The 224,966-nt window shown below is 62.3% G+C and carries 202 protein-coding genes, 60 pseudogenes, 2 riboswitches and 3 other annotated features (2 of these 267 cut by a window edge); of the genes and pseudogenes, 140 read left to right on the top strand and 122 right to left on the bottom strand.

Annotated elements, in window-relative coordinates; translation table 11 throughout:
• The 10 genes and pseudogenes from U0023_RS26800 to U0023_RS26845 all read right to left on the bottom strand — a co-directional run.
• Positions 1–41: the 5' end (the start) of an ISAzo13-like element transposase-related protein gene (locus U0023_RS26800; RefSeq protein ID WP_322883791.1), read on the bottom strand. 319 nt of this gene lie to the left of the window's left edge; only the first 41 of its 360 coding nucleotides appear in the window; its start codon is at positions 39–41; its stop codon lies beyond the left edge, outside the window.
• Entirely contained in the window at positions 31–606 is a 576-nt protein-coding gene (locus tag U0023_RS26805; protein ID WP_052600416.1) for an ISAzo13-like element transposase-related protein, read from the bottom strand. The genes U0023_RS26800 and U0023_RS26805 overlap by 11 nt, the downstream gene beginning before the upstream one ends.
• Positions 607–778: 172 nt before the next feature.
• The gene (locus U0023_RS26810) at positions 779–1,123 is read right to left on the bottom strand and encodes a hypothetical protein (RefSeq protein ID WP_009491872.1); all 345 of its coding nucleotides are present in this window, start codon (positions 1,121–1,123) and stop codon (positions 779–781) included.
• Complete coding sequence (locus U0023_RS26815; RefSeq protein WP_009491873.1) at positions 1,123–2,214, bottom strand: IS5 family transposase; 1,092 nt, start codon at positions 2,212–2,214, stop codon at positions 1,123–1,125. Before U0023_RS26815 ends, U0023_RS26810 begins: the two co-directional genes overlap by 1 nt.
• A 74-nt stretch (positions 2,215–2,288) precedes the next feature.
• Entirely contained in the window at positions 2,289–2,642 is a 354-nt protein-coding gene (locus U0023_RS26820; protein WP_201842983.1) for a hypothetical protein, read from the bottom strand.
• Positions 2,643–2,709: 67 nt separating this feature from the next.
• The gene (locus U0023_RS26825; protein WP_322883792.1) at positions 2,710–3,126 is read right to left on the bottom strand and encodes a hypothetical protein; all 417 of its coding nucleotides are present in this window, start codon (positions 3,124–3,126) and stop codon (positions 2,710–2,712) included.
• A gap of 551 nt (positions 3,127–3,677) precedes the next feature.
• Positions 3,678–3,839 (bottom strand): annotated as a pseudogene (locus U0023_RS26830) (IS630 family transposase); the annotation flags it as partial.
• Between the two features lie 13 nt (positions 3,840–3,852).
• Positions 3,853–4,899 carry an IS630 family transposase gene (locus tag U0023_RS26835; protein ID WP_322883862.1) on the bottom strand — a complete coding sequence of 349 codons (1,047 nt, stop codon included), beginning with the start codon at positions 4,897–4,899 and terminating at the stop codon, positions 3,853–3,855.
• Positions 4,896–5,324, bottom strand: a complete 429-nt coding sequence (locus tag U0023_RS26840; RefSeq protein ID WP_245272941.1) for a transposase — start codon at positions 5,322–5,324, stop codon at positions 4,896–4,898. The genes U0023_RS26835 and U0023_RS26840 overlap by 4 nt, the downstream gene beginning before the upstream one ends.
• Before the next feature lie 34 nt (positions 5,325–5,358).
• Positions 5,359–5,751: a helix-turn-helix domain-containing protein gene (locus tag U0023_RS26845; RefSeq protein ID WP_009491861.1), complete on the bottom strand. Its 393-nt coding sequence runs from the start codon at positions 5,749–5,751 to the stop codon at positions 5,359–5,361.
• Between the two features lie 84 nt (positions 5,752–5,835).
• Between U0023_RS26845 and U0023_RS26850 the strand changes: the two are divergent.
• Positions 5,836–6,333 (top strand): annotated as a pseudogene (locus U0023_RS26850) (DDE-type integrase/transposase/recombinase); the annotation flags it as partial.
• An 87-nt stretch (positions 6,334–6,420) separates the two neighbouring features.
• Here the strand turns inward: U0023_RS26850 and U0023_RS26855 are convergent.
• Positions 6,421–6,657: a DUF6894 family protein gene (locus U0023_RS26855; RefSeq protein ID WP_009491863.1), complete on the bottom strand. Its 237-nt coding sequence runs from the start codon at positions 6,655–6,657 to the stop codon at positions 6,421–6,423.
• A gap of 73 nt (positions 6,658–6,730) precedes the next feature.
• Here U0023_RS26855 and U0023_RS26860 point away from each other — a divergent pair, with 73 nt between their 5' ends.
• Positions 6,731–7,765, top strand: coding sequence for an IS630 family transposase (locus U0023_RS26860; RefSeq protein ID WP_040638543.1), 1,035 nt, complete (start codon positions 6,731–6,733; stop codon positions 7,763–7,765).
• A 356-nt stretch (positions 7,766–8,121) separates the two neighbouring features.
• Here the strand turns inward: U0023_RS26860 and U0023_RS26865 are convergent, their stop codons facing one another.
• Positions 8,122–9,150: an IS481 family transposase gene (locus U0023_RS26865; protein ID WP_009491865.1), complete on the bottom strand. Its 1,029-nt coding sequence runs from the start codon at positions 9,148–9,150 to the stop codon at positions 8,122–8,124.
• Positions 9,151–9,339: 189 nt separating this feature from the next.
• On the opposite strand from U0023_RS26865, the gene U0023_RS26870 reads away from it, so the two are divergent.
• The gene (locus tag U0023_RS26870; protein ID WP_009491816.1) at positions 9,340–10,725 is read left to right on the top strand and encodes an IS701 family transposase; all 1,386 of its coding nucleotides are present in this window, start codon (positions 9,340–9,342) and stop codon (positions 10,723–10,725) included.
• Here the strand turns inward: U0023_RS26870 and U0023_RS26875 are convergent.
• Together U0023_RS26875 and U0023_RS26880 are read right to left on the bottom strand one after the other, a co-directional pair.
• Positions 10,713–12,272 (bottom strand): annotated as a pseudogene (locus tag U0023_RS26875) (IS1182 family transposase); the annotation flags it as partial. The gene U0023_RS26870 and the pseudogene U0023_RS26875 sit on opposite strands and share 13 nt — an antisense overlap.
• A 74-nt stretch (positions 12,273–12,346) precedes the next feature.
• Positions 12,347–13,720 (bottom strand): IS110 family RNA-guided transposase, encoded by a 1,374-nt coding sequence (locus U0023_RS26880; protein WP_322883794.1) that lies wholly within the window; start codon positions 13,718–13,720, stop codon positions 12,347–12,349.
• A 282-nt stretch (positions 13,721–14,002) separates the two neighbouring features.
• Between U0023_RS26880 and U0023_RS26885 the strand changes: the two are divergent.
• From U0023_RS26885 to U0023_RS26910, 6 genes and pseudogenes are all read left to right on the top strand, one after another.
• Positions 14,003–14,266, top strand: a pseudogene (locus U0023_RS26885) (transposase); the annotation flags it as partial.
• A gap of 74 nt (positions 14,267–14,340) precedes the next feature.
• Positions 14,341–15,396: an IS110 family RNA-guided transposase gene (locus U0023_RS26890; RefSeq protein ID WP_009491874.1), complete on the top strand. Its 1,056-nt coding sequence runs from the start codon at positions 14,341–14,343 to the stop codon at positions 15,394–15,396.
• A gap of 271 nt (positions 15,397–15,667) precedes the next feature.
• Positions 15,668–15,850 (top strand): annotated as a pseudogene (locus tag U0023_RS26895) (IS3 family transposase); the annotation flags it as partial.
• Positions 15,851–15,958: 108 nt separating this feature from the next.
• Positions 15,959–16,987 (top strand): IS110 family RNA-guided transposase, encoded by a 1,029-nt coding sequence (locus tag U0023_RS26900; protein WP_040637926.1) that lies wholly within the window; start codon positions 15,959–15,961, stop codon positions 16,985–16,987.
• A 354-nt stretch (positions 16,988–17,341) separates the two neighbouring features.
• Entirely contained in the window at positions 17,342–18,610 is a 1,269-nt protein-coding gene (locus U0023_RS26905) for an IS256 family transposase (RefSeq protein ID WP_322883795.1), read from the top strand.
• Between the two features lie 45 nt (positions 18,611–18,655).
• Complete coding sequence (locus tag U0023_RS26910; protein WP_009491817.1) at positions 18,656–18,940, top strand: ISAzo13-like element transposase-related protein; 285 nt, start codon at positions 18,656–18,658, stop codon at positions 18,938–18,940.
• Positions 18,941–19,225: 285 nt separating this feature from the next.
• Here the strand turns inward: U0023_RS26910 and U0023_RS26915 are convergent, their stop codons facing one another.
• The 5 genes and pseudogenes from U0023_RS26915 to U0023_RS26935 form a co-directional block, all read right to left on the bottom strand.
• Positions 19,226–19,618: a response regulator transcription factor gene (locus U0023_RS26915; protein WP_040638527.1), complete on the bottom strand. Its 393-nt coding sequence runs from the start codon at positions 19,616–19,618 to the stop codon at positions 19,226–19,228.
• Positions 19,619–19,762: 144 nt separating this feature from the next.
• On the bottom strand, positions 19,763–20,017 hold the full coding sequence (locus U0023_RS26920; protein ID WP_009491819.1) for a PAS domain-containing protein: 255 nt from the start codon (positions 20,015–20,017) through the stop codon (positions 19,763–19,765).
• Between the two features lie 123 nt (positions 20,018–20,140).
• The gene (locus U0023_RS26925) at positions 20,141–20,794 is read right to left on the bottom strand and encodes a response regulator transcription factor (protein ID WP_009491820.1); all 654 of its coding nucleotides are present in this window, start codon (positions 20,792–20,794) and stop codon (positions 20,141–20,143) included.
• Between the two features lie 276 nt (positions 20,795–21,070).
• Entirely contained in the window at positions 21,071–21,442 is a 372-nt protein-coding gene (locus tag U0023_RS26930; RefSeq protein WP_245272937.1) for a response regulator transcription factor, read from the bottom strand.
• A 557-nt stretch (positions 21,443–21,999) separates the two neighbouring features.
• A pseudogene (locus U0023_RS26935) lies at positions 22,000–22,329 on the bottom strand (transposase); the annotation flags it as partial.
• 39 nt (positions 22,330–22,368) lie between these two features.
• Between U0023_RS26935 and U0023_RS26940 the strand changes: the two are divergent.
• The 3 genes and pseudogenes from U0023_RS26940 (at position 22,369) to U0023_RS26950 (ending at position 26,239) form a co-directional block, all read left to right on the top strand.
• A pseudogene (locus U0023_RS26940) lies at positions 22,369–23,385 on the top strand (IS3 family transposase).
• Positions 22,650–22,777 (top strand) — a sequence feature (AL1L pseudoknot). (Overlaps the previous pseudogene by 128 nt.)
• A 202-nt stretch (positions 23,386–23,587) precedes the next feature.
• The gene (locus tag U0023_RS26945; protein WP_040637926.1) at positions 23,588–24,616 is read left to right on the top strand and encodes an IS110 family RNA-guided transposase; all 1,029 of its coding nucleotides are present in this window, start codon (positions 23,588–23,590) and stop codon (positions 24,614–24,616) included.
• Between the two features lie 354 nt (positions 24,617–24,970).
• Entirely contained in the window at positions 24,971–26,239 is a 1,269-nt protein-coding gene (locus tag U0023_RS26950) for an IS256 family transposase (protein WP_322883796.1), read from the top strand.
• A gap of 160 nt (positions 26,240–26,399) precedes the next feature.
• Here U0023_RS26950 and U0023_RS26955 read toward each other — a convergent pair whose 3' ends face one another.
• Together U0023_RS26955 and U0023_RS26960 are read right to left on the bottom strand one after the other, a co-directional pair.
• Complete coding sequence (locus U0023_RS26955; RefSeq protein WP_009488662.1) at positions 26,400–27,662, bottom strand: IS256 family transposase; 1,263 nt, start codon at positions 27,660–27,662, stop codon at positions 26,400–26,402.
• 210 nt (positions 27,663–27,872) lie between these two features.
• Positions 27,873–28,526 (bottom strand): SOS response-associated peptidase, encoded by a 654-nt coding sequence (locus tag U0023_RS26960; protein ID WP_040638528.1) that lies wholly within the window; start codon positions 28,524–28,526, stop codon positions 27,873–27,875.
• A gap of 205 nt (positions 28,527–28,731) precedes the next feature.
• Here U0023_RS26960 and U0023_RS26965 point away from each other — a divergent pair, with 205 nt between their 5' ends.
• A complete protein-coding gene (locus U0023_RS26965; protein ID WP_009491824.1) occupies positions 28,732–30,813 on the top strand; it encodes a DEAD/DEAH box helicase in 2,082 nt (693 codons plus the stop codon).
• Here U0023_RS26965 and U0023_RS26970 read toward each other — a convergent pair.
• Entirely contained in the window at positions 30,761–31,504 is a 744-nt protein-coding gene (locus U0023_RS26970) for an IS630 family transposase (RefSeq protein ID WP_323673924.1), read from the bottom strand. The genes U0023_RS26965 and U0023_RS26970 overlap by 53 nt on opposite strands.
• Positions 31,486–31,830 (bottom strand): annotated as a pseudogene (locus U0023_RS35470) (helix-turn-helix domain-containing protein); the annotation flags it as partial. The gene U0023_RS26970 and the pseudogene U0023_RS35470, both read right to left, overlap by 19 nt.
• Positions 31,831–32,021: 191 nt before the next feature.
• Here U0023_RS35470 and U0023_RS26980 point away from each other — a divergent pair.
• The 9 genes and pseudogenes from U0023_RS26980 to U0023_RS27015 all read left to right on the top strand — a co-directional run.
• The gene (locus tag U0023_RS26980; RefSeq protein ID WP_322883797.1) at positions 32,022–32,369 is read left to right on the top strand and encodes a hypothetical protein; all 348 of its coding nucleotides are present in this window, start codon (positions 32,022–32,024) and stop codon (positions 32,367–32,369) included.
• A 39-nt stretch (positions 32,370–32,408) separates the two neighbouring features.
• On the top strand, positions 32,409–33,044 hold the full coding sequence (locus U0023_RS26985) for a helix-turn-helix domain-containing protein (protein WP_245272843.1): 636 nt from the start codon (positions 32,409–32,411) through the stop codon (positions 33,042–33,044).
• The gene (locus U0023_RS26990; protein WP_009489212.1) at positions 32,977–34,128 is read left to right on the top strand and encodes an IS110 family RNA-guided transposase; all 1,152 of its coding nucleotides are present in this window, start codon (positions 32,977–32,979) and stop codon (positions 34,126–34,128) included. The genes U0023_RS26985 and U0023_RS26990 overlap by 68 nt, the downstream gene beginning before the upstream one ends.
• A gap of 266 nt (positions 34,129–34,394) precedes the next feature.
• Positions 34,395–34,598: a hypothetical protein gene (locus tag U0023_RS26995; RefSeq protein ID WP_154660886.1), complete on the top strand. Its 204-nt coding sequence runs from the start codon at positions 34,395–34,397 to the stop codon at positions 34,596–34,598.
• Positions 34,599–34,738: 140 nt separating this feature from the next.
• Complete coding sequence (locus U0023_RS27000) at positions 34,739–35,245, top strand: transposase (protein ID WP_245272851.1); 507 nt, start codon at positions 34,739–34,741, stop codon at positions 35,243–35,245.
• A gap of 365 nt (positions 35,246–35,610) precedes the next feature.
• Entirely contained in the window at positions 35,611–36,063 is a 453-nt protein-coding gene (locus U0023_RS35935; protein WP_456085530.1) for a Mom family adenine methylcarbamoylation protein, read from the top strand.
• 1,105 nt (positions 36,064–37,168) lie between these two features.
• A complete protein-coding gene (gene repC / locus U0023_RS27005) occupies positions 37,169–38,323 on the top strand; it encodes a plasmid replication protein RepC (protein ID WP_009491847.1) in 1,155 nt (384 codons plus the stop codon).
• A gap of 158 nt (positions 38,324–38,481) precedes the next feature.
• Positions 38,482–38,733 carry a WGR domain-containing protein gene (locus U0023_RS27010; protein WP_040638541.1) on the top strand — a complete coding sequence of 84 codons (252 nt, stop codon included), beginning with the start codon at positions 38,482–38,484 and terminating at the stop codon, positions 38,731–38,733.
• 324 nt (positions 38,734–39,057) lie between these two features.
• A pseudogene (locus U0023_RS27015) lies at positions 39,058–39,893 on the top strand (IS3 family transposase); the annotation flags it as partial.
• Between the two features lie 307 nt (positions 39,894–40,200).
• Here the strand turns inward: U0023_RS27015 and U0023_RS27020 are convergent.
• Positions 40,201–41,469: an IS110 family RNA-guided transposase gene (locus U0023_RS27020; protein WP_009491851.1), complete on the bottom strand. Its 1,269-nt coding sequence runs from the start codon at positions 41,467–41,469 to the stop codon at positions 40,201–40,203.
• Positions 41,470–41,596: 127 nt separating this feature from the next.
• Here U0023_RS27020 and U0023_RS27025 point away from each other — a divergent pair.
• Positions 41,597–41,857 (top strand): annotated as a pseudogene (locus U0023_RS27025) (integrase core domain-containing protein); the annotation flags it as partial.
• Here U0023_RS27025 and U0023_RS27030 read toward each other — a convergent pair.
• From U0023_RS27030 to U0023_RS27055, 6 genes and pseudogenes are all read right to left on the bottom strand, one after another.
• A complete protein-coding gene (locus U0023_RS27030; protein ID WP_009762367.1) occupies positions 41,827–43,893 on the bottom strand; it encodes a recombinase family protein in 2,067 nt (688 codons plus the stop codon). The pseudogene U0023_RS27025 and the gene U0023_RS27030 sit on opposite strands and share 31 nt — an antisense overlap.
• A complete protein-coding gene (locus tag U0023_RS27035) occupies positions 43,886–44,104 on the bottom strand; it encodes a hypothetical protein (RefSeq protein WP_009762366.1) in 219 nt (72 codons plus the stop codon). The genes U0023_RS27030 and U0023_RS27035 overlap by 8 nt, the downstream gene beginning before the upstream one ends.
• Before the next feature lie 558 nt (positions 44,105–44,662).
• Positions 44,663–44,842 (bottom strand): annotated as a pseudogene (locus U0023_RS27040) (IS6 family transposase); the annotation flags it as partial.
• 204 nt (positions 44,843–45,046) lie between these two features.
• Positions 45,047–45,835, bottom strand: a complete 789-nt coding sequence (locus tag U0023_RS27045) for a hypothetical protein (RefSeq protein WP_154660907.1) — start codon at positions 45,833–45,835, stop codon at positions 45,047–45,049.
• A gap of 531 nt (positions 45,836–46,366) precedes the next feature.
• A pseudogene (locus tag U0023_RS27050) lies at positions 46,367–46,537 on the bottom strand (aminotransferase class V-fold PLP-dependent enzyme); the annotation flags it as partial.
• A gap of 354 nt (positions 46,538–46,891) precedes the next feature.
• Complete coding sequence (locus tag U0023_RS27055; RefSeq protein ID WP_009762360.1) at positions 46,892–47,590, bottom strand: IS6 family transposase; 699 nt, start codon at positions 47,588–47,590, stop codon at positions 46,892–46,894.
• A gap of 163 nt (positions 47,591–47,753) precedes the next feature.
• On the opposite strand from U0023_RS27055, the pseudogene U0023_RS27060 reads away from it, so the two are divergent.
• Together U0023_RS27060 and U0023_RS27065 are read left to right on the top strand one after the other, a co-directional pair.
• Positions 47,754–48,161 (top strand): annotated as a pseudogene (locus U0023_RS27060) (hypothetical protein); the annotation flags it as partial.
• A 152-nt stretch (positions 48,162–48,313) separates the two neighbouring features.
• Complete coding sequence (locus U0023_RS27065) at positions 48,314–49,804, top strand: aldehyde dehydrogenase family protein (protein WP_009762358.1); 1,491 nt, start codon at positions 48,314–48,316, stop codon at positions 49,802–49,804.
• Between the two features lie 96 nt (positions 49,805–49,900).
• Here U0023_RS27065 and U0023_RS27070 read toward each other — a convergent pair whose 3' ends face one another.
• Entirely contained in the window at positions 49,901–51,250 is a 1,350-nt protein-coding gene (locus U0023_RS27070) for an IS701 family transposase (protein ID WP_009762357.1), read from the bottom strand.
• A 222-nt stretch (positions 51,251–51,472) separates the two neighbouring features.
• Between U0023_RS27070 and U0023_RS27075 the strand changes: the two genes are divergently transcribed.
• Together U0023_RS27075 and U0023_RS27080 are read left to right on the top strand one after the other, a co-directional pair.
• Positions 51,473–52,048: an ISAzo13-like element transposase-related protein gene (locus U0023_RS27075; RefSeq protein ID WP_052600416.1), complete on the top strand. Its 576-nt coding sequence runs from the start codon at positions 51,473–51,475 to the stop codon at positions 52,046–52,048.
• Complete coding sequence (locus U0023_RS27080) at positions 52,038–52,667, top strand: ISAzo13 family transposase (RefSeq protein WP_322883798.1); 630 nt, start codon at positions 52,038–52,040, stop codon at positions 52,665–52,667. Before U0023_RS27075 ends, U0023_RS27080 begins: the two co-directional genes overlap by 11 nt.
• Positions 52,668–52,924: 257 nt before the next feature.
• Here the strand turns inward: U0023_RS27080 and tnpA (U0023_RS27085) are convergent, their stop codons facing one another.
• Entirely contained in the window at positions 52,925–53,314 is a 390-nt protein-coding gene (gene tnpA, locus U0023_RS27085; protein ID WP_009495338.1) for an IS66 family insertion sequence element accessory protein TnpA, read from the bottom strand.
• Positions 53,307–54,529: pseudogene (locus tag U0023_RS27090) on the bottom strand (IS4 family transposase). Before U0023_RS27090 ends, tnpA (U0023_RS27085) begins: the two are co-directional and overlap by 8 nt.
• A 184-nt stretch (positions 54,530–54,713) precedes the next feature.
• On the opposite strand from U0023_RS27090, the pseudogene U0023_RS27095 reads away from it, so the two are divergent.
• Positions 54,714–55,529 (top strand): annotated as a pseudogene (locus tag U0023_RS27095) (IS1380 family transposase); the annotation flags it as partial.
• 153 nt (positions 55,530–55,682) lie between these two features.
• Positions 55,683–56,207 (top strand): annotated as a pseudogene (locus tag U0023_RS27100) (transposase); the annotation flags it as partial.
• Positions 56,208–56,649: 442 nt separating this feature from the next.
• Here the strand turns inward: U0023_RS27100 and U0023_RS27105 are convergent.
• The 5 genes from U0023_RS27105 to bioB are packed head-to-tail and all read right to left on the bottom strand — an operon-like array spanning position 56,650 to position 61,781.
• Complete coding sequence (locus tag U0023_RS27105) at positions 56,650–57,738, bottom strand: beta-ketoacyl-ACP synthase III (RefSeq protein WP_009762356.1); 1,089 nt, start codon at positions 57,736–57,738, stop codon at positions 56,650–56,652.
• The gene (locus U0023_RS27110) at positions 57,735–59,012 is read right to left on the bottom strand and encodes an adenosylmethionine--8-amino-7-oxononanoate transaminase (protein ID WP_009762355.1); all 1,278 of its coding nucleotides are present in this window, start codon (positions 59,010–59,012) and stop codon (positions 57,735–57,737) included. The genes U0023_RS27105 and U0023_RS27110 overlap by 4 nt, the downstream gene beginning before the upstream one ends.
• Positions 59,012–59,650, bottom strand: a complete 639-nt coding sequence (gene bioD / locus U0023_RS27115) for a dethiobiotin synthase (protein WP_009762354.1) — start codon at positions 59,648–59,650, stop codon at positions 59,012–59,014. Before bioD ends, U0023_RS27110 begins: the two co-directional genes overlap by 1 nt.
• Entirely contained in the window at positions 59,647–60,792 is a 1,146-nt protein-coding gene (locus tag U0023_RS27120; protein WP_040637915.1) for an 8-amino-7-oxononanoate synthase, read from the bottom strand. Before U0023_RS27120 ends, bioD begins: the two co-directional genes overlap by 4 nt.
• The gene (gene bioB / locus U0023_RS27125) at positions 60,789–61,781 is read right to left on the bottom strand and encodes a biotin synthase BioB (RefSeq protein ID WP_009762352.1); all 993 of its coding nucleotides are present in this window, start codon (positions 61,779–61,781) and stop codon (positions 60,789–60,791) included. Before bioB ends, U0023_RS27120 begins: the two co-directional genes overlap by 4 nt.
• A 156-nt stretch (positions 61,782–61,937) precedes the next feature.
• On the opposite strand from bioB, the pseudogene U0023_RS27130 reads away from it, so the two are divergent.
• Together U0023_RS27130 and U0023_RS27135 are read left to right on the top strand one after the other, a co-directional pair.
• A pseudogene (locus U0023_RS27130) lies at positions 61,938–62,078 on the top strand (GntR family transcriptional regulator); the annotation flags it as partial.
• Between the two features lie 57 nt (positions 62,079–62,135).
• On the top strand, positions 62,136–62,570 hold the full coding sequence (locus U0023_RS27135; RefSeq protein ID WP_322883864.1) for a GntR family transcriptional regulator: 435 nt from the start codon (positions 62,136–62,138) through the stop codon (positions 62,568–62,570).
• A 245-nt stretch (positions 62,571–62,815) separates the two neighbouring features.
• Here U0023_RS27135 and U0023_RS27140 read toward each other — a convergent pair.
• Positions 62,816–63,178 (bottom strand): annotated as a pseudogene (locus U0023_RS27140) (metal ABC transporter permease); the annotation flags it as partial.
• Between the two features lie 51 nt (positions 63,179–63,229).
• Positions 63,230–63,891 (bottom strand): annotated as a pseudogene (locus U0023_RS27145) (IS6 family transposase).
• Here U0023_RS27145 and U0023_RS27150 point away from each other — a divergent pair.
• The 3 genes from U0023_RS27150 to U0023_RS27160 are packed head-to-tail and all read left to right on the top strand — an operon-like array spanning position 63,772 to position 65,101.
• Positions 63,772–64,119 carry a hypothetical protein gene (locus U0023_RS27150; RefSeq protein ID WP_083861281.1) on the top strand — a complete coding sequence of 116 codons (348 nt, stop codon included), beginning with the start codon at positions 63,772–63,774 and terminating at the stop codon, positions 64,117–64,119. The pseudogene U0023_RS27145 and the gene U0023_RS27150 overlap by 120 nt on opposite strands.
• Before the next feature lie 6 nt (positions 64,120–64,125).
• Positions 64,126–64,710 carry a hypothetical protein gene (locus tag U0023_RS27155; RefSeq protein WP_009762347.1) on the top strand — a complete coding sequence of 195 codons (585 nt, stop codon included), beginning with the start codon at positions 64,126–64,128 and terminating at the stop codon, positions 64,708–64,710.
• A 43-nt stretch (positions 64,711–64,753) separates the two neighbouring features.
• Entirely contained in the window at positions 64,754–65,101 is a 348-nt protein-coding gene (locus U0023_RS27160) for a hypothetical protein (protein ID WP_154660906.1), read from the top strand.
• Here U0023_RS27160 and U0023_RS27165 read toward each other — a convergent pair.
• A complete protein-coding gene (locus U0023_RS27165; protein WP_009762345.1) occupies positions 65,074–65,943 on the bottom strand; it encodes a DNA adenine methylase in 870 nt (289 codons plus the stop codon). The two genes, U0023_RS27160 and U0023_RS27165, sit on opposite strands and share 28 nt — an antisense overlap.
• A gap of 103 nt (positions 65,944–66,046) precedes the next feature.
• Here U0023_RS27165 and U0023_RS27170 point away from each other — a divergent pair, with 103 nt between their 5' ends.
• On the top strand, positions 66,047–66,871 hold the full coding sequence (locus U0023_RS27170) for an IS5 family transposase (protein ID WP_009762344.1): 825 nt from the start codon (positions 66,047–66,049) through the stop codon (positions 66,869–66,871).
• A 334-nt stretch (positions 66,872–67,205) separates the two neighbouring features.
• Here the strand turns inward: U0023_RS27170 and U0023_RS27175 are convergent, their stop codons facing one another.
• On the bottom strand, positions 67,206–68,363 hold the full coding sequence (locus U0023_RS27175) for an IS110 family RNA-guided transposase (RefSeq protein ID WP_009762343.1): 1,158 nt from the start codon (positions 68,361–68,363) through the stop codon (positions 67,206–67,208).
• A gap of 155 nt (positions 68,364–68,518) precedes the next feature.
• Here U0023_RS27175 and U0023_RS27180 point away from each other — a divergent pair.
• A pseudogene (locus U0023_RS27180) lies at positions 68,519–69,360 on the top strand (IS5 family transposase).
• A gap of 267 nt (positions 69,361–69,627) precedes the next feature.
• Here U0023_RS27180 and U0023_RS27185 read toward each other — a convergent pair.
• Positions 69,628–69,927, bottom strand: a pseudogene (locus tag U0023_RS27185) (recombinase family protein); the annotation flags it as partial.
• Between the two features lie 463 nt (positions 69,928–70,390).
• Here U0023_RS27185 and nifH point away from each other — a divergent pair.
• The 11 genes and pseudogenes from nifH to U0023_RS27240 form a co-directional block, all read left to right on the top strand.
• Entirely contained in the window at positions 70,391–71,284 is an 894-nt protein-coding gene (nifH, locus tag U0023_RS27190; protein ID WP_009762339.1) for a nitrogenase iron protein, read from the top strand.
• Positions 71,285–71,387: 103 nt separating this feature from the next.
• Positions 71,388–72,890 (top strand): nitrogenase molybdenum-iron protein alpha chain, encoded by a 1,503-nt coding sequence (gene nifD, locus U0023_RS27195; protein WP_009762338.1) that lies wholly within the window; start codon positions 71,388–71,390, stop codon positions 72,888–72,890.
• Positions 72,891–73,014: 124 nt separating this feature from the next.
• Positions 73,015–74,556 (top strand): nitrogenase molybdenum-iron protein subunit beta, encoded by a 1,542-nt coding sequence (gene nifK, locus U0023_RS27200; RefSeq protein ID WP_009762337.1) that lies wholly within the window; start codon positions 73,015–73,017, stop codon positions 74,554–74,556.
• A gap of 61 nt (positions 74,557–74,617) precedes the next feature.
• On the top strand, positions 74,618–76,108 hold the full coding sequence (gene nifE / locus U0023_RS27205) for a nitrogenase iron-molybdenum cofactor biosynthesis protein NifE (RefSeq protein WP_009762336.1): 1,491 nt from the start codon (positions 74,618–74,620) through the stop codon (positions 76,106–76,108).
• Positions 76,109–76,117: 9 nt separating this feature from the next.
• Entirely contained in the window at positions 76,118–77,500 is a 1,383-nt protein-coding gene (gene nifN, locus U0023_RS27210) for a nitrogenase iron-molybdenum cofactor biosynthesis protein NifN (protein WP_009762335.1), read from the top strand.
• Positions 77,466–77,957 (top strand): nitrogen fixation protein NifX, encoded by a 492-nt coding sequence (nifX, locus tag U0023_RS27215; RefSeq protein ID WP_009762334.1) that lies wholly within the window; start codon positions 77,466–77,468, stop codon positions 77,955–77,957. Before nifN ends, nifX begins: the two co-directional genes overlap by 35 nt.
• A 17-nt stretch (positions 77,958–77,974) precedes the next feature.
• Complete coding sequence (locus tag U0023_RS27220) at positions 77,975–78,454, top strand: NifX-associated nitrogen fixation protein (protein WP_009762333.1); 480 nt, start codon at positions 77,975–77,977, stop codon at positions 78,452–78,454.
• Positions 78,455–78,481: 27 nt separating this feature from the next.
• Positions 78,482–78,685 (top strand): CCE_0567 family metalloprotein, encoded by a 204-nt coding sequence (locus tag U0023_RS27225; protein ID WP_009762332.1) that lies wholly within the window; start codon positions 78,482–78,484, stop codon positions 78,683–78,685.
• Positions 78,682–78,999 carry a ferredoxin III, nif-specific gene (gene fdxB / locus U0023_RS27230; RefSeq protein WP_009762331.1) on the top strand — a complete coding sequence of 106 codons (318 nt, stop codon included), beginning with the start codon at positions 78,682–78,684 and terminating at the stop codon, positions 78,997–78,999. The genes U0023_RS27225 and fdxB overlap by 4 nt, the downstream gene beginning before the upstream one ends.
• Positions 78,971–79,228, top strand: coding sequence for an exopolysaccharide production repressor protein (locus U0023_RS27235; protein WP_245272860.1), 258 nt, complete (start codon positions 78,971–78,973; stop codon positions 79,226–79,228). Before fdxB ends, U0023_RS27235 begins: the two co-directional genes overlap by 29 nt.
• Positions 79,229–79,339: 111 nt before the next feature.
• Positions 79,340–80,064, top strand: a pseudogene (locus tag U0023_RS27240) (1-aminocyclopropane-1-carboxylate deaminase); the annotation flags it as partial.
• Here U0023_RS27240 and U0023_RS27245 read toward each other — a convergent pair.
• Positions 80,063–80,284: pseudogene (locus U0023_RS27245) on the bottom strand (IS6 family transposase); the annotation flags it as partial. The pseudogenes U0023_RS27240 and U0023_RS27245 sit on opposite strands and share 2 nt — an antisense overlap.
• Before the next feature lie 59 nt (positions 80,285–80,343).
• The gene (locus U0023_RS27250) at positions 80,344–81,390 is read right to left on the bottom strand and encodes an IS630 family transposase (protein WP_009488659.1); all 1,047 of its coding nucleotides are present in this window, start codon (positions 81,388–81,390) and stop codon (positions 80,344–80,346) included.
• Between the two features lie 394 nt (positions 81,391–81,784).
• On the opposite strand from U0023_RS27250, the gene U0023_RS27255 reads away from it, so the two are divergent.
• From U0023_RS27255 to U0023_RS27275, 5 genes are all read left to right on the top strand, one after another.
• Positions 81,785–82,360, top strand: a complete 576-nt coding sequence (locus U0023_RS27255) for an ISAzo13-like element transposase-related protein (RefSeq protein WP_052600416.1) — start codon at positions 81,785–81,787, stop codon at positions 82,358–82,360.
• Complete coding sequence (locus U0023_RS27260; RefSeq protein WP_322883798.1) at positions 82,350–82,979, top strand: ISAzo13 family transposase; 630 nt, start codon at positions 82,350–82,352, stop codon at positions 82,977–82,979. Before U0023_RS27255 ends, U0023_RS27260 begins: the two co-directional genes overlap by 11 nt.
• Before the next feature lie 189 nt (positions 82,980–83,168).
• Positions 83,169–84,140, top strand: coding sequence for an IS110 family RNA-guided transposase (locus U0023_RS27265; RefSeq protein ID WP_009489241.1), 972 nt, complete (start codon positions 83,169–83,171; stop codon positions 84,138–84,140).
• A gap of 300 nt (positions 84,141–84,440) precedes the next feature.
• The gene (locus U0023_RS27270; RefSeq protein ID WP_009489239.1) at positions 84,441–85,271 is read left to right on the top strand and encodes a recombinase family protein; all 831 of its coding nucleotides are present in this window, start codon (positions 84,441–84,443) and stop codon (positions 85,269–85,271) included.
• Between the two features lie 15 nt (positions 85,272–85,286).
• A complete protein-coding gene (locus tag U0023_RS27275; RefSeq protein WP_009489237.1) occupies positions 85,287–86,117 on the top strand; it encodes a zinc ribbon domain-containing protein in 831 nt (276 codons plus the stop codon).
• A 382-nt stretch (positions 86,118–86,499) separates the two neighbouring features.
• Here the strand turns inward: U0023_RS27275 and U0023_RS27280 are convergent, their stop codons facing one another.
• Genes U0023_RS27280 through U0023_RS27290 form a run of 3 tightly spaced genes read right to left on the bottom strand, consistent with a single transcriptional unit; the run spans position 86,500 to position 89,188 of the window.
• Positions 86,500–87,039 carry an autotransporter outer membrane beta-barrel domain-containing protein gene (locus tag U0023_RS27280; protein ID WP_009489235.1) on the bottom strand — a complete coding sequence of 180 codons (540 nt, stop codon included), beginning with the start codon at positions 87,037–87,039 and terminating at the stop codon, positions 86,500–86,502.
• 7 nt (positions 87,040–87,046) lie between these two features.
• The gene (locus U0023_RS27285; protein ID WP_009489233.1) at positions 87,047–88,150 is read right to left on the bottom strand and encodes an autotransporter outer membrane beta-barrel domain-containing protein; all 1,104 of its coding nucleotides are present in this window, start codon (positions 88,148–88,150) and stop codon (positions 87,047–87,049) included.
• Between the two features lie 60 nt (positions 88,151–88,210).
• Positions 88,211–89,188, bottom strand: coding sequence for a S8 family peptidase (locus tag U0023_RS27290; RefSeq protein ID WP_040637912.1), 978 nt, complete (start codon positions 89,186–89,188; stop codon positions 88,211–88,213).
• Positions 89,189–89,439: 251 nt separating this feature from the next.
• On the opposite strand from U0023_RS27290, the gene U0023_RS27295 reads away from it, so the two are divergent.
• The 5 genes and pseudogenes from U0023_RS27295 to U0023_RS27315 all read left to right on the top strand — a co-directional run.
• Positions 89,440–90,564 carry an IS4 family transposase gene (locus tag U0023_RS27295; protein WP_009489072.1) on the top strand — a complete coding sequence of 375 codons (1,125 nt, stop codon included), beginning with the start codon at positions 89,440–89,442 and terminating at the stop codon, positions 90,562–90,564.
• 289 nt (positions 90,565–90,853) lie between these two features.
• Positions 90,854–92,728, top strand: coding sequence for a recombinase family protein (locus tag U0023_RS27300; RefSeq protein WP_009488351.1), 1,875 nt, complete (start codon positions 90,854–90,856; stop codon positions 92,726–92,728).
• A gap of 413 nt (positions 92,729–93,141) precedes the next feature.
• Positions 93,142–94,224 carry an IS110 family RNA-guided transposase gene (locus U0023_RS27305; protein WP_009488349.1) on the top strand — a complete coding sequence of 361 codons (1,083 nt, stop codon included), beginning with the start codon at positions 93,142–93,144 and terminating at the stop codon, positions 94,222–94,224.
• A gap of 74 nt (positions 94,225–94,298) precedes the next feature.
• Positions 94,299–95,704, top strand: a pseudogene (locus tag U0023_RS27310) (IS30 family transposase).
• Positions 95,705–95,711: 7 nt separating this feature from the next.
• Positions 95,712–96,008: pseudogene (locus U0023_RS27315) on the top strand (IS3 family transposase); the annotation flags it as partial.
• A gap of 17 nt (positions 96,009–96,025) precedes the next feature.
• Here the strand turns inward: U0023_RS27315 and U0023_RS27320 are convergent.
• From U0023_RS27320 to U0023_RS27360, 9 genes and pseudogenes are all read right to left on the bottom strand, one after another.
• Positions 96,026–97,705, bottom strand: coding sequence for an IS1182 family transposase (locus U0023_RS27320; protein ID WP_322883799.1), 1,680 nt, complete (start codon positions 97,703–97,705; stop codon positions 96,026–96,028).
• A 74-nt stretch (positions 97,706–97,779) separates the two neighbouring features.
• On the bottom strand, positions 97,780–99,153 hold the full coding sequence (locus U0023_RS27325; protein WP_322883794.1) for an IS110 family RNA-guided transposase: 1,374 nt from the start codon (positions 99,151–99,153) through the stop codon (positions 97,780–97,782).
• 338 nt (positions 99,154–99,491) lie between these two features.
• Positions 99,492–100,394: pseudogene (locus U0023_RS27330) on the bottom strand (SIR2 family protein).
• Positions 100,395–100,436: 42 nt separating this feature from the next.
• Positions 100,437–100,649 carry a putative nitrogen fixation protein NifT gene (gene nifT, locus U0023_RS27335; protein WP_009489227.1) on the bottom strand — a complete coding sequence of 71 codons (213 nt, stop codon included), beginning with the start codon at positions 100,647–100,649 and terminating at the stop codon, positions 100,437–100,439.
• Complete coding sequence (locus tag U0023_RS27340) at positions 100,646–100,972, bottom strand: nitrogen fixation protein NifZ (RefSeq protein ID WP_009489226.1); 327 nt, start codon at positions 100,970–100,972, stop codon at positions 100,646–100,648. The genes nifT and U0023_RS27340 overlap by 4 nt, the downstream gene beginning before the upstream one ends.
• 94 nt (positions 100,973–101,066) lie before the next feature.
• Positions 101,067–101,261: a 4Fe-4S binding protein gene (locus U0023_RS27345; protein WP_009489225.1), complete on the bottom strand. Its 195-nt coding sequence runs from the start codon at positions 101,259–101,261 to the stop codon at positions 101,067–101,069.
• Positions 101,262–101,295: 34 nt separating this feature from the next.
• The gene (gene nifB, locus U0023_RS27350) at positions 101,296–102,777 is read right to left on the bottom strand and encodes a nitrogenase cofactor biosynthesis protein NifB (protein ID WP_009489224.1); all 1,482 of its coding nucleotides are present in this window, start codon (positions 102,775–102,777) and stop codon (positions 101,296–101,298) included.
• A gap of 242 nt (positions 102,778–103,019) precedes the next feature.
• On the bottom strand, positions 103,020–104,714 hold the full coding sequence (gene nifA, locus U0023_RS27355) for a nif-specific transcriptional activator NifA (protein ID WP_009489223.1): 1,695 nt from the start codon (positions 104,712–104,714) through the stop codon (positions 103,020–103,022).
• 226 nt (positions 104,715–104,940) lie between these two features.
• Positions 104,941–105,474 (bottom strand): annotated as a pseudogene (locus tag U0023_RS27360) (sugar phosphate isomerase/epimerase family protein); the annotation flags it as partial.
• Between the two features lie 530 nt (positions 105,475–106,004).
• On the opposite strand from U0023_RS27360, the gene U0023_RS27365 reads away from it, so the two are divergent.
• Entirely contained in the window at positions 106,005–107,066 is a 1,062-nt protein-coding gene (locus U0023_RS27365) for a LacI family DNA-binding transcriptional regulator (RefSeq protein ID WP_009489221.1), read from the top strand.
• Between the two features lie 313 nt (positions 107,067–107,379).
• Here U0023_RS27365 and U0023_RS27370 read toward each other — a convergent pair.
• Both U0023_RS27370 and U0023_RS27375 read right to left on the bottom strand, forming a co-directional pair.
• Positions 107,380–107,904, bottom strand: a pseudogene (locus U0023_RS27370) (transposase); the annotation flags it as partial.
• Positions 107,905–108,057: 153 nt separating this feature from the next.
• Positions 108,058–108,381 (bottom strand): annotated as a pseudogene (locus U0023_RS27375) (transposase); the annotation flags it as partial.
• A gap of 52 nt (positions 108,382–108,433) precedes the next feature.
• Between U0023_RS27375 and U0023_RS27380 the strand changes: the two are divergent.
• The 3 genes and pseudogenes from U0023_RS27380 (at position 108,434) to istB (U0023_RS27390) (ending at position 111,820) form a co-directional block, all read left to right on the top strand.
• Positions 108,434–109,373, top strand: a pseudogene (locus U0023_RS27380) (IS3 family transposase).
• Positions 108,715–108,842: a sequence feature (AL1L pseudoknot), on the top strand. (Overlaps the previous pseudogene by 128 nt.)
• A gap of 178 nt (positions 109,374–109,551) precedes the next feature.
• Complete coding sequence (istA, locus tag U0023_RS27385; RefSeq protein WP_195904271.1) at positions 109,552–111,060, top strand: IS21 family transposase; 1,509 nt, start codon at positions 109,552–109,554, stop codon at positions 111,058–111,060.
• A 13-nt stretch (positions 111,061–111,073) separates the two neighbouring features.
• Positions 111,074–111,820, top strand: coding sequence for an IS21-like element helper ATPase IstB (istB, locus tag U0023_RS27390; protein WP_009494081.1), 747 nt, complete (start codon positions 111,074–111,076; stop codon positions 111,818–111,820).
• Between the two features lie 268 nt (positions 111,821–112,088).
• Here istB (U0023_RS27390) and U0023_RS27395 read toward each other — a convergent pair whose 3' ends face one another.
• The gene (locus U0023_RS27395; protein ID WP_009489040.1) at positions 112,089–113,036 is read right to left on the bottom strand and encodes a recombinase family protein; all 948 of its coding nucleotides are present in this window, start codon (positions 113,034–113,036) and stop codon (positions 112,089–112,091) included.
• 243 nt (positions 113,037–113,279) lie between these two features.
• Entirely contained in the window at positions 113,280–113,522 is a 243-nt protein-coding gene (locus tag U0023_RS27400) for a transposase (protein ID WP_009489041.1), read from the bottom strand.
• Between the two features lie 248 nt (positions 113,523–113,770).
• On the opposite strand from U0023_RS27400, the gene U0023_RS27405 reads away from it, so the two are divergent.
• The 3 genes from U0023_RS27405 to U0023_RS27415 all read left to right on the top strand — a co-directional run bounded on the left by U0023_RS27405 (position 113,771) and on the right by U0023_RS27415 (position 116,347).
• A complete protein-coding gene (locus U0023_RS27405) occupies positions 113,771–114,346 on the top strand; it encodes an ISAzo13-like element transposase-related protein (protein ID WP_052600416.1) in 576 nt (191 codons plus the stop codon).
• On the top strand, positions 114,336–114,965 hold the full coding sequence (locus tag U0023_RS27410) for an ISAzo13 family transposase (RefSeq protein WP_322883800.1): 630 nt from the start codon (positions 114,336–114,338) through the stop codon (positions 114,963–114,965). The genes U0023_RS27405 and U0023_RS27410 overlap by 11 nt, the downstream gene beginning before the upstream one ends.
• 116 nt (positions 114,966–115,081) lie before the next feature.
• Positions 115,082–116,347, top strand: a complete 1,266-nt coding sequence (locus U0023_RS27415) for an IS701 family transposase (RefSeq protein ID WP_009488300.1) — start codon at positions 115,082–115,084, stop codon at positions 116,345–116,347.
• A 194-nt stretch (positions 116,348–116,541) separates the two neighbouring features.
• Here U0023_RS27415 and U0023_RS27420 read toward each other — a convergent pair whose 3' ends face one another.
• From U0023_RS27420 to U0023_RS27465, 9 genes and pseudogenes are all read right to left on the bottom strand, one after another.
• On the bottom strand, positions 116,542–116,841 hold the full coding sequence (locus U0023_RS27420) for a ferredoxin family protein (protein WP_009488302.1): 300 nt from the start codon (positions 116,839–116,841) through the stop codon (positions 116,542–116,544).
• 15 nt (positions 116,842–116,856) lie between these two features.
• Positions 116,857–118,164 carry an FAD-dependent oxidoreductase gene (locus tag U0023_RS27425; RefSeq protein ID WP_009488304.1) on the bottom strand — a complete coding sequence of 436 codons (1,308 nt, stop codon included), beginning with the start codon at positions 118,162–118,164 and terminating at the stop codon, positions 116,857–116,859.
• 11 nt (positions 118,165–118,175) lie between these two features.
• Entirely contained in the window at positions 118,176–119,285 is a 1,110-nt protein-coding gene (locus U0023_RS27430) for an electron transfer flavoprotein subunit alpha/FixB family protein (RefSeq protein WP_009488306.1), read from the bottom strand.
• 16 nt (positions 119,286–119,301) lie between these two features.
• Positions 119,302–120,153 carry an electron transfer flavoprotein subunit beta/FixA family protein gene (locus U0023_RS27435; protein WP_009488308.1) on the bottom strand — a complete coding sequence of 284 codons (852 nt, stop codon included), beginning with the start codon at positions 120,151–120,153 and terminating at the stop codon, positions 119,302–119,304.
• Positions 120,154–120,344: 191 nt separating this feature from the next.
• Positions 120,345–120,728 carry a nitrogenase stabilizing/protective protein NifW gene (gene nifW, locus U0023_RS27440; RefSeq protein WP_009488310.1) on the bottom strand — a complete coding sequence of 128 codons (384 nt, stop codon included), beginning with the start codon at positions 120,726–120,728 and terminating at the stop codon, positions 120,345–120,347.
• Complete coding sequence (locus tag U0023_RS27445) at positions 120,725–121,438, bottom strand: serine O-acetyltransferase (protein WP_009488312.1); 714 nt, start codon at positions 121,436–121,438, stop codon at positions 120,725–120,727. The genes nifW and U0023_RS27445 overlap by 4 nt, the downstream gene beginning before the upstream one ends.
• Positions 121,439–121,446: 8 nt before the next feature.
• A complete protein-coding gene (locus U0023_RS27450) occupies positions 121,447–122,817 on the bottom strand; it encodes a homocitrate synthase/isopropylmalate synthase family protein (protein ID WP_407667428.1) in 1,371 nt (456 codons plus the stop codon).
• Positions 122,711–122,998, bottom strand: a pseudogene (locus tag U0023_RS27455) (iron-sulfur cluster assembly scaffold protein); the annotation flags it as partial. The gene U0023_RS27450 and the pseudogene U0023_RS27455, both read right to left, overlap by 107 nt.
• Positions 122,999–123,076: 78 nt before the next feature.
• Positions 123,077–123,397: an iron-sulfur cluster assembly accessory protein gene (locus U0023_RS27465; protein WP_009488318.1), complete on the bottom strand. Its 321-nt coding sequence runs from the start codon at positions 123,395–123,397 to the stop codon at positions 123,077–123,079.
• A 155-nt stretch (positions 123,398–123,552) separates the two neighbouring features.
• Between U0023_RS27465 and U0023_RS27470 the strand changes: the two genes are divergently transcribed.
• From U0023_RS27470 to U0023_RS27500, 7 genes are all read left to right on the top strand, one after another.
• Positions 123,553–123,726 (top strand): hypothetical protein, encoded by a 174-nt coding sequence (locus U0023_RS27470; protein WP_154660855.1) that lies wholly within the window; start codon positions 123,553–123,555, stop codon positions 123,724–123,726.
• A gap of 219 nt (positions 123,727–123,945) precedes the next feature.
• Entirely contained in the window at positions 123,946–124,200 is a 255-nt protein-coding gene (locus tag U0023_RS27475; protein ID WP_009488320.1) for a hypothetical protein, read from the top strand.
• Positions 124,201–124,325: 125 nt separating this feature from the next.
• Complete coding sequence (locus U0023_RS27480) at positions 124,326–124,619, top strand: hypothetical protein (RefSeq protein ID WP_009488322.1); 294 nt, start codon at positions 124,326–124,328, stop codon at positions 124,617–124,619.
• A gap of 52 nt (positions 124,620–124,671) precedes the next feature.
• Complete coding sequence (locus U0023_RS35695) at positions 124,672–124,851, top strand: BrnA antitoxin family protein (RefSeq protein ID WP_009488324.1); 180 nt, start codon at positions 124,672–124,674, stop codon at positions 124,849–124,851.
• Entirely contained in the window at positions 124,844–125,056 is a 213-nt protein-coding gene (locus U0023_RS27490) for a hypothetical protein (protein ID WP_009488326.1), read from the top strand. The genes U0023_RS35695 and U0023_RS27490 overlap by 8 nt, the downstream gene beginning before the upstream one ends.
• Positions 125,053–125,322 carry a hypothetical protein gene (locus U0023_RS27495; RefSeq protein ID WP_009488328.1) on the top strand — a complete coding sequence of 90 codons (270 nt, stop codon included), beginning with the start codon at positions 125,053–125,055 and terminating at the stop codon, positions 125,320–125,322. Before U0023_RS27490 ends, U0023_RS27495 begins: the two co-directional genes overlap by 4 nt.
• 115 nt (positions 125,323–125,437) lie before the next feature.
• On the top strand, positions 125,438–125,899 hold the full coding sequence (locus U0023_RS27500; RefSeq protein ID WP_009488330.1) for a transposase: 462 nt from the start codon (positions 125,438–125,440) through the stop codon (positions 125,897–125,899).
• Here U0023_RS27500 and U0023_RS27505 read toward each other — a convergent pair.
• Together U0023_RS27505 and U0023_RS27510 are read right to left on the bottom strand one after the other, a co-directional pair.
• A pseudogene (locus tag U0023_RS27505) lies at positions 125,874–126,929 on the bottom strand (transposase); the annotation flags it as partial. The gene U0023_RS27500 and the pseudogene U0023_RS27505 overlap by 26 nt on opposite strands.
• A pseudogene (locus U0023_RS27510) lies at positions 126,926–127,602 on the bottom strand (IS3 family transposase); the annotation flags it as partial. The pseudogenes U0023_RS27505 and U0023_RS27510, both read right to left, overlap by 4 nt.
• Positions 127,603–127,652: 50 nt before the next feature.
• On the opposite strand from U0023_RS27510, the pseudogene U0023_RS27515 reads away from it, so the two are divergent.
• Positions 127,653–128,473: pseudogene (locus tag U0023_RS27515) on the top strand (IS5/IS1182 family transposase); the annotation flags it as partial.
• A gap of 185 nt (positions 128,474–128,658) precedes the next feature.
• Here U0023_RS27515 and U0023_RS27520 read toward each other — a convergent pair.
• The 4 genes from U0023_RS27520 to U0023_RS27535 all read right to left on the bottom strand — a co-directional run bounded on the left by U0023_RS27520 (position 128,659) and on the right by U0023_RS27535 (position 132,287).
• Positions 128,659–129,894 carry a type II toxin-antitoxin system HipA family toxin gene (locus U0023_RS27520; RefSeq protein ID WP_009488338.1) on the bottom strand — a complete coding sequence of 412 codons (1,236 nt, stop codon included), beginning with the start codon at positions 129,892–129,894 and terminating at the stop codon, positions 128,659–128,661.
• Positions 129,887–130,525, bottom strand: a complete 639-nt coding sequence (locus U0023_RS27525) for a helix-turn-helix domain-containing protein (RefSeq protein ID WP_009488340.1) — start codon at positions 130,523–130,525, stop codon at positions 129,887–129,889. Before U0023_RS27525 ends, U0023_RS27520 begins: the two co-directional genes overlap by 8 nt.
• A 516-nt stretch (positions 130,526–131,041) precedes the next feature.
• Positions 131,042–132,073, bottom strand: a complete 1,032-nt coding sequence (locus tag U0023_RS27530) for an IS110 family RNA-guided transposase (protein ID WP_009488342.1) — start codon at positions 132,071–132,073, stop codon at positions 131,042–131,044.
• A 55-nt stretch (positions 132,074–132,128) separates the two neighbouring features.
• Positions 132,129–132,287, bottom strand: a complete 159-nt coding sequence (locus tag U0023_RS27535) for a site-specific integrase (protein ID WP_009488344.1) — start codon at positions 132,285–132,287, stop codon at positions 132,129–132,131.
• Between the two features lie 72 nt (positions 132,288–132,359).
• On the opposite strand from U0023_RS27535, the pseudogene U0023_RS27540 reads away from it, so the two are divergent.
• Positions 132,360–132,485: pseudogene (locus U0023_RS27540) on the top strand (IS3 family transposase); the annotation flags it as partial.
• 4 nt (positions 132,486–132,489) lie between these two features.
• Here the strand turns inward: U0023_RS27540 and U0023_RS27545 are convergent.
• Complete coding sequence (locus U0023_RS27545) at positions 132,490–133,572, bottom strand: IS110 family RNA-guided transposase (RefSeq protein ID WP_009488349.1); 1,083 nt, start codon at positions 133,570–133,572, stop codon at positions 132,490–132,492.
• A gap of 283 nt (positions 133,573–133,855) precedes the next feature.
• On the opposite strand from U0023_RS27545, the pseudogene U0023_RS27550 reads away from it, so the two are divergent.
• The 7 genes and pseudogenes from U0023_RS27550 to U0023_RS27580 all read left to right on the top strand — a co-directional run.
• Positions 133,856–134,340: pseudogene (locus U0023_RS27550) on the top strand (transposase); the annotation flags it as partial.
• A gap of 263 nt (positions 134,341–134,603) precedes the next feature.
• Positions 134,604–136,075, top strand: a pseudogene (locus tag U0023_RS27555) (M16 family metallopeptidase); the annotation flags it as partial.
• Positions 136,076–136,405: 330 nt separating this feature from the next.
• Positions 136,406–137,521 carry an IS4 family transposase gene (locus U0023_RS27560; RefSeq protein ID WP_322883801.1) on the top strand — a complete coding sequence of 372 codons (1,116 nt, stop codon included), beginning with the start codon at positions 136,406–136,408 and terminating at the stop codon, positions 137,519–137,521.
• A 42-nt stretch (positions 137,522–137,563) separates the two neighbouring features.
• A complete protein-coding gene (locus U0023_RS27565) occupies positions 137,564–138,970 on the top strand; it encodes an ISNCY family transposase (protein ID WP_009488361.1) in 1,407 nt (468 codons plus the stop codon).
• 20 nt (positions 138,971–138,990) lie between these two features.
• Positions 138,991–139,389: an IS4 family transposase gene (locus U0023_RS27570; protein ID WP_009488363.1), complete on the top strand. Its 399-nt coding sequence runs from the start codon at positions 138,991–138,993 to the stop codon at positions 139,387–139,389.
• Between the two features lie 87 nt (positions 139,390–139,476).
• Positions 139,477–140,112, top strand: a pseudogene (locus tag U0023_RS27575) (nitroreductase family protein).
• A 34-nt stretch (positions 140,113–140,146) separates the two neighbouring features.
• Positions 140,147–140,707, top strand: a complete 561-nt coding sequence (locus U0023_RS27580; protein WP_009488369.1) for a carboxymuconolactone decarboxylase family protein — start codon at positions 140,147–140,149, stop codon at positions 140,705–140,707.
• Here U0023_RS27580 and U0023_RS27585 read toward each other — a convergent pair.
• The 3 genes from U0023_RS27585 to U0023_RS27595 all read right to left on the bottom strand — a co-directional run bounded on the left by U0023_RS27585 (position 140,639) and on the right by U0023_RS27595 (position 142,966).
• The gene (locus U0023_RS27585) at positions 140,639–141,625 is read right to left on the bottom strand and encodes an IS481 family transposase (protein ID WP_009488371.1); all 987 of its coding nucleotides are present in this window, start codon (positions 141,623–141,625) and stop codon (positions 140,639–140,641) included. The genes U0023_RS27580 and U0023_RS27585 overlap by 69 nt on opposite strands.
• 146 nt (positions 141,626–141,771) lie before the next feature.
• Positions 141,772–142,305, bottom strand: a complete 534-nt coding sequence (locus tag U0023_RS27590; protein ID WP_083861265.1) for an ISAzo13 family transposase — start codon at positions 142,303–142,305, stop codon at positions 141,772–141,774.
• 85 nt (positions 142,306–142,390) lie between these two features.
• Positions 142,391–142,966: an ISAzo13-like element transposase-related protein gene (locus tag U0023_RS27595; protein ID WP_052600416.1), complete on the bottom strand. Its 576-nt coding sequence runs from the start codon at positions 142,964–142,966 to the stop codon at positions 142,391–142,393.
• A 335-nt stretch (positions 142,967–143,301) separates the two neighbouring features.
• Between U0023_RS27595 and U0023_RS35700 the strand changes: the two genes are divergently transcribed.
• From U0023_RS35700 to U0023_RS35705, 3 genes are read left to right on the top strand one after another with little or no spacing between them, the layout of a single operon-like run.
• Positions 143,302–143,589 (top strand): hypothetical protein, encoded by a 288-nt coding sequence (locus U0023_RS35700; protein WP_407667445.1) that lies wholly within the window; start codon positions 143,302–143,304, stop codon positions 143,587–143,589.
• Positions 143,511–144,314 (top strand): hypothetical protein, encoded by an 804-nt coding sequence (locus tag U0023_RS27600; protein ID WP_052600406.1) that lies wholly within the window; start codon positions 143,511–143,513, stop codon positions 144,312–144,314. The genes U0023_RS35700 and U0023_RS27600 overlap by 79 nt, the downstream gene beginning before the upstream one ends.
• On the top strand, positions 144,232–145,152 hold the full coding sequence (locus U0023_RS35705; RefSeq protein WP_245272832.1) for a reverse transcriptase domain-containing protein: 921 nt from the start codon (positions 144,232–144,234) through the stop codon (positions 145,150–145,152). Before U0023_RS27600 ends, U0023_RS35705 begins: the two co-directional genes overlap by 83 nt.
• Here U0023_RS35705 and U0023_RS35710 read toward each other — a convergent pair.
• Together U0023_RS35710 and U0023_RS27610 are read right to left on the bottom strand one after the other, a co-directional pair.
• Positions 145,098–145,451 (bottom strand): annotated as a pseudogene (locus U0023_RS35710) (hypothetical protein); the annotation flags it as partial. The gene U0023_RS35705 and the pseudogene U0023_RS35710 overlap by 55 nt on opposite strands.
• Positions 145,411–146,633, bottom strand: a pseudogene (locus U0023_RS27610) (IS4 family transposase). The pseudogenes U0023_RS35710 and U0023_RS27610, both read right to left, overlap by 41 nt.
• Positions 146,634–146,831: 198 nt before the next feature.
• On the opposite strand from U0023_RS27610, the pseudogene U0023_RS27615 reads away from it, so the two are divergent.
• Together U0023_RS27615 and U0023_RS27620 are read left to right on the top strand one after the other, a co-directional pair.
• A pseudogene (locus tag U0023_RS27615) lies at positions 146,832–148,186 on the top strand (IS1380 family transposase).
• A 165-nt stretch (positions 148,187–148,351) separates the two neighbouring features.
• On the top strand, positions 148,352–148,669 hold the full coding sequence (locus U0023_RS27620) for a hypothetical protein (protein WP_009495341.1): 318 nt from the start codon (positions 148,352–148,354) through the stop codon (positions 148,667–148,669).
• Between the two features lie 317 nt (positions 148,670–148,986).
• On the opposite strand, the pseudogene U0023_RS27625 reads toward U0023_RS27620, so the two are convergent.
• The 4 genes and pseudogenes from U0023_RS27625 to U0023_RS27640 form a co-directional block, all read right to left on the bottom strand.
• A pseudogene (locus U0023_RS27625) lies at positions 148,987–149,324 on the bottom strand (IS481 family transposase); the annotation flags it as partial.
• A 165-nt stretch (positions 149,325–149,489) separates the two neighbouring features.
• The gene (rpoN, locus tag U0023_RS27630) at positions 149,490–150,929 is read right to left on the bottom strand and encodes an RNA polymerase factor sigma-54 (RefSeq protein ID WP_009495343.1); all 1,440 of its coding nucleotides are present in this window, start codon (positions 150,927–150,929) and stop codon (positions 149,490–149,492) included.
• 37 nt (positions 150,930–150,966) lie between these two features.
• Complete coding sequence (locus tag U0023_RS27635; protein WP_009495344.1) at positions 150,967–151,548, bottom strand: peroxiredoxin; 582 nt, start codon at positions 151,546–151,548, stop codon at positions 150,967–150,969.
• Complete coding sequence (locus tag U0023_RS27640; RefSeq protein WP_154661348.1) at positions 151,548–151,859, bottom strand: hypothetical protein; 312 nt, start codon at positions 151,857–151,859, stop codon at positions 151,548–151,550. Before U0023_RS27640 ends, U0023_RS27635 begins: the two co-directional genes overlap by 1 nt.
• 446 nt (positions 151,860–152,305) lie before the next feature.
• Here U0023_RS27640 and U0023_RS27645 point away from each other — a divergent pair, with 446 nt between their 5' ends.
• On the top strand, positions 152,306–152,998 hold the full coding sequence (locus U0023_RS27645; RefSeq protein ID WP_009495345.1) for a nitrogen fixation protein NifQ: 693 nt from the start codon (positions 152,306–152,308) through the stop codon (positions 152,996–152,998).
• Positions 152,999–153,048: 50 nt separating this feature from the next.
• Here the strand turns inward: U0023_RS27645 and U0023_RS35940 are convergent.
• Positions 153,049–153,140: pseudogene (locus tag U0023_RS35940) on the bottom strand (RNA polymerase factor sigma-54); the annotation flags it as partial.
• Positions 153,141–153,442: 302 nt separating this feature from the next.
• Here U0023_RS35940 and U0023_RS27650 point away from each other — a divergent pair.
• The 4 genes from U0023_RS27650 (at position 153,443) to U0023_RS27665 (ending at position 156,174) form a co-directional block, all read left to right on the top strand.
• Positions 153,443–153,865 carry an RT0821/Lpp0805 family surface protein gene (locus U0023_RS27650; RefSeq protein WP_040639794.1) on the top strand — a complete coding sequence of 141 codons (423 nt, stop codon included), beginning with the start codon at positions 153,443–153,445 and terminating at the stop codon, positions 153,863–153,865.
• A gap of 21 nt (positions 153,866–153,886) precedes the next feature.
• On the top strand, positions 153,887–155,104 hold the full coding sequence (locus U0023_RS27655; RefSeq protein ID WP_009495347.1) for a cytochrome P450: 1,218 nt from the start codon (positions 153,887–153,889) through the stop codon (positions 155,102–155,104).
• A 36-nt stretch (positions 155,105–155,140) separates the two neighbouring features.
• Positions 155,141–155,374, top strand: a complete 234-nt coding sequence (locus U0023_RS27660) for a ferredoxin (RefSeq protein WP_009495348.1) — start codon at positions 155,141–155,143, stop codon at positions 155,372–155,374.
• Positions 155,375–155,634: 260 nt separating this feature from the next.
• Complete coding sequence (locus U0023_RS27665) at positions 155,635–156,174, top strand: nuclear transport factor 2 family protein (protein WP_009495349.1); 540 nt, start codon at positions 155,635–155,637, stop codon at positions 156,172–156,174.
• 812 nt (positions 156,175–156,986) lie between these two features.
• On the opposite strand, the gene U0023_RS27670 is transcribed toward U0023_RS27665, so the two are convergent.
• The 4 genes from U0023_RS27670 to U0023_RS27685 all read right to left on the bottom strand — a co-directional run bounded on the left by U0023_RS27670 (position 156,987) and on the right by U0023_RS27685 (position 160,293).
• On the bottom strand, positions 156,987–157,256 hold the full coding sequence (locus U0023_RS27670) for an ISAzo13-like element transposase-related protein (RefSeq protein WP_009495350.1): 270 nt from the start codon (positions 157,254–157,256) through the stop codon (positions 156,987–156,989).
• A gap of 45 nt (positions 157,257–157,301) precedes the next feature.
• Positions 157,302–158,570 (bottom strand): IS256 family transposase, encoded by a 1,269-nt coding sequence (locus U0023_RS27675; protein WP_009489155.1) that lies wholly within the window; start codon positions 158,568–158,570, stop codon positions 157,302–157,304.
• Positions 158,571–158,924: 354 nt separating this feature from the next.
• Positions 158,925–159,953 carry an IS110 family RNA-guided transposase gene (locus tag U0023_RS27680; protein ID WP_040637926.1) on the bottom strand — a complete coding sequence of 343 codons (1,029 nt, stop codon included), beginning with the start codon at positions 159,951–159,953 and terminating at the stop codon, positions 158,925–158,927.
• An 82-nt stretch (positions 159,954–160,035) separates the two neighbouring features.
• Positions 160,036–160,293: a hypothetical protein gene (locus U0023_RS27685; protein WP_322883802.1), complete on the bottom strand. Its 258-nt coding sequence runs from the start codon at positions 160,291–160,293 to the stop codon at positions 160,036–160,038.
• Positions 160,294–160,433: 140 nt separating this feature from the next.
• Between U0023_RS27685 and tnpA (U0023_RS27690) the strand changes: the two genes are divergently transcribed.
• Genes tnpA (U0023_RS27690) through U0023_RS27705 form a run of 4 tightly spaced genes read left to right on the top strand, consistent with a single transcriptional unit; the run spans position 160,434 to position 163,210 of the window.
• Complete coding sequence (gene tnpA, locus U0023_RS27690; RefSeq protein WP_040637810.1) at positions 160,434–160,862, top strand: IS66-like element accessory protein TnpA; 429 nt, start codon at positions 160,434–160,436, stop codon at positions 160,860–160,862.
• A complete protein-coding gene (gene tnpB, locus U0023_RS27695) occupies positions 160,859–161,212 on the top strand; it encodes an IS66 family insertion sequence element accessory protein TnpB (protein ID WP_009489007.1) in 354 nt (117 codons plus the stop codon). The genes tnpA (U0023_RS27690) and tnpB (U0023_RS27695) overlap by 4 nt, the downstream gene beginning before the upstream one ends.
• Positions 161,213–161,257: 45 nt before the next feature.
• Positions 161,258–162,943, top strand: a complete 1,686-nt coding sequence (gene tnpC / locus U0023_RS27700; protein ID WP_322883803.1) for an IS66 family transposase — start codon at positions 161,258–161,260, stop codon at positions 162,941–162,943.
• 18 nt (positions 162,944–162,961) lie between these two features.
• Complete coding sequence (locus U0023_RS27705; RefSeq protein WP_009489009.1) at positions 162,962–163,210, top strand: hypothetical protein; 249 nt, start codon at positions 162,962–162,964, stop codon at positions 163,208–163,210.
• A gap of 13 nt (positions 163,211–163,223) precedes the next feature.
• On the opposite strand, the gene U0023_RS27710 is transcribed toward U0023_RS27705, so the two are convergent.
• On the bottom strand, positions 163,224–164,276 hold the full coding sequence (locus U0023_RS27710; protein WP_009489010.1) for an aldehyde dehydrogenase family protein: 1,053 nt from the start codon (positions 164,274–164,276) through the stop codon (positions 163,224–163,226).
• 553 nt (positions 164,277–164,829) lie between these two features.
• On the opposite strand from U0023_RS27710, the pseudogene U0023_RS27715 reads away from it, so the two are divergent.
• From U0023_RS27715 to U0023_RS27745, 7 genes and pseudogenes are all read left to right on the top strand, one after another.
• Positions 164,830–164,916: pseudogene (locus U0023_RS27715) on the top strand (7-cyano-7-deazaguanine synthase QueC); the annotation flags it as partial.
• A gap of 10 nt (positions 164,917–164,926) precedes the next feature.
• A complete protein-coding gene (locus U0023_RS27720; protein WP_154660884.1) occupies positions 164,927–166,138 on the top strand; it encodes an anthranilate synthase component I family protein in 1,212 nt (403 codons plus the stop codon).
• 81 nt (positions 166,139–166,219) lie between these two features.
• Positions 166,220–166,795: an ISAzo13-like element transposase-related protein gene (locus U0023_RS27725; protein WP_052600416.1), complete on the top strand. Its 576-nt coding sequence runs from the start codon at positions 166,220–166,222 to the stop codon at positions 166,793–166,795.
• A gap of 106 nt (positions 166,796–166,901) precedes the next feature.
• The gene (locus tag U0023_RS27730; RefSeq protein ID WP_322883866.1) at positions 166,902–167,414 is read left to right on the top strand and encodes an ISAzo13 family transposase; all 513 of its coding nucleotides are present in this window, start codon (positions 166,902–166,904) and stop codon (positions 167,412–167,414) included.
• 55 nt (positions 167,415–167,469) lie between these two features.
• Positions 167,470–167,757, top strand: a pseudogene (locus U0023_RS27735) (chorismate-binding protein); the annotation flags it as partial.
• A 9-nt stretch (positions 167,758–167,766) separates the two neighbouring features.
• Positions 167,767–168,366: an anthranilate synthase component II gene (locus U0023_RS27740; protein ID WP_009489045.1), complete on the top strand. Its 600-nt coding sequence runs from the start codon at positions 167,767–167,769 to the stop codon at positions 168,364–168,366.
• A complete protein-coding gene (locus tag U0023_RS27745) occupies positions 168,353–169,198 on the top strand; it encodes an aminotransferase class IV (protein ID WP_009489046.1) in 846 nt (281 codons plus the stop codon). The genes U0023_RS27740 and U0023_RS27745 overlap by 14 nt, the downstream gene beginning before the upstream one ends.
• Here U0023_RS27745 and tnpC (U0023_RS27750) read toward each other — a convergent pair.
• From tnpC (U0023_RS27750) to folP, 6 genes are all read right to left on the bottom strand, one after another.
• The gene (gene tnpC / locus U0023_RS27750; protein ID WP_009489047.1) at positions 169,136–170,809 is read right to left on the bottom strand and encodes an IS66 family transposase; all 1,674 of its coding nucleotides are present in this window, start codon (positions 170,807–170,809) and stop codon (positions 169,136–169,138) included. The genes U0023_RS27745 and tnpC (U0023_RS27750) overlap by 63 nt on opposite strands.
• Before the next feature lie 47 nt (positions 170,810–170,856).
• Positions 170,857–171,207, bottom strand: coding sequence for an IS66 family insertion sequence element accessory protein TnpB (gene tnpB, locus U0023_RS27755; protein ID WP_009489048.1), 351 nt, complete (start codon positions 171,205–171,207; stop codon positions 170,857–170,859).
• Positions 171,204–171,629: an IS66-like element accessory protein TnpA gene (gene tnpA / locus U0023_RS27760; RefSeq protein ID WP_040637820.1), complete on the bottom strand. Its 426-nt coding sequence runs from the start codon at positions 171,627–171,629 to the stop codon at positions 171,204–171,206. The genes tnpB (U0023_RS27755) and tnpA (U0023_RS27760) overlap by 4 nt, the downstream gene beginning before the upstream one ends.
• Before the next feature lie 271 nt (positions 171,630–171,900).
• Entirely contained in the window at positions 171,901–172,374 is a 474-nt protein-coding gene (gene folK / locus U0023_RS27765; protein WP_009489050.1) for a 2-amino-4-hydroxy-6-hydroxymethyldihydropteridine diphosphokinase, read from the bottom strand.
• On the bottom strand, positions 172,367–172,735 hold the full coding sequence (gene folB / locus U0023_RS27770; RefSeq protein WP_009489051.1) for a dihydroneopterin aldolase: 369 nt from the start codon (positions 172,733–172,735) through the stop codon (positions 172,367–172,369). The genes folK and folB overlap by 8 nt, the downstream gene beginning before the upstream one ends.
• The gene (gene folP / locus U0023_RS27775) at positions 172,732–173,547 is read right to left on the bottom strand and encodes a dihydropteroate synthase (protein WP_009489052.1); all 816 of its coding nucleotides are present in this window, start codon (positions 173,545–173,547) and stop codon (positions 172,732–172,734) included. Before folP ends, folB begins: the two co-directional genes overlap by 4 nt.
• 365 nt (positions 173,548–173,912) lie before the next feature.
• On the opposite strand from folP, the pseudogene U0023_RS27780 reads away from it, so the two are divergent.
• The 4 genes and pseudogenes from U0023_RS27780 to queC all read left to right on the top strand — a co-directional run.
• Positions 173,913–174,065: pseudogene (locus tag U0023_RS27780) on the top strand (7-cyano-7-deazaguanine synthase QueC); the annotation flags it as partial.
• Positions 174,066–174,080: 15 nt separating this feature from the next.
• On the top strand, positions 174,081–174,713 hold the full coding sequence (queE, locus tag U0023_RS27785; protein ID WP_009489054.1) for a 7-carboxy-7-deazaguanine synthase: 633 nt from the start codon (positions 174,081–174,083) through the stop codon (positions 174,711–174,713).
• Positions 174,713–175,090: a 6-pyruvoyl trahydropterin synthase family protein gene (locus U0023_RS27790; RefSeq protein ID WP_009489055.1), complete on the top strand. Its 378-nt coding sequence runs from the start codon at positions 174,713–174,715 to the stop codon at positions 175,088–175,090. The genes queE and U0023_RS27790 overlap by 1 nt, the downstream gene beginning before the upstream one ends.
• Entirely contained in the window at positions 175,077–175,790 is a 714-nt protein-coding gene (gene queC / locus U0023_RS27795; RefSeq protein ID WP_009489056.1) for a 7-cyano-7-deazaguanine synthase QueC, read from the top strand. Before U0023_RS27790 ends, queC begins: the two co-directional genes overlap by 14 nt.
• A gap of 28 nt (positions 175,791–175,818) precedes the next feature.
• Here the strand turns inward: queC and U0023_RS35715 are convergent, their stop codons facing one another.
• The 3 genes from U0023_RS35715 to U0023_RS27805 form a co-directional block, all read right to left on the bottom strand.
• Positions 175,819–175,947 carry a hypothetical protein gene (locus tag U0023_RS35715; protein ID WP_154660885.1) on the bottom strand — a complete coding sequence of 43 codons (129 nt, stop codon included), beginning with the start codon at positions 175,945–175,947 and terminating at the stop codon, positions 175,819–175,821.
• Positions 175,948–176,107: 160 nt separating this feature from the next.
• Positions 176,108–176,908 (bottom strand): bifunctional hydroxymethylpyrimidine kinase/phosphomethylpyrimidine kinase, encoded by an 801-nt coding sequence (thiD, locus tag U0023_RS27800; protein WP_009489057.1) that lies wholly within the window; start codon positions 176,906–176,908, stop codon positions 176,108–176,110.
• Positions 176,905–177,513: a hydroxyethylthiazole kinase gene (locus U0023_RS27805; protein WP_052600417.1), complete on the bottom strand. Its 609-nt coding sequence runs from the start codon at positions 177,511–177,513 to the stop codon at positions 176,905–176,907. The genes thiD and U0023_RS27805 overlap by 4 nt, the downstream gene beginning before the upstream one ends.
• Before the next feature lie 38 nt (positions 177,514–177,551).
• Positions 177,552–177,653: riboswitch (TPP riboswitch) on the bottom strand.
• Between the two features lie 83 nt (positions 177,654–177,736).
• Positions 177,737–177,844, top strand: a riboswitch (TPP riboswitch).
• A gap of 59 nt (positions 177,845–177,903) precedes the next feature.
• Between U0023_RS27805 and thiC the strand changes: the two genes are divergently transcribed.
• The 6 genes from thiC to U0023_RS27835 are packed head-to-tail and all read left to right on the top strand — an operon-like array spanning position 177,904 to position 183,315.
• Entirely contained in the window at positions 177,904–179,754 is a 1,851-nt protein-coding gene (gene thiC / locus U0023_RS27810) for a phosphomethylpyrimidine synthase ThiC (RefSeq protein WP_009489059.1), read from the top strand.
• Positions 179,755–179,758: 4 nt separating this feature from the next.
• The gene (gene thiO / locus U0023_RS27815; protein WP_009489060.1) at positions 179,759–180,718 is read left to right on the top strand and encodes a glycine oxidase ThiO; all 960 of its coding nucleotides are present in this window, start codon (positions 179,759–179,761) and stop codon (positions 180,716–180,718) included.
• Positions 180,719–180,737: 19 nt separating this feature from the next.
• Positions 180,738–180,935, top strand: coding sequence for a sulfur carrier protein ThiS (gene thiS / locus U0023_RS27820; RefSeq protein ID WP_009489061.1), 198 nt, complete (start codon positions 180,738–180,740; stop codon positions 180,933–180,935).
• A gap of 3 nt (positions 180,936–180,938) precedes the next feature.
• Entirely contained in the window at positions 180,939–181,709 is a 771-nt protein-coding gene (locus U0023_RS27825) for a thiazole synthase (protein WP_009489062.1), read from the top strand.
• Positions 181,706–182,317 carry a thiamine phosphate synthase gene (locus tag U0023_RS27830; RefSeq protein ID WP_009489063.1) on the top strand — a complete coding sequence of 204 codons (612 nt, stop codon included), beginning with the start codon at positions 181,706–181,708 and terminating at the stop codon, positions 182,315–182,317. Before U0023_RS27825 ends, U0023_RS27830 begins: the two co-directional genes overlap by 4 nt.
• Positions 182,314–183,315, top strand: coding sequence for a HesA/MoeB/ThiF family protein (locus U0023_RS27835; RefSeq protein ID WP_009489064.1), 1,002 nt, complete (start codon positions 182,314–182,316; stop codon positions 183,313–183,315). Before U0023_RS27830 ends, U0023_RS27835 begins: the two co-directional genes overlap by 4 nt.
• Positions 183,316–183,337: 22 nt before the next feature.
• On the opposite strand, the gene U0023_RS27840 is transcribed toward U0023_RS27835, so the two are convergent.
• The 3 genes from U0023_RS27840 to U0023_RS27850 are packed head-to-tail and all read right to left on the bottom strand — an operon-like array spanning position 183,338 to position 184,441.
• Positions 183,338–183,799, bottom strand: coding sequence for a MaoC/PaaZ C-terminal domain-containing protein (locus U0023_RS27840; RefSeq protein WP_009489065.1), 462 nt, complete (start codon positions 183,797–183,799; stop codon positions 183,338–183,340).
• A complete protein-coding gene (locus tag U0023_RS27845; protein WP_195904137.1) occupies positions 183,792–184,148 on the bottom strand; it encodes a beta-ketoacyl-[acyl-carrier-protein] synthase family protein in 357 nt (118 codons plus the stop codon). Before U0023_RS27845 ends, U0023_RS27840 begins: the two co-directional genes overlap by 8 nt.
• Before the next feature lie 20 nt (positions 184,149–184,168).
• Positions 184,169–184,441, bottom strand: coding sequence for a hypothetical protein (locus U0023_RS27850; protein ID WP_009489066.1), 273 nt, complete (start codon positions 184,439–184,441; stop codon positions 184,169–184,171).
• Between the two features lie 53 nt (positions 184,442–184,494).
• Between U0023_RS27850 and U0023_RS27855 the strand changes: the two are divergent.
• From U0023_RS27855 to U0023_RS27880, 6 genes and pseudogenes are all read left to right on the top strand, one after another.
• Positions 184,495–185,294, top strand: a pseudogene (locus U0023_RS27855) (IS3 family transposase); the annotation flags it as partial.
• Positions 184,776–184,892: a sequence feature (AL1L pseudoknot), on the top strand. It overlaps the preceding pseudogene by 117 nt.
• Before the next feature lie 72 nt (positions 185,295–185,366).
• Positions 185,367–185,795 (top strand): IS66-like element accessory protein TnpA, encoded by a 429-nt coding sequence (gene tnpA, locus U0023_RS27860; protein WP_040637810.1) that lies wholly within the window; start codon positions 185,367–185,369, stop codon positions 185,793–185,795.
• Positions 185,792–186,145, top strand: a complete 354-nt coding sequence (gene tnpB, locus U0023_RS27865) for an IS66 family insertion sequence element accessory protein TnpB (protein WP_009489007.1) — start codon at positions 185,792–185,794, stop codon at positions 186,143–186,145. The genes tnpA (U0023_RS27860) and tnpB (U0023_RS27865) overlap by 4 nt, the downstream gene beginning before the upstream one ends.
• A gap of 45 nt (positions 186,146–186,190) precedes the next feature.
• Entirely contained in the window at positions 186,191–187,876 is a 1,686-nt protein-coding gene (gene tnpC, locus U0023_RS27870) for an IS66 family transposase (protein WP_009489008.1), read from the top strand.
• An 18-nt stretch (positions 187,877–187,894) separates the two neighbouring features.
• Positions 187,895–188,143 carry a hypothetical protein gene (locus U0023_RS27875; RefSeq protein WP_009489009.1) on the top strand — a complete coding sequence of 83 codons (249 nt, stop codon included), beginning with the start codon at positions 187,895–187,897 and terminating at the stop codon, positions 188,141–188,143.
• 68 nt (positions 188,144–188,211) lie between these two features.
• Positions 188,212–188,667 (top strand): annotated as a pseudogene (locus tag U0023_RS27880) (DDE-type integrase/transposase/recombinase); the annotation flags it as partial.
• A gap of 41 nt (positions 188,668–188,708) precedes the next feature.
• Here U0023_RS27880 and U0023_RS27885 read toward each other — a convergent pair.
• A pseudogene (locus U0023_RS27885) lies at positions 188,709–189,332 on the bottom strand (recombinase family protein); the annotation flags it as partial.
• Positions 189,329–189,832: a hypothetical protein gene (locus tag U0023_RS27890; protein WP_245272841.1), complete on the bottom strand. Its 504-nt coding sequence runs from the start codon at positions 189,830–189,832 to the stop codon at positions 189,329–189,331. The gene U0023_RS27890 and the pseudogene U0023_RS27885, both read right to left, overlap by 4 nt.
• Here U0023_RS27890 and U0023_RS27895 point away from each other — a divergent pair.
• A pseudogene (locus tag U0023_RS27895) lies at positions 189,808–189,978 on the top strand (transposase domain-containing protein); the annotation flags it as partial. The gene U0023_RS27890 and the pseudogene U0023_RS27895 overlap by 25 nt on opposite strands.
• Before the next feature lie 23 nt (positions 189,979–190,001).
• Here U0023_RS27895 and U0023_RS27900 read toward each other — a convergent pair.
• A pseudogene (locus tag U0023_RS27900) lies at positions 190,002–190,094 on the bottom strand (DUF6429 family protein); the annotation flags it as partial.
• A gap of 207 nt (positions 190,095–190,301) precedes the next feature.
• On the opposite strand from U0023_RS27900, the gene U0023_RS27905 reads away from it, so the two are divergent.
• The 3 genes and pseudogenes from U0023_RS27905 to U0023_RS27915 all read left to right on the top strand — a co-directional run bounded on the left by U0023_RS27905 (position 190,302) and on the right by U0023_RS27915 (position 193,375).
• Positions 190,302–191,198 (top strand): IS4/Tn5 family transposase DNA-binding protein, encoded by an 897-nt coding sequence (locus tag U0023_RS27905; RefSeq protein ID WP_322883804.1) that lies wholly within the window; start codon positions 190,302–190,304, stop codon positions 191,196–191,198.
• A pseudogene (locus U0023_RS27910) lies at positions 191,141–192,006 on the top strand (IS3 family transposase); the annotation flags it as partial. The gene U0023_RS27905 and the pseudogene U0023_RS27910, both read left to right, overlap by 58 nt.
• Before the next feature lie 286 nt (positions 192,007–192,292).
• Positions 192,293–193,375: an IS110 family RNA-guided transposase gene (locus U0023_RS27915; RefSeq protein ID WP_009488349.1), complete on the top strand. Its 1,083-nt coding sequence runs from the start codon at positions 192,293–192,295 to the stop codon at positions 193,373–193,375.
• Between the two features lie 35 nt (positions 193,376–193,410).
• Here U0023_RS27915 and U0023_RS27920 read toward each other — a convergent pair.
• Positions 193,411–194,816: pseudogene (locus U0023_RS27920) on the bottom strand (IS30 family transposase).
• 46 nt (positions 194,817–194,862) lie between these two features.
• Here U0023_RS27920 and U0023_RS27925 point away from each other — a divergent pair.
• The 4 genes and pseudogenes from U0023_RS27925 to U0023_RS27940 form a co-directional block, all read left to right on the top strand.
• Positions 194,863–195,159, top strand: a pseudogene (locus U0023_RS27925) (IS3 family transposase); the annotation flags it as partial.
• Between the two features lie 241 nt (positions 195,160–195,400).
• A pseudogene (locus U0023_RS35945) lies at positions 195,401–195,583 on the top strand (IS110 family transposase); the annotation flags it as partial.
• Between the two features lie 404 nt (positions 195,584–195,987).
• Positions 195,988–198,231 carry a hypothetical protein gene (locus U0023_RS27935; protein ID WP_040639321.1) on the top strand — a complete coding sequence of 748 codons (2,244 nt, stop codon included), beginning with the start codon at positions 195,988–195,990 and terminating at the stop codon, positions 198,229–198,231.
• A 262-nt stretch (positions 198,232–198,493) separates the two neighbouring features.
• Positions 198,494–198,892, top strand: coding sequence for a hypothetical protein (locus tag U0023_RS27940; RefSeq protein WP_009494079.1), 399 nt, complete (start codon positions 198,494–198,496; stop codon positions 198,890–198,892).
• 6 nt (positions 198,893–198,898) lie between these two features.
• Here the strand turns inward: U0023_RS27940 and U0023_RS27945 are convergent, their stop codons facing one another.
• On the bottom strand, positions 198,899–199,405 hold the full coding sequence (locus tag U0023_RS27945; protein WP_052600691.1) for a transposase: 507 nt from the start codon (positions 199,403–199,405) through the stop codon (positions 198,899–198,901).
• Positions 199,406–199,597: 192 nt separating this feature from the next.
• Here U0023_RS27945 and istA (U0023_RS27950) point away from each other — a divergent pair, with 192 nt between their 5' ends.
• From istA (U0023_RS27950) to U0023_RS27960, 3 genes and pseudogenes are all read left to right on the top strand, one after another.
• The gene (gene istA, locus U0023_RS27950) at positions 199,598–201,106 is read left to right on the top strand and encodes an IS21 family transposase (protein ID WP_195904271.1); all 1,509 of its coding nucleotides are present in this window, start codon (positions 199,598–199,600) and stop codon (positions 201,104–201,106) included.
• Between the two features lie 13 nt (positions 201,107–201,119).
• Positions 201,120–201,866 carry an IS21-like element helper ATPase IstB gene (gene istB, locus U0023_RS27955; protein WP_009494081.1) on the top strand — a complete coding sequence of 249 codons (747 nt, stop codon included), beginning with the start codon at positions 201,120–201,122 and terminating at the stop codon, positions 201,864–201,866.
• 307 nt (positions 201,867–202,173) lie between these two features.
• Positions 202,174–202,513 (top strand): annotated as a pseudogene (locus U0023_RS27960) (group II intron reverse transcriptase/maturase); the annotation flags it as partial.
• A gap of 18 nt (positions 202,514–202,531) precedes the next feature.
• Here U0023_RS27960 and U0023_RS27965 read toward each other — a convergent pair.
• The gene (locus U0023_RS27965) at positions 202,532–203,335 is read right to left on the bottom strand and encodes a hypothetical protein (protein ID WP_052600406.1); all 804 of its coding nucleotides are present in this window, start codon (positions 203,333–203,335) and stop codon (positions 202,532–202,534) included.
• The gene (locus U0023_RS27970) at positions 203,257–204,147 is read right to left on the bottom strand and encodes a recombinase family protein (RefSeq protein ID WP_009488789.1); all 891 of its coding nucleotides are present in this window, start codon (positions 204,145–204,147) and stop codon (positions 203,257–203,259) included. Before U0023_RS27970 ends, U0023_RS27965 begins: the two co-directional genes overlap by 79 nt.
• Before the next feature lie 20 nt (positions 204,148–204,167).
• Here U0023_RS27970 and U0023_RS27975 point away from each other — a divergent pair.
• Positions 204,168–204,431, top strand: a pseudogene (locus tag U0023_RS27975) (transposase); the annotation flags it as partial.
• Between the two features lie 32 nt (positions 204,432–204,463).
• On the opposite strand, the gene U0023_RS27980 reads toward U0023_RS27975, so the two are convergent.
• Positions 204,464–205,172 (bottom strand): IS5 family transposase gene (locus tag U0023_RS27980; protein WP_085985121.1). Its coding sequence is split into 2 segments (ribosomal slippage): positions 204,464–204,881 and positions 204,880–205,172, totalling 711 coding nucleotides; the frame shifts between segments, so codons are not numbered across the junction.
• Positions 205,173–206,081: 909 nt separating this feature from the next.
• On the opposite strand from U0023_RS27980, the gene U0023_RS27985 reads away from it, so the two are divergent.
• The 6 genes and pseudogenes from U0023_RS27985 to U0023_RS28010 all read left to right on the top strand — a co-directional run.
• Entirely contained in the window at positions 206,082–206,972 is an 891-nt protein-coding gene (locus tag U0023_RS27985) for a SctD/MshK family protein (protein ID WP_040637791.1), read from the top strand.
• Positions 206,973–207,541: 569 nt separating this feature from the next.
• Positions 207,542–209,653 carry a type III secretion system export apparatus subunit SctV gene (gene sctV, locus U0023_RS27990; RefSeq protein ID WP_009488805.1) on the top strand — a complete coding sequence of 704 codons (2,112 nt, stop codon included), beginning with the start codon at positions 207,542–207,544 and terminating at the stop codon, positions 209,651–209,653.
• Positions 209,654–209,672: 19 nt separating this feature from the next.
• A complete protein-coding gene (locus U0023_RS27995) occupies positions 209,673–210,218 on the top strand; it encodes a tetratricopeptide repeat protein (RefSeq protein ID WP_040637787.1) in 546 nt (181 codons plus the stop codon).
• A gap of 228 nt (positions 210,219–210,446) precedes the next feature.
• Positions 210,447–211,398, top strand: a pseudogene (locus tag U0023_RS28000) (IS3 family transposase); the annotation flags it as partial.
• A 201-nt stretch (positions 211,399–211,599) separates the two neighbouring features.
• Positions 211,600–212,648, top strand: a pseudogene (locus U0023_RS28005) (IS110 family RNA-guided transposase).
• A gap of 46 nt (positions 212,649–212,694) precedes the next feature.
• Positions 212,695–212,898, top strand: a pseudogene (locus U0023_RS28010) (DDE-type integrase/transposase/recombinase); the annotation flags it as partial.
• A 1,195-nt stretch (positions 212,899–214,093) separates the two neighbouring features.
• Here the strand turns inward: U0023_RS28010 and U0023_RS28020 are convergent.
• From U0023_RS28020 to sctL, 8 genes are read right to left on the bottom strand one after another with little or no spacing between them, the layout of a single operon-like run.
• Entirely contained in the window at positions 214,094–215,131 is a 1,038-nt protein-coding gene (locus tag U0023_RS28020; protein WP_009488817.1) for an EscU/YscU/HrcU family type III secretion system export apparatus switch protein, read from the bottom strand.
• Positions 215,128–215,946 carry a type III secretion system export apparatus subunit SctT gene (gene sctT / locus U0023_RS28025; protein ID WP_009488819.1) on the bottom strand — a complete coding sequence of 273 codons (819 nt, stop codon included), beginning with the start codon at positions 215,944–215,946 and terminating at the stop codon, positions 215,128–215,130. The genes U0023_RS28020 and sctT overlap by 4 nt, the downstream gene beginning before the upstream one ends.
• Positions 215,943–216,188, bottom strand: coding sequence for an EscS/YscS/HrcS family type III secretion system export apparatus protein (locus U0023_RS28030; RefSeq protein ID WP_009488821.1), 246 nt, complete (start codon positions 216,186–216,188; stop codon positions 215,943–215,945). The genes sctT and U0023_RS28030 overlap by 4 nt, the downstream gene beginning before the upstream one ends.
• Positions 216,189–216,232: 44 nt before the next feature.
• Positions 216,233–216,898: a type III secretion system export apparatus subunit SctR gene (sctR, locus tag U0023_RS28035; protein WP_009488823.1), complete on the bottom strand. Its 666-nt coding sequence runs from the start codon at positions 216,896–216,898 to the stop codon at positions 216,233–216,235.
• Positions 216,891–217,970, bottom strand: coding sequence for a type III secretion system cytoplasmic ring protein SctQ (gene sctQ / locus U0023_RS28040; protein ID WP_154660877.1), 1,080 nt, complete (start codon positions 217,968–217,970; stop codon positions 216,891–216,893). The genes sctR and sctQ overlap by 8 nt, the downstream gene beginning before the upstream one ends.
• Positions 217,971–218,005: 35 nt before the next feature.
• Positions 218,006–218,533, bottom strand: coding sequence for a hypothetical protein (locus U0023_RS28045; RefSeq protein ID WP_009488827.1), 528 nt, complete (start codon positions 218,531–218,533; stop codon positions 218,006–218,008).
• The gene (gene sctN, locus U0023_RS28050; protein WP_052600409.1) at positions 218,509–219,855 is read right to left on the bottom strand and encodes a type III secretion system ATPase SctN; all 1,347 of its coding nucleotides are present in this window, start codon (positions 219,853–219,855) and stop codon (positions 218,509–218,511) included. Before sctN ends, U0023_RS28045 begins: the two co-directional genes overlap by 25 nt.
• 8 nt (positions 219,856–219,863) lie before the next feature.
• Positions 219,864–220,487 (bottom strand): type III secretion system stator protein SctL, encoded by a 624-nt coding sequence (gene sctL / locus U0023_RS28055; RefSeq protein ID WP_009488831.1) that lies wholly within the window; start codon positions 220,485–220,487, stop codon positions 219,864–219,866.
• Positions 220,488–220,723: 236 nt separating this feature from the next.
• Between sctL and U0023_RS28060 the strand changes: the two genes are divergently transcribed.
• A complete protein-coding gene (locus U0023_RS28060) occupies positions 220,724–221,029 on the top strand; it encodes a hypothetical protein (RefSeq protein ID WP_009488833.1) in 306 nt (101 codons plus the stop codon).
• Between the two features lie 95 nt (positions 221,030–221,124).
• Here U0023_RS28060 and sctJ read toward each other — a convergent pair whose 3' ends face one another.
• Entirely contained in the window at positions 221,125–221,994 is an 870-nt protein-coding gene (gene sctJ / locus U0023_RS28065; RefSeq protein ID WP_009488835.1) for a type III secretion system inner membrane ring lipoprotein SctJ, read from the bottom strand.
• A gap of 9 nt (positions 221,995–222,003) precedes the next feature.
• A complete protein-coding gene (locus U0023_RS28070) occupies positions 222,004–222,498 on the bottom strand; it encodes a nodulation protein NolB (RefSeq protein ID WP_009488837.1) in 495 nt (164 codons plus the stop codon).
• Between the two features lie 183 nt (positions 222,499–222,681).
• On the opposite strand from U0023_RS28070, the gene U0023_RS28075 reads away from it, so the two are divergent.
• From U0023_RS28075 to U0023_RS28090, 4 genes are all read left to right on the top strand, one after another.
• Positions 222,682–223,377 carry a secretin N-terminal domain-containing protein gene (locus tag U0023_RS28075; protein WP_009488839.1) on the top strand — a complete coding sequence of 232 codons (696 nt, stop codon included), beginning with the start codon at positions 222,682–222,684 and terminating at the stop codon, positions 223,375–223,377.
• Between the two features lie 98 nt (positions 223,378–223,475).
• Positions 223,476–224,018: a helix-turn-helix domain-containing protein gene (locus U0023_RS28080; protein WP_009488841.1), complete on the top strand. Its 543-nt coding sequence runs from the start codon at positions 223,476–223,478 to the stop codon at positions 224,016–224,018.
• 14 nt (positions 224,019–224,032) lie between these two features.
• Entirely contained in the window at positions 224,033–224,590 is a 558-nt protein-coding gene (locus U0023_RS28085; RefSeq protein WP_040637796.1) for a transposase, read from the top strand.
• 73 nt (positions 224,591–224,663) lie between these two features.
• Positions 224,664–224,966, top strand: the beginning of a protein-coding gene (locus tag U0023_RS28090; RefSeq protein WP_245272843.1) for a helix-turn-helix domain-containing protein. It continues 333 nt past the right edge of the window; the window shows 303 of its 636 coding nt (coding positions 1–303); its start codon is at positions 224,664–224,666; its stop codon lies beyond the right edge, outside the window.

The raw sequence follows: 224,966 nt of genomic DNA on the forward strand, positions 1-224,966 counted from the left end.
CGGCACCACGTCTGGCCCGGGTTCTTGAAGTCACCGACCAATTCCTTTTTTTTTCGAATCCACGCTGATGATCGGCTCACCTGTGGCTGCAAACTGCGCGCGCTGTTCGGCGATGTGCTGGAATTGCGCATCGCGCTCAGGCGGCGTGCTGTGCGCCTCGGTACGCCGTGCATTGGCTTTGGGCGAGTAGCCCAATTGGCGCAGCAGGCGCGCCACCGTGGGGCGGCTGGCCGGGTGTCCTGCGACGGCAAGCTCATGGCTCAGATGATGCAGAGAACTCCGCTTGGCTTTGGCGTGCCGACCCATCGGGTCACCCGCTGTCTCGCCTTCGAGCAACTCCTCCAAGGTCTGTGGGAGTTCAGGATCCTGGACCTCTCGGGTGGGACGGCCACCACCGGCGACCCGCACGCGCTCGGTGGGGCGGTCAACAAGCCCGGCCTCGAGTTCGCGACGGCCGCGCCGGATGGTATGGGGGCTCAAGCCCGTGATCTGGGCAAGCCGCTGAGTGCCGCCCCAGCCGATCCGCATCGCCTCAAACGCGATAAACCACCGGCGCTGCTGTTCGTCGAGCCGGCTGGCAAGCAGGTTGATCTGCCGATGAAGCATGCGGTCCGGATGGGGCTTGCGCGAGTGACACTTGGGGCATCCACATGGGTGAAGGGAGGGTAGCGACATCGGCAGCTCCGTTCAGAACGGATGGTCCTTGTTCCAACAACGCACCAGTTGCCCATTTGGGCAGGTTGTTGCCTGCCAAGCCCCTAGCAGGCTGTTGAAGAAGTCAGCTGCGTTCGCAGACGAAGCCTGAATCATCACCGTCGTGGATGTAGAAATGGCCGACGAGACGGCCTGCTGTCCCGAGCACGACCCATCCACGCCCAGACGCTGGGTCGTTGTCGTCGTTGCCTTCCCAGGAGAACTCGGCGCAGGCCGCCCCGTCGCGCGAGCCGTAGCGGACATCCAAGAAGCCCTTGAGCGCGCCGAACGCAATCTCCCCGTCCGCTTCGCCTGTCAGGGTGAGATGCGCCTCTTCGACGAGATCGAGGAAGTCGTTGTCCCAAACATCCATCCCGACGATGCGCCAGCGGCCGGCAAACGCCTTGGCAAAGGCTGGTACCTTGGCCATCAGCGGCTCTCCGCCAGCAACTTGGGCAGGCGCACCAGATTGTAGGCAGCGGCTGCGAACGTGAAGGCCAGTTCTACCCGCTCAACACCCCGGAACCGCGTCTTGGCTAGGCCAGCGACAGTTTTGATCCAGCCGAAGGCCTCTTCAATGCGCTTGCGGATGCGCTGACTGACCGCGTAGCCCGCATGCCGGGTGGTGCGTCCATCAATAGCTGAACGCCGGCCGTTCGCGTTCTGCGCCACATGCGGTGTGACCTTCATGGTCCGCAACTCACGGACGAAGTCCTGCGTGTCATAGGCCTTGTCGGCGCCGAGCGTGATCGCCCGCGGCCGATCGGCATAGGGTTCCATCAAAGCCAGGGCGGCCAAGCGCTCGGCATAGCCATCAGCGCGCGTCAGACAGGCGCCCACTACCAGGCCGGAGCGGTTCTCCATGAGTGCATGTCCGAGGAAGCACAGCTTCGCCTCCTTGCCGGCTCCCTTGCGGTAGAGCCGCGCATCCGGATCGCTGGTCGAGGCATGGGTGTCGTTCGAGCGTTTCTCACCCCGGAAGTTGGCCTCTGCGTTGCGCCCGCCATCGGCCGGCGGATCACCTGCACCGTCCTTCGGCTTGAAGCTCTTCATGGATGCCCAGGCTTCGATCAGGGTGCCATCGACCGAGAAGTGGTCCGTGGATAGAAGCTTCTTCACCCTGGGCTGGGCCAGCATGGCGGCCAGGAACTGAGCCGCGATGTCGCCGTCGAGAAGCCGGTCACGGTTCTTGGAGAAGGTGGAGTGATCCCAGGCGGCATCATCAATGCCGAGCCCAACAAACCAGCGAAAGAGTAGGTCGTATTCGAGCCGCTCCATCAGCTGGCGCTCAGAGCGGATCGAGTAGAAGGCCTGCAGCAGCATGGCACGGAGCAGCTTCTCGGGCGCGATGGACGGCCGCCCCATGCGTCGCGCGTACAGAGCCGCCAGTGCAGGCTGAAGCAGGACCAGCGCCTGGTTGGCAATCTCCCGGATCGCCCGCAAAGCATGATCCGCGCGCACCCGGGCCTCCAGATCGACATAGGAGAACAGTTCTCCAGTCCGCTCATCCCGTCCGCGCATTCATTTCCTCCAGTTGCCCGTCTCGAATGAATCACAGCCGAGCCTGCGCCGCCACGGACTTTTTCAACAGCCTGCTAGTGATAGAGCTCGCGCCGGTGCCGCGCCTTCAGCACTAAGTCTACGGCCATGGCCAATTCGGCTTCATCGAACTCAAAGCATCCGAGACTATCAACTGTCGAGCGGGTGGTATGCGAGTAAATCTCGAGCCAGAATGGCGGCAGATCCTGCAAGACGAACGCATCCGGAAGCTCGCTGAGACGCACCTCAAGGGAGCAGAACCGTGCAACAAGAGTGGTTCGAACGCCGGCTGTATTCCCGGCCGCGAACACGAGCTGGACGTAGGCGCGGATGATCTGTTGCTCAATCTCCTCCGGGGAGAGGTCGGGCAAGGGAGAATGACCGGTATCAATGCGACAGTTCCATGCCATTCGAAGCTCCATTGCTGTCGCGCTGTGTTCGCAACCTCACCAACGGGCCACGGACGCGACGCACCTTTTATGCAGCGCGTCGATGCTCGCTGAACCCGAGCGGAGCAGCGGCTCGAGTCGCCTCTGCCCCCTCGATGACATGCCGAATTGTTTCTGACACGACAGTCACTGTCGGCTCGTTCAGGACGATGTCGCCGCGCGCCGAGAGGTATGTGGTGTGAGCGGCGACGATGACAGGGCGGCTGGGATAGACGTCGTGATACTGGTCTGCCAGAATCCAGCCATCGATCAAGCCCGGTAGAGCAGCACGGCAGTATAGCCAGCCGATCCGGTGCTGCCGATGCGTGAGGATGAGAAGGGCCCGCTCGCCCGTGTGGGCGGTCAAAACAGTGTAGTTGGCAACCCGGCACTCCTGCGCAAGCCGCTCGCAAAAATCCGGATTGCTGTCCACGATCAGGATGCATTCTTCGATGATCGGGCTCATAGCGGTCTCCTGCACGATGGCGCTTCGCCGGCTCTCGCTGGTGAAGTTCACCTCGAGAGCCTTGACGTTCTGACATTAGCTGATTTCATCATTGGGCTCGATTGTCTTTGTGGGTGGGCCAATCATCGGGAGAGATTGCGGCGGTCATACTTTGGGTTGGGTCGATCGATACGACGATCCTCGTGACACGACCGGTCTGAATAGAAACCCCTTAGGACATCCAGTTGGCACGGTGATGATGAGGTGATGTGAAGCTACAGCGGACATGGACCGCCGGAACTGGCAAACCCGTGGCATTGTCTTGCGTCAGTCAAGCGCGATAACGTGAGAGGGACCAGCTTCAGCGTAAAACATCAGGGCCTGCGGTCATGTAGCACGGCGCTTGGAGGCCGGAGACATGACTGCACCCGCACCGCGAGGCCCAAACGTCATCAACAATCACGTTGCCAAACGGGCGCCATCCAGACATGACACCCCCAATGGCCGGACGTGGCGTGGCGATGGATCGTGCCATCATCCAGCGCTGGACGGATCACTAGAGCATCGGACTGTTAAACGGACGCATATCCGGCAGCCCTGAGGAAGTTCCAACATTCTGGCGGCTCAAACAAATCGCATATGTCACCGAGCGCGCGCCAGAGTGCGTCGAACGTTCGGGCCTCAGCCTTGCGCAGGTGTGCTTTGATTTTGGCAAAGGCCTGTTCAATGGGATTATTGATCCGGTCCTCATTGTCTTGAGCATACGGCGTAGCGGACGGGTTTGTGGCTGAAATAGCTTCGGACGCGCCGGGGCGATTTCGAGAGGCGACGCATATGGCTGACCGTTGCCCGCTTGAGCTGCTGTTTGCTGCGCGCGGGCGCCTGGCGGGTGACAACCTGCTTCAGGTCGGCGTTCAGGCACTCCTCCGGGTTCAGCTCCGGGCTGTAAGCCGGCAGGTAGAAGACCTCGATCTTCGCCCGATGCGCGGTAAGCCAGTCGCGGACCCGGGCGGCGCGATGCACCCGCAGCCGGTCCAGGATCAGGAACACCTTGCGCTTTGCCTCGCGGATCAGGCGTTGCAGGAAACGGATCAAGATTGCGGCATTCACCGCCGCGTCGACAATCATCCAGCGCAAGGCGCCGCGATTGCTCACCGCCGCGATCAGGCTCAGCCCGGCGCGCCGATGGCAGACCCGGATCACCGGCGTCCGGCCCCGGGGCGCATAGCCGCGGCCGCGCACGTCGTCGGCGCGCAGACCGGTTTCGTCACCCCAGAAGATGGTGCCCCGCGCCTGCCGGGCCGCCGCGACGATGGCCGGGTACTCCCGCCGCAGCCAGTGCCGCACCGCGGCCGGGTTCTGCTCGTACGCCCGCCGGAGCGGCTTCTGCGCGGTGAAGCCCCAGCGCGCCAGATACTTGCCCACGGTTCGCACGGCCAGCGCAATCCCACAGCGCTGCCAGATCACCGCACGCACCGCCGCCCGGCTCCACAGGGCGAACGGCAGGTCCAGTTCGTCCGGGGTGTGCCGGCAGATCAGGCGCTGAATCTCGGCCTCCTGGGCGGCATCCAGCAGCCGTTGCTCATCCGGCTTGCGCCCGCGTGGCTTGCTCACCAGCCCCTGCGCGCCCTCGGCCGCAAACCGCTGGCAGATGTCGAAGACCCCGGTTGGCGACAGCCCAACCTGGGCCGCGATCGCCCGGTAGGTCAGCCCGCGCTCCCGGAGCCCAATGACTTGCCGCCGGCGCTCCTCTTGAGCCGCCGCCGGCAGCTTGCGCATGTCCACGTGCTTCATGCTGATGAAGCTGGAGCCAACCAAGACCCTTTCAAGACAATGAGGACCGGCTCAATAAGGTCAGGCGAATAAGCAGGCAGGAACAGGAACCAGGCGCCGCGTTCTCTCAGACACTGCGCAGCCTTTTCGCTCTTGTGGACCGCCAGGTTGTCGAGGATCACCACGTCGCCTTTGCGCAGCGTCGGCGCGAGCTGCGTCTCGATGTAAGCCTCGAACGCTAACCGGGTGATCGGACCATCGATGATCCAGGGCGCGCACAACTCGTTGCACCGCAGCCCAGCGAGAAAGGTATGTGTCTTCCAGTGGCCGAAGGGCGCTCTCATGCGCAGGCGCTGGCCCCGGCGAGAGCGGCCGCGCAGACGCGTCATCTTGGTGTTGACGTACGTCTCATCCAGAAACACCAAGCGGTGCGGCTGCTCGCGCATGCGCGGCTGACGGTGAGTATGCCAGACCCGGCGCTCATCCCGCACGTCGGTGCGTGCGCACTCCGCCGCCATCAGGGCTTTTTTTATAACTGAAGCCGCACCGGCACAGGAAGCGCGAGAGCATCGCCGGGGCTGCCACGATCCCGTGTTCCTCCCGCAACCGAGCGGCCAGTTCGGGCATGGTGATGGCGGGCTTGGCCTCGACCGTCTGGATCAGGAAGCTCTCATAGGGCACCAGCTTGCCGCTTCCCGGCGGGCGGCCTTGCCGGGCCGGCGCCAGGGAGCCGGACGGCCGCTTCCGGTGCATCAGCTTGATGGCGCAGCTGTCACTGACCCCGAAGTGGCGAGCCGCCGCCCGGCAGGGATGGCCCGCCTCGACAAAGTCGGCGACGCGCACCCGAAGATCGAGAGAATAGCAGTGGCCCATGATCCACCTCCCGTGCAGGAGAGTGAATCACAGATCGCACCAGCCCAAAACCCCAGGAGTCGGATTTCCTGTCCGGTGCTCTAGGCCTCGCTCTTGTTGGAGCAGTTCAACCTCCGCAGGCGTCCGGTCACTGGCGAGTGGCAGTATTTCTACCGCGCCAGTGATAGCACCGGTGACACGGTTAATGTCTGGTTTAGCGAGTGGCAAAATTTCACCGCCGCACAACGCTTTCTTCGCAAGGCTTTCAAGCGACACGGCCGACCAGGGCGGAGTACCAGTGATGATCGCCAGACCAACCATGAAGCGATCCTGTCCTGCGATATGGCGGACAGGCTGCAAGAAAGGCGCAAGCTGAAACCAATCTGTATCCGGCAGAGCATCGATCTCAATAATCGCGTTGAGCAGGACTATCGGGCGATCAAGGGGCGCGTCAGTTCAATGTTGGGTCTGGAGTCAATCAGCAGTGCCCGTGTGATTCTGAGCGGGATCGAACTGGTTCACATGGTGTGCAAAGGGCAGGCGAAGTATGCCTGCCGCTCGGACCTCTCGCTTGTAGAGCAGTTCGATCTGATCGCTGCATGAGGTGGAGCGACGCTCGGTTCCATCCCTTCAACTCTAGCCAGGAGTTGCGATAGGGCCGTACCTGATGTCCACATGTGACAGCGCCGACTAGCTTGTGCTGCCGTCCTCAACCAGAAAGTTGAGTGTGCAGACTGTCGCACCCGCCAAGTCGGTGACCTGCAGCCGCCACTCGCTTCCACGCCACCCCTTCTTCCCGGCATCTCTGAGGAGTTCACCTGCAACAGTAATTGCATGGGCGCGGGCCTCGTCACGGCTGGCGAGGACGGTGCCTTGCTCGTCGAGAGCCTCTTCTCCGTCGCAGATGTGAAATAAATACCTGAGCATGGTGGACACCTGCACTTATTGATCCGGCTTGGGTACTCTTGAAATCTGCTGCGGAAGACTCCAGTTTGGCTGGATGAAGCATATAGACATGCGCAAGCTGCCAGCAGCCGCGCAAGAGGAGCGCCGCCGGCAGGTGATCGGCCTGCGCGAGAGCGGCCTGACTTATGATGCCATTGCCGCGCAGGTGGGTCTGACGCGCACCGGCGTCTTCGATATCTGCCGCCGCTTCGCCGAGCAGGGCCAGGCCGGCTTGGCCAGCGGGCCGCGCGGCCCGGCCCCTGGCACAGGCCGGTTTCTCCAGGTCGAGCAGGAAGCGCAGGTCCGCGCGCTGATCCGCCGGCACACGCCCGACGAGCTGGGCCTGCCCTTTGCCCTGTGGAGCCGGGCGGCGGTGCGGGAGCTCATCGAGCGGCACTGCGGGGTCCGGCTGGCGGTGCGCACGATGAGCACCTACCTGGCACGCTGGGGCTTCACGGCCCAGAAGCCACTCCGCCGCGCCTATGAGCAGTCGCCAAAAGCCGTACGGCGCTGGCTGCGACAGGACTATCCGGCCATCGTGGCGCAAGCCAGAGGAGAGAAGGGCACGATCTTCTGGGGGGACGAGACCGGCTCGCGCTCCGATGATGTGCGCGGCCGCAGCTTCGCCCCGCGCGGCCGGACGCCGGTGGTGCGCCCCAGTCACAAGCGCGCGGGGCTGGGCCTGATCTCAGCTGTGACCAACAAGGGCGAGTTGCGCTGGATGGTGCTCGAGGGCGCGCTCAAGGCTCCGAGCCTGATCCGCTTTCTCACCCGGCTGATCCAGGATGCCAACGGCAAGGTGTTTCTGATCTGGGACAACCTGCCGGTCCATCGGGCTCGGGCGGTGCAGGACTGGTTGACCGAGCATCCAGGGCAGATCGAGGTCTTCCACTTGCCCTCCTATAGCCCGGAGCTGAACCCGGACGAGGGCCTGAACGCTGACCTGAAGCACGCCGTGACGCGGAAACCACCCGCCCGCAGCAAGCCCGCCCTCAAGCCCGCCGTCATCAGCCACATGCGTCGGCTCGCCAAGTCGCCCGGCCGAATCCGCAGCTACTTTGCGCATCCGTCATTCCGCTATGCCGCATAGTTCAAGTTCACCCAAGCCGGATCAATAGATTTGCAAGGAAGCAACTTCAAGACAGCGATCGCAGCTCTGGAATTGGCTTGTGCTTATGGTCCTCTGCTGCATCATTCAGTATCATAAAGGCGGCGACTGCCGCGGCTAGAGCAATGAGCGCTAAGGCAACATCAATGATTCCGCACTGATGCTTGCGCAGAGAGATACTCATCTCCGATGCCGGTGAACAGTGATGAACAAACTCTGTCGCAATTACTGACGCCGAAGTAGAGGCGCTTCGATCTCGGCACGTGGGGAACGTCGCTTTGTGCATCCAGTTGCTCCTTGGGTGCGTAAAAACTCGCAGATCGTGGTCCTCAGCTTGCTCAGGTCGCAATTCCCGGAGAGAAGCATCGTATGCGAATAGTCTCGGTGTCTGGATGCGAGACCTCCTTGGCGGCAGCGACGACCTGGAGGGCTGGCGGCAACGCGTCTGAATCGGGCGGCTTGTAGCGCCGGTTGGCCAGCTTCGGCTCGGCGACCAGGCGGCTGTGCACGACCTGCTCGGGGGATCGCCCCTTCAGCACGCGCTGACGTCTCCTGTTGTAGGCTTGGTTGAAGCCCTTGAGCAGCGTCTCCAGATCCCGGTGGCTTTCGATGGTGATGCCCAGCACCTCGCGCTGAACGCGGCCGTTGAAGCGCTCCACGAGACCATTGGTTTGCGGCGTGTAGGGCTTGGTCTTGCGATGCTCCACCTTCAGCTTCCGGCAGGCGTCCTCGAAGCCATCGGCGGTGAAGCACGAGCCGCGATCGGTCAGCACGTGTGTGATCTTCAACGGGAAGGCGCGCACCGCCTCGGTCAGGAAAGCGACCGCGCTGGTGGCCAGCTCATCGTCCTTGACCGCCAGGTGCACCCAGCGCGAGCAGCGGTCGATGGCCACGTACAGGAAGCGCTTGCGGCTTTCGCCATTGGCGGTTCTCAGCTTCGGCAGGTGTTTGATGTCGATGTGGATGAAGCCGAGATCGTAGTCCTTGAACGTGCCGCTCTTCCGCTTGTGCTGCTGTGCCGGCGGCAGGCGGCCTAAGCCTTCCGCCTTGAGGATGCGGTAGACGGCATCGCGGTTCAGATGCGGCAGGAAGTGCGTGACGATGAAGGTGAGATCATCGAGCGGAAAGCCGGTGGCCTGGCGCAGAGCACAGACGATGGCGCGCTCCTCGTCGGTGGCTTTCCAGGGCAGTTTGTGCGGCCGACTGCTGTGGTCCTGACAGTCTTTGGGGCCGCGCTTGCGCCACTTGCGGATCGTCTCGGTGCTGACGCTGAAGCGCTGAGCCAGCACGCCGGTGGGCTCGCGCGAGCGGGCGATCTCCTGGCGAACGGCCGGGGTGGTGCGGGCTTGCGGATGAAGGGAGTGCATCACATCCTCCTGCGGGGAGAAGCCCGGCGTCGCAGGCCATCGAAGCGCCAAGTATACTCCTCAATGGCGTAACGCACCCGGTCCCAACAACGTTCCGCTACCAAACAGCTAGCACTACTTTGGCAGGCATGAGGAACCCCGCGAGGCCTGCCGACGTCTTCCCTGAAGGATCATCCGCAGGAGGTTGTCATGAGCACCTCAGTGGCGTGGGAGCATGAACTCCAGTCCTGGCTTGAACCCTTCCTCAAGCCCCTGAGCCACCCGGCCCGGCGGCGCATGTGCCCGCTCTATGTCGCTGGCCTGATTGGTCCCGGTGAGCGCAAGAGCCTGCAGCCGATGGCGGCGCGCGTGGCGCCGGCTGACTATGATCAACTGCATCACTTCGTGGCGGTGGGCCCGTGGGACGAGGCGCCGCTCGAGGCTGAACTCCTGGCCCAGGCCAACGGGCTCGTCGGCGGGCCTGACGCCATCCTGGTGATCGACGACACCGCGCTGCTCAAGAAGGGCACGCACTCCGTGGGCGTCACCTCGCAATATGCCGGAGTGGTGGGCAAGAATGCGAATTGTCAGAGCCTGGTCTCGCTCACCCTCGCCAAAGGCGAGGTGCCGGTCCCGATCGTGCTGCGGCTGTTTCTTCCCGACACCTGGATCAAGGATCCCGAGCGCCTGCAGCAGGCCGGCGTGCCCGAGGCGTTCTGGACGCAGCGCACCAAGCCGGAGATCGCGCTGGAGGAACTCAAGCGTCTGCTGCAGGCAGGCGTGAGCTTCGGAGCCGTGCTGGCGGATGCCGGCTATGGCATCAGTGCGCCCTTCCGGCAGGCGCTCTCAGCCTTAGGGCTGCTCTGGGCGGTGGGCATTCCGCGCATTCAGAAGGTCTACACGGCGGACGTGCAGATGATCACGCCCCTGCCATCGCGCGGCCGACCCCGCACGCGGCTCATCCCAGATCAGGAGGCAATCGCGGCCGAAGCCATGCTGGCCACCGCCTCCTGGCGTCAGGTCACCTGGCGGCGGGGCACCAAGGGTCCGCTGAAGGCGAAGTTCGCAGCCGTGCGCGTGCGGGTGGCTGATGGGCCTGAGGTGCGTCTTCAGGGACGGACCGGTCAGCATCTGCCCGGCGACGAGGTGTGGCTGGTGGGCGAGCATCGCTCGTCGGGCGAGTGCAAATACTACCTGTCCAACCTGCCACCGGACACAGCCCTGAAGCAGCTGGCCTCTCTCATCAAAGCCCGGTGGATGTGCGAGCAGGCGCACCAGCAGCTCAAGGAAGAACTCGGGCTCGATCACTTCGAGGGCCGCTCGTGGCGCGGGCTGCACCGACACGCGCTAATGACGCTGATCGCCTATCTGTTCCTGCAGCATCTGCGGTTGCAGGCTGCCAAAGTGGACTTGTTTCGGGAAAGATACTGCTGGCGAATGCCTCATGCTGGGACGGGAGCCATCATGAGCTTGGTGAATGTGGACTGCCGGGTTCGTGCGAGCGGCGTGTCCGCGAACCAAGCCCCGAGCCGAATGAGGTTCATGGCGGCGGCCGTCAGCACGTGTTGCAGATGCGTCTTGGCCAACCCAATGTAGCGGGAGCGCCGCAGGTGTAGGACCCGGACCCCGGCCGAGATCGTTCCCTCGATGCCGGCGCGCTTCTGGTACTCTTTGGCGAAGGCAGGCTGCGCCTCACGCTCGCGAGCCGCTGCAAGGGTCTCGTGCTCCTCTTGTGGGCGCAGCGTCAGAAGCCGCCGCTCGCTTCGGGTACACTGTGCCTTCACCGGACAGGGACGACAGTGGGTTGTCGAGAAGCGCACCTTGAAGGCGGTTCGTCCCTGCCAGTAATCGGGACGCCAGCTCCGGCTCTCGTGCCCGGCCGGACAGATCGCGACTTGCCGATCCCAATCGAAGATGAAGTCCTGCAAGGTGAAGCCATCACCGGATTGGGTCTGCCACTGATAATTCTGGGGAGCCGGCCCCAGGAGCGTGACGCCATAGGTCCGGCGACTGGCGACGAGTTGATCGGCCGCGACGTAACCAGCATCGACAAGATGGGTGTCGGGCAGCAGACCTTTGGCTTCGAGCGCCGCATGGATGTCTTCGAGAGCGTCGCGATCCACGACCGGTGCCGGCGTAGTCTCCACATGCGTGATCAGGTGCGGGCCGCCCTCGTCACAAGCCTCGGTCAGATGAACCTTGTAGCCAATCCAGGTCGTCGTCCCCTTATTGGCATAGTGGACCTCTGGATCGTAGGGCGATCCGGCCATCAGCAGGGAGGGTGGAAATCCCTCATGCTCAGTCCGCCACCGCACCCGGGGAGTGGTCTCAGAGCATAGGCCATCCTCAGGTTCTCCGGTCTGAGCCGGGGCGGTGAGACAGAAATTCTGCACCCAGACCTGCCGCAGCAGCTCAACAGCCGGGATCTCGCGCAACCATGCTGGTGCGTCAGGGGCTGTGATCGCCGCGAGCAACCGATGGCCATCGTGCCCGATCTGTTCAGCGTAGGCGCGCCGCTTCGCCTCGCCTTGCGGGACGTCATAGTCGTCAGCCCGCCTGCCATACCGCTCGATCCAGGCGGGATTGGCATGAGCGCGCAACCATGCGGGAGCCGCGGAGGCCAAGACATTGAGGGCCGCCCGCATGGTCTCGGTCGCGCAGGCGAGACGGTTCAGGGAACGGACGGCTCCGAGCACATGCGTGGAGTCGGTGCGCTGGCGGCCTCGGGCGCCCAGCAGCTTGTGCTCCCGGCACAGAACCAGAAGCGTATCGAGGAGCTGCTCTTCTAAGCCTCCCGCCACCACACGACTGCGGAATTCGCTCAGAACCGAGGCATCGAAGCCAGGGTCGGTGAGTTCCAGGCCCAGCAGATACTTCCAGTCGATGCGGCTGCGGACCGCATCAGCCGCCCGCCGATCAGAGAGGTTCTCAGCGAACTGCAGCAAGCTCACCAGCGCCAACCGCCACGGGCATTCGGCTGGCTGCCCGCACGGGGCGAAGAGGGACGCGAACTGGGCGTCGGAGAAGATCGTCCCAAGGTGGTCACGCAGGCGCAGATAGGGGCTGCCATGCGGGAACGCAGCACGGGCGACGGCTGCCGTTGCGGTCGGGACATCACGGCACAGGGTCGGGCGGAGCGACATGGGGACCTCCGGAATGATAGTGCTGCCCCTAAAGCCAGAACGCTAATCCCTACATCAAGGGCTCCAGCCCATTCCTAAGAAACAACGAGTTCGGTTGAGGCGAGCTCTGCCTTTTCCAGGACGTAGCCGAGCGACTTGGCGCGGCGGCGAAGATTGCTCAGCACCCGCTGCCGATAGCGTTCCTCGTAGTACGCCGCCCCCGGATCGGCGTAGGCCATGCCGTGACGGAGCGTGTTGTAGATCAGCACCGCGATCTTGCGCGCTGTCGCCGTGATCGCCTTGACCTTGCCGACCCGCGCGGCCAGCCGCCGGTAGAAGGCGCCCAGCGCTGTCTGGGTGCGCCCGATCGCGCCCGCGGCCAGCCGCAACAGTGCCGCGACCCGACTGCCGGAGCGGCGCGTGCGGCTCGACAGCACCTTGCCCCCAGAGATCTTGTTGTGCGGCGCGAGACCCAGCCAGGAGGTGAAGTGCTGGGCGCTCGGCCAGGCCGCGAGATCCGGGCCGCACTCGCTGACGAGCTTGAGCGCCAGGTAGGGTCCGATCCCATCGATCTGGGTCAGGTCGACCCCGAGGATCGCATGCAGGGCCGCGCGCACCGGCACGGCCGGCTCATGGGCCTGCGGCTGCGCGCGGCGGGGCGGCGGCAGCGGCACCGCCGGGGGCGGGCTGGCCGCCTTCAGGCGCTCCAGCACGGCCGCGATGCGCTCGTCGCAGGCGGCCACCTTGGTCTGGTAGACCTCATACAGTTCGAGCGCCTGGGCCAGGGCGAAGATGTGCTCCTCCCGGTCGTTGCCGACCAGCGCGGCGCGCAGGGTCGCGAGCGGGGTCTTGCAGCGCCCGTCGCGCAAGGCGGCCAGGCGGTCGGGATCACGCTCGCCTGCCACCAGGGCCCGAATGATGCGCAGCCCCGTCTGGCCGGTGATGTCGGCCACCACGTGATGGAGCTGCAGGTTCATCTGGGTCAGCGCCTTCTGCATGTGCTGGATGTGGGCAGCGGCAGCTTCCAGGAGGCGCTCACGCTGGCGCAGATAAGAGCGCAGGGTGGCGATCTCGCCTTGCGGCTGGAAGCTGGCCCGCAGGAGCCCGTACTCATGCAGGCGCTGCAACCACTGGGCGTCGCACACGTCCGTCTTGCGGCCCGGCACCTGCTTGACCTCGCGGGCATTGACGACCACCACCGCGAAGCCGCGTTGGGTGAGGATCTCGTAGAGCGGGATCCAGTAGACCCCAGTCGATTCCAGGGCCACCGTGGTGACCCTGCACTGCCCAAACCAGTCGGCGAGGCGCTGCAGGTCACCCGTGAAGGTGCCGAAGGTGCGCACCGGCTCGGGATCGCAGCGGGACGAGACGGCTGCCACATGGATCCGGGCGCCGATGTCGACGGCGGCCGCATGGGGATGGATCGGGGCAAGATCCCGCTGCAGGTGGGACGGCGATTTGCGCGGCATGGCAGGCTCCTCCTTTGTGACATCAACGGAGGGCGGGGCTGCGCGAGATCATCACATTCCTAACCGGGATCGCCTGGGCGTCACCACTCTCAAGTGCGCAGCAGCCCGTGGACCATGTTCGCCATCGGGGTTGGGACCACCACATGGGCATCGGCCGCTCCCCTCCGCAGCCGATCATAGAGCGCCCTGTTTCTCCCGCCACAGGCGGATTGAAAATTCGCGACCGTTCGCCAGCAGTATCGGGAAAGTGGAGAGCACTTCTTATCATCCAGGAGGTGCTCCATGCCCCACACACGCTTTACGAGAGAGTTTCGGGATGAGGCGGTGCGGCTCGCTCTGACCAGCGGCCGCAGCCGACGGGCGATTGCTGAGGATCTCGGCGTCGGCCTGTCGACCCTGCGCAGCTGGATCGACCGTCGCCGTGAGCACGAGATCGACGCTCCGCCCGAGGAGCGGCAGGAGGACATGGCGACCGAGCTGAAGCGGCTGCGGCGCGAGAACGAGATCCTGCGTCAGGAGCGGGAGATCCTCAAACGGGCAACCGCTAATGGCATGGACCGGCCGTGCTCCCGGAGGGAGCATGGGAGGGCGGGATTGTTCCGCAGGCAAGGAACCATGCCATGACACAGCAGACCATGACGGAGACCATCGCCACGATCGGCATCGACCTGGGCAAGAATACTTTCCACCTCATTGGCATGGATGCCCGCGGCAAGATCCTGCTGCGCCGCAAGATCGCGCGCGGGCAGCTGCAATCCTGCCTGGCCAATGTCTCGGTCTGTCTGATCGGAATGGAGGCCTGCGCCGGGGCTCATCATGTTGGGCGCCAGCTCGCTGCCCTCGGACATGACGTGCGCCTGCTGCCAGCCCAGTACGTGAAGCCTTTCCTTAAGGGCCACAAGAATGACTACCGCGATGCCGAGGCCATTGCGGAGGCGGTCCAGCGCCCGACCATGCGGCCGGTGCCGCTGAAGTCGGCCGAACAACTTGATCTGCAAGCGCTTCATCGGGTGCGCCGCCGCCGGATCGGCCAGCGCACGGCGGTGATCAACCAGATCCGCGCCTTCCTGCTCGAATGCGGCCTTCCGGTGCGTCAGGGGCTCGCGGGCTTGCGCGAGGCGCTTCCCACGCTGTTGTCTCAGCGCACGGACGTGCTCTCGCCGCGGATGATCCATCTGATCGAGGATCTGTCAGAGGATTGGCGGCACCTGGACGAACGCATCGAGACGCTCACCCGGGACATCACGGCCCTGGCGCGAGAGGACGCGGGCTGCCGGCGGTTGATGGATATCCCGGGCGTCGGGGTGATCACCGCCAGCGCCATGGTGGCGGCGGTCGGCACCGGAGCGGCTTTCGCCAAAGGCCGCGACTTCGCTGCTTGGCTGGGGCTGGTGCCCAAGCAGATCTCAACCGGCAATCGCACCATCCTGGGCGGCCTCTCCAAGCGTGGGAACCGCTACTTGCGCACCCTGTTTGTGGGCGGCGCCCAGGCTATTCTGCAGCACCCACACAACTGGCCGAGATATCGCTTCGGCCATTGGCTGATGACAGCGGCCCCTCGGCTGCACCGAAACGTTCTGGCTGCCGCGTTGGCCAACAAACTGGCGCGCATCGCCTGGAGCGTGTTGTACCGCGAACGAGGCTATGACGCGGGGATTGCCACCCAAGTGCCGTAAGGTCGTTTTAGCCGCAGGCGTTTCGGCTATCGAGTTCCCACCGAGGTTTGCGGGAAGGATGTGACAGGATGGATGAACGGTCGCCGGGCGCACTGGAAGCCTGAGCGAAAAAATGGCCCGTTGAGGTCTCACCGCTAAAAAGACCCAGTGCGCGCGGATTTCCATGATGGCCCGGAGCAGGTGCTCCACCCAGAGGCCGGATAGATTGATGCAAACCGTCTCTCATCCAATCTGAAGCAGCCCTCTTGCAACGCACGGCCGGTCCATAGATTTTCGCCAAGGAGGGAAGTCGATGAAGTTCCAGTTCATCGATGTGGCGAAAGAGAGCTTCCCCGTCACCCGTCTGTGCCAGGTCCTCGGTGTCAGCCAGAGTGGCTACTTTGCCTGGAGATCGCGTCCAGCCAGCCCGCGCCAGCGGGAGGATCTGGTGCTGTTGGCCCACATCCGCTCGGCCTCACCCTGAGTTATTTCGGAATGTGATGGAGTGGATGCCCCCTCCTGACGGCATCACAATGTGCCAAGGTGGTGATCTGAGGATCATTCACAAATGGAGAGGGCATCCGTGACAGACGTTAACATCATTGGTCTCGACCTTGCAAAGCGTGTCTTTCAGGCGCACGGCGCCCGCGCCGATGGGAGCGTGGCCTTTCGCCGGAAACTGACCCGCCAGCAGGTTCTGACGTTCTTCTCCAAGCAGCCACGTTGCATTGTTGCGATGGAGGCCTGCGCCACAGCGCATGACTGGGGCCGCGAACTTCAGGTTCTCGGGCATGAAGTGCGGCTCATCCCGCCGGTCTATGTAAAACCTTTCGTTAAGCGCCAGAAGAACGACGCGGCGGACGCAGAGGCCATCGCCGAGGCGGCGGCACGCCCGACCATGCGGTTCGTCACAGTCAAAACCGAGGAACAGCAGGCGCGAGCGATGGTCTTCCGCACGCGGGATCTTCTCGTGCGCCAACGCACGCAGCTGATCAATGCGCTGCGGGGGCATCTCGCCGAGCACGGCGTCGTCGCGCCACAGGGAACAGCCAAAGTGAAGCTGCTCAGCGATGTGATCGAGGACGTCAACACGACCCTTCAGCCACTGGTCGTCGAACTCGGTCGCCTCTATCTCGACCAGATCGCAGCCCTCGACGGCAAGATCGCGGATCTCGAGAGGGTGTTGAAACGCGAGGCCGCGCGTGGGGTGACGACGTCACGCCTGCAGACCATGCCCGGGATCGGGCCGATCACCGCAATGGCGATCGAAACCTTCGCACCGCCGATGGAGAGCTTCAGACGCGGACGCGACTTCGCCGCCTGGCTCGGGCTTGTCCCGGTCCAGCACTCCACCGGCGGCAAGCAGGTGCTCGGGCGCACCTCGAAGATGGGCCAGCGTGATATCCGACGTCTGCTCATCATCGGCGCGATGGCTGTCGTCAAGAGCGCAGGGCGCAAGAGCGCGCCGGAAGGCTCCTGGCTTGCCCGCATGCTGGCGCGCAAGCCGAGGATGCTCGTGGCCATTGCGCTGGCGAACAAGATGGCGCGGTCCGCCTGGGCCATGCTGACGAAAGGCGAGGACTTCAGAGTTCCGGCAGCAACGGCGTCGTGATCGGGAGATCCGGCATCGATCCTGCCGGTGCGTCAGGCGTGTGAGGAGGTCGAGGAACAGTAAGGGCAAAACGATCGGTCAGATCGGGAGCAGGAAAAGCATTATCACCCAAAGAGCTTCGCGCTCGGGAATTTGATCTGCACCTGCTCCGCGTATCTCCATACCGGCCAGCGGCATGATCATGGCCGCAACAGAAGGCCTGATACATGACCGCACCCGATCACATGCCGAAGCTGTTCAGAAATCCCTTGCGCGAACGGGGGCATCCATACATGGGTGATGACGGATTGAGAAAGGCGACGTATCGAGGCGGGTGTCGAGCCTGCCTGAACCTCTCCAGGAGAGCGATACGTCATGAACGAGACTACCAGCATTGTCCGCCTTCGTCAGCCCGACACGATCGACGATCCCCTGACCGATCTTCTCCGAGCCGGCGCGCGCAAGCTGCTGGCCCAAGCCATCGAGAGCGAGGCCGAGGCTTATCTGGCCAGCATGCGCGATCTCAAGCTGCCGGACGGCCGCGAGCGCCTGGTCCGGCACGGGCATGGCCCCGAGCGCATGCTCCAGACCTGCATCGGCCCGGTGGCGGTCCGCCGGGTCAAGATCCGCGACCGCGGCGCCACGGATGATGCCGACCGCATCCGCTTTACCTCGGCGATCCTGCCGAAATGGGCGCGGCGCACCAAAAGCTTGGATGCGCTGCTGCCGATCCTGTACCTGCGCGGGCTCTCGACCGGCGACTTCCAGGAGGCGCTCTCCGCCCTGCTCGGCCAGGATGCGCCCAACCTCTCGCCCTCGGTGATCGCCCGGCTGACCGGCGAATGGCAGGGCGAGTACGAGCGCTGGCAGACGCGCGACCTGTCGGCGCGCCGCTACGTCTACGTCTGGGCCGACGGCGTCTACCTCCAGGCCCGGATGCAGGATCAGGCCGAATGCATCCTGGTGCTGATCGGCGCGACACCGGAGGGCAGGAAGGAGCTGATCGGCTTCCAGGCCGGCGTGCGCGAGAGTGCCCAGAGCTGGCGCGAGCTGCTGGTCGAGATCAAGCGGCGGGGTCTGTCGATTGCGCCTCACATTGCTGTGGGAGACGGAGCGCTGGGCTTCTGGAAGGCGCTCGACGAGCTCTTTCCCGGCACGCATCATCAACGCTGCTGGCTGCACAAGACCGCGAACGTGCTCAACAAGGTGCCCAAGTCCGTGCAGCCCGGCATGAAGGGGGCCCTGCGGGAGATCTATCTCGCCCCGACCCGCGCTCAGGCCGAGGTCGCCCTCGATCTGTTCGAGGACGCCTATGGCGCACGCTATCCGAAGGCGGTGGAGTGCCTGCGCAAGGACCAGCGGGCGCTGCTAGCCTTCTTCGACTGGCCGGCTGAGCACTGGATCCATCTGCGCACGACGAACCCGATTGAGAGCGTGTTTGCGACCGTGCGGCACCGCACCGTGCGCACCAAGGGCGCGCTGTCTCCAACGACTGCTCGCCTGATGGTGTTCAAACTCATCATGGCGGCTGCGAAAACCTGGCGCCGGCTGATGGGTGAAAACCAGTTGCCGAAGGTGATCGCCGGTGTCAGATTCCAGGACGGCAGCGAGGTCATCCCGCTGCCGACAAACAGCGCCGCCTGATCGGCCCCATCACCTAAATTCCGTCATAGCTGGCTCGAGGTCACGGTGTGTCACTATCCCACCGGCTGCTCGAAGTGGAACCCAATTGAGCACCGGCTCTTCAGCTTCATCAGCTTGAACTGGGCTGGCGTGCCGCTGCGGACCTTTGCGACGATGGTCCGCTACATTGCCGGAACCGTCACGGCAGCCGGGCTGCGGGTGAATGCTCGCCTCAAGCGTGGTGGCAATGAGACCGGGGAGCGGGTCTCCGACGAGGTCATGCGTCGCCTCCACCTGAGGCCGCATGCCGTCTGTCCCGCATGGAATTACACGCTCTCGCCGCGAACTTGATAACCTGAATTGGCAAATAGTTGGCTGCCAAGCCCTAGGTGATTTCGGCTGTCATGTTGACTGACGTTAGGTTACCGTCGCAGGATTGTACGCTACAGGTTTGCTCAATTGGCGCCATCCTGGAGACTGTCTCGCAGACCAAAAGACCGGGTGCGGCTGCCTGGCTTCGAGCTCTATACCCCGGCGTCTCGAGCGACCGTCTAAATGGCAACAGGCGTAAAGTGAACTGCAAGCCGCTTGACCCTTCGTACTGGCTCGCTGACCTGAGGACCAGCGACTGGGAAACTATTGCGTGACATCCTCATCCCTATTTCTCTTCAGAGCGGTATCGAGGCATTGGAGTAACGCTTGCTCGTCGAACGGCTTGCTCAGGAGACAAACCACTCCAGTTTTCAGCAGTCGCGGCCGAATGCTCTCCTCGGGGGAAGCCGTGATAAAAATTGTTGGTATGCCCTGATCTTGGGCGATCAAGAATCGGTGCAGCTCGATTCCGCTCATGCCCGCCATTTGAACATCCGTGATCAGACACGCCGTATCGCTCACGTACGCGGACTGCAAGAAGTCTTCAGCGGATTCAAACAGATGAACGATCATTCCAATTGAGCTCAGAAGGCTGTTCATCGCGGTCCGAACGGACTCGTCATCGTCGATGACCGAAATGATCGGAACTTTGGACAAGTGGCCAACCTTCCCGATGTGGGGAATGGAAAGCTCTCTGATTACGAAGCCGCTGTAAGTGCCAAGAGTATGAAGCGAATATACTCCAATGATATAATACTTAGGTTTTACAGGCGCGATGGCCTCGTGCGTGTCGCCAGAGGCTCAGTCGTTCTCTTCACCTCCGCTAAACTCAGCCGTCGCTTCGGACGGCAGATCGATCTCAGGGACGATCAAGGCCGCCTGTTGCCCTACCGTCGTGACGCCGGTGACATGCGCCAGCTCCATCTGTGTCTCGCGTGAGGTCTCCCGATCGGCCTCATGGAAGAGACTCAGCACAGACCGCCCAGTCAGCTTGCCGACAGTGTAGCCGAGCTGCACAGCGCCAAAGGGATTGATGGATAGGATGGTGCCGGGCACATCGGTGATGAAGTATGGTCGGGTTGTTCTCGAATACGGCCTGCCATGGCTCCCCGCTGTTCATTGAGCGGGAATTTGTCATCTCAGCGCGGGCCCCCTCGCACTGTCTCCGTGCCCGTGGGCCTACTGTGAGGACGAGTGACCTCTGAGCACCTCGGCCATTTTCACCAGATCGGCCAGCGAACGTGCGCCCATTTTCCGCATGACTTGGCCACGGTGGATCTTGACAGTGATTTCGCTGATCCCCAGTTCCCCCGCAATTTGCTTGTTCATCAGGCCGGCGGCGACCAGGCTCATCACCTCGCGCTCGCGCTGAGTCAGGGTCTCGAAACAGGCCCGCAGGTCCGACAGCTGGTTCGCGGCCCGTCGCTGCTGACGATTGCGCTCGAGCGCCATGGCGACCGCATCCAGCATGTCCTGATCGCGAAACGGCTTGGGCAGGAAATCGACGGCTCCAGCCTTCATGGCTTGCACCGACATTGGAATGTCACCATGGCCCGTTATGAAGATGATGGGAATGTGAATATTTGCTTTGGCCAGCTCCGCCTGAAGGTCGAGGCCGCTCAGTCCTGGCAACCTGACATCAAGCACCAGACAACTTTCCACGTCCGGAAAGGTGCTGCGCAGTAGTTTGGCGGCGGAACTGAACATCTCGACTTTGAGCCCGACAGAGCGAAACAGGCTTCCGAGTGCATCGCGCAGGGATTCGTCGTCATCCACGATAAAGATGACCGGCTCTTCGGCGTTCGCAGGCACTGGAGCTGAACGGTGCGACATGAGGCATCTCTCCAACTACCAGACGATCGCAATTAAATTAGCACCTTGCGCGGTGAAAGTGGAGAACAGAACAGCTTGATTTCACGCAAGGGAATGCCTGTGACCGAGGTACCCTGGCATAATTAAGCTCGGCTGTATTGTCAGCAAAAACGAACCGGGTAGCTGGCGATTCCGGCGGAGGAAACAATCGACCTTAGGTGGATAGTGGCTCGCCGTACGGCTGAGCTTATCCATCCCTGTCCAGCCTATGTTTGGAACTGGCCCTCAGTAGCACTGTCAGGTTTCTTTCAGAGCTCGATCAAGACAGTCAATCAAGACTTGTGGATCGAAAGGTTTGCTCAGGAAGCAGATCGCTCCCATATCCAGTGCACGCGCCCGGATTGGCTCCTCGGGGAAAGCCGTTATGAAAATTATGGGCGTGCGCTGACCTTCGCCTACCAAGTGGCGTTTCAGCTCTAATCCGTTCATGCTCGGCATCTGAACATCCGTGATAAGACACGACGTGTCGTTCACACGAGGCGAGCCCAGGTAATCTTCGGCGGATGAAAATGTGTATACCGTGTATCCAATCGCCCTTAGAAGCCCCTTGATCGCGGCTCGGACGGATTCATCATCGTCAATGATTGTGATAATCGAGGATTTTTGCACGCGGCTCGTCCTTCTGCGTGTCCTCCTGCGTGCGAGAAACAAGAAACTTAGGATCATAGACCTCGCCAAGATAAATACGACTCGGTCACGAAGAAGAAAATCATACGTGAGTATGGCTGTGCATTAGCTCATCATGCCTAAAATGTGACCCTGGTTATTCTCTGGCGTGGCCCTCCGGTTCACACAGAATGAGGTCCTTCGAGAAAGGAAGCACAGGTAGGATTCCAAAGGGGGGTCCACTGTCGGATCCGGCCTTAGTTCTGACGGCATCGTCATGTCTGGATGGCGCCCGTTTGGCAATGTGATTGTTGATGACGTTTGGGCCTCGCGGGGCGGGTGCAGTCATGTCTCCGGCCTTTGCACGCGGTGCTGCATGACCGCAGGCCCTGATGTTTTACGCTGAAGCTGGTCCCTCTCACGTTATCGCGCTTGGCTGACGCAAGACAACACCACGGGTTCTCCAGTTCCGGCGGTCCATATCCGCTCTGGCTTCACATCATCTCATCATCACCGTGCCAACTGGATGCCCTCAGGGGCGAATAGTCTGAACTGGTTGTCTATGCCGCCGACGCGACAGCTCCATGGCTCCCAGGCTCGTAAGCCGTGCTTCTGACCATCACCGCCCAGGCAATCCGGGCCATCTTATTGGCCAGTGCGACTGCGACTACCTTGAACGGCTTCTTGGCCAAGAGGATCCGGGCCCAGTCCGCCATGGTCGTCCTGGTCTTGCCGAACTTCATGCTGTAGAGCGCTGCGTGCGCACCGACGACCAGCAGCTTGCGCAGGTGCCGGTTGCCCATCTTGGAGATCGAGCCCAGCCGCGGCTTGCCGCCGGTTGAATGCTGCCGGGGCACAAGGCCGAGATAAGCGGCGAACTGAACCGCGCCGGGATTCCCGGAGGCTCCAACACCTGACAGGATGGAGCCATGACGAAGCGAACACCCCCGTATTCACCAGAGGTCCGCGAGCGGGCGGTCCGGATGGTTTTCGAGCACCGCGACGAGTACGCCTCGCAGTATGAGGCGATCCTGTCGATCGCGGCCAAGATCGGCTGCTCGCGTGAGACGCTGCGCCACTGGGTGCGCCAGGCCGAACGCGACCAGGGCCTTCGCCCGGGGCCGATGAGCGCGGAGCAGAAGAAGATCAAGGCCCTTGAGCGGGAGGTGCGCGAACTGCGCCAGGCCAACGAGATCCTGCGCAAGGCCAGCGCGTATTTTGCCCAGGCGGAGCTCGACCGCCGCTTCAAGCCATGAAGGCCTTCATCGACGAGCATCGTGAGGTCTACGGGGTCAGCCGATCTGCCGTAGGACCACCGTCAGCGACGCCGCTGCCCCTTGCCCGCGCGACCGGGTCAACCGGCAGTTCACGGCGCCGCGGCCGAACGCCTTATGGGTGAGCGACTTCACCTTTGTCGCGACCGGGTCGGGCTTTGTCTATGTGGCCTTCGTGATCGATGCCTTCGCCCACCGGATCGTGGGCTGGCGTGCGTCACGCTCGGCTCGGGCCGAGCTCGATGCTCGATGCTCGATGCTCGATGCTCTCGAGCAAGCTCTCCATGACCGGCAGCCCTGGCAAGCCAACCTCATTCACCACAGCGATAGAGGGGGTCAATACGTGTCACTGAAGTACACCGAGCGCCTCGCCGAGGCGGGGATTGAGCCATCGGTCGGCAGTGTTGGCGACGCGTACGACGGTCCCTTCGACCTCTTGACCTCTATAGGAGCATCAATGCTCTGGCGGAAACCGTCATCGGCCTCTTCAAGACTGAGGTGATCCATCGGCGTGGTCCGTGGCGCTCCTTTGAGGCCGTCGAATTCGTCACCCTCGAATGGGTCGACTGGTACAATAATCGGCGCCTGCTCGAGTCCATCGGCAGCATTCCGCCCGCCGAGGCGGAAGCCACCTACTATGCCCAGCTTGAGCTCACGCCGATGGCCGCATAGAATCCAAGCCAATCAGCCTCCGGAAAACTCGGCGCGGTTCAAACTCCCGACTGCCCTGGAACAGCCTGGCATCGGGGACACTGGCCGAGAGACAGGAAGCACAGCTATGGTGGAACCTGATGGAGTGGATGCCCCCTCCTGACGGCATCACAATGTGCCAAGGTGGTGATCTGAGGATCATTCACAAATGGAGAGGGCATCCGTGACAGACGTTAACATCATTGGTCTCGACCTTGCAAAGCGTGTCTTTCAGGCGCACGGCGCCCGCGCCGATGGGAGCGTGGCCTTTCGCCGGAAACTGACCCGCCAGCAGGTTCTGACGTTCTTCTCCAAGCAGCCACGTTGCATTGTTGCGATGGAGGCCTGCGCCACAGCGCATGACTGGGGCCGCGAACTTCAGGTTCTCGGGCATGAAGTGCGGCTCATCCCGCCGGTCTATGTAAAACCTTTCGTTAAGCGCCAGAAGAACGACGCGGCGGACGCAGAGGCCATCGCCGAGGCGGCGGCACGCCCGACCATGCGGTTCGTCACAGTCAAAACCGAGGAACAGCAGGCGCGAGCGATGGTCTTCCGCACGCGGGATCTTCTCGTGCGCCAACGCACGCAGCTGATCAATGCGCTGCGGGGGCATCTCGCCGAGCACGGCGTCGTCGCGCCACAGGGAACAGCCAAAGTGAAGCTGCTCAGCGATGTGATCGAGGACGTCAACACGACCCTTCAGCCACTGGTCGTCGAACTCGGTCGCCTCTATCTCGACCAGATCGCAGCCCTCGACGGCAAGATCGCGGATCTCGAGAGGGTGTTGAAACGCGAGGCCGCGCGTGGGGTGACGACGTCACGCCTGCAGACCATGCCCGGGATCGGGCCGATCACCGCAATGGCGATCGAAACCTTCGCACCGCCGATGGAGAGCTTCAGACGCGGACGCGACTTCGCCGCCTGGCTCGGGCTTGTCCCGGTCCAGCACTCCACCGGCGGCAAGCAGGTGCTCGGGCGCACCTCGAAGATGGGCCAGCGTGATATCCGACGTCTGCTCATCATCGGCGCGATGGCTGTCGTCAAGAGCGCAGGGCGCAAGAGCGCGCCGGAAGGCTCCTGGCTTGCCCGCATGCTGGCGCGCAAGCCGAGGATGCTCGTGGCCATTGCGCTGGCGAACAAGATGGCGCGGTCCGCCTGGGCCATGCTGACGAAAGGCGAGGACTTCAGAGTTCCGGCAGCAACGGCGTCGTGATCGGGAGATCCGGCATCGATCCTGCCGGTGCGTCAGGCGTGTGAGGAGGTCGAGGAACAGTAAGGGCAAAACGATCGGTCAGATCGGGAGCAGGAAAAGCATTATCACCCAAAGAGCTTCGCGCTCGGGAATTTGATCTGCACCTGCTCCGCGTATCTCCATACCGGCCAGCGGCATGATCATGGCCGCAACAGAAGGCCTGATACATGACCGCACCCGATCACATGCCGAAGCTGTTCAGAAATCCCTTGCGCGAACGGGGGCATCCATACATGGGTGATGACGGATTGAGAAAGGCGACGTATCGAGGCGGGTGTCGAGCCTGCCTGAACCTCTCCAGGAGAGCGATACGTCATGAACGAGACTACCAGCATTGTCCGCCTTCGTCAGCCCGACACGATCGACGATCCCCTGACCGATCTTCTCCGAGCCGGCGCGCGCAAGCTGCTGGCCCAAGCCATCGAGAGCGAGGCCGAGGCTTATCTGGCCAGCATGCGCGATCTCAAGCTGCCGGACGGCCGCGAGCGCCTGGTCCGGCACGGCCATGGGCCTGAGCGCACGCTCCAGACCGGCATCGGCCCGGTGGCGGTCCGCCGGGTCAAGATCCGCGACCGCGGCGCCACGGATGATGCCGACCGCATCCGCTTTACCTCGGCGATCCTGCCGAAATGGGCGCGGCGCACCAAAAGCTTGGATGCGCTGCTGCCGATCCTGTACCTGCGCGGGCTCTCGACCGGCGACTTCCAGGAGGCGCTCTCCGCCCTGCTCGGCCAGGATGCGCCCAACCTCTCGCCCTCGGTGATCGCCCGGCTGACCGGCGAATGGCAGGGCGAGTACGAGCGCTGGCAGACGCGCGACCTGTCGGCGCGCCGCTACGTCTACGTCTGGGCCGACGGCGTCTACCTCCAGGCCCGGATGCAGGATCAGGCCGAATGCATCCTGGTGCTGATCGGCGCGACACCGGAGGGCAGGAAGGAGCTGATCGGCTTCCAGGCCGGCGTGCGCGAGAGCGCCCAGAGCTGGCGTGAGCTTCTGGTCGAGATCAAGCGGCGGGGCCTGGCCATCCCGCCCCGGATAGCCGTCGGGGATGGCGCGCTCGGCTTCTGGAAGGCGCTCGACGAGCTCTTTCCCGGCACGCATCATCAACGCTGCTGGCTGCACAAGACCGCGAACGTGCTCAACAAGGTGCCCAAGTCCGTGCAGCCCGGCATGAAGGGGGCCCTGCGGGAGATCTATCTCGCCCCGACCCGCGCTCAGGCCGAGGTCGCCCTCGATCTGTTCGAGGACGCCTATGGCGCACGCTATCCGAAGGCGGTGGAGTGCCTGCGCAAGGACCAGCGGGCGCTGCTAGCCTTCTTCGACTGGCCGGCTGAGCACTGGATCCATCTGCGCACGACGAACCCGATTGAGAGCGTGTTTGCGACCGTGCGGCACCGCACCGTGCGCACCAAGGGCGCGCTGTCTCCAACGACTGCTCGCCTGATGGTGTTCAAACTCATCATGGCGGCTGCGAAAACCTGGCGCCGGCTGATGGGCGAAAACCAGTTGCCGAAGGTGATCGCCGGTGTCAGATTCCAGGACGGCAGCGAGGTCATCCCGCTGCCGACAAACAGCGCCGCCTGATCGGCCCCATCACCTAAATTCCGTCATAGCTGTGCCGCTTCTGCTGCGGTTATCAGGAGCGGCAGGAGGCAGTGAGTGCGCGGCGGGCATCGAGGAGGCAGCGGCGCGAGGGCTGTAGAAATTGGAGTGGCGCAGTCTCCAGCATGCTTAGGATATGGGGTTAAGCAGCAACGTCAATCATCTCCTGGCTCGATGAGATTTTGGGAAGCGTCTTCCAGCCATCGACCTTGCGCATCGTGATCTGGCCGGACGCCAGCAGCGCCCAGAACAGCATGGCCGCGGTCGCCGCTGAAGGCAGCACCGTCTGGGTCTTGATCCGCCGCTTGAACTCCTCATGCAGCCGCTCGATCGCATTGGTGGTTCGGGCCGACTTCCACTGCGAGGGCGGCAGCTTTGTGAACGCAAACAGTGCCTCGCCGGCCTCCTCCAGGCTGTCGGCCACCGCCGGATGCCGCAGCTGCCATTTGCGAACAAAGGCTTTGCGCCGCTCCTTCATCTCCTCGGCCGTGGCGGCATAGATCATATCCGTGTAATCGGCCGTGATCTCCTCATGCAGCCGCTTGGGCGCATGGGCGAGCAGATTGCGGTGCTTATGCACCGTGCAGCGCTGCAGCGGGACCCCCTCCCACACCGCCGCGAGCGCCTGCTCCAGGCCCGGCGCGCCATCCACAATGACAAAGGCCGGCCGGCGCAGCTGGCGTGCCACGAGGTCGTCGAGCACCGCACGCCAGGCGGCCGTGGTCTCCCCGCCCATGTTCTTGACCGCCAGCAGCACCTTCTGGCCATCCTCGCGCACCCCGATCACCACCAGCAGCGAAATCGAGGTCGCCTTCCTGTCGAGCCGGACCCGCACCACCGTGCCGTCGAGGATCAGCCGCACGATCGGCTCGTCGGCGAGCGAGCGCTGGTTCCAGGCTTGCCAGTCGGTCTGCACCTTGCGCCAGACCCGGCTGACCGTGTCCTTGCCGATGGCTCCGCCGAACAGGGCGGCTAAGGCCCGGCGGACCCGCCGGGTGTTGGTGCCGGCCAGATACGCTGAGGCAATCAGCGCATCGGCGGCCTTGGTGCGCCGCTGATAAGCCCGAAGGGTTGCGCTTCTCCACTCAGTGGTGCGGCCATCCTCGGTACGCAAGCGCGCTCGCGGCACCGAAATCTCTGTCTGGCCAAAGGTGCCGGTCAGGCTGCGGCAGCGGCTGCCATGGCGATAGCCGTGAGTGGAGGCGGGTGGTGCGGGACGCTCCTTGCGGCCATAGCGCGGCCGGCCCAGAGCCGCCTCGAGTTCCGCCTGAATGAGGGCTTCGATCCAGCCCCGCACCCGCTCGCGCACGCCGGTCTCGATCGGGTCGATCCAATCGTCGAAAAGCCGGGCTTGCGGCTGGCCGGCAGGATGCGCAGCATCTGTCTTGCTGATAAGGTCCGTCATGGCGTGGTCTCCCACGGGACCGGAGCGCTCCAACGCCCGAATCCCGCTGTGTGGGTTGCAGCACCCGGAGACTACGCCACCCTCAAAAGTCTACCACCTCCCGGACGGCACCCCCCCATTGCTATTCGTCAGATTTACTGCCGCTTGGTGAGCGTCACTCGCCATCAAGTTTGGGTTAGCATTGTACAATCCCGTTGTGGCTGCGATCGGTCACCCTGGCACTTTGGCTTGATCGGACCTTTCACCCTCTGCAACAATTTGCAACGCGTCATCGGGAAGAGGTCGCTGGAGCTTTAGGGCTTCTTCAGTTGGGGCATTGAGCCAAATGTCATATTCCTCAGGCGTGGTCAGGATCACCGGCATCGCTTTCGGATGGATCGGGCTCACCACGCCATTCGGTTCCGATGTCAGAAATGAATAGAGCAGGTGTTCACCTTCAACAGGATCAGCCTTTGTTCCACCGACGCCGGTCCATGGTCGCCAAATGCCAGCAAAGGCGGCGAGGGGACGCTCTTCATTCAGGGCAAACCAAACAGGCGTTTTGCGTGGGCGAGTATCCTTATATTCTGAGAACGATGTCAGGGGAATAAGGGCTCGGTACTGCGGCTTGAGCCAGGCACGCCAGAACGGTGAGCCGACATTGCGCACGTTCGTCACCGGATGATTGCCAATCTTCGGGGGAGGGGGGAAGCCCCAGCGCATCTGGATCAGCTCGCGCTTGCCGTCATGCTTTCTGATGACCGGCGCCATCTGGTCTGGAAAGATGGCTGACAGGGGAGGGAGGTTGCCTGCGCTGTCGCGGGTTACATCGAAGGCCTGCCGCATCGCGGCCTGTGTTGCGTAAGAGCTATAGAGATTGCACACGGGTGGAACCTTCCGTCTTGGCATTCGGGCCTTCGATCCAATCAGACGCATTTGTCTGCACCCAACGTGACAATAAGCGCTGCCCCGCGCAACCCTTCAGGGTATAATCAGGGCAATCGGTGGACCGCGTTCTGATTTGCGAATCATGACGCATGATTGGTCCGCCCCTTCACTCGTTTCCCATTGCATTTCAGATCCTTGACCGATGCGGCCAATCTCCAACTCTGCCGATACCTTGCCTCAAGCCTCTGTTTCGGAACTCAGCCGGCGGATCGGGGACAAGCAGGCTGAGCCCTATCAGGCCAGGATCGCCGCATCCGTGCGCGAGGCTATTCGACGGGGATGCTCAGGCGCGGTGCTCGCACCGACTGGCAGCGGCAAGAGTCTTCTGGCCGCCGGGGCCGCCGAGGACGCGATCGACCTAGGCAAGCCGATCCTTGTTCTCCACCCCGATGTTTCCCTGCTGCGCCAGAACTACGCCCAGTTTCAGAGCGTTCCGGCTGTCAGAGGCGCCCAGACCGCCTTTTACGTCGCCAAGAACGAAGTCATCGGCGATGGGCCGATGGTTCGGAATTCGCTTGACGCGGATGTGATCCCCGCCACGAACATGTCCCTCGTCAACAAGCTCGATGACGAAGACTTCCTGCGCTCTCTCGAGCGGTTCGGTAAGAGAGGAGGGGTAGTCCTTATCGACGAGGGTCACAAGGCTGCGGCCGAGGAACTTGCTCGGGTCCTTTCACGCATCGCACACGCCGGTGGCTCCGGCATTGTTCTGACCGCCACACCGTTCCGGACCGATGGCAAGGACCCGCTGGACGCGTTCGGGGCCAGCATCGAGCACGATTTGATCGACGTTGCCACTTATGATGAGGTCCTGGCAACGGGCCGCACGGTTCCCACCAGGTTCGATATCGCCACCGGTGAATTCGAGGCTCATCTCGGCACCGATGCCGTCCGGCTCATTGAGAGCGCCTCCCTCGCGCTGCTTGCTGAAAACAAGTCAGTGGACCAAGCCTCCCAGCAGGCATTCTCCCGCTTCTTCAAGGAAGGGGCGAGCGAGGGCGACAAGGCGATCGCCGCTCTGATCGTGGCGGCTGTCGCCAGGATCTGGGCGAAGCGTGCCGCCAGCGCTACCCTGGCAATGATCCACTGCGACAGCGTTGAGTTTGCCAAGGAGTTCTCCGGGTATCTTGCTCAAGAAAGCCTCCCTCCCGGTCACAGCAGGGAAGGGGAGAAGCCCCGCGTGGCCTTCGTCGTGGCCGGCGAAATTCGCGTCTGGCGCAACGGCGCCGAGGAGGGACTGAAAGAGGGCGAGGAGCCCGGTCGGAAGATCAAGCGTGACGATCTCCTCGATGCGGCCCGTGCGGGCGGCTTCGACATTCTGGTCAATGTGAATGCTCTGGGCGTCGGTACCGACGTTCCGCAGACCGATCTCAACATTTTGGCTTGCCAGGAACGGTCCATCGGTCCGGTGAAACAGATCAGCGGGCGAGGGGAACGGGCGCACAAGGCATCGGCCAAGACCCACCAGGTCTTCGTTGATGTCGGCAATTCGATCGTGCGCATTTTCAGCGACATCGACGCCATGCGTCGGAACGATCCGGAGCGCTGCCGCCGCCAGGTCCGCGGACTCGCTAGCCCGATCCGGGAGCAGTTCGAGGCGTGGTTCGACAAAGATCCCAGCCTGCGTGAGCAGATCGGGGAGCGCCAGCGTCAGATCCGGCTGCGGATGGGCGAGGGGGACAGCGAGCAGTACGACGATCCGCTCGACCCCACGATGGAAGTCGGAGACGAGGACACCCTTCCCGTACCGAAGCCCTTTGCAGCCGGCCTCATGACGACCGGAATGCGGCGCTACGATTCCGAGACCAAGAGATACTCCAGCCGCGTGGCGCTGTTCTGCGACCTCAACGAGTTCGGGCTTTTTGACGAGGAGGCCGCCCCGGATCTCCCACGCTGGCTCGTCGCCACCCACGAGGAACGGACAGGGGCGCAGCAGGCCTTCCTCTGCAAGACTCAGGACATCGCCCGCAAATACGTGGCCTTCGTGGGCATCCGCCACGACGGCGACTATGAAAGCGCCAGCCCGACGGACAAGCAACGCCGGTTCCTGACGGGCCTTCAGCAGGCGCGACCTCTCGCGCTCCCGTGGCTCAATGGGTTCGCGCCTCCAGGGAACGCAACTCAGATGTCGGCCGCCATCGACCTCCTCAAGGACAAGGCAGGATTGCTTACTAAGCAGCGATTCGGTGGTTGGGCAACGGATGGCGATTTCGCTCGCGATTGAGTTTCATGGTGGCCTGGTGAATGGCGGCATCGAGGCTTTCCGGCCCTGAGAAAGTCTGGTGAGCAAGATGATGCTGCTTGAGATCGCGCCAGAGCTCCTCGATGTCGTTGAGTTCGGGGGCGTACTTTGGCAGCCATTCGACCGTGAGCCAGGAGGCCCGCTCAGCGAGGGCAGCGCGCGTTGCCTTGCTGGTGTGGATCGGGCCGTTGTCGAGGACGAGCACGATCGGCTTCTGCGCACGGCCGGGCATCGGGCCATACTGCCTGTCAATCTGGTCCAGAAGCGCGATGAAGTCGGTACTGCGCTTGCTCCGGCTGGTACGCACGATCAGGTCGCGCGGCGCCCAGTCGAGCACCCCGAGCATCGCCACCTTGGCGGCTTGTCCGGGCGCGGGAATGCGCAGATCCGCGCCCTTCTTGGCCCAGGCATGAGCCAAATAGGGATGGGTGAGCGCCTCAGACTCATCGCCGAACAAGAGCACGATGTCGCCGGCCTCGGCCTGCGCCTTCAGGAGCTTGCGGCGCAGGCCAGCGCGATCCACGGCGTCGGCATCCTGGCGGCCCTTCAGGGTGTGGCGCGGCCGGCGCCAGCGGAAAGCCCCTTTTGGCGCAGCACGACGGAGAGCCGTGAGCGCGAGATGCGCACGCCGGAGCGTTTCTCGATCTCGTCGGCCAGCCGCGGCAAGGTCCAGTTGGGGCGATCCGCCACTGGTCCCGACAAAACCGCCTCGGCCACCGCGAGCGCCTGCTCGGCCTTGACTGGAGCCGGCCCCGGGGCAACGGAGCGCCGCAGCGCGTCGACCCCACCCGTCATGAAAGCGCTGCGCCAGAGCCGCACCGTATCCTCGCGCACGCCGAAGGCCTCGGCGATCCGCGGGCTCGTCCAGCCGGCCAGGGTCAGCAGGAGCGCCCGCGCCCGGTCGGCCTCGCCCCGATCCCGCGAGTGGCTCAGAGCCATGAGCTCACGCCGCTGCGCGGCGCTTGCGACAACAGGGGATTTGCCTGCCATGATCCGCATTCCAAACCAAACAAGAAGATGGAATCACATCCAGCATCCGATGGCCACCCCGCTGAAACCTGCTTAGATCTGCTTTAAGCAGCCATTAACCATACCATGCCATCCTCACATTAAGGTCCTTGCTCAGATGACCTTAATCCAGCGAACCCCGTGCAGCTATCCCATCGCTTGCGCGGGGTTCTGGTTTTCTGATGACAACTGCTCTCCCTCAGACGCTTTTCCACGCAACCCCTCTTTATCGATACGATCCCAAAGCCACCGATAATCACGGCATTTGGAATCCCGCTGACCACGGCCAGATCAAAGACCACGGCCTGAGACCAAGCATGCATTCGAGTAAGGATGTGCCGGTCGTTTTCCTGACCGATGAGTTTTGGATCGCCAAAAATTACGCTGATTGCAATCGGGGTGAGGAGTGGCCGGTCGACTGGATTGTCCTTGAGGTCGACACGACGGTCATAGACCCGGCGCGCCTGCTGTCAGATATGGATCAGGAAGCGCAAATCATGGCCGACGACATCCTAAGTAGGTCTTCATAAGACTTGCAACGCAAGCACTGCGGGTGTTCCCTGGAGAGCATGCAACACCATGATCACTCTCCCGAAACGTGGCTCGACGAGGCGGATCGCAAGCGGCTTACTGCCGCGCTTTCTGGTGCCCGTGAGGCCCGGGTGTATCGCCGCCTCGAGGCGCTGCTGCTGGTGGCCGAGGGCCATCCCGTCGCCGAGGCGGCCCGCCGCTGCCGGGTCAACCGCTCCAGCGTGCACCGCTGGCTCGTCCAGTACCGAGCCGAGCATGAGGCCACGGCCCTGATCGACCGGCCGCGCAGCGGACGTCCCCGCCGTCAGCCGAGGCTCACGCCGCAGCGGCTGGCGGCGGCCCTGGCGCGCGACCCGCGCCGCTGCGGCTACCAGGCTACGAGCTGGACGGTGCCGCTGCTGGCCCACGACCTGGCCGCGAAGGGCCTCGCGGTCAGCCGCCAGACGCTGCGGCGGCGGCTGCACGAAGCCGGCTATCGTTGGAAGCGGCCGCGCTATGTCTATGTCGCGCGCGCGGCTCACCTGCCGCAGAAAAAGATCTCATGGGCCAGCGACCGCCGAACTGGTGAAGTAAGGCGGTCACCTCACCTCACCCTGGAGGCCGCTCATGTTCTCCTCTCCCTCAGCCGACGCTTCAGTCTCGGACAGCACCCACACGATCTATCTCGCCCTTGAACTCAGCCGCCGCTCCTGGCTGGTGGCGCTGCATGCCCCCGATGCCGCGAAGATCGAGCTGCATCGGCTTCCCGCCGGTGATGGACAGGCGGTGCTCGACCTGCTTGCCCGCATCCGGACCCGCGTGGAACGACGCACCGGCGTGAGCCCACATGTATCGTGCTGCTACGAGGCCGGCCGCGACGGGTTCTGGCTGCACCGCCTTCTCGAGGCGCACGGCGTCAGCAGCCATGTCATGGACCCGAGTTCGCTGCAGGTCGACCGCCGGGCCCGGCGGGCCAAGACGGACCGCCTGGATGCCCAGGCTCTGCTGCGGGCGCTGATGGCCTGGTCCCGCGGCGAGCCGAAGGTCTGCTCCATGGTCCGCCCACCGTCCCCGGACGAGGAGGATGCGCGTCGTCCGAGCCGCGAGCGGGCCACGCTGCTGCAGGAGCGCATTCGCCTGGTCAACCGGATCAAGGGGCTGTGCGCGACGCAAGGGATCGACGACTACGAGCCGCTGCGGCCGGATCGCCGCTCGCGCCTGGCGCAGCTGATCACGGGGGATGGCCGGCCGCTGCCGCCGCGGCTGTCGGCGGAGATCGCGCGTCAGCTCGACTGGCTCGAACTGGTCCTGCGGCACCTGGCCGAGGTCGAGACGAGGCGCGATGCCGACGCGGCGGCGGCACGAGCCGCGTCCTCGTCCAAGCTTGGGACCTTGCTGCATCTGAGGGGGATCGGCTCTGAGATTGCAACTGTCCTCGCCAAGGAGGTGTTCTACCGATGCTTTGCCAGCCGGCGCCACGTGGCTGCCTATGCGGGACTGACCCCCAGCCCGTTTGCGAGCGGCCGCCGCTCGCGCGAGCAAGGGATTACCAAGGCGGGCAACGCCCGCGCCCGCAAGGCGCTGATCGAACTCGCCTGGCTGTGGTTGCGCAACCAGCCTGACAGTGCACTCGCGGTCTGGTTCCGCAGCCGTGTGGGGTCGGCCACCGGGCGGGTCAGACGCATTGCAATTGTGGCGCTCGCCCGTAAGCTGCTGATCCTGTTGTGGCGCTATGTCGAAACAGGCGCCCTGCCAGCCGATGTGGCCGTGAAGCCCTGAACCCGCTTGCGCACTGGCGCGGGAGTGTCAGCGCGTGATGTCTGAGGGGAGTGCGACCGCGTTGTCCCCCCTGGCTGGAACAATGCCGCGAAAAAGAATGGTCGCGCTCACCCCGGAGCCCGTTCCCGACGCATGCGGGATTATGGTCAGGGCTTGGGCCCAACCGGATATAAGGTGATGCGGACGAACGGTTCGCATGAGCGCCATCGGGCTCAGCCTCGGAGGTCACCGCAAACTGTCGAATCCCGCCCTTGAGTAGACGGACAGTGTCGGAGCGAGTTGCCCTCGGGCAGTCTCCAGGATGGCTTGGAGCTTCGGCCGGCCCTCAAGCCCTGCGCCTGCGGCGCACCGCGAAGCGGCTGCGGGACTTGACCGCCCGCCTCGCCCAAGCTGAGAGCCGCCATGCCAGAATGGCAGGCTTTGAACTCGGCTTCCTTTGGTTCGACCCTGTCGGCCAGGTCAAACTCTGACTTCGATCCGGCACACCGCCTGCCAGCGCTTGACGGATCGGCCCATATAAGGGGGGATCACCCGACGCCTGAAGGCGGGCTGGCACAGGAGCGATCGGCTGCTGTGCCTCGACTGGACGCTGCTGCGGCTGTTTCCGCCGCTGCGCGCGACCTGGGCGCTCAAGGGCACGCAGGCCCTCGTGCCGATCACCGGCCGCAATGCCAAGCGGGTGCTGTTCGGGGCGATCGACTTGCAAAGCGCGCGTCGGGTGGTGCTGATCCGCACCCGTGCCGGTCAGGCCGATGCCCAGGCGTTCCTGCGTGCGCTGCGGCGCCGCTACCGCAAGGCTGGCTGGCTCTGGCTGCTCACCGATCGGGCGAGCGCCCACACTGCCCCGCAGACCCAAGCCCTGGCCGACCGGCTGCGCATCCGGTTCGTGTGGTTGCCCCGGCAGGCGCCCGAACTGAGCCCGATGGATCAACTCTGGCGCGAGCTCAAGCGGCTGATCGCGGCCAACCGGCAGGCGGCTTCCATCGATGCTCTGGCCGCCGAGGCCGCAGCCTGGGTGCTGACGCTGACGCCGCAACAAGCGTTCCGCAAGGCCGGCATGCTGTCCAAACGCTTCTGGCTCAGAAAGCTGTTGCAGAACTTTTGGCGACCTACTTAGCCCTGGGACACACCCAGGCCGAATGGGATGCCGGCGAAATCCCTTGGGCGTCCGTGCTCAAGATCACCGGTCAGGTGAGATACAGTGCGCCGATCCCCGATAGTGCCATCACACCTTTCAAGCTCCTGCCTGTGGATCCGCCTCATCCGTAAGCTTTTGTTAAGGGCCGGACCCTACCTCTGGCCTCAAGGATCGACCTGACTGATCCTGTCCTCCGGGAACCCTGCGTAGCATAGCCCCCGCTACGCAGGGTTTTCTGTTTTCGGCTTCGGCCGTCGCGGTATGACCCGCCCTGACCACCTCTCAAAGCTCCCTCTCCCAAACCATCTTCGGAAATGACCCAGCTATCGCTCTTCGATCACTCGATGCGGTGGAATAGCCGCCGCGCGTCCTATCGCCCCTCCCAGGAGCCGATCGACCCCAGCCAGTTCTCAGTTGCTCCTGTAGGGGATGCAATCGCTAGAGACTTCGTCATCAGGCATCACTACTCAGGCTCTTACCCAGCAGCCGTTGCGGCTTATGGGATGTTCCAGCGGATTGCCGCATTCCAGGAAGAACTCGTTGGCGTTGCCGTCTTCTCGGTTCCCATGCAGCCAAAGGCGGCCGCTGCCTACGGGGCACCAGCCGATGCCAAATTTTGCGAGCTCGGACGCTTCGTGCTGAAGGATCATGTCGCGGGGAATGGGAAACGTGGCTCCTCAGGCGCGCCCTTGGGATGCTGGCAAAAGACAAACAGCGGCCTGACCGAAGGTCGTACTACGATCTGTGCCTGTCCTACAGCGATCCGGTTCCTCGGACGAATGCCGCGGGAGATCTGATCCACGTCGGACACGTAGGCAGAATCTATCAGGCATACGGCTCAAGTGCCTATCTCGGCCGCGGGACGCCTCGCACTCATTGGCTTACTCAGGACGGGTCCATCGTTTCGCCGAGGGCTCTGTCAAAGCTTCGGAACGGCGAACGGGGAGCGGCTTACGCTTATGACTTTCTCAGATCCCATGGAGCTCCCGCCATGGCGCCAGGAGAAAAGGAAGCCGATTACATCCGAAGAGCACTGCAGGAGGGCCCTTTCCGCAAGATGCGCCATAACGGCAATCACGCTTATGCCTTCCCGTGTGGCACTCATTCCAATCGCCAGGAGATCCGCCGGCGCATGGACAAAGGTTTGCCGCGGCCGACCAAGACTGACCTCCCAATGGCGGCCTAGAATCTAGTGCAAATATCCAAGCGTCGGAACGGCTCGACTAATAGTCATTAACCATCCTTCCAGCCGCGCGCCCGAATCATACTGCCGGATCCCGAGTCCGACTTCGCCCTGAATACTACGCAATATCGAATCAAGTGCGTAACTTGGAATCACCCGGAACCGGGCCTTTACATGCGAATTGACTCGCCTTTTTCGGCTAAATGATTCTCGGTAAAGAAGTTTCCCACCGCTGAATCGATCTATTGTGAATGGATTCTTGACGCGCGACTCCACAGCCAAAATGGAATCGGGCATCACTAGTGATGGCACGACTGGAATGGGTGAATGCCATGCCTGATGCAAAGCATACCGAACGTGTTCAGCGCTTTCGTAAGTCTCGCCGGGAGCGGGGAGACCACGAGTTGAACGTTTGGGTGCGCGGGCCCCTTAAGGTTGCGATCGATCAAGCGATCGAGAGCGGTCGTTTCAGGAACCGGCAGGAAGCAATCACCCATGCCCTCGAGGCCACATTTGCCCAAAAGGAGCGAAATGTCGTGACGTAAACCAGGCAAAGCAAAAGGCCCACGAAGCTGGACACTTCGAGGGCCTTTGGAGACCACCGCGAGGGTGGGCATTGGGAATAATCAGCACATTCCTTATGCCATCCCGACAAACTGACTGTCAAGAGCATCGGTTTCGGTGAACGCTCCCGCTTTGCCCTCAACAAGGAGGGTGCGATGCAGCTTGCATCGTCAGGAGGCCGGCGGCTGAGACATGCCGCTCTGGTCGCGAGAGACCTCGCGCTCGAAACCGGGCGCACGGTGACGCGTAAAGAATTATCGGCGGCAGCTCGGGATGCAGCCAAAGCCTTGAACCTGCCAACCACGCCTCGAGTGGTCCTATCCGAGCTCGTCGCCTGCTGGGGCGAGCAGGAGTGGGAGCGACTGCTGGTTTGGCCGTCGAACGACTATCTGGTCGGACGGACGGCGCTGACAGATCGGGCCATTCGGAAGTCCATCCGCAAGCTCGTGGATCTTGGGCTCATTGTTCCCAAGGATTCGCCGAACGGGAAGCGCTATGCCGTCAAGGACTTGGCTGGGGAGATCATCGACGCCTTCGGGTTCGATCTGACCCCGGTTTATGCCCGCAGAGGGGAGTGGGCTACGCTGCTGATCGAGCAGAAGCAGCTGCGTCAGGCTCAAAAGCAGGCCTTCGACGAGGTCACCATCTGCAGGCGTGCAACGGAAGAGGCCCTCAATGCCCTTGCCGAGCACTATCCAGACCTTGATCGCTCCAGTCTGGAGGACGACCTGAGAACGCTGAAAGCCAGGACGCCGGCACGGTCGAAAGCTTCTCTTCCGGCGGATCTGCTCGACGAGTGGAGCCTGTTGAGAAGTCGCGCTGAACAAGCCTTCTTAGATGCGGGCAATGGAGGAACCAGATTCCGGCACACTAATAACAACAATGGATCTCCTAGTGAGCCTTGTAACAAGGGCTTTCCGAAGAAAGCTGAGGCGGTTCGTTCAACCGAACAAACCCCGGAGCACCTATCACCGGAATTGATCCTTGAGGCTTGCCCGACCTTGAGCGACTACGGCCAACCGGTGCGGGATCTCGCCGACATCGTCTCGGCCGGGCGCTACCTGCGCGCCTCTCTCGGGGCGCATGAGAGCGCCTGGGCCGAGGCCGTGGAGGAGATCGGCACCGTCAGGGCGGCGATTGCCGTGATCTACACCCTGCAGCTCTATGAGGACGATGTGGCCAGGAATGGCGGCGAGAGCCGGATCAAGAACCCAGGCGGCTACTTCCGCGCGCTCACCCGCATGGTCAAAGCCGGCAAGATCGATCTCGCCGTCGAGCTCCTCGCCATGAGAAGGCGCAGAATGTCATGAGGAGAGAGAAATCGTGCGTGTTGGGATGACGGATTGGTCAGCGTGCCCAGGCTCAGAGAGCGGTTGTAGCAGGGTGCATCACGAACGTGAATCGTTGATGCGCAAAGGATTCAGGACTTTGATTGGACCTCGGGCCTGGGCCGGCGCGACACTGGCGCATGACTCACGACACAATCCAATACCTTGTCCTGCACCGGTGCGATCCGAGCTGCAACATGGCCCGCTATTATGTCCTGTCAATCGAGCCCAGCCTGTTTGGGGATGCTGCCCTGATCCGGGAATGGGGACGCCTTGGGCGACCAGGCCAGCGGAGGGTCGAGCTCTACGAAAACCGATCATGCGCCGTGGAAGCCCTTGAGACTTGGCTCCAGCGCAAGCGGCGCCGCGGCTATCTGCGGCGAAGCGGGTAGGGGAGAGGAGTACCGGAAACTTGGTTGGTCTCAGCGGAGGATCTTCAACTCGTCGACAGCTTCAGTTTCCTTAAGGCTGCCTCTCTCGTATCGGCGTAGCACGCTCCTGATCTGAACGCGCTTCGAACGTGAACTGCTAGCTTTCTCATCGTGCGCGGTTGCCTGCCGATGAATGGCTGGTGGCAGTTCGGGCCTACAGAAGTAGGTCTGAGCTTTTGCCAACAGTATAACTGTCGGCATTCGTCGTAGATACCTCACAAGTGATCCACCCCCATTGAATTGGTCCACCCTGAAGTATGTCTTGAGGCTCACAGGAGGACCCGAATGCCCAAGAAGCGTCACAAGCCGGAAGAGATCGTTGCCAAGTTGCGTCAGGTTGATGTGATGGTCTCACAAGGCCAATCGGTTGCCGATGCGGTTCGTGCCATTGGCGTGAACGAGGTGACCTACTATCGCTGGCGCCAAGAGTTCGGCGGGCTCAAATCCGATCAGGTCAAGCGCCTGAAAGATCTGGAGGCGGAGAATGCCCGGCTCCGGCGCGCCGTGGCCGATCTGACCCTGGACAAGCAGATCCTGAAAGAGGCCGCCTCGGGAAACTTCTGAGCCCCGCCCGTCGCCGCGCCTGCATCGAGCACGTCCGATCGACCCTGAAGGTGTCCGAGCGCCGGGTCTGCCGTGTTCTCGGACAGCATCGTTCGACGCAGCGGCGCATCCCGCAAGGACGAGACGATGAGGCCCGGCTGACGGCCGACATCATCGCACTTGCCCGCCGTTACGGCCGCTACGGCTACCGCAAGATCGCAGAGCTCCTGCGTTCGACCGCCGGCTGGGTCGTCAACGACAAGCGGGTCGAGCGGATCTGGCGACGGGAGGGGCTGAAAGTGCCTGCCAAACAACCCAAGCGAGGGCGTCTGTGGCTCAACGACGGATCCTGCATCCGGCTGCGCGCCGAGCGGCCCAACCATGTCTGGAGCTACGACTTTGTCGAGGACCGCACCCATGACGGGAGAAAGTACCGGATGCTGAACGTGGTCGACGAGTTCACCCATGAGTGCCTGGCCATCCGGGTGAACCGCAAACTGAAAGCGGTCGATGTGATTGATGTGCTCTCGGACCTGTTCATCCTGCGCGGCGTGCCCGGGCACATTCGGTCAGACAACGTCCTATGTGGGGGAGCAGCAGGGACACTGGGCCAACAGATCTCAGCACGCCGATTTGCTGGATCGGCGCTTCAAACAGATTGAGCCAGGTGGCTTCCACCGTCAACGGGATTGTTCTCTCCCATAGCAAACACAGGATCCAGCGGAGCTCGCACTGCCGTGGTCCTCACCATCCTCAATACGAGATACACCCCAGGTGGAAGGCCCAAACATTATCTACAGGGTCGCTTGCGCGCCCTCACGGCCCACACAGAGAGAGGTCCTTCCACCCGGCACCGGACGCTCGCCCTGGAATGGATGATCACGATCATCTGGAACCCATGATCACGATCGTCTCGAACGCGCAACGCTCAAAGAACGGCCGGTATTCTGCCCCGCCTTTGATCACCGCGTGCACCACACGGGCCATTTTGGCGGTCAAAGCGGTCACGGCCTTGCGGCGCAGATCAGCATCGTGACGATCGCGCTCGGTGTAGCGGCCAAGTTTATCCCGAAAGCTGTTGTCGCGCTGGCGGGCTGCGACCTGAGCGGCCATCCACAACGCCCGGCGCAAGCGGGCATTGCCGTACTTCGACAGTTTGGTGCGGCCACGGAACGTGCCCGACTTGCAGGTGGCCAGATCAAGACCACAGAACTTCAGGAACTGGCGGTGGTGCCCGAAGCGGCGCAGATCACCGGCTTCCGCCAGGATGGTCAGGGCGTGGATTGGTCCAATTCCCGGGATCGTGCACAGCCGCTGATAGTCAACGTGATCAGCCAGCATTGCATGAGCGAGCTTCTCAATCTGATCCCTCTGTCGGATCAGACTACGGACCTCGGCCAGAACCATGCGGAACATGGCGATGGCCGCAGAGCCTTCTGCTACGGGCAGAGCCGTAGAGGAGCGTGCGGTCTCATAGATATCGTTGAGCAACCGGGCTTTGGAGACCTTGCGGCCGATCACGGGCCATGCCTCCTCCACAAAGCTCTCCCGGTCCAGGGCCATGATGCTGGAGGGCGTGGGAAAGCGCTCGAGCAGGGCCAGGAACCAGTCGGAGCGGCTGTTGCCGGCGAAACGCTCGATCTCGGGAAAGTACAGAGGCAGGTAATGGGTCAGGATCCGGTGCCAGGTCTCGGTCTTGGCCTTGGAGATCGCCTCATGGGTTTTTGACAGCTCTTGCAGGTCGTTGATCCCGGCCGCCAGGGGATCGACATAGCGTTGGGTCGCTCCAATCCGGAGCATGTGCAGGATCACCTGTGCGTCCTTGGGATCGTTCTTGTCCCAACCATTGTGCAGCGCCTCCCGGGTGCGGGCGAGCGCCACGGACGAGACCAGCCGCAACTCGAAGCCGGCTGAGAGCAGGCGGTAGGCCAGCCCGCGGTGGTAATCGCCTGTGGCCTCAAAGCCGATGAGCACTGGGCCGCCGTAAGCCATAATGATCTCGACGAGGCGGTCATACTCCGCCTTTTTGCTCAAGATGGTAAGCCGCCGACGCCGCTGATGGCCGGCAGCCTCGATGAGCACCTCGTGGCGGTGCTTGGCGATGTCGATTGCTACCAGAGTGGCAGGGACAGGTGTACGATTGAGCTCGGTCATGGTCGGTCGGCCTCCAGTGTGTGTTCAGCGACATCACTGTGAGACCTGTCGGCTGGCCATGACCACCCCGGGCAGCGCGGCTGCGCAACCCGGACCAGCTCCGCCGCGCTGCTTCCCCATGTACTATGGCGCAGAGTTCGTCGCCAAAGCCGTCCAGGAATGGATTACGGCTGTGGGAGCGAAGACGGCTTACATCGCGCCAGGCAGTCCGTGGGAGAACGGCTTCATCGAGAGCTTCAATGCCCGGCTTCGAGATGAGTTGCTCGATGGCGAGATCTTCTACTCGCTCAAGGAGGCAAAGATCGTGATCGAGAGTTGGCGGCGGCACTACAACCCTGCATCACAACACCCATCTGTCTATGTCCTTGATGGAAAGAGAGTTTGTTGATCGGGATGCTGTCCCGTGGGGTATTTTGCCGGGCGCACCGCTCGTTGTGCAACCTCATTCGCCGCTGATCCATCAAGATCGGCGCGGCTGAAGATCCAGGGACCATCCGCAAGCGGATGGATGGCGGTGATCTCACCACGCTCGGCGGCCAGTCTGAGCGTCTTGGGGCTGACGCCGAGATGCGCGGCCGCCTGGGTCAGGTTGAGCCAGGGCTCGACCCCATCAGGGGCAGGCCGGTAGACTGGAATACGATGGTGGGAACGCAGCGCCGTCACACGCTCCCGCGTCCAGCGATTACCATGGCCAGTCACAAGCTTATTCCGGTTCAGGAGGCCGGCGATGAGATCGTCATTGGCGATTAAAACCAGATGCCGGACGGCGGCAAGAACATCAGGTGAGGTGCTGTTGCGCTGGCCGCGTCGCCGCCGGGGCAGACGCAGTTCGGTGTGAACGCCGCCGACCCAATGGATCATCAGGAGGATCTCGCCAGCATCCGCATCAATGTCGGCGATCACCTCGCGTATGACGGTGCGCACAATGCGCTTCTTCAGCCGCGCATCCGTGGTCGGGGCGCTCCAAACAGCCTGCAGGTCATCGGCCAAACTGGCCAGGGAGATCGGTGTGATCTCCATAGCGCGTGGCAGGGCCGCATCATGGGCGGCGATCTTCGCCTCGACCTCGGCGACTCGGGCCAGCGCCCTGTTCCAGCGCGCCTCCAGTTCCCCGGCCACCAGGCGATTGCCCGGATCAGCGGCATCGTACTGACGGAAGGCGCGGTCCGCTGCGTACCGGACGGCTTCGAGATCGCGGGTGAGCGCCTCACGGACCTGATCCCGCCGGCTGCTGGCTTCTGCCTCGGCCGCGACTGCAGCAGCAATCGCACCGGGTTGAACCACCTGCAGCAGAGCCGCCTCAATGGCGTCGTCCACCCGCAAGCCTCCGAAGGCGATGCAGCGCGGCTCTCCGTTGTCGAGGTGGCCTCGGCAGCAGGCATAGCGTGGGATGTTGTGCTTCATGCCGGAGTAACGCACCGTCAGCTTCCGGCCACAGCGCCGGCACCGCACGAGCCCGGCCAGCAGGGCGTCGCCGTGCTTGGGTGCGCCATGATGCCGGCTGGTCGGGACGTTGTCGCTCACCATTCTGCGTATCGCCTCCGCCTGTTCCCAATCGACATAGCCCTCGTGAGTACCGGGCTTCAGAGCGAGCCATTGAGCGCGGGGCTTGCGGCAAATTCTGCCCCGCATGCCTGAGCTGTCATAGCCCGCAACGCGAGTCTTACCATAGGCATAGGCGCCACCGTAGATTGGGTTCTCGATCATCCGGTGGATGGTCGCGTAATTGGGCCGGCGCCAGACCACATCGCCGTTGGGCTGCCGGGCCGGCAGATCGAGCCCGTGCTCGTGGAACCACAGCAGAGCCTGGCGGGCGCTGCCCAATTCCGCCACCTTGTCGAACACCAGCAAGATCGCGTCCTGCACCCGCCGGTCCGGATCTTTCTCCCAGCGGTCGCCAGCCTTCACGAACCCGACCGGCGCCGTGACGAGGAGTTCACCGCGTTTGGCTTTCTCGTAGCGCGCCGCGAGCGAGCGCTGACGCAGGAGATCGAGTTCATACTCATTGAGGGAACCCTTGAGCCCGAGCAGCAACCGATCGTTGCCCTGCCGCGGGGCATAGACCGTCTCCTGGTCAATCAGCACCGTGTCGACCACGCGGCACATCTCGATCAGTTGCTGCCAATCGCGGCTGTTGCGGGCAAAGCGCGACACCTCGCGGGCGGCCACGGCGCCGACTTTGCCGAGGCAGACCTCGGCCACCATGCGCTCGAAGCCGGCGCGGGCGGTGGTGCCGGCCGCTGACCGCCCGAGGTCGTCGTCGACGGTTTCGATTTGCGCCCAGCCCAGCATGGTCAGCCGATCCCGCATGGCGTACTGCAGGGTGCTGCTCTCGCGATTATGCAGAACCTGATGGGCGGAGGACTGACGAACATAGAGGATCGCCTTGCGCTCCAGATGGTGGGGCTGGATCTTGTCAGTCATGACCGCGCTCCTCTGCCTGTCCCAGACGGCCGTCGCGGACGTGTTCGAGGATCAGGCGAACCATCAGGTTCGTCAGCGCCTGCTGCGTCTCCGCAGGCAGGGTCTGCCAGTCTGGCATCCGCGGCGGGCCGCCGTCGCTTGGCGGGGCAAACAGGTCGAACTGCTCTGGTCTGGACCGAAGGACATAATGAGGGCTGCTCTGGCGTCGCATGGGCCTCTCCCCGATTCCCGTCGTGAGAGATCCAGTTTGCCGTCGTCGCCGTGGGAGTCGACGGTGCTCGCTTCGGCACATCTGCCAGCAGCGCCATCAAAGCCTGGATTGCGGCGATCTCCACCTGAGGAGCAAGCTCAACCCGCATCGGCGCGCACACGGCCCGATCGAACATCCAGAGAGGGAGTTCCAATCTGCGGGACGGATCACCATCGTGGCGGCAGCGAACACAATCGCCAGCGCCCTTCTCGACGATCTCATCAAGCTGGACGATGCACCCGGCCCAGGGATGCCACGGATACAGAACCTCGCGCTCTTCGGTCCTGTGGGCGTTCCGTCGTGGCTTTGTACAATACTCTGAGGCCTCATGGATCCATCGGATACAAGCCGCCGGCCCCAGAGGTGTTCGTCCCGGCCATGTCGGTGCGAGCCGCGCCGAACCCTCAACCAACTGCGTCATCCGTGCTGGCGGAAAGGCCATCGCTCCATTAACATTCCAACCGGACCTCTCCATGGGGGCGGATCAGCAATGCTGATCACGACCTCGTCGAGGGGTCACTTGTCCCCAGGCGCGGGCAGACGCCGCCGGATTTGATTGGCATAACCCTGCCCGAATTTCAGCGCCCACTGCCGCACGGTCTCGTGGCTGACCTCGATGCCGCGGGCCGCGAGCATCTCCTCGACCATGCGCAGGCTCAGGGGAAACCGGAAATAGAGCCAGATCGCGTAGCTGATCACTTCAGCCGGGAAGCGGTGGCGGGCCTAGCGAGGATGACGAGCATTTTTCATCCCTCACATATGCCTCGATCCGGTCACCCATAGGTTAATTCTGACGGTGCCGCCGCGCATCTGGCGAACGCGCGATCGCTCGAAGAGAGCGAGACCGAAGGCAAGCCGGTTTGTCTTCGAGAAGCTCGCAAATGAAAATGTTTTGCCATAATATCATTTAAGCTTTCGAATTGCGGCAGCTGCGCCACGTTTGCTCGCCGCTGCCAAAACCTTCGATTTAGGCATATTCATTAGGTCATTCGCTTTATCCCGCAGCGCCTTCACCGCCTGCGCGGCACCATCATTGCGCAGGATCGTGAGGATATCGCCCTTGCTGAGCTTCTCGCCGCCGAACTCCAGCGTCGCCAGCGCCGCCGCGTTGTCTACAAAGGCCTTCAGAGCAAGCGAACCAATGGCTTCGCAATCCTCGCGTGACAGCTTAAACCTCGTCGCCATGGCTTTGCTCGCAAGCTCGGCGGTTTTTTCATCGAGCTTCTCGCGACTGCGTGTCGGTTTCGAGCTTGAGGCCGTTTCCGGATGACTCTCCTCCACGGCGATTGTCCGTTGCCCCTCGAGTCGGTTCGGGAGTGCCCGCCGATCGCCGACGAAGTTGTCGAGGCGCCGTGGCTCTTGCGCTGGCAGCCCTTCTTTCGACTGCGCGGGCTGCACGCCCCGGGTCCGGGCGGCCAAATCGGGATTGTCCCCCTGCAACTGCGCGCGCACGAGATTGTAATCCTGCGTGATATGCTCGTCGCCCAGCAATTCTGTTGCGTCGAGCGCCATCGGACGCTGCGGCGGGACATCCAATCGCGGCCTTTGAGCCGCGCTGTCGACTTCCTCACGCTCGCTGGCCTGCTTCTTGCGTTTGCCACGCTCCCGATCGCCCTCCATAAGCTCGTGCTGGACCGCCGGTTGCTCTCCCGGCAGCCCCGGACAACGGCTGGTATCCGGCAGGAAGCCCACGAGCGCTACCGCTTGGTCCGGCAACGGCTTCGTTGCGGGGGAAGAGGGGGAAGAGCTGACGCTGGTCCTGCAGCCAGGCCGGTGGCTCCGCTTGGTCGAGGAGGCCAAGATGGTCCTGCAGCCAGGCCGGTGGCTCCCCTTGGTCGAGGACGTGGTCGAGGATGCTTGAGTCCTGCTTATCCTCCGGATTGTCACTGGCTCCGCAGTCGGCGGCAGGAAGCCCACGAGCGCTACCGCCTGGTCCGGCAACGGCTTCCAACGGCGCGGCCGGCGGCCAAACATGCCCCTGCTCCCCAAACGCCTGCACGGACATCTCGGCGGACGCCAGATTCTGCTGCAGTGGCAGCCCGCCGGCCATGTCTTCATCCGGTGCCAGAGCGTTTTCCGTAGCCAATCCGATCGTGCTATCCATGTCCATCGGGTCGGTGGCCGACGGAGAGAGGCCCGTCAGCTCCCGCACGGAAGCCCGCATCTGCAGACCGATGTCACCATTCTTCGGGATCATAACACCATTTCCTTTTTTCTTCGATAATCGAGCGTCGAAAGGATCGCCGCACTGTTGCTTTCGGTCCCGCCCGAGGTGAAGGCGATCTCATGGACGAACTCTGCGCCGATCCGCGCTTGCACCTGCCAGCGCGCCTTCTTCAGCGCCTCACCGACGGAGGCGCCAAAACCGTGCATCGACGAAGGGTTGCCGATCTCCCGTGGTTGGGATTGGCGAAGACAAAGCCAGAGGATCCAGACCCCGTGACATCGCCGGGTTGGGAGCCTGGGTCCACGAACACCTTGACGCCGGCTCGGCGGCTCGGGAAAGCACGGTCCTCACGGCGGCGACGGCATTGTCGGTCAGCGTGATCATGGGACGATTTCTCCTCAGTCTGTGCCGCGTTCGCAGCTCAGCGTGGATGGCTCTGCATATACCGTGCCAAAGGAGAGAATGATTTCACAACAGCATGATGGCTCTCATACGGCTATGTCGCATGTCTGACAGTGTCGGACAGGTTTTGTCGCAAGTTATGGCTGAGAACAGAAAGATACCAAAGCCGCATGAAACGTTTATGCAACAAGCTGCTCGAACTGATCGGCGAGCGATGGTTGCCAATTATGGGCATACGTCGCCTGTCCCTTGCGCATCATGTGAACCATCTCGATCCCGCCCAAGATCGCACGGGCGCTGTCCACGGACTTGAACCCAAGCATCGGACGCACCCGCCGCTTGATGGCACGATGATCCTGCTCAATGCGGTTATTGAGGTAGCGATTCTGGAGAATCCGGATCGGCTTCAGCTGACGTCGTGATCGATCCGGCAGCCTGTCTGTCGTATCACAGGACAGGATTGCTTCACGATTGGTCTGGCTGCCGTCGATGACAATCCTCTCGGGACGGCCATGTCGCTTGAGAGCCTTATTCAGGAAGCGTTTGGCGGCAGCGAGATTGCATCGCTCGCTGAACCAGAACTCAATGGTGTCACCGTGGCTGTCAATGGCGCGGTAGAGAAAGGTCCACCGTCCGCGGACCTTAATATAGGTTTCATCGATGTGCCACCTCCGAGTGACGGCCCGCTTGCGGAGGTTGAATTGTTCCAGAAGGAGCGGGGCGTAGCGCACCGTCCACCGATGGATCGTCGCATGGTCGACCTCAATACCGCGCTCCGCCATCATCTCCTCAAGATTTCGCAGGCTCAGATCGTAAGCCAGGTACCATCGGACGCAGAGCAGGATCACTGACCGATCAAATTGCCTACCTTTGAACATCCTGCCTCACCCTCTTCCGCCAGTGCGGGCCATAGCCCTGCGCTAGGAAAAAAAGAGTTGCGACAGATCCTCCACGCGTCGTGGCAAACCCAGCAACCGCTGCTATCCGGCGGCGGTGCGCACCGAGGCGCTGGCGCTCATCAAAGCCAACTATGCCGATTTCGGCCCGACACTGGCCTGTGAGAAGCTGGCCGAACGGCACGGGATCAGCCTGGGTGTCGAGACGGTCCCGCGCTGGATGCTGGCCGAGGGCCTCTGGCAGGATCGCCGGCAGCGGCTCAAACCCGTGCATCAGCCGCGCGCCCGGCGCGATTGCCTCGGCGAGCTCGTCCAGAGTGATGGCTCGCAGCACTGGTGGTTCGAGGAGCGCAGACCACAGTGCACTCTGCTGGTCTGCGCCAACTCGCCCCAAGCCAAGGGACGGGTGGAACGCGCCAACGGCACCCTGCAGGACCGGCTGGTCAAGGAGCTGCGCCTGGACGGGATCTCTTCGATTGAGGCTGCCACCGCATTCCTGTCCAGGTTCATGGACGACTACAACCGCCGCTTCGCGAAGGCACCGTTCAGCGATAAAGCGGCTTACCATCCTTGTCCATAAAGCCGGCCGCAAGGTTCATTTTGGCTTGCGGCGCGGCAATTGCACAATCGCCGGCGGGGTGTGTCGGATTGATGCAGCGGGACCTGCATCGGCGCCCTTAAGCCAATCAGAGTGGAATAAGACGGATGAGCCTTGAACAATCTACCATTGATTTGCTGCGGGCGTTGCCCGCGCCAGTCGGTCTGAATTTCATCGACAACAAGGCGGTTTCTGCGGCGAGCGGCGAAGTAATGCCGGTGATCAGTCCAATTGATGGAACCCAGTTGACGGTTCTCGCCGCGTCAGACTCAGAAGACATGAACCGGGCGGTTGCCGCCGCGCGGCGCAGCTTCGAAACAGGCTGTTGGTCGGGTATGGCTCCGCGCGAACGCAAAAGGATTATGCTCAAATGGGCGGATTTGATCGATAGGCATGCGCTAGAGATCGCGGTGCTTGGGGTCCGTGACAACGGCACCGATATTCGTATGGCTCTAAAGGGAGAACCGCAGTCCGCTGCAGACACTATCCGGTTCTATGCCGAAGCCATCGACAAGCGAAATGGCGAGATCACCCCGACGCGCCATGACATTCTCTCACTTATCCACCGAGAGGCGGTGGGCGTGGTGGGCGTGATCATCCCATGGAACTTTCCGCTAATGATCGGAAGCTGGAAGCTGGCACCTGCCCTGGCGGCTGGAAATAGCGTCGTCGTAAAGCCTTCCGAGGAAGCGAGCCTTTCGATATTGCGGGTGATAGAGCTCGCAGCAGAGGCGGGCATTCCGCCTGGCGTACTGAATGCGGTGAACGGACGTGGCGCCATCGTGGGCGAGGCGCTCGGATTGCACATGGATGTTGATGTACTTGGTTTCACTGGTTCAGGGGGCGTCGGACGTCGGCTGCTGGAGTATTCTGCGCGCTCGAATTTGAAACGCGTCTATTTGGAGCTTGGCGGCAAATCTCCAAATCTGGTCTTCGCCGATGCGCCAAATCTCAAGCGTGCGGCAAGAGAGACGGCAGCATCTATCTTTCGCAATAATGGTCAGGTTTGCGCGGCAGCTTCGCGTCTAGCGGTCGAACGATCCGTATATAAGGATTTCATGGAGGCTGTGCGGGCTGAGGCTACCGCCATGCGGATCGGCGACCCGCTGTCATTGGCCTTCACAACAGGGGCGCTCGCCAATGCCGCTCAACTTGCAAAAACCAGGGCCGCGATTGCTCGCGCCGCCGAACAGGGTGCCACTGTATACCATGGCGGCAACCAGCTCCATGCCGAAAGCGGCGGCTTCTATCATGAACCTACAATCCTGACCGATGTGGCCACCGAGATGGATGTTGTTCAGCAAGAGATTTTCGGGCCCGTTCTTGTTGCGCGGTCGTTCGACACCGAGGAAGAAGCAATCGCAATCGCGAACGAAACGGTGTTTGGCCTCTCTTCGGTTCTATGGACGCGCGATCTGTCGAAGGCGCATCGAGTGTCCAACAGAATAAAGTCGGGCGTTGTACACATCAATTGCTACTCGGGAGCGGATATCACAGCACCCCTTGGCGGTGTCCGGCAATCGGGCAATGGTTCGGATCGTTCGTTGCATGCCTTGGAGAAATACGAGAACCTAAAGACCAAATGGATTCAGCTGTGAGCCAAAGATCCCCTAGACAACTAATACTACTGTGTCATAAACTTTGTGTGGCAGCAGGGACATCGTGGGAGCCTTCGCACGAGAGCGCAGATGAGTTCAGCCCGGATGGTGGCGATCGACTGGGCGACGTGACGTTCGGGACGAATGGGCGCGGCCATAGGGGCCGCCCGCCTTTGAGGGGCGTGGCGCTGCTTTGCGGATCGCGAGGCGGACGGGCGCTGAGGGGGAAAACCGGCTCCGCTCGGAGACCAGGAACCCGTAAGCCGCAATGCACAGGGTGGCGTGGTGATGGAACCCGCGCCAGCCCCGCCCCTCAAAGTGTCCCAGACCGATCTCCTGCTTGAGTTCCTGATAATCCCGCTCAATACGCCAGCGCAGCTTCGCCCCATCAACAAGGTCCCGCAGCGGGGTGTCCTCCGGCAGGGTCGAGAGCCAGTACTTAGCCGGCCGCTTCTCGCCGTCAGGCCATTCGATCAGACACCACTCCTCTGGCCGCAGCGTCGCACGCCAGTAGTCGCGATGCGCCGGCCGAACACGGACGGCCGCAAAGCGCGAGGTCAGCGGAGCCTTGGAGCCTTCCCGCCACGTGACCACGTGCCAAGCGCTTCGAGGCAGATCTTTCGCTAACTTCAGGGCTGAGGCCGGCTTATGCTGAGCGTCCCGTCGCAACAGTGTGGGCGGACGCCCGCGCCCGCTCCAGGGCTGCGGCGGCACGGGTCCGGTGCCGGGCGCCCACAGGCTGGTGCTCGACGCAATCCCCACGATGTAGGTCAGACCCATGTTGGTCAGCGCGGTGCGAAACGCCGTCTCAGAGCCATAGCCGGCATCCGCCAGCACCACCGCCGGAGACACCCCCGCCAACAGGGCCGCCCGGATCTGAGCGAGCGCGATGGTGGGTTTGCTGCAAAACCGGATCGGATCCGGGACGCCGGCCTTGGCGCGCCGTTGCGGGTCCAGCGCCCATTTCTTGGGCAGATAAAGCTGATAGGCGATCGGCAGGCTCGCGTGAGCGTTGGCCAGTGACAGGCTCACAGCGACCTGGCAGGTGTCCGGCTTGCCCAACTGTCCGCAGTATTGCCGGGCCACTCCAACCGAATGGGTGCCCTTCTTGGGAAAGCCGGTGTCATCGACGATCCAGGCGCGGATGGCACCATGCCGTTCGATGACGGGCAACACCTGCTCGCGCACGCTCGCCAGCAGGATCTCATCCGACCACTCGGCCTGCGCCACGAGATGATGCAGGGATTGGTGGGCCGCCTGGGCGCGGTCGGGAGCGAGCCGCGCCGCCATGGGCTCGATGCTCTTGCGTTCACCCGGCAGGAGGAGCCCGGTACAGTAGGCCTGCATCGGGGCAATCCGATCGGCATGGCCGAGCCCTTCTGCAAGGGCATCAACATACGCGGCAAACCGCGCCTCGCGCGTCTCTGATGGGATAGGAAGGTTCATCACACGCCCTCCGTATGATGGCTCTTCCGACTATACCTCGATCCGTCAGTTTATGACACAGTAGTACTAGGGGCTTGGCAGGCAACAACCTGCCCAAATGGGCAACTGGTGCGTTGTTGGAACAAGGACCATCCGTTCTGAACGGAGCTGCCGATGTCGCTACCCTCCCTTCACCCATGTGGATGCCCCAAGTGTCACTCGCGCAAGCCCCATCCGGACCGCATGCTTCATCGGCAGATCAACCTGCTTGCCAGCCGGCTCGACGAACAGCAGCGCCGGTGGTTTATCGCGTTTGAGGCGATGCGGATCGGCTGGGGCGGCACTCAGCGGCTTGCCCAGATCACGGGCTTGAGCCCCCATACCATCCGGCGCGGCCGTCGCGAACTCGAGGCCGGGCTTGTTGACCGCCCCACCGAGCGCGTGCGGGTCGCCGGTGGTGGCCGTCCCACCCGAGAGGTCCAGGATCCTGAACTCCCACAGACCTTGGAGGAGTTGCTCGAAGGCGAGACAGCGGGTGACCCGATGGGTCGGCACGCCAAAGCCAAGCGGAGTTCTCTGCATCATCTGAGCCATGAGCTTGCCGTCGCAGGACACCCGGCCAGCCGCCCCACGGTGGCGCGCCTGCTGCGCCAATTGGGCTACTCGCCCAAAGCCAATGCACGGCGTACCGAGGCGCACAGCACGCCGCCTGAGCGCGATGCGCAATTCCAGCACATCGCCGAACAGCGCGCGCAGTTTGCAGCCACAGGTGAGCCGATCATCAGCGTGGATTCGAAAAAAAAAGGAATTGGTCGGTGACTTCAAGAACCCGGGCCAGACGTGGTGCCGGAGAGCCGAGCCGGTCTTGGTGCACGACTGGCCGCAGGATGCAGTCGGTCAGGCCATTCCTTACGGCATCTACGAGATCACAACCAACAGCGGCTATGTGTGCATCGGCGATTGCTTTGACACCCCGCGCTTTGCCGTTGAGGCGATCAGTGACTGGTGGGAGAGCGAAGGACAGAAGCGCTTTCCAGAAGCCGGGCGTCTCCTCGTCCTGGCCGATGCGGGCGGCTCGAACAGTTGCCGCTCCCGAGTTTGGAAAGCCCAGTTGCAAGAACAGCTCTGCGATGCCTGCGGGCTCGAGGTCACGGTGTGTCACTATCCCACCGGCTGCTCGAAGTGGAACCCAATTGAGCACCGGCTCTTCAGCTTCATCAGCTTGAACTGGGCTGGCGTGCCGCTGCGGACCTTTGCGACGATGGTCCGCTACATTGCCGGAACCGTCACGGCAGCCGGGCTGCGGGTGAATGCTCGCCTCAAGCGTGGTGGCAATGAGACCGGGGAGCGGGTCTCCGACGAGGTCATGCGTCGCCTCCACCTGAGGCCGCATGCCGTCTGTCCCGCATGGAATTACACGCTCTCGCCGCGAACTTGATAACCTGAATTGGCAAATAGTTGGCTGCCAAGCCCTTAGCATTACAACGACAGACCGCCCAGTGGCTCATCTGCGTCGAATTTTGTCTGACCTGATAACGCCCGGTTGATAGCCTCTAATCCCTCCGGCGTGATTTCGTAAATGGGAAGTGTTACGGCCCTGAGATCAGACTGGTTTATGTCCGCGACTTTCCTGCACCAACTGCGTTTCAAGCAGCGTCCTAAGGGACCATTTAGCCGCAATACCGTTGACTTAAGCTATAGTACCAAACGCCGGCGCAGCCGGGCGACCCACTGGTTGAAGCGGTACACCTCCAGATCATGGGATTGGCAGTACGCCGTGCGTGTCAGTCGACTGACATTCCAGTCGCGAACGTGCTGATGCCATGAAGGGCGGCCGCAGGCTTGGCCTGGTGGTCTGGAAGCAGTCTGCGGGAGAGCCGTTGACAGGAGCACCGTGTCCTCCACCATTGGCGCGACAATCCGGATAAGCGCGCTGGAGCGGACGATCGGCGCGGTCAGGGGCGGCCCAGCCCGCGCCTTGGTCGGGAAGTTGCTCATCTTGCGTTTCACCACACGTGGATTGTGGCGACCTCGACTGGGCTCGGCCGGTGTGTCGATGATCTCGATCAGGATCATCTCATGCATCTGATGCTGTCGCTGAGGGGGAAAACGCGGCATAAAACGGGAGATGCCGCCGGACAATCCGCACCGTGTGGAGGAAGGACAACGTGTCCGGGTCGCACCCGGCCTTTCGGCTGGCAGCATGGATCAGCTGCCGCACAACGCCAGATGGACGAGCAGAAAGCCATAGAGTTCTTGTTCGGCCAGATCCGCCCGGCGACTGCGCAGCATCAGGCGCTGCCCGGGCAGGCTCACCTTGAATTCGGCGAAGGTCCCCTCGCACTCCCACCGTTCATGATACAGCGCTGCCAACTCCGTCGCTGGCGCGACGGCCGGGTCGAGGAGCGTGGTGACCAGCCGATAGAGGGGCTCCGCGTCCGCGATGCCTTCCAGGCGGTAGTCGATGACGCGCACGACCTGTCCCCCCTCATTGTGTCGACGCTGCTTGGGCGAGGCGTAAAGCCGGCTCAGATACGAGCCATCGGAAAGGCGCTGGCGGCAGGGCAGTTTGTGGTTGATGCGCACCCGCCAGAGCAAGTCGGCGCCCGTCGCTACCGCCAAGCGCCACAGCTCAAAGCCGACGAAGGCCCGATCAGCCAGACACAGCATGTTCGGCTGCAAGTGCTGCAACACGCGCGGCGTCAAGCGGACCTCGCTGGTGTCGTAGCGGCCAACCGCCACGGCGAACATGGCATGGGTGCCGGTTTCAATCAGCCCCACCAGGCGCAGCTTCGGGAAGCTGCTGGCGCCCCGCGAGGCGGCAGGGCGGCCGAACTGGGCCTCCAGTTCCGGCGTATCCGGAAGATCAATGGTCGTGCCATCCACACTGACCAACCGGCGACCACGGTACCACGCTCCGGGCGTGCCGGGGTCCGCAATGGGATGGGCCACCCGCTGGAACAACTCCCGCACGGGCGTGACCCCCAGCCGGATCCGCGCACGGGTGATGGCCGACTTGGTCGCCCCCAGCGCGTCGAGCCCGCCCAGGCGGAGCCACCGCACCCCCTCCAGCAGGCATCGCAACACCTCGCCGTAGGAGGCCTGTGCATACAAGGCCAGCGCCATCACATAGTACACCACCAACGGCGCTGGCAGCTGTCGATGCCGCTGGCTCTGTCGCTGCGTCGCGACCAGCACAGCGTCAATCAAGGCCGCCGGAACGGTCGTCGTCAGCACCCCGAGTGTGACGAGATCGCTGATCCGTGGGCTGTCCGGCAGGCGCGCTGGAGGTCGGGTCATGACTGAACCCTCCGCAAGCTACCCCCCTCGTCACTTCACACCCCATCGGCAGCTTAAGTCAACGGTATTGCATTTAGCCTGGAAAATTCATGGAGGGTTGGCGGGTGTGGCTCAAGCCGCTGAGATGACTTAGGATTTGGGTGTCGAAGCCGATCCGCGTCATTTCCGGGAGAACCCACCCGCCATGAACCACTCTACGCTTCCGTTGCCGAGCCTGTCACCTGTTACCGGCAAGACCGTTCTGGCCCGATTCGACGGTGGTATGCTGTCCTCCGACGCCGGCGTTCTCGCCCTGCGCGAGGTGGACCAGCAGCTCAGGGTGGCCGAGCGGCTCGCCGCGTGCATCGATGACCCGCGATCGCAGGATCAGGTCGTTCATCGCCTGCCCGATCTGATCCGCTTCCGCCTGTTGATGATTGCCGCAGGCTACGCGGACGGCAACGATGCCATCAGCCTGCGCTCCGACCCGATCTTCAAGATGGCGCAGGACGTGCTGCCATCCGATCGCCATCTCGCCTCCCAGCCGACCCTCTCGCGCCTGGAGAACATGCCCGATGCTCGCGCTCTGGTGCGCATGGGGCGAGCCCTGGTCGAGCTGTACTGCGCCTCGTTCCGACACGCCCCGAAGCAGATCGTGCTCGATCTCGACGACACCTTCGATGCCGTCCATGGCGATCAGCAACTGCGCCTGTTCAATGGCCACTACGACGAATACGGCTTCCAGCCCATGGTGGTGTTCGATGGTGAAGGCCGTTTCGTCACGGCCGTGCTGCGCCCGGCCAAGCGACCCAAGGGCAGCGAGATCCGAGCTCACCTGCGCCGGCTCATCCGGGCGATCCGCGCTCACTGGCCCAGCACCCGCATCCTGATCCGGGCCGACAGCCATTACTGCGGCCCGCTGGTGATCGATTGGTGCCGCGCCAACGGCGTCGACTTCATTCTCGGCGTGGCGACGACCTCCACTCTGCGCCGGCACGTCACGGGCCTGGAGGCGAGCGCCAGGGCGCGCTATAGCGCGACGATTAGGATGAGCGGTGCGTCAACTATGGTGAGCGCCTGCGAGCCATGGTGATGCTTTCCTAATTGTCGCTGGTGGTCAAGGCTTTTGATTGCGCGTCAATTAGGATGAGCGGCTCAAGCTAATTGACGCCGGGCAGCGCGCTTTGCCGCGGCTCCTCTGAACGGCAAGGTGCGGCGCTTCACGGAGTTCTTCGATGGGGCTCAAAGTTGGAGCCGGGTCGAGCGCATCATCGCCCGGGTCGAGGCCGGCGCGCAGGGCAGCGACACGCGCTTCATCGTCACCAATCTTCCCGGTGGCCGCGCCAAAACCCTCTACGAGCGGATCTACTGCCGGCGCGGCATGGCGGAAAACCACATCAAGGCCTGGAAGGCGCATCTCTCGGCCGATCGCACCTCCTGCACCAAAGCGACGGCGAACCAGTTCCGGCTGTTTCTGCACGCGGGCGCCTATTGGCTGATGTGGGGTCTGCGCGTGCTGATGCCGAAGCGCTCACTCTGGCGCATCGCGCAATGCGATACCTTGCGGCTGCGGCTGATCAAGATTGCCGCCCGGGTGGTGGAACTGAAAACCCAGATCCGGCTGCACTTGCCGAGCGCCTGTCCTGACCAGACGATCCTGCGGGTGGTCCTCGGCCGGATGCCGCGTCTCGTCACCTGATCGCAGGGGCGCACACGCCCCTGACCTGAGCCCTGTCCCGTCCACCCGCAAACCCGCCATCCTCGTCCGCCCAGCCGAAGGCTCGGCGGTGGTGAAGTCATGCCTGAAATCCGGTCGGAACCACCAGCAAGGCTCGCACAGCAGACATTAAAAGGGGCGCCGTGAATTAGCCGGGCTAGTTGATTGCTGTTCTGTCCGGTTTAGCAAACGATCAGGTTGTCTCTCGCAATGTCTTGAATGACGTCCTGCACCAGGCTGCGAATCCCCGACCAGGACCAAATCCATGCCGACAGATCGTCAACTCGAGATGGGCTTCATGCTGCATGGAGTCGGCAGCGTATGAGGCCCTCGGCTGCACCGCCGCAACCATGCGCTCGGGTCGATCATGCGACAGCGTTTCCGTCGTCGAGGCTGACCTCCCTGCGCCGCCAGCGCGATCGCCTTAGTCGATCCCAAGGACGACCGCCCCACCTGTCAGGCCCGCCCCAACGGCTGACAAGAGCAAGCGTTCGCCGGACGCGAAGGGGCGCTCCCGGTTGGCAAGTGACAGGGACAAGGGGATGGTAGCAGCTGACGAGTTTCGAAATTCGCCAATCGTGTACACCGTCTTGTGGCTCGCAAGACCGATCTGGTCGCAGACCGCATCGACAATCCGGGCATTGGCTTGGTGCGGGACGAAGCGATGAATGTCCGCCGCCGTGAGCCCCGCGCGCTCCGTCGCCCGGACAGAACATTGCGTCATCATGCGGACGGCATGGGTGAACACCGCTCTGCCATCGCGCATGGTCATCAATAGTTCGCGCGGATCCATGCCTGCGGCAAACGGCCGTCTGCTGCCGCCTGCTGGAATCGAGATCAGATCGTAGTGGTTTCCCTTTGAAGTGAGATCGACGCCAAGGATCCCGGTATTCGGCATGCGCGATGGAGCGAGGACGATCGCGCCGGCCGCATCCGCGAACATGACTGCGCTGGCCCGTTCCTCCATGTTGATGCGGCGGCTCAAGATATTGGCGGCCACGACAAGGGCGGGTTTGCCGTGTGTCCTCACAAAGCCGTCGCCCAGCGTCAACGCAGAGAGGAACCCTGAGCAGGCACCGGCGAGATCGACGGCTGCCGAATGGGACAAGCCGAGTCGGTGGGCCAGCAAGGGCGCGGATGGCGGTAAGAGATGGTCTGGCGTCGATGTGGCAAGAAGGGTGAATGCCACCTCATGGCGCGCGATACCCGCGTCTTCGAGGGCGGCGGCTTTCGCCGCAAGGTCAGTCAGCGCTTCGTCAGGAGCCGCCCAACGCCGTGTCCTATTGAGACGGCTTGGGTGATCTTGAACTGTGCCAGAGCCTAGCCGGTTATCCGGCCCTATCCATGACCGCCGATCTTTCAACTGCACCCAAGCCGTCTCAGTAATACCGGTTCGGCGTTCGATCCAGCCGGATTCAAGACCCAGGCGGGTCTCGATTTCGGTATTCTCGACGCGCCTGTGCGGCACGTGGTGACCAAAGCCGGCGGCGCGGCTTGAACGCCAGCTGGTCATGGCCTGACCCTCACGATCGTGGAGGCGGCTTCATCGATCGCGGCGTAGACCCGGTCGAGATCGTCGGCCGTCACGCAGTAAGGCGGCATTAGATAAATGACATTGCCGAGCGGACGAATGAGAAGATCTCTTTGGCGAAAGAATGCTCTCAGCCGTGGACCGACCTCGGAAAGGTACCCGGACGCCGCGACATCGAGATCGAACGCCGCGATGGTGCCCGCCTGGCGGACATTGACAAAACGCGGATCGGACCGGAACTGCGCCAGCCTTTCCCGATGCATCCGCGCCAATGCTCCGATTCGCGTTGCGACCGGCTCATCTTGCCAGACGCCGAGATTGGCCAGCGCCGCCGCGCAGGCGATCGGATTGGCCGTGTAGGAGCTCGAATGGAAGAACATCCGGCTCCGATCGTGGGACAGATGGGCGTCGAAGATCTCAGTCGAACAAAGCGTCGCTGCCAGCGGCACTGCACCGCCGGTCATGCCCTTTGACGTACACAGGATGTCCGGTGTGATGCCAGCCTGTTCGCACGCAAAAAGGGTACCGGTTCGTCCCCAGCCGGTCATCACCTCATCGGCGATCAGCAGGGTCTGGTGCTGCTCGGCTATCCGCTTCAGCTCGGTCAGCAGATGCGGTGGATACATCCGCATGCCGCCGGCGCCGAGCACCAGCGGCTCGACCAGCAGGGCCGCGATCTGGCCGCCGCGGCAGAATTGCTCGAATGCATCGAGTGTGTCCTGTTCGCGGCCGGGTTCGGGAAAGGGAATGGTGTCGACATTGAAGAGCAGCGGTCCATAGGCCGCGTTGAAGACGCCACGCGCGCCGGTGGACATCGTGCCGACGGTGTCGCCATGGTAGCTGTGTTCCATGACGACGATGCGCGAACGCGGAGCGCCGCGATTGTAGAAGAAACCCAACGCCATCTTCAGGGCGACTTCGACCGATGTCGAACCGCTGTCGGAAAAGAACACATGGGCGAGGCCCGGCGGGGCGAGCCTGATCAGTCCTTTCGCCAGCTCTTCCGCCGGCTCGTGGGTATATTCGGCGAAGATGATTTGATCGAATCTCTCGCAAGCGACCCGAATCGCGTCCATGATGGCCGGGTGACGATGGCCGTGAGTGATCACCCACCAGGACGAAATCGCATCGAAAATCGCGCGCCCGTCCTCATCGATGAGATAGGCACCCTCCGTCCTGGCGATTCTCTTGGCAACGGGATCGAGCAGGTGCTGGGTAAAGGGACGCCAGACCGGAGATGGCTGAGGGCGGAGCATCACACGCACCTTTCCTGAAACTGGGACACATCAAAATGCCTGCGGAAGCTCTCGCGCAGCGCGTCAGGGGTTAGCGGATCAAGCCGAGGCAGCCGACCGAGACTTGGAACGCCGCCCATCTCGGCGATGATTTGTTGCGTGTCCGGTTGCGCGTCACCGATGAAGGCGATGCCGAGGACGGGGATCTGGCGGCGGCGAATCGCCTCGAGCGACAGCAGCGTGTGATTGATCGTTCCGAGCCCGGTCCGGGCGCAAAGGATGATGGGAAGCCGCCAGCGCGCGAAGACATCCGCGAAAACCTCGCGCCGCGTCAGGGGCACGAGCAGGCCGCCAGCGCCCTCGATGATGAGGGGCGAAGTTGTTTTGGGCAGGTGAAGTGCCTCGGGGCGGAGCGCCAGGCCGTCGATGTCCGCCGCCAGATGCGGCGAAGCAGGCGTCTTGAGGCGCCAGGCTTCGGGAAGGATGTGCTGCGGCGGAAGGCGGCCGAGCCGGCGGACGGTCTCGCTGTCGGTCTCTTCGTCAAGACCTGCCTGGATCGGCTTCCAGTAGCAGGCGCCCAGCGCATCGGCCAGAGCGGCTGAAAACACCGTCTTGCCGACGCCCGTGTCGGTGGCGGTGACGACGAAGCGCAGGCTCATGGCCTCTCCTCCGCCATGACTTGGGCCAATCGCTCGACCATGCGGGCGATCATTGGAGCATCGACGTTGAGCGTGATGGCGATGCGCAGGCGCGCGGTGCCCTTCGGCACGGTGGGCGGACGGATCGCGCGAATGTCGAAGCCGTCTGCCTGCATCCGTTCGGCGATCCGAATGGCGCGGCGGTTGTCACCGACGACAACAGGCAGAATTTGCGAGCCGCTGCCTGCAAAACCGAGACGATCGGCGACGAGTCTGTTGGCGAAAGCGACCAGATCCTGAAGCTTCTCCCGCCGCTCTGGCTCCGCCGCCACGACGTTCAGCGCCTGGCGGACACTTGCAGCCTGCAGCGGCGACGGCGCCGTCGCATAGATGAAGGGGCTGGCCCGATTGACGAGATAATCGCAGAGTACCCGGCTGGCGCCGACGAGCGCGCCGGATGCGCCGAGGGCCTTGCCGCAGGTATGCAGCACCACGACATTCTCACGTCCTTCCAGCTCCGCCGCCAAGCCCCGACCCCCGGCGCCGTGGACTCCGGTGGCATGAGCCTCGTCGATGACAAGAAAGCCATCGTGCCGGTTGGCCAGTTCGGCCAAATCCGGCAAGGGCGCCCTATCGCCGTCCATGGAATAGAGGCTCTCAACAACGATCCAGGGATGTCCCGTTCCGCCGGCCTTGCGCCATCGGCTGATGGCGTCATCGAACGCGTCCGCATTGTTGTGCGGCACGCAGACAAGTTCGGCTCGCCCCGCCGCCATGCCGGCATGCGCGCTCGCATGAACCAGCGCGTCATAGACGACAATGTCGCCGCGTTGCGGCAGGGTCGACAAAACGGCGAGATTGGCCGCATAGCCGCTCCCGAAATAGAGCATCCGCTCGGATTGGAAGAACGCGGCGGCTTCGGCTTCCAGGGCTTCATGCTCGGCATGATTGCCGCGCAGAAGGCGCGATCCACCCGCTCCGACCGGGACACCGCGTTCGAGCGCGGCGATCGCACCGGCGGTCAGACGCGGCGATCCGGCAAGAGCGAGATAATCGTTCGAGGTGAAATCGATGCCACCCGGTCCCGTCAGGACGCGCCACCGCCCTTTCTGTTGGAGCTGCCTCAGCTTCGTTTCGTAGCGGGCGAGCCGGTCAGGCATCATGCAGCCTCCGGCGCCACGGGCGTCAGGCCGAGGCGGCGCAGCAGGGCGGAATCCTGGTCGTCGCCCGGATTGGCGGCGGTCAGCAGTGTGTCACCGACGAAGATCGAATTGGCCCCGGCGAAGAAGCACAAGGCCTGCATCTCGACCGTCATGGCAGTCCGCCCTGCGCTCAAGCGGACATGAGAGCGTGGCATGAGGATGCGGGCGAGCGCGACGCTCCGGACGAATTCGATCGGGTCGACCGGCGCCGCATCGGCCAGCTTCGTCCCCGGCATCGGGATGAGCAGGTTGAGCGGCACACTCTCGGGCGGCACAGGCAGATTCGCCAGCGTCACCAGCATGTCGATGCGATCGTCCGCGGTCTCGCCCATGCCGAGGATGCCGCCGGAGCAGACCTTGATGCCGGCCTGGCGAACATGCCCCAGCGTTTCAAGGCGATCCTCGAAGCGGCGCGTGGTGACGATTTCCTGATAGAAGCGCTCGGAAGTATCGATGTTGTGGTTGTAGTAGTCGAGGCCTGCATCGGCGAGCCTCTCCGCTTGCGCAGGCGTCAGCATGCCGAGCGTCATGCAGGTTTCGAGGCCGAGCGCCTTCACGCCCTGCACCATGGCGACGACCATGTCCATGTCGCGCGGCTTAGGGCTGCGCCAGGCCGCTCCCATGCAATAGCGGGTGGCGCCGCCCTCCTTGGCCTTGCGCGCCTCGGCGATGACGCGCTCGACCTCCATGAGCTTCGACGCCTTGAGTCCGGTCGCGTGGTGCGCCGACTGATTGCAATAGCCGCAGTCTTCGGGGCATCCGCCGGTCTTGATGCTGAGCAACTTGCTGAGCTGCACGCGGTTGGGATCGAAGTTCGCGCGGTGCACCGTTTGGGCCCGGAACAGAAGATCGTTGAACGGCATCGCGTAGAGTTCGCGGGCGCCATCGAGCGTCCAAGGCCTGGTCTCTCCGACATGTGTCAGTCGCGGATTGGTCGATGGTGCTGGCATCAGGTCCTCTTTCAACAACCACAGCCCAGGCAATTGCGGCGCGGGGCAGTTCGCCAAATCATAGATAATCTACTATTGCGCATCGTGTTGGGTGCACTATACGCATGATCAACACTGATGCACCCGAATTTTTCATAGATTATCTATGAGGACAGCATGGCTGAGACGATTGCAGAGCGGATCGCGCGCGTTTTGGGCGAGAGGATCGTCTCCGGCGAGCTCGCTCCCGGAACTCCTCTGCGTCAGGATCGGATCGCCGAAGAATTCGATGCGAGTCACGTTCCCGCGCGCGAAGCCTTCCAGCTCCTTCGCGCTCAAGGCTTGGTCATCAGCGAACCGCGTCGAGGGATTCGGGTGGCCGCCCTGGATTCCAAATCGGTGCAGGAGATCGTTGAAATCCGCGCCGCCCTCGAGACGCTGGCGCTCACCTTCGCGGCGCCAAGGCTCAACGCGGCTTGCTTCGAAAGGATCGAGCGGGCCCTCGTCGCCGGGGATCAGGCTCAGACCATGACCGAATGGGAGCAAGCCAATCGAACATTCCACCGCGAGCTCGTCGCCCCTTGCGCGATGCCCAGGCTGCTGTCCATGCTGGATGACCTTCAGCTGGCCAATTCCCGCATCATTTTTTCCGCAACCCGTTCTGCTGGCTGGCGGCCGGGCTCAAGCCTCGCGCATTGGAAAATCTTTGACGCCTTGAAAAAGCGCGAGTTCGGAAAGGCAACGACACTCCTCCAAGCGCACATTCGCGGCCTAGAGCGCGCGACGGGAACTGGCGAGGCGGATCACTAGCGGATGCTGAAGGTCTGCACTCAGCTGGGGGATGTCACGCTAACTCTCGATCTGGGCTTCTGCCTTATAATCTGAGATATAAACCAAGCCCGCCGGTTCTGTCACATGAATGACGACCGAGATTCGCTCCTATCTTGCGGCTCCAATCCGGGTTTGCGACAGAACCTTGGTGGATTGCTCGGCCGGTTGCTAAGCCAGAATTCTGCGTTTTCCTTGGCAGCGCGCGAACTGCCCCAATGTGATCGTCACTCTGCGGCATGGATACGGCCACGAATGCTGAAGCCATGCCGGCAGACGAATGCCGCAAGGAAGGTGACGGCCATGAGCAGCACAATGGTCGGAGCGGGGGCGCTGTCGATGAAAAAGCTGAGATAGACACCGGCGAATGATGCCGCCACGGCGACCAGCGCCGATACGACCAGCATCGTTCCGAACCGCTTCGTCAGCAGAAACGCCACGGCGCCTGGCATGATCAGCAGGGCGATGGTCAGGATGATGCCGGTTGAGGCGAGGGCCCCCACAATCGTCAGAGAGAGCAGCGAAAGAAAGCCGTAGTGCAAAAGCCGCACCGGCAGGCCCATGGCCTGGGCCTGCTGCGGATCGAAGGCACCGTTGCAGTAACTCGAAAACGGCATAACGGACCCGGTTTAACGGGCCGCTCAGGCAGCAAGACCGAAGAGCTGATTGATGAGACGGACTTCGCCTGTCGCTCGACATCCCCGCTTGTTGTAATGACCGCGGCGGATCATGCGCATGGTTTCGAAGCCCATCAGGGTCACGGCGGCGGTTCTCATCGTCTGGAAGCCGCGCGTCGGCCGGATGACGCGCTTGAGCGCGCCATGATCGGCCTCGATGATGTTGTTGAGGTATTTCGAGGTGCGATGTTCGACGTCCTGCGACAGCAGCCCTTCGTCCTGCAAGCGTCGGATGGCCTTCGGATAGGATGCCAGTTTGTCGGTCGTGATGGAGGAGGGAGGATAGTTGCTCACTATCCTCAGAGCTTTGCGTAAGAAGCGATAAGCGGCTCCAGTATCACGCCGGCCGGACAGCATGGAGGCAATCAGACGACCGTGTTTGTCGACCGCTCGAAACAAGTATCGCCAGCGCCCCCCACGCGCACATAGGTCTCGTCCACCCGCCATGAGCCTGAGCGAGGTCCCTGGTTTGGTCGCACCCGCTTCTCAATCTCCGGGGCATAGCGTTGAACCCAGCGAAAGATCGTGCTTGGATTAACGCTGACACCGCGCTCGGACATCATTTCTGCCAGATCGCGATAGCTGATCCCGTACTTGCAGTACCAGCGCACGCACAGCAGGATGATCTCGACTGGGAAACGGCGGCGCTTGAACAAAGACAACAGGGCGGCTCCTCGATTGGCCGCTCTGGATTATACTGCCGAGGTTACCGCAACAGTGCCGTTTTAACTCTGGAAGGCTTCGATCCTCAATTACAGCCTGAGCTTCAGAAAATCGCCGAGTCGGTTGTGAAGCGCGCCAATATCGTCAGAATCAGCATTGATGCGGCTATGGCCGGCACAACGGCGGAGTAGTCTCAGATGGCCACTCCGATTGATCCGCCCACGCTTGTCCTGGGCGACGATGATCTCGTCGATTGGATGGAGCTGACCGCACTCTTCGACACCTTCGGTGTCGCGCGGGTTGACGCTCTGCTCGGCTCACTAATAACGCTGGAGGAAACAGCTGAAGACGACATCGGCGAACGTGACAAGCGGCGAGAGCAGCTTGTTGAACGCCTGGAGAACGAGATCAACCTTCGGCAGCGTAACCTAGGCGAAACCTATCCGTTTGATCTTTCCGCCTCTGGCGACGAGCTTCTTCTCGATGGCAATTGGCGCGATCCCAAGTACGCATTCTATCTAATATGCCTGATCACTACCCATGTGACGGGGTCGGCGATCCTTCGCACTCCGCCGGGCGGCGAACTGCTGACGCGACTAAGAAACCGTGTCTTCCAAATCGTCGCGACCCTGGGATTGGCTGGCTTAGCGACTGGCCCGGCCTTCAGTGTCGGCTGGCCCCGGCAAACCGGCGAGACAATTGTGGAGCTGCTCACCCGGGCGGCGGCGGCAGGGGGAGGGTTTAGTGTTAGAACCCCCCCTGGTCCCTACTTCGCCTCATGAGAAGGACGGCGGTGTCGATGTCATTGCTTGGACATCCGAGGGCATGCCGCCGCCGCCGGCCTTCTTTTTCGGGCAGACGGCGAGTGGAAAAAACTGGCCAGGCAAACCGGTGACTGATCATGCGCGTGTCTTCAGTACAGCCTATATGCTCGACCACATGACGGGAAATCGTCAGTACGTCACACTCATTCCCTACAGGGTGCTGAATGAGGCGTTTTGGAAGAGCCAATCCCTCATGCATAGGGCCATTCTTGACAGGCTGCGGCTGCCGCGTCGTGCTTTGCGAGGTTTGGAGCTGTCAATGGAAGGCGTACCAGTCGATGATGCCGACAATATTGACGTGCTCACCCAGTGGCTTGGTGACTATATAGATTGTGCACAAGCCGCTTGATTGTTAATAAGCACCTCGCGCTCTTTGCGCTTGTTCTGCAGGCTGTAAGTGACCGCAAGGTCCTCAACAGCCTGCGTGCTGTAAAGTGTTCGGATCAACGGATGATCGTCATAAGTCAGCACCCAGTGCGGCAGGGTTCCACCCTGAAGCATGTCGCTTAAAGCGATATGCTTGCCTTCGTCCATCGCATTCAGATAGAGGCGGCCGCCTGCTGTGATATAAGGCGGATCAATGAAAAAAAGTGTCTGGTTGATCGCTAAACGCCTGGTCGATCTGGCAAGAAATTTCAAAGCGTCTTCCTGAGTGAGCTGGATGCGGTCCCTCATTGTGCCTAACCAGCGTACGCGTTCGGCCAAGGCATCCCGATTGAAGCGGGCGTCGATCTTCCATTTGCCCCGCTGATCGTAGCCGCCAATCGGCCCAGCTCCGATCACTATACCCGAGCGGCTCGTCCGGTTGAGGAAAAACGTCGCGAAACCAAGCTCGAAGCTGGGCTCACTGGAACTTTCGATGATCTTGCGGGACGCATGCCATGTTTGGAGGTCGACAGGCGTTCTAAGAATTGCTTCGGAAAAGCGCTCGGGCTCGTCGAGGATAAACTTCCAAGCAGAGTAAACCTTAGGATCAGCATCATTGAGGTGGAGTTGGTCAACAGCGCCTAGCTTCAGAAGGATTACGGCCGCGCCAGCACCACCGCAGAACGGCTCGGCATAGTACCGAGGTCCTGCAGGAAGAGATTTCAGCCACTCAAGTAAATACTTATAAAGAAATGCCTTTCCGCCTGGATAACGGAAAGGTGAAATCGAACGAATGGTCGACATTTCCTCGGCCGTTGCGCTCACTTTGCCCGCCTCACCATGTCATTTAGAGGCTGACTGAAAAAGGTTGAGTGGCCTCAAGCCCCTGTGATTCCGTCGGATTTGCGAAGATTCGATGGAGGTCACGATGGTTTGGACCGAGGCCACTCGCCGGCAGTATCGGCGAGACGGGCTGCGTTATGCAAGCAACCTCACCGATGCCGAATGGGCGCTGATCGAACCCTTCATGCCCGCCGCCCGGCAGATCGGGCGTCCCCGCATCACCTGCCTGCGGGCCGTGGTTGAGGCCATCCTCTATCTCGCCTCGACCGGTTGCCAGTGGCGCCAGCTCCCCAAGGAGTTTCCGCCGTATTCGACCGTGCAGGGCTACTTCTATGCCTGGTCACGAGACGGCACCTTCGAGCGGATCAACCATGCTCTCGTGGCGGCCTCGCGCGAGAAGGACGGCCGTCAGGTGAGCCCCTCAGCCGGCGTGATTGACAGCCAGTCGGTCAAGACCACGGAAGCCGGAGGCCCGCGCGGCTTTGATGCCGGCAAGAAGATCAAGGGGCGCAAGCGCCACATCATCACCGACACGCAAGGCCATCTGGTTGGGCTGAGGGTCCATACCGCCGACATCCAGGACCGGGATGGTGCGGTGGAGGTGCTCACCTCCATCCGGGCGCTGCATCCCTGGCTGCGCCATGTCTTTGCCGATGGCGGCTATGCGGGCGACAAGTTGCGCGACGCGATCGCCACTCTCGGACGCTGGACCATCGAGATCATCAAACGCTCGGATGTGGCCAAAGGCTTTCAGGTGCTCAAGTGCCGGTGGGTTGTGGAGCGGACATTCGCTTGGCTTGGACGCTGCCGTCGTCTGGCCAAGGACTTTGAAGCCTCTATCGAGAGTGCCGTCGCCTGGACCTTTATCGCCCATATTCGGATGCTGACGAGGCGGCTCGCAAGACCCTGAAATCAAACCCGTCTTTCTGAGTCAGACTCACATGGGCTTGGATGAGTCAAGTCTGTTAAGTCAGCCGTTCATGGGGCAACCTCCGATTGATTGTTCCAGATCCAGGTTCTGAGCCGTTGCATGACGCGAGCCGTGCCCGGCTCGGTTCAAACTCACATTCGGTCGCTGCTCTCTTCTTGCAGCGGCACCACCTTCCCGCATACGACGGGCGCGGCTCAGGAGGGCGAGACCATTCTCTTAGACGGCCTTTCAAGCCAAGTCCGTTCTGCGGTTCGTCCCTCCTGGATCTGCCGGGACTGATCAGGCCCCGGAAGATGGGGTGGGTCAACGACAATCAGGTTGCGACAGCTCCCTCGATGACGACGCCGGCGGTCGTATATTTCCACAAGGCGATGAGCAATTTGCGGGCCAGTGCCACGATCATCGGCTTCTTCAGGCGGCCGCCATTGCGCGCGATCCGCTGATGGAACCAGCGGCTGAGCGCCGAGGCCGGCTGATGACGCAGCCAGAGCCAGGCCAGTTGGATCATGGTTGTGCGCAGCCGCGCGTTGCCGGCTTTCGATACGCCCTGTTCCCGATCAACCGATCCACTCTTCCACGGAGTTGGCGCCAAGCCCGCATAGGCGGCGACCTGCCGGCGGTTGCTAAAGCTGCGGAACATCCCCTCCGACCAGAGAAGAGCAGCAAACTCTGCTCCAATGCCCTTTAGGCCGAGCAACAGGGCTGCTGGCTGCGCGGCACTGACCTCTCTGATCCGAGCCAGGAGGGTATCGCGCTCGGCCTCCACGGCCTTGATCTGCTCCAGCAGCAATTCGAGCCGGTCGAGTTCACGCCCGATCTGGGTTTTAAGATGCCGCGGCAGCGGCCGGCCATCGCCCGTCGTGAGGCCCTCGAGCCGCTCGCGACGGTCACGCCGTAGGGGTTCGTAGTCGCCAATCCCCTGGGCGAATAGCAGTCCCTTGATCCGGTTGACATGCTGAACCCGCTCGGCAATGAGCGTCTTGCGTTCCCGGCCGATACGGCGCTGATCCTCCTCCTCCGGCGTGGGCGCTTTGACCATGGCACAGACGCGCGGTTCGCCGCGCTTGTAGGCCAGCAACGTCCGGACCAGGGCTTCGCCGTCGATCTTGTCGGTCTTGGCCCGTCGCTGCCTGCGTGAGGTGGCAATCGAGGCGGGATCAACGACGTGACTTTCGATCCCCTCATCCTGAAGCACGCGATGGATCCAGAACCCATCGAGACCCGCTTCCTGAACAGTGATGATCGGAAACATCTGACCGGTTCGCGCGCGCGCTTTCTCCTGCAACTGCGCAAACCGCATCAGCAGGCCGGCCACATCGCCGCCGCGCACGCTGTGCTTGGACATCTTCTCACCGGCCCCAGGGGACAAGGAGGTGATCAGCCAAAGGGACCGACTGAGCTCTAACGAGACGAAAATGGCGCCAAGATTAATCTGGATAGCAGTCGGCGTGGATCCGTGATCGACGGGCATGGACTCCCTCCAATGTGAGTGGTTCTGCAATCTCACTCTGCCAGAAAGCAGATCGCTATCCACGCCCATGGGATCTCTTAGAGCCTGTCCGAGTGAAATTTGAATCCGAGCAATGACTTGTGATTCACTGGTGGCGCCGATTTGCGGAGGCGCCCATGTGGACCCCAGAGAACCGAGGTCTCTACGCTCGCCCAGGTTTGCGCTACCCGAGCGACCTGACGGATGCCGAATGGGATCTGGTGCGACCGTTTCTGCACCGTCGCACGAAGTCCGGGCCAGCCCCGGAGCGCTTGCGCGAGATCCTCAATGCCGTTCTGTATGTCTTGAGCACAGGCTGCCAATGGCGGGCTTTGCCCAGAGACCTGCCGCCGCGCAGCACCGTGCACGGCTGGTTCGTGCGCTGGCATTGCGATGGCGTGCTCGACCGCCTGCACTTCGCGCTCTACCAGCAGGTCCGCGAACTTGAGGGACACCACGCCAGTCCCACCGCCGCGATCGTCGACAGCCAGAGCGTCAAGAGCGCCGAAAAAGGGGGAGGCATATCGATCCGATCGGCTATGACGCGGCCAAGAAAGTCAAGGGCAAGAAGCGTCACCTCATCGTCGACACGCTGGGCCTGATGCTTGGGCTGAATGTGACACCGGCCGACGTGCAGGACCGGGATGGCTTTCTGCCGCTTCTGAAGAGTGTGCGGCGCGTGTTCGTGTTCCTGGAGCGCCTGTTTGCCGATGGCGCCTACAGTGGCGCAGCAACAGCCGCGGCCGCGAAACGGACCGGCAAGGTGGTTCTGGAGATTGTCAAACGTTCGGATGCCGCCAAAGGCTTCGTGGTGGTTGCGAAGCGGTGGATTGTCGAGAGAACCTTTGGATGGCTCGGCCGCTGCCGTCGGCTGGTCAAGGATTTTGAGAACCTCACGCGCACGCAGCTGGCGTTCGTGCAACTCGCCATGATCCGGCTCATGACCCGCAGGATCGCAAGGCTTTGTCAAAGCTCATGAATCGCTCGGACCGACTCTTAGACGCCACTGCATAGTTGCGAAAGCGCCGATTGCCAATCTAACAAGATATCATTAAAGGCTGGCTAAAGTCGACGTCCGCATGCCATAACCAGCGAGTTATCCAGAATAATCTGGAATTGTCCTGGTGTTTTACTTCAAGAAAGTATGTCGAGGCTTGCCGCAACACCCAGCAGGTCGAAGCAGATTTGATTTCCTAATCCGAGCCTGTTTGAACCCGTTGCAAAGGACGCTATGCGGCCCTATGTTCTACGCCCGCTTTGCGAGTTTGGCGATTGTCGCTCGGCTGCACCTGGTAGCAGCCTGAATATTCGACCGTGATGCCCCGACCTTGAGCATCGAGATGATCCCGGCATTGCGGACAGTGTTCTCTGGGCGTCCCTTGTAGCGGCCTGCAACCTTGGCCTTTGCCTGCCCCTGGGCCTGACGGCGGCGGCGGTCCTCGTAGTCCTTGCGGGCCACGGCGGCCAGAACATCGAGCATCATACCATTGATGGCGTCGAACATGCGGGCGGTGAAGTCATCGGCCTTTGCGGTCGCCATCATCCAGTGTGAAGATCGTCAGGTCCCGATGCCGTCTGGTGGCGATCTCGCTCGTTGCGTTCTTCCGCAAACGGAAAGGCAACAGATATCCGGCATGAGGACTTCTCCACTGGGGGAGCTTGGATGTGCAAAGGCCTCCATTTCGACGCTCGTTGATCCAGCTGTTCGTACGCTGATAGATCGCCAGCCCTTATGGCTCTCCAGCGAGGTCAACGTATAGCGATCGCAGGTCACGCCATCCGACACCTTCTGTCGTGTTTGTCGGGTCTGCGACACAGGCTTGTTGAGCCCGTCACTTGTTGCGCCGCAGGCTAAGTAGCTGAAAAGCAATCGCAAAGTTCGTTCTTCGGCTCGATCGCCAAATTGGCACGAGTTTTGAAACTCCCTCGTCGCGGCGCGGCAGGAGCTGTCGACCGATATTCATGTCGTGGGTGACATCGCGATCGCTGAAACGAAGGAAGGAAGCAACATGGCAGGTCTGCGTCAGATCGCATTCTATGGGAAAGGAGGTATCGGCAAATCCACCACCTCCCAAAACACGCTCGCCGCCCTTGTCGACCTCGGGCAGAAGATCCTCATCGTCGGCTGCGACCCCAAAGCCGACTCCACCCGCCTGATCCTGAACGCGAAGGCGCAGGACACCGTCCTCCATCTCGTGGCGCAGGAAGGCTCGGTGGAAGACCTCGAACTCGAGGACGTACTCAAGGTTGGCTACCGAGGCATCAAGTGCGTGGAGTCCGGCGGCCCCGAGCCGGGCGTCGGCTGCGCCGGCCGCGGCGTCATCACCTCGATCAACTTCCTCGAGGAGAACGGCGCCTATGACGATGTCGACTATGTCTCCTATGACGTGCTCGGCGACGTGGTGTGCGGCGGCTTCGCGATGCCGATCCGCGAGAACAAGGCCCAGGAAATCTACATCGTCATGTCCGGCGAGATGATGGCGCTCTATGCCGCCAACAACATCGCCAAGGGCATCCTGAAATATGCCCATGCGGGCGGCGTGCGACTCGGCGGCCTGATCTGCAACGAGCGCCAGACCGACCGTGAGCTCGACCTCGCCGAGGCGCTGGCGGCCAAGCTCAATTCCAAGCTCATCCACTTCGTGCCGCGCGACAACATCGTCCAGCACGCCGAGCTCAGGAAGATGACAGTGATCCAGTACGCGCCGGACTCCAAGCAGGCCGGGGAATACCGCGCGCTGGCCGAGAAAATCCATGCCAATTCGGGCCAGGGCACCATTCCGACCCCGATCACCATGGAAGAGCTCGAGGACATGCTGCTCGACTTCGGCATCATGAAGACCGACGAGCAGATGCTTGCCGAGCTTCAGGCCAAGGAAGCGACGCGGGCGGCCGCCCGGTAACCGCCGCTGCCGACAGGAGGCGCCGACCTTGACCCGGCGTGCCTTTCCACGAACGGCGCCTCCTCGGCGAGGCGTCACCCGAACCTTGAAAGGGGCAGGGCCCATGAGCCTGGACCACGAGAATAACGGCGCTCTCCATGAGAAGCTTATCGAGGAAGTGCTGTCGCAATATCCAGATAAGGCGGCGAAGCGCCGCAAGAAGCACCTCAGTGTTGCCACGCGCAGGGATGAGATCGGCGAGGCGGGCAAGGTCCTGTCCGAATGCGACGTCAAATCGAACATCAAGTCCATTCCGGGCGTGATGACAATCCGCGGCTGCGCCTATGCCGGCTCCAAAGGTGTGGTGTGGGGTCCGGTCAAGGATATGGTCCACATCTCGCACGGACCAGTCGGTTGCGGTCAATATTCCTGGTCGCAGCGCCGCAACTACTACACCGGCATGACGGGCATCGACACGTTCGTGACGATGCAGTTCACCTCCGACTTCCAAGAGAAGGACATCGTTTTCGGGGGCGACAAGAAGCTGGAACAGGTCATCGACGAGGTCGAGGAACTGTTTCCGCTGAACAAGGGCATCACCGTGCAGTCCGAATGCCCGATCGGCCTGATTGGCGACGATATCGAGGCGGTGTCGCGCAAGAAGGCCAAGGAGCACGCCAAGACGATTGTGCCGGTGCGCTGCGAGGGCTTCCGCGGCGTCTCGCAATCGCTCGGCCACCACATCGCCAACGACGCGATCCGCGATTGGGTCTTCGACAAGAAGGAAGTCGAGTTCGAGCCCAGCGCATACGACGTCAACGTCATCGGCGACTACAATATCGGCGGCGACGCCTGGGCCTCGCGCATCCTGCTCGAGGAGGTGGGGCTGCGCGTGGTCGGCAACTGGTCGGGGGACGCCACGCTCGCTGAGATCGAGCGCGCGCCGAAGGCTAAGCTCAACCTCATCCACTGCTACCGGTCGATGAACTACATCTGCCGGCACATGGAGGAAAAGTACGGCATCGCCTGGATGGAATACAATTTCTTTGGCCCCTCCCAGATCGAAGCCTCTCTGCGCAAGATTGCCAAGCATTTCGGGCCGGAAATCGAGGACAAGACCGAGGCGGTCATCGCCAAGTACCGGCCCTTGGTCGATGCGGTCATCGCCAAGTACCGGCCGCGCCTCGAGGGCAAGACGGTGATGCTCTATGTCGGCGGCCTGCGTCCCCGTCACGTCATCACGGCCTACGAGAATCTCGGCATGGAGATCGTCGGCACCGGCTACGAGTTCGGCCACAACGACGACTATCAGCGCACTGGCCATTACGTGAAGAAGGGTACGCTGATCTATGACGACGTGACCGGTTACGAGTTGGAGAAGTTCATTGAGGGGATCCGCCCTGATCTCGTTGGCTCCGGCATCAAGGAGAAGTACCCGGTACAGAAGATGGGCATCCCGTTCCGTCAGATGCACTCCTGGGATTATTCCGGCCCGTATCACGGCTATGACGGGTTTGCCATCTTCGCCCGCGACATGGATCTGGCCATCAACAACCCGGTCTGGGACCTCTACGACGCCCCCTGGAAGAAAAAGGCCGTGCCGCTGGCGGCGATGGCCGCCGAATGAGACCTGGCCTCCCACGGGCAGGGAGGCCGATAAACGCCCGCAGGCTTTGATCCGCGGGAGACCTGAAACGTCTCGACATCCCTGTGCCGCCGTATGGCGCGGCCAGATGGAAGAGGTGACCACCATGCCGCAGTCGGCCGAAAAAGTTCTCGATCATGCTCCCCTGTTTCGCGAGCCGGAATACAGGCAGATGCTCGCCGCGAAGAAGCTGAATTTCGAATGTCCGCACCCGGATCAGGGCGTTGCTGATCAACGCGAGTTCACCAAGACCTGGGAATACCGCGAAAAAAACCTCGCTCGCGAAGCGCTTGTCGTGAACCCGGCCAAGGCCTGCCAGCCGCTCGGCGCGGTGTTCGCGGCAGCCGGTTTTGAGCGGACGATGTCCTTCGTCCATGGCAGCCAGGGCTGCGTGGCCTATTACCGCTCGCACCTGTCGCGCCATTTCAAGGAACCTGCGTCCGCCGTTTCCTCCTCGATGACCGAGGACGCGGCGGTGTTTGGCGGTCTGAAGAACATGGTTGACGGGCTCGCCAACACCTACACGCTCTACGACCCAAAGATGATCGCCGTCTCGACCACCTGTATGGCGGAGGTCATTGGCGACGACCTGCACGGCTTCATTGAGAACGCCAAGAACGAAGGCTCAGTCCCGCGTGACTTCGACGTGCCTTTCGCCCACACGCCGGCGTTCGTCGGCAGCCATATCGATGGCTATGACGGCATGGTGGAGGGCGTGCTGGAGCATTTTTGGGATGGCAAGGAGCGCACGGAAGCCGCTGGCACCATCAACATCATTCCGGGTTTCGACGGCTTCTGCGTCGGCAACAACCGGGAAGTGAGGCGCCTGCTCAACCTGATGGGCGTGTCCTACACCTTCATCCAGGACGCCTCTGACCAGTTCGACACGCCGTCGGACGGCGAGTTCCGCATGTATGACGGCGGCACCAAGATCGAGGACGTGAAGGCGGCGCTTAACGCCGAGGCGACACTGTCGCTACAGCATTACAACACCCGCGATACGCTGAACTATTGCGCGGAAGTCGGGCAGGCGACGGCCTCGTTCCATTACCCGCTCGGCGTCCAGGCGACCGACGAGTTCCTGATGAAGGTGTCGGCGATTTCCGGCAAGGAAATCCCCGAGGCCATCCGCCTGGAACGCGGCCGATTGATCGACGCCATGGCAGACAGCCAGTCCTGGCTGCACGGCAAGAAATACGCGATCTACGGCGATCCTGACTTCGTCTACGCCATAACCCGGTACATCATGGAGACCGGCGGCGAGCCGATCCACTGCCTCGCCACCAACGGTACGGCGGCCTGGGAAGCCGAGATGAAGGAACTGCTTGCATCCTCGCCCTTCGGCGAGGATGCCCAGGTCTGGGCGGGCAAAGACCTCTGGGCGATGCGCTCGCTGCTCTTCACCGAGCCGGTGGACCTGCTAATTGGCAACTCCTATGGCAAGTATCTGGAGCGCGACACCGGTACGCCGCTGATTCGGCTGACGTTTCCGATCTTCGACCGGCACCATCACCATCGCTTCCCGCTCATGGGCTACCAAGGCGGGCTGCGCGTCTTAACGACGATTCTCGACAAGATCTTCGACAAGCTCGATCGCGAGACGATTGAGCCGGGCGTGACGGACTATTCGTATGATCTCACCCGCTAAGAGCAGCGGCCGGCCTTCGTCGAGGCCGGCCGTCTTCCGATGACCTTTGGAGACCGGCGCCATGTCCTCGCTCAGTGCCAAAATCCAGGATGTCTTCAACGAGCCCGCCTGCGAGAAGAACCACGGCAAGGATGCCAAGGCGCGCAAAAAGGGCTGTTCGAAGCCGCTGACCCCCGGGGCGGCAGCCGGCGGCTGCGCCTTCGACGGCGCCAAGATTGTGCTGCAGCCGATCACCGACATCGCGCATCTGATCCATGCGCCGCTCGCCTGCGAGGGCAATTCCTGGGACAACCGCGGCGCGGCTTCGTCCGGGCCAACGCTGTGGCGCACAAGCTTCACGACCGACCTCAGCGAACTCGACCTGGTCATGGGGCAGAGCGAGCGGAAGCTCTTCAGAGCGATCCGCGAGATCAAGGAAGCGTATGCGCCGCCGGCGATCTTCGTCTATTCGACCTGCGTGACGGCGCTGATCGGCGACGACATCGAGGCCGTCTGCAAGCGCGCCGCGGAAAAGTTCGGCTTGCCGGTGGTGCCGATCAATGCGCCAGGCTTCGTCGGCTCCAAGAATCTTGGCAACAAGCTTGCCGGCGAGGCGTTGCTCGATCATGTCATCGGCACGGTGGAGCCCGACGATGCCGGCCCTTATGACATCAATATCCTTGGCGAATTCAACCTCTCCGGCGAGTTCTGGCTGGTGAAGCCGCTTTTGGACAAGCTCGGCATCCGGGTGCGTGCCTGCATTCCGGGCGACGCACGCTACCTCGACATTGCCTCCGCGCACTGCGCCCGGGCGGCGATGATGGTGTGCTCGACCGCGCTCATCAATCTCGCCCGCAAGATGGAGGAGCGCTGGGACATCCCGTTCTTCGAGGGTTCCTTCTACGGCATCACCGACACCTCGGAAGCACTTCGGCAGATCGCTGACCTGCTCGTGAGGAAGGGTGCCGATCCGGAGATCATCGACCGCACCGAGGCGCTGATTGCAGAAGAGGAGGCAATTGCGTGGAAGAAGCTTGAGGCTTACCGGCCGAGGCTCGAAGGCAAGCGCGTGCTGCTCAACACCGGCGGTGTGAAGTCCTGGTCGGTCGTCCATGCGCTGATGGAAATCGGCATTGAGATCGTCGGCACCTCGGTCAAGAAATCGACGGTGGAAGACAAGGAGCGCATCAAACAGATCCTCAAGGACGAGAACCACATGTTCGAGTCGATGGCGCCGCGCGAGCTTTACGCCATGCTCTCAGAGCACAAGGCCGACATCATGCTGTCGGGCGGGCGCACGCAATTCATCGCGCTGAAGGCCAAGATCCCCTGGCTCGATATCAACCAGGAGCGTCACCATCCCTATGCCGGCTATGACGGCATGGTGGAACTCGTACGCCAGATCGACCTCGCCATTCACAACCCGATCTGGTGTCAGGTGCGGGAGCCGGCACCGTGGGATTGCCTGCCTGCCGTGGAGGAGGAGATGCTGGGAGAAGAGGGAGCAAGAGCTACCGTCGACGCCTTCAAAAAACTCGCCGGCACGACGGCCGGCGACTTCGGCGAGTGTTGAGGTAAGCCAATGGTCCGCATCCTTCCCCAGACCAAATCGGCGGCGGTCAACCCGCTGAAGTCGTCGCAGCCACTGGGCGCGGCCTTCGCCTTTCTTGGCGTCGAGGGTGCGATGCCGCTGTTTCACGGCAGCCAAGGCTGCACCAGCTTCGCGCTGGTGCTCTTCGTGCGGCACTTCAAGGAGACGATCCCGCTGCAGACAACGGCGATGGATGAGGTCGCGACGATCCTCGGTGGGGCGGACCATTTGGAGGAGGCGATCCTCAACCTCAAGACCCGCACCAATCCGAAGCTGATCGGGGTCTGCACGACAGCGCTGGTGGAAACCCGTGGTGAAGACTTCGCAAGCGACATCGCCAATATCAGAGCGAAACGTGGCGAAGAACTCGCCGGCACGAAGGTCGTGCTGGCCAACACACCGGATTTCCACGGCGCGATCGGGGACGGCTGGGCCACGGCCGTCACCGCGATGATCGAGGCCATCACGCGGTCAGGCAAACAGGTACGAGACGCAAAGAAGATCGCCATCCTGCCCGGCTGGAACCTGACCGTGGCCGATATCGAGCATCTGCGCGAGACGGTGGAGAGTTTTGGACTGCAGGCGGTGATTTTCCCGGATGTTTCCGGCGCACTCGACGGCACGGTTCCTGATCGCTGGATTCCGACCACATATGGCGGGACGACCATCGACGAGATCCGCGAGCTTGGCACGGTGGCGCACTGCATCGCCATCGGCGAGCATATGCGCCGCCCGGCTGAGGTGCTGCACCGGCTGACCGGCGTGCCTTACGTGCTGTTCCAGTCGCTGACCGGATTGAAAGGCGTCGACCGGTTCGCCTCGCTGCTGTCCGCGATTTCGGGCGCTGCGGTGCCGACCAAGCTCCGCCGTCGCCGGGCGCAACTGCAGGATGCGTTGCTCGACGGACATTTCCATTTCGGCGGCAAGAGAATTGCGATCGCCGCCGAACCAGACCAGCTCTACCAGCTTGCGACCTTCTTCATCGGCATGGGCTCCGACATCGCGGCCGCAGTCACCACGACCGATACGTCGAAAATTCTCGAGCAAGTGCCGACAGAATCGGTCCAGGTTGGCGATCTCGGCGATCTGGAAGGTCTTGCCGCCGGCGCTGATCTTCTCGTCACCCATTCACACGGACGCCAAGCGGCGGAGCGCCTCGGCATTCCCCTCATGCGCATTGGCTTCCCGATCTTTGACCGGCTCGGCAGTCAGCACAAGCTCACAATCCTCTATCAGGGGACGCGCGACCTGATCTTCGAGGTCGCCAACATCTTCCAGGCCAACCAGCGCGCGCCGACGCCTGAGACTCTTGATCCATTCCGCAACCGAGACATGCCAGATGGCCTCCGTTCGTCGCTTCTCGCTCGTCGCTGACGTGGCTCACGCACCGATGCCGGAACGACAAGCCGGCGCATTGCGCGTGGCGATCGCCACACAAGACATAAAAGGCTGCAACGCCCATTTCGGGTCGGCCAAGCGCTTTGCCGTCTACGACGTGACGCCCGACGCGTGGAATTTCGTGGAAGCCGTAGCCTTCGATGACGTTTCCGACGAGAGTGGGAAGCATCGGACCGAGGGCGACGACCGCATCACCCGGAAGGTGGAGGCGCTGAAGGGCTGCCATCTTTTGTTTTGCCTGGCTATCGGCGGGCCTTCGGCAGCCAGGCTTGTTTCGGCAAAAGTCCAACCGGTCAAAGTGCCTCAGCCTCAATCCATCGAAGACGTCCTGTCGCGCACCAAGACAATGCTCAGGACGGCTCCTCCGCCCTGGCTGCGCAAGGTGCTGGCGGAAGCAGGCGTCCCCGAAAAGAAACCGTCCTTCGAGGACTGAAATGAGGAGAACGCGAGATGTCTGATGCCGCAGTTAGCCCTGCTGTCAACGAGGACGAAACGGCCCTTGCCACCCCTTTTGTCAAATGCCTCGTGCGGCTCATCCGCGCTCAGGGTTCCTATGGGTCATGGGAAGGCCAATCGGATGCCGAGCTGCTGGCCGACTTCATCGTCACCAAGGAGCAGCGCCGTGCGATCCCAATCATTGGCGATCCCGATCCGGACGTGTTGTGGCGGCTCGACCTTTTTTACACCGCCGTCGGGCTTGCGATCGAGGAGCGCTCCAGCCTGATGGCATCGCCGATGATGGAGATGAGCCATGAGGGCTTCGGGTGCGTGCTTCTCACGACCGGGCGGTTGGTCGTTCTGTCGAAGACCCTACGTGACGTCCACCGGTTCGGCTTCGAGACGCTTTGGAAACTCGCTGCGGCCGGTACGAAACTGGTCGACGATGCGATCACCGTCATCGAAGCCTATCCCGACGTGGCGCGGGCGTGATGAAACCGGTTTTCGAGGAAGGGGATCATGCCGGACGTTGAAGAGCTGCAGAAGAAGGTCCGCAAGCTGCAGTCGCGCGCGGGAACTGCGAAGATGGAACTACACGATTTTGCCGAGGACCTCCCGGTCAGCTGGACCGAGATCAAGGCGGTCGCCGAGAAAACGTTCAACGCTTTTTCCGAGTTGGACGCTGCCAAGAGGGAGCTCGCTGCGCTGGAGAGTTCACGATGACGGGCCCTTTCGTCACCCGCGACGGCTCCCAGTGGATGCCGGACTATCTGACCGCGATCGATGGCATGACCTGCATCGGTTGCGGCCGCTGCTTCAAGGTCTGCTCGCGCGAGGTCATGCACCTTTACGGCATCGATGGCACGGGTGAAGTCCTCGGCGTCTGCGACGGCGAGGACGACGACTTCGATGGCCTGCTCAATCGTATGATCATGGTCGTCGACCATCCCGGCCGCTGCATTGGCTGCGGAGCCTGCGCCCGTGTCTGCCCGAAGAACTGCCAGACCCATGCTGCGGCCGACACGGTGCCTGCATGATCTGACGCACAAACCCGCGAGAACGGCCTTGCCCTTCAGGATCTTTGATCGCGTCCTGCGGCTGGCCCTGTGCACCAACGCTCTAACTGTCTATCTCGACTCGCATGCCATTCGCACAGTAATCATCGCAACGTTGGCTTGTGCGCTGCTTCTTCAGGTAGGCTATTTCGGAAGCGTGCTCCTTCTGTTCCGGCTGCTTTGTCTGCAAAGGAGGGTTTGGAAATCATGACGGGGCTCTTCTGGGACATCGGAGAGCGCAGCTGACCTCACATCAAACACGCCTCTTACCATGACTTGCGGATTGCCAATTTCAGTTCAATCGCCAACCGCTGGGGAGAACATGCTGGAAAAGTTCAAACGCCACCCGCTCACCTTTGGACCCACGCCCATCGAGAAGCTCGACCGCCTCGGCCAGCATCTCGGGGAAAGGTGGAAATCTACGCCAAACGCGAGGATTGCAACTCCGGTCTCGCGTTCGGCGGCAACAAGCTCCGCAAGCTCGAATACATCATCCCCGACGCGATCGCGTCAAAGGCTGATACGCTTGTCTCCATGGGCGGCGTGCAGTCCAACCACACGCGGATGATCGCCGCGGTTGCCGCCAAGATCGGTATGAAATGCCTCCTGGTCCAGGAGAGCTGGGTACCGCATGAGGATGCCGTCTACGACCGAGTCGGCAACATTCTCTTGAGCCGCATCATGGGAGCAGAGGTACGCCTAGTCGAGGAGGGCTTCGATATCGGCATCCGCCGCAGTTGGAAGCAGGCGTTCGACGACGTCAAGTCAAGGGGCGGCAGACCCTATGCGATCCCAGCCGGGGCCTCCATTCACAAATACGGTGGTCTCGGCTACGTCGGGTTCGCGGAGGAGGTGCGCGCCCAGGAGAAGCAGCTTGGATTGGCCTTCGACTATATCGTGGTTTGCACGGTCACAGGCTCGACGCACGCCGGCATGGTCGTCGGATTCGCCAAGGATCAGCGACAGCGCAAAGTGCTCGGGATTGATGCCTCCGCAACCCCTGCCCAAACCAAGGCACAGGTGCTCAACATTGCGCAACATACTGCCTCCAGGAGCCAGACCGATGCCCCTGATATCGACGGACCCGCTTCTCGATCTCCGGAGCATAGTGGTGAACCCAACGCATGATCGTGGATGGGTCGACTTCAACGCCACGCTCCTGCATCATCTCAGCCAAGTCACGGTAGCTGATGCCATACTTGCAGTACCAGCGCACGCACAACAGGATGATCTCCGCCGGAAAGCGACGGCGTTTGAACAAAGACAACGGAGTGGCTCCTTAATCAGCCGCTCCTCGTTACACGGACGAGGTTATTGATCCGGTCCTCATTGTCTTGAGCATGCGGCGTAGCGGACGGGTTTGTGGCTGAAATAGCTTCGGACGCGCCGGGGCGATTTCGAGAGGCGACGCATATGGCTGACCGTTGCCCGCTTGAGCTGCTGTTTGCTGCGCGCGGGCGCCTGGCGGGTGACAACCTGCTTCAGGTCGGCGTTCAGGCACTCCTCCGGGTTCAGCTCCGGGCTGTAAGCCGGCAGGTAGAAGACCTCGATCTTCGCCCGATGCGCGGTAAGCCAGTCGCGGACCCGGGCGGCGCGATGCACCCGCAGCCGGTCCAGGATCAGGAACACCTTGCGCTTTGCCTCGCGGATCAGGCGTTGCAGGAAACGGATCAAGATTGCGGCATTCACCGCCGCGTCGACAATCATCCAGCGCAAGGCGCCGCGATTGCTCACCGCCGCGATCAGGCTCAGCCCGGCGCGCCGATGGCAGACCCGGATCACCGGCGTCCGGCCCCGGGGCGCATAGCCGCGGCCGCGCACGTCGTCGGCGCGCAGACCGGTTTCGTCACCCCAGAAGATGGTGCCCCGCGCCTGCCGGGCCGCCGCGACGATGGCCGGGTACTCCCGCCGCAGCCAGTGCCGCACCGCGGCCGGGTTCTGCTCGTACGCCCGCCGGAGCGGCTTCTGCGCGGTGAAGCCCCAGCGCGCCAGATACTTGCCCACGGTTCGCACGGCCAGCGCAATCCCACAGCGCTGCCAGATCACCGCACGCACCGCCGCCCGGCTCCACAGGGCGAACGGCAGGTCCAGTTCGTCCGGGGTGTGCCGGCAGATCAGGCGCTGAATCTCGGCCTCCTGGGCGGCATCCAGCAGCCGTTGCTCATCCGGCTTGCGCCCGCGTGGCTTGCTCACCAGCCCCTGCGCGCCCTCGGCCGCAAACCGCTGGCAGATGTCGAAGACCCCGGTTGGCGACAGCCCAACCTGGGCCGCGATCGCCCGGTAGGTCAGCCCGCGCTCCCGGAGCCCAATGACTTGCCGCCGGCGCTCCTCTTGAGCCGCCGCCGGCAGCTTGCGCATGTCCACGTGCTTCATGCTGATGAAGCTGGAGCCAACCAAGACCCTTTCAAGACAATGAGGACCGGCTCAATAATGCAACGGAGCCAAAGCGTTTCGCCTGTCGAAAGCCGACCAGCCGCGCGACTGCGCCCATCCGCCCCGAACGCCACGTCGCCCAGTCGATCGCCACCATCCGGGCTGAACTCATCTGCGCTCTCGTGCGAACGCTCCCACGATGTCCCTGTTGCCGCACAAAGTTTATGACACAGTAGTACTAGGGGCTTGGCAGGCAACAACCTGCCCAAATGGGCAACTGGTGCGTTGTTGGAACAAGGACCATCCGTTCTGAACGGAGCTGCCGATGTCGCTACCCTCCCTTCACCCATGTGGATGCCCCAAGTGTCACTCGCGCAAGCCCCATCCGGACCGCATGCTTCATCGGCAGATCAACCTGCTTGCCAGCCGGCTCGACGAACAGCAGCGCCGGTGGTTTATCGCGTTTGAGGCGATGCGGATCGGCTGGGGCGGCACTCAGCGGCTTGCCCAGATCACGGGCTTGAGCCCCCATACCATCCGGCGCGGCCGTCGCGAACTCGAGGCCGGGCTTGTTGACCGCCCCACCGAGCGCGTGCGGGTCGCCGGTGGTGGCCGTCCCACCCGAGAGGTCCAGGATCCTGAACTCCCACAGACCTTGGAGGAGTTGCTCGAAGGCGAGACAGCGGGTGACCCGATGGGTCGGCACGCCAAAGCCAAGCGGAGTTCTCTGCATCATCTGAGCCATGAGCTTGCCGTCGCAGGACACCCGGCCAGCCGCCCCACGGTGGCGCGCCTGCTGCGCCAATTGGGCTACTCGCCCAAAGCCAATGCACGGCGTACCGAGGCGCACAGCACGCCGCCTGAGCGCGATGCGCAATTCCAGCACATCGCCGAACAGCGCGCGCAGTTTGCAGCCACAGGTGAGCCGATCATCAGCGTGGATTCGAAAAAAAAAGGAATTGGTCGGTGACTTCAAGAACCCGGGCCAGACGTGGTGCCGGAGAGCCGAGCCGGTCTTGGTGCACGACTGGCCGCAGGATGCAGTCGGTCAGGCCATTCCTTACGGCATCTACGAGATCACAACCAACAGCGGCTATGTGTGCATCGGCGATTGCTTTGACACCCCGCGCTTTGCCGTTGAGGCGATCAGTGACTGGTGGGAGAGCGAAGGACAGAAGCGCTTTCCAGAAGCCGGGCGTCTCCTCGTCCTGGCCGATGCGGGCGGCTCGAACAGTTGCCGCTCCCGAGTTTGGAAAGCCCAGTTGCAAGAACAGCTCTGCGATGCCTGCGGGCTCGAGGTCACGGTGTGTCACTATCCCACCGGCTGCTCGAAGTGGAACCCAATTGAGCACCGGCTCTTCAGCTTCATCAGCTTGAACTGGGCTGGCGTGCCGCTGCGGACCTTTGCGACGATGGTCCGCTACATTGCCGGAACCGTCACGGCAGCCGGGCTGCGGGTGAATGCTCGCCTCAAGCGTGGTGGCAATGAGACCGGGGAGCGGGTCTCCGACGAGGTCATGCGTCGCCTCCACCTGAGGCCGCATGCCGTCTGTCCCGCATGGAATTACACGCTCTCGCCGCGAACTTGATAACCTGAATTGGCAAATAGTTGGCTGCCAAGCCCCTAGAGATCTCAGTCTACCAATCCGCTGCCCCACGAAACCTTATGCGCCCCAGGTTAATGCAACATGGGATTATTCCGGGCCTGGTGCCCTTCGACGGCAAAGTAGGATCTGATGTAATTAGGCCCAAACTGGAAGCCAACGGAGAGTATCCTCATGAAGCAGTATGTCGGGTTGGATGTATCGCTGGAGCAGACAGCCGTCTGCATTGTCGATGAGCATGGGAAGGCACTCTGGCGTGGCAAGTGCGCCTCGACGCCCGAGGCCATTGCTGCAGTCGTTAAAGCGAGAGCGCCGCATGTCGAGCGCATTGGCCTGGAGAGCGGCCCACTGTCGACCTGGCACTGGCATGAGTTGAAGAAGCGCGGCTTGCCTGTGATTTGCCTGGATGCGCGCCATGCGAAGGCGGCGCTGTCGCTGCAGGTGAACAAGACCGACCCGAATGATGCGCTGGGGTTGGCGCAGATCGTGCGCGCGGGCTGGTACCGGGAGGTCACCGTCAAGAGCCTGGACAGCCAGGTGATCCGCAGCTTCCTCAGCTCACGCGCTCGCTTGGTGGAGGTGCGCGTGGACCTGATCAACCAGATCCGAGGCATGCTCAAGCCCTTTGGTCTGGTCGCTGGCAAGGGAGGCCGTCAGCCCTTCATCGACCGTGTGCGCGAACTGGTGGCCGATGGGCCACTGAAGGATGCGGTTGAGGCACTCCTGAGCGCCTTGCAGGAGGTCAGCCGGCAAATCGGCATCCTCTCCCGTCGCCTCATGGGGCTGGCGCGCCAGGATCAGGCGGCTCGCCGCCTGATGACGGCTCCCGGTGTCGGCTCTCTGGTCGCGTTGGCCTATATCAGTGTCATCGACACACCAGACCGGTTCTCGAGCTCGTCCAGCGTAGGGGCTTACCTTGGCCTGACCCCACGACGGTACCAGTCGGGCGAGATCGACCGAAGCGGTCGGATCTCCAAGTGCGGCGATCCGTTGCTGCGCTCGTATCTGTTTGAAGCGGCCGGGATCGTGCTGAACCGGGTCTCGCGCTGGTCTGCGCTGAAAGCCTGGGGCACCCGGCTCGCCAAGAAGGTGGGCGGCAAGAAGGCGACCGTTGCGGTCGCGCGTAAACTGGCGGTGACGTGTTAGACAATGGTGCAAAGTTTGCGATCAGCTTTGTCCATACAGTCGCCCGCGAGGCTCTCCGGCGTCACACGACCGGTCTTGCGCTAAACCCTTCAACGGCTCTGGACAAACCAGACCGATGAAGGACGAGGACCGCCATGGCCAAGCTTTGCAAGCGGTGTCGCCCCTTGCGCCTTGAGGTCGGCTTCGAGGTCAGACGGGGCAGTCGGGACGCCTTGGGACGCGCCTACGAGCGCCTCCTGCCCCTGCGCAGCTGTTCGCTGCCATCACGGGCACAGGCTGCCATTTCCGAGGGAGCATGCGATGAGAACTCCGCATCTGAGAGCCATTTCGGCGCCGCAGACCCTGCAGGTCGCCCTCTACGCTCGGGTCTCCTCCGACCAGCAGGCTGAGCATCACACCATCGACAGCCAACTGGCGGAGTTGATCGCACGTGCGCAACAGGAGGGTCATTGTATCCGGGATGATCTGCGGTTCATCGACAACGGCCACAGCGGTGCCAGCCTGATCCGCCCAGCCTTGGAGCGGTTGCGCGATCTCGTGGCGCTGTCGGCGATTGATCTCGTCTACGTCCATGCTCCGGATCGTCTCGCCCGCAGCTACGCGCATCAGGTTCTGCTGCTCGAAGAATTCGCCCACGCCGGCACGCAGGTGATCTTCCTCAATCATCCGATCGGGACCACGCCCGAGGACAGCCTGCTGCTGCAGCTACAGGGCATGTTCGCCGAGTACGAGAGGGCGAAAGTGCTGGAGCGCAGTCGGCGCGGCAAGCGCCATCGCGCCCACACTGGTGCCGTCAGTGTTCTGTCTCGTGCGCCCTTCGGCTACCGCTATATCACGCGTGAGGCTGGCGGAGGAGACGCCCGCTACGAGATCGATGAGGAGGCCGCCCGGATCGTGCGCCAGATCTTCACCTGGGTCGGGCACGAGCGCTTGACGCTGGCTGGGGTCTGCCGGCGTCTGCAGGACAGCGAACTTCCAAGCCCGACGGGGCGGCGACACTGGAGCCGGGCGATGATCCATAGCATGCTGCTCAATCCTGCCTACGCGGGACAGGCGCTTTATGGTCGCCGCCAGAGCGTGCCATGGCGGCCGCCGCTTCATCCGCCGCGCGGCCACGATGGCCTGCCGTGACGGCCCTGGCGGCAAGTGCTCGCCCCGCCTGAGCGGCACATCGGCATCGTGGTGCCAGCGATTGTCGGCGAAGACCTCTTCGCGAGCGTCGCCGAGCAACTGGAGGAGAACCGCAGACGCAGTCGCGAGCGGCTTGCGGGCGTCCAGTATCTGCTGCGCGGCCTGCTGGTCTGCCAGAAGTGCGGCTATGGGTTCACCGGCCATCACCATCGCGGGCAGTGGCGTTACTATCGCTGTTGCGGCACCGACCGCAGCCGCTTCCACGGTGCGTTCCGGTGCGATGCCCGGCTGGTCGCCACGGAGTTGCTCGATGAGGCGGTGTGGACCGAAGTCTGCCGGCTGCTCGACGATCCGGCACAGGTTATCGCCGAGTATCAGCAGCGCCTAGACGCGGTGCAGGCCACGCCGCATCGGCTCGAGCTCGAGGCCCTCAACCGTCAATTGGCCAAGGCACACCGCGCAACCGAGCGACTGATTGACAGCTACACCGAGGGACTGATCGAGAAGTCCGAATTCGAGCCGCGCCTGACCGCGTTGCGGCGCCGGACAGCCCGGCTGGAAGCCGAAGCCAAGGCTCACCAGGAAGCGGATGACCAAGTCCGCTCGCTGCATCTCATCATTGGTAAGCTGGACCTATTTGCCGCGATGGTGCGCGAGCGGCTCGGGGCTGCGGATTGGGCGACGAAGCGCGACATCATCTGTACTCTCGTCAAGCGGATCGAGGTTGCCGATGATGTTGTTCGGGTGATCTTCCGGGTTGATCCCGGAACCTCAGGTTCACTTGGGACAGGCCAAACTTTGCACCATTGTCCAACACGTCGTGATCCTGCACCGGATGTGGCGTGACAACACGGACTTCCGGTGGGCGCGCCAGGACGGGCAGGCCGCATAAGGTAGCCGCCTCAAGAGATCCGCCAGATCTGGCGGTACGATGTCCCTTGTCGGGACGAGGCAGCAGCCATCGCGTGGGCACCGTTGCGGCCTGAAACCTGAACCTCAGGGAGCAGATTGACCGCGTATGCAACATGGCGAGGCTGAGGCTTCCGACCCCATCATGCGGCGGTGTCTGCCGACCGCGGAGAGAACCATGACCCGACAGGTGATATCAGCCAAACTGACGGAAAGGGCCATTCAAAGGGCTTGACCAGAATCCCCGGAATAAGAGAACGATGCCGGCCGGGCGGCCTTTCTCCTCTACGGTTTTCCGGTCGGCGTATCCGCCTGTCTGCTACCGGGTTTCGAAACGCCAGGTGAGATTGCTATTCAAGGCATGCTCCTGTGCATGCGTGCCGATCTGTCCCTGGTAGGCTACGCCAAAGGTAATGTCCTTCGCTGCCTGCCAATCGAGGCGGGCCTCTGCCACGAGCGCATTCCGGTCCACGGGAATGCCGGAGACAGCGAAGGTGATGGCCCCACCATGCAGCCCAAGAAGCACTGTCGGGTCCACATCGCCGTAGGCGTGGCGCCAGCCCAGCATGCCCCGCAGCGTCAGGGGAAAGCTCTTGCTCAGAGTGGCCTCGGCACGCAGGCCGAGAGTGGTCGTGGCGAGATCATGATCGCGTGAGAAGCCCGTCAGAGTCCCGATGCCGCCGTTCTCTGCAAAGGCGCCCGTATGCACACGCAGGACCGACGCACCGATGAACGGCTCGAGTTCGGCCGCTCCCAATCCAACGCGATATCCGACCTCGCCGAACGCCTGCATGGTCGCGCCGTCGTAGGACGAGGTCGCCTGATCCTGGAACCCGACGAACGTGATGCGGCGGGACATATCGATGTCATGTGCCGCATAGGACGCGCCGAGACGGCCGTTGATTGCTCCCCCAACGGGCTGAGCCGTAGAGGGCGCCAAAGATGCTCTCGTTGGTACCCGACGACAGGCGGGAAGCGACCTCGATGTCCGTGGCCGTGAAGCCGCCCGCGATGCCGATCCGGACATTCTGGTCGATGGTCGCGTCCGCGCCGAGAATGAAGCCGCCCCTCGAGGTGCTAGTCGCCCCGGCATTGCCGTCCGAGCGCATCCTGCCCCAGGAGCCGAAGCCCGAACCCCAGAGCGAGAAGACGCGGGAATCGAGGGTCGGGGAGTGGATGATATCGACCTGCTGGATGGGGCCGTCACTGGCCTGGGCGACCGTGACCGTCCCGGCCGACAGAGCCGTTTGCGGCTGGCGAAGGCGGTCGAGCAGTGCGCCGCTGACGAGAGCGGCATCGCCGTAGGTGGCTGTCACCTGGGAGCCGTGGGCATCACCCGAGAGGCTGTCCAGTGCGCCCGGCGTAAATGCGAGGCTATTCTGAATCAGCGCATCATTGACCGGATTGCCGTTTCCGAGACCTTCCGCCGCGACTGCCACCGAGGTCTGATTGGTGGATCGGGCGACGCTGGAAAAGGTCACGCCGTTCCGACGGAATGTGACTGACAGGTCGTTTGGAGCGTAGTCGAGGTCGGGGTCGAGATAACCCGACACGCTGTTGGTCCGGAAACGTCCGAAGGTTCCCTTTGTGCCGGCGTCGGACGACAGGATGATCATCCGCTTGTTCACCGGCGCGATACCGTTCGCCAGAGCGATCTCGAGCGTGCCGTTCGCAAGCGTCGTCTGACCCGAGACGGCCAGCTTACCGTGCCGGCCACGCGCGTTTGCGTCAACCCGGTATGTCGAGCTCTTCAGGAGGCGGGTGTCGCCATTCACCGTCAGGGTGCCGATCGAGCCCTGGTTGTCGCTGCCCGGCTCGAGGGTGCCTGCCACCGACAGGGGCGCTTCGATCCGGCCGAGACCTCGGAGAGTGGCTCCGACATGGACCGCCAGCCGCGACTTCACCGAACCGTTGAGGGTGAGGGTCCCGCCGAAAACGTCTGTGCCGCCCGCGTAGGTGTTCTCGCCCATCAGCAGCAGGTTGCCTTCGCCGCGCTTGATCAGCCCGCCCGTGCCGCGAATGTCGTTGGATCACGTGGAGTTCCGACCCTTGGTGTCCACATCGAACCGTTGAGCGTAGCCAACAGCCCCAAATTCATAGGGACGCTTCACAGCTCGTCCGAGATTGAACCTGCCGCGGCCGTAAATCTCGGGCGCGTCCGTTGGGATCGCGGTCGTCAGTATCACCTCGATGATCTGCCGGGCCGTCATGTACGGGAAGGCCCCACGCAGAACTGCGGCGCCACCCGAGACCACAGGAGCGGCCATCGACGTGCCGGCCATGCCGCCATACGTGCTGTTAGGCAGGGTGGATTGAACCAGGGCTTCCTCCTTGGTCTGCCCCTTGATCGGGAGGTCTCCTCCGGGAGCTGCGAGGCACCAGAGAGCGGCGATGCCGCAGCGATTGCTGTAGCTCGCGATCCGGCCCTGGCGGTCGGTTGCCACGACCGCGATGAGCGTGCCGGAGAGATCCGACATGTCGACCTCGTCGAGGTCAGGATCATTCATATCGGCGAATTTGTACGTCCTCGAATCGTTCGGATCCTTGAGGTCGAGCAAGAAACTGTAGATGCCTTGTCTGTGGTTTTCCGGGCGGATGGCAGGGAACAGTGCGATACCGCTGGGCTGGGCTGCGCCTTGCGGCTGATCGCCGTATTCGTTGCCAGCAGCGAAGACCATGACCACATCGTTCCTGGCCGCGGTCTTGACGGCTTCGTACTGGCTCCCGAGAGTGGGAAGAACCACGAGCTGAGACGGGAACTCGACATAATTTCGATTCGGCAGCAAAGTACCGTCTGGCCGCTGGATATATTTCTTCGGCAATGGCGGCGGCCCATAGCTGCCGTTGATGACCGAAGCGCCGTTCCTGGCCGCATACATTAGGCCGAGATTTGTGGAATACTTTCCCTCCTTCGCGACGCCAATGGCGCGCATGCTCATGATTGTGGCGTCGTAGGCAACACCCATCGTCCCGCGTCCATTGCGGGCGGCACCGATGATGCCTGACACGTGCGTCCCGTGTCCCACGATAGCGCTCAAGTCGAACGGATCGCGTTCGTCCGCGAAGAAACGCGAGCGAGGTGATATGCGTCCGGTGAACCTTGCAATTACCCACAATTCTGGCGTTGAACGGCAGCGCTTGCCTGGCTGAAACCGGCATGATTCCCTGTCTGGCTCCTCATCCCTGGAGAGAGGTGCCCCATGGACTGGGTTCTATCTCATCCCTCCCGTAATCATGCTCAGACCCGCAGGCCGGGATCATGTCAGGTGATCTCTGGCCCGCGAAGCTGCGGCTGTGCGGGTGCCACACCATGACGAGGGCCTCGCTCCCGGCACCCCACTCCATTGACGATGCTGCGGATGTCGTCGCCTGGGTCGATCGGGAGCTCGCCGGCTGCAGCTTGCCCGATCAACGTCTCGGCCGGCGCCTCCGCAAGCTTCTCGTCCAGATTGCCGGCGCCGTCGGAGGCAGCCTTCCGCTGGCCTGCCAGGACTGGGCCAACACCAAAGCAGCCTATCGCTTCCTGTCCAATGCCAAAGTCTCCGAGCACGCGATCCTTCAGGGCCACTTCCAGGCCACCCGCAGCCGCTTTGCTGCGGTCGATGGCCCGATCCTGGTCATTCAGGACACTACGGAACTGCCCTACCAGCGCGCACAGCCCCGGCGGATTGGGTCCATCTGCCGGGTCAACAGCGGGCGCGACAAGGAAGGCCGCTACAGGATGCACACGGTGTGCGGGCTGCTGATGCACTCCTGCCTGGCCGTAACCGCAGAGGGGCTGCCACTCGGGCTGTCGGCGATCAAGTTCTGGACGAGAGCTCAGTTCAAAGGCACCAAGGAACTCAAGCGCAGGATCAACCCGACCCGGGTGCCGATCGACCAGAAGGAGAGCATCCGCTGGCTCGAGTGCATGAAGCAGTCCGTGGCGCTGTTTGGCGCGCCGGAACGCTGCATCCATATCGGCGACCGCGAGAACGACATCTACGGGTTCTTCTGCACGGCTCAGGCTTTGGGCACGCACTTCCTGGTGCGGACCTGCGTGGATCGGCTGGCGGGTGATGGCCAGCACACCATTGCGGACGAGATGCAGGAGGTGACGGTCAGAGGACGGCATCAGGTCGAGGTCCGCAGCCCAAAAGGCGCTGTGAGCCTGGCGGTGGTGGAGCTCAGGTATCGCCGCATCCATGTTCTGCCGCCGGTCGGCAAGCAGAAGCGCTATCCGGCTCTGACCCTGACGGTGATCCACGCGCAGGAACGTCACACCCCCAAAGACCGGGCGCGGATTGACTGGAAGCTGATCACGGATCTGCCGGTGCGTTCCCGCGCCGACGCGATCCAGATGCTCGACTGGTACGTCATGCGCTGGAAGGTCGAGATGGTTTAATCACAAATGACAAATTCTGCCTGAGCAGCTTCGGACAGCTCAGGTTAAGTTGGTGGCGGTTGCCGTTGCACTTGCGCCAGCCGGAGCCAGGGAATTGCCCTGTGCCGCAGAGCAGATCTGCAGCAGGAGGCAACGATGCGGGAGTGGCGGGTGCACCGGACATGCCAGCCTCATCCGGACGGGCAGCGCCGGTGGGATCGGACCTATCAGCAATTGATGGCATGGACAAAGCTGTCACAAGACACTGCGGTCCCGACCGGCGCCGAGCCTCCCGCACGGGAGGTGAACCATGAGGACCGGGATCTATGCACGGGTCTCCACCCAGCGCCAGGCACAGGCCGACGGGCTTGCTCAGCAGATTGATCGCCTGCAGGCTCACGCCCGTCAGCAGGGGTGGAGCGTCGCCCCGGAGCACATCTTCCGCGATGATGGCTATAGCGGCGCCAAGCTCATCCGGCCAAGTCTGGAGCGACTGCGCGACCGTGCGGCTCTGCGCGAACTCGACCGGGTTCTGATTACGGCACCAGACCGGCTCGCGCGCAATTATGTGCATCAAGTCCTCCTGCTCGAGGAGATCACTGCCACAGGCTGTGAGGTCGAGTTCCTCGACCGGCCGATGAGCCAGGATCCGCACGATCAGCCTCTGCTGCAAATCCGTGGGGCCGTGGCCGAATACGAGCGCACCCTGATCACGGAGCGGATGCGCCGGGGACGGCTACGCAAGCTGCAGGCCGGCGTCCTGTTGCCGTGGATCCGGGTGCCGTACGGCTATCGCGTCAATCCGGATCGCCCCCGCGATCCCGCCGGCGTGCGTCAGGATGAAGCCGAGGCCGCTGTGGTGGCCGAGATGTTCGCCTGGTATGCTGATGAGGGTCGCAGCTTGTATGCCTTGGCCAAGAAGCTGCATCAGGACGCGGTGAGGCCTCCGCGAGCCCAGGGACGCTGGGGCGTGCCGAGCGTGCGGGGCATCCTGACCAATCCCGTCTACACCGGCGAGGTGTATACTGGGCGCGTCCAGGCTGCCTGCCGCCCAGGGGCTACGGTCACGACCCGGTGCATCCGACCGCGGGAGGACTGGATGGCCGTGGCATCGATCCCGGCCATTGTCACCCAGGAGCAGTTTGATCGCGTGCAGGCCAAACTCGCCCAGAATCGCCAGTTCGCAAGCCGCAACAACACGGCTCAGAGTTATCTGTTGCGGGGCTTGGTCAGCTGCGGCGTGTGCGGGTTGGCCTGCTTCGGCCGCTGCTTGCGGTCGCAGCATCGCTACTATTGCTGTCGCGGCAAGCTGCCAGCCCTCCAATCCCACCGGGAAGGGAAGTGCCGCTCGCGCTATATTCCGGCCGAGCCGATAGAGAGCTTGGTTTGGGAGGATCTGTGCCGTTTGCTGACCCATCCGGAGGCCATCGGCTATGCCCTGGAGCGGGCGCATGGCGGGCATTGGCTGCCTCAAGATCTGCAAGCCCGGCGCGATGCCTTGAAGCGGGGGCAAGTCCGCGTGGAGCAGCAGATCGAGCGACTGACCGAGGCCTACTTGAGCGAGGTTGTGGGCCTGGAGGAATATCGCCGTCGCCGTCACGACTTGGAGCAGAAGGTCCAAAGCCTTTGGGCCCAGAGGCAGCAGCTGGAGGCGCAGGTCGATCGTCAGGGCGAAATCGCACGCGTGAGCCTGAGCATCGACGAGTTCTGCCGTCGGGTGCAGGAAGGACTCGAGCAGGCGACGTGGGAGCAGAAACGGCAGCTCATCGAGTGGCTGGTGGTGCGGGTGATCGTCACCGACGGAGATGTCGAAATCCGCTATGCCATTCCAACCAGCTCAAATGGCGAAGCTACCCGCTTTTGTCATTTGCATTCAGACTATCGAGCTGTTCCACAAGATCCTGAAATCCGGCTGCCGGGCGGAGGAGACCAAGCTGCGAACGGCCGAGCGGCTGGTGAACCTACTCAGCATCTACTGCATCCTGAGCTGGCGCATCTTCTGGCTGACGATGCTCAACCGCGTCGTTCCGGACGTGCCGCCACAGCTGGCCTTGACGGCTCTGGAAATCGACCTGCTCGACGAGTTGGTGAGAGACAAGGGCTAGAAGTTGCGGCGGAGAAAGACACTCTCGCATTACCTGACCAAGGTCGCTCGAATGGGCGGCTACCTCGCGCGTGGGCATGACCCTCCACCCGGCAATACCGTCATGTGGAGAGGACTTTCGCGCCTGATGGATATCGAACTCGGCGTCAGGATCGGAGCGCAAATCTATGGGTAATTGCAAGCCTCGGCGGACGCTTACCACGCGGACAGTAAGTATGCTTAGGCCAGTGTTCCTGGGCGGCCTGACCCTCACGGCGATAGACCGGCTAACATCACTGGTATCGCAAGGCGCCGGTGTGGCCTGACCCACACGCTGATCGACCACAACCCGTGTCTTTCCTCGGACCTGTCGGCCGCCCGGGAGCCTTGCGGTGAGGTTTGCCTCACCGGTGCATGTGACCCAAGAAGGGCCTGACATCCTGTCGCATTACTGTCCTGTCCAGGCATGCGGTCGTGGTGAACCGTCGATCCACGGTCGAACCAGGAGAGCCGGTATGGAAGTTGGTCAGGACGTTGTCTTACATCCCGTTGTCGGCGGGGTCGACACGCACAAAGATCTTCACGTCGCCGCTGTTGTCGACGAACACGACCGTGTTCTCGGGACCCAGTGCTTTGCGACAACCCGACAGGGATATCGGCAGATGCTCGCCTGGATGCGCTCCTTCGGACAGCTCCGGTGCGTTGGCATTGAGGCCTCAGGCACCTATGGCGCCGGGTTGCTGCGCTCCATGCAGAATGCCGGTGTCGAAGTTCTGGAGGTCACGGCTCCGGATAAACCGGACCGGCGCAAGCGGGGCAAGAACGATGATCTCGACGCTCAGAACGCCGCGCATGCCGCCTTTGCCGGCAAGCGCACCGTCACGCCCAGAAGCCGGGATGGCATGATCGAATCCTTGCGCGTTCTCAAGGCGTGTCGAAAGACAGCAGTGGTGGCGCGGCGCATCGCGTTGCAGATGATCCAGAACACCATCGTCTGCGCGCCGGACGGGTTGCGGGAGGCGCTGCGCCAGATGACCCGCATGCAGCTGGTCAGGACCTTGGCGGCATGGCGGCCTGACCTGACTGACTACCGCAATGTGGATTCCGCCTATAGGATCAGCCTCAAGTCGCTCGGCCGCCGCTATGTCGAACTGCACGATGAGATTGCCGACTTGGACGTTATGATCGGTGCCATTGTCGATGAACTTGCCCCCAACCTCGTGGCCCGGAACTCGATTGGTCACGCAGGGGCGGCCCAGTTGCTCCTGACAGCGGGGGACAATCCGGAGCGCTTGCATTCCGAGGCCGGCTTTGCCGCACTCTGCGGTGTCAGCCCGGTCCCAGCCTCGTCCGGCAAGACGACGCGCCACCGTCTCAACCGGGGTGGTGATCGAGCCGCCAACAGTGCTCTGCACATCATTGCGATCGGGAGGCTTCGGACCGATCCGCGAACCAAGGCCTACATGGCTAAACGCGTCGCTGAAGGCCACTCCAAGCTTGAGGCGATCCGGTGCCTGAAGCGCTACATCGCGCGCGAGGTGTTCACCCTAATCAGCCAGCGGCAAAAGGAGATCAACCAGGCTCGGATCACCGCTTGACAAACAGAAGGGCGTCCGCGGCAGCCAGGACGGATTCAAGCAGTCGTCGCAACACCCTGAAGGAGGAGGTTGCGATGAGCATTCGAAAGCGGCGTTCGGATCGATCTGGACGAGCGCCGCTACCGTCGCCAGGTCGGCCCCCTGTGGCGGGACGCGATGAAGGGCGTCGGTTTTGGCTTGCGATCGCAACGGGGATGAGCAGCGAGGATGCTGCGGTCGAGGCCGGTGTGTCACACCCTGTCGGGTACAGGTGGTTCCGAAAGGCAGGTGGCATGCCCCCAGCGATGTTCAGATCTTCAGCCAAGCCGCCCTCCGGGCGGTACCTGTCGCTGCTGGAGCGCGAGGAGATTGCGCTTCTGCGGGTCCAGGGCCAGTCCATGCAGGAGATCGGGCGCCGGCTCGGTGATCTGCCTCGACGATCTCCCGGGAGTTGCGGCGCAACGCAGCCACCCGCAGCGGTGGACTGGAGTATCGCGCGACGACCGCCCAGTGGCATGCCGAGCGATCAGCCCGTCGCCCGAAGCCGACGAAGCTTGCCCTCAACGCGACCTTGCGCACTTATGTGGAGGAGAGATTGGCTGGCGTCGTCGTTGCTTCGAACGGCGTTGCCATTCCCGGCCCTCCCGTCGCCTGGAAGAGCCGCCGGCATGGCAAGCGACAGGATCGGCGGTGGGCCAGAGCCTGGAGCCCGGAGCAGATTGCCCGACGCCTGCCGATCGACTTTCCGGACGACAGGACCATGCGCATCAGCCACGAAGCGATCTATCAGGCCCTCTTCATCCAAGGCAAAGGAGCGCTGCGCCGTGAACTCACGGCCTGCTTGCGAACCGGGCGGGTATTGCGGGTGCCGCGGGCACGTGTCCGCCGGCGCGGTAAGAGTTTTGTCGCGCCTGAGATCATGATCAGCCAGCGTCCTGCTGAGGCGGCCGATCGGGCGGTACCAGGTCATTGGGAAGGAGACCTCATCCTGGGTCTTGGCAGCTCGGCGATTGGCACCCTGGTCGAGCGCACAAGCCGGTTCACGATGCTGCTGCATCTTCCTCGCCTCGCGGGCCACGGTGACGCGCCGCGCCTCAAGAACGGGCCGGCGCTGGCAGGCCATGGGGCCGAGGCTGCGCGCGACGCGATCACGCGCACCATCATCACCTTACCCGAAGAATTGCGCCGATCGCTGACCTGGGATCAGGGCGCCGAAATGGCCCAGCATGCTCGTCTCAAGATCGATGCGGGCATCCAAGTCTACTTCTGTGATCCCCACAGCCCTTGGCAACGGGGCACCAACGAGAACACCAACGGACTGCTGCGTCAGTACTTCCCGAAAGGCACCGATCTGAGTGTGCACAGCGCCGAGGAGATCGCTGCCGTGGCAGCCGCCCTCAACGCAAGGCCGAGAAAGACGCTGAGCTGGAGAACCCCTGCCGAGGGGCTTGACGAGTGGCTGCGAGAAGGCAACAGAATACGTGTTGCGACGACTGCTTGAATCCGTCCAGTATTGTTCGATCGCGTATCAGGCCGAGCTGAGGAAGCACGGCATCCGGATCTCGATGTCGGGCAAGGGAAACTGTTACGATAATTCGGTGGTCGAGACCTTCTTCAAGACCTTGAAGTCCGAGTTGGTCTGGCGCACCGTCTTCCAGACGAGAGCTGAGGCGAAGGCGGCGATTGGTCGTTATATCGATGGCTTCTACAACCCGGTCCGGCGTCATTCGACCCTGGACTATGTCAGTCCGGTTCAATTTGAAAGGCTGGCCGGACCGCTACAAAACCGCTCTCCACTAAACTGATACTGCTGGCGAATTCATCATGCTGGGATGGGAGCCATCATGAGCCTGATAAAGGCGGATTGCCGGGTTCGTGCAAGCGGCGTGCCCGCGAACCAGGCACTAAGCCGAATGAGGTTCATGGCTGCCGCCGTCAGCACATGCTGGAGATGCGTCTTCGCCAGTCCGATGTAGCGCGAGCGCCGCAGATGCAGGACCCGGACGCCTGCCGAAATCGTTCCCTCGATGCCGGCGCGCTTCTGGTACTCTTTGGCGAAGGCAAGCTGCTCCTCGCGCTGGCGAGCCGCCTCCAGCGTCTCGTGCTCCTCGCGTGGTCGCAGCGTGAGCAGGCGCCGTCCGCTTCGGGTACACTGTGTCTTCAAGGGACACGGTCGACAATCTGTTGTCGAGAAGCGAACTTTGAACGCGGTTCGCCCCTGATGATAGTCGGGGCTCCAGCTCTTGCTCTGATGCCCTGCCGGGCAGGTCGCGACTTCCCTATCCCAATCGAGGAGGAAGTCTTGCACGCTGAAGCCTTCTCCTGAACGGGCTTGCCACTGATAATCCTTGGGAGCCGGCCCTAAAAGCGTGACGCCTTTCTTCCGGCTGGCGACAAGCTGATCGGCCGCAACATAACCGGCATCGGCCAGATGAGTATCGGGCAGCAGGCCCTTGGCTTCGAGCGCCTCATGGATGTCTCCGAGCGCATCGCGATCTACGACGGGTGCCGGCGTGGTCTCCACATGGGTGATCAAGTGTGGTCCACCTTCGTCGCACGTCTCGGTCAGATGCACCTTGTAGCCGATCCAGATCGTTGATTGCTTCCTGGCGTAGTGCACCTCCGGATCGTAGGGCGAGGCGACCATCAGCAGGGAGGGGGGAAACCCCTCCTGGTCAGTTCGCCACCGCACCTGAAGTGGCGCCTCCGTCCCTGTGGTCGGAGCATCGTCCACCAGGCAGAAGTTCTGGACCCAGGTCTGCCGCAACAACTCAACAGCCGGGATTTGCCGCAGCCATATTGGCGCACCAGGAGCCAGGATGGCCGCAAGCAACTGATGACCATCGCGACCAATCTGCTCGGCATGGGCTCGCCGCTTCGCCTCGCCTTGCGGCACCTCGGGATCGCCCGCCCGCCGGTCATATCGCTCCAGCCAGGCAGGATCGGCTTGGCTGCGCAGCCACGCGGGGGCCGCGGACGCCAAGGCATTCAGGGCAGCCCGCAGGGTCTCGGTCACGCATTCGAGGCGGTTCAGGAAGCGGACGGCTCCGAGCACATGGGTGGAGTCGGTGCGCTGCCGGCCCCGGGCGTTCAGGAGCTTCAGGTCACGGCAGAGGGTCAGGAGGGTGTCGAGCAGATGCTCTTCCGCGCCTCCGGCGACAAGACGGCCGCGGAACTCGCTGAGAACCGAAGCATCGAAGCCAGGATCGGTCAGTTCCAACCCCAGCAGGTACTTCCAGTCGATGCGCCCTCGGACGGCCTCGGCCGCCCTCCGGTCGGACAGGTTCTCGGCGAACTGGAGCAGGGTCACCAGCGCCAGGCGCCAGGGACATTCCGCCGGCTGGCCGCAGTGGGCGAAGAGAGATGCGAACTGGGCATCGGTGAAAATCGTCCCAAGCCGGTCGCGCAAGAGCAGATAGGGATTGCCACCGGGAAAGGCCGCACGGGCAACGGTTGCGGTTGAAGCTGGAACCTCACCGCTCACGATCGGGTGGAGCGACATGGGAACCCTCCAGGTTTGAACCCAAGCCCCTACAGCCTGAACGCTGACCCCACCTCAATCGCTCCAACCCGTTCCTAAGAAACAACGAGTTCGGTTGAGGCGAGCTCTGCCTTTTCCAGGACGTAGCCGAGCGACTTGGCGCGGCGGCGAAGATTGCTCAGCACCCGCTGCCGATAGCGTTCCTCGTAGTACGCCGCCCCCGGATCGGCGTAGGCCATGCCGTGACGGAGCGTGTTGTAGATCAGCACCGCGATCTTGCGCGCTGTCGCCGTGATCGCCTTGACCTTGCCGACCCGCGCGGCCAGCCGCCGGTAGAAGGCGCCCAGCGCTGTCTGGGTGCGCCCGATCGCGCCCGCGGCCAGCCGCAACAGTGCCGCGACCCGACTGCCGGAGCGGCGCGTGCGGCTCGACAGCACCTTGCCCCCAGAGATCTTGTTGTGCGGCGCGAGACCCAGCCAGGAGGTGAAGTGCTGGGCGCTCGGCCAGGCCGCGAGATCCGGGCCGCACTCGCTGACGAGCTTGAGCGCCAGGTAGGGTCCGATCCCATCGATCTGGGTCAGGTCGACCCCGAGGATCGCATGCAGGGCCGCGCGCACCGGCACGGCCGGCTCATGGGCCTGCGGCTGCGCGCGGCGGGGCGGCGGCAGCGGCACCGCCGGGGGCGGGCTGGCCGCCTTCAGGCGCTCCAGCACGGCCGCGATGCGCTCGTCGCAGGCGGCCACCTTGGTCTGGTAGACCTCATACAGTTCGAGCGCCTGGGCCAGGGCGAAGATGTGCTCCTCCCGGTCGTTGCCGACCAGCGCGGCGCGCAGGGTCGCGAGCGGGGTCTTGCAGCGCCCGTCGCGCAAGGCGGCCAGGCGGTCGGGATCACGCTCGCCTGCCACCAGGGCCCGAATGATGCGCAGCCCCGTCTGGCCGGTGATGTCGGCCACCACGTGATGGAGCTGCAGGTTCATCTGGGTCAGCGCCTTCTGCATGTGCTGGATGTGGGCAGCGGCAGCTTCCAGGAGGCGCTCACGCTGGCGCAGATAAGAGCGCAGGGTGGCGATCTCGCCTTGCGGCTGGAAGCTGGCCCGCAGGAGCCCGTACTCATGCAGGCGCTGCAACCACTGGGCGTCGCACACGTCCGTCTTGCGGCCCGGCACCTGCTTGACCTCGCGGGCATTGACGACCACCACCGCGAAGCCGCGTTGGGTGAGGATCTCGTAGAGCGGGATCCAGTAGACCCCAGTCGATTCCAGGGCCACCGTGGTGACCCTGCACTGCCCAAACCAGTCGGCGAGGCGCTGCAGGTCACCCGTGAAGGTGCCGAAGGTGCGCACCGGCTCGGGATCGCAGCGGGACGAGACGGCTGCCACATGGATCCGGGCGCCGATGTCGACGGCGGCCGCATGGGGATGGATCGGGGCAAGATCCCGCTGCAGGTGGGACGGCGATTTGCGCGGCATGGCAGGCTCCTCCTTTGTGACATCAACGGAGGGCGGGGCTGCGCGAGATCATCACATTCCTAACCGGGATCGCCTGGGCGTCACCACTCTCAAGTGCGCAGCAGCCCGTGGACCATGTTCGCCATCGGGGTTGGGACCACCACATGGGCATCGGCCGCTCCCCTCCGCAGCCGATCATAGAGCGCCCTGTTTCTCCCGCCACAGGCGGATTGAAAATTCGCGACCGTTCGCCAGCAGTATCTAAACTGAAGCAAGACCAGAGAAAGGCTGCTTCATGAGCCTGGACCTATCGCGTGCTCCTGCTGATCGGAAATCGGCTCGACCGTCGCTCAACGAGCTTAGCCACCATCTACTGAATAGCCTGATCCGACAAGCCGAGCCGCAGCTTCGCCCGTCGGCATGTCACTGACCGTGATTGCGCTCGCTGCAAGGAAACGGCGTTCGTTTTTGGTCAGCGTTGCCGCATCCATTACCGCAAAATGTGGACCTTTGGAGCGCTTCATGATCTGTTGGGCGTAGGTGCGGTGCGCAGCACCTGATCATCGAAGCGGCAGCCGACGAAGAAAAGGCCACGGTTGGGGCGCCATTCCTTCACCACGCCAGGGATCGGCGTCTGAATAGCGGTTTTGGTCAGGACTTCGACATAGTCGGAATCGGTGACGAGGAAGTTTGCGGCCGGCCTCATACTGACGTGACGCGTATGGCGAACTCTGTCTTTGCCGCTGATCCGGGTTCGAGTTCCCTTCCAGACAAATCGTAGGTTTTCGTCCAAATGTCGCCGATTTCCTTCGCCCGCGTGACGCCTTGTATCTCGACGTCCCTTCGGCCGGTTTCTGCCAGGGCCGCGCGCATGGCGCCATCGTACCAGCTGTCGACGATGAGGGACCGCGGCACGTTGCGAGCCAGCGTGGAGGACGGTCGGTGCCGCCGGCGCCGCCAATAGCTCGGCCATCCAAGCTTGAAGCGTCCGATGATGCCGGCGCTGTTCGATGAACTGCGCGACCGACCCCATATTGGTGCGGATCTTGGACGGGGCTGGCGCCCGCGTGTTGAGTGCCGCGGCGATGGCGTCCCGCGTGTGCGGTACAGGCGGTTCCGCGGAGCTGAGCCGCAGGAGCCCCGGGCCGAGATAGGGGGATGATCTCATCGGCGGCGAGCGCTTCCTTCAGCAGGTCAAGCCGCTTTTCGGCATCACTGTTTTGCATGATGAAGAGATGGCCCGAGGTCAGGATCGTGCTCATGCTCGCTTCCTCTTGCCGCTGTCATCCTGTCAACCCACAGCCTCAGTCCTCGTCGGAAATCTTCCTTGCCTCGACGGTGATCGGCAGACGCGTATCCCGCGGAAGGTCGGGCAGGACGAGCCGCCAGCCGTTCCTGAGCGTTATGGCCCCGCCCCACAAATCTTCATTCTCGACCTTGATGATCGGCTCTTCGAGATCCTTCTTGGGAACATACGCCGACAAGCCGGCGCCGGTCCTGCGGATCATGACCTTCATCTGGCTGTTCCTTCACTAGAACCAACCGTGGTTTGGGCACTGCAAGGAGACCCGACTTTGTCGAGGCTCATCAGTTCACCCGCGCGCATGCCGACGACGGTACCACGATCGACCCATTCGACCGCATAGATGTAGAACTGCTGGAGAAAGGTGCCGACGTCGCGCACATAACCGTCGTCGCCCTTTCGCACGAGGCTTTCGCCGATCTCCCTGCCAGGATAGGTGCCGTCATTCCTGATGTGGCGTGTGGCACGGACCCGCTCACCCGGCATGAATTGTGGAGGCTTGCGGATTTCAACCTCCTGTTCGCGTCTGAGGCCCATGGCCGTTCCTTTCTGGCCGCTGCAGGTTGTCAATAGGGAAGTTCAAGGCCTCCTTAGGAGGCGACCTCAACCGTGTCGGTAGCCAAATAGGAGGTCAGTCGGGAACGCAGGTCTTCGGCACCGGACAAACCGAGGCGCATTGCTGCGTATCGAAGGCCTCCTTGCATTCGGTGCACTTGTCTGGATCGATCACGTAGATCTCGCCCTCGAACTTGATCGCGCCGGAGGGACATTCGAATACGCAGGCCCCGCATTGGGTGCATTGGGATGCGATGATCTTGAAGGCCATTCTTCAACTCCTGTTTCGGTTGGTATGAGACGGCTCAGGCCATTGCCGCTAGAGGTTCGACCCCGAACTCGGCGGTGTAAAGCGCGCTGATTGCGGTCTCGATGTAGTCATAGCCATAAGCGTCCGTTGCTCGGATTCCGGCTCCCGTGAGCTGATCCTTGGGGCACTCTCCGATCTTGGCGCACAGCACGATGTCTATGCCTTCGAGCGCAGCGATGACGTCGTCGAGGGTGGCGTCCTCGCCCCAGCCGCCACGGCAATACTGCTCGACCTTGCGATGCCCGACGAAGCTGATCCCTCCCGGCGAGGCCTCATAAATCTGGAATTCCTTCGAATGGCCAAAGTGTTCATTGACGCGGCCGCCGCCCTTAGTCGCCACCGCCACGAGAAGCGAATTGCCGGAGCCCGCTGCCTTGACCATCTCGGTCGCCGCACTCTTAGCCGCCACGTGATCGCCACGCTCGCGCGCGACCACCTCCCGATAGGCCTCGCGCTTGCTGGCATCGTAGACGACCTCGCCGGGAATCTGGTCGAGCGTGAACTCCTGACCGCGATCCGCGCCGAGCAAGCCGACGGCATCGGCCCGGCACTGCCGGCAATGGCGCATCAACTTGGCGCCGCCTTCAAGACGGTCCTGGAGAGCCTTCAGCTCCATCGCATTTGGGCCGCGCTGCCCGGTCAGGCCGTAATACGCACCGTGTGCTGGGTCGGAAATCAGCGGCATGACGTTGTGCAGGAACGCGCCGCGCTCCTTGACCCATTTATTCACCTCGATCAGGTGCTCGTCGTTGACGCCGGGGATCATCACCGAATTGATCTTGGTAAGGATGCCGCGCGCGGTCAGCATCTCCAGGCCTAACATCTGCCGCTCGTGCAGGATCCGGGCGGCTTCGATGCCGGTGTAGCGGCGGTGGTCGTAAAAGATCCAAGGATAGATCCTTGCGCCGACTCCCGGGTCGACCATGTTGATGGTGATCGTCACGTGATCGACATTCATGTCGGCAAGCTCGGCGACATGGTCCGGCAGCGCGAGCCCATTGGTGGAGACGCACAGCTTGATGTCAGGGATTTCCCTGGCGACTTGTTCGAAGGTTGCCTTGGTCCTCTTCCAGTCGTAGCAGGCATCGCCCGGTCCGGCGATGCCGAGCACGGAAAGCTGCGGCACTTCATTGGCGACCACCATTACCTTGCGCAGCGCCTGCTCGGGCGTCAGCTTTTCCGAGACAACCCCAGGCCGGCTTTCGTTGGCGCAGTCATATTTGCGATTGCAATAGTTGCACTGGATGTTGCAGGCTGGGGCGACCGCGACGTGCATGCGGGCGAAATAGTGGTGCGCTTCCTCTGAAAAGCAGGGGTGATCCTTGATCTTCTCCCAGATAGCCGAATCCATGTCGTTCGGCTTTGCGGATGAGCCGCAGGATGAAGATGCGCAGCCACCGGATTTCGCGGTCGCCAGCAACTGGTCGAAGGATGTCGTGCTGGTCAGGCTCTCGAGCGAAATCATCGGTTCGGGCATCGAACGGTTCCATTGCTGGGTGAGTATCGCAGTTCAAAACGCAAGAGCGATGCCACCCCCAAAAAACGATTCAATTCAATATGTTGGCTTTTCGTGTCCGATTCTGTCGGTTTGCTCCGACACCATTTTGTCAGGCTTCCGACAATGGACAAGCGAATTGGGGTGCGAAAGGCGCCGCGTCTCAGACACATAGAGTGCCAAGAGGAGCATCTCCGGCCTGACGTGTGACGTCACCAGGACGTTTAGAACTTCTTCACCTCGATGCGATACCGGCGCAGAGCATAGCCGACCTGCCGCGGCGTGAGGCCGAGAATACGAGCCGCCTTGGCCTGAACCCAGCCGGCCTTCTCCATCGCGTCGATCAGCCGGTCGCGGTCCGCCAGACGCGGGCCCATTGCGGGCCAAGCGGGACCGTTCGGATCGCCGGCCTTGGCGGCCGGCACATCACCCTCCGAAGCGCCGATGCGCCTGGCCGGCGGCGGCGATCCAACCGGCATCATGTTGCCCCGGGCGAGCGTGTCGATGGCCTTGCCGCCATGCGAACGGTCGGCGCCTTTCCAGAGGAGCGAAGAAAGGCACTGGCTGTTCTGGTAGGCGAAATCCGACGGAGCGATCGTGCTTGAACGTGCAAGTGTCGCCGTCCTTCGCACACAGTTTTCCAGCTCACGAATGTTACCAGGGAAGTCGCATTGCGAGAGCACCTCAAGCGCCGACGGCGCGAAGGCGAGCTCGCGATGGTTCTCCCTGTTGAACCGGTCGAGGAAGGCTTTCGCAAGGCGTGGAATATCGCCGGGTCGCTCTCTGAGCGGAGGCAGGACAATTGGCACCACATTGATGCGGTAGTAAAGGTCGGCCCTGAACTCCCCATTGACGACAGCCGTCTCGAGGTCCTTGTTGGTGGCGCATATCAGCCGGACGTCGACCTTTAGCGTCCTGGTGCCGCCGACGCGCTCCAGTTCACCTTCCTGCAAGACGCGCAACAGCTTGGCTTGAAAGGCAGGCGAAATCTCGCCGATTTCATCAAGTAGCAGGGTTCCGCCATGCGCCAGTTCGAAACGGCCGGCGCGCTGCGAGACAGCTCCGGTGAAGGCGCCCTTTTCATGCCCAAACAGCTCCGATTCCAGCGTGCTTTCAGGCAGCGCGGCGCAGTTCAATTTGACGAAAGGCTTCTTGCTCCGCAGTGAAAGCTTATGGATGGCCTGTGCAAAGACTTCCTTGCCGGTGCCGCTTTCACCCCGCAGAAGCACGGTGGTATTCGTCGGTGCCACGACCGAGACGGTTTCGAGCACCTGCTTGACTGCGGGACTTTCCCCGATAATCCAATCGACTTTGGCATGCGGATGCCGGGCGGGGCCGGTCCTCTCCTCGTTGAGCACTTTCTCCGGCCTCCGTTGCTCCTCGATAAGCCGTTGACCATCCATGCTCTGGATGCGATGGAGGCGGATGGTCTGGCCGACAAGGATGGCGACCATGGTCAGGAAGCGTACGTCCTCGTCGCAGCAGAAGCTGGCGGCATCGTCCCTGACGCGGTTGATCGACAATGTTCCAACGATATGATGCTCAGCCTTTACCGCGACACCAACAAAGGTAATTGGGATGGTGCCGCTGCTCGAAGTTGTTTGAAGGTCAACTTGAAACAGTTCGGACTTGCGGACATCCTGTATGACGAGCGGCGTCCCCGTAGTGACGATTTGGTCGATTACGGCTTGCGGTATGACGCTGCGAAAGCCTGATTGAGGTGGGTAGGTGTTGCCGCCATTTGCAGTAATCTGCGGCTCTCCTTTAGCGTCTAGGACGACGATTGCTCCATGAGCTATTTGCAGAACTGAGGAGAGGATGTTCACGACATTGACAAGCGTGATCTCCAGCGGGCCGGGCGTGGCCAGGACCTCAGATATTTCGTAAATAATGCTGAGCAAAATTTCCGCCTTGCGCATGGTTTTGGTGGGTGGTTCGGGCCGGGTGTTCCGAGGTCCGACTTCATCGACCCGATCCCGCAGCATGTAAGTTATGGAAACCCCTCAGGGCTTGTCCAGGGTGCTCCTCCCCAGCGCCTTTTAGCCGCCTTGTTGCACGGATGAGCGATTTGGCGGCCGAAGTGGCATGGCGTAGGGGACCGCGTCCTCCTGATCTCGGATCTCCACCATGCCGTTCAAGGCCGTTGATCGAGCGGATCATGTCGACTGCCGGCTGGAGTGTCTCGACGAAATCCTCGGGGTGCGGCTCGATGTTGAGTTGGATCCCTCCTCGCTCGAAGATCGGCACCAGCTCGTCCATGCTGTCCCAGAAGGCGGCTTCACAGATTTCCGTATGGCCGCCCGCACAGCAATTGTAAGAGGTGAAAGGCGAACTCGGCGCAGGCCCGCGGCCGAATTCCGAGTTCATGGTGTCACACTCGAGTTCCACCGCGATTCGAATCGCGTTCTTCCAGTAACGCATGGCCGCCAGTCGTTCGACCTGATGCGGGCTTGCCCAGCGGTACATCGGCAGCAGCGAGGCCAGTTTCACACCGCTGTCGCGCAACGCCTTTTTGAAGTCGCGGATACGCTCGGGAGAAACGCGGGGGTTGACCCACCAGTCGAGGAAATCCACTCGCAGGGACAGTTCGATGTATTCGTAGCCCGGTTCTGCGACGAACTGCGGCAGTTCCAGGAGAGGCACGGGGCGGTGCATGTAGGGATCGAGCGCAATCTTCATGTAGGCTCCTCCTCGATGCGTGGGTCTGTCGGGGGCGCTGGCCCCGCCCTTCATCAGTCGATGGCACACCCGCGTCGGCGCGGTCCATCTCTTCGCGATCTGCGCGGTTCCTCGACACCGGCACCTCGTGAGCCGAGGCAGGACCGCACGACAAGCGGATGGCATTTCCGGCGGGCTTTCATGCCCATCTGTGGTCATGGGAGGAGCGGCTCGTCCCATTGCGGGAGACGAAACCTTCGCTCGCATCCTGATCGGATCGAGGAGTACTGTTTCACCGTATGAGGACTTAGGTCCAGACTGGCCGACAGATGGTTGCAGGACCATCCGGAGTTCTCCTGCTCCCGAGCAGGGGGCTCCTATCGTAGGGCGGCCTATGGGATCTTGTCTGGCATTGGTCTTGCCTCCTGTGCCGTGGGCGTCCTTGAGCGCCCTCATTGACGAGGTTTGAAATCCCTACCAGTATGAAAGAAATCTTGCAATGAAAGCTGACGGTTTTCTTTCAAGAACTTTCATCGCTGCCCTGGGAAAGAATGAAAGAATCTGTCAAGGAGGGTCAGTTGAGCCGCCCTACCATCGCCGATGTGGCCAAGGTTGCCAATGTCAGCGTGTCAACGGTCGATCGTGTCCTGAGCGGCCGCCATCGCGTGCGGGAGGCAACCGCCCAACAGGTGCTACGTGCCGCAGAGGCCATCGGCTTCTATGGCACCGGGATGATCCGTCACCGCCTTAGGCAGGATCGGCCTACCCGCACCCTCGGCTTCCTCCTCCAGCAGCCGCAACGCTCGTTTTACAAAATGCTCGGGCAGGACCTGAAGGAGGCGACGGATGCCTCGACGACTATCAGGGGCCGGGCGGTGGTGAGGTTCCGGGACGACCTGGCGCCGGAGGTCGCCGCGGAACGCCTCCTCCAGCTTGGGCGGGACTGCGATGCCGTGGCGGTCGTCGCCGCAGATCACCCCAAGGTGACGCAGGCGATCGACACTCTGCACGGGGAAGGTGTGCCTGTATTCGCGCTCATTTCCGACCTCCCGGCGGCGAACCGTGCCGGTTACGTAGGGCTGGACAACTGGAAGGTCGGCGGCACCGCGGCTTGGTTCATCGCCAACATGTGCAGGACGCCGGGAAAGATCGGCGTCTATGTGGGGAGCCATCGCTTCCTGAGCCAAGATGTCAGCGAAATGCGCTTCCGTTCGTACTTCCGCGAACATGCGCCGGAGTTTCAGTTGCTCGAGTCCGTGGCAACCCTCGAGGACCCGCGCTACGCCTATGAAATCACCCTGGATTTGTCGCGGCGGATACCGGATCTGGTTGGCATTTACGTCGCCGGTGGCGGCATCACTGGCGTCATCCGAGCCTTGCGTGAGGACCCGAGCGCCTTATCCCGAAACCTTGTGGTGATCGGACGGGAACTGATACCTGAGACCATTGCCGGGATCGTTGATGGTGTGATCAATGTTGTCCTGTCGCATCCGAGGAGATTGTTGGCCGACACGCTGGTCGAGGCGATGGCGCAATCAACGATCAGCAACCAAGGCGGCAACATCGTGCAACGTGTCATTCCCTTCGAGATCTACATGGCCGAAAATGTTTGAGCCGGGGCGGCCAAGGCAGCCCGACATAGCACGGAGCCGGACATTGAGTGGCGTGCAGAGGGCGCATTAATGAGCGAACCCTAGACAGCGTCGTCTAGCAGCCCGTCGGACTTAGGGCCCCGGAGGGATATAGGCTAGCCCGGTTAATTCACGGCGCCCCTTTTAATGTCTGCTGTGCGAGCCTTGCTGGTGGTTCCGACCGGATTTCAGGCATGACTTCACCACCGCCGAGCCTTCGGCTGGGCGGACGAGGATGGCGGGTTTGCGGGTGGACGGGACAGGGCTCAGGTCAGGGGCGTGTGCGCCCCTGCGATCAGGTGACGAGACGCGGCATCCGGCCGAGGACCACCCGCAGGATCGTCTGGTCAGGACAGGCGCTCGGCAAGTGCAGCCGGATCTGGGTTTTCAGTTCCACCACCCGGGCGGCAATCTTGATCAGCCGCAGCCGCAAGGTATCGCATTGCGCGATGCGCCAGAGTGAGCGCTTCGGCATCAGCACGCGCAGACCCCACATCAGCCAATAGGCGCCCGCGTGCAGAAACAGCCGGAACTGGTTCGCCGTCGCTTTGGTGCAGGAGGTGCGATCGGCCGAGAGATGCGCCTTCCAGGCCTTGATGTGGTTTTCCGCCATGCCGCGCCGGCAGTAGATCCGCTCGTAGAGGGTTTTGGCGCGGCCACCGGGAAGATTGGTGACGATGAAGCGCGTGTCGCTGCCCTGCGCGCCGGCCTCGACCCGGGCGATGATGCGCTCGACCCGGCTCCAACTTTGAGCCCCATCGAAGAACTCCGTGAAGCGCCGCACCTTGCCGTTCAGAGGAGCCGCGGCAAAGCGCGCTGCCCGGCGTCAATTAGCTTGAGCCGCTCATCCTAATTGACGCGCAATCAAAAGCCTTGACCACCAGCGACAATTAGGAAAGCATCACCATGGCTCGCAGGCGCTCACCATAGTTGACGCACCGCTCATCCTAATCGTCGCGCTATAGCGCGCCCTGGCGCTCGCCTCCAGGCCCGTGACGTGCCGGCGCAGAGTGGAGGTCGTCGCCACGCCGAGAATGAAGTCGACGCCGTTGGCGCGGCACCAATCGATCACCAGCGGGCCGCAGTAATGGCTGTCGGCCCGGATCAGGATGCGGGTGCTGGGCCAGTGAGCGCGGATCGCCCGGATGAGCCGGCGCAGGTGAGCTCGGATCTCGCTGCCCTTGGGTCGCTTGGCCGGGCGCAGCACGGCCGTGACGAAACGGCCTTCACCATCGAACACCACCATGGGCTGGAAGCCGTATTCGTCGTAGTGGCCATTGAACAGGCGCAGTTGCTGATTGAACCGTCCCGGGATTCCCGGAGGCTCCAACTCCTGACAGGATGGAGCCATGACGAAGCGAACACCCCCGTATTCACCAGAGGTCCGCGAGCGGGCGGTCCGGATGGTTTTCGAGCACCGCGACGAGTACGCCTCCCAGTATGAGGCGATCCTGTCGATTGCGGCCAAGATCGGCTGCTCGCGTGAGACGCTGCGCCACTGGGTGCGGCAGGCCGGGTGCGACCAGGGCCTTCGCCCCGGGCCGACGAGCCAGGAGCAGGAGAAGATCAAGGCCCTTGAGCGGGAGGTACGCGAACTGCGCCAGGCCAACGAGATCCTGCGCAAGGCCAGCGCGTATTTTGCCCAGGCGGAGCTCGACCGCCGCTTCAAGCCATGAAGGCCTTCATCGACGAGCATCGTGAGGTCTACGGGGTCAGCCGATCTGCCGTAGGACCACCGTCAGCGACGCCGCTGCCCCTTGCCCGCGCGACCGGGTCAACCGGCAGTTCACGGCGCCGCGGCCGAACGCCTTATGGGTGAGCGACTTCACCTTTGTCGCGACCGGGTCGGGCTTTGTCTATGTGGCCTTCGTGATCGATGCCTTCGCCCACCGGATCGTGGGCTGGCGTGCGTCACGCTCGGCTCGGGCCGAGCTCGATGCTCGATGCTCGATGCTCTCGAGCAAGCTCTCCATGACCGGCAGCCCTGGCAAGCCAACCTCATTCACCACAGCGATAGAGGGGGTCAATACGTGTCACTGAAGTACACCGAGCGCCTCGCCGAGGCGGGGATTGAGCCATCGGTCGGCAGTGTTGGCGACGCGTACGACTGCTCTGGCGGAAACCGTCATCGGCCTGTTCAAGACTGAGGTGATCCATCGGCGTGGTCCGTGGCGCTCCTTTGAGGCCGTCGAATTCGTCACCCTCGAATGGGTCGATTGGTACAACAACCGGCGCCTGCTCGAGTCCATTGCGGATACCGACGCAATCCGTCCATGTGTACCGACTTGAAGTCGTCCCCGGTTCCGATTTGATCCCGTCCACCCTTCCGACTTGAAGCCGTCCCTCCTTCCGATTTGATCCCGTCCAGGGATCGGTCTGAAGAACCCTGCTGCACCGGGTCATCCGATTGGGGCATTGCGACCTCTCCACCAGAGAGGACGCGATGCCAGCAAACAGAGAGATGACCATGCGACAGATGCGGCAAGTGCTGCGGCTCCACGCCAGCCAAACCAGCGATCGCGAGATCGGCCGGATTGTCGGTGCGGCGCGCTCGACCGTGCGCGATGCCATCCAGCGGGCCAAGGCGGCCGGGCTGGCCTGGCCCCTGCCGGAGGACCTGACCGACGCGGCCCTGGAGGAGAAGCTGTTCGCCCGGGCGGGCACCCGGGTCGGAACGCGCCGCCGGCCGGAGCCGGATTGGGCTCACCTGGTCCAGGAACTCAAGCGGCCCGGCGTCAGCATCGCCATCCTGCATGAGGAGTACCGGGCAGACCATCCGGACGGCTACGGCTATTCGCGTTTCTGCGACCTGGTCCGCTCCTTCGAGCGCCGCCTGACGCCGACCATGCGTCAGCATCACGTCGCCGGCGACAAGGTGTTCGTGGATTACTCGGGCAAGAAGCTGCCGATCGTCGATCCACTCACCGGCGAGATCCGCCAGGCCGAGATCTTCGTCGCGGTGCTCGGCGCCTCCAACCTGACCTATGCCGAAGCCACCTGGACCCAGACCCTGCCGGATTGGATCGAGGCGCATGTGCGCATGTTCCGGTTCCAGGGTGGCGTGACCAAGCTCGTCGTGCCGGACAACCTGAAGAGCGGCGTCCACAAGGCCTCGTTCTACGATCCCGAGATCAACCGCAGCTACGGCAAGATGGCGGCCCATTACGCGGTCGGCATTTTGCCAGCCCGACCGCGCCGGCCGAAGGACAAAGCCAAAGTCGAGGCCGGGGTGCGCTTCGCCCAATCCTACATTCTCGGTCGCCTGCGCCACCGCACCTTCTTCTCGCTCCAGGAGGCCAATGCCGCGATCGCCGAGGCCGTCGAGCGGATGAACAGCGTACCCATGCGCCGGCTCGGCGTCAGCCGGCGCCAGTTGTTCGAGACGATCGAGAAGCCGGCCCTCGCACCCCTGCCGGCCGAGGACTACGTCTTCGCGCAGTGGCAGTTCGCCCGGGTCGGGCTCGACTACCACATCGAGGTCGAGGGCTTCTTCTACTCGGTGCCATTTGGCCTCATCGGCCAGCAGGTCGAGGTGCGCGTCACCCAGCGCACGATCGAGGCCTTCCACAAAGGCGGACGCGTCGCGGCCCACGCGCGGCGTTATGCGGGACGGGCGCATGGCACGCAGGCCGAGCACATGCCGAGCTCGCATCGCCGCTATGCCGCCTGGTCGCCCGAGCGCTTCCGCTCCTGGGCGGCGTCGATCGGCCCCAACACCGAGGGGCTGATTGCCGCCATTCTGTCCGCCCGCCGCCATCCCGAGCAGGGCTTTCGCACCTGCATCGGGGTTTTGCAGCACATGCGCGGCATCCCGCAGGAGCGTGTCGAGGCGGTCGCGGCCAAAGCCCTGGCGATCCAGGCGCTGACCTACAAGAGCATCGTGTCGCTTCTCGACACCTACCGCGAGCGCGCTCCCGCCGCCGATACGCCCGTTCTCACCCACCCCAATGTCCGCGGACCGGGGTATTTCCACTGACAGGAGACCGACCATGTTGATCCATCCCACCCTCGACCAGCTTCACGCGCTGGGCCTGCACGGCATGGCCAAAGGCTTCAAGGCGCTCAGCGCCACTCCCGAGGCTGACGCGCTCGGCCATGCCGAATGGCTCGGCCTGATCCTCGATCATGAAGTGACGACGCGGCAGCAGAAGCGCTGCGAGACCCGGGCCAAAACGGCCAAACTGCGCCATCCCGCCAGCGTCGAGGATGTTGACTTCCGGGCCGCACGCGGCCTCGACCGGGCGCTGTTTCTCAAGCTGGCCACCTGCGACTGGATCCGCGAGCGGCGCAATCTGTTGATCACCGGCCCGTGCGGGGTCGGGAAGAGCTGGCTCGCCTGCGCCCTGGGACACCGGGCCTGCCGGGAGGACCTGTCGGTGCTCTACCATCGTGTGCCACGGCTGTTTGCGGCGCTCGATCTCGCCCGCAGCGATGGCCGCTACTCTCGCCTGTTACGCAGTCTTGCCCGGGCCAAGCTGCTGATCCTCGACGACTGGGGTCCTGAGGCGCTCACCGGCGAGCAGCAGCGCGATCTGCTGGAAATCGTCGAGGACCGCTACGATGCCGGTTCGCTGCTGATCACGAGCCAGGTGCCGGTCGAGAACTGGTACGCGATGATCGGCAGCGTTCCGACGCTGGCGGACGCCATCCTCGATCGGGTCGTGCACAACGCCTACCGGATTAATCTGACCGGCGAGAGCCTGCGCAAGACCCGCCACACGCCAGCCGACGCTTGACCAGCGTCACCACCTCAACCACCATCCATCACTGACCCGAAGAGCGGCGCTCAGGTGGACGACTTCACCTCGGACCCATGGACGGCTTGAAATCGGAATGCCTGGACGGCTTCAGATTGGACGAAGTGGACGGCTTCGTCGGTATCCTCAAGTCCATCGGCAGCATTCCGCCCGCCGAGGCGGAAGCCACCTACTATGCCCAGCTTGAGCTCACGCCGATGGCCGCATAGAATCCAAGCCAATTAGCCTCCGGAAAATCCGGCGCGGTTCAATACGGGTGGGCTCTGTTGTTCCGCCGCGCCATCTGGCGATTATAGATCAGTCGTCCTGCCACGCCGTCGAATTGCTCTTGCGTCACGATGGCCGGCACCGAGGCCACTGCAATCCAGTCTGCGGGGGCGGTCTTGTGGCACGTCCCGCCCGCCGGATGGGCCGGGAGCAGGGCTGAGCGTCGCTTGTGACAGAGACCGAAGCGCTTCCGGTTCGCGAACACCTGACCGGTGTAGGTTGGATTGGTCAGCAGGCAGCGCAACGCCGACGGGCTCCAGGTCGGGTGACCTAAGGGAGAGGGAATGCCAAGCCGCGCCAAGCGCCGAACCAAGTCGATGATCGTGGTCCCGTCGACATACCAGGCGAAGATGTCCCGGACGACAGCGGCTTGGGCGGCGTTGAGGCGCACCCCGGCGGGATTGCGAGGGTGGTTGGGATCAAGCTCATAGCCGTACGGCGCCTTGGTCCAGGGCAAGAGTGTCCCGGCCCGCAGCCGGCGTAACCCATGCTGGACAACTCGACCGCGCCGCATGCGCTCCGCAATCAGGGTGCGCTCATACTCGGCCACGGCGCCGCGGATCTGGAGGAGGAGTTGATCGTGCGGATCCTGGCTCATCGGGCGGTCGAGGAAGTCGACCTGGGCCCCATGCTTTTGCAGCTCTTCAACCAATAGCACCTGATGCACATAGTTGCGCGCCAGACGATCCGGAGCTGTGATCAGGATCCGGTCGAGTTTGGCATTGGTGGCAGCCTCGCGCAGGGCATCGAGCCCCGGACGGTGCAGGTTGGCGCCACTGTAGCCGTCGTCTCGAAAGACATGCTTGAGAGGCAGATCCTCGCCATGGGTCAGAGCATGGGCACGCAGCCGTTCGATCTGCTGCTCAATCGACTGGCTCTGGACCTGACGCGGGGTTGAGACGCGCACGTAAGCGGCTAGGATCGGCATGGCGGCTCTCCTGTGCTGGCGGTTCGCCCCCCGCGCCGTCGGGACTGGGTCTGGGTGCTTGGCTGACCGCCAGGAGAAGCTGGAAGGCCTTGTCCCAGCGTCGCAGGGCGTCCGGGTTCTCGACCCAGCACCGTTGGATTGTCCATGGAGGTTGGTTCATGGTCCCCTCCGCGAGGGCGGAATTCCTCGGGAGGAGAACTGCTACAGGTCGGCTGCGGGCTGCGAGCGGGATGTGGCTCCACGTCAGAACCAACTGACCGGGGCGGCTGAGACAAAATTTGTCGTTTGTGAATCGCCCATCCAGACCGAGTTCCAGTGGCCGAAGCATGGAGGCAGGGCTCGCCAGGTGATGTTGTGGACGGTGAAGTAATGCAGCGCCTCCAGGAAGCGGCGGTCGTTGCGCCCCTTGGCGCCGCGCCGGGAGCACGAGGCGGCAAACACTCGCAGCACTGTCGCCCAATCGTCCTCCGTCATTCCCGTCAGCATGGTCGAGCCTCCTGAAGTCGACCCGCTATGAATCATCGCGACACTGATTTGGGAATCTACTACCCGTTGCTCAGCCCAATCCGTCCACACGGCCTAGGGCTTGGCAGGCAACAACCTGCCCAAATGGGCAACTGGTGCGTTGTTGGAACAAGGACCATCCGTTCTGAACGGAGCTGCCGATGTCGCTACCCTCCCTTCACCCATGTGGATGCCCCAAGTGTCACTCGCGCAAGCCCCATCCGGACCGCATGCTTCATCGGCAGATCAACCTGCTTGCCAGCCGGCTCGACGAACAGCAGCGCCGGTGGTTTATCGCGTTTGAGGCGATGCGGATCGGCTGGGGCGGCACTCAGCGGCTTGCCCAGATCACGGGCTTGAGCCCCCATACCATCCGGCGCGGCCGTCGCGAACTCGAGGCCGGGCTTGTTGACCGCCCCACCGAGCGCGTGCGGGTCGCCGGTGGTGGCCGTCCCACCCGAGAGGTCCAGGATCCTGAACTCCCACAGACCTTGGAGGAGTTGCTCGAAGGCGAGACAGCGGGTGACCCGATGGGTCGGCACGCCAAAGCCAAGCGGAGTTCTCTGCATCATCTGAGCCATGAGCTTGCCGTCGCAGGACACCCGGCCAGCCGCCCCACGGTGGCGCGCCTGCTGCGCCAATTGGGCTACTCGCCCAAAGCCAATGCACGGCGTACCGAGGCGCACAGCACGCCGCCTGAGCGCGATGCGCAATTCCAGCACATCGCCGAACAGCGCGCGCAGTTTGCAGCCACAGGTGAGCCGATCATCAGCGTGGATTCGAAAAAAAAAGGAATTGGTCGGTGACTTCAAGAACCCGGGCCAGACGTGGTGCCGGAGAGCCGAGCCGGTCTTGGTGCACGACTGGCCGCAGGATGCAGTCGGTCAGGCCATTCCTTACGGCATCTACGAGATCACAACCAACAGCGGCTATGTGTGCATCGGCGATTGCTTTGACACCCCGCGCTTTGCCGTTGAGGCGATCAGTGACTGGTGGGAGAGCGAAGGACAGAAGCGCTTTCCAGAAGCCGGGCGTCTCCTCGTCCTGGCCGATGCGGGCGGCTCGAACAGTTGCCGCTCCCGAGTTTGGAAAGCCCAGTTGCAAGAACAGCTCTGCGATGCCTGCGGGCTCGAGGTCACGGTGTGTCACTATCCCACCGGCTGCTCGAAGTGGAACCCAATTGAGCACCGGCTCTTCAGCTTCATCAGCTTGAACTGGGCTGGCGTGCCGCTGCGGACCTTTGCGACGATGGTCCGCTACAGTGCCGGAACCGTCACGGCAGCCGGGCTGCGGGTGAATGCTCGCCTCAAGCGTGGTGGCAATGAGACCGGGGAGCGGGTCTCCGACGAGGTCATGCGTCGCCTCCACCTGAGGCCGCATGCCGTCTGTCCCGCATGGAATTACACGCTCTCGCCGCGAACTTGATAACCTGAATTGGCAAATAGTTGGCTGCCAAGCCCCTAGCACTACTTTGGCAGGTATGAGGAACGTGGCGAGGCCTGCCGACGTCTTCTCGGAAGGATTGTCCGCAGGAGGTTGTCATGAGCACCTCAGTGGCGTGGGAACACGAACTTCAGTCTTGGCTCGAACCCTTCCTCACCCATCTGCATCACCCGGCCCGCCGGCGCATGTGCCCGCTCTATGTGGCAGGCCTGATCGGTCCCGGTGAGCGCAAGAGCCTGCAACCGATAGCCGCTCGGGTGGCGCCCGCCGATTATGATCAACTGCATCACTTCGTGGCCGTCGGTCCCTGGGACGAGGCGCCGCTGGACGCCGAACTCCTGGCCCAGGCCAACCGGCTTGTCGGCGGACTTGAGGCCATCCTGGTGATCGACGACACGGCGTTGCTCAAGAAGGGCACCCATTCGGTGGGTGTCGCCTCGCAATATGCCGGAGTGGTGGGCAAGAAGGCCAATTGCCAGAGCTTGGTCTCGCTGACGCTCGCCAAAGATGAGGTGCCGGTCCCGATTGTGCTGCGGTTGTTCCTGCCCGACACCTGGATCAGAGATCCCGAGCGCCTGCAGCACGCCGGGGTGCCTGAGACCTTCTGGGTGGAGCGCTCCAAGCCTGAGATCGCACTGGAGGAACTCCAGCGCGTGATGCAAGCGGGCGTGAGCTTCGGGGCTGTCGTGACGGACGCGGGCTACGGCATCAGTGCTCCCTTCCGTCAGAGCCTGTCGGCGCTCGGGCTGCTCTGGGCGGTGGGCATTCCCCGGATCCAGAAGGTGTATCCAGCCGATGTGCGGTTGGGGCCCGCCCCGCACACGCGTGGAGGGCCGCGCAAGACCCCGATCCCAGACGCAGAGGCTGTTGCGGCTGAAGCCATGCTGGCGACGAGCTCATGGCAGCGGATCACGTGGCGACGCGGCACCAAGGGTCCGCTGCGAGCGAAGTTCGCGGCCGTGCGCGTGCGGGTCGCCGATGGGCCTACGGTGCGTCTGCAGGGACGGACCGGTCAGCATCTGCCCGGCGACGAAGTCTGGCTCGTGGGCGAGCATCGCACCTCAGGCGAGCGCAAGTACTATCTGTCCAACCTGCCTCCCGACACATCGCTGAAGCAGCTTGCGGCTCTCATCAAGGCGCGGTGGGTGTGCGAGCAGGCGCACCAGCAGCTCAAAGAAGAACTCGGCCTCGATCACTTCGAGGGCCGCTCGTGGCGGGGCTTGCATCGGCATGCGCTACTGACGCTGATCGCCTATCTGTTCCTGCAGCATCTGCGCTCGCGGACCGCCACTGGGGGGAAAAAGAAGGGCCGGCGGGCCCCCACCACAACCGACACTGCCGGCCATTCGGCGCATGCTGCTTGATCATCTGATGCACGCCATGCGCCTCCGATGTCCAATCTGCCGGGCCCGCTTCACCCTTGGATCACTGATGAAGCTGCCAAAGTAGTGCTAGGAAATTCAATGCTGTGTTTCGAAAATTGCGAGATAGTTCTTAGCAAATACTGATGCGGCGTTCGGACCCGGTTCACGCCCTTGAAATAGTGCGTGCGAGCCAGTCATCCGAACTTGAAGAGGACACCGAAGCCGCCGCGCGGATAGTTCCACTCGATCTCGCCCGACGCTTCGCAGAGCACGCGGCAGGTGCCGCATTCCATGCAGCCGTCGGCGGTAATCTCGACCTGGCCCTTGTCGTTCAGCTCGTAGCACTTGGCCGGGCAGACGCGTGTCAGTGCGATAAGATTGGGACTCGGCTTCTCGTGCGGCCGCACCTTGATGTGCGGCCCCCCGGCATCGACCAGATAGCGGTTCAGGAAGAGCTTGTCCTCGACGCGGAGTTCGGCCACTGCGATCGTCATCTCGTCTCTCCTTATTTAGCGCCAAGCGAACGCCAGGCGGACAGCGTCGCTGACCAGGCCCCAGCGCGAGCGCGCCTTGATGAAGGCGGCCGTGGTCGCCTTTTCCTTCTCGATCTTCGGCGTGCCGTCGACGCGCATGAAGTTCTGCGCGGCCAGGGACATCAGCTGCGGGTAGGTCATGAAGAAATGGCGAGAATGGGTATGGAGCAGAACTGGCATGTCCTTGTATTTCATCAGGTCTTTGACGACAAAGGAGTTGTCCAGCATGGTCTTGTAGAGGGCGAGGTTCTCCTTGGTCATAGGGTCCCCACGGCTGTTGATCTGGAAGATCGCCTCGCCGGCGATGCGGCCGGAGGTCATGGCGAGGTTGGAGCCTTCGCGGTGCACGGCATTGTTGAGCTGCGCCGCGTCGCCGACAACGACCCAGCCGTCGCCGAAGAGCTGCGGGATCGCCTTGTAGCCGCCCTCGGGGATGAGATGGGCAGTATATTCCTTGACCTCCGAGCCGGCGATCAGCGGCCGGACCGACGGATGGCGCTTGAAGGCGTCGAGAAGCGCGTAGGGGCTCTCCGTTGTGGAGGCGAAATCGGAGACCAGGCAGCCGATGCCGAGCGAGATCGACTCCCTGTTGGTGTAGAGGAAGGCCAGTCCGGTCATGCCGCGCGAGATGGTGCCGGCGGCTTCGATCACGCAGCCTTCATTGCCTTTCAGGCCGAAGCGCTCTCCGATGACCTCTTCCGGCAGGAAATGCATCTCTTTGACTGCGAGCGCTACCGTTTCCGGCTTCGGCATCTCGCGCAGGCCCGCGCGGGTGCCCAAAAGGCCGTTGACGCCTTCGGCGAGCACGACGACGTCGGCGAAGATGACGTCGCCGGCGCGGTCGGTGCGCACGCCGATCACCTTGCCCTTGGTGTCGTGGGCGAGCTCGGTCACGGTGGTCTCACAGAGCACGGTCGCGCCGGCCTCGCGCACCTTGCGCGAGAACCATTTGTCGAACTGCGCGCGGATGATGGTGTAGCGGTTGGGCATGGCCTCGTTGAAGTCGTCCGACCGGTAGTGCATGCCGGTGTGGGAGGTGTCATCCATCATCCAGAAGCGCTGCTCGACGGCGTGGCGCTCCAGCGGGGCGTCCTCGCGAAAGTCCGGGATGATCTTCTCCAGCATATCAGCATACATGATGGCGCCCTGGACGTTCTTGGAGCCCGGATATTCGCCGCGCTCCAGCTGCAGCACCTTCATGCCGCGGCTCGCCATGGTGTAGGCGGCCGCATTGCCGGACATGCCGGCCCCGATGACGATTGCGTCGAATTTTTCCTCGATCATGGCCGTCTCCGTCAGCTGGCGAGCTTGTCGCGGTTGTGCGGCGAGAGCCGCCGCGTGAAGGCTTCCGTCAGCGCCGGCAGGAAGCGGATCGCATCGGTGACGATGCCGAGGTGGACGAAATCAAAAATCGGGGCGTTCGGGTCGGTGTTGATAGCGACGATCAAGTCCGCGCCCTCGACACCGACGCGATGCTGGATGGCTCCGGAGATCCCGGCGGCGATGTAGAGCTTCGGCCGGATCGTCTTGCCGGTCTGGCCGATCTGGCGGTCTGCCGGCATCCAGCCTTTCTGGACCAGCGGGCGCGAGCAGCCGTATTCGGCGCCAATGGCGGAAGCGAGATTCCTGACGAGCTGCAGGTTCTCCACCGCGCCGAGGCCGAGGCCGCCGGCCACGACGACGTTGGCATAGGCGAGATTGGCCTTGGCCGACTGGCTGTCGGGCAGGAATCCGAGGATCTTGGTGACGACCTCTTCCTCGGCCATGGCCAGCTTGTGCTGGATGACCCGGCCCACCGGCTTGTCCACCCGCTGCGGCATGGCCATGACCCTCGGTCGCACTGTGGCCATCTGCGGCCGGTAGTTGATCGTGTAGATCGTGCAGAGCAGTGAGCCGCCGAAGGTCGGCCGCGTCGCGGCGAGCGAGCCGTCGGCGTCGACGTCGAGCTCGGTGCAGTCGGCGGTGAGTCCGGTGAGAAGCGTGGTCGCGGTGGAACCGGCGAGGTCGCGGCCGAGGATGGTCGCCCCCAGAAGCAGGATCTCGGGCTTGTAGGTGTTGAGCAGGTCGGTCATCGCCCTGGTGAAGGGCTCGTTGCGGTAATGGGCGAGCAGCGGGTCCTCTATGATGTAGGCGAGGTCGGCGCCATAGGCGAAGGCCTCGGCGACCGCATGCCACGTCGCCTCGCCGGGCGGGCCGAGCACGACGCCAGCGAGCTCTACCCCGAGCTTGTCGGCGAGCTTGCGGCCTTCGCCGAGCAGTTCGAAGGAGACGGGATGGACCTGGCCGCGCTCCAGCTCGATGAAGACCCAGACGTGCCGGTAGTCCTTGAAATGCTCGGGCAGCTCCTTCTTCATGCCGGCACGGCCGGCGGCGGGGGGAGGGGTTTCTCGGTTCGCGGTCGACATCGTCTGCTCCTTGCCGTCACGCGGCGCCGTCGAAGGGGAGTTCGTGTTCCAGCGCCGGCTGGCGGGTTAAGATTGCGGCAATCAGCTCGTCAGCGAGATCGCGCAGCGTCTTATCGGTGGTGTCGATTTGCGCCGCCTTTTCCGCCCGCGCGGTAGGGGCGAAAACGCGCTTGACGACCGTCGGAGAGCCGCGCAGGCCGCATTTGGCGAGGTCCTCAATGCCGGCGTCGGCCGCACTCCACTTCACGATCTGGCTGCGCGCGGCGCGCAGAGCGTCGTCGAGCGAGCCGCGGCGGATCTCGTTGGTGCCTTCCAGCATGGTGATGAGGCAAGGGAGCCTGCTCTTCAGCATCTGCATGCCGCCTTCCGAGCGGCGCTCGACCGTGATCTCGCGCACATCGAGATCTATGGAGGCGATCTTCGCGACATAGGTGAGCTGCAGGAGGTCGAGGCGCTTGGCGATGCCGGGCCCGACCTGGGCGGTGTCGCCGTCGATCGTCTGCTTGCCAGTGAAGACGATGTCTGGCGTACCGAAGGTCTCGCCGACCTTTGTGATTGCCTGAGAGAGAGCGAAGGAGGTCGCCAGCGTGTCGGAGCCGGCAAAATAGCGGTCGGTCAAGAGCACCGCGCGGTCGGCGCCGTAAGTGAGCGCCTTGCGCAGCGCGTCCTCGGCCATGGGCGGACCCATCGTAAGCACGGTGACCTCGCCGCCATGGGCGTCGCGCAATCTGAGTGCTTCTTCGAGGGCGAACAGGTCGTAAGGGTTGATGATGGTCGGCACACCCTGGCGCATGATCGTGTTCGTCACCGGATGGACGCGTATCTGCGCGGAATCCGGCACTTGCTTGATACAGATTACGATGTGCATGGCGGTCTCTCTAGGCTCCTATCCGGATGCGGGCTTGGCGGTTCATCTCCTTCCTAGCATCATTTCCTTCCTAGCATCATTCGTGCCAACTGTTTTGCGTTCCCCTATGCCTTTGAAATGCGGTTGTTTTCTTCTGAAGGCGCCGTCGTGATAACCGGATTTGTCGGCTGCTCGACATTGTCGTGTCGCACTCATTCCTTCCCGAACAGCTTCAGGACAGAGTCGAACGGAACGAAGGTGCGGCCCGGCGTGGCGGGTTTGTCCGGATCGTGGTCTTTGAGCACTTTGAAGACCCGGTGCGTGAGCGGCGAGGAAGTCGCGAAGTCCTCGTAGGCACGTTCCAGCGTGGCGCACGCCCGCGCGGCGATCACCTGGTCGGGGAGATCGGAGAAATCCTCTTCGGCGAGGTATTGCCCCATGCGCTTCATGATATGGAGCCGTGACACATTGAGCACCTTCGGATCATAGGGGACGCCAAGGACTGCGAAGAACTCCTCCGCAGCCGACAGGCCCTCCAGCTGCGCGAGGATATCGGTGGCATCGATGTGACGGCTGTCAGCGGAACCACTGCTCATTGCATTCTCCCCTGGTGGGAAATGGTGGTCTCGGGTGCGTTCGCGGCAAGCTGACGCTGCAGCCGCGAAATCCGCAGTTCGAGGAATGAGAAGCGGTCGACCAGCGAGGCAATCGCATCGCCGACCGGGCCGGGCATTAGGTGATGGTCGAGATCGATCCGGCCATTAACGATGCGGCCGGGTATGCCGACCACGGTCAGGCCGGGCGGGACGTCCTCGATGAAAACTGCATTGGCGCCGACCCGGCAGCCGGCACCGACGCGGACGCCGCTATCGAGAGTCGGATGGCACTTGCCCGGCGCCCAGGACGTGCCGCCCAGCGTGATGCCGTGATAGAGGGTCACCTCGTCGCCGACCTCGCCGGTTTTGCCGATGACGAACTCGGTGCCGTGATGAATGAGGAAGCGCCGGACGATCGTCGCGCCCGGATGGATGTTGGCATTCATCACGAGGCCGGCCGCCCAGGACGGCAAGCGCGCCGGGAAGCGGAAGCCTCGCCGCCACAGACGATTAGCGAGCCGGTGACAGACGATGGCGTGGACGCCGGGAAAGGTGAGCACGATTTCGAGCGTGCTGCGCGCGGCCGGATCGCGCGCCTTCCCGCAGGCGATGTCCTCACGGAGCATGGCCATCAAGGATGGCGGAACGGCTTTTGCGCCGCGCCGCGCGGCTGCTATGCTGGAGGACGTGGTGGCGAGGATAAACGACATCGCCGGCCTCACCCGATTTCAAGGGTTGGGCCGGCAGCCTCGCTGCGCAGTCTGTCGTAGAGCTCGACCAGCTGAGTTGCGGTGATTGCCGATCTGGTCTCGGCCGCCTTGCGGCGGACGCGGGCGACCATCGCGGCTGCCAGATCTGGGTCGAGGTCGCGGCCGTTTTCGCTCAGCACATGGGCAATCGCGGTAGCGCCGGAATGCTTGCCGATGACGATGCGCCGGCAGCAGCCGACGAGCGCCGGATCGAGCCCCTGATAGGTGTGGAGATCCTTCAGCAGCCCCGCGACATGGATGCCGGATTCGTGGGTGAAATCATCGGCGCTGACGACCGGCTTGATGGCCGCTGTCGGCCGGCGAGCGGCCCGCGCCACCTGGGCGGCGAGGTCGGGCAATACGGTCAGGTCGATGCCGGTATCCGCGCCGTCGAGGACGGCCAGCGCGGCGGCCACCTCTTCCAGCGCGGCATTGCCGGCACGCTCGCCGAGCCCGCTGACGGTGACGGAGGCATGGCGCGCGGCGGCACGGATCGCCGCCAGCGTGTTGGCGGCGAGACCGAGGTCGTTGTGCGCATGAAATTCGAGGTCGGCGGGAGACTGGTCCGCGACCTGGGCGGCAAATTCGACGGTCGAAAAGGGGTCGAGAACACCGACCAAGCCGGCCAGCCTGACACGGCTTGCGCTGGCGCACGCAGCCGTCTCGATCACACTGGCGAGATGATCCCGGTCGGCCCGCGAGGCATCCCCGCAGCCCACCGTGACGAAGAGGCCGCGGGCGGCTGCGTGCCCGACCATGTGCTCGATGACCTGAAGCGCTCCCGCCCGATCAAGGCCGGGCTTGGCGGTGAGTAGGATGTCCGATGCAGGCAGTGACAGATTGACGGCGGCGATACCGCTCTCGATTGCTGCGTTGAGATCCTCCGACCTCATTCGACACCAAGCCTTGGTTGCGTAAAAACGCTGACGTGTCACTCGTTGAAGCAATTTTGTGTCGTGCAGGACTGGATTGGCCGAATACTTCTCGGTGCAGACGCATGAAATCGTACAAATAGTGCACCAAGATCGGGCCAGTTTGAGTTTTGATACAGCCAGGGCTGTGAGCCGAATCGGGAGACGCAGCGCGCCCGCGGCGCAAATTGCTTCGATCTCGTCGGCGCCCATGGCCGTCGTGAAGGCGGCGCCGGGTGCCTGTGCCCGGTCGCACAGGGTCGTATCGTTGAGAAAGACCGGACGTTTCATGAGCGGCGGTCGGCTCTTCTGCCCCTCAGGCCTAGACCGGATCGAAGCTCTTCGGCACTTCGTCCCCGGCCCTGAGGGGGGAAAGAGCACGCAGCTTCTCCACGATTCCGGGCATGACCTCGAGCACCCGGTCGACATCCTCCTCGCCGTTGTCGCGCGAAAAGGAAAAGCGGATTGCCCCATGTGCCGCGGTATAGGGGATATTCATCGCCCTCAGGACATGGCTCGGCTCCAGATCGACGCTGATCATCAATTTAAGCGCATCGCCGCAAGAGATGGCGCCGACCTCACCGACGGCATTGGCCGTTTCCAGAACGCCGGCATTCTTCGGGTTGAAGAAGTATTCCTTGACCTTGTCGCTATAGTCCCACATGGCCCTTCTCCCTGTCTCAGGCGATCAGCCGAAGGACTTGCCGCAGGCGCACTTCTCGCGCGCGTTGGGATTGTCGAAGACAAAGCCGGAGGATTCAAACCCCGTGACGAAGTCGACGGTCGTGCCGGCGACATGGGGTTGGGAGCCTACGTCGACGAACACCTTGACCCCGTCTGTCTCGATGACCGCGTCGCCCTCGCGCGAGATGCTTTCCAGGCCTAGCAGGTATTGGAAGCCGGCGCAGCCGCCGGCCCGGACCATGATGCGCAAGCCGTCGGCCGGCTCAGCGGCGCGGGAAAGCGCAGTCTTCACCGCGGCGACGGCGTTTTCGGTGAGCATGATCATGGGACGATTTCTCCTCACTCCGTGACGCACTTGCGGAGAACCATGCATGTCCCATGCCAAAGGAGAAACTCATGTCAAAACAACATAATGGCTCTAATGCTGCGATGTCGCCGGTCCGACATTGTCGACTATCGGACCACGCGGAGCGCGGTTGGATGACCCGTGAACTGCGCTGTTCCCGTGGAGCAATCCTGTCTGCAGCTCCTGTGAAAACGTCAGGCAACCGACACGGCCTGTCGGGTTTGTCGCGTCCGCAACACGGTGGTGTTCGGCCCGACTTCCTGCTGCACTCTCAAGCCATTGACCAGTATGCAGAAAAATATTTCTGAGGCGCTTTCTGCGCAGTTGGCACGCCTTTTGAAACTCCCCCGTCGGGGGCCGGAAAACTCCCCCGTCGGGGGCCGGAAAACTCCCCCGTCGGGGGCCGGAAGGAGCTGCCCACCTAGCTGTGCGAGAGCAACAGATGCGGATTGCGGAGCAATCCGGATAACGGCTGAGTTTTGCCATGTCGGAAACCTGATGACTTCTGAAATCGCAGGGAGATCGAAATGCTTCATAAAGCGGACGGAACTGAAGTATGGCCGCGGACCTCGACAAAGTTGCCGTATCTGTCGCTTGCCGGTGTCATTGAATCTTCGGAAGACTATGCCACAATTCGGCCAAGGCTGCGTCGGGCCTATGAGGGGCTTCCCGGCATCGCCTCCGATGATGCATTTCTGGTGCAGGAATTCGAGGATGGCGGCGGTTTGCTCTTCTGCGCCCACCCCGACAAGAACTGCGCCTTGCTGCTGCCAGGAAATTGATCGTGGCTTGGAGAAGCAAAAACCCTGTGCTGGTCTCGCAAACCTCGTCGACGTGACCGAGAACAGCCTGGATGGCATCGCCGACATGCGGGTGCTAGGACCGGTTGCTGGATATCCATCTTGGCATGCCAATCCGGGAAGAGCTGCCGAAATACGCGGGCTATGTTTCCGCCCGCAACATCATGCCCGATCACGACGCAGCCCTGGCCGACAGCGTCGATCTGTCCTGGCTGAGGGAATATGGCGAGCAACTGATCGATTACGATCCGCACCGCCTCAATCCGGGCAGTCCGGTCCGACGCCGGGAAATCCTCGGCCGGTACCATGTACGGCCCGAACCCTTTGCAGAGGCCAATACGGTGGCCAATGCCATTCTCGGTCATTTCGAGAAATCCATGGGCATTGCTTTGGTCCAGTAGGCAGTAGCCTCGCCTCTGACACCGCATTGGCGCTTAGATAGGGAGAACATCGATGATCAGATATCAGACAGAACATTTGATCCTTACTTCTATGCGACCCGAGCACGAAAAGGAATCATTCAAATTGCATATCGACCTGGATGTGCTCGCGTACTTTCAAGAGGGCGACCCAGGCTGGCAGGAGCACATCAGCGCAGCCCTGCGCAGGGCCGCCGGCAAGTCCAATGACTGAAGCCCGTGCAGCCGCAGAGGCTGAGGTGCTGGAGCACCGCGGCTATCAGATCCGACTCAGCCCAACTGGCCTGGAATGGATGGCCTTCGTGGCACAGCCCAAACAGCGCCCGACCTTGATCATGGCTCCCGATCGCGATGCTGCCACCGCCAAGGCCTACGAGTGGATTGATCGACAGCTTGCATCTGACAAGACACCAGTATGAGCTACAGCCTGATCCAGCTGGCGCCCGGCGCCTATGACCTCCTCCTGAATGGAGAGGTTGTGGGGAGTGTCGTGCGCAGCAGCTCATTCCAGCCTTACACTTGGACAGCGGAACTGCTTGAGGATTTACCTCCGGCTCGGAGGCCTGCACCCTTCACTGAGATCGAACATATCTTCGCCTCGTTGAAGGAACTCTGTGATTGGCTCGGTAATGTACAGATGGAAACCGGACGGGACGCTGATCCGCATTCGCAGATAGTTCAGTAGTGGATCCGCATCTTAGCTTGAGTTTGGCCATTTCTGACGGGTGATTTGCGAGCGCGGGAGCGGCGAAGCGAACAACGCGGTAGGTTGGTGTGTCCCCGCCAAGAGAGACGCCGCCATGCTGCACCTGCCCGCCCGCTTCGCCGCGATCATGTTAGCCTTTGCCCGGCTCTTTCGCCACCGGACCTGGTGCCATGCCGAGATCCTGCTCCTCGGGGCCATCCTGGCGCCCGGCAAGCGCACGGTGACCAGCCTCCTGCGCATCGCCGGCCTCAGCCGCGAGCGGCACTTCGGCAACGACCATCGCGTTCTCAGTCGGGCCCGCGGGAGCGGACGCGACGCTGCCCGGCTGCTGTTGGGCCTGCTGATCCACGCCTTTGTCCCGACCGGTCCGGTGATCCTCGGCCTGGATGACACCATTGAGCGCCGCCGCGGCAAGCGAATTGCAGCCAAAGGCATCGACCGCGATCCGGTGCGCTCATCGGATGCCCACTTCGTCAAGGCCTCAGGCCTGCGCTGGACTTGCTTCGCGGAAGATACTGCTGGCGAGTTCGTCACGCTGGGGTCGGAGCCATCATGAGCTTGGTAAATGCGGATTGACGGGTTTGCGCAAGTGGTGTGCCACCCATCCAAGCACCAATGCGGACGAGGTTCATGGCAGCTGCCGTCAGCACGTGTTGCAGATGCGGTTTGGCGAGACCGATATAGCGCGAGCGCTGAAGATGCAGGACCCGGACGCCCGCCGAAATCGTTCCTTCGATGCCGGCGCGCTGTCGATACTCTTTTGAGAAGGCGAGTTGCTCCTCGCGCTGGCGAGCCGCCTCCAGCGTCTCGTGTTCCTCGCGTGGTCGTAGCGTGAGCAGGCGCCGCCCGCTTCGGGTACACTGTGTCTTCAAGGGACAGGATCGACACTCTGTTGTCGAGAAGCGAACTTTCAGTGCGGTCCGTCTCTGGTGATCATCAGGACCCCAACTCCTGCTCTCGTGCCCGGCCGGACAGATTGCCACTTCCCGATCCCAATCGAGGAGGAAGTCCTGCACCGTGAAGCCCTCGCCTGACCGGACCTGCCCCTGATCATCCTTGGGAGCCGGCCCTAACAGGGTGATGCCTTTCTGCCGGCTGGCGACCAGTTGGTCGGCTGCGACATCCCCGGCATCGACAAGGTGAGTGGCCGGCAGCAGACCCTTGGCTTCGAGCGCCGCATGGATGTCATCGAGAGCATCACAATCAACGATGGGCGCCGGCGTGGTCTCCCCATGCGTGATGAGATGCGGTTCGCCCTCGTCACACGCCTCGGTCAGATGCACCTTGTAGCCGATCCAGATCGTTGATTGCTTCCTGGCGTAGTGCACCTCCGGATCGTAGGGCGAGGCGACCATCAGCAAGGAGGGTGGAAACCCCTCCTGGTCCGTCCGCCACCGTATCAGAGGCAGAGCCTCAGGTCGCGCGGGTGGAGCTTCACTGAGCAGGCAGAAGTTCTGAAGCCAGACCTGCCGCAGCACCGCAACCGCCGGGATGTGTCGCAGCCATGTCGCTGCGCCAGGAGCCATGATGGCCGCAAGCCATTGATGACCATCGCGGCCGATCTGCTCGGCATGGGCTTGCCGCTTCTGGTTCGGGCCCACGGCCGAGAAGTCCTGCTCCAGCAGGTTGGGAGCGACCGGGAAGGCCTGATGGCTGTCGGTGGTGCGCTTGAACCGGCGCTTCTGTCGGCCTTTCAGCCCGTTCTCGCGCATCAGCCGGGCAGTCCGGCGCCGACCCACCGTCAGGCCTTCGTCCGGCAACTTGCGGGTCAGGCGCGGACTGCCATAGGTCCCATGGGAGCGGGCCAAGGCCGAGCGGACATGGGCCAGCAGCACCAGATCCTCGCGCTGGCGCGGACTGGCCGGACGGGAGCGCCAGGCGAAGGAGCCGCTCTGGCTGCCCCCGAGAACCTGGCACAGACGGGTGACGGAGAAGTCCGCTTTCGCCGCAGCGATGAGCCGGAACGTCATCGCCTTCCCTCCTTGGCGACACAAGCGGTGGCCCCCGCTTCAGGATCTCCCTCTCCTGACGCAGGATCTCGGTCTCGCGCCGCAGCCGCTTCAGCTCGGCCGCCATGGCCTCCTGGCGCTCGTCGGGCGGATGGTCGATCTCGCGCTCGCGGCGGCGATCGATCCAGTGGCGCAGGGTCGACAGGCCGATCCCGAGATCCGCGGCAATCGCCCGTCGGCTGCGGCCACTGGTCAGGGCGAGCCGAACGGCCTCATCCTGAAACTCTTTCGTAAAGCGTGTCTGGGGCATGGAGATCCTCCTGCTTCAGGAGAGGCTCTCCATTCTTTCGAAGCAATACCATGCTGGATCTCGCCCAGAAGTGTGGCGTCCGGTTGCGCCAGAGCTATCGGCGGGTGGCCAAGCACGCCGCGATCAGGATTGGACGCTATCTTCATGCGCATCAGTTCAAGCGCGCTACCCGCGAGCTGCGCTTCCTGCGGTTCAGGCTCGGTCGGGTAATCCGGGACGTACGCCGCAAGATCACAGGCGATGCGGCTCTGGAGGAGCGGTTTGGTCCGCTGCTCGCCTTGGCGGTGAGGGTCCGGCAGCAGACCCAGCGTCAGCGCGGGCCCAAGGTCTACGCCCTGCATGCACCCGAGGTGGAGTGCATCGGCAAGGGTAAGGCCCGCACACCGTATGAGTTTGGCTGCAAGGTGAGCATCGCCACTCCGGTCACGAAGCCCAAGGGTGGCCAGTTCGTGCTGCATGCCCGGGCGTTGCACGGCAACCCGTATGACGGTCACACGCTCGCAGCCGCGGTGGCCGATGTCGCCGTAATGACCGGAGTTGCGGTCCAGCGCACCCATGTGGACAAGGGCTATCGCGGCCACAACCATCCGAACCGGTTCCAGGTTTATCCTCCGGTCAGATCAGGCGCACGACCGCCGCCCTCAGACGCGAGATGAAGCGGCGGGCGGCGATCGAGCCGGTGATCGGGCACCTGAAAGCCGAGCACCGCATGGGCCGCAATCATCTGAAAGGCCGCGAGGGCGACCGCATCAATGCCGTCCTGGCGGCCGTCGGGTATAACTTCTCGCTCCTGCTACGGTGGTTGGCGGCGCTTTTGTGGCCTCTCGCCCTGATGCTGGTCGGCGATGATCCATTGCGCCAACGCGCATGACTCACGCTATCAAACATTCTTCACGGACGACTATATCAGTTGCTTCTGCCCTTACGCCTTCACGACTCTTCTCGGCTTGGCCTCGTTCTTTGCCGGCATTGCCGAGTTATCCACATCAATATTGCTTGTTTGTTCCCGACGGAAAAGGGGTGCGCCATATCTCTGTCGAGAAGCAGGGCACGGGCCTAAAAGCCTGTCCGGACGATCGGCAGCCGCGCAAGGTGGGTGTCGATCGCCTCCACCGCAGGACCGGGCAAGGGCAAATGCCTCTTCTCGCCCCCCCACTGCGTCAGAAAGCGCTCAACCGTCTCCTGTGCGACAGCCAGCGCCGGGCGGACGGGCAGGCCTGCCTTGTCCGCTAGGTACGAGAGCTCCTCGCGCGTAAAGCCGTCGAACCGCTTGGTCCTAGCGAACTTCAGCGCAAAGCTGTAGTCCTCCAGGTAGGGGATCGTCGAGACCAGGTCGTAGGCCGGCGCAAGCAGCGGCGTGCGCCGGTCCGGGTAGATCAGCGACCAGTTTTTCAGGTGCATGTCGGCATTGCCGATCAGCACGCTGAACACCACGCGCCGGATGAACTCCGCGACGCTGTCGCTGCCGCTCTCGATCCCGAGCACGTGCGCGAGACGGCGCAGCGTCGCCTTCTTGTACTTGTCCTCCGGATAGACACCGAACACCTGCGCGAAGTCCTCAATGTGAACGGGCCCGTCCGCCGTCCGGTCGAACCGCTTTATCGCAAAGGCCTGCCCTTTGAGCACGCCGATGCCATCCGGCAGCCCGTTGATCGAATCCACGTCGAGCAGCTGGATTTCCGGGACGTCAATACCGACCGCCCGGGCCAAGCTCATCATGGCATATTCATTCTCCGGCACTCCTTCAAAGCGGGTCGAAGGCAGCTTCACGATCCACTCGCCACCCACGCCCTGCGCGGGGACTACGAGACCGCCATTCTTGCCGCTGTTTTTGACGGCCGAAAATTTGAGCTGCACGCCGGCAAGGGAAAAGCGCAGCGCATTCTCACGGTCGCGCTTGACTGTTTTTGCAGGGGCGCTGTCCGCCTCCGGCGGCCAAGCCTCCCCGTCGGCCGGCACAATGGTCAGGGCGCCAGGTAGGTCGCGTCCCAGCACCCACAGCAGGAAAAACTCGCGCTCGACATGCACGCCCGCGCGCTCGGCGAGATAGTCCCGCAACGTGCCTTCGGGCAGCAGATTGGCAAAGAAGGGCGCCACACGCCGCTGTGTTGCGGGCAGATCGGTGATCAGCCCGCCAAACTCGTCTTTGAAAGACAGGCTCAGAGTGGGCCGGTCATTGCTCTCGATATAGCTGTCACTGAACGCGAAAATCGTGCGGTCGCCGCCCACATGAGTGAGCGTGCCGATCGTCTCGCCATAGAGCTGGACATAGAGAATGGAGACATCAGGCATCATCGTCCTCCTCATCCAGGGCATAGGCCGGTCGGACGGCCGGTTTTACAGCCGCGGGACTATGCGCAATGTGATTGCGCACGCTTCTAAGGGCCTGCGCCGCACTCCTGATCGCGCTCTGCAGGCCCGGGTCCTGCAGCTGGCGCGCGAGAGCCTCGTAGTTCTTAGTGTGAATCGGCAGATGCTGCAGGGGCTTGAGCTGCTCGACCGCCTTCTGCACGCGGGCAATCTCCTCCCGTGGGATCGTGACCTTCTGCAGAAGGTTGGCGGCATCGGCCAGCCGCTCCGCGTCCGGCAGAAGGTGCAAGCGAGAGAGCTCGCCCGACGCCTCGGCAATGCGTCTCAGATTGTTATGCAGACGCGCCTGCTGCTCGGCTTCCGCCGAGGGCGCGGTCGTCCTGACGACGCTGTCGACGGCGGGAAGGGCCTTGCGCGGGACCAGCCTTACATCCAGATCGAGGACGCGCGCGAGTTCGATCAGGCTGGAAAGCTGCAGATCGACCGCCCCGCTCTCGATCTTCGAGATATGGCTCTGCGGCAGGCCGACCAGCCCGCCCAAGGTGGCCTGGCTCAGTCCTTTATTTGCGCGGGCATCCTTCAGAGCCCTTGCGATTTCACCGACAGCTGGCATAATATGCTTTCACATATGGCATTAGAATCGTTATATATTTAAACATATCATCTTTGATCGAGCCTGTCAATTAGATATATGCCATAACATATATAGCGCTCTGGATATACGCTATAGCATATGAAGCATTCGGGATGTCAGGCTGTGGCCGTGCCCGGGACAGGGTCCTCCGACTTAGAAGGCCAGTGCCAGCCGCGGTCCGGCTTCAGCCTCTTCCAGGAGATGGCTTCTCTATTCGGCCGGGTTCAGTCAAGCGCTTAAGATCTGTTTGGCTCCATAACATGGCTGCCCCGCGGGCTCTCGCTTCTCTCCGGAATCAGCGCAATGGCTCTTCCACTATGGGGTCAGACGAATGAAGCGGAACGATCTGAACAGCGTCCTTTGTGCCTGAGGCGCAAGGAACATACCCTGATGCGGACTCGCTTCATTCATCGTCCCGCGAGGGACAGCTCTCCGCCACGGGGCGGAACCTTGTCTTTCCGTCCGGCTCGGACGGTCTTCGTCGGCCAGACGCACCTACATCGCCTGAGCCTCCCGCGTCCACCGGAACTCAGTGCCATCACACCAGATTCGATGCAGAATGGTCGCCAGCCGGCGGGCGAGCGCGATGACCGCCTTTCCCCGCCCGCGCCGCTGGGCCACCTTCATGGCCCAGGCCTTCAGCCAGGACCAGCGGCTGGCTCGGGTCAGGATGATCTGAGCCGCTTCAAACAGCAGCGTTCGCAGCATGGCATCGCCGCACAACGAGATCCGGCCCACCCGGCGGCTTTCCCCTGACTGATCCAGGACAGGTGTCAGCCCCAAGGCAGGACCCACCGCCTTGGAGCGCCGGAACCGAGCTGGCGTGTCGATCGTCGCCACAAAAGCCAGGGACACCACCGGCCCCACTCCCGGAACCGTCATCAGGCGCCGGCATACCTCATCATGGCGGACCAGGGCGAGCAGCTTCCGGTGCAGGGTGGCAAAGTGCTCGCGCAACTCGCGACGGGCCTGCAGCAGCGGTTGGATGACCTCGATCAGATCGGGCATGCTCTCGAGGAGCTCATGGATGCGCACCTCGAACCGCACCGTTCCGACGGCCCCAACTTTGAGCCCGAAGTTGCGCAACAGACCGCGGATGTCGTTCTCGACCGCAAGGGCTTTCTCCTGCAGGAGCTTGCGGGCGGTGAGCAGAGCCCGGCGCTTCTGACTTGAGAGTGTTTTGACGTGAACCGGTCGGAACAGGTTGACCCGCATCATCTGGGCGATGCCGCGGGCATCATTGCGGTCGCTCTTGTTGATCTGCGCCTTCAGGAAGGCTTTGGCGTGGCGCGTCTCGATGCACACGACAGGAAGTCCGGCTGAGGCAAGCCCCTCGAAGAGCCATTGCGAGAGAGGACCTGCCTCAAGACCAACCCGCTCGAGGCGCCAGGCGGAGTCTTGCAGAAGCTGCAGCAGGTCCTCGGGATGAGAGACGACCTTGATCTCACGGCAGATCTTCCCCGTCTCGTCAACGATGCACACCGACGTCTCTTTGACCGAGACATCCAAACCCGCATAGTGTTTCATGCTGCGCGTCTCCCACTGAGGCCTGAGGCCGCTCCGAACGATCCTCGTTGTACCATTAGCCTGCAGTGCAGCACCTCACCGGGAATCGAGGGCTCCGGCGGCAGGCCGAATACCCCATCTGAATCTTCTTCAGGTTGACCTTTCGCTCGAGCAGCAGCATCAAAGCAAAGAAATGACGCAGGTCATAGGGGCGGTATTTCACCTGCTCGACCATGAAGTAGCCCCCGAATAGACCGACCGGACACGATCTCCCACCTCGTTAAGAGATAGGAGTAGTGTTAGGCCTATGACTGGTTCTTCCTCGAAGTTAGAGGTCCTCGACGGACCGCAACACCGGCGCCGCTGGACGGCCGCCGAGAAGCTGGCCATCGTCCAGGAGACCTACGAGCCGGATGCCACGGACGCCCTTCTGTTTGTCAAGCGGTGATCCGAGCCTGGTTGATCTCCTTTTGCCGCTGGCTGATTAGGGTGAACACCTCGCGCGCGATGTAGCGCTTCAGGCACCGGATCGCCTCAAGCTTGGAGTGGCCTTCAGCGACGCGTTTAGCCATGTAGGCCTTGGTTCGCGGATCGGTCCGAAGCCTCCCGATCGCAATGATGTGCAGAGCACTGTTGGCGGCTCGATCACCACCCCGGTTGAGACGGTGGCGCGTCGTCTTGCCGGACGAGGCTGGGACCGGGCTGACACCGCAGAGTGCGGCAAAGCCGGCCTCGGAATGCAAGCGCTCCGGATTGTCCCCCGCTGTCAGGAGCAACTGGGCCGCCCCTGCGTGACCAATCGAGTTCCGGGCCACGAGGTTGGGGGCAAGTTCATCGACAATGGCACCGATCATAACGTCCAAGTCGGCAATCTCATCGTGCAGTTCGACATAGCGGCGGCCGAGCGACTTGAGGCTGATCCTATAGGCGGAATCCACATTGCGGTAGTCAGTCAGGTCAGGCCGCCATGCCGCCAAGGTCCTGACCAGCTGCATGCGGGTCATCTGGCGCAGCGCCTCCCGCAACCCGTCCGGCGCGCAGACGATGGTGTTCTGGATCATCTGCAACGCGATGCGCCGCGCCACCACTGCTGTCTTTCGACACGCCTTGAGAACGCGCAAGGATTCGATCATGCCATCCCGGCTTCTGGGCGTGACGGTGCGCTTGCCGGCAAAGGCGGCATGCGCGGCGTTCTGAGCGTCGAGATCATCGTTCTTGCCCCGCTTGCGCCGGTCCGGTTTATCCGGAGCCGTGACCTCCAGAACTTCGACACCGGCATTCTGCATGGAGCGCAGCAACCCGGCGCCATAGGTGCCTGAGGCCTCAATGCCAACGCACCGGAGCTGTCCGAAGGAGCGCATCCAGGCGAGCATCTGCCGATATCCCTGTCGGGTTGTCGCAAAGCACTGGGTCCCGAGAACACGGTCGTGTTCGTCGACAACAGCGGCGACGTGAAGATCTTTGTGCGTGTCGACCCCGCCGACAACGGGATGTAAGACAACGTCCTGACCAACTTCCATACCGGCTCTCCTGGTTCGACCGTGGATCGACGGTTCACCACGACCGCATGCCTGGACAGGACAGTAATGCGACAGGATGTCAGGCCCTTCTTGGGTCACATGCACCGGTGAGGCAAACCTCACCGCAAGGCTCCCGGGCGGCCGACAGGTCCGAGGAAAGACACGGGTTGTGGTCGATCAGCGTGTGGGTCAGGCCACACCGGCGCCTTGCGATACCAGTGATGTTAGCCGGTCTATCGCCGTGAGGGTCAGGCCGCCCAGGAACACTGGCCTAAGCATACTTACTGTCAGCCTGGTCGCCCGCCGGCATGGCGTGGCCCCCAACCAGCTGTTCCGCTGGCGCAAGCTCGCCGCCCATGGTGCCCTCACGGCCACCAGTGCTCAGGAGGAGGTGGTCGCCGCCTCCGAGTACCGCGCCCTGCAGAACCAAGCCCGTGAGCTGCAGCGGCTCTTGGGCAAGAACACGCTCGAGGCTGAGATCCTCACGGAGGCGCTGGAGGTCGCCACGGGGCCAAAAAAGCAGCTGTCGCGCTCGCTGTCGTGGCCCAAAGGCGGTTCGCGATGAGCGCTGTCTGCTCTGTCCTTGAAGTCGCCCGCTCCACCATCGCCGAGCAGATTGCAGGCCGGCCACCAGAGCCGGAGGAGGAACTCGTCACGGCCATCAAGGCGATCATCTGTGTCGCATGTTCGACATCGGCGGGCGTCGGACATAGCCGAACGCGGTTGAATGACGCGCGAATTGCGCGTCCCCGCGGAGGATCCTGTCCGCCACTCCTTGGATAAACGTCGGGTCCCCGACACCGACTGTCGGGTTTGTCAGGTCCGGGCCCCGGTGCTGTGCGGCCTGACGTCCTGCCGCACTCTCATCCAAGCCCTTGAATAATCTGCACAACATTTCTTCTGAGGCGCTTGCGGCGCCGTTGGCACGCCTTTTGCAACTTCCTCGTCGTACGGCGGCAGGAGCTGCCGACCGGATCTTGAGGCTTGAGAGCGGTGAGACGATCGATGCCGCGTCCGTCGGGGAGGTTTGCATGAAAGCCAAGTTTATCGCGGGGCTCGTCGTCCTGCAATTCGGTGCTGCGCCGGCAATCGGTGCCGCTCCGCCGCAGGAACCAAGCGCGCCGGTTGCGAGTGCGCGCGAGATTGTGGCGGGCGTAAAGATTCCCTATCAGAGCTTCACCCTCGCCAACGGGCTGCGCGTCCTCGTCCACACCGATCGCAAGGCGCCGGTGGTCGCCGTGTCGGTCTGGTACAATATTTTGGTTCCAAGCACGAGCCCAAGGGCAAGTCCGGCTTCGCGCACCTGTTCCAGCATCTGATGTTCACCGGCTCGGAAAATGCCGGCGACTTTTTCTTCAAGCGGATGCCGCAGGTCGGCGCTACTAACATGAACAGCATGATCTGGTACGGCACGTTCTCGTACGACTACACCAACTACTATGAGACAGTCCCAACCGGCGCGCTCGAAATGACGCTCTATCTCGAGTCCGACCGGATGGGACACCTTCTTGGCGCGATCACGCAGGCCAAGCTCGATAACCAGCGCGGCGTCGTCCAGAATGTAAAGCGCCAGCGCGACAATCAGCCATACGGCCTCGTCCAATATGCCCAAGCCGCAGCCCTGTTCCCGGCCGATCATCCTTACGGTCATCCGCCGATCGGGTCGATGGCCGATCTCGATGCCGCCAGCCTGGACGACGTGCATGGCTGGTTCCGCCAGCACTATGGGCCCAACAATGCGGTCCTTGCCCTTGCCGGCGATATCGACCTTGCGACCGCAAAGCCGCTGGTCGAGAGATATTTCGGGTCCATCAAGCGCGGACCCGACAGCAGCCCGATCGCAGTCGCCATCCCAACCTTACCCGCGCGCAAGGACGAGACGCTGCAGGATCGGGTGGCGATGACGCGGCTCTACCGCACTTGGGTGGTGCCGGGGCTCAACGACCCTGATGCGGTGCCGCTTGCGATCGGCGCATCGGTGCTCAGTGGCCTTGCCAGCTCCAGGCTCGACAACACGCTGGTGCGCGACGAGAAGCTCGCGGTCAGCGTTTCGGCCGGCTTGCAGACGTTTGCTCAAGTGAGCCTGTTCGAGGTGAGCGCCGACGTCAAGCCTGGCGTCGATCCAGCGGTGGTTGCGAGACGTCTCGACGCAATCATCGCCGATCTGATTGCTGAAGGCCCGACTGCTGGTGAAGTTGATCGTGTTGCGATCCAGAATGCCGCCGACACGATCAAGTCGCTCGAATCCGTCAGCAGCAAGGCAGGAACACTGGCCGAAGGGCTGCTCTATTTAAACGATCCTGATCACTATGCCCAAGATCTCGATGCGTACGCCGCGGCCACGCCCGCGACGGTCAAGGCAGCGTTGGGCAAATGGCTGTCCCGCCCGGCCTATGCCCTGACTGTGACGCCAGGGGCGCGCCCGGCCGATCGCGATGCGCAGGCCGTCACGAAGGCGAGCAAGCCGGCTTCGGCCGTTTCAGGGGTCCGAACAAAAGCTGTTCCTGCTGACACGATAAGGTAGAACGGATCGGCAACTGTTTTGGCGCGGGTTGAGGCCCGCCCGGTCTGTGTGAGGCAGAATGATATTCGCACAAATAGGGTACCCGATTGTTGGTTGTACCTAGTTCAGTTCGCCGAACCTACTTTAACAGCGAGACGTTTCTCGCTGGCGACTCTCAGAGGAGCAATACATGTTTCCATCAATTGTCACGCGTAAGCGGGGCAGATTACTTTCAATTACCCACATCTCCGGAGCGAGCGCCGCTTCAGCTTGCACGACATGGCTCGGGCGTGATTCCTTGTCGGGCACCCGTTCGGAAGGAGGGGTGCCATGGATCCGATGCTCGAAGGTACCTCGTGGCTCGATGAGGAACTCGCCGGGTCGACCTTTGCCGATGCACGGCTGGGCCAGCGGTTGCGGCGGCTCCTGGAGCAGCTTGGCGGGGCAATGGGAGCAAGCCTGCCGCTGGCCTGCCAGGACTGGGCCGCCACCAAAGCCGCGTATCGCTTCTTCGACAACGATCGCGTCAGCGAGGCTGAGATCCTGGCCGGCCACTTCGCGGCAACCGCCAGCCGCGTGGCCGCGACTGAGGGGCCGCTCCTCATCCTCCACGACACCACTGAGTTCGTCTATCACCGGGTCCGGCCCGAGCCAATCGGCCTGACCGGGCAATATCCCTGCCGCAACACCAGTTACGATCGCCGCCCGTTCTATACCGTCTGCGGTCTTCTGATGCACTCAAGCCTCGGTGTCACGCCGGACGGGTTGCCGCTGGGACTGTGCGCGATCCAGTTCTGGACCCGCGCCAGCTTCAAGGGCACGAGCACCCTCAAGCGGCATATCAACCCGACGCGGGTGTCGATCGAGCAGAAAGAGAGCCTCCGTTGGCCCGAGAACATGCGCCAGGCATCCGGACTTGCTGCCGATCCGGCGCGGTGCATCCACATCGGCGATCGCGAGGGCGACATCTATGAGCTGTTCGTCACGGCGCACGAACTCGGCACACACTTTCTCGTGCGCAGCAGCGTCGACCGGCGGGCGGATGACGGCACCCGGACGATCATCGCAGCCATGGACGAGGTGCCAGGTCAAGGCGAGCACCGGATCGCGGTGCGGGACGATAAGGGCAAGAGCAGCCGGGCCCACCTTACCATCAAGTACCAGCGCCTTCATGTGTTGCCGCCCCTCGCCAAGCAGAAGCGCTATCCCGCTCTCGAACTCACCGTGATCTGTGCTGATGAGCGAGGGACGCCCGAGAACCGCCCGCCGATCCACTGGCGCCTCATTACCGATCTGCCCATCACGTGCGTCGGTGAGGCGGTCGAGAAGATCGGCTGGTACGCTCTGCGCTGGAAGATCGAGCTGTTCCATAAAATCCTGAAATCGGGCTGCCGCGCTGAGGAGGCTGTAGGCGCAGAGTTAAAATGTCCCACCGTAGCAAACTAGGAATGTCACACTCCCCTGAACCGACGGGCATGGGAGTGTGGCATGGGCTGGGTGGAGATGAGCGAACGGGAGCTTCGTCGTGCTGAGGTGCTGGCATCGGTGTTGGCCGGCCGTCTGACGATGTCCGCAGCGGCCGGCCTCATGGGGATCACCCGGCGCCAGGCGCATCGACTGGCCCGGCAGTTTGCCGAGCATGGTGCGGCTGGCTTACGTCACCGGGCGCGTGGACGACCCTCCAATCGGGGGCTGGGGCCGCATGTGCGCCAGATGGCGATTGCGTACGTCACGGAGAACTACCGGGACTTTGGACCGACCCTGGCAAGCCAGATGCTTCTGGAACGCCACGCCCTGAGCGTCTCGCGCGAGACACTGCGCACATGGATGCGGCAGGAAGGGCTCTGGCTGTCGCGCAAGCAGCGGCGTCAGCTGCATCAGCCGCGTCTGCGCCGCGATCACTTTGGCGAGTTGGTGCAGATCGACGGCAGTGAGCACCGCTGGTTCGAGGATCGCGGCCCGCGATGCACGTTGATCGTCTTCATCGATGATGCGACCAGCCGGTTGGTGGCGCTGCGGTTCGTCCCATCCGAGAGCGCCTTGGCGTATTTTGAGACGCTCAAGAGCTATCTCACCAGCCACGGGCGGCCCCTCGCCTTCTATTCCGACAAACACTCGATCTTTCGCGTATCGAAGGCGCAGGCGCAGGGTGGTCAAGGCCTGACCCAGTTCGGGCGTGCACTGAGTGAGCTGGGGATCGAGATTCTGTGCGCGAACTCGAGCCAGGCGAAGGGGCGGGTGGAGCGAGTGAACCGCACGCTGCAGGATCGGTTGGTGAAGGAACTCCGGCTGGAGGGGATCGCGACGCTTGAGGCGGCGAACGCCTACCTTCCAGCCTTCGTGGCGCGCTTCAATGAGCGGTTTGCGATCGCTCCCGCGCGGTCGGAGGATTGGCATCGTCCGCTGGAGCGCACCTCAGCCCAACTCGACACGATCCTGGCCTGGCGTGAGCAGCGCTATGTCACGCAACACCTGGCGCTCTCCTACGACCGCAAGCGCATCATTCTGGACGAGACGCCGCTGAGCGTGGGATTGGCCGGCAAATACGTTGAGACTTACGAGTTCCCTGACGGGCGGCTCGAGGTCCGCTGGCAAGGCATCGCTCTGCCTTATCGCATGTTCGACAAAGACCAGCGGGTCACTCAGGCGGCGATCGTCGAGAACAAGCGGCTGTCAGAAGTCCTTAGCTGGGTGAAAGCTCGTCAGGATGAACTCAGGCCTGTGCGCCCCAAGACGAACAGCGAAGCGGGCGGCTACGTCTCCCGTCCAAAAGGGCGCCGCGGCCGGATGTCCTTCACCGACCGGTACATCGCAGCCAAGAACGCCCATGCCGCCGCCTCTGCCGGAACTGCTGCGATCGGTGAGGTCTCCGCAGCCCCGGCAGAGGCTCCGTAGAGCCCTGTGACATTTCTACTTTGCCAAAACCTGAGACATTTCAATCTGGTTGCAACAGCCGCGCTGAGGAGGCGAAACTCCGGTCGGCCGAGCGGCTGGTCAATCTGCTGGCGCTGTTCTGCATCCTGGCATGGCGGGTGTTCTGGCTGACGATGCTCAATCAGACGGCACCCACGGCATCCCCACGCCTGGTCTTCACCCCGCTCGAGATCCGCCTGCTCGATCAGCTGGCCAAGGACAAGGCGTCGTCACCGGCGCCAACGCTGTCCCACTATCTGACCAAGATCGCCCGGCTTGGTGGCTATCTCGCGCGCGCCAAAGATCCGCCGCCCGGCAACATGGTCCTATGGCGCGGCCTCTCGCGCCTCACCGACATCGAACTCGGCGCCTCCCTCGGCATGAGGCTTGTGGGTAATTGAAAGGTTTGCGCAAAGAGAGCGAAGGCACGCTTGCACCTCCAATCTATCATCTTACCCATAGGAATTATTGTGACCAACGGGAGCACTATGACTAACGCCGTCACTATGACCAACGCCGTCATCGAAAATATCCTGAGCCGCAGCACAGCCAAGTACTATGACCCTGCCGCTAGCCTGAGCGACGACCAAATCCGCGAGTTGGTGCGCATCGGCACGACCGCGCCGACATCTTTCCATTTGCAGAACTGGCGCTTCATCGCCGTACGCTCGGCTGAAGCCAAGGCTCATCTCCGCCCGATCGCCTGGAATCAGCCGGCGATCACTGAAGCCGCCGTTACCTTCATCATCATCGGCCAGTTGGCCGATGCCAGTACTGTTCCCGAGCGCCTGGCGCCGGTCGTGGAAGCCGGAATCATGCCGGCGCACCTAGTGCCGGAATGAGAGATGCCCGCGCGCGGGCTGTATGACGATCAGCCCCAGCGGCAGCGCGACGAGGCGGTGCGGTCCGCGACCTTCGGCGCTGCGGCGATCATCTATGCGGCCCGCTCGCTGGGCCTCGGGTCGACGCCGATGATCGGCTTCGACGCTGACGCGGCGCACCGCAAGTTTGGCTTGGCCGACGATGAAGTGCCAGTAATGCTATTGACCGTCGGGCCCGAGCGAGCTGGCAACTGGCCGCAGAAGCCGCGCATGCCAGTGGCCGATGTGCTCGACTTCGCATGATGCTCAATCAACTAAAAAACTAATGGAGACCACAATGGAAAAAACTGCTGTGACGCTCGACCAGGTGCCGGCTGATTCGAAGCCGACCCTCGATGCATTTACCAAGAACATTGGGTTCACCCCCAATATGATGGCAGTCTTTGCGCAGAGCCCGATCGCCTTCAACGCGTGGTCCTCGCTGCTCGGCGCCCTGAGCAAAGCGCTCGATGTGAAGACGCGCGACAGCATCGGACTCGCCGTATCCGAAGTGAACGGTTGCAACTACTGCCTGGCGGTTCACAGCTTTACGGCTCAACATATGGCCAAGATGTCGGCCGATGACATCATTCTCGCCCGGAAGGCACATGCCAGCGATCCGAAGCGGGACGCCGCCCTCCAGTTTGCGCGCAAGGTCACCGAGACCCGGGGGCAGGTCAGTGACGCCGATGTAAAAGCCGTCCGCGACATAGGCTACACGGATGCGAACATCATCGAGATCGTCACGCTGGTTGCGATGTACTCCCTGACGAACTTCTTCAACAACGTGCTAGTTGTCTGGATGCGAGACCTCCTTGGCGTCAGCAACGACCTGGAGGGCGGGCGGCAACGCGTCTGAATCGGGTGGCTTGTAGCGCCGGTTGGCCAGCTTGGGCTCAGCAACCAGGCGGCTGTGCACGACCTCATCTGGTGTTCGCCCCTTGAGCACGCGCTGACGTCTCCGGTTGTAGGCTTGGTTGAAGCCCTTGAGCAGCGTCTCCAGATCCCGGTGGCTGTCGATGGTAATGCCCAGCACCTCGCGCTGAACGCGGCCGTTGAAGCGCTCCACGAGACCGTTGGTTTGCGGCGTGTACGGCTTGGTCGTGCGATGCTCCACCTTCAGCTTCCGGCAGGCGTCCTCGAAGCCATCGGCGGTGAAGCACGAGCCGCGATCGGTCAGCACGTGTGTGATCTTGAACGGGAAGGCGCGCACCGCCTCGGTCAGGAAAGCGACCGCGCTGGTGGTCAGCTCGTCGTCTTTGACCGCCAGGTGCACCCAGCGCGAGCAGCGGTCGATGGCGACATAGAGAAAGCGCTTGCGGCTCTCGCCATTGGCGGTCCGCAGCTTCGGCAGGTGTTTGATGTCCATGTGGATGAAGCCGAGATCGTAGTCCTTGAACGTGCCGCTCTTGCGCTTGCGCTGCTGCGCCGGCGGCAGGCGGCCCAGACCTTCCGCCTTGAGGATGCGGTAGACGGCATCGCGGTTGAGATGCGGCAGGAAGTGCGTGACGATAAAGGTCAGGTCATCGAGCGGAAAGCCAGTGGCCTGGCGCAGGGCACAGACGATCGCCCGCTCCTCGTCCGTGGCCTTCCACGGCAGCTTGTGCGGCCGGCTGGAGTGGTCCTGGCAGTCCTGCGCCCCACGTTTGCGCCATTTGCGGATGGTCTCGGTGCTGACGCTGAAGCGCTGCGCCAGCACGCCGGTGGGCTCGCGCGAGCGGGCGATCTCCTGGCGAACAGCTGGGGTGGTGCGGGCTTGCGGATGAAGGGAGTGCATCAGATCCTCCACCAAGGACGCGGCGGCCGCCGCGAGCCATCGAAGCGCCAAGTATAGTTCTCAATCGCCCAACGCACCTGATCCCAACAACGTTCCGCCACCAAACAGCTAGGGCTTGGCAGCCAACTATTTGCCAATTCAGGTTATCAAGTTCGCGGCGAGAGCGTGTAATTCCATGCGGGACAGACGGCATGCGGCCTCAGGTGGAGGCGACGCATGACCTCGTCGGAGACCCGCTCCCCGGTCTCATTGCCACCACGCTTGAGGCGAGCATTCACCCGCAGCCCGGCTGCCGTGACGGTTCCGGCAATGTAGCGGACCATCGTCGCAAAGGTCCGCAGCGGCACGCCAGCCCAGTTCAAGCTGATGAAGCTGAAGAGCCGGTGCTCAATTGGGTTCCACTTCGAGCAGCCGGTGGGATAGTGACACACCGTGACCTCGAGCCCGCAGGCATCGCAGAGCTGTTCTTGCAACTGGGCTTTCCAAACTCGGGAGCGGCAACTGTTCGAGCCGCCCGCATCGGCCAGGACGAGGAGACGCCCGGCTTCTGGAAAGCGCTTCTGTCCTTCGCTCTCCCACCAGTCACTGATCGCCTCAACGGCAAAGCGCGGGGTGTCAAAGCAATCGCCGATGCACACATAGCCGCTGTTGGTTGTGATCTCGTAGATGCCGTAAGGAATGGCCTGACCGACTGCATCCTGCGGCTAGTCGTGCACCAAGACCGGCTCGGCTCTCCGGCACCACGTCTGGCCCGGGTTCTTGAAGTCACCGACCAATTCCTTTTTTTTTCGAATCCACGCTGATGATCGGCTCACCTGTGGCTGCAAACTGCGCGCGCTGTTCGGCGATGTGCTGGAATTGCGCATCGCGCTCAGGCGGCGTGCTGTGCGCCTCGGTACGCCGTGCATTGGCTTTGGGCGAGTAGCCCAATTGGCGCAGCAGGCGCGCCACCGTGGGGCGGCTGGCCGGGTGTCCTGCGACGGCAAGCTCATGGCTCAGATGATGCAGAGAACTCCGCTTGGCTTTGGCGTGCCGACCCATCGGGTCACCCGCTGTCTCGCCTTCGAGCAACTCCTCCAAGGTCTGTGGGAGTTCAGGATCCTGGACCTCTCGGGTGGGACGGCCACCACCGGCGACCCGCACGCGCTCGGTGGGGCGGTCAACAAGCCCGGCCTCGAGTTCGCGACGGCCGCGCCGGATGGTATGGGGGCTCAAGCCCGTGATCTGGGCAAGCCGCTGAGTGCCGCCCCAGCCGATCCGCATCGCCTCAAACGCGATAAACCACCGGCGCTGCTGTTCGTCGAGCCGGCTGGCAAGCAGGTTGATCTGCCGATGAAGCATGCGGTCCGGATGGGGCTTGCGCGAGTGACACTTGGGGCATCCACATGGGTGAAGGGAGGGTAGCGACATCGGCAGCTCCGTTCAGAACGGATGGTCCTTGTTCCAACAACGCACCAGTTGCCCATTTGGGCAGGTTGTTGCCTGCCAAGCCCTAGGAGGGACGCCATGACGACTGATCGGCATACTTTGCGGGGCGCAGCGGGCGCGTATGAGTGCGCCTACAACCTGTTCAGAAGCAAGTTTCTGCCTGACATCATCTGTGCCGTGCCGGAGGACAGCTTCCTGGTCCCGTGCGCGAAGGCCTGTGCCTCCTGCAAGGTTTGCTCCTCTGCGGCGTGTGCGGTCGCCGTCTCGGCGTCCGATATACCGGCAATGGCGGGATCTACCCGATTTATCAATGTGTGTGGAAGCACCGCGAGGCTTTGGCACCCCGCGCTTGCCTCAGTGTCCCGTCAGCGCCGCTCGATCAGGCCATCACCGATCGCCTGGTCAGCGCCATCACGCCGGTAACGATCGAGCTCGCGAGGTCGGCGCGCAGTGGCGGATGCGGATCGAGCGGGCGCGCTACGAGGCCGAGCTGGCGGAGCGGCGCTACGAAGCTGTCGATCCCGCCAACCGGCTGATCGCCGCGACGCTCGAAACACGTTGGAACGACGCCCTGCAGCGCCTGCATGATCTCGAAGCCGAGCTCGCGGCCTTTGAACACAAGACGATGCGCGCCGTCACCGCCGAGCAAAAGCGCCAGATCCTCGCGCTGGCCCAGAACTTTCCTCGCCTGTGGTCGGCGCCAACCACGACGGCACGGGACCGCAAGCGCATCCTGCGCCTGCTGGTGCGCGACATCACCGTGACGCGGGGACCGGAGCCGAAGATCGTCCGCTTGCACGTTCGCTGGCAAGGGGGCGAGACGGAAATCCTGCCACTCCGGCTGCCACAGAACCGGGCTGAGGCGATCCGGTATCCCGAGGCCTTTGTCGCGCGCATTCGCGGGCTGTCAATCGATCACCTTGATGGTGACATTGTCGCCCTGTTGCGCGCGGAAGGTCAGCGCAGTGCGACAGGCAAGCCCTTCACGGTCGGCGCCATCCGATGGATCCGCTACAAGCACCGGATTTCTGCGCCCAAACCGCCGGCCGGCAGCCTCAGCGTGCGCCAAGTGGGGGAACGCTATGGCGTCAGCCTCTGGGTCGTTCATTATTGGATCGCACGCGGTATTATCTCCCCTACGCGAAGCAGGCCGAAAGGCCCGTACGCGATCACGATCGATGCCGCCTTGGATCAACGCCTCCGGACCTGGATTGCCAAATCAGGACACCTTCATCCGACACCCCCAACGCTTACCGCATGAGGTGCATTATGAAGCCCGCGTCCCATCCGTTACAGACAGATTGGTGCAGGAGGTTGTTAGGTCGATTCTGGAGGTCATATACGAGCCGGTCTTCTCAGACCACTCGCATGGATTTCGCCCGAAACGATCCTGTCACACCGCCCTGACTAACATCAAAAATGTCTGGTCCGGGGTTAAATGGTTTGTGGAAGCAGACATCAAAGGCTTCTTTGATAACCTCGACCATAAAATCATGATGACCTTACTGGCCAAGAAGATTGACGATAAGAACTTCCTACGTCTTATCGCCTCTTTCCTTGCGGCTGGTTATTTGGAGGACTGGAAATACCACAACACCTATAGCGGCACGCCGCAAGGCGGTATCGTTTCTCCAATTCTTTCCAACATCTACCTCCATGAACTTGACCGGTTCATGGAACGATGGATTGAGGCACGGAATAAGGGGAAGGAGCGAAGGGGTCATCCCCCGTGGATTTCCATCACCGCACGGATCGGTTACATCCGAAAGAAAATCCGGACTCTTCAGGAACGCGTCGAAGATCTTCAACATATGACGCATAGCCCTGAAGGGACGGAGGACATCAAGGATGAGATCGCAAATGTGATGGCGCAGATTGTTGAACTTGAAGCCGAACTAAAGGCATCTAAGATTCAACAATTCTCAGTACCCTCGAAAGTCGCAGACGACCCTAGCCGCAATACCGTTGACTTAAGCTATAGTACCAAACGCCGGCGCAGCCGGGCGACCCACTGGTTGAAGCGGTACACCTCCAGATCATGGGATTGGCAGTACGCCGTGCGTGTCAGTCGACTGACATTCCAGTCGCGAACGTGCTGATGCCATGAAGGGCGGCCGCAGGCTTGGCCTGGTGGTCTGGAAGCAGTCTGCGGGAGAGCCGTTGACAGGAGCACCGTGTCCTCCACCATTGGCGCGACAATCCGGATAAGCGCGCTGGAGCGGACGATCGGCGCGGTCAGGGGCGGCCCAGCCCGCGCCTTGGTCGGGAAGTTGCTCATCTTGCGTTTCACCACACGTGGATTGTGGCGACCTCGACTGGGCTCGGCCGGTGTGTCGATGATCTCGATCAGGATCATCTCATGCATCTGATGCTGTCGCTGAGGGGGAAAACGCGGCATAAAACGGGAGATGCCGCCGGACAATCCGCACCGTGTGGAGGAAGGACAACGTGTCCGGGTCGCACCCGGCCTTTCGGCTGGCAGCATGGATCAGCTGCCGCACAACGCCAGATGGACGAGCAGAAAGCCATAGAGTTCTTGTTCGGCCAGATCCGCCCGGCGACTGCGCAGCATCAGGCGCTGCCCGGGCAGGCTCACCTTGAATTCGGCGAAGGTCCCCTCGCACTCCCACCGTTCATGATACAGCGCTGCCAACTCCGTCGCTGGCGCGACGGCCGGGTCGAGGAGCGTGGTGACCAGCCGATAGAGGGGCTCCGCGTCCGCGATGCCTTCCAGGCGGTAGTCGATGACGCGCACGACCTGTCCCCCCTCATCGTGTCGACGCTGCTTGGGCGAGGCGTAAAGCCGGCTCAGATACGAGCCATCGGAAAGGCGCTGGCGGCAGGGCAGTTTGTGGTTGATGCGCACCCGCCAGAGCAAGTCGGCGCCCGTCGCCGCCGCCAAGCGCCACAGCTCAAAGCCGACGAAGGCCCGATCAGCCAGACACAGCATGTTCGGCTGCAAGTGCTGCAACACGCGCGGCGTCAAGCGGACCTCGCTGGTGTCGTAGCGGCCAACCGCCACGGCGAACATGGCATGGGTGCCGGTTTCAATCAGCCCCACCAGGCGCAGCTTCGGGAAGCTGCTGGCGCCCCGCGAGGCGGCAGGGCGGCCGAACTGGGCCTCCAGTTCCGGCGTATCCGGAAGATCAATGGTCGTGCCATCCACACTGACCAACCGGCGACCACGGTACCACGCTCCGGGCGTGCCGGGGTCCGCAATGGGATGGGCCACCCGCTGGAACAACTCCCGCACGGGCGTGACCCCCAGCCGGATCCGCGCACGGGTGATGGCCGACTTGGTCGCCCCCAGCGCGTCGAGCCCGCCCAGGCGGAGCCACCGCACCCCCTCCAGCAGGCATCGCAACACCTCGCCGTAGGAGGCCTGTGCATACAAGGCCAGCGCCATCACATAGTACACCACCAACGGCGCTGGCAGCTGTCGATGCCGCTGGCTCTGTCGCTGCGTCGCGACCAGCACAGCGTCAATCAAGGCCGCCGGAACGGTCGTCGTCAGCACCCCGAGTGTGACGAGATCGCTGATCCGTGGGCTGTCCGGCAGGCGCGCTGGAGGTCGGGTCATGACTGAACCCTCCGCAAGCTACCCCCCTCGTCACTTCACACCCCATCGGCAGCTTAAGTCAACGGTATTGGGCCTAGCCGCTCTTATTCATGATGTGGCTGGAGAGGGCTGGCGAGTGTAGCCTAAGTGACTGACGTGTCGTAGGATTTGGTTGCTGACACCAATCTCTGCCACCGATTGCACCGTGCCACACCCGCCATGCCGGATGATACCCCTCCAACGTTTCCGTTTCCAGCCGTTGGCCGCAAGAAGATCACCGCCGCGTTCGACGGTGGACGCCTGTCGTCCGACGGCGGCGTCATGCTCCTGGCCCAGGCCGAGCGCCGGCTGGGCGTCGCCGAGCGGCTGGCGCGTTTCATTCCGGATCGGCGCGATCCGGCCCGCGTCAGGCATGCTGTGGCGGACATGCTCCGCGCCCGCATCTTCGCGATTGCGTGCGGTTACGAGGACTGCAACGACTTCGGTCCGCTGCGCGCGGATCCGGCGTTCAAGCTCGCCTGCGGGCACTTGCCGGAGACGGGTGCGGATCTGGCCTCGCAGCCAACCCTCTCACGCCTGGAGAACGCCCCGAGCCTGCGCGATGCGATCCGGCTGAGCTATGCTCTGATCGATCAGTGGATGGACAGCTATGTGACCCCGCCGGACGGCGTGGTGCTGGACATCGACGATACCTGCGACGTCGTCCATGGCCATCAGCAACTATCACTGTTCATGCGCATTACGACGAGCGCTGCTTTCTGCCGATCCATGTCTATGACAGCGCCACCGGCCGACCGGTTGCCGTCGTGCTGCGGCCGGGCAAGACGCCCTCGGGCCGTGAGGTCCGGGCGCATCTGCGACGTCTCGTGCGGCGCATCCGCACCCGCTGGCCTCTCACCCGCCTCACGATCCGGGGCGACAGTCACTATGCCCGCCCTGAGGCCATGGACTTCTGCGAGCAGAACGGCGTCAGCTACCTCTTCGGGCTGGCTGGCACGAGGCTGCTCACAAGCAAGGTGCAGGACACCGCGGATGCGGTGCGCACTCAGCGGGCGGTCGAGGATCGCGAGGTCGTGCGTGGCTTTGCCGAGACGACGCACCGGGCCAAGAGCTGGTCGGGCGAGCGCCGGGTGGTCGCTCGCATCGAGGCGACCCGCCTCGGGCTCGATATCCGGTTTGTGGTCACCAACCTGATCGGCACCAGTCCACGGGTCATCTACGAGAGCCTGTACTGTGCCCGGGGTCAGGCCGAGAACTGGATCAAGTTCCACAAGACGCAGCTCGCCTCCGACCGAACCTCGTGCCGGCGCGCCGTGGCCAACCAAGTCCGCCTCGTGCTGCACACAGCCGCCTATTGGCTGATGCTGTCCGTGCGCGAGACCATCCCAGCCGCTCGCGATCTCGCCCGGGCGGAGTTCGCCACGCTGCGGCTGCGCCTGCTCAAGATTGCCGTGCGGGTGCAGGAAACGGCCAGCCGCATCCGCTTGGCCTACGCGTCCTGCTGTCCCGAAGCCGACCTCTTCCGGCGTCTGGCTTGGGCTCTCAGCCCTCGGCCGCGGGCAGCGTCGCCGTGAACGGCGGGGCCACGATCGCCCCGATCATCCCAGCCAATCCCTGCAAACGCGTTCCCCACGTTCCAGAGCTCGCTGCGGTGAAAGAGACGCAACAGATTGGCTCGCCTCGCCGCAGATCAGGTCAATGCAGTAAACCCTGGTGAATAGGAACGGATAGAGCAGCGCATGGAGGCGCTGGCTGATCAGGAGGAGCTCCTGCGCAACGATGCGCAGCGCCAGCAGCAACTGGCCGGTATCGCAGCCTCCCTGGAGGCCTTTCGGGAGCGGCTGCAGCACGGGCTGGCGAAGGCCACCTTCGAGCAGCGCTGGCAGCTTGTGCTGTTGTTCGTCCACCGTGTCGTCGTCACGGGCGACGAGGTCGAAATCCACTATGTGGTGCCCATCAGCCTTGCGAGTGAGCACGTCCGCTTTTGTCCATTGCGTAAGGACTACTTCGACCACCCACCTGCGTGGCAGCGGCTGAAAGCTCTGTTGCTCGGATAGCCTACGCGCGATCTCGATCACGAAGTCCCAATAGGCCGCCTGGCCCATCAATCTCCCGCGATCGTCGCGGGAAAGAACAGACCTCTCGTAAGGATTGCAACATGATCTCGATCAAGCTGCAGCCACATATGTGGCGCCGGCGAGCATCGTTCCGGACAACGCGGCAACAAGGAGAAGGCGAGACATGGTCATTTTGACTCCGTTTCTCACACGCGCCCGACACGGCCACGTGTGCTTGACTGACTGGATTTGCTTCGGTCTAGTGGAGAGTGTTTTGCTGTCTATTCGGCGTGCCTTTCGAACTGAACCGGACTGACATAGTCGAGCGTCGAATGCCGCCGGACACGGTTGTAGAAGTCGTCGATGTAACGGCCGAGCCCCTCAGACTTGAGGATGCGGTAAGCCGCATCGCAGTTGAGATGCGGCAGGAAGTGCGTGACCGCGAAGGCGAGGTCATCGAGCAGAAAGCCGGTGGCCTGGCGCAGAGCGCAGACGATCGCCCGCTCTTCCTCGGTGGCTTTTCAGGGCAGCTTGCGCGGCCGGCTGCTATGATCCTGACAGTCATGGCTTCGCGCTTACGCCATTTGCGGATGCTCTCGGTACTGAACCCGAAGTGTTTCGCCAGCACGCCGGCGGACTCGGCTGAGCGGGCGATCTCCTAGCGAACGGCCGGGGTGGTGCGGGCTTGCGTGTGGATGGACAGCATCACGTCCTCCTGCGATGAGGAGTTCGGCGTCGCAGGCCGTCAAAGCGCCAAACATATTCCTCAATCGCGCAACGCATCCGATCCTAACAACCTTCCGCCACCAAACAGCCCTCCCTAGGCCCACAAGCGCTTTTCCCGGCGGCGCTGCACGGATGAGGGGATGTTCATCGCCTCGCGATACTTTGCGACGGTGCGACGCGCAATATCGATGCCAGTTTCCTTAAGTCGGACGACGATGTCATCGTCGGACAGCACATCATCAGGCGATTCTACGGCGACCATCGCCTTAATCCGATGGCGGACAGCCTCGGCGGAGTGCGCGTCGCCACCTTGGGATGAGGCGATTGCGACAGTGAAAAAATACTTCAGTTCGAACACGCCGCGCGGAGTGAGCATGTACTTGTGCGACGTCACTCGGCTTATCGTCGACTCGTGCATGTTGATCGCGTCAGCGACAGTTCTGAGATTGAGAGGCCGCAGGTGGGCGATGCCATGTTCAAAAAAGGCATCCTGCTGGCGGACGATTTCAGCCGCTACCTTAAGGATTGTCTTGGCGCGCTGATCGAGGCTGCGGATTAGCCAGTTCGCGTTTTGGAAGCAGTCGTTGAGAAATGCCTGATCTTTCGAATTATGGGCGGTCACGCGTGAGACTTCGGCGAAATAGGTTTGGTTGATCAGCAGCTTGGGCAGTGTGTCTGGCTCAAGTTCGATTTGCCATCCACCTCCGGGCGAGGGTTGGACCCAAACGTCGGGAATGATGGATTCCGGGCCTCCGGACTGAAACCGGTTTCCCGGCTTTGGGTCGAGCGCACGGATTTCATGCAGCATGTCGAGAAGATCGTCTTCGCCGACTCCGCAATGCCGCTTCAATGCCTGAAAATCGCGCTGCGCAAGCATCTCAAGATTGGCAACCAAAGTTGCTATCGCCGGGTCGAACCGGTCTCGCTGGCGCAACTGTATCTCGAGGCATTCACTGAGAGTACGCGCAAAGATTCCCGGCGGATCAAAGAGCTGCAAAGTTCTGAGAACCCGTTCCACATCAGCCTCCCGGACATTTAGGCTCCCGGCCAGCTCCAAAAGGTCTACCTGAAGGTACCCGGTGTCTTCCAGATGATCGGAAAGCGCGCGAGCAATCAGCCGCTCCTGCGGTGTGTATGCGGTGAGGGCGATCTGACGAGCGACATGGTCGTGCAATGTTTCGGCGGAGGCAGTAAACTCGCCGAGGGCAAGGCTTTGCCCGGGCGGGATACTGGTTGTGTCGCGCGTTGATTTCCATTGCATGGGCTGTTCCGGGGCCCCGGTCCTGGTCGGCTCATCAACGTCGTTTTCGCGTGCGCCGATGTGCGGATCCTCGGCCGAAGTCGACAAAACATCGCCTAAAGCCCCGCCATCGTTTGGCGCTAGCTCCAAAAGCGGGTTCTTCTCGATTTCCTGCTCCACGAACTGACGCAGCTCGGCATGTGTCAGTTGCAGCAAGCGGATCGACTCAATGAGTTGAGGTGTTATACTCAGAGATTGCTTCTGACGCTGAAGCTGGCTTGCTGAGAATCTCACGGTGAAACTCCTGTCAAGCGACGCACTTGGTCGGGCGTCATGGGATCTGTGAGATGTTGACTCGTCCAGGTCGTGCGGCGGCCGCGGTTTGAAAGGACTTCAGCGCTTCGAGAACGTTCTGCGGCGACGAGATGCCGTAAGGGTCGGTTTCGCAGTTGTCGGAGAAGCCGTCCTCCTCGAACCACTGCTCCACCACGCCGTTATCGATCACGGCAGCGTACCGCCAGGAGCGCATACCGAAGCCGAGATTCTCCTTGGCAACCAGCATGCCCATCTTACGCGTGAACTCACCCGAGCCGTCCGGGATGAGCTTGACTTTCTGCGACCCCAAGGCCTTGCCCCACGCATTCATGACGAAGGCATCGTTGACGGAGATGCAGTAGATCGCGTTAATTCCTTCCCTTTCAAACTCGTCATAGAGCTTTTCGAAATCGGGCAGTTGGTAGGTCGAGCAGGTCGGGCTAAAGGCGCCAGGCAACGAGAACAGGACGACGCGCTTGCCGCTGAAATAGTCGTCGGACGTCTTGTCTTCCCAGCGGTAGGGGTTCGGCCTCTCGATGGACTCATCGCGAACTCGGGTGCGAAATGTGACGAAGGGAACCATCTTATTAACGGTCATCAATGGTGCTCCTTGAGAAGAAAAACGGGCGGTGCAATCACGTGAGGATGGTTGTCGAGGCGAGGATAGGAACGTCTGACGAAATCGACGATGTCCTGACCGGCATGATCGCCGCGCGCGAGACGGATGGTCCGACCGTTTCCCGAACGGCCGTAAACGTCCATCGATCCGTCATCGCGCGGTTGCCAGCAATGCGATTCCGCATGCTCAATAACAGCGGCGGTGTTGCGCAAGGGGCGCGTTGATGGCGCCAGCGTGTGCAAACGAGGAGCAATCACCCCGGATAAACGGTGCCAATCAGTTTGCGACAAAGCCCGTCTCCTCACTCTGTGACGCATGTGCGGAGAGCCATGCATGTCCCGTGCCAAAGGAGAAACTCATGTCAAAACAACATAATGGCTCTAATGCTGCGATGCCGCCTGTCCGACATTGTCGACTTTCGGACCATGCGGAGCGCGGTGGGACGACGGGTGAACTGCGCTGTTCCCGCGGAGCATTCCTGTCCGCCACTCCTGGGACAACGTCAGGCAACCGACACCGACTGTCGGGTTTGTCGTGTCCGCGACACGGTGGTGTGCGGCCCGGCGTCCTGCCGCGCTCTCAAGCCATTGACCAGGATCCAGAAAATTATTTCTGAGGCGCTTTCTGCGCAATTGGCACGCCTTTTGAAACTCCCCCGTCGGGAGCCGAAGGAGCTGCCAACCGGCACTCATGTTGTGGGTACCCGCGATCGATGGGCCGCAGGAAGGAAAGCAACATGTCAGGTCTGCGTCAGAACCGCAGTCTGTGGGAAACGGTTATTCCTCGTGGACTCCGAATGTCCTTTTGGTCCGATGAGCGACGACACTCACAATCGCGCAGCATCGGCCGACGGCCGATCGACTTGGAGACCGGGTTCGACCAGCATGTGCTTGCCTGTGTCCTCTCACGAGCGCTCGAGGAGGCCGAGGCCGGCGAGGCGACGGCGACAGAGGCAACCGGCCTTTCGCGTGCCGAGCTGCAGGGTGTCCTGACCCGCAATTTCCCCGCTATCGCTGTCAACGCCTTCGCTTTGGAAGAGGTGACCGACCGCGAGCCGGATATGGAGGAAGAGCTTTTGCGCGGCCTTCTGTTCGCGCATGCCCGGCCGGGCGACCCGGTGAGTGCCCGCTTCGCCAAGATCATCGCCCGGCGTGCCTTGTGCAATAACCATCTCTGGCAGGACCTCGGCCTTTTCAACCGGGCCGCGCTCAGCCGCTTGCTTGCCACGCATTTTCCGATGCTGGCGGCCGGCAACACCAAAAACATGAAATGGAAGAAGTACTTTTACCGCAAGCTCTGCGAGGCTGAAGGTTTTTCGCTCTGCGCCGCGCCCAGTTGCCGGGAATGCAACGAATTCGACAGCTGCTTCGGCCCGGAGGAGGGCGAAAGCCTCCACGCACGGACCAAGAACGGGCTCGCCTTGGATTAAGAGTGGCTTTCGCCAGCAGGACAAGGCCGCCAGTCTTGATCGCCATTCGTCTAAATCCACAGGCGCTTTTCCCGGCGGCGTTGCACGGAGGAGGGGATGTTCATCACCTTGCGGTATTTGTGACGGTGCGGCGCGCAGTGTCATGTCGGTTTCCTCGAGCCGGACGACGATGTCATGTCGGACAGCACATCTTCGGGCGTTCTCCTCGCGCTGTTCGAGGTAGGAAAATGCCGGGTCTCGAAGATTTCGCTCGGGAAGGCGCGCAATCCGCTCTTCCGGCCAGGCCGCTGCCCGGTGAAGAGGCTTACAATCTTGTCGGATGGCGAACGCTATGCCGCGCAACCTAGGGAGTCATTAGGTGTGACTTTTTCGTTCTTGGAGACCCGACGCGCCATGAGGGCCGATGCGCGCCGTTATAAATCAGACGCCTTCCTGAGCGAAGCCATGAAAATGCTCGCCGTAGGGATGATCCCCCTGTCGGCGGGCGCCTGCAGCTTCTCCTTCGGGACCGTGGGACTGCAGGAGGAGGAGCCGCAGATCACGGACTCGGTCAGCCGGACGGCCGTGCCCCTGTCGCCCGACCTCAACGAGGAGGATTGGCGCCGGGCCAAGGCGGCCCTCTCCGTGGCGCTCGATCCGCAGCGGCCCGGCACCCAGGTCTCCTGGGATAATCCGGCCTCCGACCGGAAGGGCACCTTCACGCCCACAAGCGCTCCCTTCGTGAAGGACGACCAGATCTGCCGGAACTTCACGGCTCTCATCAACGGATCGTCCTCCTCCTCCCTCCAGGGCATGGCCTGCCGGCCCTCGGGCGGCGGATGGGTGATCAAGGGCATCAAGCCGGACAAGACGACCGCCAAGGTCTAGCCGAAGATGAGGAGAAACCAAGTGGCGAGCAACCCGGTTCCAGATCATGTCCCACCCGAAATGGTGAGGGACTTCAGCCTGTTCACGTCGGCTGGCATGCTGCCGACGCCCAACGGGGATCCGCACGCAGCTGTCGCTTGCGTCCATGCCGGGCCACCAATCTTTTATTCCCCCTACAACACACGCAATGGCCGGGGGACCTGGGTTATTACGCGCACCAGAGACCAGCGCAGGGTGCTGCAGGACGCCGAAACCTTTTCCAGCCATCGCAGCATCTTCGCCTCCGTGCTCGGCGAAAACTGGCCGATGATCCCGCTCGAACTCGATCCACCAGCCCATGGCATTTTTCGCTCACTACTCAATCCGCTGTTCTCGCCCAAGCGGGTGATGGTGCTGGAGCCGGTTGTCCGGGAGCGAGCGATCGCGCTGATCGACAGGATCGCCGCATCGGGCACAAGCTGCGATGTTATGAAGGATTTTGCATTTCCTTTCACAGTCAACATCTTCCTTGGCTTTCTAGGGCTATCGGATGATCGACTCGATATATTTGTCGGCTGGGCGAACGATCTGCTCCACGGCGACGATGTCAAACGACCGGCGGCGGCCCGGATGATTGTGGCGTTCATCGACGAACTTGCAGCCATGCGCCGCAAGGAACCAGTCGCCGATTTCATGACCTTCGTCGTGCAGGCAGAGGTCGAGGGCCGCCCGCTGACCGACGAGGAAGTCCGTGGCACTGGGGTGCTTCTGTTCGTCGCTGGACTCGACACAGTTGCAGCAGCGATAGGCTTTGACTTGGCCTATCTCGCGCGCAATCCCAAAGACCAGGACTTGCTGCGGAGCGAACCGGATCGAATCGGGCTCGCAGCCGAAGAATTGCTGCGCGCCTATCCAACCGTGCAGATGATCCGGGTGGCAACGAAAAATATCGACTTCGAAGGCGCGCCGATCCGTAAAGGGGACTATGTTTCCTGCGCCACGATGATTGCCAATCGTGACCCGGCGGAATTCAAATGCCCCAACACGATCGATCTTGCGCGAGAGGACAACCGCCATGCTGCCTTTGGCTATGGCCCGCATCGTTGCCTTGGCTCACACCTTGCCCGGCGGGAGATTGTCATTGGCCTCGAGGAGTGGCTGGCGCGCATTCCGGGCTTCCGGATCAAGGAAGGTACGGCGCCCATCACCTATGGCGGCCATGTGTTCGGGATCGAAAATCTGATCCTGGACTGGTCCTGACCAAAGCTGCCGGGGCACAAACATGGAGGTAGAACCATGCGCATCATCGTCCACCATGCCACATGCCAGGGTCACGCGCGATGCTGGGCGCAAGCGCCGGACATCTTCAAGCTTGATGACGAGGGCTATATCCTGCCCGGTGACATCAATGTTGCGGAAGGGGACGAACTGCTCGCGTCACGAGGCGCGCAAGCCTGCCCCGAACGTGCACTGGAAATCGATCGCACAGCCGCTGCGCTTGAATCGGTGTTTATTCAATCGAGAGTCTAGTGGGCTTAAATTGGGGTCAGCGCGACCTGGCCGCACCGCGAAAAGGACGGCGCGCGGCCTCTGTCCTGCCACCGTCCTCGTCCAACTGGGCAGTGGGGTCATCCTCTCCGGTATCGAGCTGCTTCACATGATACGCAAACGGCAGGCGAGGTTCGTCTTACAGTCCACCTCCTAGCGCCGACCAGTTCGAAATCGTTGCAGCGGACCGGAGACGCGAAAACGCCTCTTCCTGGCCAATCTCAGCATTCGCGACAGAGCCGATGAACCAGGCAAGAATTTCCGAACTACGCGACCGGGAGGCGATCCGCGACTGCCTCTATCGGTACTGCCGTGGGATAGACCGCGCGGACGAGGCGGCGCTGCGCAGCTCGTACTGGCCCGATGCACATGACCATCACGGGGCCTATTCCGGCTCGGCCGAGGGCTTCATCCAGTTTGCGCTCGGTGTCTTCAAGACCGGACCGCGCAACATCCATCAGATCACGAACGTCCTGATCGAGTTCATCAGCCCGGAAGAGGCCGCGGTCGAGAGCTACTTCACCGCGCTGCAACGCGGACCGGACGAGGCCGGAGAGATACGCCAGGTGCTCCTCTGTGGCCGCTATTGCGATCTGTTTCAGGAGAGGGCAGGGGAATGGCGGATTGCCGAACGCACGGTGGTCTACGATTGGGTCGAGGAGCAGACCCCGCCGGCGGCCTCCGAGACAGAGCAGTTCAGCCCCCGGCAGCCGCTCGGAGCATCGTACCCGGATGACCCGGTCTACGCGCTCACGAAGCGCCGCATTTCTTCAAAGATATGAAAGTGTACTGCATATGAATGTAACGGTTGAATGCTCCGCTCCCATAGCCACGGTGCCTTCAGAGGCTCCCAACTGGAGAGCCGCGTCGGCCGCGGAGACGAAAGAATATAACCATCCTGCAATGCCCCAGCGCTTCTCCCGGCAAAAGCCTGCCGGTGAGGATGCGGCCGTGAGGATTGCCTTTCCGAGCCGAAACGGCGCGACCGCAACAGCGGTCTGCTCCGTCCCACGAGCCCGCCGACGATCCTTGTGTACATCAATTGCAGGCCATCGGCGGAGCCGCTCATCGAGGCGAGCGGCGCCTTCGCCATAATTTCCTGACGGAGGAACAGCACCGTGTTGCGTGCTTTCTTCGACGTCCAGGCGCAGCCTGGAGGATCGGTTCGCAGAGGGGAAGAGAACCGACATATAGATTATTGTTATTTTACAGATGCTTAACAGGGTATATTTAGCCTCTATGTTGCAGGTTTGTGTACCACCAGAGGCGATACCTCCACGCACATGGAGTTGAGCAACGTGCACCCTTTATAAATGATCTATCGTTAGCTATCGAGGCTCTCGGCTGCGCGGTCGAACTTTTCCAGCTCCTGCGCTGCTATTCGAGGGGGTGAGACAGGTATTTTGGCTCACCAAACCCGCGGCATGGTTGACTTGCAATCGGCGGCGGGCTTCAACGGCTCTGCTATTCTCCAAAGTGTGGCAGTGTGGACGACGCTCTGCGCTAAATCGGTCTACGAGGGTTCTTGATGGCTAACGGCATTGTACATCTTCCACCTAGGGCTTGGCAGCCAACTATTTGCCAATTCAGGTTATCAAGTTCGCGGCGAGAGCGTGTAGACGGCATGCGGCCTCAGGTGGAGGCGACGCATGACCTCGTCGGAGACCCGCTCCCCGGTCTCATTGCCACCACGCTTGAGGCGAGCATTCACCCGCAGCCCGGCTGCCGTGACGGTTCCGGCAATGTAGCGGACCATCGTCGCAAAGGTCCGCAGCGGCACGCCAGCCCAGTTCAAGCTGATGAAGCTGAAGAGCCGGTGCTCAATTGGGTTCCACTTTGAGCAGCCGGTGGGATAGTGACACACCGTGACCTCGAGCCAGCTATGACGGAATTTAGGTGATGGGGCCGATCAGGCGGCGCTGTTTGTCGGCAGCGGGATGACCTCGCTGCCGTCCTGGAATCTGACACCAGCGATCACCTTCGGCAACTGGTTTTCACCCATCAGCCGGCGCCAGGTTTTCGCAGCCGCCATGATGAGTTTGAACACCATCAGGCGAGCAGTCGTTGGAGACAGCGCGCCCTTGGTGCGCACGGTGCGGTGCCGCACGGTCGCAAACACGCTCTCAATCGGGTTCGTCGTGCGCAGATGGATCCAGTGCTCAGCCGGCCAGTCGAAGAAGGCTAGCAGCGCCCGCTGGTCCTTGCGCAGGCACTCCACCGCCTTCGGATAGCGTGCGCCATAGGCGTCCTCGAACAGATCGAGGGCGACCTCGGCCTGAGCGCGGGTCGGGGCGAGATAGATCTCCCGCAGGGCCCCCTTCATGCCGGGCTGCACGGACTTGGGCACCTTGTTGAGCACGTTCGCGGTCTTGTGCAGCCAGCAGCGTTGATGATGCGTGCCGGGAAAGAGCTCGTCGAGCGCCTTCCAGAAGCCCAGCGCTCCGTCTCCCACAGCAATGTGAGGCGCAATCGACAGACCCCGCCGCTTGATCTCGACCAGCAGCTCGCGCCAGCTCTGGGCACTCTCGCGCACGCCGGCCTGGAAGCCGATCAGCTCCTTCCTGCCCTCCGGGGTGGCGCCGATCAGCACCAGGATGCATTCAGCCTGGTCCGCCATCCGGGCCTGCAGGTAGACGCCGTCGGCCCAAACATAGACGTAGCGCCGAGCCGAGAGATCGCGGGCCTGCCAACGCTCGTACTCGCCCTGCCATTCGCCCGTGAGTCGGGTGACCACCGAGGGCGAGAGGTTGGGCGCATCCTGGCCGAGCAGGGCGGAGAGCGCCTCCTGGAAGTCGCCGGTCGAGAGCCCGCGCAGGTACAGGATCGGCAGCAGCGCATCCAAGCTTTTGGTGCGCCGCGCCCATTTCGGCAGGATCGCCGAGGTAAAGCGGATGCGGTCGGCATCATCCGTGGCGCCGCGGTCGCGGATCTTGACCCGGCGGACCGCCACCGGGCCGATGCAGGTCTGGAGCATGCGCTCGGGGCCATGCCCGTGCCGGACCAGGCGCTCGCGGCCGTCCGGCAGCTTGAGATCGCGCATGCTGGCCAGATAAGCCTCGGCCTCGCTCTCGATGGCTTGGGCCAGCAGCTTGCGCGCGCCGGCTCGGAGAAGATCGGTCAGGGGATCGTCGATCGTGTCGGGCTGACGAAGGCGGACAATGCTGGTAGTCTCGTTCATGACGTATCGCTCTCCTGGAGAGGTTCAGGCAGGCTCGACACCCGCCTCGATACGTCGCCTTTCTCAATCCGTCATCACCCATGTATGGATGCCCCCGTTCGCGCAAGGGATTTCTGAACAGCTTCGGCATGTGATCGGGTGCGGTCATGTATCAGGCCTTCTGTTGCGGCCATGATCATGCCGCTGGCCGGTATGGAGATACGCGGAGCAGGTGCAGATCAAATTCCCGAGCGCGAAGCTCTTTGGGTGATAATGCTTTTCCTGCTCCCGATCTGACCGATCGTTTTGCCCTTACTGTTCCTCGACCTCCTCACACGCCTGACGCACCGGCAGGATCGATGCCGGATCTCCCGATCACGACGCCGTTGCTGCCGGAACTCTGAAGTCCTCGCCTTTCGTCAGCATGGCCCAGGCGGACCGCGCCATCTTGTTCGCCAGCGCAATGGCCACGAGCATCCTCGGCTTGCGCGCCAGCATGCGGGCAAGCCAGGAGCCTTCCGGCGCGCTCTTGCGCCCTGCGCTCTTGACGACAGCCATCGCGCCGATGATGAGCAGACGTCGGATATCACGCTGGCCCATCTTCGAGGTGCGCCCGAGCACCTGCTTGCCGCCGGTGGAGTGCTGGACCGGGACAAGCCCGAGCCAGGCGGCGAAGTCGCGTCCGCGTCTGAAGCTCTCCATCGGCGGTGCGAAGGTTTCGATCGCCATTGCGGTGATCGGCCCGATCCCGGGCATGGTCTGCAGGCGTGACGTCGTCACCCCACGCGCGGCCTCGCGTTTCAACACCCTCTCGAGATCCGCGATCTTGCCGTCGAGGGCTGCGATCTGGTCGAGATAGAGGCGACCGAGTTCGACGACCAGTGGCTGAAGGGTCGTGTTGACGTCCTCGATCACATCGCTGAGCAGCTTCACTTTGGCTGTTCCCTGTGGCGCGACGACGCCGTGCTCGGCGAGATGCCCCCGCAGCGCATTGATCAGCTGCGTGCGTTGGCGCACGAGAAGATCCCGCGTGCGGAAGACCATCGCTCGCGCCTGCTGTTCCTCGGTTTTGACTGTGACGAACCGCATGGTCGGGCGTGCCGCCGCCTCGGCGATGGCCTCTGCGTCCGCCGCGTCGTTCTTCTGGCGCTTAACGAAAGGTTTTACATAGACCGGCGGGATGAGCCGCACTTCATGCCCGAGAACCTGAAGTTCGCGGCCCCAGTCATGCGCTGTGGCGCAGGCCTCCATCGCAACAATGCAACGTGGCTGCTTGGAGAAGAACGTCAGAACCTGCTGGCGGGTCAGTTTCCGGCGAAAGGCCACGCTCCCATCGGCGCGGGCGCCGTGCGCCTGAAAGACACGCTTTGCAAGGTCGAGACCAATGATGTTAACGTCTGTCACGGATGCCCTCTCCATTTGTGAATGATCCTCAGATCACCACCTTGGCACATTGTGATGCCGTCAGGAGGGGGCATCCACTCCATCAGGTTCCACCATAGCTGTAGGCGACGCTCAGCGCCGCCTTGGCCTTGAGGGTGGGGGCGGCCTCGAGCAGGCGGGCAACCTCGTCGGGGCTGAGGACCACCGGCAGCTTGCGCGGCTCGGGCACGAATGGGATTGGCTGCATGACCTCGGGCCGGTGCAGGGTGACCTGAAAGAGGAAGCGCAGGGCCGTAACGGCGTGGTTGATGGTGGGCGGGGTGGCGCCGGTCTCGATCAGGAAGAGCTGGTAGCGACGCACATCCTCGAAGTCGGCCTGGTCGGGGGAGGCGCCAAGGAAGGCGCTGAAGCGTACGCATCCGAGGAAGGACGCATTGCGCTAGTGAGTGAGACTGTGGATGGTCTGTCTATATAGACGTCAATATAGACAGTGCTTTAGCCATGGACATGATGGATGCTCGCCCGGGGCGCGTCAGCAGGATGGAGATCGTCGAGAGCGGTCGCCGGCGGCGGTTCACTGATGAGGCGAAGCTGGCGATTGTGGCGGAAAGCTATAGCGGCCTGCGCCAGGTCACCGCAACGGCGCAGCGCCATGGGATCACGCGCTGGCAGTTGAACGGGTGGCGCAGGGCCGCGCGGGAAGGAAGGCTCGTCAGCCGTTCGACGGACGGCTTTGTTCCGGCACTGATCGTTCCCGCGTCTCGTGGTGCAGTCGCGCAGCCTGCATCGGCTGCACCTATGCAGCCTCTCACACCCGACCACGGTCGCATGGAGGTCATGAGCGCGAACGGCAGGCGTGTGATTGTGGACCGGGATGTCGACGTTGAGGTGTTGCTGCGGATCATACGTGGTCTGGAGACGTTGCCATGAACCCGTTTCCGATGGGTCAGGCTGTGAAGGTATGGCTGGCAACCGGGCATACCGATATGCGCTGTGGCTTCCCCACTCTGGCTCTTCGGGTGCAGGAGATTTTGAAGCATGACCCTCTGGGCGGCCACCTTTTTTGCTTCCGGGGGCGCAAAGGTGATCTGATCAAAGTGATTTGGCATGACGGCCAGGGAGCCTGCCTGTTCACGCGAAAATTGGAGAAAGGCCGGTTCATCTGGCCCAATGTGGAGGGCGGCGCTGTTGCGATCTCGCCGGCGCAGCTGTCTTACTTGTTGTCCGGAATCGACTGGCGCAATCCGCAGGAAACCTGGCGTCCGACACGGGTTGGGTAGCATTATTCGATTGAAAAGACAGGGAAATTCTGTTCGAATGGCGTCATGCCGTCAACGCCTGTCGATCTTCCAGACGACCTTGTGAGCGCCTATCTGGCGCTGCTGTCCGAGCGTGAGGGGTTGCAGGCTGAACGGGATGTCGTTGTCGCCGAGAGGGACAGGGCTGTGGCGCAAGCCGCCAAGGCGCAGGCCCTGTTGTCCGACAGCGAGGCCCTGATCGCCAGTCTGGAACTGGCGATCGAAAAGCTGAAGCGCGAACTGCACGGCCAGCGGTCTGAGCGCGCGGCGCGACTGATCGACCAGCTCGAATTACAGCTCGAAGAACTGGTGATGGCCGCGACTGAGGATGAAGTTGCGGCGCAAGCCGCGGCCAGGAGCTCAAACGGGCGCTCCTTTGTGCGCCGGCGGCCGGTCCGAAAGCCCTGGCCGGAGACGATCGAGCGCGAACGTGTGGTGATCTCTCCCCCGGCGACCTGTGCCTGCTGCGGCGGCTCGCGCCTGGCGAAACTGGGCGAGGACATCACCGAGACGCTGGAGGAGATCCCGCGTCGGTTCAAGGTGATCGAGACGGTCCGGGAGAAGTTCACGTGTCGGGACTGTGAGGCGATCAGCCAGCCGCCGGCGCCGTTCCATGCCACGCCGCGCGGCTTCATCGGCCCTCATCTGCTGGCGACGATTCTGTTCGACAAGTTCGGCATGCACAGTCCGCTCAATCGCCAGAGCGCCCGGCTCACCTGCGAAGGCATCGCGCTGTCGACCTCGACGCTGGCCGATCAGGTTGGGTTTGGAACCTCCGCTCTCAGGCCGGTCTTCGATCTGATCGAGACGCATGTCTTTGCGGCCGAGCGCCTTCACGGCGACGATACGACCATCCCCATCCGGGCCAAAAGCAAGTGCACGACTGGACGGATCTGGACTTACGTGCGGGACGACCAGCCGTTTGGTGGGCCTGCGCCGCCAGCCGCGGTCTACTACGCCTCAGGTGACCGCCGCGGCGAGCATCCGCAGAAACACCTGGCCGGGTATGGCGGCATTCTGCAGAGTGACTGTTACAATGGCTTCGAGCCGATCAGTGTTGCCGAACAGAAAGCGGTGCCCCTTACCTTTGCCTTCTGCCACGCGCATGCGCGACGGAAATTCTTTGAACTGGCCGATATTGAGAAGAGGGCTCGGGATCGCAAAAGAAACGGCAAGCCGATCTCCCCGATCGCGTTGGAGGCCATCAAGCGGTTCGACGCGCTGTTTGACATCGAGCGTCAGATCAACGGCTTGAGCGCCGCGGAACGACTGGCTGTGCGGCAGGAGAAGAGCAAGCCGCTGTTCGATGACATGCACGAGTGGCTGAAGCGGGAGCGTGCCACGCTCACGCGATCGTCCGAGGTGATCGGCGCCATCGACTACATGCTGAAGCGCTGGGATGGCTTTGCCCGGTTCCTGGAGGATGGCCGGGTGTGTCTGACGAACAATGCCGCCGAACGGGCCTTGAGAGGGATCGCCCTGGGGCGCCGCAACTGGACCTTCGCCGGGTCCCAGCGCGGGGCGGATCGTGCCGCCGTCATGCTCACCCTCATCACGACCTGTCGTCTTAACGACGTCGATCCAAAAGCCTGGCTCGCCGACGTACTGGCCCGGATTGCCGATCTTCCTGTCGCCCGCCTGCACGAATTGCTTCCCTGGGAATGGAAAAGGCTACGGCAGGCCGAGAACCCGGCCTCCCAGCTGGCCGCGTGACAGAAAAGGGACCGACGAATGGGATATCGCAACTCAACGCTGTACACGCTGAAATACGTGGCTGACATGCTCGGCGAAGACGAGGACGTCCTGCACGAGTGCTCGATCGAAATGTTCCCGGAAGACGGCCGCCTCAGTGCCTACGACAACTACCCAGCCTCCGAATTGACCGAGCACATTGTCCTCTTCACCGAGGATGGCATCGAGAACCTCAAGTACATCATCGAGGCTCGCAGGACCGTCGCATCACAAAAAGCCGCCCCTTAAACCTGCACCAACGTTAGCCACGATCCCATCGACGCGCGAGGCCTGATCCTGCGGTCTTCCTCGGATGCGTACTTTGAACCCGCGCGAACTGCGCCTTGTTCGCTACTGGGCCGAGGGTGGTCAATAGCGAGCGCGGTTCTCCCACCACAAGTTCCTCGGCGATGCTCTTGGCGATCGCGGCCGCTTCCGGTTGTCGATGCGCAGGGACGAGCAGGCGGGTTGGCGCGTCGCAGGACTGGCCACTGTTGGCGAAGCAGGCATAGGCCCCATGTCTCACAGCTGTCGCGAAACTTGCATCGTCGAGAAGGATGTTGGGGGACTTGCCACCCAACTCCTGATGAACCCGCTTGAGGGTGTCAGCTGCGGCTTTGGCCACAACGATCCCAGTGTGGGTTGAGCCGGTGAAGGAAACCATATCAACGTCAGGATGAGACACAAGTGCCTGACCGACAGTGGGTCCGTCGCACTGGATGAGGTTGAACACGCCCGGTGGCACGCCGGCCTCATGCAGGATTTCTGCGAAGATCGATGCCGAGGCGGGTGCGAGCTCACTGGGCTTCAGGATCATCGTGCAGCCGGCAGCAAGCGCTGGGCCAACCTTGCAGGCGATCTGCAGAAGGGGCCAGTTCCACGGGGTGATCAGTCCACAGACCCCGATGGGCTCCCGCGTGATCAGGGTCGAGCCCAGCACTGTGTCGAACTGATAGGTTTCCAGCGATTTGATGCTCTGCTGCAGATGAATGAGCCCAGCCGGCACCTGCCGCTCGCGGGCAAGGGTGAGGGGAGCCCCCATCTCCAGCAAGGCCGCTTCGACAAGATCGTCGGTGCGTCGCCGGTAGCGGTCGACGATGGCTCGCAGGAGATCCAGCCGCTCCCGTCGTGTGGTTTGGGCGTACGCCCCGAAGGCCTGCCGGGCTGCGGCAATGGCGCGGTTCACATCACCGACATCACTCGGTGCGAAGGTTGCGAAGACTGCCTCGGTGGCAGGGTTGATGAGGTCGACAAGCCGCGGGGTCTCAGGTGAGACCCACCGTCCATCGATATAAAGATGGTGGAGATGTTGCACCGACCTGCGCCCCTTGCTTCGTTGTCAGCGACAATCTCAGTCGTTCGAGCCAAATCGAGGACCCACACCACAGCGCCCCTTTCGCGAGGTTTGAGCGGATTGTTCCTGAAACCGGACGACATTACTCTCTTCACCATGCGACACCGCGCCGTCAAGAACCCGCGGAAAATGTTGGTTAGACCGCGCGACAGCTCGCTGGATCCGCTTTCTTGTTGGTTGGGCCAAGACACACCTTGGATCGACTCTGGTACCGGGGCCTGTGGCACCTTGAGTGAGGAGCAGATGTTACGCTGCAACTCCCTGCTAGGCCGACCGATGTGAACCCGGTCACCCGCCCTGCTGGCACAGTTCCGTAGAGAATACTGGTAATGGTGCTGCCCTTGGGAAGAGAGCTGCAACCCATGTCTCGTGCCCGGGCGACCGTGTTGACACTCGCTCCGATGTAGTCCTTGATGCTCTGGCGCCAACGGGTGAGCGCATCAACGATGCCTCTCGTCCGTCTGCCGTACATTCATCGGCACGCAAGCCGATCCGGTCAAAACAAGGAGCCCACGTGAAGACCCTCGTCGTCTGTTCCGGCGAATTGGACTCCGTCACCCTCGCCCACAAGGTTGCGGCTGAGCAATCCCTCACCCGCCTCGGTGTGCCGCTTGTTGGATGAGGTCAGCACGCCAAGAACGCCAACCTTGATCCGATTTTCGACTGCTGATGTCATGCGACACCCGATCCATCTTGAACATCTTGGCAGCCTTGACGCATTCACCTGCGCGCGGGCATTGTCGCAACTGCCCGATCTGCTGTTCCTGGATAGCGCTCTGCGCCACCCTGTGCTCGGACGCTACTCCTTCGTCGCCGCAGACCCTTTCGGCCGGTTTGCCGTGCGGGGTGGACGAGCACTCTGGAACGGCGATCCCTTAGCTCAACCGCCGCTATCCGCACTGCGCTCTCTCTTAGACCGGTACCGCCAATCGAGAATGGAAAGCCTGCCGCCATTCCAAGGCGGTGCAGCAGGTTATCTCGCGTATGATTTTCGGCACACTCTCGAGAGGCTCACACCGGCGCCGACCGACGTCCCATGCCCTGAAGCCGTGCTCCCATTCTACGATGTCGTCGTGAGCTTCGATCACCGGAGTGGCGACGCGTGGCTTGTTTCAACGGGCTGGCCAGAGCAGGACCCAGACAAGCGCCAGAAGCGGGCCGCAGCTCGCGCTCAGCAATTCCGGAGGCTTCTCGGCCATGGACCGCGCCAGCTCCGTGACTGCAGGCTCGCAAGCCCATGGACGTCGAACTTCTCGGCCAGCGGCTACAGGAAGGCCGTTAAGGCCGTGATCGACTCCATATTGGCCGGAGACATCTTCCAGGCGAACATTGCCCAGCGCTTTACCGCTTGCGTTTCCGATGACTTCGACGCGCTTGCCTTCTACGGCCAGCTCCGCCGCGTGAATCCTGCGACCTTTGGCGCTTTTCTCAGCTTCGACGAGAGCACGATTGCCTCGAGCTCGCCTGAGCGCTTTCTGAAGGTTGATCAGGGCTGCGTCGAAACACGCCCGATCAAAGGCACAGTTGCACGCTCCTCCGATCAGCAGCGCGACGGGAACTTGGCTGAGACGCTGCTGCGCTCCGACAAGGATCGGGCCGAGAACCTCATGATCGTCGATCTCTTGCGCAATGACCTGTCGCGGGTGTGCAAACCACACACCGTGCGAACCCCCGTGCTGTGCAATCTGGAAAGCTATGCGGCGGTCCACCATCTCGTCTCGGTCGTCGAGGGCCAACTCCAGCCAGGCGTTAGGGCTTGGCAGGCAACAACCTGCCCAAATGGGCAACTGGTGCGTTGTTGGAACAAGGACCATCCGTTCTGAACGGAGCTGCCGATGTCGCTACCCTCCCTTCACCCATGTGGATGCCCCAAGTGTCACTCGCGCAAGCCCCATCCGGACCGCATGCTTCATCGGCAGATCAACCTGCTTGCCAGCCGGCTCGACGAACAGCAGCGCCGGTGGTTTATCGCGTTTGAGGCGATGCGGATCGGCTGGGGCGGCACTCAGCGGCTTGCCCAGATCACGGGCTTGAGCCCCCATACCATCCGGCGCGGCCGTCGCGAACTCGAGGCCGGGCTTGTTGACCGCCCCACCGAGCGCGTGCGGGTCGCCGGTGGTGGCCGTCCCACCCGAGAGGTCCAGGATCCTGAACTCCCACAGACCTTGGAGGAGTTGCTCGAAGGCGAGACAGCGGGTGACCCGATGGGTCGGCACGCCAAAGCCAAGCGGAGTTCTCTGCATCATCTGAGCCATGAGCTTGCCGTCGCAGGACACCCGGCCAGCCGCCCCACGGTGGCGCGCCTGCTGCGCCAATTGGGCTACTCGCCCAAAGCCAATGCACGGCGTACCGAGGCGCACAGCACGCCGCCTGAGCGCGATGCGCAATTCCAGCACATCGCCGAACAGCGCGCGCAGTTTGCAGCCACAGGTGAGCCGATCATCAGCGTGGATTCGAAAAAAAAAGGAATTGGTCGGTGACTTCAAGAACCCGGGCCAGACGTGGTGCCGGAGAGCCGAGCCGGTCTTGGTGCACGACTAGCCGCAGGATGCAGTCGGTCAGGCCATTCCTTACGGCATCTACGAGATCACAACCAACAGCGGCTATGTGTGCATCGGCGATTGCTTTGACACCCCGCGCTTTGCCGTTGAGGCGATCAGTGACTGGTGGGAGAGCGAAGGACAGAAGCGCTTTCCAGAAGCCGGGCGTCTCCTCGTCCTGGCCGATGCGGGCGGCTCGAACAGTTGCCGCTCCCGAGTTTGGAAAGCCCAGTTGCAAGAACAGCTCTGCGATGCCTGCGGGCTCGAGGTCACGGTGTGTCACTATCCCACCGGCTGCTCGAAGTGGAACCCAATTGAGCACCGGCTCTTCAGCTTCATCAGCTTGAACTGGGCTGGCGTGCCGCTGCGGACCTTTGCGACGATGGTCCGCTACATTGCCGGAACCGTCACGGCAGCCGGGCTGCGGGTGAATGCTCGCCTCAAGCGTGGTGGCAATGAGACCGGGGAGCGGGTCTCCGACGAGGTCATGCGTCGCCTCCACCTGAGGCCGCATGCCGTCTGTCCCGCATGGAATTACACGCTCTCGCCGCGAACTTGATAACCTGAATTGGCAAATAGTTGGCTGCCAAGCCCTTACGGCAACCGACGTGATCGCCGCCTGTTTCCCGGGCGGGTCGATCACGGGTGCGCCAAAAATCCGCGCCATGGAGATCATCACCCGGATCGAACGCTGTGCCCGGCAGGTCTATTGTGGCTCCATCGGCTACTTTGGCTTCGACGGGACAGCCGATACGAACATCGCGATTCGGACCATCATGCTGACGGACGGATCAGCCGTATTTCATGCGGGCAGTGGGATTACGGCGCTGTCCAACCCGCAGGCCGAGTACGAGGAAACCTTGGCGAAGGCCCAGCGCATTTTTGCAGCCTTTGAAGCATAGACGACGAGAATGATCTTGATCATTGACAACTATGACTCTTTCGTTTTCAACGTCGCACGGTACTTCTCTGAGCTGGGCGAGACGGTGAAGGTGGTCCGCAACGACGCGATCGACGTCGGCGCAGTTCGAGGCCTATCGCCGAGAGCCGTCGTGCTCTCGCCCGGGCCATGCTCTCCATTGGAAGCCGGCGTGTCCTGCGAGATCGTCCGGCATCTGTCGGGATTGCTCCCGCTTCTGGGGATTTGCCTTGGTCATCAATGCATCGGACAGGTCTTCGGGTGGCGGGTCACGCGGGCGCACAACCCCATGCATGGGCGCTCCTCCGCGATCAGCCACAGCGGTCAGGGTATTTTCAACAGCCTGCCCAATCCGTTAAAGGCGGGGCGTTATCATTCGCTGATTGTCGAGGAGGATCGGAGCTCGACGGAGTTGGAGGTGACCGCACGCTCGGAGGACGGCGAGATCATGGCCCTGCAGCATCGACGCCATCCCACCTATGGCGTGCAGTTTCATCCGGAGTCCATCCTGACCGAGCACGGACACACGCTGCTGTCCAACTTCCTCGATATCGCGGCGAAAGCCAAGGAGAGGCGCCATGCTGTGGTTTGATGGGGCGGTCTCGAATGATCCGCGAACCGGTTTCGATTTGCGCGACCGAGGGCTTCTGCTGGGCGACGGCTTGTTCGAAACGCTGGCTGTTGCGAATGGCCGAGCCTTCATGCTTGACGCGCATCTCGATCGTCTTCTCGCCGGTGCGGCCGCATTGAACATCCCAGTGGATCGGGAGGCTCTGCGACGGCCGGTTGAGGATCTGACTGCCGCTCTCCCCGAAGGGGGCATCATTCGCCTGACCCTGACCCGAGGCGCGGGACCCCGCGGCTTACGACTTCCGATACACCAACAGCCCACCGTCTTTGCGGCTGCGTCCGCACCATGGTCGCCAAATCCGACGGCAGCGGAGGTGCGCTTGGCGACGGCACGGATTCGGCGCAATTCTTCTTCGCCTACATCACGATACAAAACGCTCGCCTATCTCGATAATGTCCTCGCCGTACAGGAAGCGTTGGACCAAGGCGCTGACGACGCGCTCCTCCTGGCGGTTGGCGGGCAGGTGGCCTGCACCAGCGCCGGAAACATTTTTATCATCGAGGGTGAGAGGCTCCTCACCCCATCCCTCGACAATGGAGTGTTGCCTGGAATCACCCGCGCCCTTGTTCTCAATGTCTTGGCACCCGAACTCGGTCTGATCCCACAAGAAGTGAACCTTCCAAAGGACAGTCTCTTTCAAGCCGATGCCGTGCTTCTGAGTAAGCATCCGAGGAGCCGCGCGGACTTTGAGCGTCGCGCGTCATCCGGTTTGTCGTATGATGGTGGATGTTCAGGCGGCCCGCTGTGGCGCCGGGCTTTCGCCTTGGCGCAACCTCTTCCATTCCCATGGTAGCATTTCATGGAGGCGTGAGACCGGCAGGTTGGCGATCCGAGCAAGGATATCGGCGAGCCATGCCTTCGGGTCGACATCGTTGAGACGGGCCGTCATGGTGAGCGTGAGCATGATGGCGGCCCGGTCGGCGCCGCGATCGGAACCGGCGAAGAGCCAGGATTTTCTGCCGCAGGCCACACCGCGTAACGCCCTCTCGGCCGCGTTGTTCGTGAGACAAATTCTGCCATCGTCGACAAAGCGGGAGAAGTCGGCCCAGCGCGAGAGCATGTAGTTGATCGGCTCGATCACCGGGGAGGATCGCGACAGATGACCCTGCTCCTGGCGCAGCCATGCTTCCATCGCGTCCAGCAGCGGCTTGCTCTTCTCCTGCCGCACGGCGCGCCGCTCCGTCGCACTCCGGCCGTTGATCTCGCGCTCGATGGCAAACAGCGCATCGATGCGCCTGACCGCCTCCAGCGCAGTCGGCGAGGCCGGCCTGGCGTTCCGGCCGCGCCGGGGATGGCGGGCGACATCGACCAGTTCGAAGAATTTCCTGCGGGCATGTGCGAAGCAGAAAGCGGCCGTGATCGGCGTTTGATTCTTCGTCGGGTCGAACAGCGGATTGAAGCCGTTGTAGCAATCAGCCTGAAGCACGCCGCCGAAGCCGGCCAGGTGTTTCTGCGGATGCTCGCCGCGCCGATCGCGGGAGGCGTAATAGACCGCGGCCGGCGGTGCAGGCCCGCCAAACGGCTGGTCGTCCCGCACGTAAGTCCAGATCCGTCCGGTCGTGCACTGGCCCTTGGCCAGGATCGGGATCGTGGTATCGTCGCCATGCAGCCGAACGGCGGCGAACACATGGGCTTCGATCAGGTCGAAGACCGGCTGGAGCGCGGCGCTGACATGGCCGACCTGATCGGCCAGGGTCTGGGTCGACAGCGCGATGCCCTCGCATTGGAAGCGCGTGCTCTGGCGGTTCAGAGGGATATGCTGTCCGAACTTGTCGAACACGATCGTCGCCAGCAGATTGGGGCCGAGAAAGCCGCGTGGCGTGGCATGGAATGGCGCCGGTGCCTGGCTGATTGCCTCGCAATCCCGGCACGTGAACTTCTCCCGCACCGTCTCGATCACCTTGAAGCGGCGCGGGATCTCCTCGAGCGTCTCCGTCACGTCCTCGCCCAGCTTCGCCAGTCGTGCGCTGCCGCAGCATCCGCAGACCGTCGGCGCCTCCACCACGATGCGCTCGCGCTCAATGTCTTCCGGAAAGGGTTTGCGCACCGGCCTCTTGCGGGTGAAGGCGCGCACGGTCTGCGCTTTCGCCGCCGCAGCCTCAGCGGCCAGTTCATCCTCAGTCGCCGCTATCACCAGCTCTTCGAGCTGCAATTCCAGCTGGTCGATCAGCCGTTGGGTGCGCTCACGACGTGGGCCATGCTTCTCGCGCTCGAGTTTGCCGATCTGCAGCTGCAGATACGCGATCAGCGCTTCGGTGCTGGACAGCCTCGCCCTCGCATGGGCGGCATCCGCGACCGCAGCATCCCGCTCGGCCTCGCTGCGCAGCCGTGCCTCGCGTTCTGCCAGCAGCGCGGCCTGGGCGCTGGCAAGATCCGAAGGCAGCGAGAACGGTGCCGATGACATGGCACCATTGAATCAGATTGCCCAGCAACTTCAATGGCAAAACCGGCTCACACCCGGGTCGAACGCCAGGTTTCCTGGGGATTGCGCCAGTCGATTCCGGACAGAAGATAAGACAGCTGCGCCGGTGAGATCGCAACAGCGCCCCCTTCCACGCTCGGCCAGATGAACCGACCTCTTTCCAATTTCCGCGTGAACAGGCAGGCTCCCTGGCCGTCATGCCAAATCACTTTGATCAGATCACCTTTGCGTCCGCGGAAGCAAAATAAGTGGCCCGCCAAAGGATCATGCTTCAAAATCTCCTGCACCCGAAGCGCCAGGGTCGGAAAGCCACACCGCATGTCGGTATGCCCGGTTGCCAGCCAGACCTTGACGCTCGAGCCCATCGGAAAGAGGTTCATCGCAGCGCCTCGAGGCCCCGGATGATCCGCAGCAGCGCCTCGATGTCGACATCCCGGTCGACGATCACATGCCGCCCGTTGGCCGTGACAATCTCCATCCGACCGAGGCCGCAGGGAGGATGCGGCACCGGCGCATTCGGCACGGAAGACTCCAAGGGCGCGTGAGCGTCCGGCACGACCAGGGCGGGCACAAACCCATCCCAGGAACCAGCGCCGAGCCGTCCTTCTCTGTGAGCCTTGCGCCAGCTGTTCAACTGAAAGCGGGTGATCCCGTGCCGGCGCGCCGTGGCTGAGACCTGCTTCGGCTCGCGATAGCTCTCGGCCACAATTGCCAGCTTTGCTTCATCGCTGAAACGGCGGCGACGACCAGTGTCGACCACGTCCAGGCGGCTGACCGGCCCATGCTCCCTGATAATGTCCATGGCTATAGCACCGTCCATATCGACGTCGATAGAGCCAGTGCTCTTCCAAATGCCCCAGTCCCACAAGGCGGCCCAGCTCGGATGCGTACGCTTCTGACCAACTCTGTCGCGCTCGTGGCACACGTGACGGAACTCGACGGCAAGCCGCTCTCTCGCCACAGGCGGAAAACAGTCGAGCATATCCGCGCCAATCTCCTCGCCTTGATGAATTAGCAACGGTTTGTGAGATTGGCCGGACGTTGGAAATTGGCGGCAGCAGCCGTGCACTCAGCTAGGCCAGCTTCGTGATGTCACTGCAATTCAAGTCAGCGAGGATGTCGGCAATCATTTTCCGACCGAGCTGCAGATCGGGTGCGATCTCGGCCAGCGGCACCAGAACGAAGGCGCGCTCCGCCAGATACGGATGGGGAAGCGTCAGGCTGGGGGTGTTCACCTCAAGATCATCGTAGGTGAGAATATCGACGTCGATCACCCGAGGTCCCCACTTGACCTCGCGAACCCGCCCCAACTCCTGCTCCACCCGAAGGCACAGGGCCAGGAGGTCATGCGGCGCGAGCTCGGTTTCAGCAACGGCGCAGGCATTCACAAACCAGTCCTGAGCAACAGGTCCCCACGGCTCTGTGCGATAGTCTGCAGAGCGGGTGAGAATTCTTGCCCCACCCGCGTCAAGAGCTGACAGCACCTTGGCGATATTGCCGCGCTTGTCGCCGAGATTGCTGCCGAGGCTGAGCGTGACCCTAGCCATCGCGCGACCGCCTGATCTCGACGCTCACACCATCGAGGATGAACGGAATCGGCGCCTCAGGCTTCTCGACCCGGACCGTCACGGCCGCCACCGGCGGGAAGTCGTCGAGCACGCTGGTGGCGATCACCTCGGCAAGGCCCTCAATGGTATGGAAGCGACGCGTCGTGCCGATCTCGTGAACGAGCTTGGCCAAGCTCGCGTAGCAGACGGTCTGTCGGTAATCATCGGCCTGCCCGGCCGGCTTCAGGTCGAGCGAGCAGATCACGCTGACGTAAAACCGCTGTCCCAGACGGGCCTCTTCGGCATGAACGCCATGATGGGCGTACAGCGCCAGACGGGAGACTGTGATCGTGTCGCTCACGGCAGGGTCCTCAGCAAGATATCGGCCACGCGGCAGGCCTCGACGTGAGCCTTGACGTCATGGACGCGAACGATGTCGGCACCCCGGCTCACGGCGGCCAGATGCGCTCCCAAGGTGCCAAAGAGCCGGTCTCGTGGGGGGACTTGCGGATCGTAAAAGCGGCCCAGGACCGATTTGCGGGAGGCTCCCACGAGCACGGGGAAGCCCAGTGTCTTCAGCTCCGGCAGGCGGCGCAGCGCCTCCAGGTTCTGGTCGGCCGTCTTGCCGAAGCCAATGCCGGGATCAAGGATCAAACGTGCATCCGGAATGCCGGCTTGGCGGGCGTGAGTAAGGGAATGCTCAAAGAAATGCAGCATGTCGGCCATGATGTCGAGCGAAGCATCGACCTCTGCGCGATTGTGCATCACGATTGCGAAAGCATCATGTTCCGCCACGACTGCCGGCATGTCGGGATCGCGCTGGAATCCCCAGATGTCGTTGACGATCCTCGCTCCCGCCCTAAGGGCAGCCTGGGCTGTCAACGCCCGATAGGTGTCGATGGAGATCGGCACATTCAGGATCTGCGCAAGCTCACGAATAATCGGGATGACGCGCCGCTGCTCCTCATCGGCCCCCACGGGCATATGCCCCGGCCGCGTGGACTCCCCGCCGACATCAATGATGTCAGCGCCCGCCTGCTCCATGTCATGGGCATGTGCAACGGCAACGGCAGGGTCCCGGAAAAGGCCGCCGTCGGAGAACGAGTCGGGCGTGACGTTCAGGACACCCATGATCAAGGTGCGTGTGCCGAGTTCTTTCAGGATCGCTGTCATGGCTCACTTCAGATCAGGACGGGTCTCCTTCTGTCGCGGTTTGCGCCAGAAGTCGAGCTTTGGTTGATAGGAGGGCCAAGAGGCACTGCTCGAAGCCAGCCGCAATTTCAGTCCACCCTCGGCTTCGGTGCTTGAGCAGATCAGGCTACTCTATCCCTCCTGCTGACAAGCCATGGCGGCTCTGAGGAAGCGTGTGATGGAATGCATTCTTATTGACACCTGCATGTCTATTATCGTTTATGCCGCGCAGAACCGGTTGGGTGAGCGCTTGGTAGAGCCGCGCGTTCACAGGTCCATCCACTTCACGTTCATCGGCACGTGAGCCGATCCGGTCGCAGCCTACCCGGTCAAAACAAGGAGCTCTGGTGAACACCTTCGTCATCTGTTCCGGCGGATTGGACTCCGTCACGCTCGCGCACAAATCCGCCGCAGAGCGAACCCTCACGCGCCTCAGCTTGTCTCACGCCATCGTCGGTATCTCCACCGTAGGACGCCTCCCGACCAGATCGGCGCCGACTATAGGTGCAGCGTAAATGAGCTACGCCGTCAAAGAGATCTTCCTGACGCTTCAGGGCGAAGGCGCCCAAGCCGGACGAACCGCCGTCTTCTGCCGCTTTGCCGGGTGCAATCTCTGGTCAGGACGAGAGAGCGACAGGGCCGCGGCGGCTCGCCGGTTCTGCGACACGGACTTCGTGGGCACCGACGGGACCTTCGGCGGACGCCATGCCACCGCCGCCGACCTGTGCGACCGCATTGAGGAGCAATGGGGCCCTGGGACTGATCACCGGCTTGTGGTGCTGACAGGCGGAGAACCGCTGCTCCAGGTCGATTCCGCTCTCATCGATGAACTGCACCGCCGCTCCTTCACGATCGCAGTCGAAACAAACGGCACCATTGAGCCCCCACCGGGGCTCGACTGGATTTGCGTCAGCCCGAAAGGAAGCGCCGACCTCAAGATCCGGGCCGGCCATGAGCTGAAGCTGGTCTATCCGCAAGAGGATGCCCCGCCCGAGCGGTTTGCCTCGTTAGCCTTCGAGCGGTTCTCGCTTCAGCCGATGGATGGACCGGATCAGGTCGCGAACACGGCGCTGGCCGTCGAATATTGCCTGGCTCACCCGCAATGGCGGTTGAGCCTCCAAGCCCATAAGTACTTAGGAATCCGCTGATGTGGGAACTCACCAAGTCGTTTAACTTCGAAGCCGCCCATACGCTGACCGGCACCACGCTCGGACCTGCCAGCGAGGAGATCCATGGCCATTCCTTCCGGGCCGAGGTCGCCGTGCGCGGACTGCCCGATCCCGAAACGGGCATGCTGATTGATCTTGGCCTGCTCGAGGGCAAGCTCGCAGAGATGCGCCGGACGCTCGATCACAAGTTCCTCAACCGCATCGAGGGGCTGGAGCGGCCGACTTTGGAGAACATCACCCGGTTCATTTTCGAGCGGGTCCAGCCTATCGGACCGATCGCCAGGGTGACGATCTACCGCGATAGCTGCGGCGAAACCTGCACCTACTATGCGCCGGCTGACCATGAACGCCGCTGAGTCCTCCGCTCTCGTGGTCTTTTCGGGCGGACAGGACTCGACTACCTGTCTGGCCTGGGCGCTGTCGCGCTACGAGCGGGTCGGGACCATCGGATTCTCGTATGGTCAACGCCACGCCGTCGAAATGGACTGTCGGGAGCCAATCCGGCAGGCGCTTGCCAGTCTGTCGCCGCTCTGGGCCAGCCGCCTCGGACCGGACCGGGTGATCCCGCTCGACGTGCTGGGCGAGGTGAGTGTGAGCGCGTTGACGGCGGACCTGCCAGTGGCCAGCAGCCGGGCGGATGGCCTGCCGGCGACCTTCGTGCCCGGGCGCAATCTGGTGTTTCTCACCTTTGCGGCGATCGTCGCCTTCCAGCGCGGCCTCAAGCGCGTGGTGACGGGCGTCTGTGAGACGGACTTCAGCGGCTATCCCGATTGCCGCGACGACACGATCAAGGCGCTCCAGACCGCGCTCAACCTCGGCATGAGCGCGCGGCTGGTGCTCGAGACGCCGCTGATGTGGATCGACAAGGCCGAAACCTGGGCCTTGGCCGAGACCTTGGGCGGGGACGCGCTCGTCGAACTGATCGTGCAGGAGACGCATACCTGCTACAACGGGGATCGCGGCATCCGGCACGACTGGGGCTTTGGTTGTGGCGAGTGCGACGCCTGTCGGTTGCGGTCAGCGGGATGGCAGCGTTACACCCAAGTGCGGAGCTGACGAGTCTGGAGCTGAATCATGAGGAGGATTATGGGGAGGCATGTGATGCCGTGTGCCCCATCTCGACGGTTCCATTGGAGACCGTATCAAGCACCGCAACCGGCGGCACGATCTCGCCTGTAGCAAAAAGGTGGATCTGAAGTCGGCCGCCGCTCATCGCATTGATGCGCTCGGTGATCGGGTGCGCAGAGATTCCGAGGCCGGTGCGGTTCTTTGGTCACGAGGTGAACCATGCGCTAGCGCAGGGGCTGAGCGCGAACGACAGTCAGGGCGGCAAGAGCCGAGGCACCAATGCCAAGCGCCGCACGGCGTGATGCTTAGGACCGCTTGGCATGGAAGTGATGCACGGGTCCGTGCCCGCGCCCGATCTGGAGTTGGTCGGAAGCACCGATGGCGGCACTGATGAAGCTCTTCCCGGCTTCAACTGCATCATTGAGCGACAGGCCTTTGGCAAGCCCGGCTGCAATGGCCGAGGACAGGGTGCAGCCGGTGCCATGCGTGTTGCGCGTGGTGATGCGAGACGCCGCAAAGCGCCATATGCCCTGCTGATCCATGAGAATGTCGGTGCTCTCCAGTCCCATGCCGTGGCCGCCTTTTACCAGGACGGCTCTAGGGCCTAGCGCCAGGATGCGCTTGGCCTGGCGGCACATGGACTGCTCGTCCTGAGCCGACGGCTCGTCGAGGAGCGCCGCAGCCTCCGGAAGATTTGGCGTGACGAGCAGCGCCATGGGGAGCAACACGCGGCGCAGCGCGTCAATGGCCCTCGGCACGAGCAAGCGATCGCCACTTGCCGCCACCATCACGGGATCGAGTACGATCCGCGCCGCCCTGTAACGCACAAGCCCTTCCGCCACAGCGTCGACGACAGCAGGTTGTGACAGCATGCCGACCTTCACCGCGTTGACGGTGAGATCGGAAAAGACGCTGTCGATCTGCTGTGTGACGAACTGAGGAGGAACATCGTGAATGCTCTGAACACCAGTCGTGTTCTGGGCTGTGAGCGCGGTGATCACGCTCGCACCATAGACGCCGAGGGCCGAGAAGGTCTTGAGGTCTGCCTGGATGCCGGCGCCACCGCCTGAATCCGAGCCCGCGATCGTGACGGCGATGGTGGTCATGCCAGAACACCCCGCGATATCAGACCCTGATCCGCCCTATGCCGTAGCCGGCGCTTCAAGTGGCTGCCATGCAGGAAACCAAGTGCTGCGCCGAGGGTGGTTCTGGCGCATCCCGTGGCATTCACTCGGATCATCAGCGGATGACTGTTCTCGACGCGAATGATGGGGACGCGATCCGTCATCCAGCCCACCGCGCCAATCAGGGCCGCGATAGTATCGTGAGCCTTCGCGAAGGCCTGCACCGTTTCAGGTGTCGCGTCCTCTCCCGCGAGAGCCGAAAGCTCGCCTGCATCGGAGCGCAGGACATGCGACCTGCCCGTAAGGCCGGAGTGAGCAGATTCCAGGCGGGGTGGGGAGGCTTCGATAAAGTCGGAATTGAGGATCCAGGGCTTGGCGTGCGCGCGATCAGCCGCGATAGCCTTCGGGACCGCTGCACGACGCTTGCTGTCGAGCCTGCCGAGATTGGCGAGCAGCGCGGGGATCAGTGAGCGAATGCCGCCTGCGTCCAGCAAAAAGTAAAACGTAAAGGTTCGCGCCGCAGCATTGGTGATCGCATGGACGCGTGTGCGCTGACCGCGAAGGCGGCTGAGCAGATGCCCGGCCACTTCTCGAAGACAAAAAGCATCCGATCCAAACGCTGGTGTACTCGCCATCTCGCAATCCCTCCGCCAGCATAATCCGGATCAGGTTCGATGGGTTGATCGAGAAGACCTCTCAGCCCGAGCGGGCACCCCAAGGAGATGCTGCCGTGATAATTCCTTGGTTCTCCTTTTGCAAGAACCAATCTGTTCAGCTCTTGACAGCCGAGACCACGTCCACGAGGATAGCATCCGTTCCGAGGGGAGCCCTGTGAGGGGCTGAGAGTCGGCTGATCCGCCGTGACCCTTGAACCTGATCCGGGTCGTACCGGCGGAGGGACTGGAACTATCGAGCAATGAAACGAATCCCTCAGCTCGCTTTGCCCGGATCTCCCTTTGTCAAAGAGGAGAGATCCAGTGACTGTTCATGTCGACAAGCCGAAAGGCGCCCCCCAATCCGTCACCACCGGCCCGATCCAGGGATCGCGCAAAGTCTATGCGGCACCTGATAGCAGACCCGATATCCGGGTGCCTTTCCGCGAGATTGTCCTGACGGATCCCAATGAGGCACCGGTCCGCGTTTACGACCCCTCAGGCCCTTACACCGAGGCGGTTGCAACCATCGATCTTGGCAAGGGGCTTCCACTTGTGCGCGAGCCCTGGATCACGGCGCGGAACTATGCGGCGGTCGAGGTGCGGCCTGTGAAGCCCGAGGACAACGGAAATGTCTCAGCTGACGCGCTTGTGGCGCCATGCCCAGCCGAGCGCATCGTGCGCCGCGCGGTGCGCAGTCAGATGGTGACGCAATATGAGTTCGCCCGCGCTGGGGTCGTTACGGAGGAAATGATCTACGTCGCCCATCGCGAGAACCTGTGCCGCGAGGCGACGCTGGCGGAAGCCGAGGCAACGATCGCCGATGGTGAGAGCTTCGGGGCTGCGATCCCAGCCTTCATCACACCGGAGTTCGTGCGGCAGGAGGTGGCCCGCGGGCGTGCCATCATTCCGGCCAACATCAACCATCCGGAACTGGAGCCGATGGTGATCGGGCGCAACTTCCTGGTCAAGGTCAACGCCAATATCGGCAACTCGGCGGTCGTCTCGACAGCGGCAGACGAAGTGGAAAAGCTCGCCTGGGCCATCCGTTGGGGCGCCGACACGGTGATGGATCTCTCCACCGGCCGCAACATCCACAACATCCGCTCCTGGATTCTGCGTAATTCGCCGGTGCCGATTGGCACAGTCCCGATCTATCAGGCGCTGGAGAAGGTGGGCGGGGATCCGGTGAAGCTCGACTGGGAAGTGTTCAAGGACACGCTCGTCGAGCAGGCTGAGCAGGGGGTCGACTACTTCACCATCCACGCAGGCGTACGGCTGCCTTATGTCCCGCTCACGGCCGATCGGGTCACGGGCATTGTCTCCCGCGGCGGCTCGATCATGGCCCGCTGGTGCCTGGCGCACCATAAGGAGAGCTTCCTCTACGAGCGCTTCGACGAGATCTGCGACATCATGCGGGCCTATGACGTCTCGTTCTCCCTGGGCGACGGGCTGCGTCCCGGATCGATTGCCGATGCGAATGACGCTGCCCAGTTCGCCGAACTCGAGACTCTGGGCGAGTTGACAATGGTCGCCTGGGACAAGGGCTGCCAGGTCATGATCGAAGGTCCCGGCCATGTGCCGATGCACAAGATCAAGCTGAACATGGACAAGCAACTCCGCGCGTGCGGAGAGGCACCCTTCTACACCCTCGGCCCGCTTACCACGGACATCGCGCCTGGATACGATCATATTACATCCGGAATCGGTGCAGCGATGATCGGGTGGTTCGGCACGGCAATGCTTTGCTATGTGACGCCGAAAGAGCACCTGGGCCTTCCCAACCGGGATGATGTGAAGACCGGGGTCATCACCTACAAGATTGCAGCCCATGCCGCCGACCTTGCGAAGGGACACCCGGCCGCACAGATGCGGGACGACGCCTTGTCTCGGGCCCGCTTCAACTTCCGCTGGGAGGACCAGTTCAACCTCTCCCTCGATCCGGATACGGCACGCGCGTATCATGATGAGACCCTGCCGAAGGACGCGCACAAAGTGGCTCACTTCTGCTCAATGTGCGGGCCGAAGTTTTGCTCGATGAAGATCACGCAGGACCTGCGGGCCGAGGTGGCGGCGATGAGCCCTGAGGCTCAGGAGCAATTGGCTGGCATGCGCGCCAAGAGCCGCGAGTTCCTGGCCGGCGGCGGTAGTCTCTACGTCCCCGCCGCGGAGTAGCGGCATGCGCATCCGTGTCATCGGCGCCGGTGTCGCTGGCCTGACAGCGGCACTGGAATTGGCCGAGCGCGGCGCCATGGTCGAGGTGATTGACCGTGGCCCGCATCTCGGGGCGGCCGCGTGCTCCTGGTACGCGGGCGGAATGCTTGCGCCCTGGTGTGAACGCGAGAGCGCAGATCCGGTCGTGGCGGAACTGGGCCATCGTGCGATCGACTGGTGGCTGCGGCGCTTCCCCGGGACTGCGCGCAAGGGTACGTTGGTGGTCGCACAGCCGCGCGACGTAGGCGACCTCGCTCACTTTGCGCGCAGGACGGAGCGCTTTGACTGGGTCGATGGCGCCCGGATTGCCGAGATCGAGCCTGATCTGAAAGGACGGTTCCACAAAGGCCTGTTCTTCGCGGACGAAGCACACCTTGATCCCCGCAGCGCGCTGACCGCACTCGCCGCGCGTCTTACAGAGCTTGGTGTCTCTCTGCGATTCGGTGCCGAGGCTCCCATCGGGGATAATAGTGTCGACCGCATCATCGACTGTCGCGGCTTTGCCGCGCAGGGAAATCTTCCGGACTTGCGTGGCGTCAAGGGTGAGATGCTGCTTGTCAGAACACGGGAGATCTTCCTCCAACGCCCTGTTCGCCTGCTTCATCCGCGCATCCCCCTCTACATCGTGCCGCGCGCAAACGGGCTCTTCATGATTGGAGCAACGATGATCGAGAACTCAGATCGAGGTCGCGTGACAGTGCGCTCAGCGGTTGAACTCCTCAATGGAGCGTATTCTGTTCACCCGGCCTTCGGCGAGGCCGAGATTATCGAGTTTGGAGCCGATGTCAGACCCGCCTTTCCTGACAATCTGCCCGCAATCCGGGAATCTGGCCGCACGATCTCCTTCAACGGCCTGTATCGCCACGGATTTTTGCTCGCCCCCGCCTTCGCGACCTGGGTCGCCGATGCAGTCTTCCACCCTTGAGCGACTTTGGAGATGACACATGAGGATTATCCTGAATGGTGAGGAGCGTGAGATTGAGGAACGGATCCTGTCGCGCGCTCTGTGTGAGCTCGAGTTCGGCGATGCCGTTGTAGCCACGGCCGTGAATGAACGGTTTGTGCCAGCGGCTCAGCGATCGGCCATCGCGCTGAACGACGGCGATCGCCTCGAGGTTCTCGCGCCCATGCAAGGAGGCTGAGGCATGCTGTTGTATGATGTCGAACTTGCGTCGCCTTTGATGCTGGGAACCGCCCAGTATCCATCCCCAGCCATCCTGGCAGCGGCTGTCCAAGCCTCGGGGGCGGAGGTGGTGACCGTGTCACTCCGGCGCGAGGCGGGTGGCACTCAGGCCGGACAGGCCTTCTGGTCGATCATCCGTGATCTCGGCACACGCGTTCTGCCCAATACAGCTGGATGCCGCACGGTCAAGGAGGCAGTCACGACGGCCCATATGGCCCGGGAGATGTTCGGGACGCCGTGGGTCAAACTCGAGCTGATCGGGGAGGAGGACACGCTCCAGCCGGACGTCTTCGGCCTAGTCGACGCTGCGCGCATTCTGACCGAAGAGGGCTTCCAGGTCTTTCCGTATACGACGGAGGATCTCGTTGTGGCCGAACGCCTGCTCGCGGCGGGATGTCGGGTTCTGATGCCTTGGGGCGCACCGATTGGCTCAGGCAGAGGTCTCAATAACGTCTTCGGGTTGAAGATGCTCCGGGCCCACTTTCCCGACGTGCCGCTTGTGGTCGACGCCGGGATTGGCCTGCCCTCACACGCGGCTGCCGCCATGGAGCTTGGGTTCGACGCGGTTCTTCTGAACACCGCGGTTGCCAGGGCCGGTGATCCAGTCGGGATGGCCAAGGCTTTCGCCCTGGCGGTTGAGGCTGGCCGGCTGGCACGGCACGCTATTCCGATGGAGCCGCGGGAGATGGCGAGCCCGTCGACCCCGGTTCTGGGCAGGGCGATGCTGACATGACGCTCGTGCTCGATCCCTTCTATCTCATTGTCGACAACGCGGCTTGGGTGCGGCGCCTGGTACCGCTCGGCGTGAAACTCATTCAACTTCGCATCAAGGGCGAGCCCGATGCCGCGATCGCACGTCAGATTCGAGAGGCTAAGATCTGCTGCGAGCAGCATGGCGCTCACCTCGTGGTCAACGATTACTGGCGGCTCGCCATTGCGGAGGGCTGCACCTTCGTTCACCTCGGGCAGGAAGACCTCGCGGGCGCGGATCTGGCGGCCATTCGAGCGGCCGGGATCCGGCTGGGTGTCAGTACGCATGATCACATCGAACTCGATCAGGCACTCTCCGTTGCGCCGGACTACGTGGCTCTGGGACCGATCTATCCGACCGTCCTGAAGCAGATGCCCTGGAATCCCCAAGGCTTGAGCCGCATCACGGAGTGGAAGCAGCTCATTGGCGAGATCCCACTCGTTGCCATCGGTGGTCTGACCATCGACCGCATCCCAGGGGTGCTGGCTGCGGGCGCCGACAGTGCGGCGGTGGTGACGGACATTCTCCGGCACCCGGACCCGGAGCACCAAACCCGCCGTTGGATGGCAGTCACGAGTGCCATAGTATGACTGCACGTTACGCACGACAGATCGTCCTCCCGGCGGTGGGTGAGGCTGGCCAAGCCAAGCTTGCTTCATCCTCGGTTCTGGTCGTCGGGGCCGGCGGCCTTGGGTGTCCCGTCCTGCAATATCTCGCAGGGGCCGGAGTCGGGCACCTCACAATCGTCGACCATGACCGCGTTGACGAGAGCAACCTTCACCGTCAGCCGCTCTATCGTACGACCGACATTGGCCAGCTGAAGGCCGAGGCTGCTCGCAAGGCTCTCGAAGTCCTCAATCCGTCCGTGGTTGTTGACGCGCTTGCCCTCTATCTCGATCCGGCCGCGGCGAAGGATCTCGTGAGGGGCGCCGATGGCATCGTGGATGCCGCTGATAGCATTGCGGTCACGTACAATCTGAGCGACATCTGCAAGGCAGCGGGCAAGCCTTTGATCAGTGCGTCCTGCGTGGGTTTGAAGGGCTATGTCGGCGCCTTCTGTGCCGGTGCTCCGAGCTACCGATCCGTGTTTCCGGATATTCCTCAGAACCTAGGGAGTTGCGCCACGCTGGGCGTCCTGGGCTCGGTCGTCGGCGTGCTTGGCGGGTTGCAGGCGCAGATGGTGTTAGCCCTGATTCTTGGCTTGGATCCATCGCCGCTCGGGCAGCTGGTTTCGGTTGATCTGCAGAAACTGGAGTTTGGCGGGTTTTCCTTCCTGGATGCGCCGGAGGCGGCAGGTTTCGCGCCGCCGTTTATTGCGCCATCGGATGTCAACGCCGACGATATTGTCTTTGAGCTCAGAAGCATGGATGAGGTGCCGGTGTCTCCATTCCCGCAGGCCCGCCGCGCGACCGCTGACACGATCGTGGAATTGAGCCGGGATGTCGCAGGATCGAGCCGGATCGTGCTCTGCTGCCGCAGCGGCCTACGAGCGTGGCGGGCAGCGAGCCTTCTCAGGGATCAGGGACATCAAAAGCTTGCGCTCATCGCAATGGGCGATATTGGTGAGGTTTGTACGCAGCGTGTTTGAGCGGTTTGTTGACTGAAGCCTTTCAGCTCCGGAATGCGTCGACACGGTTGGCCTCCAAGGCAACAGTTTGATCGGGCAGAACCAACTCGCACTGCATCTCAGCAAACGTTGTCAACCCTCGCTGACTCACGTCCAGAAGATGCCCACACAGTCGGAACGGCGCGTCGCATGCGATGGCCTGCCGGAATCGCACATACCGCAGGGCTGCAAGCCAGCCGCTCTGGGCTTGCGCGACGAGATAGGTCTCCCGGATTAAAGAAGGCAGGAGGGCGAGGAGCAGGTGACCTGGAACGATCGTTCGCCCACTGGTTAATTCATGAGCGGCGCGAGACGAATCAACATGAATCCATTGCAAATCGTTGGTCAGCGCCGCAAAGGCGTTGATGGTGTCCTGTCCCACCTGGCGCCATGCTGTCGGACCGAGTGGCTGATGCAGGAACTGGCCGAGATCAGACGCCTGCTTGACGCGCAAGGGCTCACCCATGACGATCTCCGGAAGAGCGCAGGAGAAGGGCGCTTCCCAGTTCTCCGGCAGCCGCGATTGCCGCCAGCCCGAAGCCGTCATATCCGAACTGCACCATTTCGTGCCATAATCTGACAGACAGGATAGCGCCGGAAGCTCCAATCGGGTGCCCTCGCGCGAGAGCGCCACCACCACAGTTGACGAGAGCAGGGTTGAGGCCCAAGGCTGCGATCCCGGCCATCGCCTGCACGGCGAAAGCCTCCATGATCTCCACGCACGACAGCTCGGATGCCGTCACCTCCTGGCGGTCAAGCAACCTGCGGACCGCCGGGATCAGCGCAAGGCCGGGGCGGACTGGATCTCCACCCACCCTGGCACCCCCGACCACTTCTAAAACCGTGCGTTCACGTGCCGAGCGATGGAAGCGGATGCCACAAGAACAATGGCGGCACTGTCAGCCTCAACGGCCACGGTTGCGGCCGTCACGCCGTGCACCGTATCGCCGGCCAGCACTGGCAGCCGACGACAGAGACCCGGTGTCAGCTTGCGCGAGAAGGCATCGCGTGTGACACCACCGAGCGGCACAATCTCGTTCACGTGTCGCACGCTCAAGGCTTTAGCGTGGCTTGTCACGGCGAACGCTTCCTGATCAGTAGTACGCATCCGTGAACCGTCCCGGGATTCCCGGAGGCTCCAACACCTGACAGGATGGAGCCATGACGAAGCGAACACCCCCGTATTCACCAGAGGTCCGCGAGCGGGCGGTCCGGATGGTTTTCGAGCACCGCGACGAGTACGCCTCCCAGTATGAGGCGATCCTGTCGATTGCGGCCAAGATCGGCTGCTCGCGTGAGACGCTGCGCCACTGGGTGCGGCAGGCCGGGTGCGACCAGGGCCTTCGCCCCGGGCCGACGAGCCAGGAGCAGGAGAAGATCAAGGCCCTTGAGCGGGAGGTGCGCGAACTGCGCCAGGCCAACGAGATCCTGCGCAAGGCCAGCGCCTATTTTGCCCAGGCGGAGCTCGACCGCCGCTTCAAGCCATGAAGGCCTTCATCGACGAGCATCGTGAGGTCTACGGGGTCGAGCCGATCTGCCATGTGCTGCCGATCGCCCCGTCAACCTACTACGAACATGCCGCTCGCAAGGCCAATCCCGATCGAGGGTCTGCACGAGAACGCCGGCATGCTGAACTCAGCCAGGAGATCCGCCGGGTCTTCGCGGCCAACTTCGGGGTCTATGGCGTCCGCAAGATCTGGCGCCAGCTGCAGCGTGAGGGCATTGATGTTGCGCGCTGCACGGTCGCCCGGCTGATGCGGCAGATGGGCCTGAAGGGTGTGGTGCGCGGCAAGAGCGTCAGGACGACCGTCAGCGACGCTGGCGTGCCGTGCCCGCGCGACCGGGTCAACCGGCAGTTCACGGCGCCGCGGCCGAACGCCTTGTGGGTGAGCGACTTCACCTATGTGGCGACCTGGTCGGGCTTTGTCTATGTCGCCTTCGTGGTACGCATCCGAGGAAGGACGCATTGCGCTAGTGAGTGAGACTGTGGATGGTCTGTCTATATAGACGTCAATATAGACAGTGCTTTAGCCATGGACATGATGGATGCTCGCCCGGGGCGCGTCAGCAGGATGGAGATCGTCGAGAGCGGTCGCCGGCGGCGGTTCACTGATGAGGCGAAGCTGGCGATTGTGGCGGAAAGCTATAGCGGCCTGCGCCAGGTCACCGCAACGGCGCAGCGCCATGGGATCACGCGCTGGCAGTTGAACGGGTGGCGCAGGGCCGCGCGGGAAGGAAGGCTCGTCAGCCGTTCGACGGACGGCTTTGTTCCGGCACTGATCGTTCCCGCGTCTCGTGGTGCAGTCGCGCAGCCTGCATCGGCTGCACCTATGCAGCCTCTCACACCCGACCACGGTCGCATGGAGGTCATGAGCGCGAACGGCAGGCGTGTGATTGTGGACCGGGATGTCGACGTTGAGGTGTTGCTGCGGATCATACGTGGTCTGGAGACGTTGCCATGAACCCGTTTCCGATGGGTCAGGCTGTGAAGGTATGGCTGGCAACCGGGCATACCGATATGCGCTGTGGCTTCCCCACTCTGGCTCTTCGGGTGCAGGAGATTTTGAAGCATGACCCTCTGGGCGGCCACCTTTTTTGCTTCCGGGGGCGCAAAGGTGATCTGATCAAAGTGATTTGGCATGACGGCCAGGGAGCCTGCCTGTTCACGCGAAAATTGGAGAAAGGCCGGTTCATCTGGCCCAATGTGGAGGGCGGCGCTGTTGCGATCTCGCCGGCGCAGCTGTCTTACTTGTTGTCCGGAATCGACTGGCGCAATCCGCAGGAAACCTGGCGTCCGACACGGGTTGGGTAGCATTATTCGATTGAAAAGACAGGGAAATTCTGTTCGAATGGCGTCATGCCGTCAACGCCTGTCGATCTTCCAGACGACCTTGTGAGCGCCTATCTGGCGCTGCTGTCCGAGCGTGAGGGGTTGCAGGCTGAACGGGATGTCGTTGTCGCCGAGAGGGACAGGGCTGTGGCGCAAGCCGCCAAGGCGCAGGCCCTGTTGTCCGACAGCGAGGCCCTGATCGCCAGTCTGGAACTGGCGATCGAAAAGCTGAAGCGCGAACTGCACGGCCAGCGGTCTGAGCGCGCGGCGCGACTGATCGACCAGCTCGAATTACAGCTCGAAGAACTGGTGATGGCCGCGACTGAGGATGAAGTTGCGGCGCAAGCCGCGGCCAGGAGCTCAAACGGGCGCTCCTTTGTGCGCCGGCGGCCGGTCCGAAAGCCCTGGCCGGAGACGATCGAGCGCGAACGTGTGGTGATCTCTCCCCCGGCGACCTGTGCCTGCTGCGGCGGCTCGCGCCTGGCGAAACTGGGCGAGGACATCACCGAGACGCTGGAGGAGATCCCGCGTCGGTTCAAGGTGATCGAGACGGTCCGGGAGAAGTTCACGTGTCGGGACTGTGAGGCGATCAGCCAGCCGCCGGCGCCGTTCCATGCCACGCCGCGCGGCTTCATCGGCCCTCATCTGCTGGCGACGATTCTGTTCGACAAGTTCGGCATGCACAGTCCGCTCAATCGCCAGAGCGCCCGGCTCACCTGCGAAGGCATCGCGCTGTCGACCTCGACGCTGGCCGATCAGGTTGGGTTTGGAACCTCCGCTCTCAGGCCGGTCTTCGATCTGATCGAGACGCATGTCTTTGCGGCCGAGCGCCTTCACGGCGACGATACGACCATCCCCATCCGGGCCAAAAGCAAGTGCACGACTGGACGGATCTGGACTTACGTGCGGGACGACCAGCCGTTTGGTGGGCCTGCGCCGCCAGCCGCGGTCTACTACGCCTCAGGTGACCGCCGCGGCGAGCATCCGCAGAAACACCTGGCCGGGTATGGCGGCATTCTGCAGAGTGACTGTTACAATGGCTTTGAGCCGATCAGTGTTGCCGAACAGAAAGCGGTGCCCCTTACCTTTGCCTTCTGCCACGCGCATGCGCGACGGAAATTCTTTGAACTGGCCGATATCGAGAAAAGGGCTCGGGATCGCAAAAGAAACGGCAAGCCGATCTCCCCGATCGCGTTGGAGGCCGTCAAGCGGTTCGACGCGCTGTTTGACATCGAGCGTCAGATCAACGGCTTGAGCGCCGCGGAACGACTGGCTGTGCGGCAGGAGAAGAGCAAGCCGCTGTTCGATGACATGCACGAGTGGCTGAAGCGGGAGCGTGCCACGCTCACGCGATCGTCCGAGGTGATCGGCGCCATCGACTACATGCTGAAGCGCTGGGATGGCTTTGCCCGGTTCCTGGAGGATGGCCGGGTGTGTCTGACGAACAATGCCGCCGAACGGGCCTTGAGAGGGATCGCCCTGGGGCGCCGCAACTGGACCTTCGCCGGGTCCCAGCGCGGGGCGGATCGTGCCGCCGTCATGCTCACCCTCATCACGACCTGTCGTCTTAACGACGTCGATCCAAAAGCCTGGCTCGCCGACGTACTGGCCCGGATTGCCGATCTTCCTGTCGCCCGCCTGCACGAATTGCTTCCCTGGGAATGGAAAAGGCTACGGCAGGCCGAGAACCCGGCCTCCCAGCTGGCCGCGTGACAGAAAAGGGACCGACGAATGGGATATCGCAACTCAACGCTGTACACGCTGAAATACGTGGCTGACATGCTCGGCGAAGACGAGGACGTCCTGCACGAGTGCTCGATCGAAATGTTCCCGGAAGACGGCCGCCTCAGTGCCTACGACAACTACCCAGCCTCCGAATTGACCGAGCACATTGTCCTCTTCACCGAGGATGGCATCGAGAACCTCAAGTACATCATCGAGGCTCGCAGGACCGTCGCATCACAAAAAGCCGCCCCTTAAACCTGCACCAACGTTAGCCACGATCCCATCGACGCGCGAGGCCTGATCCTGCGGTCTTCCTCGGATGCGTACCCTTCGTGATCGACGCCTTCGCTCGCAAGATCGTGGGCTGGCGCGTGTCGCGCTCAGCCCGGGCCGCGTTCGTGCTCGATGCCCTGGAGCAGGCTCTCCACGAGCGGCGACCTCTCCGGCAAGCCAACCTCATTCACCACAGCGATAGAGGGGGTCAATACGTGTCATTTAAGTACACCGAGCGCCTCGCCGAGGCGAGGATTGAGCCATCCGTCGGCAGTGTCGGCGACGCGTACGATGCTCTGGCGGAAACCGTCATCGGCCTCTTCAAGACTGAGGTGATCCATCGGCGTGGTCCGTGGCGCTCCTTTGAGGCCGTCGAATTCGTCACCCTCGAATGGGTCGATTGGTACAACAACCGGCGCCTGCTCGAGTCCATCGGCAGCATTCCGCCCGCCGAGGCGGAAGCCACCTACTATGCCCAGCTTGAGCTCACGCCGATGGCCGCATAGAATCCAAGCCAATTAGCCTCCGGAAAATCCGGCGCGGTTCAAAGCAGCACCTGCCGGATTGTCTGGAGCTCAGCGAATTTACGGAAGACAAGCAGGATGCCGTCCTGGACGCGCCGATCAGGGTCCTTCTCGATACGGTTGTCATCCGTCTTCACGTAGCCGACGGCGACGGTCAAATGGAGCTCGCCCCGCCGCGCCTTTTGGCGCATGGCCTCGACGGACCGCTGTCGAAAGATTGACAACTCCATCTCGCTCATGGTGCCCTTCATCCCAAGCAACAGCCGGTCATTGGGGGAGCGTGGATCATAGATTGCTTCCTCGTCGACAATCAATGTGCCGACCAGGCCGCAGAACTCCAGCAAAGTGTGCCAATCGCGGCCGTTCCGGGCAAGGCGTGATGCCTCCAGCGATACCACGGCGCCAACCCGCTCTTCGCAAATCGCTGCCAGCAGCTTCTCGAAGCCTGGTCGGACCGTTCCGCCACCGGATCGGCCGAGATCATCGTCGACGAGTTGGACATCGTCCCAGCCGAGCTGCCGCGCGCGTTCGACTAGACCATACTGACGGCGCTGGCTCTCGAGATTGTTGATGACCTGATATGCCTTGGACTGACGGACATACACGAGAGCGGCACGAGCAAGGTGCGTGGGCGTGATCTTACTCATTGCGTGCTCCCTTTTTGCCGTTGGCTGGAGGCTCTTTGGCCGGCTTCGTCGCCGCCTCCATCAGCAATGCTTGCAGAAGAGCCACTGCCTTCTGGCGGTCGGCGCCGCTCAGGTCGCCGGGTTGGGTGAGTGGAAGGAACAGATCCATTTGCACGCGACACTGCCGTCTCATTGCCGAATCCTCCGGGGCTTTCTTCCTCCAGACGACAGACTACGAGACGATCAACCAGATGGCGCAATTGAAGGAGTTGGCTGACCGGAAGGCGCGGAACTGTTACGATCTCTATCGAATAGGCTGCCGGATCGAACATCCAGGCCGGCACTTGGAAGGAGCCGCCCTGCGGTTGCCGGATCAGGAAATAATGAACACCATCATACTCATGGTCGCCGATCACCAGCACGGGTCGGCCAGCCAGCGGATGGTACGGATAGGCGATAACGGCTTCGAACGTCAGGAACCCGGCACTATGTCCCCGGCTCGGATGGTGGCGGCCGCACATGGGCAGCTATCGCGAGCCTTCTGGCCACGGCCAAAATGAACAACGTCGATCCGCACGCTTGGCTGACCCAGACCCTTGAGCGCATTGCCAACGGGTGGCCCGACCGCGAGATCGAAGCCCTCATGCCGTGGAACTACCGTCCCTGAGCGGCATCAGCTGCCCGCATACAGTCGAAGCCCTTCCAGGCCCGATAGTCATCGTGCAGCGTCAGCCACAGCAGGGCGAGCACGGTCTCGTCGATCTTGTCGTGGTCGATCTCCATGCCGCCAATCTACCATGCCGCAGTCGAAATTCCGCGGTCCTCGGCGGCTTGCAATTACCCACAATTCTGGCGTTGAACGGCAGCGCTTGCCTGGCTGAAACCGGCATGATTCCCTGTCTGGCTCCTCATCCCTGGAGAGAGGTGCCCCATGGACTGGGTTCTATCTCATCCCTCCCGTAATCATGCTCAGACCCGCAGGCCGGGATCATGTCAGGTGATCTCTGGCCCGCGAAGCTGCGGCTGTGCGGGTGCCACACCATGACGAGGGCCTCGCTCCCGGCACCCCACTCCATTGACGATGCTGCGGATGTCGTCGCCTGGGTCGATCGGGAGCTCGCCGGCTGCAGCTTGCCCGATCAACGTCTCGGCCGGCGCCTCCGCAAGCTTCTCGTCCAGATTGCCGGCGCCGTCGGAGGCAGCCTTCCGCTGGCCTGCCAGGACTGGGCCAACACCAAAGCAGCCTATCGCTTCCTGTCCAATGCCAAAGTCTCCGAGCACGCGATCCTTCAGGGCCACTTCCAGGCCACCCGCAGCCGCTTTGCTGCGGTCGATGGCCCGATCCTGGTCATTCAGGACACTACGGAACTGCCCTACCAGCGCGCACAGCCCCGGCGGATTGGGTCCATCTGCCGGGTCAACAGCGGGCGCGACAAGGAAGGCCGCTACAGGATGCACACGGTGTGCGGGCTGCTGATGCACTCCTGCCTGGCCGTAACCGCAGAGGGGCTGCCACTCGGGCTGTCGGCGATCAAGTTCTGGACGAGAGCTCAGTTCAAAGGCACCAAGGAACTCAAGCGCAGGATCAACCCGACCCGGGTGCCGATCGACCAGAAGGAGAGCATCCGCTGGCTCGAGTGCATGAAGCAGTCCGTGGCGCTGTTTGGCGCGCCGGAACGCTGCATCCATATCGGCGACCGCGAGAACGACATCTACGGGTTCTTCTGCACGGCTCAGGCTTTGGGCACGCACTTCCTGGTGCGGACCTGCGTGGATTGGACTTGTTTCGGGAAAGTGGAGAGCACTTCTTATCATCCAGGAGGTGCTCCATGCCCCACACACGCTTTACGAGAGAGTTTCGGGATGAGGCGGTGCGGCTCGCTCTGACCAGCGGCCGCAGCCGACGGGCGATTGCTGAGGATCTCGGCGTCGGCCTGTCGACCCTGCGCAGCTGGCTCGACCGTCGCCGTGAGCACGAGATCGACGCTCCGCCCGAGGAGCGGCAGGAGGACATGGCGACCGAGCTGAAGCGGCTGCGGCGCGAGAACGAGATCCTGCGTCAGGAGCGGGAGATCCTCAAACGGGCCACCGCTTTTTTCGCCAAGGAGGGAAGTCGATGAAGCTCCGGTTCATCGATGCGGCGAAAGAGAGCTTCCCCGTCACCCGTCTGTGCCAGGTCCTCGGTGTCAGCCAGAGTGGCTACTTTGCCTGGAGATCGCGTCCAGCCAGCCCGCGCCAGCGGGAGGATCTGGTGCTGTTGGCCCACATCCGCTCGGCCTTCACCCGCTCGCATGAGACCTACGGCAGTCCACGCATGACCCGCGAGCTGCAGGATGAAGGACTGCAAGTCGGTCGCCGTCGGACCGCCCGGCTGATGCGGGAGAATGGCCTCAAGGTGCGGCAGAAGCGGCGCTTCAAACGCACCACTGACAGCCACCACGCCTTTCCGATCGCACCCAACCTGCTCGAGCAGGATTTCTCAGCCACTCGTCCGAACCAGAAATGGAACGCCGATATCTCATACGTGTGGACGAACGAGGGCTGGCTGTATCTGGCCGTGGTCCTCGATCTGTTTGCTCGCCGGGTGGTTGGTTGGGCGGTGAGTGACCGGCTGCACAAGGAACTCGCGCTCGAGGCGCTGCGCAAGGCTCTGGCGATCCGAAGACCCGGCGAGGGGCTGACCCACCACGCGGACAGTAAGTATGCTTAGGCCAGTGTTCCTGGGCGGCCTGACCCTCACGGCGATAGACCGGCTAACATCACTGGTATCGCAAGGCGCCGGTGTGGCCTGACCCACACGCTGATCGACCACAACCCGTGTCTTTCCTCGGACCTGTCGGCCGCCCGGGAGCCTTGCGGTGAGGTTTGCCTCACCGGTGCATGTGACCCAAGAAGGGCCTGACATCCTGTCGCATTACTGTCCTGTCCAGGCATGCGGTCGTGGTGAACCGTCGATCCACGGTCGAACCAGGAGAGCCGGTATGGAAGTTGGTCAGGACGTTGTCTTACATCCCGTTGTCGGCGGGGTCGACACGCACAAAGATCTTCACGTCGCCGCTGTTGTCGACGAACACGACCGTGTTCTCGGGACCCAGTGCTTTGCGACAACCCGACAGGGATATCGGCAGATGCTCGCCTGGATGCGCTCCTTCGGACAGCTCCGGTGCGTTGGCATTGAGGCCTCAGGCACCTATGGCGCCGGGTTGCTGCGCTCCATGCAGAATGCCGGTGTCGAAGTTCTGGAGGTCACGGCTCCGGATAAACCGGACCGGCGCAAGCGGGGCAAGAACGATGATCTCGACGCTCAGAACGCCGCGCATGCCGCCTTTGCCGGCAAGCGCACCGTCACGCCCAGAAGCCGGGATGGCATGATCGAATCCTTGCGCGTTCTCAAGGCGTGTCGAAAGACAGCAGTGGTGGCGCGGCGCATCGCGTTGCAGATGATCCAGAACACCATCGTCTGCGCGCCGGACGGGTTGCGGGAGGCGCTGCGCCAGATGACCCGCATGCAGCTGGTCAGGACCTTGGCGGCATGGCGGCCTGACCTGACTGACTACCGCAATGTGGATTCCGCCTATAGGATCAGCCTCAAGTCGCTCGGCCGCCGCTATGTCGAACTGCACGATGAGATTGCCGACTTGGACGTTATGATCGGTGCCATTGTCGATGAACTTGCCCCCAACCTCGTGGCCCGGAACTCGATTGGTCACGCAGGGGCGGCCCAGTTGCTCCTGACAGCGGGGGACAATCCGGAGCGCTTGCATTCCGAGGCCGGCTTTGCCGCACTCTGCGGTGTCAGCCCGGTCCCAGCCTCGTCCGGCAAGACGACGCGCCACCGTCTCAACCGGGGTGGTGATCGAGCCGCCAACAGTGCTCTGCACATCATTGCGATCGGGAGGCTTCGGACCGATCCGCGAACCAAGGCCTACATGGCTAAACGCGTCGCTGAAGGCCACTCCAAGCTTGAGGCGATCCGGTGCCTGAAGCGCTACATCGCGCGCGAGGTGTTCACCCTAATCAGCCAGCGGCAAAAGGAGATCAACCAGGCTCGGATCACCGCTTGACAAACAGAAGGGCGTCCGCGGCAGCCAGGACGGATTCAAGCAGTCGTCGCAACACGTATTCTGTTGCCTTCTCGCAGCCACTCGTCAAGCCCCTCGGCAGGGGTTCTCCAGCTCAGCGTCTTTCTCGGCCTTGCGTTGAGGGCGGCTGCCACGGCAGCGATCTCCTCGGCGCTGTGCACACTCAGATCGGTGCCTTTCGGGAAGTACTGACGCAGCAGTCCGTTGGTGTTCTCGTTGGTGCCCCGTTGCCAAGGGCTGTGGGGATCACAGAAGTAGACTTGGATGCCCGCATCGATCTTGAGACGAGCATGCTGGGCCATTTCGGCGCCCTGATCCCAGGTCAGCGATCGGCGCAATTCTTCGGGTAAGGTGATGATGGTGCGCGTGATCGCGTCGCGCGCAGCCTCGGCCCCATGGCCTGCCAGCGCCGGCCCGTTCTTGAGGCGCGGCGCGTCACCGTGGCCCGCGAGGCGAGGAAGATGCAGCAGCATCGTGAACCGGCTTGTGCGCTCGACCAGGGTGCCAATCGCCGAGCTGCCAAGACCCAGGATGAGGTCTCCTTCCCAATGACCTGGTACCGCCCGATCGGCCGCCTCAGCAGGACGCTGGCTGATCATGATCTCAGGCGCGACAAAACTCTTACCGCGCCGGCGGACACGTGCCCGCGGCACCCGCAATACCCGCCCGGTTCGCAAGCAGGCCGTGAGTTCACGGCGCAGCGCTCCTTTGCCTTGGATGAAGAGGGCCTGATAGATCGCTTCGTGGCTGATGCGCATGGTCCTGTCGTCCGGAAAGTCGATCGGCAGGCGTCGGGCAATCTGCTCCGGGCTCCAGGCTCTGGCCCACCGCCGATCCTGTCGCTTGCCATGCCGGCGGCTCTTCCAGGCGACGGGAGGGCCGGGAATGGCAACGCCGTTCGAAGCAACGACGACGCCAGCCAATCTCTCCTCCACATAAGTGCGCAAGGTCGCGTTGAGGGCAAGCTTCGTCGGCTTCGGGCGACGGGCTGATCGCTCGGCATGCCACTGGGCGGTCGTCGCGCGATACTCCAGTCCACCGCTGCGGGTGGCTGCGTTGCGCCGCAACTCCCGGGAGATCGTCGAGGCAGATCACCGAGCCGGCGCCCGATCTCCTGCATGGACTGGCCCTGGACCCGCAGAAGCGCAATCTCCTCGCGCTCCAGCAGCGACAGGTACCGCCCGGAGGGCGGCTTGGCTGAAGATCTGAACATCGCTGGGGGCATGCCACCTGCCTTTCGGAACCACCTGTACCCGACAGGGTGTGACACACCGGCCTCGACCGCAGCATCCTCGCTGCTCATCCCCGTTGCGATCGCAAGCCAAAACCGACGCCCTTCATCGCGTCCCGCCACAGGGGGCCGACCTGGCGACGGTAGCGGCGCTCGTCCAGATCGATCCGACCGCCGCTTTCGAATGCTCATCGCAACCTCCTCCTTCAGGGTGTTGCGACGACCGTTTGAATCCGTCCAGTATTGTTCGATCGCGTATCAGGCCGAGCTGAGGAAGCACGGCATCCGGATCTCGATGTCGGGCAAGGGAAACTGTTACGATAATTCGGTGGTCGAGACCTTCTTCAAGACCTTGAAGTCCGAGTTGGTCTGGCGCACCGTCTTCCAGACGAGAGCTGAGGCGAAGGCGGCGATTGGGCGTTATATCGATGGCTTCTACAACCCGGTCCGGCGTCATTCGACCCTGGACTATGTCAGTCCGGTTCAATTTGAAAGGCTGGCCGGACCGCTACAAAACCGCTCTCCACTAAACTGAAGCAAGACCACAGAAGTCCTATCCCAATACCCTGGATGGCATTGAGAGAGCAGCCGCTTGGGTGATGAAGGTTTCCAACGCCTCAGCCTTGGCAGTTCATGCGATTCTCGAGCCTACAGCGGCCTACCAAGAACTGGGTGCCGCTAAAGGCATCCCGGTTTCCCTTGTCAGCTCTGCCCAAATCCGCAACTTCGCCAAGGGCATGGCAGTCTTGAGCAAGACCGACCAGATCGATGCGCTGCTCTATGAGGCAGCCCAGGTGCTGCTGACCCGGGTGCAGAAATGGTCGTGGCTGAAAGCCTGGGCCGTGAATGTGGCCCGACGGCGCGGCCTGCAAAAGGCCATCGTGGCTCTGGCGCGCCGTATGGCTGTGATCATGCACCGCCTCTGGAGCGATGACACCGAGTTCCGCTGGGCCAAGGAGGGTCTCTCGCCCTCTTCGGCTGATCGCTCAGAACAATCGCCTGTCAGCCGAAGAGGGCGAGATCCAAGATCCGCCCCCGGTGAGAGACGTCACTCGCGGGGGGATGGATGAGGTGATTTCACTCGGGCACTTGTGTAGATCGTGTTTTGTGCGATCAGAACGCGCAACTGATCGGGCCACATCATTCTTCTGATCCCAAACTGGGAGAGCCACAGAGCAGATCCCGAAGAGAAGCAAGAACACGCGAGTGACATCAGACATCGGAGCGGTAAAGCAGCCCGAAAGCGTTTGACCTTGAACCGCCGAATAGAGAAGTGCAGGAAAAACGCCCTTCGTCAGCTACTCGTCAGCTACCCAGCCTATCCAGGCAGACTAAGCATTCTCAATCTGATTGGACGTGGGATATGACAGGCATTGGCGGAGCTGGGAAATCGCACGTTGGGGGTTCTGGAGCCGACACCACGTCAGAATCGAGCAGTTCGCGCTCGGAGACACGTCTTGCCCCTAGGGAAGGCAGCCAATCGTTCGACTCCGTCGTGGAGCGGATGCGCTCCCGACCTCAAGATAGAACGGCGCCGCTCGTGAGCCAGCCACCAATTTCGGGTGTGGCAGTCCCACGAGGCGACGAGATCAAGGCAGCAAAACGAAAAATGCGCCGCCTATTTGAGGAACTTGACGCTCGCCGCAATGCGGCTATGCAAGCCCAGAACTCGACGGAGGAGGCGCAGGAGCGGATTGATCAGCTCATCGGTGCAGTCTCAACAGTTCTCGACTACTACGCGAGCCTGCCCCCGCAGGTGGCGCGTAGCATTCTGTCCGATGATCAAGTTCGTCGACTCCGCGACGAGGCGGTCAATGCAGCGGGCCAATGCAACAACCTGGCTTCCGCGACTATCTACGAGTTGGAGGCGCGCAGGAAGGGTGCAGCAGGCGTGCTCGACAAGCTGCGAGCTGACAAGGCTTCGCCCGACCAGCTGAACCGGGCCGCTTCAAGTGTGGCGAAGCACTACGTAGCCTGCATGGAGTGGTGGGGAAAGAAGGCATGGCGCATGGAACGGATGCAGTCCGTCTGCGCCGCCACTGCCAACTTGCCAAGCGCCACGCCCGAGATGCGGAAGGCCGAAGCGGCGGCACTGCGCCATAGTACCGGCTGGGCACTTAATACGAAGGTCATGTATCTGCACTCGCGGATCGCTCTCGCGCAACTTAAGATCGAGTCTCAGGCGAGTACGGTCGGACCAGCCGTGAGGCACATCCTCATGGGTGAGGACGGGCGGGTGCATCTGCTGGGAACCTTTATCAAGGATACACTTCCGGCATTCGTTTCGACGAAAGATGCTGTTATGAACAGCAAAGGACAAGCACTCGACGCAGAGCACTGCGCCGTTCTGGAAGGAGTCATGGAGCGGCTTTCGGAATTTGCATCAGAGGTGCATGGCATTGTTACCGGGCTAAGGGATGCGGGAAAGGGCTCCGAACTTCCATTGGAACTGTTGGACCAGATCGTCGAAGGTGCTTGGGGCACCGCGCACGAAGTCACGCAACTCCTGGCAGCGCAGCCAAAGACGCCAGCCATGATTGAACTGCCGGCCCGGGCTGCGATACTGGAGAATTCTCCCGTAATGGCTGAGGGCCACGCGGCGCGCAGGAAGGGAAAAGGCAAGCGCACACCAGCCGCAGGCGAGGGGAGTTCGACGGCTGGGCTGCCCGAGTCCAAACTCGCCAAGCGCGACGCGGACACTGCCCCGACAGCCAAGATTATCGTACTCTCGGATCTGGGTACGAAGAAACTCGCGAGCGCGGAGGAGGCACACGCGAGGGCGTCAGCGTCGGCAGTCGGACATCTGGAGATGTGGCAGGCTCCACCCTCCAGGGAAGCACTGACCGGATTACTCGAGCGATTGGACGAGCTGCTGCAGTTCGATCTGCCGGCTCAGCAAAGCGCCGTCTCGCAAGCGCGCCAGATGAAGCCCGAGAACGCCGACCACGTCGTGGATCTCGTCGTTAAGCGCCTGCAGAAGCAGTCCGCCGAGATTGAGGCCTGTGTGGCCGCGCTGGAGGACCCTCGCCGACGCGTCCTCCTCACGCCCGTGCAAGTGCGCGAAGTGCACGACAAAACAGTCCGGCTCAAGGCGATGTTGTCCCAAGCGCAGGGACAGGCAAACTCTTTGAACGCCCGAAAGACAGCGATCATGATAGATTGTATGAAGACCTACGCCTTTCCGTCGCAGAAGTACCTTGAACAGCTCCGGGCGGCCGAGGAACTGGCGCCCGTGGACCGACCGCGCGCCTTGAAGAGCGAGCCAGGGACACTGTTCGAGATCAGGCTGCAGCCCAAAGCGCTGCGCAACGGTGCGACGCCAAGCCCGATGTGGGTGCACATCCATACGAATCGGCCGGTATATGCGGGGCAGTTGGCGACGCTGGATGATGCCGACTTCGCCGCCTGCCACGTGAAGTCCAATGAACAGCGCGGCCACAATCGGCAGTGGCAGAACGCCCGGGCTGCGATGGGTCACGAGAATGTCGTGATTCACCGTGGCAAGCTCACGCCCACGTTCTGTAAGTCCTTGTTGAGCATCTCCGCACGGTATCCCCTTCCCGAGGCGGAGCACGCGTCGATACAGTTCGCGCGCCTCGGGATGTAGTTACCTGAGTGTCTCGCGACAGAGTGTCGCTGTGGTGACGCCATCAAGTAGACCGTTATCACCGAGAGGAAATCGTTGACCAGCGTTAATGTCGCCCAGAAGTCAGGGGAAGAACTCGCGATCAATGATCCTACTTTCTTTGCCAAACGCACTTTGATTGTCGTGCCGGACGAGAGATGGCCGGCTGCCTACGCTGGCCGCGGGCTGGTGACATCCGCTGAGGTCGTCAAGTCCCATTCGGACTTGACGACAGGTAAGGATCGTGAAGGAGGACACGCCGCTCGACTGCTTGGGCATCCTGCAGGTCACCCGGGTGTTTGCCCCCGGCTCTTTGGTTGCCGTCCCGACCGGCGAACAGAAAATGCCTGATGGTAACTTCGACGGCGACACCGTCATCACCGTCGCGGACCGACCGCAGCTCTATGAGCAAGTGCGCGAGTTTGATGAAAAGGGGCACGCTCTCGGGCTTTCGTCGCTGAAGCCGCCAAGGTCGCGTACCCTGGCCCTGGACGGTGACAACGACCAGTTTGGTCACGCTAGCCAGATCCGGGCTGCGACGCGAAATGTCCTAGAGACCTACAGCGGCCTGCAGCGAAACTCTCTGGCTCAGTCCCGTGAAACACGATGCTGGTTTGCTGAGCGCGTCGTCTTTGGCACCTAATGATCTTCACGGAAGGCCCGCAACGGAAAGGCCTGCGTGCCGAAAGAAGCTGGTGATCATCTTGGGTCGGCGTTTCAGGCGGCTGAACTCGCGACGGGCCAGACGATGCAGGTCGTCGACTGAGCCAGGCAGAGCGTTCGCCATGGCACGCTTGACGAGCGCATTGCATTGCTCCTCGGGATCGAGCTCTGGTGCATAGGCCGGCAGATAGGCCGCGGCATAATCCTGCGGTTGGGCCGCAAGGGAGGCGATGGTTGCTCGTGAGCGGTGGGCATTCAGCCGATCCCAAACCAAAAGCAGCGTCGTGCCGACCTTCTGGCGGAAGAAGCGCAATGCCTGGATGACACAGCGGCTCGAGGTGCTCGTGCGGACGTGGCGCGCATAAAGCCTCCCATCCGGCGTGATCGCCACGATGCTCGACACCTCCCGCCGTTTGCTCACCCGCCGCAGCACCGGGGTCAGCCCGCGCCGCGCCCAGGTCGTGCCCTGCGGATACCGACGCAATCCGTCCATGTGTACCGACTTGAAGTCGTCCCCGGTTCCGATTTGATCCCGTCCACCCTTCCGACTTGAAGCCGTCCCTCCTTCCGATTTGATCCCGTCCAGGGATCGGTCTGAAGAACCCTGCTGCACCGGGTCATCCGATTGGGGCATTGCGACCTCTCCACCAGAGAGGACGCGATGCCAGCAAACAGAGAGATGACCATGCGACAGATGCGGCAAGTGCTGCGGCTCCACGCCAGCCAAACCAGCGATCGCGAGATCGGCCGGATTGTCGGTGCGGCGCGCTCGACCGTGCGCGATGCCATCCAGCGGGCCAAGGCGGCCGGGCTGGCCTGGCCCCTGCCGGAGGACCTGACCGACGCGGCCCTGGAGGAGAAGCTGTTCGCCCGGGCGGGCACCCGGGTCGGAACGCGCCGCCGGCCGGAGCCGGATTGGGCTCACCTGGTCCAGGAACTCAAGCGGCCCGGCGTCAGCATCGCCATCCTGCATGAGGAGTACCGGGCAGACCATCCGGACGGCTACGGCTATTCGCGTTTCTGCGACCTGGTCCGCTCCTTCGAGCGCCGCCTGACGCCGACCATGCGTCAGCATCACGTCGCCGGCGACAAGGTGTTCGTGGATTACTCGGGCAAGAAGCTGCCGATCGTCGATCCACTCACCGGCGAGATCCGCCAGGCCGAGATCTTCGTCGCGGTGCTCGGCGCCTCCAACCTGACCTATGCCGAAGCCACCTGGACCCAGACCCTGCCGGATTGGATCGAGGCGCATGTGCGCATGTTCCGGTTCCAGGGTGGCGTGACCAAGCTCGTCGTGCCGGACAACCTGAAGAGCGGCGTCCACAAGGCCTCGTTCTACGATCCCGAGATCAACCGCAGCTACGGCAAGATGGCGGCCCATTACGCGGTCGGCATTTTGCCAGCCCGACCGCGCCGGCCGAAGGACAAAGCCAAAGTCGAGGCCGGGGTGCGCTTCGCCCAATCCTACATTCTCGGTCGCCTGCGCCACCGCACCTTCTTCTCGCTCCAGGAGGCCAATGCCGCGATCGCCGAGGCCGTCGAGCGGATGAACAGCGTACCCATGCGCCGGCTCGGCGTCAGCCGGCGCCAGTTGTTCGAGACGATCGAGAAGCCGGCCCTCGCACCCCTGCCGGCCGAGGACTACGTCTTCGCGCAGTGGCAGTTCGCCCGGGTCGGGCTCGACTACCACATCGAGGTCGAGGGCTTCTTCTACTCGGTGCCATTTGGCCTCATCGGCCAGCAGGTCGAGGTGCGCGTCACCCAGCGCACGATCGAGGCCTTCCACAAAGGCGGACGCGTCGCGGCCCACGCGCGGCGTTATGCGGGACGGGCGCATGGCACGCAGGCCGAGCACATGCCGAGCTCGCATCGCCGCTATGCCGCCTGGTCGCCCGAGCGCTTCCGCTCCTGGGCGGCGTCGATCGGCCCCAACACCGAGGGGCTGATTGCCGCCATTCTGTCCGCCCGCCGCCATCCCGAGCAGGGCTTTCGCACCTGCATCGGGGTTTTGCAGCACATGCGCGGCATCCCGCAGGAGCGTGTCGAGGCGGTCGCGGCCAAAGCCCTGGCGATCCAGGCGCTGACCTACAAGAGCATCGTGTCGCTTCTCGACACCTACCGCGAGCGCGCTCCCGCCGCCGATACGCCCGTTCTCACCCACCCCAATGTCCGCGGACCGGGGTATTTCCACTGACAGGAGACCGACCATGTTGATCCATCCCACCCTCGACCAGCTTCACGCGCTGGGCCTGCACGGCATGGCCAAAGGCTTCAAGGCGCTCAGCGCCACTCCCGAGGCTGACGCGCTCGGCCATGCCGAATGGCTCGGCCTGATCCTCGATCATGAAGTGACGACGCGGCAGCAGAAGCGCTGCGAGACCCGGGCCAAAACGGCCAAACTGCGCCATCCCGCCAGCGTCGAGGATGTTGACTTCCGGGCCGCACGCGGCCTCGACCGGGCGCTGTTTCTCAAGCTGGCCACCTGCGACTGGATCCGCGAGCGGCGCAATCTGTTGATCACCGGCCCGTGCGGGGTCGGGAAGAGCTGGCTCGCCTGCGCCCTGGGACACCGGGCCTGCCGGGAGGACCTGTCGGTGCTCTACCATCGTGTGCCACGGCTGTTTGCGGCGCTCGATCTCGCCCGCAGCGATGGCCGCTACTCTCGCCTGTTACGCAGTCTTGCCCGGGCCAAGCTGCTGATCCTCGACGACTGGGGTCCTGAGGCGCTCACCGGCGAGCAGCAGCGCGATCTGCTGGAAATCGTCGAGGACCGCTACGATGCCGGTTCGCTGCTGATCACGAGCCAGGTGCCGGTCGAGAACTGGTACGCGATGATCGGCAGCGTTCCGACGCTGGCGGACGCCATCCTCGATCGGGTCGTGCACAACGCCTACCGGATTAATCTGACCGGCGAGAGCCTGCGCAAGACCCGCCACACGCCAGCCGACGCTTGACCAGCGTCACCACCTCAACCACCATCCATCACTGACCCGAAGAGCGGCGCTCAGGTGGACGACTTCACCTCGGACCCATGGACGGCTTGAAATCGGAATGCCTGGACGGCTTCAGATTGGACGAAGTGGACGGCTTCGTCGGTATCCTCAGTGCCCGGCCGGATCCGGAAGCTGTGGCCCGTCTCATCCATGAGCAGGAGGGTCCGGTGCTCCCGCTGCGCCTTTTTTTCTAGGACGGCAAAGCTAGCTGGCAGGCCTGCTGTTCGAGAGCTGCCAGGTAAGCGATGCGGTGAAATCCGTGCTCACGATCACGCGAAACGCGCACCTTGAAACATCCGACAAGATCAGGTCCCTTCAGAGAAAGCTCTATCGGAAGGCGAAGGCGGAGCCCGCTTTCCGCTTCTACATCCTCTACGACAAGATCTGTCGCCAGGACATTCTGCGCCAGGCCTACGCGCTGGCCCGCTCCAATGCGGGAGCGCCGGGGTGGACGGTGTGACCTTCCAGCAGATCGAAGCGTCGGGGGTAGAGGCGTGGTTGGCGGGCTTGCGCGAGGATCTCGTCTCGAGAAGGTACCGGCCCGTTCCAGTGCGGCGGGTGACGATCCCGAAGCCGGGGGCGGCGAACGTCCGCTCGGCATCCCGACGTGGAAGGCATAATGCACCTCATGCGGTAAGCGTTGGGGGTGTCGGATGAAGGTGTCCTGATTTGGCAATCCAGGTCCGGAGGCGTTGATCCAAGGCGGCATCGATCGTGATCGCGTACGGGCCTTTCGGCCTGCTTCGCGTAGGGGAGATAATACCGCGTGCGATCCAATAATGAACGACCCAGAGGCTGACGCCATAGCGTTCCCCCACTTGGCGCACGCTGAGGCTGCCGGCCGGCGGTTTGGGCGCAGAAATCCGGTGCTTGTAGCGGATCCATCGGATGGCGCCGACCGTGAAGGGCTTGCCTGTCGCACTGCGCTGACCTTCCGCGCGCAACAGGGCGACAATGTCACCATCAAGGTGATCGATTGACAGCCCGCGAATGCGCGCGACAAAGGCCTCGGGATACCGGATCGCCTCAGCCCGGTTCTGTGGCAGCCGGAGTGGCAGGATTTCCGTCTCGCCCCCTTGCCAGCGAACGTGCAAGCGGACGATCTTCGGCTCCGGTCCCCGCGTCACGGTGATGTCGCGCACCAGCAGGCGCAGGATGCGCTTGCGGTCCCGTGCCGTCGTGGTTGGCGCCGACCACAGGCGAGGAAAGTTCTGGGCCAGCGCGAGGATCTGGCGCTTTTGCTCGGCGGTGACGGCGCGCATCGTCTTGTGTTCAAAGGCCGCGAGCTCGGCTTCGAGATCATGCAGGCGCTGCAGGGCGTCGTTCCAACGTGTTTCGAGCGTCGCGGCGATCAGCCGGTTGGCGGGATCGACAGCTTCGTAGCGCCGCTCCGCCAGCTCGGCCTCGTAGCGCGCCCGCTCGATCCGCATCCGCCACTGCGCGCCGACCTCGCGAGCTCGATCGTTACCGGCGTGATGGCGCTGACCAGGCGATCGGTGATGGCCTGATCGAGCGGCGCTGACGGGACACTGAGGCAAGCGCGGGGTGCCAAAGCCTCGCGGTGCTTCCACACACATTGATAAATCGGGTAGATCCCGCCATTGCCGGTATATCGGACGCCGAGACGGCGACCGCACACGCCGCAGAGGAGCAAACCTTGCAGGAGGCACAGGCCTTCGCGCACGGGACCAGGAAGCTCTTCGCCATTGGTGCGATTGGCCGCCAGACGCTCCCGGTTGACGACGAACCGGTCGGCACAGATATAGCCCTCGTGATGATCGGGGATCACGATGCGCCAGGCGTCCTGCGGCATCAAGCGCGACCGCGAGCGGATCTCCCCGGAGGGCTCGACCTCTTTCGACGATTGGTATCGCCCGAAGACATACATGCCGGCATAGGATGGATTGGCCAGGACGCCGAGCACCCGCGAATGGGTCAGCCGGCCCCAAATCAGCTTGCCATCCCAGGCGCCGCCATACGCCCGGCGTGGGAAGCGCAACCCGAGTTCATTAAAGCGTTGGACGACGCCAAAGGCCGTGCTCTCGCGGGCGAACAGATCGAACACCATGCGCACGGCACCCCTGACCTCCTGGTCGGGGTCGATCACAATCTGATCACCGTTCCAAACCAGCCCGACCGGCAAGGCGAAGCGCAGCTCACCCTTGGCAGCCTTGTTGAGTTTACCGCCGTGGAGGCGCGCGCGGATGATGTGCAATTCCGCCTGGGCGAAGGTCCCCTTCATGCCGAGGATCACGCGAAACGCGCAGCTACTGGACCACCGCCTGTCAGAATTGCCCGCTCAAGAGCCGCTGCACCACCGCTCCGCAGCGGCGGATCACGCGCTGGGAGCATGAGGATGTGCTGGAGGCGGTGCCGCGCCGGCTCGATCTGAACCCAGGCGCGATGCGCCAGCGGCGGATGGTGGTCGAGCATCCGTTCGGCACGATCAAGCTGCGCATGGGTGCGGTTCACTTTCTCCTGAAGCGGCTGCCGAAGGTGAGGGGCGAGATGGCCCTGAACGTGCTAGAGCGCGTTGACATTCATTTGGTCCAGATGAATCATTTGGTCCAGATGAATGCGCTGACGAGGCAAAGGAGTGACATGAACGCCCGTGGGGTCTGTTCGTAGCGGGTGGCGATGCGCCTGAAGTGCTTGATTTTCAGGAAGAAGCGCTCGACGAGGTTGCGCTCGCAATAAAGGGCATAGTCGCAGGCGACTTGCGGCGATGTTGTCCTGGGCGGGATGACCGGCACTGCATCCTGGCTCTCGATGGCCTCCCGCAATGGCTTGGCATCGTAGCCCTTGTCGCCCAAGACATGCCCGGCGGGAAGATCAGCGATCAAGGCTTCAGCCTGAGTGATATCGCTCACCTGTCCCGGCGTCAGGATGAAGCGGAGCGGATTGCCCAAAGCATCGACGACGGCATGGATTTTGGTGGTCAGCCCGCCGCGGGAGCGTCCGATCGCACGAGCCTCACCCCCCCTTTTTGCCCGCCGCATGCTGGTTCGCCCGGACAATGGTTGAGTCGATCATGACGTATTCGAAGTCAGGCTCATCGGCCATGGCGGCAAAAAGCCGATCCCAGACGCCACTCTTGGACCAGCGCGAGAAGCGAACAAAGGCGCTGTTCCAGTTGCCGAAGAGATCCGGCAGATCTCGCCACGGTGACCCAGCTCGAGCCAGCCAGAGCACGGCTTCCACGAACAGCCGGCTATCGACCGCCGTTCCGCCAGGATCCATGCGCTTGCCCGGCAAGTGCGGTGCCATTCGATCCCACTGGTGATCCTTCAAAATCAGACGAACTCCGCGCACCAAAGCCTCCGCTCCTAAAAAGAGCTTGAACCAGAGTTGCGAGTCCGTGGGAATCCTGAATGTCAACGCGTTCTAGCTTTGCCATCCAATTTTTTCTAACACCCGTCAGCTTATCGAAAGCTGGCGGCTTTAGCTTGCGGAGGTGGATGCCTACACGGCATCGCCGCCCGTCGACAAGTGAAGATAAACGCCGGAGTACCTGATGGTCTCAGCAATTGGAAGTTTTGGCCGCTTCGGTGGATGCTTGGCCCGTGCAGGAGGCCATGGAACGTCTGATCCTAACGGGCCGGCCCGAGGGCACGGACCGACTGCCAACCCGTCCGCTTCTGGTGACTGCTCGCAAGCTGCATCTGAACAAGAAGCTTTTGAACTAGCTCTCAGTTCCGTTGCGCTCACTACAATAAACGATGTCATGGCTGATGCCGAGGAGGCTATGGCAGAGACCGAAGAGGATACCTGACGCTGGATAGTCGTCGTCAGGAACCAGCGTGCCGTTGATGACGGCACAATTCGAAGAAAGGAAAGCAATATGTCTAAGGTTGGACGTGGCAATGGTGGCGGTGGTAATAATACCATTTCGACTTCTGGGAGCAAAGAAACCTCATCTTCTGGGGCTGCTGCGTTTCAGGGCCAACTTAAGGAGCTGGCGAAGGTTAGCGCGGAGGCTACGTCTAGGAGTATGGACCTGCGCGTTCTTACGACGCAGCTCACGACAATCAAGAAGGTGGCGGACGAACGCGTTTCGTAATGCCAAGAGCGGTCCTCAGGTAGTCTCGATCGCACCACTTGGTGGTGCGATGTGGAACTGAAATGAGCCGCACGGCAATTGCCGTGCGGCTCTTCTCCCTGTTCGGAAGAATATCTTTGAACGACGCGGTTTTCCTGCATTTCGAAGTTCTATCGGGCCTCTATTGTGGGCTGACCGGACAGTTGGCTCCAGGAACGAACGTAATTGGTAGTAGCTTTGATGCCGACATAGTCTTCGTCGAGCAGGGACTCGCGCCGCATCATCTTAGTATCACTCTTCGTGTCAATTCGATCGAGGTCGAGGCCCTTGCAGCCGGATGCAATGTGGAGAGCAGCGGGAACATTGCCGCGGGCGAGTGTAGTGTTGTTCCTCTTCCAGCTGTCACTGACCTAGGCGCGATGTCGATACTTTGGTCAGTACAGGGTGCAGAGCCAGCTGGTTCAAGCATTGCGCCCCGCCTCTCGATCCCTGTGCCAGCCTTGGTGTTACTGGGTTCGATCGGGATCGGAGCGGTCTCAGCGATTCTCTCCTACTACGGCAGCGCCGGGGCATTGAGCGCCAATTCACCTGATGCCAGACCTGAATCCAAACTGACCTACAACCTAGGTGATAATCAGACTATAGTCGCGGCGGCCAGAGACATGCAACAGGAAGTTGACAAAGCAGGCCTGCTCAACATTAAGATCGGCTCCGCAAAGGGTGTTGTTACCGCTGAAGGCACCGTCACGTCTGCATCCGCCACGAGTTGGCAGCAGGTTCAGCAGTGGTTTGATCAACGCACGGAGGGCGCTCTAACACTGGTCAATAGAGTGATAACCAAAGAGGAGAAGTCGCCGTCCGCAATCGCAATTGAAGCGGTTTGGCGCGGGCCCTCGCCGTATGTTGTCGTCAAGGGCGAGAAGTATTTCATCGGGGCTCTTTTGGACGATGGATGGACAGTCGATCGGATCGAGGACAGGCGCGTGCTGCTGAGCCGAAATGGCCGTCTCGCTTCTCTCGCGTATTAAAACTTTCCGGGCTCTCAGGAAAAATTAAAGGAGAACTCCGATGGCCAAGCGGCCACACCGACCCTGTCGCCTTCGGAAAATCGGGCAGTGCGTGAGGGCGTTGTCGTCCTGCGGAGCCAGATGCGGCGGGTGCTCTCGCCCCGTCAGAACCGGAAACAGTTTGGCCGGAGGCAAGCCAATGGCGGGACGGAACCCAGCGCAACGCTCCAATGGAACCGGCCGCGTCTCCAACACCGGTGGTGTCGTGCTTATACCCAAGCCGCAGCGCAATTTGCTCGGCACCCTTTCCTACCTCCACCTTGCATGCCTGCGGAGTGCGCGAAACCTGCTCCTGCTACGGTTCGCTACTCATGCTGAGTTCCGGGTTGTTCAACTGTTGCAGTTTCTCGCCTATGCGATCATCTCGGACGGCTTCGGCGGTGGGAGCCTCACGGTCCTGGACAGAATGAATGCACCCGGGGACCAGCCGTTTTCGCGACCTTTCAGTCTCAAGCGTAGTAATGCGTGGTGAGTCTTCGAAAGCTGCGAAGCAGAATAGCGATCCTCAAACGATCACGAAGGGAGCCTCCATGGCCAACATCATGCGTAACCTGATCGAGCGCGTGCCGGCCCGCCCGGACCTAGCGGTCGCTCTGATGCTGCTCCTGGCCATAGCTATGATGGTAACGCCAATACCTGTTGTAGTGATCGACGCCCTGATCGGATTCAATATGGGATTGGCCATACTGCTGCTAATGGTTGCTTTGTATATCAGCACGCCACTTGAATTTTCCTCTTTGCCCGGCGTCATCTTGATTTCAACGGTATTCCGTCTGGCGCTCACCATCGCGACGACGCGAATGATCCTAGCGGAAGGGGAGGCAGGTAGCATCATCCACACGTTCGGTGAATTCGTGATCTCAGGCAATATCGTGGTGGGTATTGTCATATTTCTAGTCGTGACCATGGTGCAGTTTATCGTCCTCGCGAAGGGCGCCGAACGGGTGGCAGAAGTGGCAGCGCGCTTCACGCTCGACGCTCTGCCGGGCAAGCAAATGGCGGTCGCCGCTGAGTTACGGAACGGCCAAATCGATGCCGACGAGTCGCACGCACGGCGCGGCGCACTGGAGAAGGAAAGCCAACTTTACGGCGCTATGGATGGGGCGATGAAATTTGTGAAGGGCGACGCCGTCGCCGGGCTGTTGATCATTTTCATCAACATGCTGGGTGGGATCTCGATTGGCCTGCTTTCGAAGGGTATGCCCTTCGGCGAGGTGCTGCGTCATTATACCCTGCTGACCATAGGTGATGCGCTAATCTCGCAGATTCCCGCCCTGCTGCTCTCAATCACCGCGGCGACCATCGTAACTCGTGTAATCGGGGCAGGGAGCCTCAACCTTGGGACCGACATAGTCAATCAACTCACGGCCAGTAAACGAGCATTGCGGCTTGCGGCCGCCGTCTTGGTTGCGATGGGGTTCGTTCCTGGTTTTCCTCTGCCAGTCTTTCTTATCTTGGCCGCGATCTTCGCAGCGGTAAGCCTCGTTAAGGGTAATATCTTAGGCGTGGGAAACGTCGATGCCACAACTGCAGCGCCAGTGGAGCGTCAGAACCAAACCATGCCTGCGGAGGCATGTCCGATCGCCATCTTCCTTGCGCCGAACCTTATGCATGCGATCGACCAAGTCGAACTACAACAGCACATTGCACGCGTTTCGCAGCTAGTCTCGGCCGATCTCGGCATTATCGTTCCCCGCATCCCTGTCGCTGCTGATCGTCAGTTGCCAGAGTCACAGTTCAGGATAGATATCGAGGGTGTGCCGGTCGAGCAAAACTCGACTAGTCCGACACAGTTAACGCTTCAAGACGATCTTGCGAACGTTGAATTGAGCGGCATTCCCTTTCAGCATGATTCACAAACTAACGTTACCTGGGTCGAACAAAGCCATGCACCGGCTCTCAAGGCTGCGGGCATCGGGCATCACCAACCTACCGAACTCCTCGCGTTACGTGTCCAAGCGACGTTGACCCGCTATGCACCGCGCATGATCGGCATCCAGGAGACCAGCCAGCTGTTGGGCCGGATGGAGCAGGAATATGCTGATCTGGTGAAGGAGGTGCTGCGGACGACACCGATACCTCGGATTGCCGATGTACTGCGCCGCCTGCTTGATGAAGGTGTCCCGATCCGCAACCTCCGCGCCGTCTTGGAGGCACTTGCCGAATGGAGCGAACGTGAGCAAAGTGCCGCCCTTCTAACGGAATATGTGCGATCTTGTATGAAGCGCCAGATCTGTCACCGCTATGCCGGCAGACATGGAATCTTGGCCGCCGTCATCATCGAACGTGAGACTGAGGATGTGGTGCGCAATGCGGCTCGGGATTCGGCTGCAGGCCCCAATCTCGTACTAGAGGACCGGCAACGCGAAGCGCTGCTGTCACAGATGCGTCAGGTTCTTTCCAGCACGGCGCCGGATCAGACTAGCCCTGTCGTATTAACTTCGATGGATGTCCGACGCTTCGTCCGCGGTTTTCTCATCCAAAACGGGATCAATCTCACTGTGCTATCTTACCAGGACCTTGCGCCCGACTTCACGATCCATCCTGCCGGATCCGTTACGCTCCGCCTGGAGACACTAGTAGACCGTGAGGGGAAGCTCGCGATGTCCGCATTGCCGTCAACTGATGGCCAAGGCACTTGATGGAAGGTAAGAAGCAGACATGAATTGGCATGGGAATAGAGGCTCTGCGACATTGCTTTCCTTTCGCTTGAAATCAGTTCTCTTCGCCGTACTCGCCATCCTGCCTCTGGGCGGTTGCGCGAGCTTGAATAAGCCAGATCTTTCAGTTGAGGAGACGTCATCCCCAGCGTTGCTTGGCGCCGATCACATCGATCCGGCTATGCGCGAACGCATTATGCGCGCAGTCGTTCAGAAGTCTCAAGTGCCGACTTCGCGGAATTTGGAGCAGCATCCGGATAGTGTCGATGCGGCGATCAGTCTTACGAATGACCTGCTGGCGCAGAAACGCCAGCAAGAGGCGCTTCAGGTACTCGATAGCGTCTTAGTTGCGGACCCGGATAACTTGCGCGCGTTGAATGCGAAAGGAGTTGTCTTGGATACTCAGGGGCGGCATGACGCGGCACAAGCGCTATATCGGCAAGCCCTCAAACGGGAACCAGGAAATCAGATGGTGCGACACAATCTTGACCTGTCCCTGACGTCTGACGGGAAGTCTGAACCGAGCGCGTCGGCACCGTCGCAATAGCTGTGCACTGCACCAGACGCGATGCGCCTGGACTTGCTTCGAAAAAGATACTGCTGGCGAATTCGCTTTGGAGCTTCCGAGACGGCTGCCAAGCTTCCAGAGCGGACCACCGGCGCTCTGCATTCGAGCGCTGCAGATCAGCTCTCTGGCTGCGAATGAAGCGGCAACATGCAATTCGCCAGCAGTATCGAAAAAATGGAGAGCCTCTCATGAAGCAGGAGGACTTCCATGCCCCACACGCGCTTTACGAAGGAGTTCCGGGACGAGGCTGTGCGGCTCGCCCTGACCAGCGGCCGCAGCCGGCGCGAGATCGCTGCGGATCTCGGCATCGGCCTGTCGACCCTGCGCCACTGGCTCGATCGCCGTCGCGAGCGTGCGATCGACGATCCACCCGAGGAGCGACAGGAGGACATGGCCGCCGAGCTGAAGCGGCTGCGGCGCGAGAACGAAATTCTGCGCCAGGAACGGGAGATCCTCAAACGGGCCACGGCTTTTTTCGCCAAGGAGGGAAGTCGATGAGGTTCCACTCATCGATGCGGCGAAAGAGAGCTTCCCCGTCACCCGTCTGTGCCAGGTGCTCGGAGTGAGCCAGAGCGGCTACTTCGCCTGGAGATCCCGTCCGGCCAGTCCGCGCCAGAGAGAGGACTTGGTGCTGCTGGCTCATATCCGCTCGGCCTTCGCGCGTTCGAAGGAGACCTACGGCAGTCCCCGTATGACTTGCGAGTTACGGGGTGACGGGCTGCAAGTCGGTCGCCGTCGGACCGCTCGGCTGATGCGGGAGAATGGGCTCAAGGCCCGGCAGAAGCGCCGCTTCAAGCGCACCAACGATAGCCACCATGCCTTTCCGATCGCGCCCAACCTGCTCGAGCGGGACTTCTCGGCCGAGCGCCCGAACCAGAAGTGGGCTGCGGATATCTCCTACCTGTGGACGAACGAGGGCTGGCTGTACTTGGCGGTGATCCTCGATGTCTTCGCCCGCAGGGTCGTCGGCTGGGCGGTGAGCGATCGCCTGCACCAGGAGCTGGCTCTCGAGGCGCTGCGCACGGCTCTGGCGGTCCGGCGACCGGGCAAGGACCTGATCCACCACAGTGATAGTAAGTATGCCCTTACCAGTGTTCCTGGGCGGCCTGACCCTCACAGCGATAGACCGTTTAGAGTGGCTGGTGCCGCAAGGTGTCCCGGCGTGGGCCTGACCCACACTCTGATCGACCAGATCCGTGTCTTTCCCCGGACCTGTCGGCCGCCCGGGAGCCTTGCGGTGAGGTTTGCCTCACCGATGCATTTGACCCAAGAAGGGCCTGACTTCCTGTCGCGTTGCTGTCCTGTCCAGGCACCCGGTCTCGGTAAACCGTCGGTCCAAGGTCTGCCTGGGAGAGCCGGTATGGAAGTTCAGGAGGTTACACCGCATCTCGTCGTAGGTGGCGTCGACACGCATAAAGATCTTCATGTCGCCGCTGTTGTCGACGAACACGACCTGTTCTCGGGACCCAGTGCTTTGCAACAACACGAAAGGCTATCGGCAGATGCTCGCCTGGATGCGGTCGTTCGGACAGCTGCGGTGCATCGGCGTTGAGGCCACAGGCACCTACGGCGCCGGGCTGCTGCGCTCCATGCAGAACGCCGGTGTCGAGGTTCTCGAGGTGACGACCCCGGAGAAACAGGACCGGCGCAAGCGTGGAAAGAACGATGATCTCGATGCTCAGAACGCCGCCCATGCGGCCTTTGCCGGCAAGCGCACCGTCACGCCCAAAACCCGTGACGGGATGATCGAGTCCCTCCGGGTCCTCAAAGCCTGCCGAAAGACAGCGCTCGCCGCCCGCCGTGTCGCGCTGCAGATGATCCACAACACGATCATCTGCGCACCCGATGATCTTCGGGACACCTTGCGCAAGATGACCCGCATGCAACTCGTCAGGACCTTGGCGGCCTGGCGGCCGGATCTGACAGATTATCGCGACGTCATCTCCGCCCACAGGATCAGTCTCAAGTCGTTGGGTCGCCGATACCTTGAACTGCACGATGAGATTGCTGACCTGGATGCTATGATCGGTGCCATCGTCGATGAACTCGCCCCCAACCTCGTGGCCCGGAACTCGATTGATCACGCAGGGGCGGCCCAGCTGCTCCTCACAGGCCGGCGACAATCCGAAACACTTACACTCTGAGGCCGGCTTTGCCGCCCTTTGCGGTGTCAGCCCGGTTCCGACCTCGCCCGGCAAGACGACGCGCCATCGCCTCAGTCGAGTGGGCGACCGAGCCGCCAACAGCACCCTGCACATCATTGCCATCGGCAGGCTCCGGACCGACCCGCGAACCAAGGCCTACATGGCCAAGCGCATGGCTGAGGGCCATTCCAAGCTTGAGGCGATCCGGCGTCTCAAACGCTACATCGCTCGCGAAGTGTTCACCCTAATCGGCCAGCGGCAATAGGAGATCAACCAGGCTCGTATCACCGCTTGACAAACAGAAGGGCGTCCGCGGCAGCCAATATTGTGCGACGGCCTATCAGGCGGAGCTGGAGAAACATAACATCCGGATCTCCATGTCCGGAAAAGGCAATTGCTTCGAGAACGCCGCTGTCGAGAGCGTCTTCAAGAGCTTGAAATCTGAGCTGATCTGGCGCACCGTCTTTGAGCTGAGAGCCGAGGTCAAGCAGGCGATCGGCTGGTGCATCGATGGCGTGCGCCATATCACCTGGCGCTGGATCCCTTTCGCAGAAAGGAGGGGTTTGGAAGAAATGACCCTTGGGCCAACGGCTTACCTGGCGGTCAAAACCAAAGGGGACAGTAGCATGCCGTCGAAGCGGAAATGGTCCGAAGACGCTTACGGCCATGGTCTGCAAGGCCCGCGCGATAAGGTGAGAGCCGCATTGCTCGAACCTCAGCCTCCAGTGATGCAAATGTACATCCCTCGACACAGCGTCTGAGGTCGGGGCCACCGCGATGGAGCGGCAAAGCCGTCGTCGCTCGAACCTTCCACGCGATGGACGATGGGGAATAACCCCATTCAAGGAGACGGACGAGGCACCTACGTCGCGCTCGGGACGTCCAGCATCAAGGGAATATGGGATCGCCCACCGCGCCGCGAGGCGCAGGGCGACGGAGCCACCGTAGTACTCTGAGGACGGGAAAGCCGTCCACATGGGGAAGGGTGGCAGGTGTCCTGAAACCCGAACGGCGAGGTACGCGAGATGCGAAACGCCAAAACCGTGTTGGGAATCATCCACAACCGCTCTGCGGTTGTGGAGGACACTGGAGAGCCGGGTGCTCCTAACAGCGCAAGCCCGGTTCGGGGAGAGGCGGTTGGAAAAGTGCCGGCGACGGCAACTCGCTAGCCGCCTACTCTACTTTTACAACCCGCCCACCGCCATTCGACACTCGATTATGTCAGTCTGGTTCAGTTCGAAAGGCCGGCCGAATAGCAAACAAACCGCTCTCCATTAAACTGAAGCAAGTCCAGACGCGGGGTGCACCCCTGGGAGGTCGATTTGCCCTTGGGTTCTGATCGTCTCCGCCGACCAATGCGCAATTCGAACGGCTGCGCAGCGGAAGCACCGGTCAGGGCGATGCTCAACCACCGCATCCAGCCTGGAGTTGAGGATCCGGCTGTGGCCGTCGCGGCCGGGTTTGAATCCGCCCGGTTTGGAGCGCTCAGGCTGCTCCTCGCGACCCGTCGAGGGCGGTTCGGAGGATTTGCGTGGGGTCTTTTGCAGTGCCTGCAGTCGCGCACAAGCTCGATCTGCTCTTCCTTGATCAGACGCTCAAGATCGCTGCGGCCCATAAAGACATGGGATCAGCGAAGCCCGACTTGTGCAGGGGAATGGCTAACTACAATATGACTGCGGCCTGCGCGGCCGTCCGGCGCTGTGGTCACATCTATACTAAGCGTGCAGCGTAGAGCGCTTTCGCGACAGGCGCGAAGTATTGCGCAGGAATGGCGTCGCCCAGCTTTGTTGCGCTGAAGAGCTTATGCGCAAGCACATCATCACGACCGATGTGGACACGTAGCGCCCGCGCTTCAGTTAACATCTTTGAAGCAGCCTCGCCCTCGGCGCGGCAAACCAAGATCGGTACACCAATCTCGCCACGAATGTAACGCAGACCGACGAGTACAGCCTTCCCGGTCACGAGCAATGTGGCCCGCTGCACCCCCAGCGCAGGCTCGTGCGCAGCCTCGTCTCGGAGGCGACGTCTTTCACTCTTTAGTTCCGGGGTACCTTCCTGATCCTTGGACTCGCGCATCACTTCGGTCCTGGTCATGCGCATTTCGCGCAGAAACAAAGCACGCTGCACCAGGAGATCGGTCAGTCCACCGACAAGAAGGGCAGCGGCTCCGATTTGGCTCAGCAGCTTCGCTCGCGTAAACACGAGGCTGATACAGCCCATGCCGCAGATCGGAAGATAGACCATCGTCTTCCACGTGCCGAGAAGGAAGAGTAGAAAGGTTGCGCTCAGGACCATTGCTTTGAACAGGGTCTTCCCAACCTCCACTGCAGAACGCGCCGACGCCATGCGCTTCAGTCCATGGAACGGATTGATTTTGTCGAGATCGAGCGTCATCGCCTCCAGCGAGAAGACAAAACCACCGTTGGACATTAATCCGGTTACTATTACCGCAGCCATGAGCGTCCCAAGCAACGGGCCAACAGTTTCCAACGTGAGTTCGATGAGCAGGATCAATGCCTGCCGGACCGCTATACTGAAGGGGAGATTCTGCAGTTTGTCTACCAACAGTAGCGCCTCGTGGCATTTGTCTTGTATCAAGCTGCCTCTTAGCCAGATGTAGCCGAGCCCAGCGCATGTGGCGGCCGCACGGACGAAATCGGAGCTGCGCGCAATCTGCCCTCTTCGGCGCGCTTCGTTTAGCTTGTGCGGGCTTGCGGCCTGTGTCTTCTCCTCACTCGTCTCGCTCATTTCAGCAGCTTGCCCAACCACTCAAGCGCGCCACTAGCTGGTTTGATCTCCAGTCTCATTCCCACCACCAGATACGCAGTATAGGCAGTCATAATAAAGGGGAATGCGATATTCTTGATGACCGGAGACAGTTGGCTCGACTTGATTTGCGGCGCAAAGCGCAGAAGTATCATCACCGATATGTCAACCAGCAACAGGAAGGACACTACAGGCCCGGAGACCAACAAGGTCGTGAGCATGATGTGGTCGAGGAGCCCTAACAACTCCATTGCTGCCTGGGCGGTCCGTATGGGCTGAAACCGATACACAGGCCAGATCTGAAAGCTACCATAAAGGGCGCTGGCCACAACCTCCAACCCTTCCGAAGCGACGAAGATCGTAATAGCCATGATCCCAAGAAACATTCCCATCACGGAAGCCTGACTGTTCGTTGAGGGATCGGACGGAACGGACGGGCTGGTGATGCCACGTTGGTTGTCGATAAACTCACCGGCCGCCTGGAGGCTCCATAAAGGAATGCCGAGGAAAGTGCCAAGTAGTAGGCCGACAAAGATCTCCTTCACGCCGAGCAGAGTTAACTGGATCAGACGTGTTTCAGGATCCAGTGCCTGCAACCCGTCACTGACGAACGGCAAGCATGGGAGCCCAAAGGCAACAGCAAACGAGCCGCGGATCAGCCCGCTGATCTGAGCCCGCGCAAATACAGGAAGCACCACCATAATGCCTGTCGCCCGAGCCGCGCCAAGTCCGGCTGCAGCGACGAGCTCGATAGCCGCATGGATCAGGTTTTGCATCTCGGCCGATGACGCAGTCATGGTGGAGGCTGGTAGCTAGGAGCGATTGCGGGAAATTCCGCAAAGATTTGGTCGGCCAGCCCTATCAGCGGGGCGCTCAGCACAGGGGCAAACAGGCCAATCACCGCAACTACAACCAGAAGCTTTACGGTGAGGGGCAAGCTTTCATCCTGGATTTGCGTCGCCGCCTGGATGATCCCAATGACCAGGCCAACAATCACCGACGCGATCAGCGGTGGCAGAATCCAGATCATGAAAACCATCAACGACTGGCTCACAAGAGTAACAATGCTGGACTGAGTAATAATCAACCTCCCGGTGCGGCGTAACTCAATACAAGTCCCTGCATCAACCTCGACCACCCATCAATAGCGACAAACAAAAAGAGCTTGAAGGGAACAGATATCACTGTCGGGGATACCATCGACATGCCCATCGCCATCAGAATTGCCGTTACAATTAGATCAATGACGATAAACGGAAGATAGAGAAGGAAGCCTATTTCAAATGCGCGCTTGAGTTCTGAGAATAAAAACGACGGCACGAGAACGGCAATATCATCGGGTGTGGTTCTGGCGCGCATTTCCTCAGGCCACAGTTTTTCTGTCGAGGACTGGAAGAAACGGCGCTGCTCTAGATTGGTAAACTTCTTGAGATACTCACGTACGGGCTCCCGCCCCTCTTTAGCGGCGGTTACCCAGTCGTCTAGTGTTTGATAGCGGAGCCTCGAGTCGGTCATACGATTATAGGTCTGTTCAATAACAGGTGCGCTGACGAAAATGGCGAGGATGAGTGCCGCAGCGTACAGCACTACATTCGGTGGGATCGTCTGGGTCCCGAGCGCATTGCGGACGAGGAACAGAACAACCGAGATCTTTACAAACGCCGTGGTTGTGACGACTGCTAAAACCAAAAGGCCGAGACCGGCTGTCACCGCAAGAAGCGATAGAATCGGCGGCTGAAACTCAGTCATTGCTTGCCAACCTGCTGCGGAGTCTGACGCCCAGCTCGTCTCCGACCCGCACGATGTCGCCCCGACCGATGAGCCGACCGTTGGCCAGTATGTCGACGGGACCATCGATCGGCCGTCCGAGCTCGAAGACATGCCCTTCACCCGCGCTCCTCAATTCCCCTAGAGACATAGGCCAGCGGCCGCATTCAAACACAAGCACGATTTCGACATCGTCGAGATCGGCTTCCGATCGTTCTTGCCAGGATTCGGGTTGTGTCGTCATATCCACATTCTCCAAAGGGTGCGATCGCGGGCGGAAGGGCCCCCGCAGTATTAAGTTGTCGCCCTCAATGTCTGCTCCGGCCCATGACCGGCCCACGGACAGGATGATCTGGCCGCGGCCAAACGGCGATATGTCTGGCAACAGAGCATCGCCGATACATGCTTTGCGAATAAGCGCTACCGGAACGCAGAGCGTACCGATTACTCCTGCAACTATGGCCGGCAGCTCCGGGGAGACCTCGCGCGGCTGTCGCGGCAACTGGCCGACCAGTTCGCCTAACGCGCGGAAGGCAGACGGCACCAAGCTGTCAAGAGGAGAGAACAGGAACAGACGGCCCTTGCCATCGACTGGGCCGAAGACGAGATCAAGCTCTAGATAAGGAGCCAGTGTCAGGGCTTCACCCACGCCTACAAGCTGTATGTTCAGCTGCGTCTGATCCTCCAGTCGTGTCAAAAGCGGCTCGAGCGCGAGTTCGAGAACGAGCGAAGCAGTTGGCTCGGAAGGCAAAGCAAGGCCGCTCTGTACTGTTGAGACGAGCGCCTGTACAAGTCGTTGTGACAGTGACAAGACGATCGTTTCAGCTCCAACGCGCCAAACGCAGTCAAGCATCGGAACAGCGGGAGATTTCTGCTGCCAAACAAGCCCTTGTATCCGCACCGACAGGGGCGTGTCGCTGATCCGGCTCTGAAAGGCCCGCCGGGGGGATGCTATAGCATTGAGCCACGAGACGACCTCGTGGGACAGTCCCAGCGCTGGTTCGAAGATAGCGGGTCTGACCAAAGCAATTACCAAAGTGGCTCTAAGCTGCACAATCGCATCATTCAGGAACCTTGGGCTTATCGGATCTAGTCGCGCAAAAGTTGAGCGAGCGAAACCCTTCCATACCGAAGAGATACCTCGTCGTCAGCCTCTATCTCACCTGCGGCCTCTGCATGAATATCAGCGCAGCGTCGGACGTCTTCCTCGATTAGCTTCCATTTGTGCGTTGCGGTCGAACGTTTGACCCACAGCTCCCTCATTTCAGACGCCGCTGCCTCGGCCTCTTCATGAGCGATGCGGGCATCATCGAGCACGTGGCATCTAGAAGCGACCTCAGCCGAAATCCGTTCAATTCCAAGATGGTGACGGTCGAGCGCAGCGCTAGTCAATGTCTCGAGCGACATCAGCTCTCCGTAGAGTGTCGCTTCGACCCGTGCGCGATGTTGCTGTGCGACTGCAAGCTCCTGGAAGGCATTCTGTACAGCAAAGGTGGCCGTGTGCCGCTCCGCTTCCTTCAACGAAAGCTCCCTAAGTGCATTACGCTCATGCATATCCTTTAGAAGCAATAGCTTCAAAACGTGAACCTGATTCACGCGGTCAGACGCGACATCCATGCAACCGTTTCCTCAAAATCCGACGCCTCACCTTCGCTCTGGCGCAAAAAATCCCTCAGGTCGCCAATCGTGGCGACTGCCCGGTCAGTCAACGGATCGCCGCCCTGCTTATACTCACCGACCTTGAGCAAAAACTCGGTCTCGGCATAGCGCGAAAGGAGATCACGGAAGAACGCTGCTGCCTCTCGGTGGGCTTCAGAAACGACCGCATCCATCACGCGGCTGCGACTCTGGAGCACGTCGATAGCCGGGAAATGTGATCGTGCCGCAATAGCGCGCGAGAGGACGACATGGCCGTCGAGAATGCCGCGCGATTCCTCCGCGATTGGATCCCCGGCGCCATCACCTTCGACAAGCACCGTATAGAACGCCGTGATCGAGCCGCGCTCACCCATTCCGGCACGTTCCAGCAAACCTGGCAGCATGGCAAAAACGGAGGGAGGGAAGCCCCGCCGGGTCGGCGGCTCGCCCGCAGCAAGACCTATTTCGCGCATGGCGCGGCAGAAGCGCGTCAGCGAATCCAACATGAGCGCTACACGTAGCCCTTGTTCGCGAAAGTATTCCGCCACTGCGGTCGCCATAGGAGCACACTGTGCCCGTTCCACCGCCGAGCGGTCGGAGGTTTCAACGACGACGATCGTACGGCGGAGGCCCTCCTCCCCAAGATGCCGCTCGATGAATTCACGAACCTCACGTCCACGCTCGCCTATGAGCGCGACGATGAAGACGTCGGCAACAGCACCCCTTACGATTTGCGACATTAATGTCGACTTGCCGCAACCAGGCTCGCCATAAATTCCGATCCGCTGGCCCTCGCCACATGTGAGGAGACCGTCAAGGGCGCGGACGCCCAGCCGGAATGGCAGCTCAACAATGCGCCTTTTCATTGGATTGGGCGCTTTGCCGTGCAGGGGACGAGTTTCGGAAGCTTTGATTTCGCCTTTGCCGTCGAGTGGTCGGCAACGACTGTCAATCACACGGCCAAGTAAATCGGGGCCCACTGGTACTTCACGCATTCGCCCGGTGGATACGACCTCTGCGCGGCTGGACAGGCCCAATAAGTCACCGATCGGCGTGAGTAGTACCCCATTATCCGACAAGCCGATCACCTCGGCTTCGAGCGACAGGCCGGTTCGCGTATCCTGTAGCAGACAAAGTTCGCCAATCCGAGTATCCGGCAAGACAGCGTGGACAAGGGTACCCACGGCGCGCGTGATTCGGCCGCGCACGGCACGCGTGTCGATTTGCTTTACTATAGACCTCAAAGACGAGATCGTCGGATCGGGAGCCAAGCTACGGGTGAGATTAGTATGCTGTGGCATCGGGGGGATCACCATTCGCTCACTTCCGGATCGGATCGAAAGCCGAGGCGCAGCGCGCGCATCTGTGCGTCAAGTCCAAGCTCGACATTGCCATACTCGCTCCAAAGCACGCATTGTTGCGGTGACAATGTCGGATCCGGATCAACTCGGACCCTCGGCCGGCCCTCCCGTCCGTCACATTCAACAAACGCGCGCGCGAGCAAGTCGACCTGCTCGGGATGCACATGAAGGCAAACTTCCGCGCCGCTATAGTTACGTTCGATTGCGTGACGGACAGCCGTCACCAACAGCTCGCTCTGATCGAAGGCGCCTAGAAGATCGCCTATTATCTCTAGCACCAGCTGTGGCAACTCCTGCTCCAGAACCGCCTTGCGTCGCGCAACTTCGGAGACCGCCCGCGCGATCAGCCGGGCCGTTTCCTCGGCGCCTGTGTTCAAGCCCTCGGCATGGCCCCGTGCCCGCTCACGCTGATAAGCGGAGCGCGCCCATCTGCGGACCCGCTGCCGATGCCGTTCCGCGGCGTCACGCGCTTTTGCGGCGCAATGCCAGATCTCGAGCTCACTCGCTGGTATCAGTGGTCCCATTGGGCGCATCTGCGGCGCGAGGGGAGGTGCGTAGACATCGGCTATCATGTAGCCCGGTTCTCCGTCTCAAGATGAGCTAGTACAAACGGGAGCAGCTGGCCAGAGGCCTTACTGTGTTCGGGCGCGGGATTCTCGGCGGTCGTCCCGAGGGGCAACCGAAGGAGCACGCGGTTACGGGCAAGCGCTGTACTGCCATTGAGCCAAGCACCAAGGCAGGCGTGTCCATCGTGGTCGATTTGCTGCGCTAGTTGTGCAGGATCAGAACTCCAGCTGGTTGCGATCGCATGCGCGACATGTCGGATGCCAAACGCGTGGACATCGGCGCCGATATGCTCGATGAGCGCGGCAAGGTGAGACTTCGAAACAAGCTTCAGCAGCGATCGTGCATGCCAGACACTACCGGCAAGGAGGGCAACCCGCCGCGGGTCACGCCCGTCAAGAAGATCCGGCCCCCAGCCGCTTCCGCTCAAATGCACTTCATCGCCCAGCAGCAGCTCTGCCAATCTTGGTTGCAGCCTATGGCGCTTCTGCAACTGCATCAACGTCGCAGCGGACAACGTTGGATCAAGACGCGCAGCAAGACGAGTTGAATGGGCGGAAGCGGCAAGATCGCTAAGGCACGCGGAGCGCATTTGGAGCGACTGATCGGGTTCGGCAGTCAGTGTCGGCACTGGCATCGGGAATGTTAGCTCCGCACCGTAGTCGATGATCTTTTCGTGAATGGGTTCGACAGCGCAAGCACCGAGCGGCCCTCGGGCTTGGAAAGTGTGCCCGAGGGTTGCCTGTGCCGACGCCTTAGAATACTGGCTAAGAAATAGCACGTTGCTGCAAGTGCAGCCGCGGCACCACCCACCACGATGGCTAGATGTGGCGCCGGAACGAACGTAGGTGCTCGGGCCAAAACAGTCTCTGGATCGGACCGTTGCTCGCGCGCGGAGGGCTCGACTGGCACAAAGACCACTTCGACCTTTTCGTAGGACAGGCCTTCAATGCTGTCGGCGACGAGCATCTTTATCTTCGGCAGTAGAACTGAAAGGTTTGCTTTGGCGTCGTGCCGGATGAAAACTGCCGCCGAGGATGGCGTACCACCTGATCGCAACAGGTCGTTATTCGGCAGAACGACATGGACACGTACTGAGAAGACCCCATCGATGTCGTTGATGGTACGCGACAACTCCTCGCTCAGGGCATACACGTAACGAGCGCGCTCCTCAGTCGGTGAGGCAATCAGGCCTGATCCGCTGAAAATGTCGCCAAGATTCTTGAAAGACTGGCGTGGCAGCCCTTTGGCGTTCAGGAGTCCGATCGAGAACGCAAGCTGCCTTTCGTCAACCTGGAGCGTGCTGCTGCCATCCTTAGCGGCGACTCTGACTGCGTCAAGCCCGCTATCCATCAAAAGCGCGAGCATCTCATTCGCCTCGCGCTCCTTCAACCGCGTGTAAAGGTCCACCTTGCAACCACTCAGACCGAACAGAAGTGGCAGCACGACGAGACACAACGATCGCCGACCGAACGAGCGGCTATGCAGGATTCTGTCCTGTGCCAAGCGAGTCATGTCTACCGTTCATCCCTGTTTTATGAGCGTATTCACAGACGATGTTATGCCGCTGACACCCTTGGAAATGAGAGCAACCTCGGTGACGCCATAGTAGAGATCCCGTAGTTCCGCAATAACCGCGCCGAAATCCTGCCCTATCGGCGTTCCCGGCGCCGCACCTTCGGCAGGGAGCTTCTGCGCCGGCCCAGACAGAGCGCTCTTTTCGAGGCCTAGCTGATTGTCATGCACGGCAGCAGTAACTGAATCGAATCGGGAGATGGAAGAAATCATCTCGAACACGCGGTCGCCCCAGGGGTTTGTCTGCGCAGTCGTGCGTTGAACATCCAGGTGCGGAGAAACTGACGCCACACTTTCTGGGCGCGATATGGTGTCGTTCTTCGTAGAGGCGGCTGCCTGCACTAGTGCGCGCTCAAATTGTGCCAGCTCGCCCAACGACGGCGATGCTGGTGCGGGACAAAACTCGGACGGACTGGCAGAGATTGACGAAACAGGCATCATCATGCAAGGACTCAATTGGTTTCTCCTTCGCGTGAAGTCAGTCCAGCCGGTTGTCACCCGCTGTTGGTTCAATACCTAGAGAGGTGAGCTGACGACCAGCTGACGAGAGCGCGTTTATGACAAAAAGGGGTGCCTTCGCGACTTTAGCGCATTTGAGCGTTTAAGCCCTTGATTTGTCAGGACGCCATGTCAAGAACTCTGATCCCATCTACCATTCTGCGCAACCTGAAGAGAATTCTTTGGGTCGGTTTTGTCCTCTCCGTTGGGATCGACTCAACTCTCGGTTCCCCACTATCGCTTCCCTCGACACCCTATAGGTATACGGTTCTGGATCAGGATCTCTCTGCCGCGCTGCGGGAATTCGGAAATAACCTGAAGATCAGCGTTAACGTCAGCGCCGAGGTAAAGGGGCGGGTTCGCGCGCGGATGCCGGACCTGCCGCCGCGTGAGTTCCTCGACCGCTTGACCGAGCTATACGATTTGCAATGGTACTTTGATGGCCTTGTGCTTTACGTATCTGCTGCCAAGGAGGCACAGACTCGGATGCTTGTGTTGGCCCCGATTCGCTTCGAAGCAGTTAGGACAGCTCTCGATGACCTTGGCATATCCGATGACCGCTATGTTGTGAGGCCTGCGCCGGGGAATGGCCTCATCTTGGTTTCCGGTCCACCTCGCTTCGTCGCGCTTGTGGAACAAACGTTCAACAGCCTCGTGGCGGAGGCGCAAGCACAGCTTCAAGCAGCGGCGCCGACGAGACAAACCGTTCTGATATTGTTTCGGGGCTCCTCCGCCACAGTCGTGCGTGATGGACAACCGGAGGCCTCGTATTTTTCTAACGGGCAGCAACAGGACGGCGTGAAGCGTGAGCCGAGCCAGAAGTGACTGGGTACCCGCAGCTTCCGGAGAGACACTAAGTGGTGCATCCGGCATGTTCAGGGGGTATAATCGCGGCTTGCTGGCCTGCGGGCGGGAGGTGACCCATGACACCGATCTGCTTACGGGATTTGACCGTTGAGGAGTGTGCACGGGTCCAGACTTTGGCTCACGCGCGCACCGCTCCGGCTCAGATGGTGCAACGGGCTCAAATCATCTGGCGCGCCCGTCACGGCGAGAGCGCATCCGCCATTGCCTCTCGCCTGGGCCTGGATGTCGAGACGGTGCGAAGGCGCATCCACCGCTTCAATGCAGAAGGAGTGGAGGCCCTGAAGGATCGGCATCGCTCCGGACGCCCGCCCACCTATCCGCCTGAGCAAGCCGCCACCGTGATCGCCACGGCGCTCACGAAACCAGAGACGCTCGGGCTGCCGTTTGCCGCCTGGACGCTCGACCGACTGGCCGCCTACCTGCACGAGGTCAAAGGCATTGCGATGCAGCGCAGCCGCATCGACGAGATCCTGCTCCAGGAGGGCTTGCGCTGGCACAAGCATGAGACCTGGTTCGGCGAGCGGGTCGATCCGGCCTTCGCGGAAAAAAGGGGGCGATCGAAACGCTCTACACCGCACCGCCTGCGGGCAGTTGTGTGATCTGCCTCGACGAGATGGGACCGGTGAGCGCCAAGAGCTATGCCGGCCATGCCCTGGTGCAGAACCGGACGCGACCAGCCGAGCGGGCGAGACAGGAGATCGACTATGGCCAGCGCGCCAAGGGTTATGTCTTCGGGGCCTTCTGTCCGGCCACGGGCGCAGCGTTCACGCATCCCTATCCTGGTCGCGGCGGCGCGCACTGGATCGACTTCCTGGAGCACGTTGAGACTTGGGTCCCGAGGACGACCGAGCGGGTGTACGCGATCATGGACAACCTGAGTTCGCACCGCACGACCGACGTGTTGCTGTTTCTGCTCGCCCATCCACGCTGGGAGATGGTGTTCCAGCCCAAGTACGCGGCTTATCTCAACCTGATCGAGCCGTGGTGGAAGATCCTGCGCTCGCTGGCGTTAGCAGGCCGGCGCTTCGAGAGCTGGGACGAGATCATCGATGCGATCGACCGCGCCACGATCTACTGGAATGCGCATCGCCATCCCTTCGTCTGGGGTCAACGCCGCCGCCATCGGACCCGCCGCTCGCCTGGAATTGCCCTGCTGCCGAGGGCGGCATGACTTCCCGGATGCACCACTAAGTAGGTCTTCATAAGACTTGCAACGCAAGCACTGCGGGTGTTCCCTGGAGAGCATGCAACACCATGATCACTCTCCCGAAACGTGGCTCGACGAGGCGGATCGCAAGCGGCTTACTGCCGCGCTTTCTGGTGCCCGTGAGGCCCGGGTGTATCGCCGCCTCGAGGCGCTGCTGCTGGTGGCCGAGGGCCATCCCGTCGCCGAGGCGGCCCGCCGCTGCCGGGTCAACCGCTCCAGCGTGCACCGCTGGCTCGTCCAGTACCGAGCCGAGCATGAGGCCACGGCCCTGATCGACCGGCCGCGCAGCGGACGTCCCCGCCGTCAGCCGAGGCTCACGCCGCAGCGGCTGGCGGCGGCC

The organism is Microvirga lotononidis, from assembly GCF_034627025.1.
In the GTDB taxonomy this organism is placed as follows: Bacteria; Pseudomonadota; Alphaproteobacteria; order Rhizobiales; family Beijerinckiaceae; genus Microvirga; species Microvirga lotononidis.

Excerpts from the sequence above, each read along its gene's own strand:
- U0023_RS26805 (WP_052600416.1), bottom strand. The coding sequence starts at position 606 with ATGCTTCATCGGCAGATCAACCTGCTTGCCAGCCGGCTCGACGAACAG.
- U0023_RS26810 (WP_009491872.1), bottom strand. The coding sequence starts at position 1,123 with ATGGCCAAGGTACCAGCCTTTGCCAAGGCGTTTGCCGGCCGCTGGCGC.
- U0023_RS26815 (WP_009491873.1), bottom strand. The coding sequence starts at position 2,214 with ATGCGCGGACGGGATGAGCGGACTGGAGAACTGTTCTCCTATGTCGAT.
- U0023_RS26820 (WP_201842983.1), bottom strand. The coding sequence starts at position 2,642 with ATGGCATGGAACTGTCGCATTGATACCGGTCATTCTCCCTTGCCCGAC.
- U0023_RS26825 (WP_322883792.1), bottom strand. The coding sequence starts at position 3,126 with ATGAGCCCGATCATCGAAGAATGCATCCTGATCGTGGACAGCAATCCG.
- U0023_RS26835 (WP_322883862.1), bottom strand. The coding sequence starts at position 4,899 with ATGAAGCACGTGGACATGCGCAAGCTGCCGGCGGCGGCTCAAGAGGAG.
- U0023_RS26840 (WP_245272941.1), bottom strand. The coding sequence starts at position 5,324 with ATGCGCGAGCAGCCGCACCGCTTGGTGTTTCTGGATGAGACGTACGTC.
- U0023_RS26845 (WP_009491861.1), bottom strand. The coding sequence starts at position 5,751 with ATGGGCCACTGCTATTCTCTCGATCTTCGGGTGCGCGTCGCCGACTTT.
- U0023_RS26855 (WP_009491863.1), bottom strand. The coding sequence starts at position 6,657 with ATGCTCAGGTATTTATTTCACATCTGCGACGGAGAAGAGGCTCTCGAC.
- U0023_RS26860 (WP_040638543.1), top strand. The coding sequence starts at position 6,731 with ATGAAGCATATAGACATGCGCAAGCTGCCAGCAGCCGCGCAAGAGGAG.
- U0023_RS26865 (WP_009491865.1), bottom strand. The coding sequence starts at position 9,150 with ATGCACTCCCTTCATCCGCAAGCCCGCACCACCCCGGCCGTTCGCCAG.
- U0023_RS26870 (WP_009491816.1), top strand. The coding sequence starts at position 9,340 with ATGAGCACCTCAGTGGCGTGGGAGCATGAACTCCAGTCCTGGCTTGAA.
- U0023_RS26880 (WP_322883794.1), bottom strand. The coding sequence starts at position 13,720 with ATGCCGCGCAAATCGCCGTCCCACCTGCAGCGGGATCTTGCCCCGATC.
- U0023_RS26890 (WP_009491874.1), top strand. The coding sequence starts at position 14,341 with ATGACACAGCAGACCATGACGGAGACCATCGCCACGATCGGCATCGAC.
- U0023_RS26905 (WP_322883795.1), top strand. The coding sequence starts at position 17,342 with ATGAACGAGACTACCAGCATTGTCCGCCTTCGTCAGCCCGACACGATC.
- U0023_RS26925 (WP_009491820.1), bottom strand. The coding sequence starts at position 20,794 with ATGTCGCACCGTTCAGCTCCAGTGCCTGCGAACGCCGAAGAGCCGGTC.
- U0023_RS26950 (WP_322883796.1), top strand. The coding sequence starts at position 24,971 with ATGAACGAGACTACCAGCATTGTCCGCCTTCGTCAGCCCGACACGATC.
- U0023_RS26955 (WP_009488662.1), bottom strand. The coding sequence starts at position 27,662 with ATGACGGACCTTATCAGCAAGACAGATGCTGCGCATCCTGCCGGCCAG.
- U0023_RS26965 (WP_009491824.1), top strand. The coding sequence starts at position 28,732 with ATGCGGCCAATCTCCAACTCTGCCGATACCTTGCCTCAAGCCTCTGTT.
- U0023_RS26980 (WP_322883797.1), top strand. The coding sequence starts at position 32,022 with ATGACAACTGCTCTCCCTCAGACGCTTTTCCACGCAACCCCTCTTTAT.
- U0023_RS26985 (WP_245272843.1), top strand. The coding sequence starts at position 32,409 with ATGCAACACCATGATCACTCTCCCGAAACGTGGCTCGACGAGGCGGAT.
- U0023_RS26990 (WP_009489212.1), top strand. The coding sequence starts at position 32,977 with ATGTTCTCCTCTCCCTCAGCCGACGCTTCAGTCTCGGACAGCACCCAC.
- U0023_RS35935 (WP_456085530.1), top strand. The coding sequence starts at position 35,611 with ATGCGGTGGAATAGCCGCCGCGCGTCCTATCGCCCCTCCCAGGAGCCG.
- repC (WP_009491847.1), top strand. The coding sequence starts at position 37,169 with ATGCAGCTTGCATCGTCAGGAGGCCGGCGGCTGAGACATGCCGCTCTG.
- U0023_RS27010 (WP_040638541.1), top strand. The coding sequence starts at position 38,482 with ATGACTCACGACACAATCCAATACCTTGTCCTGCACCGGTGCGATCCG.
- U0023_RS27020 (WP_009491851.1), bottom strand. The coding sequence starts at position 41,469 with ATGACCGAGCTCAATCGTACACCTGTCCCTGCCACTCTGGTAGCAATC.
- U0023_RS27030 (WP_009762367.1), bottom strand. The coding sequence starts at position 43,893 with ATGACTGACAAGATCCAGCCCCACCATCTGGAGCGCAAGGCGATCCTC.
- U0023_RS27035 (WP_009762366.1), bottom strand. The coding sequence starts at position 44,104 with ATGCGACGCCAGAGCAGCCCTCATTATGTCCTTCGGTCCAGACCAGAG.
- U0023_RS27055 (WP_009762360.1), bottom strand. The coding sequence starts at position 47,590 with ATGTTCAAAGGTAGGCAATTTGATCGGTCAGTGATCCTGCTCTGCGTC.
- U0023_RS27065 (WP_009762358.1), top strand. The coding sequence starts at position 48,314 with ATGAGCCTTGAACAATCTACCATTGATTTGCTGCGGGCGTTGCCCGCG.
- U0023_RS27070 (WP_009762357.1), bottom strand. The coding sequence starts at position 51,250 with ATGAACCTTCCTATCCCATCAGAGACGCGCGAGGCGCGGTTTGCCGCG.
- U0023_RS27075 (WP_052600416.1), top strand. The coding sequence starts at position 51,473 with ATGCTTCATCGGCAGATCAACCTGCTTGCCAGCCGGCTCGACGAACAG.
- tnpA (WP_009495338.1), bottom strand. The coding sequence starts at position 53,314 with ATGCATGAGATGATCCTGATCGAGATCATCGACACACCGGCCGAGCCC.
- U0023_RS27105 (WP_009762356.1), bottom strand. The coding sequence starts at position 57,738 with ATGACCAGCTGGCGTTCAAGCCGCGCCGCCGGCTTTGGTCACCACGTG.
- U0023_RS27110 (WP_009762355.1), bottom strand. The coding sequence starts at position 59,012 with ATGCTCCGCCCTCAGCCATCTCCGGTCTGGCGTCCCTTTACCCAGCAC.
- bioD (WP_009762354.1), bottom strand. The coding sequence starts at position 59,650 with ATGAGCCTGCGCTTCGTCGTCACCGCCACCGACACGGGCGTCGGCAAG.
- U0023_RS27120 (WP_040637915.1), bottom strand. The coding sequence starts at position 60,792 with ATGATGCCTGACCGGCTCGCCCGCTACGAAACGAAGCTGAGGCAGCTC.
- bioB (WP_009762352.1), bottom strand. The coding sequence starts at position 61,781 with ATGCCAGCACCATCGACCAATCCGCGACTGACACATGTCGGAGAGACC.
- U0023_RS27155 (WP_009762347.1), top strand. The coding sequence starts at position 64,126 with ATGGCCACTCCGATTGATCCGCCCACGCTTGTCCTGGGCGACGATGAT.
- U0023_RS27160 (WP_154660906.1), top strand. The coding sequence starts at position 64,754 with ATGCCGCCGCCGCCGGCCTTCTTTTTCGGGCAGACGGCGAGTGGAAAA.
- U0023_RS27170 (WP_009762344.1), top strand. The coding sequence starts at position 66,047 with ATGGTTTGGACCGAGGCCACTCGCCGGCAGTATCGGCGAGACGGGCTG.
- U0023_RS27175 (WP_009762343.1), bottom strand. The coding sequence starts at position 68,363 with ATGCCCGTCGATCACGGATCCACGCCGACTGCTATCCAGATTAATCTT.
- nifH (WP_009762339.1), top strand. The coding sequence starts at position 70,391 with ATGGCAGGTCTGCGTCAGATCGCATTCTATGGGAAAGGAGGTATCGGC.
- nifD (WP_009762338.1), top strand. The coding sequence starts at position 71,388 with ATGAGCCTGGACCACGAGAATAACGGCGCTCTCCATGAGAAGCTTATC.
- nifK (WP_009762337.1), top strand. The coding sequence starts at position 73,015 with ATGCCGCAGTCGGCCGAAAAAGTTCTCGATCATGCTCCCCTGTTTCGC.
- nifE (WP_009762336.1), top strand. The coding sequence starts at position 74,618 with ATGTCCTCGCTCAGTGCCAAAATCCAGGATGTCTTCAACGAGCCCGCC.
- nifN (WP_009762335.1), top strand. The coding sequence starts at position 76,118 with ATGGTCCGCATCCTTCCCCAGACCAAATCGGCGGCGGTCAACCCGCTG.
- nifX (WP_009762334.1), top strand. The coding sequence starts at position 77,466 with ATGGCCTCCGTTCGTCGCTTCTCGCTCGTCGCTGACGTGGCTCACGCA.
- U0023_RS27220 (WP_009762333.1), top strand. The coding sequence starts at position 77,975 with ATGTCTGATGCCGCAGTTAGCCCTGCTGTCAACGAGGACGAAACGGCC.
- U0023_RS27225 (WP_009762332.1), top strand. The coding sequence starts at position 78,482 with ATGCCGGACGTTGAAGAGCTGCAGAAGAAGGTCCGCAAGCTGCAGTCG.
- fdxB (WP_009762331.1), top strand. The coding sequence starts at position 78,682 with ATGACGGGCCCTTTCGTCACCCGCGACGGCTCCCAGTGGATGCCGGAC.
- U0023_RS27235 (WP_245272860.1), top strand. The coding sequence starts at position 78,971 with ATGCTGCGGCCGACACGGTGCCTGCATGATCTGACGCACAAACCCGCG.
- U0023_RS27250 (WP_009488659.1), bottom strand. The coding sequence starts at position 81,390 with ATGAAGCACGTGGACATGCGCAAGCTGCCGGCGGCGGCTCAAGAGGAG.
- U0023_RS27255 (WP_052600416.1), top strand. The coding sequence starts at position 81,785 with ATGCTTCATCGGCAGATCAACCTGCTTGCCAGCCGGCTCGACGAACAG.
- U0023_RS27265 (WP_009489241.1), top strand. The coding sequence starts at position 83,169 with ATGAAGCAGTATGTCGGGTTGGATGTATCGCTGGAGCAGACAGCCGTC.
- U0023_RS27270 (WP_009489239.1), top strand. The coding sequence starts at position 84,441 with ATGAGAACTCCGCATCTGAGAGCCATTTCGGCGCCGCAGACCCTGCAG.
- U0023_RS27280 (WP_009489235.1), bottom strand. The coding sequence starts at position 87,039 with ATGTCCCGCCGCATCACGTTCGTCGGGTTCCAGGATCAGGCGACCTCG.
- U0023_RS27285 (WP_009489233.1), bottom strand. The coding sequence starts at position 88,150 with ATGGGCGAGAACACCTACGCGGGCGGCACAGACGTTTTCGGCGGGACC.
- U0023_RS27295 (WP_009489072.1), top strand. The coding sequence starts at position 89,440 with ATGTCAGGTGATCTCTGGCCCGCGAAGCTGCGGCTGTGCGGGTGCCAC.
- U0023_RS27300 (WP_009488351.1), top strand. The coding sequence starts at position 90,854 with ATGAGGACCGGGATCTATGCACGGGTCTCCACCCAGCGCCAGGCACAG.
- U0023_RS27305 (WP_009488349.1), top strand. The coding sequence starts at position 93,142 with ATGGAAGTTGGTCAGGACGTTGTCTTACATCCCGTTGTCGGCGGGGTC.
- U0023_RS27320 (WP_322883799.1), bottom strand. The coding sequence starts at position 97,705 with ATGTCGCTCCACCCGATCGTGAGCGGTGAGGTTCCAGCTTCAACCGCA.
- U0023_RS27325 (WP_322883794.1), bottom strand. The coding sequence starts at position 99,153 with ATGCCGCGCAAATCGCCGTCCCACCTGCAGCGGGATCTTGCCCCGATC.
- nifT (WP_009489227.1), bottom strand. The coding sequence starts at position 100,649 with ATGAAGGTCATGATCCGCAGGACCGGCGCCGGCTTGTCGGCGTATGTT.
- U0023_RS27340 (WP_009489226.1), bottom strand. The coding sequence starts at position 100,972 with ATGGGCCTCAGACGCGAACAGGAGGTTGAAATCCGCAAGCCTCCACAA.
- U0023_RS27345 (WP_009489225.1), bottom strand. The coding sequence starts at position 101,261 with ATGGCCTTCAAGATCATCGCATCCCAATGCACCCAATGCGGGGCCTGC.
- nifB (WP_009489224.1), bottom strand. The coding sequence starts at position 102,777 with ATGCCCGAACCGATGATTTCGCTCGAGAGCCTGACCAGCACGACATCC.
- nifA (WP_009489223.1), bottom strand. The coding sequence starts at position 104,714 with ATGCGCAAGGCGGAAATTTTGCTCAGCATTATTTACGAAATATCTGAG.
- U0023_RS27365 (WP_009489221.1), top strand. The coding sequence starts at position 106,005 with ATGAAAGAATCTGTCAAGGAGGGTCAGTTGAGCCGCCCTACCATCGCC.
- istA (WP_195904271.1), top strand. The coding sequence starts at position 109,552 with ATGCGACAGATGCGGCAAGTGCTGCGGCTCCACGCCAGCCAAACCAGC.
- istB (WP_009494081.1), top strand. The coding sequence starts at position 111,074 with ATGTTGATCCATCCCACCCTCGACCAGCTTCACGCGCTGGGCCTGCAC.
- U0023_RS27395 (WP_009489040.1), bottom strand. The coding sequence starts at position 113,036 with ATGCCGATCCTAGCCGCTTACGTGCGCGTCTCAACCCCGCGTCAGGTC.
- U0023_RS27400 (WP_009489041.1), bottom strand. The coding sequence starts at position 113,522 with ATGCTGACGGGAATGACGGAGGACGATTGGGCGACAGTGCTGCGAGTG.
- U0023_RS27405 (WP_052600416.1), top strand. The coding sequence starts at position 113,771 with ATGCTTCATCGGCAGATCAACCTGCTTGCCAGCCGGCTCGACGAACAG.
- U0023_RS27415 (WP_009488300.1), top strand. The coding sequence starts at position 115,082 with ATGAGCACCTCAGTGGCGTGGGAACACGAACTTCAGTCTTGGCTCGAA.
- U0023_RS27420 (WP_009488302.1), bottom strand. The coding sequence starts at position 116,841 with ATGACGATCGCAGTGGCCGAACTCCGCGTCGAGGACAAGCTCTTCCTG.
- U0023_RS27425 (WP_009488304.1), bottom strand. The coding sequence starts at position 118,164 with ATGATCGAGGAAAAATTCGACGCAATCGTCATCGGGGCCGGCATGTCC.
- U0023_RS27430 (WP_009488306.1), bottom strand. The coding sequence starts at position 119,285 with ATGTCGACCGCGAACCGAGAAACCCCTCCCCCCGCCGCCGGCCGTGCC.
- U0023_RS27435 (WP_009488308.1), bottom strand. The coding sequence starts at position 120,153 with ATGCACATCGTAATCTGTATCAAGCAAGTGCCGGATTCCGCGCAGATA.
- nifW (WP_009488310.1), bottom strand. The coding sequence starts at position 120,728 with ATGAGCAGTGGTTCCGCTGACAGCCGTCACATCGATGCCACCGATATC.
- U0023_RS27445 (WP_009488312.1), bottom strand. The coding sequence starts at position 121,438 with ATGTCGTTTATCCTCGCCACCACGTCCTCCAGCATAGCAGCCGCGCGG.
- U0023_RS27450 (WP_407667428.1), bottom strand. The coding sequence starts at position 122,817 with ATGTCGACCGGGTGCTCGAGGTCATGCCCGGAATCGTGGAGAAGCTGC.
- U0023_RS27465 (WP_009488318.1), bottom strand. The coding sequence starts at position 123,397 with ATGATCATGCTCACCGAAAACGCCGTCGCCGCGGTGAAGACTGCGCTT.
- U0023_RS27470 (WP_154660855.1), top strand. The coding sequence starts at position 123,553 with ATGACCCGTGAACTGCGCTGTTCCCGTGGAGCAATCCTGTCTGCAGCT.
- U0023_RS27475 (WP_009488320.1), top strand. The coding sequence starts at position 123,946 with ATGCTTCATAAAGCGGACGGAACTGAAGTATGGCCGCGGACCTCGACA.
- U0023_RS27480 (WP_009488322.1), top strand. The coding sequence starts at position 124,326 with ATGCCAATCCGGGAAGAGCTGCCGAAATACGCGGGCTATGTTTCCGCC.
- U0023_RS35695 (WP_009488324.1), top strand. The coding sequence starts at position 124,672 with ATGATCAGATATCAGACAGAACATTTGATCCTTACTTCTATGCGACCC.
- U0023_RS27490 (WP_009488326.1), top strand. The coding sequence starts at position 124,844 with ATGACTGAAGCCCGTGCAGCCGCAGAGGCTGAGGTGCTGGAGCACCGC.
- U0023_RS27495 (WP_009488328.1), top strand. The coding sequence starts at position 125,053 with ATGAGCTACAGCCTGATCCAGCTGGCGCCCGGCGCCTATGACCTCCTC.
- U0023_RS27500 (WP_009488330.1), top strand. The coding sequence starts at position 125,438 with ATGCTGCACCTGCCCGCCCGCTTCGCCGCGATCATGTTAGCCTTTGCC.
- U0023_RS27520 (WP_009488338.1), bottom strand. The coding sequence starts at position 129,894 with ATGCCTGATGTCTCCATTCTCTATGTCCAGCTCTATGGCGAGACGATC.
- U0023_RS27525 (WP_009488340.1), bottom strand. The coding sequence starts at position 130,525 with ATGCCAGCTGTCGGTGAAATCGCAAGGGCTCTGAAGGATGCCCGCGCA.
- U0023_RS27530 (WP_009488342.1), bottom strand. The coding sequence starts at position 132,073 with ATGAAACACTATGCGGGTTTGGATGTCTCGGTCAAAGAGACGTCGGTG.
- U0023_RS27535 (WP_009488344.1), bottom strand. The coding sequence starts at position 132,287 with ATGGTCGAGCAGGTGAAATACCGCCCCTATGACCTGCGTCATTTCTTT.
- U0023_RS27545 (WP_009488349.1), bottom strand. The coding sequence starts at position 133,572 with ATGGAAGTTGGTCAGGACGTTGTCTTACATCCCGTTGTCGGCGGGGTC.
- U0023_RS27560 (WP_322883801.1), top strand. The coding sequence starts at position 136,406 with ATGGATCCGATGCTCGAAGGTACCTCGTGGCTCGATGAGGAACTCGCC.
- U0023_RS27565 (WP_009488361.1), top strand. The coding sequence starts at position 137,564 with ATGGGCTGGGTGGAGATGAGCGAACGGGAGCTTCGTCGTGCTGAGGTG.
- U0023_RS27580 (WP_009488369.1), top strand. The coding sequence starts at position 140,147 with ATGGAAAAAACTGCTGTGACGCTCGACCAGGTGCCGGCTGATTCGAAG.
- U0023_RS27585 (WP_009488371.1), bottom strand. The coding sequence starts at position 141,625 with ATGCACTCCCTTCATCCGCAAGCCCGCACCACCCCAGCTGTTCGCCAG.
- U0023_RS27595 (WP_052600416.1), bottom strand. The coding sequence starts at position 142,966 with ATGCTTCATCGGCAGATCAACCTGCTTGCCAGCCGGCTCGACGAACAG.
- U0023_RS27600 (WP_052600406.1), top strand. The coding sequence starts at position 143,511 with ATGCGGATCGAGCGGGCGCGCTACGAGGCCGAGCTGGCGGAGCGGCGC.
- U0023_RS35705 (WP_245272832.1), top strand. The coding sequence starts at position 144,232 with ATGCCGCCTTGGATCAACGCCTCCGGACCTGGATTGCCAAATCAGGAC.
- U0023_RS27620 (WP_009495341.1), top strand. The coding sequence starts at position 148,352 with ATGGAGGCGCTGGCTGATCAGGAGGAGCTCCTGCGCAACGATGCGCAG.
- U0023_RS27635 (WP_009495344.1), bottom strand. The coding sequence starts at position 151,548 with ATGACCGTTAATAAGATGGTTCCCTTCGTCACATTTCGCACCCGAGTT.
- U0023_RS27645 (WP_009495345.1), top strand. The coding sequence starts at position 152,306 with ATGTCAGGTCTGCGTCAGAACCGCAGTCTGTGGGAAACGGTTATTCCT.
- U0023_RS27650 (WP_040639794.1), top strand. The coding sequence starts at position 153,443 with ATGAAAATGCTCGCCGTAGGGATGATCCCCCTGTCGGCGGGCGCCTGC.
- U0023_RS27660 (WP_009495348.1), top strand. The coding sequence starts at position 155,141 with ATGCGCATCATCGTCCACCATGCCACATGCCAGGGTCACGCGCGATGC.
- U0023_RS27665 (WP_009495349.1), top strand. The coding sequence starts at position 155,635 with ATGAACCAGGCAAGAATTTCCGAACTACGCGACCGGGAGGCGATCCGC.
- U0023_RS27675 (WP_009489155.1), bottom strand. The coding sequence starts at position 158,570 with ATGAACGAGACTACCAGCATTGTCCGCCTTCGTCAGCCCGACACGATC.
- tnpA (WP_040637810.1), top strand. The coding sequence starts at position 160,434 with ATGGACATGATGGATGCTCGCCCGGGGCGCGTCAGCAGGATGGAGATC.
- tnpB (WP_009489007.1), top strand. The coding sequence starts at position 160,859 with ATGAACCCGTTTCCGATGGGTCAGGCTGTGAAGGTATGGCTGGCAACC.
- tnpC (WP_322883803.1), top strand. The coding sequence starts at position 161,258 with ATGCCGTCAACGCCTGTCGATCTTCCAGACGACCTTGTGAGCGCCTAT.
- U0023_RS27705 (WP_009489009.1), top strand. The coding sequence starts at position 162,962 with ATGGGATATCGCAACTCAACGCTGTACACGCTGAAATACGTGGCTGAC.
- U0023_RS27725 (WP_052600416.1), top strand. The coding sequence starts at position 166,220 with ATGCTTCATCGGCAGATCAACCTGCTTGCCAGCCGGCTCGACGAACAG.
- U0023_RS27740 (WP_009489045.1), top strand. The coding sequence starts at position 167,767 with ATGATCTTGATCATTGACAACTATGACTCTTTCGTTTTCAACGTCGCA.
- U0023_RS27745 (WP_009489046.1), top strand. The coding sequence starts at position 168,353 with ATGCTGTGGTTTGATGGGGCGGTCTCGAATGATCCGCGAACCGGTTTC.
- tnpC (WP_009489047.1), bottom strand. The coding sequence starts at position 170,809 with ATGTCATCGGCACCGTTCTCGCTGCCTTCGGATCTTGCCAGCGCCCAG.
- tnpB (WP_009489048.1), bottom strand. The coding sequence starts at position 171,207 with ATGAACCTCTTTCCGATGGGCTCGAGCGTCAAGGTCTGGCTGGCAACC.
- tnpA (WP_040637820.1), bottom strand. The coding sequence starts at position 171,629 with ATGGACATTATCAGGGAGCATGGGCCGGTCAGCCGCCTGGACGTGGTC.
- folK (WP_009489050.1), bottom strand. The coding sequence starts at position 172,374 with ATGGCTAGGGTCACGCTCAGCCTCGGCAGCAATCTCGGCGACAAGCGC.
- folP (WP_009489052.1), bottom strand. The coding sequence starts at position 173,547 with ATGACAGCGATCCTGAAAGAACTCGGCACACGCACCTTGATCATGGGT.
- queE (WP_009489054.1), top strand. The coding sequence starts at position 174,081 with ATGAGCTACGCCGTCAAAGAGATCTTCCTGACGCTTCAGGGCGAAGGC.
- U0023_RS27790 (WP_009489055.1), top strand. The coding sequence starts at position 174,713 with ATGTGGGAACTCACCAAGTCGTTTAACTTCGAAGCCGCCCATACGCTG.
- queC (WP_009489056.1), top strand. The coding sequence starts at position 175,077 with ATGAACGCCGCTGAGTCCTCCGCTCTCGTGGTCTTTTCGGGCGGACAG.
- U0023_RS35715 (WP_154660885.1), bottom strand. The coding sequence starts at position 175,947 with ATGAGCGGCGGCCGACTTCAGATCCACCTTTTTGCTACAGGCGAGATC.
- thiD (WP_009489057.1), bottom strand. The coding sequence starts at position 176,908 with ATGACCACCATCGCCGTCACGATCGCGGGCTCGGATTCAGGCGGTGGC.
- thiO (WP_009489060.1), top strand. The coding sequence starts at position 179,759 with ATGCGCATCCGTGTCATCGGCGCCGGTGTCGCTGGCCTGACAGCGGCA.
- thiS (WP_009489061.1), top strand. The coding sequence starts at position 180,738 with ATGAGGATTATCCTGAATGGTGAGGAGCGTGAGATTGAGGAACGGATC.
- U0023_RS27825 (WP_009489062.1), top strand. The coding sequence starts at position 180,939 with ATGCTGTTGTATGATGTCGAACTTGCGTCGCCTTTGATGCTGGGAACC.
- U0023_RS27830 (WP_009489063.1), top strand. The coding sequence starts at position 181,706 with ATGACGCTCGTGCTCGATCCCTTCTATCTCATTGTCGACAACGCGGCT.
- U0023_RS27835 (WP_009489064.1), top strand. The coding sequence starts at position 182,314 with ATGACTGCACGTTACGCACGACAGATCGTCCTCCCGGCGGTGGGTGAG.
- U0023_RS27840 (WP_009489065.1), bottom strand. The coding sequence starts at position 183,799 with ATGGGTGAGCCCTTGCGCGTCAAGCAGGCGTCTGATCTCGGCCAGTTC.
- U0023_RS27850 (WP_009489066.1), bottom strand. The coding sequence starts at position 184,441 with ATGCGTACTACTGATCAGGAAGCGTTCGCCGTGACAAGCCACGCTAAA.
- tnpA (WP_040637810.1), top strand. The coding sequence starts at position 185,367 with ATGGACATGATGGATGCTCGCCCGGGGCGCGTCAGCAGGATGGAGATC.
- tnpB (WP_009489007.1), top strand. The coding sequence starts at position 185,792 with ATGAACCCGTTTCCGATGGGTCAGGCTGTGAAGGTATGGCTGGCAACC.
- tnpC (WP_009489008.1), top strand. The coding sequence starts at position 186,191 with ATGCCGTCAACGCCTGTCGATCTTCCAGACGACCTTGTGAGCGCCTAT.
- U0023_RS27875 (WP_009489009.1), top strand. The coding sequence starts at position 187,895 with ATGGGATATCGCAACTCAACGCTGTACACGCTGAAATACGTGGCTGAC.
- U0023_RS27890 (WP_245272841.1), bottom strand. The coding sequence starts at position 189,832 with ATGTGCGGCCGCCACCATCCGAGCCGGGGACATAGTGCCGGGTTCCTG.
- U0023_RS27905 (WP_322883804.1), top strand. The coding sequence starts at position 190,302 with ATGTCAGGTGATCTCTGGCCCGCGAAGCTGCGGCTGTGCGGGTGCCAC.
- U0023_RS27915 (WP_009488349.1), top strand. The coding sequence starts at position 192,293 with ATGGAAGTTGGTCAGGACGTTGTCTTACATCCCGTTGTCGGCGGGGTC.
- U0023_RS27935 (WP_040639321.1), top strand. The coding sequence starts at position 195,988 with ATGACAGGCATTGGCGGAGCTGGGAAATCGCACGTTGGGGGTTCTGGA.
- U0023_RS27945 (WP_052600691.1), bottom strand. The coding sequence starts at position 199,405 with ATGGACGGATTGCGTCGGTATCCGCAGGGCACGACCTGGGCGCGGCGC.
- istA (WP_195904271.1), top strand. The coding sequence starts at position 199,598 with ATGCGACAGATGCGGCAAGTGCTGCGGCTCCACGCCAGCCAAACCAGC.
- istB (WP_009494081.1), top strand. The coding sequence starts at position 201,120 with ATGTTGATCCATCCCACCCTCGACCAGCTTCACGCGCTGGGCCTGCAC.
- U0023_RS27965 (WP_052600406.1), bottom strand. The coding sequence starts at position 203,335 with ATGCGGATCGAGCGGGCGCGCTACGAGGCCGAGCTGGCGGAGCGGCGC.
- U0023_RS27970 (WP_009488789.1), bottom strand. The coding sequence starts at position 204,147 with ATGAAGGGGACCTTCGCCCAGGCGGAATTGCACATCATCCGCGCGCGC.
- sctV (WP_009488805.1), top strand. The coding sequence starts at position 207,542 with ATGGCCAACATCATGCGTAACCTGATCGAGCGCGTGCCGGCCCGCCCG.
- U0023_RS27995 (WP_040637787.1), top strand. The coding sequence starts at position 209,673 with ATGAATTGGCATGGGAATAGAGGCTCTGCGACATTGCTTTCCTTTCGC.
- U0023_RS28020 (WP_009488817.1), bottom strand. The coding sequence starts at position 215,131 with ATGAGCGAGACGAGTGAGGAGAAGACACAGGCCGCAAGCCCGCACAAG.
- sctT (WP_009488819.1), bottom strand. The coding sequence starts at position 215,946 with ATGACTGCGTCATCGGCCGAGATGCAAAACCTGATCCATGCGGCTATC.
- U0023_RS28030 (WP_009488821.1), bottom strand. The coding sequence starts at position 216,188 with ATGGTTTTCATGATCTGGATTCTGCCACCGCTGATCGCGTCGGTGATT.
- sctR (WP_009488823.1), bottom strand. The coding sequence starts at position 216,898 with ATGACTGAGTTTCAGCCGCCGATTCTATCGCTTCTTGCGGTGACAGCC.
- U0023_RS28045 (WP_009488827.1), bottom strand. The coding sequence starts at position 218,533 with ATGGATGTCGCGTCTGACCGCGTGAATCAGGTTCACGTTTTGAAGCTA.
- sctN (WP_052600409.1), bottom strand. The coding sequence starts at position 219,855 with ATGCCACAGCATACTAATCTCACCCGTAGCTTGGCTCCCGATCCGACG.
- sctL (WP_009488831.1), bottom strand. The coding sequence starts at position 220,487 with ATGATAGCCGATGTCTACGCACCTCCCCTCGCGCCGCAGATGCGCCCA.
- U0023_RS28060 (WP_009488833.1), top strand. The coding sequence starts at position 220,724 with ATGCGCGACATGTCGGATGCCAAACGCGTGGACATCGGCGCCGATATG.
- sctJ (WP_009488835.1), bottom strand. The coding sequence starts at position 221,994 with ATGACTCGCTTGGCACAGGACAGAATCCTGCATAGCCGCTCGTTCGGT.
- U0023_RS28070 (WP_009488837.1), bottom strand. The coding sequence starts at position 222,498 with ATGATGATGCCTGTTTCGTCAATCTCTGCCAGTCCGTCCGAGTTTTGT.
- U0023_RS28075 (WP_009488839.1), top strand. The coding sequence starts at position 222,682 with ATGTCAAGAACTCTGATCCCATCTACCATTCTGCGCAACCTGAAGAGA.
- U0023_RS28080 (WP_009488841.1), top strand. The coding sequence starts at position 223,476 with ATGACACCGATCTGCTTACGGGATTTGACCGTTGAGGAGTGTGCACGG.
- U0023_RS28085 (WP_040637796.1), top strand. The coding sequence starts at position 224,033 with ATGGGACCGGTGAGCGCCAAGAGCTATGCCGGCCATGCCCTGGTGCAG.